Origin of the sequence: Eubacterium ventriosum (genome assembly GCF_025150745.1) — a bacterium.
In the GTDB taxonomy this organism is placed as follows: Bacteria; Bacillota; Clostridia; order Lachnospirales; family Lachnospiraceae; genus Eubacterium_G; species Eubacterium_G ventriosum.
In genome coordinates, this window is record NZ_CP102282.1 from 2,525,999 (window position 1) to 2,727,500 (window position 201,502).

The 201,502-nt window shown below is 36.7% G+C and carries 198 protein-coding genes, 21 tRNA genes, 4 rRNA genes, 1 pseudogene and 1 CRISPR repeat array (2 of these 225 cut by a window edge); of the genes and pseudogenes, 21 read left to right on the forward strand and 203 right to left on the reverse strand.

Annotation, left to right across the window (positions count from 1 at the left end; genetic code table 11):
• The 19 genes and pseudogenes from NQ558_RS11340 to mtaB all read right to left on the reverse strand — a co-directional run.
• Nucleotides 1-122: the beginning of a flavodoxin family protein gene (locus NQ558_RS11340; protein WP_195557905.1), read on the reverse strand. 403 nt of this gene lie to the left of the window's left edge; only the first 122 of its 525 coding nucleotides appear in the window; its start codon is at nucleotides 120-122; the stop codon falls past the left edge of the window.
• Between the two features lie 24 nt (nucleotides 123-146).
• Nucleotides 147-332, reverse strand: a complete 186-nt coding sequence (locus NQ558_RS11345; protein ID WP_005342831.1) for a DUF6440 family protein — start codon at nucleotides 330-332, stop codon at nucleotides 147-149.
• 111 nt (nucleotides 333-443) lie between these two features.
• Nucleotides 444-836, reverse strand: coding sequence for a hypothetical protein (locus NQ558_RS11350; protein WP_259907583.1), 393 nt, complete (start codon nucleotides 834-836; stop codon nucleotides 444-446).
• 10 nt (nucleotides 837-846) lie between these two features.
• A pseudogene (locus NQ558_RS11355) lies at nucleotides 847-957 on the reverse strand (ParA family protein); the annotation flags it as partial.
• 352 nt (nucleotides 958-1,309) lie between these two features.
• The gene (gene tsf / locus NQ558_RS11360) at nucleotides 1,310-2,404 is read right to left on the reverse strand and encodes a translation elongation factor Ts (protein WP_005360179.1); all 1,095 of its coding nucleotides are present in this window, start codon (nucleotides 2,402-2,404) and stop codon (nucleotides 1,310-1,312) included.
• Nucleotides 2,405-2,430: 26 nt separating this feature from the next.
• Nucleotides 2,431-3,159, reverse strand: coding sequence for a 30S ribosomal protein S2 (gene rpsB, locus NQ558_RS11365; protein WP_040446438.1), 729 nt, complete (start codon nucleotides 3,157-3,159; stop codon nucleotides 2,431-2,433).
• A gap of 284 nt (nucleotides 3,160-3,443) precedes the next feature.
• A complete protein-coding gene (gene topA, locus NQ558_RS11370) occupies nucleotides 3,444-5,522 on the reverse strand; it encodes a type I DNA topoisomerase (protein WP_005360176.1) in 2,079 nt (692 codons plus the stop codon).
• Between the two features lie 33 nt (nucleotides 5,523-5,555).
• Complete coding sequence (gene dprA, locus NQ558_RS11375; RefSeq protein WP_005360175.1) at nucleotides 5,556-6,557, reverse strand: DNA-processing protein DprA; 1,002 nt, start codon at nucleotides 6,555-6,557, stop codon at nucleotides 5,556-5,558.
• 2 nt (nucleotides 6,558-6,559) lie between these two features.
• A complete protein-coding gene (locus NQ558_RS11380; protein ID WP_005360174.1) occupies nucleotides 6,560-8,059 on the reverse strand; it encodes a YifB family Mg chelatase-like AAA ATPase in 1,500 nt (499 codons plus the stop codon).
• A 151-nt stretch (nucleotides 8,060-8,210) separates the two neighbouring features.
• Nucleotides 8,211-8,846 carry an RNA polymerase sporulation sigma factor SigK gene (sigK, locus tag NQ558_RS11385; protein WP_040446282.1) on the reverse strand — a complete coding sequence of 212 codons (636 nt, stop codon included), beginning with the start codon at nucleotides 8,844-8,846 and terminating at the stop codon, nucleotides 8,211-8,213.
• A 129-nt stretch (nucleotides 8,847-8,975) separates the two neighbouring features.
• Nucleotides 8,976-10,202 carry a peptidase U32 family protein gene (locus NQ558_RS11390; RefSeq protein ID WP_005360171.1) on the reverse strand — a complete coding sequence of 409 codons (1,227 nt, stop codon included), beginning with the start codon at nucleotides 10,200-10,202 and terminating at the stop codon, nucleotides 8,976-8,978.
• 68 nt (nucleotides 10,203-10,270) lie between these two features.
• Nucleotides 10,271-10,915: an O-methyltransferase gene (locus NQ558_RS11395; RefSeq protein ID WP_040446281.1), complete on the reverse strand. Its 645-nt coding sequence runs from the start codon at nucleotides 10,913-10,915 to the stop codon at nucleotides 10,271-10,273.
• Nucleotide 10,916: 1 nt separating this feature from the next.
• Entirely contained in the window at nucleotides 10,917-11,327 is a 411-nt protein-coding gene (locus NQ558_RS11400; RefSeq protein ID WP_005360167.1) for an endolytic transglycosylase MltG, read from the reverse strand.
• 41 nt (nucleotides 11,328-11,368) lie between these two features.
• Nucleotides 11,369-13,030: a ribonuclease J gene (locus tag NQ558_RS11405; RefSeq protein WP_005360166.1), complete on the reverse strand. Its 1,662-nt coding sequence runs from the start codon at nucleotides 13,028-13,030 to the stop codon at nucleotides 11,369-11,371.
• Between the two features lie 169 nt (nucleotides 13,031-13,199).
• Nucleotides 13,200-13,463, reverse strand: a complete 264-nt coding sequence (locus NQ558_RS11410; RefSeq protein WP_005360162.1) for a DUF1292 domain-containing protein — start codon at nucleotides 13,461-13,463, stop codon at nucleotides 13,200-13,202.
• A gap of 80 nt (nucleotides 13,464-13,543) precedes the next feature.
• On the reverse strand, nucleotides 13,544-13,972 hold the full coding sequence (ruvX, locus tag NQ558_RS11415; protein WP_005360161.1) for a Holliday junction resolvase RuvX: 429 nt from the start codon (nucleotides 13,970-13,972) through the stop codon (nucleotides 13,544-13,546).
• Nucleotides 13,973-14,004: 32 nt separating this feature from the next.
• Complete coding sequence (locus NQ558_RS11420) at nucleotides 14,005-14,133, reverse strand: hypothetical protein (RefSeq protein WP_259907584.1); 129 nt, start codon at nucleotides 14,131-14,133, stop codon at nucleotides 14,005-14,007.
• Between the two features lie 55 nt (nucleotides 14,134-14,188).
• Complete coding sequence (locus tag NQ558_RS11425; RefSeq protein WP_005360160.1) at nucleotides 14,189-14,449, reverse strand: IreB family regulatory phosphoprotein; 261 nt, start codon at nucleotides 14,447-14,449, stop codon at nucleotides 14,189-14,191.
• A 63-nt stretch (nucleotides 14,450-14,512) separates the two neighbouring features.
• A complete protein-coding gene (gene mtaB / locus NQ558_RS11430; protein WP_005360159.1) occupies nucleotides 14,513-15,826 on the reverse strand; it encodes a tRNA (N(6)-L-threonylcarbamoyladenosine(37)-C(2))-methylthiotransferase MtaB in 1,314 nt (437 codons plus the stop codon).
• A gap of 122 nt (nucleotides 15,827-15,948) precedes the next feature.
• Between mtaB and NQ558_RS11435 the strand changes: the two genes are divergently transcribed.
• Nucleotides 15,949-16,179 (forward strand): HPr family phosphocarrier protein, encoded by a 231-nt coding sequence (locus tag NQ558_RS11435; protein ID WP_005360158.1) that lies wholly within the window; start codon nucleotides 15,949-15,951, stop codon nucleotides 16,177-16,179.
• A gap of 131 nt (nucleotides 16,180-16,310) precedes the next feature.
• Here the strand turns inward: NQ558_RS11435 and thiI are convergent, their stop codons facing one another.
• From thiI to prmA, 4 genes are read right to left on the reverse strand one after another with little or no spacing between them, the layout of a single operon-like run.
• Nucleotides 16,311-17,489 (reverse strand): tRNA uracil 4-sulfurtransferase ThiI, encoded by a 1,179-nt coding sequence (gene thiI / locus NQ558_RS11440; RefSeq protein WP_005360157.1) that lies wholly within the window; start codon nucleotides 17,487-17,489, stop codon nucleotides 16,311-16,313.
• A 40-nt stretch (nucleotides 17,490-17,529) separates the two neighbouring features.
• Entirely contained in the window at nucleotides 17,530-18,684 is a 1,155-nt protein-coding gene (locus NQ558_RS11445; RefSeq protein WP_005360156.1) for a cysteine desulfurase family protein, read from the reverse strand.
• A 54-nt stretch (nucleotides 18,685-18,738) separates the two neighbouring features.
• On the reverse strand, nucleotides 18,739-19,476 hold the full coding sequence (locus tag NQ558_RS11450) for a 16S rRNA (uracil(1498)-N(3))-methyltransferase (protein WP_005360146.1): 738 nt from the start codon (nucleotides 19,474-19,476) through the stop codon (nucleotides 18,739-18,741).
• 16 nt (nucleotides 19,477-19,492) lie between these two features.
• A complete protein-coding gene (prmA, locus tag NQ558_RS11455; protein WP_005360143.1) occupies nucleotides 19,493-20,449 on the reverse strand; it encodes a 50S ribosomal protein L11 methyltransferase in 957 nt (318 codons plus the stop codon).
• Nucleotides 20,450-20,714: 265 nt separating this feature from the next.
• Between prmA and NQ558_RS11460 the strand changes: the two genes are divergently transcribed.
• Complete coding sequence (locus NQ558_RS11460) at nucleotides 20,715-22,079, forward strand: MATE family efflux transporter (RefSeq protein WP_040446278.1); 1,365 nt, start codon at nucleotides 20,715-20,717, stop codon at nucleotides 22,077-22,079.
• A gap of 74 nt (nucleotides 22,080-22,153) precedes the next feature.
• Here the strand turns inward: NQ558_RS11460 and dnaJ are convergent, their stop codons facing one another.
• From dnaJ to NQ558_RS11485, 5 genes are all read right to left on the reverse strand, one after another.
• On the reverse strand, nucleotides 22,154-23,317 hold the full coding sequence (dnaJ, locus tag NQ558_RS11465; protein ID WP_005360141.1) for a molecular chaperone DnaJ: 1,164 nt from the start codon (nucleotides 23,315-23,317) through the stop codon (nucleotides 22,154-22,156).
• Nucleotides 23,318-23,410: 93 nt separating this feature from the next.
• Nucleotides 23,411-25,267: a molecular chaperone DnaK gene (gene dnaK / locus NQ558_RS11470; RefSeq protein WP_005360140.1), complete on the reverse strand. Its 1,857-nt coding sequence runs from the start codon at nucleotides 25,265-25,267 to the stop codon at nucleotides 23,411-23,413.
• Between the two features lie 65 nt (nucleotides 25,268-25,332).
• Nucleotides 25,333-25,980: a nucleotide exchange factor GrpE gene (gene grpE, locus NQ558_RS11475; protein ID WP_005360139.1), complete on the reverse strand. Its 648-nt coding sequence runs from the start codon at nucleotides 25,978-25,980 to the stop codon at nucleotides 25,333-25,335.
• A 44-nt stretch (nucleotides 25,981-26,024) separates the two neighbouring features.
• Nucleotides 26,025-27,071, reverse strand: coding sequence for a heat-inducible transcriptional repressor HrcA (gene hrcA, locus NQ558_RS11480; protein ID WP_005360132.1), 1,047 nt, complete (start codon nucleotides 27,069-27,071; stop codon nucleotides 26,025-26,027).
• A gap of 452 nt (nucleotides 27,072-27,523) precedes the next feature.
• Nucleotides 27,524-28,366, reverse strand: a complete 843-nt coding sequence (locus tag NQ558_RS11485) for a DegV family protein (RefSeq protein ID WP_005360116.1) — start codon at nucleotides 28,364-28,366, stop codon at nucleotides 27,524-27,526.
• 160 nt (nucleotides 28,367-28,526) lie between these two features.
• Here NQ558_RS11485 and NQ558_RS11490 point away from each other — a divergent pair, with 160 nt between their 5' ends.
• Nucleotides 28,527-29,927 carry an MATE family efflux transporter gene (locus NQ558_RS11490; protein ID WP_005360114.1) on the forward strand — a complete coding sequence of 467 codons (1,401 nt, stop codon included), beginning with the start codon at nucleotides 28,527-28,529 and terminating at the stop codon, nucleotides 29,925-29,927.
• Between the two features lie 137 nt (nucleotides 29,928-30,064).
• Here the strand turns inward: NQ558_RS11490 and hemW are convergent, their stop codons facing one another.
• Together hemW and lepA are read right to left on the reverse strand one after the other, a co-directional pair.
• Nucleotides 30,065-31,279 (reverse strand): radical SAM family heme chaperone HemW, encoded by a 1,215-nt coding sequence (gene hemW / locus NQ558_RS11495; protein ID WP_005360113.1) that lies wholly within the window; start codon nucleotides 31,277-31,279, stop codon nucleotides 30,065-30,067.
• A gap of 17 nt (nucleotides 31,280-31,296) precedes the next feature.
• Nucleotides 31,297-33,111, reverse strand: coding sequence for a translation elongation factor 4 (gene lepA, locus NQ558_RS11500; RefSeq protein WP_040446276.1), 1,815 nt, complete (start codon nucleotides 33,109-33,111; stop codon nucleotides 31,297-31,299).
• Nucleotides 33,112-33,335: 224 nt separating this feature from the next.
• On the opposite strand from lepA, the gene nrdG reads away from it, so the two are divergent.
• On the forward strand, nucleotides 33,336-33,863 hold the full coding sequence (gene nrdG / locus NQ558_RS11505) for an anaerobic ribonucleoside-triphosphate reductase activating protein (RefSeq protein WP_005360110.1): 528 nt from the start codon (nucleotides 33,336-33,338) through the stop codon (nucleotides 33,861-33,863).
• A gap of 102 nt (nucleotides 33,864-33,965) precedes the next feature.
• Nucleotides 33,966-34,406 (forward strand): dUTP diphosphatase, encoded by a 441-nt coding sequence (gene dut / locus NQ558_RS11510; RefSeq protein WP_005360109.1) that lies wholly within the window; start codon nucleotides 33,966-33,968, stop codon nucleotides 34,404-34,406.
• Between the two features lie 220 nt (nucleotides 34,407-34,626).
• Here dut and NQ558_RS11515 read toward each other — a convergent pair whose 3' ends face one another.
• The 6 genes from NQ558_RS11515 to NQ558_RS11540 form a co-directional block, all read right to left on the reverse strand.
• Entirely contained in the window at nucleotides 34,627-35,523 is an 897-nt protein-coding gene (locus NQ558_RS11515; protein WP_005360108.1) for a hypothetical protein, read from the reverse strand.
• Nucleotides 35,524-36,933 (reverse strand): sensor histidine kinase, encoded by a 1,410-nt coding sequence (locus NQ558_RS11520; RefSeq protein WP_005360107.1) that lies wholly within the window; start codon nucleotides 36,931-36,933, stop codon nucleotides 35,524-35,526.
• 59 nt (nucleotides 36,934-36,992) lie between these two features.
• Nucleotides 36,993-37,643 carry a response regulator transcription factor gene (locus tag NQ558_RS11525; RefSeq protein ID WP_040446274.1) on the reverse strand — a complete coding sequence of 217 codons (651 nt, stop codon included), beginning with the start codon at nucleotides 37,641-37,643 and terminating at the stop codon, nucleotides 36,993-36,995.
• A gap of 67 nt (nucleotides 37,644-37,710) precedes the next feature.
• On the reverse strand, nucleotides 37,711-39,009 hold the full coding sequence (gene spoIIP, locus NQ558_RS11530; RefSeq protein ID WP_050750949.1) for a stage II sporulation protein P: 1,299 nt from the start codon (nucleotides 39,007-39,009) through the stop codon (nucleotides 37,711-37,713).
• Between the two features lie 64 nt (nucleotides 39,010-39,073).
• Nucleotides 39,074-39,976: a GPR endopeptidase gene (gpr, locus tag NQ558_RS11535; RefSeq protein ID WP_005360098.1), complete on the reverse strand. Its 903-nt coding sequence runs from the start codon at nucleotides 39,974-39,976 to the stop codon at nucleotides 39,074-39,076.
• 150 nt (nucleotides 39,977-40,126) lie between these two features.
• Nucleotides 40,127-41,005, reverse strand: coding sequence for a polysaccharide deacetylase family protein (locus tag NQ558_RS11540; protein ID WP_005360097.1), 879 nt, complete (start codon nucleotides 41,003-41,005; stop codon nucleotides 40,127-40,129).
• A gap of 188 nt (nucleotides 41,006-41,193) precedes the next feature.
• On the opposite strand from NQ558_RS11540, the gene holA reads away from it, so the two are divergent.
• Entirely contained in the window at nucleotides 41,194-42,174 is a 981-nt protein-coding gene (holA, locus tag NQ558_RS11545; protein WP_040446272.1) for a DNA polymerase III subunit delta, read from the forward strand.
• Nucleotides 42,175-42,222: 48 nt separating this feature from the next.
• Here the strand turns inward: holA and rpsT are convergent, their stop codons facing one another.
• The 16 genes from rpsT to argC all read right to left on the reverse strand — a co-directional run bounded on the left by rpsT (nucleotide 42,223) and on the right by argC (nucleotide 59,975).
• On the reverse strand, nucleotides 42,223-42,486 hold the full coding sequence (gene rpsT, locus NQ558_RS11550) for a 30S ribosomal protein S20 (RefSeq protein WP_005360092.1): 264 nt from the start codon (nucleotides 42,484-42,486) through the stop codon (nucleotides 42,223-42,225).
• A gap of 173 nt (nucleotides 42,487-42,659) precedes the next feature.
• Entirely contained in the window at nucleotides 42,660-45,080 is a 2,421-nt protein-coding gene (locus NQ558_RS11555; RefSeq protein WP_040446270.1) for a DNA internalization-related competence protein ComEC/Rec2, read from the reverse strand.
• Nucleotides 45,061-45,999 (reverse strand): GerMN domain-containing protein, encoded by a 939-nt coding sequence (locus tag NQ558_RS11560; RefSeq protein WP_005360089.1) that lies wholly within the window; start codon nucleotides 45,997-45,999, stop codon nucleotides 45,061-45,063. The genes NQ558_RS11555 and NQ558_RS11560 overlap by 20 nt, the downstream gene beginning before the upstream one ends.
• A gap of 16 nt (nucleotides 46,000-46,015) precedes the next feature.
• A complete protein-coding gene (locus NQ558_RS11565) occupies nucleotides 46,016-47,470 on the reverse strand; it encodes a sensor histidine kinase (protein ID WP_005360088.1) in 1,455 nt (484 codons plus the stop codon).
• A 4-nt stretch (nucleotides 47,471-47,474) separates the two neighbouring features.
• Complete coding sequence (locus NQ558_RS11570) at nucleotides 47,475-48,161, reverse strand: response regulator transcription factor (RefSeq protein ID WP_005360086.1); 687 nt, start codon at nucleotides 48,159-48,161, stop codon at nucleotides 47,475-47,477.
• Nucleotides 48,162-48,178: 17 nt separating this feature from the next.
• Entirely contained in the window at nucleotides 48,179-48,868 is a 690-nt protein-coding gene (locus NQ558_RS11575) for a helix-hairpin-helix domain-containing protein (RefSeq protein ID WP_005360081.1), read from the reverse strand.
• Nucleotides 48,869-48,967: 99 nt separating this feature from the next.
• Nucleotides 48,968-49,396 carry a DMT family transporter gene (locus tag NQ558_RS11580; protein ID WP_005360079.1) on the reverse strand — a complete coding sequence of 143 codons (429 nt, stop codon included), beginning with the start codon at nucleotides 49,394-49,396 and terminating at the stop codon, nucleotides 48,968-48,970.
• A 278-nt stretch (nucleotides 49,397-49,674) separates the two neighbouring features.
• Nucleotides 49,675-51,009, reverse strand: coding sequence for a sensor histidine kinase (locus NQ558_RS11585; RefSeq protein ID WP_040446268.1), 1,335 nt, complete (start codon nucleotides 51,007-51,009; stop codon nucleotides 49,675-49,677).
• On the reverse strand, nucleotides 51,010-51,696 hold the full coding sequence (locus NQ558_RS11590) for a response regulator transcription factor (protein ID WP_005360076.1): 687 nt from the start codon (nucleotides 51,694-51,696) through the stop codon (nucleotides 51,010-51,012).
• 9 nt (nucleotides 51,697-51,705) lie between these two features.
• Complete coding sequence (locus NQ558_RS11595) at nucleotides 51,706-53,337, reverse strand: Na/Pi cotransporter family protein (RefSeq protein WP_040446266.1); 1,632 nt, start codon at nucleotides 53,335-53,337, stop codon at nucleotides 51,706-51,708.
• Nucleotides 53,338-53,669: 332 nt separating this feature from the next.
• On the reverse strand, nucleotides 53,670-53,885 hold the full coding sequence (locus NQ558_RS11600) for a hypothetical protein (protein WP_005360072.1): 216 nt from the start codon (nucleotides 53,883-53,885) through the stop codon (nucleotides 53,670-53,672).
• Between the two features lie 69 nt (nucleotides 53,886-53,954).
• The gene (locus tag NQ558_RS11605; protein ID WP_005360071.1) at nucleotides 53,955-55,136 is read right to left on the reverse strand and encodes an aspartate aminotransferase family protein; all 1,182 of its coding nucleotides are present in this window, start codon (nucleotides 55,134-55,136) and stop codon (nucleotides 53,955-53,957) included.
• A 27-nt stretch (nucleotides 55,137-55,163) separates the two neighbouring features.
• A complete protein-coding gene (argB, locus tag NQ558_RS11610) occupies nucleotides 55,164-56,093 on the reverse strand; it encodes an acetylglutamate kinase (RefSeq protein WP_005360070.1) in 930 nt (309 codons plus the stop codon).
• Nucleotides 56,094-56,385: 292 nt separating this feature from the next.
• Nucleotides 56,386-57,354 carry a hypothetical protein gene (locus NQ558_RS11615; protein ID WP_005360068.1) on the reverse strand — a complete coding sequence of 323 codons (969 nt, stop codon included), beginning with the start codon at nucleotides 57,352-57,354 and terminating at the stop codon, nucleotides 56,386-56,388.
• A 48-nt stretch (nucleotides 57,355-57,402) separates the two neighbouring features.
• The gene (gene argJ / locus NQ558_RS11620) at nucleotides 57,403-58,623 is read right to left on the reverse strand and encodes a bifunctional ornithine acetyltransferase/N-acetylglutamate synthase (RefSeq protein ID WP_040446264.1); all 1,221 of its coding nucleotides are present in this window, start codon (nucleotides 58,621-58,623) and stop codon (nucleotides 57,403-57,405) included.
• 311 nt (nucleotides 58,624-58,934) lie between these two features.
• A complete protein-coding gene (gene argC, locus NQ558_RS11625) occupies nucleotides 58,935-59,975 on the reverse strand; it encodes an N-acetyl-gamma-glutamyl-phosphate reductase (RefSeq protein ID WP_005360065.1) in 1,041 nt (346 codons plus the stop codon).
• A gap of 289 nt (nucleotides 59,976-60,264) precedes the next feature.
• On the opposite strand from argC, the gene NQ558_RS11630 reads away from it, so the two are divergent.
• The 3 genes from NQ558_RS11630 to NQ558_RS11640 all read left to right on the forward strand — a co-directional run bounded on the left by NQ558_RS11630 (nucleotide 60,265) and on the right by NQ558_RS11640 (nucleotide 65,035).
• Nucleotides 60,265-61,500: an argininosuccinate synthase gene (locus NQ558_RS11630; protein ID WP_040446262.1), complete on the forward strand. Its 1,236-nt coding sequence runs from the start codon at nucleotides 60,265-60,267 to the stop codon at nucleotides 61,498-61,500.
• A gap of 300 nt (nucleotides 61,501-61,800) precedes the next feature.
• Nucleotides 61,801-62,301, forward strand: coding sequence for a GtrA family protein (locus NQ558_RS11635; protein WP_005360061.1), 501 nt, complete (start codon nucleotides 61,801-61,803; stop codon nucleotides 62,299-62,301).
• A complete protein-coding gene (locus NQ558_RS11640) occupies nucleotides 62,288-65,035 on the forward strand; it encodes a YfhO family protein (protein WP_005360059.1) in 2,748 nt (915 codons plus the stop codon). Before NQ558_RS11635 ends, NQ558_RS11640 begins: the two co-directional genes overlap by 14 nt.
• A gap of 160 nt (nucleotides 65,036-65,195) precedes the next feature.
• On the opposite strand, the gene NQ558_RS11645 is transcribed toward NQ558_RS11640, so the two are convergent.
• The 12 genes from NQ558_RS11645 to rsmH form a co-directional block, all read right to left on the reverse strand.
• On the reverse strand, nucleotides 65,196-67,163 hold the full coding sequence (locus NQ558_RS11645) for a hypothetical protein (protein ID WP_005360057.1): 1,968 nt from the start codon (nucleotides 67,161-67,163) through the stop codon (nucleotides 65,196-65,198).
• A gap of 436 nt (nucleotides 67,164-67,599) precedes the next feature.
• Nucleotides 67,600-68,637 carry a hypothetical protein gene (locus tag NQ558_RS11650; protein WP_005360055.1) on the reverse strand — a complete coding sequence of 346 codons (1,038 nt, stop codon included), beginning with the start codon at nucleotides 68,635-68,637 and terminating at the stop codon, nucleotides 67,600-67,602.
• Nucleotides 68,638-68,646: 9 nt separating this feature from the next.
• Entirely contained in the window at nucleotides 68,647-69,423 is a 777-nt protein-coding gene (locus NQ558_RS11655; RefSeq protein WP_005360054.1) for a Cof-type HAD-IIB family hydrolase, read from the reverse strand.
• 11 nt (nucleotides 69,424-69,434) lie between these two features.
• The gene (locus NQ558_RS11660) at nucleotides 69,435-71,810 is read right to left on the reverse strand and encodes an Ig-like domain-containing protein (RefSeq protein ID WP_156774950.1); all 2,376 of its coding nucleotides are present in this window, start codon (nucleotides 71,808-71,810) and stop codon (nucleotides 69,435-69,437) included.
• Between the two features lie 31 nt (nucleotides 71,811-71,841).
• Complete coding sequence (locus NQ558_RS11665; protein ID WP_005360051.1) at nucleotides 71,842-74,247, reverse strand: DNA gyrase/topoisomerase IV subunit A; 2,406 nt, start codon at nucleotides 74,245-74,247, stop codon at nucleotides 71,842-71,844.
• Between the two features lie 9 nt (nucleotides 74,248-74,256).
• On the reverse strand, nucleotides 74,257-76,164 hold the full coding sequence (locus tag NQ558_RS11670; protein ID WP_005360050.1) for a DNA gyrase/topoisomerase IV subunit B: 1,908 nt from the start codon (nucleotides 76,162-76,164) through the stop codon (nucleotides 74,257-74,259).
• A 99-nt stretch (nucleotides 76,165-76,263) separates the two neighbouring features.
• Nucleotides 76,264-76,926: a histidine phosphatase family protein gene (locus NQ558_RS11675; RefSeq protein WP_040446260.1), complete on the reverse strand. Its 663-nt coding sequence runs from the start codon at nucleotides 76,924-76,926 to the stop codon at nucleotides 76,264-76,266.
• 96 nt (nucleotides 76,927-77,022) lie between these two features.
• A complete protein-coding gene (locus NQ558_RS11680; RefSeq protein WP_005360048.1) occupies nucleotides 77,023-77,463 on the reverse strand; it encodes a GNAT family N-acetyltransferase in 441 nt (146 codons plus the stop codon).
• A gap of 57 nt (nucleotides 77,464-77,520) precedes the next feature.
• Nucleotides 77,521-79,020 (reverse strand): M15 family metallopeptidase, encoded by a 1,500-nt coding sequence (locus NQ558_RS11685; protein WP_242652094.1) that lies wholly within the window; start codon nucleotides 79,018-79,020, stop codon nucleotides 77,521-77,523.
• Between the two features lie 30 nt (nucleotides 79,021-79,050).
• The gene (locus NQ558_RS11690; protein ID WP_005360046.1) at nucleotides 79,051-79,713 is read right to left on the reverse strand and encodes a Pr6Pr family membrane protein; all 663 of its coding nucleotides are present in this window, start codon (nucleotides 79,711-79,713) and stop codon (nucleotides 79,051-79,053) included.
• Between the two features lie 220 nt (nucleotides 79,714-79,933).
• A complete protein-coding gene (gene trpS, locus NQ558_RS11695) occupies nucleotides 79,934-80,938 on the reverse strand; it encodes a tryptophan--tRNA ligase (protein ID WP_005360043.1) in 1,005 nt (334 codons plus the stop codon).
• A 190-nt stretch (nucleotides 80,939-81,128) separates the two neighbouring features.
• Nucleotides 81,129-82,226, reverse strand: a complete 1,098-nt coding sequence (rsmH, locus tag NQ558_RS11700; protein ID WP_005360042.1) for a 16S rRNA (cytosine(1402)-N(4))-methyltransferase RsmH — start codon at nucleotides 82,224-82,226, stop codon at nucleotides 81,129-81,131.
• 168 nt (nucleotides 82,227-82,394) lie between these two features.
• On the opposite strand from rsmH, the gene NQ558_RS11705 reads away from it, so the two are divergent.
• Both NQ558_RS11705 and NQ558_RS11710 read left to right on the forward strand, forming a co-directional pair.
• A complete protein-coding gene (locus NQ558_RS11705; RefSeq protein ID WP_005360041.1) occupies nucleotides 82,395-82,874 on the forward strand; it encodes an S-ribosylhomocysteine lyase in 480 nt (159 codons plus the stop codon).
• Nucleotides 82,875-83,116: 242 nt separating this feature from the next.
• A protein-coding gene (locus NQ558_RS11710; RefSeq protein WP_242652128.1) for an IS3 family transposase occupies nucleotides 83,117-84,540 on the forward strand; the annotation gives its coding sequence in 2 pieces (ribosomal slippage) (nucleotides 83,117-83,606 and nucleotides 83,606-84,540; 1,425 coding nt in all).
• Between the two features lie 125 nt (nucleotides 84,541-84,665).
• Here the strand turns inward: NQ558_RS11710 and NQ558_RS11715 are convergent.
• On the reverse strand, nucleotides 84,666-85,433 hold the full coding sequence (locus tag NQ558_RS11715; protein ID WP_005361674.1) for a TraX family protein: 768 nt from the start codon (nucleotides 85,431-85,433) through the stop codon (nucleotides 84,666-84,668).
• A 38-nt stretch (nucleotides 85,434-85,471) separates the two neighbouring features.
• The gene (locus NQ558_RS11720; RefSeq protein WP_005361677.1) at nucleotides 85,472-87,352 is read right to left on the reverse strand and encodes a hypothetical protein; all 1,881 of its coding nucleotides are present in this window, start codon (nucleotides 87,350-87,352) and stop codon (nucleotides 85,472-85,474) included.
• A gap of 236 nt (nucleotides 87,353-87,588) precedes the next feature.
• Between NQ558_RS11720 and NQ558_RS11725 the strand changes: the two genes are divergently transcribed.
• Nucleotides 87,589-89,223 (forward strand): ABC-F family ATP-binding cassette domain-containing protein, encoded by a 1,635-nt coding sequence (locus NQ558_RS11725; RefSeq protein ID WP_005361679.1) that lies wholly within the window; start codon nucleotides 87,589-87,591, stop codon nucleotides 89,221-89,223.
• A gap of 74 nt (nucleotides 89,224-89,297) precedes the next feature.
• Nucleotides 89,298-90,209 carry an alpha/beta fold hydrolase gene (locus tag NQ558_RS11730; RefSeq protein WP_005361681.1) on the forward strand — a complete coding sequence of 304 codons (912 nt, stop codon included), beginning with the start codon at nucleotides 89,298-89,300 and terminating at the stop codon, nucleotides 90,207-90,209.
• Between the two features lie 75 nt (nucleotides 90,210-90,284).
• On the opposite strand, the gene NQ558_RS11735 is transcribed toward NQ558_RS11730, so the two are convergent.
• The 15 genes from NQ558_RS11735 to NQ558_RS11805 form a co-directional block, all read right to left on the reverse strand.
• Nucleotides 90,285-91,412 (reverse strand): chorismate mutase, encoded by a 1,128-nt coding sequence (locus tag NQ558_RS11735; RefSeq protein WP_005361684.1) that lies wholly within the window; start codon nucleotides 91,410-91,412, stop codon nucleotides 90,285-90,287.
• 31 nt (nucleotides 91,413-91,443) lie between these two features.
• On the reverse strand, nucleotides 91,444-92,313 hold the full coding sequence (gene folK / locus NQ558_RS11740) for a 2-amino-4-hydroxy-6-hydroxymethyldihydropteridine diphosphokinase (protein ID WP_005361686.1): 870 nt from the start codon (nucleotides 92,311-92,313) through the stop codon (nucleotides 91,444-91,446).
• A 55-nt stretch (nucleotides 92,314-92,368) separates the two neighbouring features.
• Nucleotides 92,369-93,178 carry a dihydropteroate synthase gene (gene folP, locus NQ558_RS11745; RefSeq protein WP_005361688.1) on the reverse strand — a complete coding sequence of 270 codons (810 nt, stop codon included), beginning with the start codon at nucleotides 93,176-93,178 and terminating at the stop codon, nucleotides 92,369-92,371.
• A gap of 17 nt (nucleotides 93,179-93,195) precedes the next feature.
• The gene (folE, locus tag NQ558_RS11750) at nucleotides 93,196-93,759 is read right to left on the reverse strand and encodes a GTP cyclohydrolase I FolE (protein ID WP_040446791.1); all 564 of its coding nucleotides are present in this window, start codon (nucleotides 93,757-93,759) and stop codon (nucleotides 93,196-93,198) included.
• A 32-nt stretch (nucleotides 93,760-93,791) separates the two neighbouring features.
• Nucleotides 93,792-95,174, reverse strand: coding sequence for a bifunctional folylpolyglutamate synthase/dihydrofolate synthase (locus NQ558_RS11755; RefSeq protein WP_040446809.1), 1,383 nt, complete (start codon nucleotides 95,172-95,174; stop codon nucleotides 93,792-93,794).
• A gap of 156 nt (nucleotides 95,175-95,330) precedes the next feature.
• On the reverse strand, nucleotides 95,331-95,801 hold the full coding sequence (locus NQ558_RS11760) for an SH3 domain-containing protein (RefSeq protein ID WP_005361694.1): 471 nt from the start codon (nucleotides 95,799-95,801) through the stop codon (nucleotides 95,331-95,333).
• 100 nt (nucleotides 95,802-95,901) lie between these two features.
• Entirely contained in the window at nucleotides 95,902-96,204 is a 303-nt protein-coding gene (locus NQ558_RS11765) for a DUF1292 domain-containing protein (RefSeq protein WP_005361695.1), read from the reverse strand.
• A 130-nt stretch (nucleotides 96,205-96,334) separates the two neighbouring features.
• On the reverse strand, nucleotides 96,335-98,164 hold the full coding sequence (locus NQ558_RS11770; protein ID WP_005361701.1) for an ATP-dependent helicase: 1,830 nt from the start codon (nucleotides 98,162-98,164) through the stop codon (nucleotides 96,335-96,337).
• Between the two features lie 305 nt (nucleotides 98,165-98,469).
• The gene (gene gltX / locus NQ558_RS11775) at nucleotides 98,470-99,927 is read right to left on the reverse strand and encodes a glutamate--tRNA ligase (RefSeq protein WP_005361703.1); all 1,458 of its coding nucleotides are present in this window, start codon (nucleotides 99,925-99,927) and stop codon (nucleotides 98,470-98,472) included.
• 342 nt (nucleotides 99,928-100,269) lie between these two features.
• Nucleotides 100,270-101,162: direct repeats of the CRISPR family, unit length 36 nt; unit sequence GTTTTACGATAACTTAATTTCTTCAGGTACTAAAAT.
• Between the two features lie 70 nt (nucleotides 101,163-101,232).
• Entirely contained in the window at nucleotides 101,233-102,228 is a 996-nt protein-coding gene (csn2-St, locus tag NQ558_RS11780; protein WP_005361705.1) for a P-loop NTPase family protein, read from the reverse strand.
• Nucleotides 102,225-102,551, reverse strand: coding sequence for a CRISPR-associated endonuclease Cas2 (gene cas2, locus NQ558_RS11785; protein WP_005361706.1), 327 nt, complete (start codon nucleotides 102,549-102,551; stop codon nucleotides 102,225-102,227). The genes csn2-St and cas2 overlap by 4 nt, the downstream gene beginning before the upstream one ends.
• On the reverse strand, nucleotides 102,538-103,455 hold the full coding sequence (cas1, locus tag NQ558_RS11790; protein WP_005361707.1) for a type II CRISPR-associated endonuclease Cas1: 918 nt from the start codon (nucleotides 103,453-103,455) through the stop codon (nucleotides 102,538-102,540). The genes cas2 and cas1 overlap by 14 nt, the downstream gene beginning before the upstream one ends.
• Before the next feature lie 148 nt (nucleotides 103,456-103,603).
• Nucleotides 103,604-106,927 carry a type II CRISPR RNA-guided endonuclease Cas9 gene (cas9, locus tag NQ558_RS11795; protein ID WP_005361708.1) on the reverse strand — a complete coding sequence of 1,108 codons (3,324 nt, stop codon included), beginning with the start codon at nucleotides 106,925-106,927 and terminating at the stop codon, nucleotides 103,604-103,606.
• Between the two features lie 93 nt (nucleotides 106,928-107,020).
• On the reverse strand, nucleotides 107,021-107,674 hold the full coding sequence (locus tag NQ558_RS11800) for a CpXC domain-containing protein (RefSeq protein ID WP_040446793.1): 654 nt from the start codon (nucleotides 107,672-107,674) through the stop codon (nucleotides 107,021-107,023).
• Between the two features lie 36 nt (nucleotides 107,675-107,710).
• Nucleotides 107,711-109,042, reverse strand: a complete 1,332-nt coding sequence (locus NQ558_RS11805; RefSeq protein WP_005361722.1) for a hypothetical protein — start codon at nucleotides 109,040-109,042, stop codon at nucleotides 107,711-107,713.
• Between the two features lie 240 nt (nucleotides 109,043-109,282).
• Between NQ558_RS11805 and NQ558_RS11810 the strand changes: the two genes are divergently transcribed.
• Together NQ558_RS11810 and NQ558_RS11815 are read left to right on the forward strand one after the other, a co-directional pair.
• A complete protein-coding gene (locus NQ558_RS11810) occupies nucleotides 109,283-110,590 on the forward strand; it encodes an IS30 family transposase (protein ID WP_040446367.1) in 1,308 nt (435 codons plus the stop codon).
• A gap of 355 nt (nucleotides 110,591-110,945) precedes the next feature.
• Entirely contained in the window at nucleotides 110,946-111,155 is a 210-nt protein-coding gene (locus NQ558_RS11815) for a helix-turn-helix domain-containing protein (protein ID WP_040446796.1), read from the forward strand.
• 288 nt (nucleotides 111,156-111,443) lie between these two features.
• On the opposite strand, the gene NQ558_RS11820 is transcribed toward NQ558_RS11815, so the two are convergent.
• From NQ558_RS11820 to glmM, 4 genes are read right to left on the reverse strand one after another with little or no spacing between them, the layout of a single operon-like run.
• Complete coding sequence (locus NQ558_RS11820) at nucleotides 111,444-112,019, reverse strand: manganese efflux pump MntP (RefSeq protein ID WP_005361723.1); 576 nt, start codon at nucleotides 112,017-112,019, stop codon at nucleotides 111,444-111,446.
• A gap of 20 nt (nucleotides 112,020-112,039) precedes the next feature.
• On the reverse strand, nucleotides 112,040-113,098 hold the full coding sequence (gene hisC / locus NQ558_RS11825) for a histidinol-phosphate transaminase (protein WP_005361733.1): 1,059 nt from the start codon (nucleotides 113,096-113,098) through the stop codon (nucleotides 112,040-112,042).
• Complete coding sequence (locus tag NQ558_RS11830; protein ID WP_005361735.1) at nucleotides 113,079-113,618, reverse strand: VanZ family protein; 540 nt, start codon at nucleotides 113,616-113,618, stop codon at nucleotides 113,079-113,081. The genes hisC and NQ558_RS11830 overlap by 20 nt, the downstream gene beginning before the upstream one ends.
• 8 nt (nucleotides 113,619-113,626) lie before the next feature.
• Nucleotides 113,627-114,970, reverse strand: coding sequence for a phosphoglucosamine mutase (gene glmM / locus NQ558_RS11835; protein ID WP_005361741.1), 1,344 nt, complete (start codon nucleotides 114,968-114,970; stop codon nucleotides 113,627-113,629).
• A 294-nt stretch (nucleotides 114,971-115,264) separates the two neighbouring features.
• Here glmM and NQ558_RS11840 point away from each other — a divergent pair, with 294 nt between their 5' ends.
• On the forward strand, nucleotides 115,265-115,459 hold the full coding sequence (locus NQ558_RS11840) for a hypothetical protein (protein ID WP_005361743.1): 195 nt from the start codon (nucleotides 115,265-115,267) through the stop codon (nucleotides 115,457-115,459).
• A gap of 19 nt (nucleotides 115,460-115,478) precedes the next feature.
• On the opposite strand, the gene NQ558_RS11845 is transcribed toward NQ558_RS11840, so the two are convergent.
• From NQ558_RS11845 to rho, 9 genes are all read right to left on the reverse strand, one after another.
• Complete coding sequence (locus tag NQ558_RS11845; RefSeq protein ID WP_005361745.1) at nucleotides 115,479-117,191, reverse strand: ABC transporter ATP-binding protein; 1,713 nt, start codon at nucleotides 117,189-117,191, stop codon at nucleotides 115,479-115,481.
• 31 nt (nucleotides 117,192-117,222) lie between these two features.
• Nucleotides 117,223-118,035 carry a TrmH family RNA methyltransferase gene (locus NQ558_RS11850; RefSeq protein WP_005361746.1) on the reverse strand — a complete coding sequence of 271 codons (813 nt, stop codon included), beginning with the start codon at nucleotides 118,033-118,035 and terminating at the stop codon, nucleotides 117,223-117,225.
• Nucleotides 118,036-118,053: 18 nt separating this feature from the next.
• A complete protein-coding gene (gene hcp, locus NQ558_RS11855; RefSeq protein WP_005361748.1) occupies nucleotides 118,054-119,679 on the reverse strand; it encodes a hydroxylamine reductase in 1,626 nt (541 codons plus the stop codon).
• 412 nt (nucleotides 119,680-120,091) lie between these two features.
• A complete protein-coding gene (locus tag NQ558_RS11860; RefSeq protein ID WP_050750967.1) occupies nucleotides 120,092-120,790 on the reverse strand; it encodes a hypothetical protein in 699 nt (232 codons plus the stop codon).
• A gap of 969 nt (nucleotides 120,791-121,759) precedes the next feature.
• Nucleotides 121,760-122,830 carry a peptide chain release factor 1 gene (prfA, locus tag NQ558_RS11865; RefSeq protein ID WP_005361759.1) on the reverse strand — a complete coding sequence of 357 codons (1,071 nt, stop codon included), beginning with the start codon at nucleotides 122,828-122,830 and terminating at the stop codon, nucleotides 121,760-121,762.
• A gap of 2 nt (nucleotides 122,831-122,832) precedes the next feature.
• Nucleotides 122,833-123,678, reverse strand: coding sequence for a peptide chain release factor N(5)-glutamine methyltransferase (gene prmC / locus NQ558_RS11870; RefSeq protein ID WP_040446801.1), 846 nt, complete (start codon nucleotides 123,676-123,678; stop codon nucleotides 122,833-122,835).
• The gene (locus NQ558_RS11875) at nucleotides 123,666-124,706 is read right to left on the reverse strand and encodes a DUF1385 domain-containing protein (RefSeq protein ID WP_005361762.1); all 1,041 of its coding nucleotides are present in this window, start codon (nucleotides 124,704-124,706) and stop codon (nucleotides 123,666-123,668) included. The genes prmC and NQ558_RS11875 overlap by 13 nt, the downstream gene beginning before the upstream one ends.
• Before the next feature lie 89 nt (nucleotides 124,707-124,795).
• Complete coding sequence (gene rpmE, locus NQ558_RS11880) at nucleotides 124,796-124,996, reverse strand: 50S ribosomal protein L31 (RefSeq protein WP_005361763.1); 201 nt, start codon at nucleotides 124,994-124,996, stop codon at nucleotides 124,796-124,798.
• A gap of 285 nt (nucleotides 124,997-125,281) precedes the next feature.
• Entirely contained in the window at nucleotides 125,282-126,907 is a 1,626-nt protein-coding gene (gene rho, locus NQ558_RS11885) for a transcription termination factor Rho (protein WP_005361768.1), read from the reverse strand.
• 365 nt (nucleotides 126,908-127,272) lie between these two features.
• On the opposite strand from rho, the gene NQ558_RS11890 reads away from it, so the two are divergent.
• Nucleotides 127,273-128,424 (forward strand): NAD(P)-dependent malic enzyme, encoded by a 1,152-nt coding sequence (locus tag NQ558_RS11890; RefSeq protein ID WP_005361769.1) that lies wholly within the window; start codon nucleotides 127,273-127,275, stop codon nucleotides 128,422-128,424.
• 620 nt (nucleotides 128,425-129,044) lie between these two features.
• Here NQ558_RS11890 and NQ558_RS11895 read toward each other — a convergent pair.
• From NQ558_RS11895 to NQ558_RS11950, 12 genes are all read right to left on the reverse strand, one after another.
• On the reverse strand, nucleotides 129,045-129,308 hold the full coding sequence (locus NQ558_RS11895) for a hypothetical protein (RefSeq protein ID WP_040446071.1): 264 nt from the start codon (nucleotides 129,306-129,308) through the stop codon (nucleotides 129,045-129,047).
• 198 nt (nucleotides 129,309-129,506) lie between these two features.
• A complete protein-coding gene (locus tag NQ558_RS11900; protein ID WP_005359566.1) occupies nucleotides 129,507-130,031 on the reverse strand; it encodes a DUF4364 family protein in 525 nt (174 codons plus the stop codon).
• A 2-nt stretch (nucleotides 130,032-130,033) separates the two neighbouring features.
• Nucleotides 130,034-130,621 carry a ribosome biogenesis GTP-binding protein YihA/YsxC gene (gene yihA, locus NQ558_RS11905; RefSeq protein ID WP_005359568.1) on the reverse strand — a complete coding sequence of 196 codons (588 nt, stop codon included), beginning with the start codon at nucleotides 130,619-130,621 and terminating at the stop codon, nucleotides 130,034-130,036.
• Nucleotides 130,618-132,945: an endopeptidase La gene (gene lon, locus NQ558_RS11910; RefSeq protein WP_005359570.1), complete on the reverse strand. Its 2,328-nt coding sequence runs from the start codon at nucleotides 132,943-132,945 to the stop codon at nucleotides 130,618-130,620. Before lon ends, yihA begins: the two co-directional genes overlap by 4 nt.
• Before the next feature lie 13 nt (nucleotides 132,946-132,958).
• Nucleotides 132,959-134,239: an ATP-dependent Clp protease ATP-binding subunit ClpX gene (gene clpX / locus NQ558_RS11915; protein WP_005359572.1), complete on the reverse strand. Its 1,281-nt coding sequence runs from the start codon at nucleotides 134,237-134,239 to the stop codon at nucleotides 132,959-132,961.
• A 118-nt stretch (nucleotides 134,240-134,357) separates the two neighbouring features.
• Nucleotides 134,358-134,939 (reverse strand): ATP-dependent Clp endopeptidase proteolytic subunit ClpP, encoded by a 582-nt coding sequence (gene clpP, locus NQ558_RS11920; RefSeq protein ID WP_005359575.1) that lies wholly within the window; start codon nucleotides 134,937-134,939, stop codon nucleotides 134,358-134,360.
• 28 nt (nucleotides 134,940-134,967) lie between these two features.
• The gene (tig, locus tag NQ558_RS11925) at nucleotides 134,968-136,248 is read right to left on the reverse strand and encodes a trigger factor (RefSeq protein WP_005359577.1); all 1,281 of its coding nucleotides are present in this window, start codon (nucleotides 136,246-136,248) and stop codon (nucleotides 134,968-134,970) included.
• A gap of 200 nt (nucleotides 136,249-136,448) precedes the next feature.
• Nucleotides 136,449-137,486, reverse strand: a complete 1,038-nt coding sequence (locus NQ558_RS11930) for an IS30 family transposase (RefSeq protein WP_005359579.1) — start codon at nucleotides 137,484-137,486, stop codon at nucleotides 136,449-136,451.
• 54 nt (nucleotides 137,487-137,540) lie between these two features.
• Nucleotides 137,541-138,167, reverse strand: a complete 627-nt coding sequence (locus NQ558_RS11935; RefSeq protein WP_005359581.1) for a hypothetical protein — start codon at nucleotides 138,165-138,167, stop codon at nucleotides 137,541-137,543.
• A gap of 140 nt (nucleotides 138,168-138,307) precedes the next feature.
• A complete protein-coding gene (locus NQ558_RS11940) occupies nucleotides 138,308-138,433 on the reverse strand; it encodes a hypothetical protein (RefSeq protein WP_005359583.1) in 126 nt (41 codons plus the stop codon).
• Nucleotides 138,434-138,514: 81 nt separating this feature from the next.
• Nucleotides 138,515-138,790, reverse strand: coding sequence for a hypothetical protein (locus NQ558_RS11945; RefSeq protein ID WP_005359585.1), 276 nt, complete (start codon nucleotides 138,788-138,790; stop codon nucleotides 138,515-138,517).
• A 1-nt stretch (nucleotide 138,791) separates the two neighbouring features.
• Nucleotides 138,792-138,998 (reverse strand): ribbon-helix-helix domain-containing protein, encoded by a 207-nt coding sequence (locus NQ558_RS11950; protein WP_412098423.1) that lies wholly within the window; start codon nucleotides 138,996-138,998, stop codon nucleotides 138,792-138,794.
• Between the two features lie 219 nt (nucleotides 138,999-139,217).
• Between NQ558_RS11950 and NQ558_RS11955 the strand changes: the two genes are divergently transcribed.
• Nucleotides 139,218-139,481: a hypothetical protein gene (locus NQ558_RS11955; RefSeq protein WP_005359588.1), complete on the forward strand. Its 264-nt coding sequence runs from the start codon at nucleotides 139,218-139,220 to the stop codon at nucleotides 139,479-139,481.
• A gap of 53 nt (nucleotides 139,482-139,534) precedes the next feature.
• Entirely contained in the window at nucleotides 139,535-139,813 is a 279-nt protein-coding gene (locus tag NQ558_RS11960; protein ID WP_005359596.1) for a hypothetical protein, read from the forward strand.
• A gap of 57 nt (nucleotides 139,814-139,870) precedes the next feature.
• On the opposite strand, the gene NQ558_RS11965 is transcribed toward NQ558_RS11960, so the two are convergent.
• From NQ558_RS11965 to NQ558_RS12275, 63 genes are all read right to left on the reverse strand, one after another.
• Nucleotides 139,871-140,254, reverse strand: a complete 384-nt coding sequence (locus NQ558_RS11965) for a hypothetical protein (RefSeq protein WP_005359599.1) — start codon at nucleotides 140,252-140,254, stop codon at nucleotides 139,871-139,873.
• 32 nt (nucleotides 140,255-140,286) lie between these two features.
• Nucleotides 140,287-141,414 (reverse strand): hypothetical protein, encoded by a 1,128-nt coding sequence (locus NQ558_RS11970; protein WP_005359603.1) that lies wholly within the window; start codon nucleotides 141,412-141,414, stop codon nucleotides 140,287-140,289.
• Between the two features lie 10 nt (nucleotides 141,415-141,424).
• Nucleotides 141,425-142,456: an N-acetylmuramoyl-L-alanine amidase gene (locus tag NQ558_RS11975; RefSeq protein ID WP_005359605.1), complete on the reverse strand. Its 1,032-nt coding sequence runs from the start codon at nucleotides 142,454-142,456 to the stop codon at nucleotides 141,425-141,427.
• Nucleotides 142,457-142,470: 14 nt separating this feature from the next.
• A complete protein-coding gene (locus NQ558_RS11980) occupies nucleotides 142,471-142,854 on the reverse strand; it encodes a hypothetical protein (RefSeq protein ID WP_005359612.1) in 384 nt (127 codons plus the stop codon).
• A 15-nt stretch (nucleotides 142,855-142,869) separates the two neighbouring features.
• Complete coding sequence (locus NQ558_RS11985; protein ID WP_005359615.1) at nucleotides 142,870-143,181, reverse strand: hypothetical protein; 312 nt, start codon at nucleotides 143,179-143,181, stop codon at nucleotides 142,870-142,872.
• Entirely contained in the window at nucleotides 143,171-144,385 is a 1,215-nt protein-coding gene (locus NQ558_RS11990; protein WP_005359618.1) for a reverse transcriptase/maturase family protein, read from the reverse strand. The genes NQ558_RS11985 and NQ558_RS11990 overlap by 11 nt, the downstream gene beginning before the upstream one ends.
• 358 nt (nucleotides 144,386-144,743) lie before the next feature.
• On the reverse strand, nucleotides 144,744-145,154 hold the full coding sequence (gene avd / locus NQ558_RS11995) for a diversity-generating retroelement protein Avd (protein WP_242652084.1): 411 nt from the start codon (nucleotides 145,152-145,154) through the stop codon (nucleotides 144,744-144,746).
• 85 nt (nucleotides 145,155-145,239) lie between these two features.
• On the reverse strand, nucleotides 145,240-146,283 hold the full coding sequence (locus NQ558_RS12000; RefSeq protein WP_005359622.1) for a hypothetical protein: 1,044 nt from the start codon (nucleotides 146,281-146,283) through the stop codon (nucleotides 145,240-145,242).
• Between the two features lie 21 nt (nucleotides 146,284-146,304).
• Nucleotides 146,305-146,655 (reverse strand): hypothetical protein, encoded by a 351-nt coding sequence (locus NQ558_RS12005; protein ID WP_005359625.1) that lies wholly within the window; start codon nucleotides 146,653-146,655, stop codon nucleotides 146,305-146,307.
• A complete protein-coding gene (locus NQ558_RS12010; protein WP_005359629.1) occupies nucleotides 146,655-146,828 on the reverse strand; it encodes a hypothetical protein in 174 nt (57 codons plus the stop codon). Before NQ558_RS12010 ends, NQ558_RS12005 begins: the two co-directional genes overlap by 1 nt.
• Nucleotides 146,828-147,322: a hypothetical protein gene (locus NQ558_RS12015; protein WP_005359631.1), complete on the reverse strand. Its 495-nt coding sequence runs from the start codon at nucleotides 147,320-147,322 to the stop codon at nucleotides 146,828-146,830. The genes NQ558_RS12010 and NQ558_RS12015 overlap by 1 nt, the downstream gene beginning before the upstream one ends.
• Before the next feature lie 5 nt (nucleotides 147,323-147,327).
• A complete protein-coding gene (locus tag NQ558_RS12020; protein ID WP_005359633.1) occupies nucleotides 147,328-147,633 on the reverse strand; it encodes a hypothetical protein in 306 nt (101 codons plus the stop codon).
• Nucleotides 147,634-147,660: 27 nt separating this feature from the next.
• Nucleotides 147,661-148,869 (reverse strand): phage tail protein I, encoded by a 1,209-nt coding sequence (locus NQ558_RS12025; protein ID WP_005359637.1) that lies wholly within the window; start codon nucleotides 148,867-148,869, stop codon nucleotides 147,661-147,663.
• Complete coding sequence (locus NQ558_RS12030; RefSeq protein WP_242652086.1) at nucleotides 148,862-149,953, reverse strand: baseplate assembly protein; 1,092 nt, start codon at nucleotides 149,951-149,953, stop codon at nucleotides 148,862-148,864. The genes NQ558_RS12025 and NQ558_RS12030 overlap by 8 nt, the downstream gene beginning before the upstream one ends.
• Nucleotides 149,954-149,972: 19 nt before the next feature.
• Nucleotides 149,973-150,320 carry a hypothetical protein gene (locus NQ558_RS12035; protein ID WP_005359640.1) on the reverse strand — a complete coding sequence of 116 codons (348 nt, stop codon included), beginning with the start codon at nucleotides 150,318-150,320 and terminating at the stop codon, nucleotides 149,973-149,975.
• Between the two features lie 14 nt (nucleotides 150,321-150,334).
• Entirely contained in the window at nucleotides 150,335-150,733 is a 399-nt protein-coding gene (locus NQ558_RS12040) for a phage tail protein (RefSeq protein ID WP_005359647.1), read from the reverse strand.
• Complete coding sequence (locus NQ558_RS12045; protein ID WP_005359648.1) at nucleotides 150,733-151,014, reverse strand: hypothetical protein; 282 nt, start codon at nucleotides 151,012-151,014, stop codon at nucleotides 150,733-150,735. Before NQ558_RS12045 ends, NQ558_RS12040 begins: the two co-directional genes overlap by 1 nt.
• Nucleotides 151,015-152,346 carry a phage late control D family protein gene (locus tag NQ558_RS12050; protein ID WP_040446077.1) on the reverse strand — a complete coding sequence of 444 codons (1,332 nt, stop codon included), beginning with the start codon at nucleotides 152,344-152,346 and terminating at the stop codon, nucleotides 151,015-151,017.
• Nucleotides 152,339-152,563 carry a tail protein X gene (locus NQ558_RS12055; protein WP_005359652.1) on the reverse strand — a complete coding sequence of 75 codons (225 nt, stop codon included), beginning with the start codon at nucleotides 152,561-152,563 and terminating at the stop codon, nucleotides 152,339-152,341. The genes NQ558_RS12050 and NQ558_RS12055 overlap by 8 nt, the downstream gene beginning before the upstream one ends.
• Nucleotides 152,556-156,011, reverse strand: coding sequence for a phage tail tape measure protein (locus tag NQ558_RS12060; RefSeq protein ID WP_005359653.1), 3,456 nt, complete (start codon nucleotides 156,009-156,011; stop codon nucleotides 152,556-152,558). Before NQ558_RS12060 ends, NQ558_RS12055 begins: the two co-directional genes overlap by 8 nt.
• A 372-nt stretch (nucleotides 156,012-156,383) precedes the next feature.
• Nucleotides 156,384-156,755 (reverse strand): phage tail assembly protein, encoded by a 372-nt coding sequence (locus tag NQ558_RS12065; RefSeq protein WP_005359654.1) that lies wholly within the window; start codon nucleotides 156,753-156,755, stop codon nucleotides 156,384-156,386.
• Nucleotides 156,756-156,810: 55 nt separating this feature from the next.
• Nucleotides 156,811-157,329: a phage major tail tube protein gene (locus NQ558_RS12070; protein ID WP_259907585.1), complete on the reverse strand. Its 519-nt coding sequence runs from the start codon at nucleotides 157,327-157,329 to the stop codon at nucleotides 156,811-156,813.
• 13 nt (nucleotides 157,330-157,342) lie between these two features.
• The gene (locus tag NQ558_RS12075) at nucleotides 157,343-158,806 is read right to left on the reverse strand and encodes a phage tail sheath family protein (protein WP_005359656.1); all 1,464 of its coding nucleotides are present in this window, start codon (nucleotides 158,804-158,806) and stop codon (nucleotides 157,343-157,345) included.
• A 5-nt stretch (nucleotides 158,807-158,811) separates the two neighbouring features.
• Nucleotides 158,812-159,171, reverse strand: coding sequence for a hypothetical protein (locus NQ558_RS12080; protein ID WP_005359659.1), 360 nt, complete (start codon nucleotides 159,169-159,171; stop codon nucleotides 158,812-158,814).
• A 15-nt stretch (nucleotides 159,172-159,186) separates the two neighbouring features.
• Nucleotides 159,187-159,660 carry a hypothetical protein gene (locus NQ558_RS12085; protein ID WP_005359660.1) on the reverse strand — a complete coding sequence of 158 codons (474 nt, stop codon included), beginning with the start codon at nucleotides 159,658-159,660 and terminating at the stop codon, nucleotides 159,187-159,189.
• Nucleotides 159,660-160,235: a hypothetical protein gene (locus tag NQ558_RS12090; protein WP_005359661.1), complete on the reverse strand. Its 576-nt coding sequence runs from the start codon at nucleotides 160,233-160,235 to the stop codon at nucleotides 159,660-159,662. The genes NQ558_RS12085 and NQ558_RS12090 overlap by 1 nt, the downstream gene beginning before the upstream one ends.
• Nucleotides 160,236-160,577 carry a hypothetical protein gene (locus NQ558_RS12095; RefSeq protein WP_005359668.1) on the reverse strand — a complete coding sequence of 114 codons (342 nt, stop codon included), beginning with the start codon at nucleotides 160,575-160,577 and terminating at the stop codon, nucleotides 160,236-160,238.
• A 15-nt stretch (nucleotides 160,578-160,592) separates the two neighbouring features.
• Entirely contained in the window at nucleotides 160,593-161,651 is a 1,059-nt protein-coding gene (locus NQ558_RS12100; RefSeq protein ID WP_005359670.1) for a major capsid protein, read from the reverse strand.
• A gap of 20 nt (nucleotides 161,652-161,671) precedes the next feature.
• Complete coding sequence (locus NQ558_RS12105; protein WP_005359672.1) at nucleotides 161,672-162,025, reverse strand: hypothetical protein; 354 nt, start codon at nucleotides 162,023-162,025, stop codon at nucleotides 161,672-161,674.
• 16 nt (nucleotides 162,026-162,041) lie between these two features.
• Nucleotides 162,042-163,199, reverse strand: coding sequence for a head maturation protease, ClpP-related (locus tag NQ558_RS12110; protein ID WP_005359674.1), 1,158 nt, complete (start codon nucleotides 163,197-163,199; stop codon nucleotides 162,042-162,044).
• Nucleotides 163,162-164,706, reverse strand: a complete 1,545-nt coding sequence (locus NQ558_RS12115) for a phage portal protein (RefSeq protein ID WP_005359675.1) — start codon at nucleotides 164,704-164,706, stop codon at nucleotides 163,162-163,164. The genes NQ558_RS12110 and NQ558_RS12115 overlap by 38 nt, the downstream gene beginning before the upstream one ends.
• Nucleotides 164,707-164,957: 251 nt before the next feature.
• Nucleotides 164,958-165,194, reverse strand: coding sequence for a DUF6148 family protein (locus NQ558_RS12120; RefSeq protein WP_005359677.1), 237 nt, complete (start codon nucleotides 165,192-165,194; stop codon nucleotides 164,958-164,960).
• Complete coding sequence (locus tag NQ558_RS12125; protein WP_005359679.1) at nucleotides 165,194-167,038, reverse strand: phage terminase large subunit family protein; 1,845 nt, start codon at nucleotides 167,036-167,038, stop codon at nucleotides 165,194-165,196. The genes NQ558_RS12120 and NQ558_RS12125 overlap by 1 nt, the downstream gene beginning before the upstream one ends.
• Entirely contained in the window at nucleotides 167,019-167,510 is a 492-nt protein-coding gene (locus NQ558_RS12130; RefSeq protein ID WP_040446083.1) for a hypothetical protein, read from the reverse strand. The genes NQ558_RS12125 and NQ558_RS12130 overlap by 20 nt, the downstream gene beginning before the upstream one ends.
• Nucleotides 167,511-167,759: 249 nt before the next feature.
• Nucleotides 167,760-168,560 carry a phage terminase small subunit gene (gene terS / locus NQ558_RS12135; RefSeq protein ID WP_084812524.1) on the reverse strand — a complete coding sequence of 267 codons (801 nt, stop codon included), beginning with the start codon at nucleotides 168,558-168,560 and terminating at the stop codon, nucleotides 167,760-167,762.
• A gap of 188 nt (nucleotides 168,561-168,748) precedes the next feature.
• Nucleotides 168,749-169,228, reverse strand: a complete 480-nt coding sequence (locus NQ558_RS12140) for a hypothetical protein (protein ID WP_005359690.1) — start codon at nucleotides 169,226-169,228, stop codon at nucleotides 168,749-168,751.
• Between the two features lie 18 nt (nucleotides 169,229-169,246).
• Complete coding sequence (locus tag NQ558_RS12145; RefSeq protein ID WP_005359691.1) at nucleotides 169,247-169,585, reverse strand: hypothetical protein; 339 nt, start codon at nucleotides 169,583-169,585, stop codon at nucleotides 169,247-169,249.
• A gap of 9 nt (nucleotides 169,586-169,594) precedes the next feature.
• Entirely contained in the window at nucleotides 169,595-171,046 is a 1,452-nt protein-coding gene (locus NQ558_RS12150; RefSeq protein ID WP_005359692.1) for a ParB/RepB/Spo0J family partition protein, read from the reverse strand.
• Nucleotides 171,047-171,049: 3 nt separating this feature from the next.
• On the reverse strand, nucleotides 171,050-171,298 hold the full coding sequence (locus NQ558_RS12155) for a hypothetical protein (RefSeq protein WP_005359693.1): 249 nt from the start codon (nucleotides 171,296-171,298) through the stop codon (nucleotides 171,050-171,052).
• A gap of 56 nt (nucleotides 171,299-171,354) precedes the next feature.
• The gene (locus NQ558_RS12160; RefSeq protein ID WP_005359694.1) at nucleotides 171,355-171,561 is read right to left on the reverse strand and encodes a hypothetical protein; all 207 of its coding nucleotides are present in this window, start codon (nucleotides 171,559-171,561) and stop codon (nucleotides 171,355-171,357) included.
• Between the two features lies 1 nt (nucleotide 171,562).
• A complete protein-coding gene (locus NQ558_RS12165; RefSeq protein WP_005359695.1) occupies nucleotides 171,563-172,315 on the reverse strand; it encodes a ParA family protein in 753 nt (250 codons plus the stop codon).
• Entirely contained in the window at nucleotides 172,312-172,596 is a 285-nt protein-coding gene (locus NQ558_RS12170; RefSeq protein WP_005359696.1) for a hypothetical protein, read from the reverse strand. The genes NQ558_RS12165 and NQ558_RS12170 overlap by 4 nt, the downstream gene beginning before the upstream one ends.
• Nucleotides 172,597-172,896: 300 nt before the next feature.
• Complete coding sequence (locus NQ558_RS12175) at nucleotides 172,897-173,058, reverse strand: hypothetical protein (RefSeq protein ID WP_005359697.1); 162 nt, start codon at nucleotides 173,056-173,058, stop codon at nucleotides 172,897-172,899.
• A gap of 139 nt (nucleotides 173,059-173,197) precedes the next feature.
• Entirely contained in the window at nucleotides 173,198-173,494 is a 297-nt protein-coding gene (locus NQ558_RS12180; RefSeq protein ID WP_005359703.1) for a hypothetical protein, read from the reverse strand.
• Nucleotides 173,448-173,705, reverse strand: a complete 258-nt coding sequence (locus NQ558_RS12185) for a hypothetical protein (protein WP_040446090.1) — start codon at nucleotides 173,703-173,705, stop codon at nucleotides 173,448-173,450. The genes NQ558_RS12180 and NQ558_RS12185 overlap by 47 nt, the downstream gene beginning before the upstream one ends.
• Before the next feature lie 67 nt (nucleotides 173,706-173,772).
• Nucleotides 173,773-174,630 (reverse strand): DNA cytosine methyltransferase, encoded by an 858-nt coding sequence (locus NQ558_RS12190; protein WP_040446093.1) that lies wholly within the window; start codon nucleotides 174,628-174,630, stop codon nucleotides 173,773-173,775.
• Nucleotides 174,631-174,649: 19 nt separating this feature from the next.
• A complete protein-coding gene (locus tag NQ558_RS12195; RefSeq protein WP_084812525.1) occupies nucleotides 174,650-175,396 on the reverse strand; it encodes a DNA cytosine methyltransferase in 747 nt (248 codons plus the stop codon).
• The gene (locus NQ558_RS12200; protein ID WP_005359708.1) at nucleotides 175,393-175,695 is read right to left on the reverse strand and encodes a hypothetical protein; all 303 of its coding nucleotides are present in this window, start codon (nucleotides 175,693-175,695) and stop codon (nucleotides 175,393-175,395) included. Before NQ558_RS12200 ends, NQ558_RS12195 begins: the two co-directional genes overlap by 4 nt.
• Nucleotides 175,692-175,985: a hypothetical protein gene (locus tag NQ558_RS12205; protein ID WP_040446095.1), complete on the reverse strand. Its 294-nt coding sequence runs from the start codon at nucleotides 175,983-175,985 to the stop codon at nucleotides 175,692-175,694. The genes NQ558_RS12200 and NQ558_RS12205 overlap by 4 nt, the downstream gene beginning before the upstream one ends.
• Nucleotides 175,975-176,352: a hypothetical protein gene (locus NQ558_RS12210; RefSeq protein WP_005359715.1), complete on the reverse strand. Its 378-nt coding sequence runs from the start codon at nucleotides 176,350-176,352 to the stop codon at nucleotides 175,975-175,977. Before NQ558_RS12210 ends, NQ558_RS12205 begins: the two co-directional genes overlap by 11 nt.
• Nucleotides 176,333-176,962: a Holliday junction resolvase RecU gene (locus NQ558_RS12215; protein WP_227080365.1), complete on the reverse strand. Its 630-nt coding sequence runs from the start codon at nucleotides 176,960-176,962 to the stop codon at nucleotides 176,333-176,335. Before NQ558_RS12215 ends, NQ558_RS12210 begins: the two co-directional genes overlap by 20 nt.
• Nucleotides 176,959-177,210, reverse strand: a complete 252-nt coding sequence (locus NQ558_RS12220) for a hypothetical protein (protein ID WP_005359722.1) — start codon at nucleotides 177,208-177,210, stop codon at nucleotides 176,959-176,961. Before NQ558_RS12220 ends, NQ558_RS12215 begins: the two co-directional genes overlap by 4 nt.
• Complete coding sequence (locus tag NQ558_RS12225) at nucleotides 177,211-177,528, reverse strand: hypothetical protein (protein WP_005359723.1); 318 nt, start codon at nucleotides 177,526-177,528, stop codon at nucleotides 177,211-177,213. It abuts the gene before it with no gap.
• Between the two features lie 17 nt (nucleotides 177,529-177,545).
• Nucleotides 177,546-177,806: a hypothetical protein gene (locus NQ558_RS12230; RefSeq protein WP_005359726.1), complete on the reverse strand. Its 261-nt coding sequence runs from the start codon at nucleotides 177,804-177,806 to the stop codon at nucleotides 177,546-177,548.
• Nucleotides 177,800-178,321, reverse strand: a complete 522-nt coding sequence (locus tag NQ558_RS12235) for a 3'-5' exonuclease (RefSeq protein WP_050750940.1) — start codon at nucleotides 178,319-178,321, stop codon at nucleotides 177,800-177,802. The genes NQ558_RS12230 and NQ558_RS12235 overlap by 7 nt, the downstream gene beginning before the upstream one ends.
• 1 nt (nucleotide 178,322) lies before the next feature.
• The gene (locus tag NQ558_RS12240; protein WP_050750941.1) at nucleotides 178,323-179,192 is read right to left on the reverse strand and encodes a hypothetical protein; all 870 of its coding nucleotides are present in this window, start codon (nucleotides 179,190-179,192) and stop codon (nucleotides 178,323-178,325) included.
• 264 nt (nucleotides 179,193-179,456) lie between these two features.
• On the reverse strand, nucleotides 179,457-180,071 hold the full coding sequence (locus NQ558_RS12245) for a hypothetical protein (protein ID WP_040446099.1): 615 nt from the start codon (nucleotides 180,069-180,071) through the stop codon (nucleotides 179,457-179,459).
• Nucleotides 180,046-180,528, reverse strand: coding sequence for a YopX family protein (locus NQ558_RS12250; RefSeq protein WP_005359735.1), 483 nt, complete (start codon nucleotides 180,526-180,528; stop codon nucleotides 180,046-180,048). Before NQ558_RS12250 ends, NQ558_RS12245 begins: the two co-directional genes overlap by 26 nt.
• Before the next feature lie 4 nt (nucleotides 180,529-180,532).
• A complete protein-coding gene (locus tag NQ558_RS12255; protein ID WP_040446101.1) occupies nucleotides 180,533-180,868 on the reverse strand; it encodes a hypothetical protein in 336 nt (111 codons plus the stop codon).
• Between the two features lie 284 nt (nucleotides 180,869-181,152).
• Nucleotides 181,153-182,133: an SUMF1/EgtB/PvdO family nonheme iron enzyme gene (locus NQ558_RS12260; RefSeq protein WP_005359738.1), complete on the reverse strand. Its 981-nt coding sequence runs from the start codon at nucleotides 182,131-182,133 to the stop codon at nucleotides 181,153-181,155.
• A gap of 185 nt (nucleotides 182,134-182,318) precedes the next feature.
• Nucleotides 182,319-182,585, reverse strand: a complete 267-nt coding sequence (locus tag NQ558_RS12265; RefSeq protein WP_005359742.1) for a hypothetical protein — start codon at nucleotides 182,583-182,585, stop codon at nucleotides 182,319-182,321.
• Between the two features lie 7 nt (nucleotides 182,586-182,592).
• A complete protein-coding gene (locus NQ558_RS12270) occupies nucleotides 182,593-182,775 on the reverse strand; it encodes a helix-turn-helix domain-containing protein (RefSeq protein WP_005359744.1) in 183 nt (60 codons plus the stop codon).
• Nucleotides 182,776-182,917: 142 nt separating this feature from the next.
• Complete coding sequence (locus NQ558_RS12275; RefSeq protein ID WP_005359746.1) at nucleotides 182,918-183,475, reverse strand: DJ-1 family glyoxalase III; 558 nt, start codon at nucleotides 183,473-183,475, stop codon at nucleotides 182,918-182,920.
• A 210-nt stretch (nucleotides 183,476-183,685) separates the two neighbouring features.
• Between NQ558_RS12275 and NQ558_RS12280 the strand changes: the two genes are divergently transcribed.
• Both NQ558_RS12280 and NQ558_RS12285 read left to right on the forward strand, forming a co-directional pair.
• Entirely contained in the window at nucleotides 183,686-184,147 is a 462-nt protein-coding gene (locus tag NQ558_RS12280; RefSeq protein ID WP_005359748.1) for a CYTH domain-containing protein, read from the forward strand.
• Nucleotides 184,148-184,270: 123 nt separating this feature from the next.
• Nucleotides 184,271-184,351, forward strand: a tRNA-Leu gene (locus NQ558_RS12285).
• 357 nt (nucleotides 184,352-184,708) lie between these two features.
• On the opposite strand, the gene NQ558_RS12290 is transcribed toward NQ558_RS12285, so the two are convergent.
• The 34 genes from NQ558_RS12290 to NQ558_RS12450 all read right to left on the reverse strand — a co-directional run.
• A complete protein-coding gene (locus NQ558_RS12290; protein ID WP_005359750.1) occupies nucleotides 184,709-185,311 on the reverse strand; it encodes a cytidylate kinase-like family protein in 603 nt (200 codons plus the stop codon).
• A gap of 90 nt (nucleotides 185,312-185,401) precedes the next feature.
• Nucleotides 185,402-185,474: transfer RNA gene (locus tag NQ558_RS12295), tRNA-Lys, on the reverse strand.
• Nucleotides 185,475-185,508: 34 nt separating this feature from the next.
• Nucleotides 185,509-185,580: transfer RNA gene (locus NQ558_RS12300), tRNA-Gln, on the reverse strand.
• Between the two features lie 8 nt (nucleotides 185,581-185,588).
• Nucleotides 185,589-185,662, reverse strand: a tRNA-His gene (locus NQ558_RS12305).
• Between the two features lie 31 nt (nucleotides 185,663-185,693).
• Nucleotides 185,694-185,767, reverse strand: a tRNA-Arg gene (locus tag NQ558_RS12310).
• Between the two features lie 27 nt (nucleotides 185,768-185,794).
• Nucleotides 185,795-185,865 (reverse strand) — tRNA-Gly (locus NQ558_RS12315).
• Nucleotides 185,866-185,870: 5 nt separating this feature from the next.
• Nucleotides 185,871-185,945: transfer RNA gene (locus NQ558_RS12320), tRNA-Pro, on the reverse strand.
• A gap of 247 nt (nucleotides 185,946-186,192) precedes the next feature.
• A complete protein-coding gene (locus NQ558_RS12325; protein ID WP_005359751.1) occupies nucleotides 186,193-186,693 on the reverse strand; it encodes a metallophosphoesterase in 501 nt (166 codons plus the stop codon).
• 59 nt (nucleotides 186,694-186,752) lie between these two features.
• Nucleotides 186,753-187,355: an XTP/dITP diphosphatase gene (locus NQ558_RS12330; protein WP_005359753.1), complete on the reverse strand. Its 603-nt coding sequence runs from the start codon at nucleotides 187,353-187,355 to the stop codon at nucleotides 186,753-186,755.
• A 17-nt stretch (nucleotides 187,356-187,372) separates the two neighbouring features.
• On the reverse strand, nucleotides 187,373-189,094 hold the full coding sequence (locus tag NQ558_RS12335; protein WP_005359755.1) for a lectin like domain-containing protein: 1,722 nt from the start codon (nucleotides 189,092-189,094) through the stop codon (nucleotides 187,373-187,375).
• A complete protein-coding gene (locus NQ558_RS12340; protein ID WP_005359757.1) occupies nucleotides 189,084-190,244 on the reverse strand; it encodes a THUMP domain-containing class I SAM-dependent RNA methyltransferase in 1,161 nt (386 codons plus the stop codon). The genes NQ558_RS12335 and NQ558_RS12340 overlap by 11 nt, the downstream gene beginning before the upstream one ends.
• A 117-nt stretch (nucleotides 190,245-190,361) precedes the next feature.
• Nucleotides 190,362-190,649, reverse strand: coding sequence for a rhodanese-like domain-containing protein (locus NQ558_RS12345; RefSeq protein ID WP_005359758.1), 288 nt, complete (start codon nucleotides 190,647-190,649; stop codon nucleotides 190,362-190,364).
• 373 nt (nucleotides 190,650-191,022) lie between these two features.
• Nucleotides 191,023-191,235: a hypothetical protein gene (locus NQ558_RS12350; protein ID WP_005359759.1), complete on the reverse strand. Its 213-nt coding sequence runs from the start codon at nucleotides 191,233-191,235 to the stop codon at nucleotides 191,023-191,025.
• 211 nt (nucleotides 191,236-191,446) lie between these two features.
• Nucleotides 191,447-191,520, reverse strand: a tRNA-Arg gene (locus NQ558_RS12355).
• Nucleotides 191,521-191,551: 31 nt separating this feature from the next.
• A tRNA-Leu gene (locus NQ558_RS12360) sits at nucleotides 191,552-191,635 on the reverse strand.
• Nucleotides 191,636-191,658: 23 nt separating this feature from the next.
• A tRNA-Val gene (locus tag NQ558_RS12365) sits at nucleotides 191,659-191,731 on the reverse strand.
• A gap of 108 nt (nucleotides 191,732-191,839) precedes the next feature.
• A tRNA-Ile gene (locus NQ558_RS12370) sits at nucleotides 191,840-191,913 on the reverse strand.
• Between the two features lie 9 nt (nucleotides 191,914-191,922).
• Nucleotides 191,923-191,995, reverse strand: a tRNA-Thr gene (locus NQ558_RS12375).
• Nucleotides 191,996-192,010: 15 nt separating this feature from the next.
• A tRNA-Glu gene (locus NQ558_RS12380) sits at nucleotides 192,011-192,082 on the reverse strand.
• A gap of 89 nt (nucleotides 192,083-192,171) precedes the next feature.
• Nucleotides 192,172-192,243 (reverse strand) — tRNA-Asn (locus NQ558_RS12385).
• 105 nt (nucleotides 192,244-192,348) lie between these two features.
• Nucleotides 192,349-195,239 (reverse strand): 23S ribosomal RNA (locus NQ558_RS12390).
• A 325-nt stretch (nucleotides 195,240-195,564) separates the two neighbouring features.
• Nucleotides 195,565-195,682: ribosomal RNA gene (gene rrf / locus NQ558_RS12395) — 5S ribosomal RNA — on the reverse strand.
• Between the two features lie 67 nt (nucleotides 195,683-195,749).
• Nucleotides 195,750-197,283, reverse strand: a 16S ribosomal RNA gene (locus NQ558_RS12400).
• Together the 16S, 23S and 5S rRNA genes with 7 tRNA genes alongside form the textbook arrangement of a ribosomal RNA operon.
• Nucleotides 197,284-197,696: 413 nt before the next feature.
• Entirely contained in the window at nucleotides 197,697-198,011 is a 315-nt protein-coding gene (locus tag NQ558_RS12405) for a hypothetical protein (protein ID WP_005359539.1), read from the reverse strand.
• Nucleotides 198,012-198,155: 144 nt separating this feature from the next.
• Nucleotides 198,156-198,347 carry a hypothetical protein gene (locus tag NQ558_RS12410; protein ID WP_005359534.1) on the reverse strand — a complete coding sequence of 64 codons (192 nt, stop codon included), beginning with the start codon at nucleotides 198,345-198,347 and terminating at the stop codon, nucleotides 198,156-198,158.
• Nucleotides 198,331-198,573: an Ig-like domain-containing protein gene (locus NQ558_RS13240; protein ID WP_084812515.1), complete on the reverse strand. Its 243-nt coding sequence runs from the start codon at nucleotides 198,571-198,573 to the stop codon at nucleotides 198,331-198,333. The genes NQ558_RS12410 and NQ558_RS13240 overlap by 17 nt, the downstream gene beginning before the upstream one ends.
• A gap of 143 nt (nucleotides 198,574-198,716) precedes the next feature.
• Nucleotides 198,717-198,790 (reverse strand) — tRNA-Arg (locus NQ558_RS12415).
• Nucleotides 198,791-198,821: 31 nt separating this feature from the next.
• Nucleotides 198,822-198,905: transfer RNA gene (locus NQ558_RS12420), tRNA-Leu, on the reverse strand.
• Between the two features lie 23 nt (nucleotides 198,906-198,928).
• Nucleotides 198,929-199,001, reverse strand: a tRNA-Val gene (locus tag NQ558_RS12425).
• Between the two features lie 124 nt (nucleotides 199,002-199,125).
• Nucleotides 199,126-199,199 (reverse strand) — tRNA-Ile (locus NQ558_RS12430).
• 9 nt (nucleotides 199,200-199,208) lie between these two features.
• Nucleotides 199,209-199,281 (reverse strand) — tRNA-Thr (locus tag NQ558_RS12435).
• Between the two features lie 15 nt (nucleotides 199,282-199,296).
• Nucleotides 199,297-199,368, reverse strand: a tRNA-Glu gene (locus NQ558_RS12440).
• A gap of 89 nt (nucleotides 199,369-199,457) precedes the next feature.
• Nucleotides 199,458-199,529, reverse strand: a tRNA-Asn gene (locus NQ558_RS12445).
• Between the two features lie 105 nt (nucleotides 199,530-199,634).
• Nucleotides 199,635-201,502: ribosomal RNA gene (locus tag NQ558_RS12450) — 23S ribosomal RNA — on the reverse strand; it runs 1,023 nt beyond the window's last position.

Sequence of the window (201,502 nt, forward strand, 5' to 3'; positions counted from 1 at the left end):
TTGAGTTTGTCGGGTTCAATGATTTCAATTTCATTCTTTTCTGACGCTCCTTTTATAAATGCATTGATTGCTGTCAGCGTGTTTCCTTTTCTGGCACTTCCATTAATGATTACAATTTTCATGCGTGTATCCTCCAACTTTCGATTTTACTTTGTAACTATGACTTTTCCTTCTGAATCCAGAAGAGGTGTAATAGCCGCTCCATATCCAGATTTCCAACAAAGATAGTTAACCCCAGTCTCCTTATCTACAAGGATTTGGCGAACTCCTTCATCCTTAAGTTGACTTCCGTCTCTAAATGTAACTTCAAATCTTTCTTCTTTCTTTGCCATGTTTATTTCTCCTTTTTTCAAGCGTTAAATTCCGATTTATTTAGCTCTAAAAACTAAAATTTTCAAACTTTTTATTTTTTAATTCTACCACACCCACCTCCCCTTATTCAATTACTGTTTTTCTTTCTCCAGCCTTTCCATCTTCTCATACATATTTGTATTATAAAGTCTGTAAAGTTCACTGTCTTTTGTTATCACATTGTCAAACGGTACCATTCTGCTTCCGCATTTTATCAATCCGCATCCTGACGGTGAATCTATCACATAGTTAAGCTGCTCTTCTGATATTTCCAGTGACTCCACTATCTTTTCTATGTCCTTGCTTGACTGATTTAAAAGTAGTATGAATGCAGAGTTTGAAAGCATTGTTGTACTCGTTTCACTAATAAGAAGGTCCACTATGTTCTGTGTTATTCCTGTGCAAATTCCTCCCTGCTTTCTTACCTTTTTCCACATCTGGCGTAGATATTCTGCACTGAACGGTGAATTTAAAAGAACATACACTTCATCAATGCAAAACCATATTGCTCTTCCCCTTTCTTGCTAATCCAATACCTAAATTAACTGTTGTGGTTGTTTTTCCTACTCCACCATTCTGGTTTGCTATTGCAATTACCTTACACATTTCTTTCTTCCTCCTTATACATTTTTTAGAATGAAAACTCATATCGGCTCTGATTATTCTGTTACATTTTCGTCTTACTAAAGAAACAGGAAGACTTCGTATCTAATTTGGTTGAACCAAAATTTTCCCAAATCAAACCAAAATAAACCAAAATTCTACGATAAGACGTGATAATTTATGATATTTTATGAATTTAAGATATTTTTAATTTTCAGGATTCAGAAAGCAAAAAAAATCCCTCAAACATACTAAAAATAGTACATTTAAGGGATTTTCTCCTCTATAATGTGGGTTTTCACCCATTATAAAATAGAATTCTTTTTTATAAAATCAAGTTATGATAACTTATGATTTACTGCATCTGTTTTGCAACTTCTGCAGCGAAGTCTTCTTCTTTCTTTTCAATACCTTCGCCTGTTTCAAATCTTACAAAGCTCTTAAGTGCAACTGTAGCACCAACTTCTTTTGAAACTTCAGCTAAGTATGCTTTTACTGTCTGCTTTCCGTCTGCAGCCATAACGTATGTCTGATCAAGAAGACATACTTCTTTTAACTGCTTTGAAATACGACCTTCAACTAAGCCGTTGAAAATCTTGTTATCCATAATTGCTTCCTTCTTGCTCATTGCAATTGCAGCTAATGCAGCGATTGCTTCTTTTGAAAGGAAGTTGAATAAATACTTGTCATTCTGCTTTTCTTCTAATACAGCCTTGTCTTCAGCATTTAATGCATCTGAAGCAAATGCTTCAGCGAAGATATCCTTCTGGATTGGCTTTGGAAGTGATGATACATCATTTAAAGCACTGTCAATTGTGATTTCTCTCATCTTAGCAAGTTCTTCATCTGAGATGTCTTCTCTGCTAACGTACTGAGGGCTCATAGCTGCAATCTGCATAGCTACTGTCTTAATTGCTGCTACAACTGTATCGTTTGCTGGAGCATCAGCGTCAACTAATACACCAATCTTTCCACCAGCGTGGATGTATGAAGCAAGAACTCCGTCTGATTCAATCTTCTTGAATCTTCTGATATTCATGTTTTCACCGATTACTGCGATCTGTGAAACTAATTCGTCTTTAACTGTCTTTGTTGTATCAAGTGCCCATGGTTCAGCCATGAATGCGTCCATGTCTGCTGCATCAGAATCAAGAATCTGATTTGCAACGTTTGATACGAATGTCTGGAATTTTTCGTTCTTAGCAACGAAGTCTGTTTCTGAGTTAACTTCAACGATTGCTGCCTTGCCGTCTTTTACTGCTGTAAATACAACACCTTCTGCTGCAATTCTTCCTGATTTCTTAACTGCTGTAGCTTCGCCTTTTTTTCTTAAGATTTCGATAGCTGCTTCCTGATCTCCATCTGTTTCTACTAAAGCTTTCTTACAAGCCATAACACCAGCGCCTGTTAATTCTCTTAATTCTTTTACCATTGCTGCTGTGATTGTCATAATTATATCCTCCTAAAAACTATATCTTATTCTTCTGTTGCTTCTTCAGCTGCATCTTCAGCTACCATTTCTTCACCCTGGTTTGCTTCGATAACAGCATCAGCCATCTTAGAAACGATAAGTTTTACTGCTCTGATAGCATCATCGTTACCTGGGATAACATAGTCTAATTCTTCTGGGTCACAGTTTGTATCTGCAATACCGATTAATGTAATTCCAAGTGAATGTGCTTCCTGAACACAGATTTTTTCCTTCTTAGGATCTACTACAAAGATAGCATCTGGGATTCTCTTCATATCCTTGATACCGCCAAGGTTCTTTTCAAGCTTGTCCCATTCCTTCTTGATGTTAACAACTTCTTTCTTAGGAAGAACATCAAATGTTCCATCTTCTGCCATCTTTTCGATGTCTTTTAATCTCTTAATTCTTGACTGGATAGTCTTGAAGTTTGTAAGCATACCTCCAAGCCATCTTTCGTTAACGTAGTACATTCCACATCTTTCAGCTTCTGTCTGAACAGCTTCCTGAGCCTGTTTCTTTGTACCAACGAAAAGAATTGTACCGCCTTCTGCTGCGATATCTGAAACTGCCTTGTAAGCTTCATCTACTTTACCTACTGACTTCTGTAAGTCGATGATGTAGATACCATTTCTTTCTGTGTAGATGTATTCTGCCATTTTAGGGTTCCATCTTCTTGTCTGATGTCCGAAATGAACACCTGCTTCTAATAACTGTTTCATTGAAATAACGCTCATTCTTATACCTCCTGGTTTTTTTAAATTAATTATTGATACTGTTCCGGTTGTTAACCCGGCATATATCATGCCTTCCATCTGCTTCACCAAATCAGACAACCCCGAGCGTGGGCACCGGTCTGACTCTCCACAGATGTGCTTAATGCAACTCAAATATCATAACACAAAAAAAAGCAGTATGCAACTGCTTTCTTTCGTATAAATTATGTTTTTTATAAAATTCTCATTCAGACTTTCACACAATTTTTCCACAACATTCTTTTGCTATGTTGTCATATTGTTTTTTAGTTAGCCTGCTTTTCTTTCTTAAGTTCTGTAACATAACCACACTGTGGATCTGCACATGCAAGCTTGTTACCTTTTTCAACCATATAGCCTCCACACTGTGGACACTTTTCTGCAGAAGGTTTCTGCCATGACATAAAATCACATTCAGGGTTATCTATACAACCATAATATCTTCTGCCCTTCTTGGTTTTCTTAAGTAATACATCCTTTCCACACTTTGGACAAGGAACACCAATCTTTTCTAAGTATGGTTTTGTATTTCTACATTCAGGAAATCCCGGACAGGCAAGAAACTTACCATGTGGGCCGTATTTAATTACCATACGTCTTCCACATTCTTCACAGATTTCATCAGATTCTTCATCTGCAATGTCAATCTTTTCTAAGTTCTTTTCAGCATTTTCTACCTGTTCTTTTAAGTCAGGATAGAAGTTTCTGATAACTGTCTTCCATTCTATTGTACCTTCTTCAACTGCATCAAGAAGTGATTCCATGTTAGCTGTAAACTGTGTGTCTACAATAACACTAAACTCTGTTTTCATTACATTGTTTACTGCTTCACCTAACTCTGTAACATAAAGATTTTTCTTTTCTCTTGTTACATAACGTCTTGCAATAATTGTTGTAATAGTCGGAGCATAAGTGCTTGGTCGTCCAATACCCTGTTCTTCCATTGCCTTTACAAGTGCTGCTTCCGTAAAATGTGCAGGTGGCTGTGTAAAGTGCTGATTTTCTTCAAACTTTTCAAATTCAAGTTTTGAATCTTTTTCAAGCTTTGCAATGGTGTTGTTTGTAACAACTTTCTCATTATCACTGTCTGTATAGACTTTCATAAAACCGTCAAAATCAAGTTTTGATGTTGATGCATTAAAAATATACTTTCCTGCATTAACTTTTACGTTAGTTGTTTCGTAAACTGAATTTTCCATACGGCTTGCAACAAATCTTCTCCAGATAAGCTGATATAATCTAAATAAATCTCTTGGAAGCTGGTCTTTTACTTCTTCAGGCATTAAGTTTACATCTGTAGGTCTGATTGCTTCGTGAGCATCCTGAATCTTCTTGTTTGACTTCTTTGAGTTAATCTCTTTAGCCATATATGAATCGCCATATTTGCTTTCGATAAATTCCTTTACCTGAACTTCTGCTGTTTCTGATACTCTTGTGGAATCAGTTCTCAAATATGTTATAAGACCTATTGTTCCTCTGCCCTTAATGTCAACACCCTCATACAACTGCTGAGCTATTCTCATTGTCTTCTGTGTTGAGAAGTTAAGCGCCTTTGAAGCTTCCTGCTGCAATGTACTTGTTGTAAAAGGTATAGGTGCTTTTCTTGTTCTGCTTCCCTTTTTAATGTCCTTAACAGTAAACTCACTGTCTTTTAATTCCTTAACAATTCCGTCTAACTGTTCTTTTCCGGTAATTTCTAATTTACCCTTGTTGTCACCATAAAAGCTTACTGTAAATTCTTTATTTTTGTGCTTTAATACTGCATCCATATCCCAATATTCTTTTGGAATAAATGCGTTTATTTCATCTTCTCTGTCACAGAGCATTTTTAATGCTACAGACTGAACTCGTCCTGCACTTAAACCTCTTTTAATCTTCATCCATAATAGCGGACTAATGCTATATCCCACCATTCTGTCTAATACTCTTCTTGCCTGCTGGGCATCAACTAATCCCATTTCTATATCTCTTGGATGTTTTAATGACTCTTTTACTGCCTGCTTTGTAATTTCATTAAAAGTAATTCTGTAAGTCTTCTTTGGATCTAATTTCAAGGCTATTGATAAGTGCCATGAAATTGCTTCTCCCTCACGGTCCGGGTCAGTTGCCAAATATACTTTGTCTGCTTTTTTTGCATAGCGACGAAGTTCTGCCAACTTGTCTCCCTTTCCCCTAATTGTAATGTACTTTGGTTCGTAGTCATTTTCCATGTCTATTCCCATTGTACTTTTAGGAAGATCTCTAACGTGTCCATTTGAAGCAACTACTTCATAGTTAGAGCCCAAAAACTTTTTAATAGTCTTAACTTTAGCCGGTGATTCCACAATCACAAGATATTTTGCCATAAACATCTCCTTAAAATATTTTCGCTGTTGTCGTTAAGCCTTTGAATAATAATTTTCTGATGGCTGCTCTACCAGTCCCATTAACTGAAGTTTTAGCAGCATACCTGTAAGTTCTTCATACTTAAAACCTGTTTCATTCATCAGTTCATAAATATTTTTCGGCTGTAAACGTAACCCACTATACAACAAGGCTAAATCTTTTTCAAGACTTTTTTCTTTTTGTTTTTTCTCATTTTCGTTTTTTGAACCACTATATTGTATGTCATTTAGCACGTCGTTAGCACCTGTAATTATGCCTGCTCCTGCCCTTATGAGACAGTTGCATCCATCGCTTAATTTCTCGCCCACTCTACCCGGTACTGCCATTACGTCTTTCCCCTGTTCCAATGCCCATTCTACGGTAATCAGGGAACCACTTTTCTCTCTTGCCTCAACTACTATAACCTTGTCCGAAAGTCCGCTTATAATTCTATTTCTAAGAAGAAAATGCCAGGCTATTGGTCCTGCCCCCGGAGGATACTCAGAAATTATTCCACCATTTTTTAAAATATCATTATAAAGTTCTATATTTTCTGTTGGATAGCAAACATCCACACCACTTCCAAGTACTGCAAATGTTGGCGTTCCACCTTCCAAAGCTCCTATCTGACTATAAGTGTCTATGCCTCTTGCCATTCCGCTTATAATCTGAACTCCGTTTTCCGACAGCTCTCTTGCCAATGCTCTTGCCATTTTTCTTCCATAATTAGAGCACGCTCTTGCCCCTACCATTGCCACTACAGGCTTGTCCCTGTCAGGCAGTCTTCCTTTATAAAATAAATATTCCGGTCTATGATCATAAGGCAACAACTTAGCCGGGTAATCCCTGTCATTTACTGATACAACTTTTATGCCCTGTTTTTCTAATTCCTTTATGTAGTTTTTGTCCTTTAATTTTTCCAGCTGTTCTTTGTATTCACTGCCTCTTTTATTGTTTATTTTTTTATTTTCATTTGTATTTGAATTTTTATTTATGTTTTTATTTGTATTATCCATATTTATTTGAAAAGCACCGGTCTGTAACTTACAGCCTCAGCTATATCCCCCTGTTGTATTTTTTCGTGTTGTTTTAAATCTGCTATTGTTCTAGCCACTTTTATGATTTTGTCATAAGCTCTTATACTTAAATCCATTGTAGTATATATTTTTTCCATTAAATGCTGTTCTTCTTTGTTAAGCTTGCAGTATTTCTTTATGTTTTCGCCTGAAAGCTGACTGTTAAACTTAAACTTCTCATTGGCATACCTTTCACGCTGAATCTGAACAGCCCTATTTACTCTTTCTTTGATGGTTAAAGAATCTTCCGGCTGTTCTTCTTTTTCCAATTGAAAATATGTAACCTGATTCATATGCACGCACAAGTCTATTCGGTCTATTAGCGGACCGCTTATTTTTTCCATGTATTTCTTTACTTCCTGCTCTGTGCAAGTACATTTGTTCATGTCAGGGTAGTAACCACATTTGCAGGGATTCATTGCCCCTATCAAAATAAATTTAGCCGGAAATTCATATGTTCCTCCGCTTCGGGACACAATAATCTTCTCATCCTCCAATGGTTGTCTTAATGTTTCAATTACCTGCCTTGAAAATTCAGGCAATTCGTCAAGAAACAGTATTCCCCCGTGCGCCTGTGTAATCTCCCCGGGTTTAGGATTAAATCCACCTCCAATCATTGCCGAAACTGTTGCCGTGTGATGTGGACTTCTCACAGGTCTGGTCTTCACAAGGCTTCCTGAAAGATTTCCTGCCACACTTTGTATTTTTGATATTTCTATTTGTTCTTCCAATGTCATGTCAGGAAGTATGGATGGCATTGTTTTTGCTATAATGGATTTTCCTACTCCCGGACTTCCCATCATTAACATATTATGCATTCCTGCCGCCGCTATTTCCGATGCTTTCCTTGCCTGAATCTGTCCTTTTATATTTTTAAAATCGTATTTGTAATCTTCTGTTTCCTGTGGAATGATTTTTATTTCAGGCGGTTTCATATTAGTTGCCAAAATCATTACCAGTTGATTAAGATTCTCTACCCCGATTATTTCCAAGTCTTTTATAAAATCACATTCGCCTACGTTTTCAATTGGAACATAGCACTTCTTAATTCCCTGTTCCATCGCTGACAGCGCCAGTGGCAACACTCCGTTAATCTTTACAATGTCCCCGTTAAGGCTTAATTCTCCTATGAACATTTTGTCATCTACTGTGCAGTTAATCAGTCCCATTGACATAAGTATGGATACTGCCACAGGCAGGTCAAAATAGGTTCCCGTCTTTCTAATATTAGCCGGCGAAAAATTTATTGTAATTCGCTTAGGCGGTATCATAAAACCTGAATTCTTAATTGCTGTTCTAACACGTTCTCTGGATTCTTTAATATTGGATGCTAAAAGGCCTACCATATCAAAAGATGGCAGGCCATTACATACGTCTGTTTCCACAATAACAGGTTGGGTGTCAATTCCGGTTATTGCGGCACATTTTATCTTACATACCATATAAGTCCCCCGCTTTCCTTTAGTATTTTGATTATATATTTAGTTTTGTTTTTTAACAAAATCTAACATATTTTCTGACTATTTTTCTTTATTTCTGAAGCCAGTTTATGTTGCATTTTGTTTTAAGTGTTTCATTTGTAATGTAGTTTTATCACATTCTATATGAATTATCAAGAGCTTTTTTTAATTTTTCTAAAGCTCTTTTTTCTATTCTGCTTACATAGCTTCTTGATATGCCAAGTTTTTCCCCAACCTTTTTCTGAGTCATTGGCTTCTTGCCATCCAATCCGTATCTCCAGACAATTATTTCTTTTTCTCTTTCATTTAAAATCTGTGCCACATATTTCTGAACAAGGCTGATATTCTCGGCTTTTTCTATTTGTTCAAGCGTATCCATTTCATCATTTTCAACCACGTCTATAAGGCTTATGGTATTTCCCTCTTTGTCCGTTCCAATAGGCTCGTTTAATGACACATCCTTGCTTCTCTTTTTTTCCGCTCTAAGCATCATTAGAAGTTCGTTTTCTATACACTTTGCAGCGTAAGTTACAAGGCGATTCCCCTTGTCAGGATTATATGTGTTAACAGCTTTTATAAGTCCAACTATTCCAATGGAAATAAGATCCTGGTTTTCCCTGTTCTCATCATAATATTTTTTTACAACATGGGCAACAAGTCTTAAATTCCTCTCAATCAGTATGTCCTTAGCTTTTTTATCCCCAAGCCTCATTTTTTCGATATAAATCTTTTCTTCATCAGGGGTAAGAGGTTCCAAAAAAGTTTTCAAGCCGGATACCTTTCGACATACTTAATCTAGTTTATGCTTTACCTGACTTCTTTGTGCCTGTACTCTAAAAAGAAAAAAACTTGAAAAGTTACTTATCTAAGTTCTCTCCAAGTCTTTTTATATTAACATTTATTCTGCTTTCATTCTAAGTATGTCTCCGGCCTCCGGTACCTGGTCAAGCTTTATTGTAATAATCTGCTTTGGATGCGGACAACTTTCCATTGCCACTCCATCCTGATCTGTAATCGATATTACATTAGCTTCAATATCTCTTCCGTCAGCTTTCATTATTTCGATTTTATCACCTACGCAGAATTTGTTTTTCTGCTCAATTACAAAACTTCCATCTTCCAAAGGTTCCCCTGATATTCCAAGATATACATAATCTCGTTCATAAACGTTACAATCATATATCTGTGTTGTTTCATCAGGTTTTCCAAAGAAAAATCCTGTTGTATACTGTCTGTAAGTACACTGTGAAATTAGTGTTTTGTATTTTGGAATGTTTTCTTCGTACTTCTTTGGATTTTCAAAATAATCATCAATTGCCATTCTGTATGTTCTGGCAACTGTTGCCACATAAAGAGCTGTCTTCATTCTTCCTTCTATTTTGAAGCTGTCAATTCCTGCGTCCACAAGTTCAGGAATATGGTCAATCATGCATAAATCCTTTGAGTTGAAAATGTATGTTCCACGCTCATTTTCTTCTACAGGCATATATTGGCCCGGTCTTGATTCTTCCACTACTGCATATTTCCATCTGCAAGGATGAGTGCAGGCACCTTTATTTGCATCTCTTCCCGCCATAAAACTACTTAAAAGGCATCTTCCTGAATATGAAATACACATTGCACCATGTACAAAAGTTTCAATTTCCAAATCATCCGGAATATGATTTCTAATATCTTTTATTTCGCTAATTGAAAGTTCTCTTGCTGACACAACTCTCTTTGCACCTAGTGAATGCCAGAAATTGTATGTTCCATAGTTAGTATTGTTAGCCTGCGTGCTTATATGAAGTTCCATGTCAGGCAACATTTCCTTTGCAATTGTAAAAATAGCAGGATCAGCAATAATAAGCGCATCCGGCTTTACTTTTTTCAAGTCATTGAAATATGCCTTAACCGGTTCAATATCACTGTTATGAGCCAAAATATTGGCTGTAACATACACTTTTACGTTATATCTGTGGGCAAATTCCACCCCTTCTTTCATCTCTTCCAATGAAAAATTTTTAGCTTTTGCTCTTAAGCCAAAAACTTCACCACCTATATATACAGCATCTGCTCCATATCTCACAGCAGTTTTTAAAACTTCCAAACTGCTTGCAGGAACTAATAATTCAGGTTTTTTCATCTTTAAATCCTTTCCTCATTATTCATCTATCAAAATAGTATCTTGTATATAATATCTTTTTTCAAATATTATTTCTTCACTGATATTGTTATTCCATCACCTATTGGAACAATAGTTGTTTCAAGTTCAGGATGATTCTTTACTACTTCCAAATATTCACGCATACGCTTGTGAATTGTTCTGTCACGTCTTCTCACAACGTACTTAGACTGGATAATATCCCCTTCCTGCAAAACATTGTCTGTTATAAGAACAGCCCCCTTCTTCATTAAGCGCATAACTTCAGGTAGAAAATGAATATACTGTGCCTTTGCCGCATCCATAAAAACAAAGTCAAAGCTGTCTCCTTCAAGGCCGGGCATAATTTCCATGGCATCTCCTTCAAGCATTGTAATAACATCTTCCTTATCTGCTTTTTTGAAATTATCCCTTGCCTGAACAATTCTCTTTTCGTAGTTTTCAATTGTTATAATACTTGCGTCCTTTTCAATTGCTTCACTCATTAAAATGGCTGAGTACCCAACTGCAGTACCCAGCTCTAAAATTCTTTTTGGTTTTGTTATTGTAAGCATTACTCTCAAGAAGCTTTCCATTTCCTTTCGGATAATCGGAACTCCGTCAATATGAGCCTGCTGTTCAATTTCTTCCAACACATTATTATTTGGTTTTTCAAGTGAATGCATGTAAGTGACTATTCTCTCATCTACTATCACACTATTCTCCCTTTGATTTCGTAGTTGTTTCCGTTTCTTTCTTGTCCTCTTCCGGACCGGCATTTATAATCTTAAAAATCTCCTCATTGCTCTGAGATGTATTAAAAGAATATGTTCCTGCCTTTATTTTTCTTACTTCATAAAGATATGACTGAACCGTAAAAACTCTTGAACTTTTTATAACATTAAACTCCTCTAATGTTTTTCCAAAACTTTCTATTGAAGTTCCCTCATCAACAGTAAATGTCATATCTGTTCCCGGCTTTGGATCCACACCTTCATTGCTAAAAATCTGTGAGCCAAAACTATATGCCGTTGTGGCACAGACAATGGCAACAACTATCATTACAACATAAACCAATGTTTTTATTGAAAATTTTGCAAATCCCTGTGAGGTCTTTCTATTATCCATGTAAATCTCCATTTCACTCACTTACAAAGCGATGTTCTTTATTACTCAACTTCCATGATAATTGGTAAAATCATAGGATTTCTCTTCATTGTTTTCCAAATATATTCACCAAGGCTGTCTTTTACTACCATCTTAATCTTGCCCCAGTCAGCATTTCTTCTGCTTAAACATTCTTCCAATGCCTCAGTTACCACAACTTTTGCATTTTCGATTAAGTTCTCTGATTCCCTAACATAAACAAATCCTCTTGTTACAATGTCAGGTCCTGCCAATATCTGATTTGTGTATTTTTCAAGTGTTAATACTACTATTATAATTCCGTTTTCAGCAAGGTTCTGTCTGTCACGTAAAACAATATTTCCTACGTCACCTACTCCAAGTCCGTCCACAAGAACTGAACCTGCAGGAACCTTTCCTACTACCTTGGCATCTTCTTTTCCAATACTTAACACATCACCTGATTCCATAAGAAAAACATTCTTCTTAGGAATACCCATTGACTGTGCTAACTTTCCATGTTCCATTAAATGTCTGTATTCACCATGAACAGGTATAGAATACTTAGGTTTAATTAATGAATACATTAACTTAATTTCTTCCTGACACGCATGTCCTGAAACGTGAGTTTCATTAAAAATAACATTTGCGCCCTTCATATAAAGTTCATTAATAACCTTTGATACAGCTTTCTCATTTCCCGGAATTGGTGTTGAACTAAATACAATTGTATCTCCCGGTTTAATCTGTACCTTTCTGTGAATTGATGCAGCCATTCTTGAAAGGGCTGCCATTGATTCACCCTGACTTCCTGTTGTAATAAGTACAAGCTGATCATCTGTATAATTCTTCATTTCTTCAATGCTAATTAATGTATTGTCAGGAATCTTAAGATAATCCATCTCTCTTGCAACAGAAATAATATTTACCATACTACGGCCTTCAACTATAACCTTTCTGTTATATTTGCAGGCTGTGTTAATAATCTGCTGTACTCTGTCCACATTAGATGCAAATGTGGCAATAATAATTCTGCTTTTAGTATTTTCTGAAAAAATATGGTCGAAAGTCTTTCCTACCTTTCTTTCAGATGGTGTAAATCCCGGTCTTAATACGTTAGTACTGTCACACATTAAGGCCAAAACACCTTTCTTTCCTAATTCGCTAAATCTGCATAAGTTAATTGCATCACCAAAAACCGGTGTGTAGTCTACCTTAAAGTCACCTGTATGAACAATTACACCTACAGGTGTGTGGATTGCAAGTGCTGCTGCATCTGCAATACTATGGTTAGTTCTAATAAATTCAATTCTGAAGTCACCTAAATGTATGCTTTGTCCAAACTTAACAACCTTACGCTTTACAACACTTAAAAGGTCATGCTCTGAAAGCTTTCCTTCAATAATGCCCATTGTTAACTTTGTTGCATAAATAGGTACGTTAATCTCTTTTAAAACATATGGCAGAGCACCAATGTGGTCCTCGTGACCATGTGTTATAACGAACCCTTTAACCTTATCTTTATTTTCAAGTAAAAATGTAATATCAGGTATTACACAGTCAATTCCTAACATTTCATCATCAGGAAATGACAAACCGCAGTCAACTACAATAATTCCGTTATTATACTCAAATGCAGTCATGTTCATTCCGATCTGTTCCAGTCCTCCCAATGGAATAACCTTTATTCTTGAACTATCACTCATATTTTTTATTTTTCCTCCTAAATCTCTATTCACGTTCTTCTTTTCTTATACTCATAATACCTTGCTAACTATAAAATCATCACAATTCTCTAAACACATAGTCATCCCCATATTTACAAACTATCACATTTTCTATGATTGAAACGATTTTACTTAATATTTTTCTATTTTATCGCTCTATATCAATATCTTCAAGCAGTTCTGAAAAAATTCTTCCGATATAATCTAATTCAGAATCATCTTCTACCATCTCATATATTGCTTCTTCATCATTTTCATCTGATACATCTTTTAAAATATGTGCAATTTCTTCCTCTTCATCCCCTTCCTCTGTTACAAGGATATAGTTAACGTTGTTAATTCTTGTTTCTTCAACAACGTACATTTCAACTTCATTACCTTCATCATCTGTTAAAACAATCTTTTCTTCCATTAAATAAATCTCTCCATATTCTTTAATCCTATTTACTACACAGTTCCTATCGTTATAATAATAGCTATATCTTTTTAATCTTATGTGTTCTTTTCAATCCTATTAATATAATCTTCCAAAATAATTGTGGCCGCAATCTGATCCACATACTTATACCTGTCCTGTTTCTTTATGCCTGCTTCATCCATAATCTCGTAGGCTTCCACAGTTGTAAGTCTTTCATCCTGAAAGACTATTTCAAGACCTGTTCTTCTCTCAAGCATTGCGCCAAACTCTTTGGTCTTTTTAACTCTTTCACCTTCCGTACCACTAAGCATGACAGGATAACCAAGTACAATCTTCTCTATATTGTATTGTTCTACTAACTGCTCTATTCTTGCTAATGTCTTTCGTAACTTGTTTGGAGAATCCCTTCTTATAATCTCAACTCCCTGAGCTGTATATCCTAAAGGATCCGTAACTGCAACTCCAACCGTCTTAGAGCCAAAATCAAGTCCTAAAATTCTCATTCCATTTTCCATTTTATTTTCCATTTTGATTTTTATACTGTGGTATATAAAAGCATCAAAAACTTATCAGCCGGGATATTCGTGATTTCAATAGGATTATTGCTTACAATGTTAGCTATAATACCATTCCAAAACCACATCTTAATTAATCGCTTTCCCATATTTCCGCCTGATAAGTTTAATTTTATGTTATTCTTATGCTGTTTTATACCACCTTTATTTCAACTTATGGTTAATGTAATACTTTACTGTTTCTTCAATAAGTTCATCACGTTCCACTTTCATAATCAGGCTTCTTGCATTCTTATAGCTTGTTATGTAAGTTGGATCCCCTGACATAATATAACCAACAATCTGATTTACAGGATTATATCCTTTTTCAGCTAAGGCTTCATAAACCTTTTCGAGAATCTCCTCTACTCCTAATTTCTGTTCCTGTGGAACTCTGAAAAATTGTGTATTTCCTAAATCGCTCATCTTATCACGTCCTTTTTCTACCTATCAAGTAGGCTTTCTTTATCACTAATTTTAATATAAAACTTACATAGTGGCAAGCATTATTTCATTAGTTAAAAAATCTTTAACATTTACTTTTCGTATTTGTCCTTCAAGATTTTCCTTTTCGGGCACTGCAATTTTAATATAATCAACTGTATGTCCAACCCAATATTCCTTGTTATCCAGTAGGATTTTTTCTTCAAACAATACTGTGGTATCTTGACCTATTTTAGCCTGTCTAAATTCTTTTGTAAGTTCTTCTCCTGTTTTGATTAAGTCTTCACTTCTTAATGTTTTTATTTTTTCATCTATCTGATTTGGCATTTTTGCTGCCACAGTGCCATCTCTCTTTGAATATTTAAAAACATGTAATTCTGCAAACTTAACCTTCTTTACAAACTCTCTTGAACTAATGTAGTCTTCCTCGGTTTCTCCCGGAAATCCCACAATAACATCTGTTGTAAAAGCAGGATTATCAATATACTTTCTAATTAACTGACACTTTTCATAGTATTCATCTGAAGTATAATGTCGATTCATGGCTTTTAATGTTTTGTCGCATCCGCTTTGAAGTGAAAAATGAAAATGCGGACAAATCTTTTTAACCTTGCCCAGTCTTTCCACAAAATCCTCTGTTACAACTTCCGGATCAAGGGAACCTAAACGGATTCTTTCAATTCCATTAACATTGTCTGCCATTTCTATAACATCTATTAACTTTTTGCCATTGTCATCATAGCAGCTTAAGTTAATTCCTGTTAAAACTATTTCCTTAAAGCCTGAAGCTGAAAGTCTTTCAAGTTCAGCTTTTATGCTTTCCATTGTTCTGCTTCTTATTCTTCCCCTTGCATAAGGAATTATACAATATGAGCAGAAATTATTACATCCATCCTGAATTTTCAAGTGGGCTCTTGTATGCTCAGTTACTGTTGAAATTTCCAAATCTTCGTATTCATCTGTGTGGTTAATGTCAATTACATATTCTTCTTTAACCTGTTCTCCGGCTTCTTTTTCTGCATAATATTCATTAAGAATTTCCACAATGTCTTTTTTTCTGTTATTTCCTACAACTAAATCTATTGAAAGATCCTGCGCCACTTTTTCAGTTGCAGTCTGCACATAACAGCCTGTGGCCACTACTACTGCATTAGGATTTTGCTTCTTAGCCTTATGAAGCATCTGTCTTGATTTTCTGTCTGCCATATTTGTAACAGAGCATGTATTTATAATATAAACGTCTGCCTGATCCTGGAATGATACAATTTCATAACCTGCTTTTTTAAGCAATTGAGTCATTGCTTCTGTCTCGTATGAATTTACTTTACATCCAAGATTGTGAAGTGCAGCTTTTCTCATATTTTTTCTCCTTTATAAAAATTAACTGATTTTTGCAAATATTTTTGGGCATTTATACACATTGACAAAGATTCAATCCGTGTTATCATTTTACATATAAAGATTAAGAGAGGTATTGATATATGAAAACAGTTACAATCAACTTAGGATCAATTGATAAGGTTAAATCTTTTGTCAATGACATTACAAAATTTGATAGCGATTTCGACTTAGTATCAGGTCGTTATGTTATTGATGCAAAATCAATTATGGGAATCTTCAGTCTTGATCTTTCAAAGCCTATTAATTTAAATATTCATGGTGATGAAGATAATGCTGAAATTATGGAAGTTATTAAGAAATACGAAGTATAATTTCTTCTATTCCTAAATAAGTATTTTTATTTATTTTGATTTTATTAGCAGGTTTACATTTAAGTAAACCTGCTTTTTTATTACAATATCAAATTTTTTAATATCATCTATGCTTACACAGTAATGGATTTCTAACCAATCTCTATAACTTCTGCTGTATTTACAGCATCCTCAAACATTCTGTCGATTTCTTCTGCCAAATGTTTTTCTGAGTTTTTAATTACATTAATGTTAGGTTTTGTTACAGGGTGCTTTGCAACAAATGTTGTACAACAGTCTTCGTATGGAAGAATTGATGTTTCATATGTTCCGATTTTTAATGAAATATCAACAATCTCCTGCTTATCAAAAGCAATAACCGGTCTGAATACAGGCATTGTACATACTTCGTTAGTTGCTGCAAGACTCTGCATTGTCTGGCTTGCAACCTGACCAATCGATTCGCCTGTAACAAGTCCCTGTGCCTTTTCCTTGTTTGCAAAATATTCTGCAATCTTCATCATATATCTTCTCATAATAATTGTTAATTCATCATGAGGGCACTTGTCATATATATACATCTGAATTTCTGTAAAGTTTACAACATAAAGTCTCATTGGACCTGAATATTTTGATACTAACTTAGCTAAATCCACAACTTTCTGTTTTGCTCTTTCTGATGTGTATGGTGGTGCGTGGAAGTAAACTGCATCAACCACAACGCCTCTCTTAGCTGTCATCCAGCCTGCTACAGGGCTGTCAATACCACCTGATAAAAGCAACATCGCCTTTCCTGCTGTTCCTACCGGCATACCACCTGGTCCCGGAATAATCTTTGAATAAATATTAATGTGATTTCTGATTTCAACATTAATTTCAACATCAGGATTATGAACATCAACCTTTACACCTTCAAAAGCATCTAAGATTCTTCCACCTAATTCTGCGTTAATCTTCATTGAATCCATTGGATAATTCTTTCTTGCTCTTCTTGCCATAACCTTAAATGTAAAGTTTTTGTCAGGGTATGTTTCATCAATGTATTTAATAACCTGTTCTGCCAAATCATCAAAACCATTGTCTTCAATCTGAACCATTGGACAGATTCCAACAATACCGAAAACGTGCTGTAATGCATCTACAGCTTCATCAAAATCATAATCACCTTCTGCTATTGCATAAATTCTTCCGTTTTCTTTTGTTACCTTAAAGTTTCCGTCAATCTTATCTAATGCTCTTTTGGCATTATCTACCAAAGCATTTTCGAAAAGATATCTGTTTTTTCCTTTTACGCCAATTTCAGCGTATTTAATCAAAAATGATTTAAACATCTTCCTCCTCCAAAATAAATTGTACTAATTTTTATGTTATTTATCTACGCACATATTTTCTCAAAATAGGCAATAATTGCTTTATTTCTCCAACTGCATAGTCAACTTCTTCCTCTGTGTTAAATTCACAAAAACTAAATCTTACTGTTGATTCCAAAAGGTCTTTGTCAATTCCCATAGCCTTAAGTGTTGAGCTTACGGCAGGTCTGTTAGATGAACATGCACTTCCTGCTGAAATATATATGCCCTTGTCCTCTAATGCATGAAGAAGTACTTCACTTCTGACCCCCTTAAAACTTGCACTTACAATATGAGGGGCTCCAAGATTACCTTTTCTGCTGTTTACAGTTACACCTTCTATTGCTTCAAGGCTGTCAATTAACTTGTCCTTTAAATTAGTCATAATTTCAACGTTATGCTCTAAGTTGTCATAACAATCCTTTGATGCCTGACCGATTCCTGCTATACCCGGCACGTTTTCTGTTCCGGATCTAAAGCCCATCTGCTGACCGCCACCAAAAATAATGGGGTTAATCTTTGTATTCTTTTTAATATAAATAAATCCGCTTCCCTTTGGTCCGTGAATCTTATGTCCACTAACTGTAAGAAGGTCTATATTGTCTCTTCTTGGTTTAATTTCCAACTTACCAAATGCCTGAATTGCATCTACATGATAAACCACAGAAGGATTTACTTTCTTAATATACTGACCGATTTTTCCTACCGGCTCAATTGCTCCAACTTCATTATTTACATACATTGTTGAAACTAAGATAGTATCTTCTGTCATTTCTTTTTCCAATGCTTCCATCTGTACAACGCCATATCTGTCAACAGGCAAATAAATAACTTCAAAGCCCTGTTCTTCCAAATATTTCATTGTTGCAAGAACAGATGAATGTTCAACTGATGTTGTTATTATTCTGTTGCCTTTACGCTTATTGGCCATTGCTGTTCCAATAATAGCCATGTTATTTGACTCTGTTCCGCCTGATGTAAAGAAAATCTCTTTTGGATCAACTTTTAATATTTTTGCTATATTTTCCTGTGCTTCTTTAATATATTTTTCAGCCTTAACTCCAACCATATGCATAGCTGATGGATTTCCAAAATCTTCTGTCATTGTTTTTACAACAATGTCTTTTACTGAATCTGTAACTATGGTTGTAGCTGAATTATCAAAATATGCTTCCATTTTAACCTCTATATTTAACTATCAATTATTTACATAACTTTAATTATTTTTGTTTCACTCTTCTGTTTCAAACATTAAAACTGACATTAATGCCATTCCGGCTGTCTCTGTTCTTAAAATTCTTTTGCCAAGAGTAATGTCATAAGCTCCGGTATTTATTGCCTGTTCTACTTCTTCCTCTGCAAAACCACCTTCAGGTCCAATAAATATTCCAACGGTCATGCCCGTCTTAATCTGACTTACAACCTGTCTTGTATGAGCCATATTTTCTGCATTTTCATATGGAATAAGTACCATATCCATAGCTTCTGCCATTTTAAGTGCCTCTTTGTATGTTACAGGCATTGAAACTTTTGGAATAATTCCTCTCTTAGACTGCTTAGCCGCACTTTCAGCAATTGAATTCCAACGTTTTGTTTTAGAAACAGCTTTCTTATTATCAAGCTTAACTATGCATCTCTTAGTGAATACAGGAACTATTTCGTATGCTCCAAGTTCAATCATCTTCTGGATAACCGTTTCCATTTTGTCCCCTTTAGGCAATGCCTGAAAAAGAGTAACCTTAATTGGAAGTTCCTTTGCCACTCCATTTACGTCTTCTATTTTTGCTCGCACCTGTTCATTTTCAAGTTCATCTATTGTACAAACATATTCCCTGTCTTCTCCGTCGCTTATAAGAATGGTTTCGCCCTTCTTCATTCTGAGAACGTTTTTTATATGATTAACATCTGAACCTATAATTATAACTGCGTCTTCCTGTATCTGGTCTTTTTTAACAAAAAATCTATACATCTTATTTCACTCTTACCTATTTCTTAATTGCCATAATGGCACGCCAGTCACCCTGATTTACTACTTTTGAAAGCTGAAGATTACTATTATTATTAATTGCATCTTTAACCTCTTCCTCTTTCATATAAATAATACCTGATGAAATAAATACTCCGCCTGGCTTTAAAAATCTATCCACAATACCTGCAATTGGAATAATTACATCTGCAAGAATATTTGCAACAACAATATCGTACTGCTCTGCCTCAAACTCAGCCTGCATTTTTTCATCTTCCAAGACATTGCCTGCTTCAACTTTCACATTATCCATAGAAAGCTTATTTACCTTAAAATTATCATAAACAGCCTCAATTGCCGCAGGATCAATGTCGGTCATATCAACCTTTGAAGCATTTAACTTCTTTGCCACAATTGACAAAATACCACTTCCGCAACCTAAATCAAGAACCTTGTCACCATCCTTGACATATTCCACAAGCTGCTTAATACAAAGCTGTGTTGTGTCATGCTTACCTGTTCCAAAAGCAGTGCCCGGATCAATTTCAATCATCTTCATACCCTTATGCTCTTCATCTACTTCTTCCCAAGTAGGCTTAATAAAAAACTCTCCAACAGTAAAAGACTTAAAATACTTCTTCCAATTGTTAACCCAGTCAACATCTTCAGTTGTACTTTTTTCAATACTGCCTTCGCCCACATTAATAAAGCTCTTAGCTTCCTTTAACTTCTCTCTTAACTGATCAAGAAGCTGCTCTGCATTATCATCTTCCTCTGTATAAAAACTAATATATGCAGTTCCGTCATCTTCAGGAAGATCGGCCAAATAATCAATAAACTGCTTCTCCTTATCTTCCTGACTAATCTGCACATTATCTTCAACCTGAATACCACTAATTCCAAGTTCCATCAAAACACCACTGACAAAATCCTCTGCCTGAGTAGTTGTCTTTAATTTATACTTATTCCACTTCATATAAACGCTCCATTTCCTGAACCCTTTTTAACTGATTTATCATAACACATAAACATCTAATACGCAAATTTTCTTTTTCCCACATTTTGTAATTTCAAATTTTCGATATATAATAAAAACAACTCATATACAATTTTGATATATTTCGGAATATTTTATATAATTCAATAATAGGCAGAATTTTCCAATTTTGTGCTATAAAATATTCCAAAATACACCCAAAAATTATATCTAGTTGTTACTTTATACAAAGGAGATTAAATGATTGAAAAGAATTGATTTTGATAATGGCAATGTTGCCGGCAATATTCTTAATGCTGCCATTCCTATGTTGGTGGCTCAGATTTTAAGTCTTTTATATAATATTGTTGATAGAATTTATATTGCCCGTATTCCTGATGTTGGTACCGCAGCTCTTGGTGCGGTGGGACTTTGTTTTCCTATTATAACTATTGTAACTGCCTGCAGTAATTTGTTTGGAAGTGGCGGTGCTCCTCTTTTTTCCATTAGTCGTGGTATGGGTGACTCTAAGAAGGCTAACCGTATTATGAATACTTCTTTTTCTATGGTTTGCGCGGGAGCTGTTGTTTTGACTATTTTGGGAATTGTTTTTGCAAAGCCTATTCTTGTTTTGTTTGGGGCATCTGACAATGCATTGAGTTATGCTTATCCATATATGACTATTTTTATGCTGGGCACTCTTCCTTCCATGATTTCTACAGGAATGAATCCTTTTATTAATGCACAGGGCTATGCCACAACAGGCATGCTTTCTGTTGCAATTGGTGCCATTGCCAATTTTATTTTAGACCCTATTTTTATTTTTGTTTTGGGACTTGGTATTAGGGGAGCTGCTATTGCTACCGTTATTTCGCAAATTTTGTCTGCTTCTTTTGTTATTTTCTTTCTAAGATGTAAATCTGAGTTAAAAATAAGACTTTTGCACTTAAATGAAATAACAGATTGTGTTGAGTATGCTAAGAATATTGTTAGTCTTGGAACTGCCGGTTTTATTATGCAGGTTACTAATAGTCTTGTTTCTATCTGTTGCAATAATGTCCTTTCTGTTACAGGTGGGGATGTTTATATTTCGGTTATGACTATTGTTTCAAGTGTTAGACAGATGGTTGAAACTCCTATTTATGCAATTAACGAAGGGTCATCTCCTATCTTAAGTTATAATTATGGAGCTAATCGCCCCGGTCGTGTAAGAAAGGCGGGAGTTGTAATGGGCTGTCTGATTCTTGGATATACTGCGATTATGTGGACTTTGATTATTGTTGCACCACATTTTCTAATTCAGATTTTCAGTTCTGACAGCGCTCTTATAGCTGATGCTGTTCCTGCGCTGAAACTTTATTTTGCAGCTTTTATTTTTATGGATTTGCAGTATATTGGTCAGACATTTTTCAAATCACTTAACAAGAAGAAACATGCTATTTTCTTCTCTTTGCTTAGAAAAGTTGTTATTGTTGTTCCTTTAACTTACATATTCCCATATTTGTTTAATATGGGCTCTAATGGAGTTTTTCTTGCAGAACCTATTTCTAATGTAATCGGTGGAAGTATGTGCTTTATTACAATGCTATGCACAATATTACCGGAATTAAAAAGAATGGAAAATAAATAAAAATACCCCTTATACCGGCTAAGGTTTTGATTTGTATAATCTCTGCCTTTCCGTTATATGGGGTATTTTTTCTATTATTTTTTAAAGAATTTCTTTATTTTATCTTCTGCTGTTTCATGTTTGTCTTCACCAAATTCATTTAAAGTGTTACCTGAAACTGCATCAAATTTTTTGATTAATTCCTTCTGTTCTGATGTAAGTTTTGTAGGTACTTTTACAACAAGTGTTGAGTACTGGTCTCCTCTCATTGAGTTGTTACGTACGTGGCATACACCTTTGCCTTTTAATCTGATTCTTGTTCCTGTCTGTGTTCCCGGTTTTATGTTAAATTTAACATCTCCATCAATTGTTTTTACTCTGATGTCGCCACCTAAAGCAGCCTGAGCAAATGAAATTGATGTAGTTGTATATATATCCATTCCGTGACGTTCAAATTCATTACTTGGTCTTACTCTAATATCAACTAATAAGTCACCTCTTGGACCTCCATTACGTCCCGGCTCACCCTGTCCTGTAATTCTAATACTCTGTCTGTCATCAATGCCTGCAGGAATATCAACAGAAACTTTCTTCTTCTTTGAAATATATCCTACGCCATAGCAGTCAGGACATTTCTCTTTAATTACTTTACCTGTACCATTACAATCAGGACAAGTTGTTACTGACTGCATTGTTCCGAAAAGTGTCTGCTGCTGGCTAACATACTGTCCACGTCCACCACATTTTGAACATTTTTCAGGAGATGTTCCAGGTTTTGCACCTGTACCATTACATTTACTACATGTTTCCTTAAAGTTGATTGTAACTTCTTTCTTGCAGCCGAAAACTGCTTCATTAAAGTTGATTGTTATACCAACTCTAACATCTGCACCACGCATTGGACCATTGTTGGCTCTTGAGCTTCTTCTGCTTCCGCCACCAAATATGTCTCCAAATATATCTCCAAATCCACCAAATATATCGCTAAAATCTGCTCCGTTAAAGTCAAATCCACCTGCGCCGCCTGAGCCGTCAAAAGCTGCGTGACCGAACTGGTCATACTGCTTTCTCTTACTGTCATCACTTAAAACTGCGTATGCCTCTGATGCTTCCTTAAACTTTGAAGCTGCTTCTTCATCTCCCGGGTTTGCATCCGGATGATATTTTTTGGCTAATTTTCTATATGCTTTTTTAATTGTGGCACTGTCTGCGTTTTTGTCTACACCCAGTACCTCATAGTAATCTCTTTTATCTGCCATAGCCTGCCTCCTAAACAACTAAGACTTACTTGCGTGTGAAAACCCGTCCGGGATAACTCGGGCGGGATTTTCACATGCATGTTGCATCATTTATTATACTTCTGTAAATTCACCATCTACAACATCATCATTTGCATTTCCGGCACCCTGAGCACCCATGTCTGGACCTGCACCCTGAGCTCCTGCTCCCTGTGTCTGTTCATACATCTTAGCAAATAATTTCTGTGCACTGTTCATTAATTTTTCTTTTCCAGCCTTAAGTTCTTCAATCTGAGCATCTGTAACTTCTTCGCCAATTCCTGCGATTGTAGCCTTTAATGCATCAAGGTCTGCCTGAACTTCCTGCTTGTCGTTAGGATCAAGCTTGTCGCCTGCTTCATTCATAGCCTGTTCTGTCTGTGATACCATAGCATCAGCTTCGTTCTTAGCATCGATTCCTTCTTTACGTTTCTTATCCTGTGCTTCGTATTCAGCTGCTTCTTTTACTGCCTTATCGATATCTTCATCTGACATATTTGAACCTGCTGTAATTGTAATGTGCTGTTCTTTTCCTGTTCCTAAATCCTTAGCTGAAACATTAACGATACCGTTTGCATCAATATCAAATGTTACTTCAATCTGTGGAACACCTCTTCTTGCTGGAGGGATACCATCTAATCTAAACTGTCCAAGGCTCTTGTTGTCTCTAGCAAACTGTCTTTCACCCTGTACTACGTTAATATCTACTGCTGTCTGGTTATCTGCAGCTGTTGAGAAGATCTGACTCTTCTTTGTAGGAATAGTTGTATTTCTTTCAATAAGTCTTGTAGCAATACCACCCATTGTTTCAATTGATAATGAAAGTGGAGTTACATCAAGAAGAAGGATTTCGCCGGCACCTGCATCACCTGCTAATTTACCACCCTGGATAGAAGCACCAAGTGCTACACATTCATCAGGATTCATCTTCTTTGATGGTTCATGACCTGTTAACTGTTTTACTTTATCCTGTACAGCAGGGATACGTGTTGAACCACCTACTAATAATACCTTGCTCAATTCTGCTGCTGTAATTCCTGCATCCTTTAATGCATTCTGTACAGGAACTGCTGTTCTTTCAACAAGGTCTCTTGTTAATTCATCGAATTTAGCCTTTGTAAGTGTCATATTAAGATGCTGTGGTCCCTGTTCATTTGCTGTAATGAAAGGAATGCTGATTTCGACCTGAGTTGCTGATGAAAGTTTCTTCTTAGCATCTTCTGCTTCAGCTTTAACTCTTTCCATAGCCATCTTATCGTTTGAAAGGTCGATACCTGTCTTGCCCTTAAAGTCTGCTACCATATAGTCCATAATCTTCTTATCAAAGTCATCACCACCAAGTCTGTTATCACCTGATGTTGCAAGTACTTCGATAACGCCATCACCGATTTCGATAACAGATACATCAAATGTACCACCACCTAAATCGTATACCATAATCTTCTGTTCGTTTTCATTATCAAGACCATAAGCTAAAGCTGCTGCTGTTGGCTCGTTGATAATTCTCTTTACATCAAGACCTGCAATCTTACCTGCATCTTTTGTTGCCTGTCTCTGTGCATCGTTAAAGTAAGCAGGTACAGTAATAACTGCTTCTGTTACTTTTTCACCAAGATAAGCTTCTGCATCAGCTTTTAATTTCTGAAGAATCATAGCTGAAATAGCCTGTGGTGTATAACTCTTACCATCAATTGTTACTTTATAATCTGTACCCATATGTCTTTTAATTGATGAAACTGTACCTTCAGCATTTGTTACAGCCTGACGTTTAGCGTTATCACCAACTAATCTCTGACCATCTTTCTTAAATGCTACTACTGATGGAGTTGTTCTGAATCCTTCAGCGTTTGCTATTACTGTAGGTTCTCCACCTTCCATTACTGCTACACATGAATTTGTTGTTCCTAAATCAATACCAATAATCTTTCCCATGATTGTTTCCTCCTATATAATCTAAAAACTTGTTAATATCTTTATTTGAAATGGTATGTTGTTAATTAGTTAGCAACCTTTACCATACTGTGACGGACAACTGAATCTCTGTATTTGTATCCTTTCTGTAATTCCTGGCATACCATATTTTCTCCAAGTTCCTCGTTGTCCTCATGCATTACTGCATTGTGAAGTTCAGGATCAAATTCCTTTCCTTCAGCTTCGATAACTGTAACTCCCATATCTTCAAGAGCTGCTGTCATCTGTTTATAGATAAGATTCATTCCCTGACCTACAGGTGAATCCAAATCCTCTTCACTAAGAGCTGCAACGCCTCTTTCAAAGTTATCAACAACCGGTAAAATTTTTTCTATGATTGCCTTAGCTCCTACTTCATACATTGCTGTTTTTTCCTTTTCGCTTCTGTTTCTGTAATTCTGAAACTCTGCAAAAAGTCTTTGATATTTATCATTTAATTCTTCAATCTGCTGATCCTTTTTGTCTTTCTTATCTTTCTTTTTGAAAAACTTCTTTTTAGTATCTTCAGATTCTTCAGAAGTTTCTGTATCTTCAGCTTCCTGTTCATTAGCTTCTTCTACAGTTTCTTCTGTCTTAATATTTTCAGCCTTTGTGTTTTCAGCTTCATTATCTTTAACTTCATTACTAGTTTCTTCGGTAATGTTTTCATCCAAAGTTTCTTTTTCTTTTTCCATTGGACTTTCCTTTCTTTCTTATTCTATTGTCTAACTAAGCTTTGCTATGAATGTTCATCCTTAAATGTATCACTTAGTTGTTCTTTCACATTTCTTAAAGCATCTACTACTTTCTCGTAGTCCATTCTCTTCGGTCCGATGATTCCTATTGTTCCCTTGAAACCATCTTCCAATTCGTATGTTGCAGTTACAACACTGCAATCTTTCATGGACTGTACAGGACTTTCACTTCCAATGTAGACCTGAATACCTGTTTCCTCATCTCCTTCATTAATTAATTCGGTAAGCTGAGACTTTTCTTCTAATGTAGTAAGTAACTGGCTTGCTCTTTCTTTATCACTTAATTCAGGATATTTGAAAATGTTGGTTGCACCTGAAGTATAAATCTTCATCTGCTCCTCTGTTGCAATTGCTTCCGTTATTGCTTTCAAAACCTCGCTTACAACTGATTCAAACTCTCCTGCCTGTGATGCCAGTGTAGTCATAACTCCTAAATTAATTTCTTCAATTGATAATCCTGCAAGGACTGTATTAAGAGCTACATTTAATCTGACTACTATTTCCTGGTTAACATCCTTGCTGACTTTGACAATTTTGTTAACCACATGGTTCTTATCTGAAACTACCGTACAAAGAAGACTCTTTTCTTCCAAAACTGAAAGCTGTACGAACTTAATTCTGTTAGTCTGTGCTTTCGGTGTGGAAACCATTGTGGCGTAATTAGTATTAGTTGCTAACATCTTCGCCATATTCTGTAATAAGGTTTCAACCTTATCAACTTTCTGAATAAGTAAATCTTCCTTTTCAGTAACTTTCTTCTCTCTCTCATCAAGCTCTGCCATCCTGTCTTTAAGAATATTGTCTACATAAAATCTGTAACCTTTATCAGTTGGAATTCTTCCTGCCGATGTATGTGGCTGAACTATGTAACCTAACTCTTCAAGGTCTGACATTTCATTTCTAATTGTTGCTGAGCTTAAATTTAAATCTGTATATTTGGAAATGGTTCTGGAACCCACTGGTTCGCCTGTCTCAAGATAGTTCCTAATAACAGCGTCTAATATTTTTTCTTTTCTCTCATTAAGTTCCATGGCATCTCCTTTCTTTTTCTGTTAGCACTCGTTTAATTTGAGTGCTAATATTTTATCTGTGTTAAAGTTACCACTCCTCAACCGCTTTGTCAACATTTTTCTAAAAAAAGTTTTGTAAATAATTTGTGAACTTTCTTTGTACGCGATTGCATTGTCCAAAGGTCTTTTCTCACCTTTGCTTGCACAATGATGGGAAAATGACCTTGGGACACGCCCGGATATGAACATAAAGGTGAAGCGTAAGCTTCGCGATATGCAAATATCAGGGAGGATTGCGGGAGTGCGTAACACGTAACAATCCGTGCAATCAATTGGTGCGGATTTCTAATCTGTATAAGAAAAAGAACTGTTACTCCGGCACTTGAACTCTGCCAACTTAACAGTTCTTTTCATTGTGGTTATTATATTTTTATTATAGCTTTCATCGTCATTGCTATTCCAACATTTATTAACTAATTCTTTGCTTTTTCTACTGCTATAAATCCAAATGTTTCAGGTCCAACATGAGTTCCTATTGTAGGTCCTATCTGATAACATTCCTTAAACTTAATTCCTTTTTCTTCAACTTTCTTTACAAAGTTATCAAGATTCTCTGTTCCGTCTGAATAAATTCCATAAATTGGAAATCTTTCATCTAAGTCCATTCCTTCTATATAACTAACAAGTCCTGCAATGGCTTTCTTTCTGCCGATAAACTTACCTTTTACAATTAACGTTCCTTCCGGAATTGAAATAACCGGCTTAAGCTTTGCAAAATTACCAAAACCTGCCTGCATCTTTGTAAGTCGTCCACCTTTGTATAAATTTTCAAGATTGTCAATTGCAAGGTTAATTGATATTCTTGATTTTAATTCTTCCAATGCCTCTACAATTTCATCTACAGTTTTTCCTTCATCTCTTAACTGCATTCCGTAATCTACCATTATCTTTATAGCATATACTGCTGTTTTTGAATCTATAAGATGGATTCCGTCATATTCAGCCATATCTTTTGCAATATTGGCACTCTGATACGTTCCACTTATTCCACCTGAAAGCATAACACCTATTATCTGGTCTCCATTAGCCTTAGCCTCTTCGAAAACATCAAGAAATGCCTGTGGTGATGGCTGAGCTGTCTTGGGAAAAATATCTTCCTCCCTCATTCTCTTATAGAATTCACTTCTGCTTATTTCAATTCCATCTTTATATGTATCATTATCAAAAGTAATCGACAAAGGAACAAATGCAATTCCTTTTTCTTTTGCTTCATTTACATCATAGTCTGAACCTGAATCTACCATAAATTTAATCATTATATTTTACCTCTTCACCTTTAAGTGTTTTTATTGTACTTGCTTGTATCGTATACGTCAATAGGCTATTGAATTCTTTTCAAATCCGTAGCATAATAGTATTTCAGCACAAAATAAAAATCAATATATTTTGTACTAATTATAAAGGAGAGTTAACAATATGAATGAATCTGTTTTATCATTTAAAGATAAATATTTTGGCGATAAAAATTTTTACAAAATGACCCTTACAATTGCCGTCCCCATTATTATCCAGAATCTTCTTACTAATCTGGTTAGTATGGCTGACAATATTATGGTAGGACAGCTTGGAACCAATCAGATGTCAGGTGTTGCAATTATAAATCAGTTGTTTTTTGTTTTTAATCTTTTAGTATTTGGAGGAATGTCCGGAGCAGGACTTTTTTCAGCCCAGTATTTTGGACAAAAGAATCACAATGGTGTTCGTGATGTTTTTAGAATGAAGATTCTTATTGGCATTACAATTATTGCTATTTCTCTTTCTGTTATGATTTTTCTTCATGAACCGCTAATTAATATGTTTCTTCATGAAGGAAGCAGTTCAGGAAATATTCAGGAAACATTCAATTATGCAAAAAACTATCTTTACATAATGGTTATTGGAATTGCACCTTTTGTTATTTCTAACTGCTACAGCACTACTCTTAAAGAATCCGGACAGACTGTTGTCCCTATGAAAGCCGGAGTTTTGGCTGTAGTATTTGATATAGTTCTCAATTACATATTTATTTTTGGAAAATTAGGATTTCCTGCCATGGGCGTTGTTGGTGCAGCCATCGCCACTGTTATTTCACGTTTTGTTGAATGTGGCTATCTTGTAATTTATACTCATAGACATTCAAATGATTATCCTTTTATTAAACATTGCTACAGAACTCTTAAGGTTCCGGGGTCTCTTGTTAAGAAAATAATTATAACCGGTGCCCCTCTCATGCTTAACGAATTTTTATGGGCAGGTGGTCTTACATTGCAAACACAGGTTTTGTCCACTAAAGGTCTTGCCACTGTAGGAGGCCTAAATATTTGCAATACTATTGGAAATATTTCTAATTGTATTTTTGTTACAATGGGAACAACTATTGCTATTGTTGTAGGACAACTACTAGGTGCCGGAAAACTGAAAGAGGCCAAAGTGACTGCTACACGAATGGCTGCTTTTTCACTTTTAATATCATTTGGCATGATTATAATTCTTGGCCTACTTGGACCTGTATTTCCACATTTCTATAATACAACCGACGAAATACGCGAACTTGCCACAAAATTTATATGGGCTGTAGCTGCTGCAACACCATTTATATCGCTGTCAAATTCTGAATATTTCATTTTGAGAAGTGGTGGAAAAACTATAATTACATTTCTATTCGACAGTTGTTTTGTCTGCCTTGTAAATGTACCTGTTGCAATATGTCTTACAAAATTTACTGCCATACACATTGTTGGAATATTCTTCCTTGTAAATATGCTTGAAGGTGTTAAGGCATTAATAGGATTTATAATGGTGAAAAAAGATATTTGGCTTAACACAATTGTTGACTAAAAATAATTAAGAAAAAAGAACAACCGATTCATTTTTTGAAATCAGTTGTTCTTTTTTATATTATTGAAATGTAAAACATCAAACTGTTAATTACTTGAATTGTCACCTGCCTGGTGCTACCACAATTTAATATATTTTTAAAACAAAAATTCTGACATTACATAATTGCTTAAATCTATACCAAACTCTGTAAGCTTAACGTAACCATTGTCATTTATAAGAAATCTTTTATCTTCCATTCTTTTCTGAACTTTTCCGTAAACTTCCATATAAGGCTTCCCAAAATACCGTTCAAACTTTTCCATGCTTACACCTTCCATCATTCGAAGCCCTAAAAACATAAATTCTTCCATTCTGTCCCGTTCAGTAAGCTGCTGTAGATTTTTTACTATACTGTTTAGAATATTAACCTGATTTTCAACTTCACTGGAATTTCCCACATTATTTATTGAATTCTCTTTGATATTGTTAGTTAATACTTCAATATATTTATTTATATCTGAAATATTATTATAACGATTCTCTTTATACAAAGATGCCGCACCAATGCCAAAACCTAAATATTCTTTTCGCTGCCAATAACCTATGTTGTGCTTACATTCTTTCCCCGGTTTGCTATAATTAGATATTTCGTATTTTCTATATCCATTAGAACGCAAAATATTATTTGTAAGATAATACATCTTTCTTTCACTTTCTTCATCGGGAAGAATATTTATACCTTTTATCTGAGCTTTTTTTACTCTGTCATACATTAATGTATTTTCTTCAACTATAAGACTATAAGCTGAAATATGCTCCGGCTCTAAGCGGACTACTTTGTTAAGGGTCTCCTCGTAACTTTTTAAAGTCTGTCCCGGCAAAGCGCTCATTAAATCCACATTAATATTGTCAAAGCCACATTTTCTTGCCAAATTATAGCTTTCAAGAAATCCTGCATAATTATGGATTCTTCCAATGGACTTTAGTTCTTCGTCATTGGCACTTTGGAGGCCAAAACTTATACGGTTAATTCCACTTTTCTTATATTCCCAAAGCTTGCTTTCCGTAATAGTTCCCGGATTGCACTCTATTGTAATCTCAGGATTTTCAGACATATTACAATTATCCCTTAAAACTGACATAATTTTTGAAATCTGATTTTCTTCTAAAAGTGAAGGTGTGCCTCCACCAATAAAAACAGTGTCCACAACATATTCTGACATTTTATTCTTACTTAGCTTTATTTCATTAATTAATGCCTCGACATATTTCTCTTTAGTTTCCAAATCTGCCGGTGCTGACAGAAAATCACAGTAATCACATTTTTTTACGCAAAAAGGTATGTGAATATAAATTTCAAGACCATTCATTATTTCTACTCCAAAACTTATTCATCATCAAGTTTTAATACTGCCATAAATGCTGACTGTGGAATTTCCACATTGCCAACCTGACGCATACGTTTCTTTCCTTCCTTCTGTTTTTCAAGAAGTTTTCTCTTTCGTGAAATGTCACCGCCGTAACATTTTGCCAGAACGTCCTTACGCATAGCCTTAACTGTCTCTCTTGCAATAACCTTACTGCCAACTGCCGCCTGAATTGGAACTTCAAATAACTGTCTTGGAATTTCAGTTTTTAATTTTTCACACATCTTACGACCGCGTTCGTAAGCTGACGCTTCAGGAACGATAAATGACAATGCATCCACTTCCTCTTTGTTAATCAAAATATCAAGCTTAACAAGCTTAGCCTGTTCGTAGCCCTTTAATTCATAATCAAAAGATGCATAACCTCTTGAACGTGATTTTAAGGCATCAAAGAAATCGTAAATTATTTCATTTAATGGAATATCATATTTAAGTAATGCTCTTGAACCTTCAACATATTCCATACTGATATATCGTCCTCGTCTCTGCTGACAAAGCTCCATAATTGCACCGATAAACTCTGTTGTTACCATAATTTCCGCACTTACAATAGGTTCTTCCATATGTTCAATCTCACTTGGATCCGGAAGGTTTGTTGGGTTTGTAAGGTCAATTACTTCGCCATTTTCTTTATATATTTTGTAAATAACACTTGGCGCTGTTGTTACAAGGTCAAGGTTGTACTCTCTTTCAAGTCTTTCCTGAATAATTTCCAAATGTAGAAGTCCTAAGAATCCACATCTGAAACCAAAACCTAAAGCAATAGATGTTTCAGGCTCAAACTTTAATGCTGCATCGTTAAGCTGTAACTTCTCCAACGCATCTCTTAAGTCAGGATATTTTGCTCCATCTGCAGGATAAAGTCCACAGTAAACCATAGGATTAACTTCCTTATATCCGGGAAGTGGTGCGTCTGCCGGATTATCTGCATCAGTTACTGTGTCACCTACTTTTGTGTCAGACACATTTTTTATACTTGCAGTAATATATCCAACCATACCTGCAGGAAGTTCATCACATGGAATAAACTGACCTGCACCAAAATAACCAACTTCAACAACATTGGCTGTTGCCCCTGTTGCCATCATTTTAATATTCATACCCGGCTTAACTGTTCCTTCTTTAATTCTACAGAAAATAATAACGCCCTTGTATGCATCATATAAACTATCAAAAATCAAAGCCTGAAGTGGTGCATTAGCATCTCCTTCCGGTGCCGGAATTTTTTCAACGATTGCCTCTAAAACATCTTCACAATTAAGACCAGTCTTGGCTGAAATAAGTGGTGCGTCATGGGCTTCAAGACCAATAACGTCCTCTATTTCTGCCTTAACTCTGTCAGGATCTGCTGAAGGCAAATCAATCTTATTAATAACAGGGAATACTTCCAGGTCATGGTCAAGTGCCAAATATACATTGGCCAAAGTCTGTGCCTCAACTCCCTGTGCCGCATCAACTACAAGCACTGCCCCATCACAGGCTGCAAGGCTTCTTGAAACTTCATAGTTAAAGTCAACGTGTCCCGGTGTATCAATAAGGTTAAAAATATACTCTTCTCCATCTTTAGCCTTGTAAATAGTTCTAACGGCCTGAGACTTAATAGTAATACCTCTTTCTCTTTCAAGTTCCATGTTATCAAGAACCTGAGCCTGCATCTCTCTGTTAGTCAAAAGACCTGTCATTTCTATAATTCGGTCAGCCAATGTAGATTTACCGTGATCTATATGGGCTATAATACAAAAATTTCTAATTTTACTCTGATCAATATGTGACAATTTATTCGCTCCAATCTGTTTATATTTTGTCTGTATTATTCTATTTGCTTATATTTTTTAACATTTCTAACAATTAGTTTTCTAAAATTCATTCACATTTTAACATAAATAAATCATAGGTTCAAACATTTTAACTTTATCACTTTATTATTTTCATTTTATTTGATAAACTTAATACTATGTGCCATAATTTTATGTCACTTAAGTGACGGAATGGAGAAAATATGAACTATGCAGAAATAAAAACATTTGATGTGGCAAATGGTCCCGGTATCAGAGTTTCTCTTTTTGTAAGTGGCTGTAATCACAGATGTCCCGGATGTTTCAATGAACAGGCTTGGGATTTCAACTTTGGTCAGCCCTTTACACAGGAAACCATTGACTACATTATAGATACTTTGTCTTTTGGTGCTTATCAGGGAGTTACATTCCTAGGTGGTGAGCCAATGGAGCCTGTTAACCAGAAGGGGCTGCTTCCACTTGCCCGAAAGATAAAAGAAACATATCCCGAAAAAGATATCTGGTGTTTCACAGGATACGACTTTGAAAAAGATATAATTGGACACATGTACAACGAGTGTCCTGAAACTAAAGAACTTCTTTCCTATATAGATGTTCTTGTAGATGGTCCATTCATCGAAGCACAGAAGAACCTAAACCTGGTATTTCGTGGTTCCGAGAACCAGCGCTTAATTAGAATACCTGAAACATTAAAAACCGGGAATATTGTTTTATGGGAAAAAGAAATGTAATCTAAATGGTATCTTTTACCCATTGCAGGCAGAAATTTCTGCTTGCAATGGAGCAAGATACCATTTGGATTACATTACATTTACAATAAAAGGAGAATTGTTATGGCTGTTAATGTTAACGTAAAAAAATTAAAGGAGAATGCTACTATTCCAACTTATGGAACTGAGTATGCCGCAGGTGCTGATTTGTATGCCTGCATTGAAGAAGCTGTTACTATTGAAGCCGGTGAAACTAAGTTTATTGGTACTGGTATTGCAATGGAGATTCCTGAAGGTTATGCCGGTTTGATTTATGCTAGAAGTGGTCTTTCATGTAAGAGAGGTCTTGCTCCTGCTAATAAGGTTGGTGTTGTTGATGCTGATTACCGTGGAGAACTTACTGTTGCTCTTCATAATCACTCAAACAAGGCTGAGACTATTGAACCTAATGAAAGAATTGCACAGGTTGTTATTACACCATTTCTTTCAGCTAATTTTAATCAGGTTGATGAACTTTCTGATACAGTTCGTGGTGTTGGAGGATTTGGTTCTACAGGCAAATAACATTATTTTAAAAAGGCGCATTTCTATTCCATGCGCCTTTTTGCTTTATGCTTTAAATTTTTCATCTCAACCTTACGATATATTTTTCATACCCATAACGTTTTACTGTTGCAGTATAAGATTAAAATGTATCATTTTTGTAACAGCCGTGTTTACGTCATAAAATTTTTTTCTTAGTAATTTATTATCAATAATTCTTTATGGATTTTTATTATACTTTTTAATAAAAATCATTATCAAATCCGTCTATTCCAACTTCTATGCTTTTTTTGCCAAGTTCTACTCTCCAAACAAGTCCACTTATTATTTCACACTGCCATATGTAATTCTCATCTTTGTCAACTATGTCAATTCCTTTAGTTTTTTTATCTTTGTCAACTATGTCAATTCCTTTAGTTTTTTTATCTTTGTCAGCTAATTCATTATAATAAATACCCTGTTCATATGGTTCTACATAAATTCCATTATAGTAGTCTGATAGCTGCTCTATTATTTCTTTTTGAAAAGTATCCAAATTAATAAGAGTTAACTTATTTTTCTCTGCGTTCTGCTTAGCGTAGCTAAGTATACTTTCCACATTGTCTCCCGTGATTTTTATGTCATATATTTTGTTGGTCGTATTGTCCAAATACACGGTTGCCATAATCTTTGGACTCTTGCTTAATGTTGCTGTCGCCTCTAAATATGGGAAAGAAGCACTTTCACCAACAATACTGTAACACTTTTGAATAACAATATTTTTAGGGACCAGTTTTATTGTTTTTTTATTGTATATTAACTCTTTACATCCAAAAAGCTCAAGCCAATAATTTATTTGCTTTTTTACATTTTTTCTAATTGTTTTCAATTCGTTCTCTGACGGATCAAACAATACTTCAACTTTCTTTTTTGCATATTCTTTATCAGTAATAATAGAGTTAAGGTCCTCTAACTTCTGGTCTATTGTTTTAGTCTTTGCCGTTGATGCCCTTTCAAGGTTTACACTGCCTGTATCCTTATCACTATATTTAACCTGATTTAAGTAGCTTGTATCACTGTAATAATATAATAATTGAGGCAGAAAAACCGCCAAAGCCACAATTAGCAATACTGCCACAGGTAATATTCTTTTCTTCATTTAGTTCTGTCCTTCCTGAAAAACAATACTTATTATCGTACCTTTTCCTGGTTTACTTCTAACACTCCACTTAGCATTATGTATGCTTACAATCTTTTTGCAAAGGGACATTCCTATGCCTGCACCGCCCTCTTTTCTTGCTCTTGACTTATCAATCATATAAAATGCTTCAGTGATTTTTTTAATTTCACTTTTCTCCATTCCACAGCCATTGTCCTGAATGAAAACTGTGTATCCTTTTTCGGTTTTTATAGCCTTAAGGGCAATTATTCCCTGACCTGAAATGGCTTTTCTGCCATTATCGATAATATTCATAAACAGGGACTTAAGCAAATCCTCATTTCCAACAATCACAGCCGGTTCAACAGACATTTTAAACCTGATATTGTGTTCCCTAAGCATTTGTTCTACAGTTTTTTCAATGTCATTAAACATTTTCTCTGTACTAATTCTGTTAAATTCGATTTTCTGCTTATCAAGAGAAATCAAATCCATTAAAGTAAATGACAACTTCTCCAGTCTTTTTCCCTGCAAAAATATATAATTGGAATATTCTGAAATCTCTTCTTTTTCAAGGTCCATTGAACGCATCATATCAGAATAGCCTATAATTGAAGTCAAAGGCGTTTTCAATTCGTGAGCGAAAGCTGCCGTAAAATCTTCCTGTCGTCTTGCTGTATCTTCCAACTCTTCAATATTCTTCTCCAGCCTGTCTGCCATAATATTAAAGCTATTAACCAAGTCTCCAACTTCACCGTCAGTTTTTATCTTTGCTCTTGTGTCGTACTGACCTTTTGCCATTTGACTTACGGTATCAGACAACTTTTCAATTGGTCTTGTTATTTTTTTAGAAAAAACATATGCAAGAATGCAGGTAACAACAAGGGCAATTCCCAATATTACCCTATAATTTTTCATCATTTCATTTATGTCATTGTAAACTTCATTAATGCTGCTAACAATGCTTATGTAATATGTTCCGCTTTCAATTGTCATTTTTGACATTGTTTCCAAATAATAACTACCATTATTTTTAAAAATCAAGTATCCAAAATTATTGTCTTTTAAATCTTTGATTTTTATATTTTTTCCTATTTTGCTGTCAGTATAAATTGCTTTTTCTTTCTGATTTACAATTGTAATTCCTATCTGGCTTTCGCCCATACTTCTTTTGACTGAATCAATTATTTTTTCTATGTCATTTTTTTGAATATATTCAGTATCCGATGACAACATTGAGGCTGAAGCTTCAAATGAATATACAAACATTTGATTCTCGTTTTGCTTTCTTGACAATTCTCTACTTAAAGAATTATCAAATGATAACTTTATGAATATTCCTCCAAATATAGAAAAAATAACCGTAACAATTATAATCAGTGAGAAAAACATTTTCCCAAAAAGTTTCATTTAACACCTTTTCCTGTTTGATTATTGTTGATTATATGGATTGCTTTGTGCTCCTGTAATCACACTAACTTGTATCCAACTTTGTACACAGACTGTATCTTGTCTCCCCAGTCCAGTTTTCTTCTAAGTCTTTGAATATGTAAATCTATAGTTCTGCTGTCTCCAACATAGTCGTTGCCCCACACATTTTCATATATTACATCTCTGTAAAGGGCAATATTTTTGTTTCGTATAAGCAGAACCAAAAGTTCAAACTCTTTATGTGTAAGGTCCAAAGTCTTGCCTGCCTTCGTTACACTTCTTGACTGAAAATTAATTACCACATCATCTTCAACCAACTCGTCGTTTGTCTTCTTGTATCGTCTGAGAACACTTTCAACCCTTGCAAGCATTTCAACTACTTCAAAAGGCTTTGCAATATAGTCGTCTGCTCCTGCTCTAAGGCCCTTAACCTTATTATCTGTAGTTCCCATTGCAGTAATAAAAATAGACGGAATGTCCATTGACTTTGCATACTCCAAAAGTTCATAACCGTCTATTTCCGGTAGCATTATGTCGAAAAGACATAAATCAAAATGCTTACTGTCTAAAAGATTTGCCGCATCCTTTCCGTTATATGCGCATGTGCATAAATAACCTGCCTTTACAAGATTTATTTTTATTAAATTTGCAATCATTTCATCATCTTCTGCAACTAAAATTTCTATCATTAATTTTCTCCCAGTATACATATTAGTCCACATTGTATTTTACATTAAATTGTATCTTATTTGTAAACTATTCTCCAAGTACTTTTTTTATTAAAACAGCCAAAGGCTCTGCTGCATTTTTTGCCTCCTGATATGTATTGGTCTGTGCCCCAACCTCAATTAACATACACTGCTTACCAAGGGACAAATTATATTCATAAGCATTTACATAATTTCTTCTTGTAAAACCCGGATAATAGCATTCTGCATTTACTTTCATTTGTAGTACAAGGGCAAGATTTTCGAACCTGTATGGATTTTTCAAATAATCAATATCGCCACTTAGCTTAAATCTGGACATGCCATTAAAAAACATAATCTGGGCAGTTTTCTTTCCATTGATTTCCGTAACCAACCTTGTTCCGTCATTTACTCCGTCTCTGTGAATATCCAAAATCAAACTAATTGACGGATATTTCTTTAACTGCTTCTTTACCCCAGCCTTAGACTGGGTGTATGCCTCGTGTCTGTCCAACTTACCATTTACTATATCATATTTTGTTTTGTCGTGTATTACATTATAACCAAACTGCTCTCTTAAAATCTGTGCCAGCCTGTTTCCAACACCAATAATTGTTGTGTCCTCATCCTTTGTTGTGTTGGAAAAATCCTCCATTGAATGAGTATGATATATTAGTATTTGAGGTTTCTTATTGTTTCCCGTTATTTTAAATTCTTTATTTAAAGCCTGTTTAATTGGCATATCACTTTCTTTTATGGTTGTTGCATTTGTTACCGTATAGAATCTGTTAATTACTTCTTTAAAACTGCCAATATTTTTTTCCGTATAAAGTTTTCCCGATTTTTTAGGCATTGGAACTATAGCCTTATTTCTCGTCTTTTTATTGTTGTTCTTTTCATTATTTTTAACAGTTGTTTCCACAGGTTTAGCAGTAGTTTCCACTTCTTTTTTTGCAATCTGATTTTCGGCTTTCATATTTTCATACAAAATATTTATAACCTGGCTATATGCCGGATCACTTGTGTCATAAGTGTATTCGCTTTTTGCTATATAATCTGTTACAACCGTTGTAAGAATCCTCTTTTTTGCATCCTCTGCAATATCTTTGTGATTCTCCAAATATATCATATATTGTGTCATTATATTTGAGTTTTCCAAAATCTCCTGAGCAAGCATATTTCCTGTTTCCATTAATTCTTTACTTGCGGCAACTTTTATTTTCTTATTAGTTATCATATTTACACAGGAAAAAGTTATATAAGCACACAATGCAACAATAATCGCCTTTACAATTACACTAAACATATAATCAGGCGATTTAAATTTATACAGTTTTATTATTCCATGTTTTGTATGTTTCTGCACTTTTCCTGTCTCCCTTTGTCCCACTTTTAAAATTATATGAAACAAGGTCCTGTAATATTAATTTCTATTTTAAAACATTGCAAAACATATTTATTCCACAGGCAATTATTTTGCTTAAGTTATCAACAATTTCATCTATATCCTTTGGAGTTACAAACATTTGCTCTGTATCTTCCGACAAAAGTTCTTCAAACAACTGATATTTTTCATCAGATGTGTAGTCCTTAAATATATTTGAAATGCTATTATTTTGGTTATGAGAAGCAAGTATTTCCAAAAGCTTCTCCATTGTGTCATTAACAATTGTTGCCCCACTTACAACCATGGGAACCCCAATGGCAATAACCTTGGTATTTAGAGATTGTTCATTCAACCCTTTTCTATGATTGCCTATTCCTGAACCGGGAATTATCCCTGTGTCCGTAAGCTGTATTGTTGTTGTAATTCTTCTTACATTTCTTGCTGCAAGTGAGTCTATTGCAATAATAATGTCCGGTTTCATTTGAGCTGTTATGCCTTTTACTATTGAAAAAGTTTCCATACCGGTCTGAGCCAACACCCCCGGAGCCAAACAGTACACATTAGGCAAAATTTCAATCTGCTCGGCAACTTTTGGTCCCAATGAATCAGGCGTAGCCTTTGAATTTCCAAGACCCACTATAAGGATTTTTTTTATGTTTTGATTCTTAGTCATCTCTTCCATATGATTTGCTATTTCTTTTGCAAAAATAGTTTGCCTCTCCAAATCATCTTCCTTAAAAAGTCTTGTTTCCATTGTAACATAACTTCCTATAGGCTTTCCCATGGACTTTGCGCCATTTTCATTAAATATTTCCACATCTGTTGTTGTCATAAATAATTCTTTATTGTAATTTTTGTCTATTTTTACTCCACTAATTTCAATATTTCTTTTAAATCGTTCTCTTTCCTCTAATGCCAAATCCGTATAAATGTTTATTTTTTTCATAAAGCCCCCTGAAAACTATATATTCTTAAAGACGTTATTTGTTATTCATCAAATTCAATTTTTTCTTATAAAGCCATCCATCGTAAATTCTAAAAAATAAAGCGAAGCACTTTATGCTCCGCTTTATTAATATCTACATTATTATTAAATTTATTCAAACTCAAAATATGGCTGACCTTTTTTAAGCTTTACACCCTTAGCCTCTGCCATTTCTGATACACTTACTATCTGATATCCTTTCTTCTGAAGCTTTGGAATGGCTTCTATTGCTGCATCCACTGACCAGCTATGAATGTCATGCATAAGAATTATCTGTCCATCCTTTGCACTGTCCATTATAGATTTAACTGTTTTCTTCTTGCTTTTAGTCTTCCAGTCCAATGTGTCAACTGACCAACATACAATAGGCATCTTAGCAGCTTTCTGCACCTTGGCATCTCTTATTCCTGAACCATATGGTGGTCTTAAAAATTTAGGATTATATCCTACTGCCTTTTTAACCAATTCATTAACTCCATTAATCTCGTATTTACGTTTACTCTTAGATACCTTGTCTAGTGCACAATGATTCATTGTATGATTTCCCAAGTCACATCCAAGAGCATCCATTCTCTTAAGTAATTCATCAACCGGAATATCAGTTTTCTTAAGGCTGTATCCACACATAAAAAATGAAGCTCTTGCATTATACTTCTCTAACGCATCCAATAGCTTTCCTGTATATTGTCCCGGACCATCATCAAAAGTCAACGCAATCATAGGCTTGTTAGGATCTATTGCTCTTGTGGTTTCTTCCTGAACTGTGGTCTCAACCTGGGTCTGCTTCTGGCTTGTTTCCACATTTCCCGCTGTTGGTACTGATTTTTTCTTTCCAAAAATCATCTTTCCGGCAAAAATTATGACAATAATAACCCCCACTGTTATGGCTATTTTTTCATACTGTCTGCGCACTTCTTTCTTTCTTTGTAATTTCTTTAGTTCGTTTTTCTCTCCCGTTGTCATATTTACCTCACTTTCATAGAACTGCATTATATTACTTATATTTAAGTTTTGCAATACTTTTTTTTATTATTTTCGACTTTTTTTTACCACTCTATTTTCACCTTATTTTCCCACTTAATTTTTGCCTCTTTTCTTTTAATCTTATGTTTATTTTTTGCTTGTGACTACTATAAAATAATGATAAAATTTAGTCAGCATATTTTGTGAGGTGTAACGTGAAAACTTTAGCTAATGATATTAAAAATAAAAGCTTTAAAAACGCATATCTTTTATGCGGTGAAGAAGAATATTTGAAACTTAATTATAAGAACCGGCTGATTAAATCCATTGCCGGTGATGATACAATGAATCTTGGAATGTACGAAGGCAAAAACATTGACATTAACGAAGTTATAGACAGTGCGGAAACTGTTCCTTTTTTTGCTGAATACAGACTTATTGTTATGGAAAATACCGGTCTTTTCAAAAGTGGCGGGGAGCAGCTTGCCGAGTATATGAAGACTATTCCTTCAACTACTATTTTTCTCTTCGTTGAAAGTGATGTAGACAAGCGTAGCAAAATGTACAAGGCTGTAAAATCCGCAGGTTACATCTGCGAAATAAACCGACAGACTGAAAATGATATTGCAATTTGGGCTGCAAGAATTTTTGATTACAATGGCAAGAAAATCACAAAAGCCAATATGTCATACCTTATTGCCAGCGTTGGCACCGACATGGAAGTCTTATCAAGAGAAATCGAAAAGCTTATTAGCTACGCACTAAACAAGAACGTTATTTCTAAAGAAGACATTGACGCTGTTTGCATAAAACAGCTTAACGTTAGAATTTTTGATATGATGGATGCAATTTCCGTAAAGAATCAAAAGAAAACCTTGGACTGTTATTATGAATTAATTGCAGAAAAAGAACCTCCTATGAGAATCCTTTTTATGATAAGCAGACAGTTTAATCTTATGCTTCAGGCTAAAGACCTTTCATCCCGCGGAATGAACCGCGAACAAGTGGCACACACAATGGGCGTTCAAAGCTTTATAGCCGGCAAATGCATCAACCAATGCCGTAATTTCTCAATGGCCGAACTAAAATCAGGGCTCGCTGAAAGCGTAAACACCGAATCCCTAATTAAATCAGGAATGATGGACGAAAACATAGGGGTTGAAATGCTGCTGGTAAAATATAGTAAGAGAAACTAAAAAAGAAGTTGCAGAAAACTGCAACTTCTTTTTTATTCACAATTGTAATTATGCAACTGTGTTAACTAATTTTGTTAATCTTGAAATCTTTCTAGCAACGTTGTTCTTGTGGTAGATACCCTTTGAACCAGCCATTTCGATAAGCTTTGTAGCTGCAACTAAAGCTGTGTTAGCTGCTTCCTTATCGTTAGCTGCAACAGCTGCTTCAACTTTCTTAATAGCTGTCTTAACTGCTGACTTAGCTGCCTTATTTCTTTCGTACTTTGTCTGATTAACTAAAATTCTCTTTTTTGCTGACTTAATGTTTGCCATTTTTGTCCACCTCCGTGAAAAATCTAATTGTGATTTCCGTTGAGAGAGATTGGAAATCAAGTTTCACCATCTGCGCCATTGGAAATGCGGACGTTTGACGCAGACACTAAAAATTATTCTAGTAAAAAAAATATATATTGTCAATATTATTTTTTAAATTTTCATTTAATTTTTTACCGTATAGTTATCCCACCTTTTTCATCCGTCCTATATATCACCCCACCCTGCTTTCGTAATCTTTCCATTGTTTCATTTCCAGGATGTCCGTATGAGTTGTTTTTCCCCACAGATATTATGCTGTACTTTGGATTTACTTTTTTCAGAAATTTTTCTGAGCTTGAATAGTTTGAACCGTGATGTGCCACTTTTAGGACTGTGTAGTTTTCTTCTATATCATCTTTTATTTTCTCTTCAATTTCCTTTGATATATCTCCTGTCAGCAGTATTTTTGAAGTTTTATTTTTAACGGAAAGCACTGTACAGTAGTCGTTTTTATCCGATGCTGTTGTTGTGGTTTCCGGATATATACACTTAATTTTCGTTTTGCCAAGGCTCAATGTATCTCCTTTTTTTATGTACAAAACATTGATTTTTTTTAACTTTGCTTTTTCAATCAGTTCATTGTAAGTATCATCCTTCATATTAATGTCTGGCATCACAAGGTTTTTAATTCTTATTCTGTTGGAGTTATTATTTTCTAAAATTTCCAGTATACCGCTTATATGGTCTTTGTCCGTATGGGTTATTATGGAATAGTCGATTGTTCCTATGCCTTCGGCTTTTAAGTATGGCACTATGCAATTTTTTGCCACCTGTTTTTCAGACGTACTTCCCCCATCTACCATAACTTTCGTTCCATTATCTCCATGTATCAATATGCCGTCACCCTGTCCCACGTTAATAAATGTTATGTAAAACCCCGGATTTGGAATATAATATATCAAACAATTTAGTAGCAAAAATCCTACAATACAAGCTAATCTTAGTTTTACATTTTGACCCTTTATTCTTCTCTCTTTTTTAGCTTTCTTTTCCAGTACAAGTCCTGTTTCTTTTTTTATTATGTTCCTTTCCTTCTCAGCCCTTGTATACTTAGTTCTTATGTTTTTAAGTCCAAACAAAACCACAAGTAATATTGCATAATAAACTATAATTATAGTCACTTTAGGTTGTCCCACCACTATACTTGCAACTGAGCTTTTGTTAATTATGTTACACAGAAATGTGTAAAGTTCCAATATTCCACAGCCGGGAAATATTACAACTTTTCCAAAGCCAAACATTATGCATGAGCAAAATATTCCCACAATTGAAGATACAATTACCACGCTCATTAAAGGCACTACAACTATGTTTAACAAAAAAGAAAATGTTGGCAGTTCATAATAATTCCACGCCAGTATTGGATTCATTACCAAACTTATTGTAAAATTAGCACTTAAGACTTTGATTATTTTATTATCCGTGTTCAAAATTTCTTCAACTATTGGCAAGATAAGCACTATAGCTATAATTGCCCCAAAGGACATTTGAAATCCACTATTACAAACCACAAAAGGGTTCTGAACAAGCAACACAAGTCCTGCAAGGGATATGGCTGTTATGGCATCGTATTTTCGTCCAAGAACTTCCCCTATTATTTTTAGTATAAACATTATTATTGCCCTAATTGTTGAAATTCCAAAACCTGACATTATTCCAAAACTCAAAACAACAGGTATGGATACTGCTGCTGAAAAAAGAAATCTGAATCTTCTTCTAAGCAATCTGTAAATTGCCATGCCGATAAAGCTAATGTGTAGCCCGCTTATGGCAAGTATATGTGCTATTCCTGACACCGAATATAACTCCTTTATGTCACTGTCAAGGTCGGTTTTGTCCCCAAGGATTATTGCGCCGATTATTCCATTCTTATTATTTATAATAGAAAATATCCCCTTATTATCACTGCAAAGCTTTTCCAGTCTTTCAATTATTTCCATTCTCATTTCATAAAGTCCCTGTCTTATTCCGCTGTAATCACTATTTATTACTTCAATGGTTCCTGCTTCTATTTTTCCATAAAAACCTAATGACAGATAATATTTTTTTGAATCAAAATTTCCCTTATTGGCAGCTTCTTCAAACTGTCTTAACTTTCCCATTACTTTTATAATATTTCCTATTTTTACATTAGGAATCTTCTCTGTATTTACAAATATTCTTTTAACACTTATGTTCTTTTCTCCATTCTCCACTTCTACACCTTTTAAATAAATATTTGTACCAAATGCAGTATTTTCTATTTTGTATATTTTTCCCTGTACAATTACAGTATTTTCCTTCAAATCATATATATGATTCCGTGTTGTAATTTCGTTACTCATTAACATAAATCCCATAATTAAAGTAAAAAAAATCACCACAAAAGCACCCATATCTTCATATGCTTTTATGATGATTTTTCTAATAACTATAATTGCCAGCACAATGCATGACACTGCTATATTCAAGTCAAAAACAGCTATTACCTCTCCAAGTACAAAAGCCAGTAATATCCAAAATACCGGTCTTTTTATAACTGTCACTCCTTTTTTATTTATTTTTCTGTTCAACCAAATCCAAATTTCTTATAAAAGGCTCTGCCAATGAAATATCGTCGTGATATTTTAAAGCTGAATCACCCTCTACACTTATCTGAACCTTATGAATGTTATCAAGTTCCAATAAAGAATTTACGATTGAGTATATTACAAGCTTGTTGGAAACCGTACTCTGTTCCGTTAAGAAATTGTCTCCAAAATCCACATAACATATGTTTCCGGCTGTTGCAACACTTATAAGCTCTGTGTCACTTGTAAGGGTGGCTGTATATTTTCCTTTCTGCGGGCCCTTAATAAGTTGCTCAACTATAAACTGCTCTTTTGATTTTCCACTGTAAGATGCATTATTAAGATTGTATTCCTTTAATTTAGTACCTTTCTTATTGGCAAAATACAACTTGAAATCATCCTTATTCTTATCTGCTAAATCCCCTCTTAATCCCGAAATAAAATCAGATGCTTTCATTGCCGTTACTGTTTTGTCATCTCCTGTCTGTCCATATGGTACACCCCCTATTGTAAATGCCACATAGTCAACACCGTCAATCTGATTAAGAGTGCAAACTACTGCTGTCCTGCACAACACTTCCACCTGTGGATTTAAAACATTATAGCTTTCGCCAAAATCCACTGTTAAAAGTCCATCTGCCAAAGTATAACCGTTAACTGTTACAGTGTCTGGAATTGCTTTTTTATCATTGTCCTTACCATTACTTTGCAATGCCTTAAGTGCTTCAGAAATCTGATTTTCAGTTTCGCCTTCCTGAAGTTTGTAACTTTCCGTAACTAATTTTGTATTTGCTGTATTAACATAATACATCTGAAAGCCTTTTTCTGCTTTAGTTACTGACTTGTTTCCACAGCCCCACAAAGTTGCAATAAGACTTACAACTAATATTAAATTAACTATATTTTTGATAGTTCTTTTCATACCTTTCAATCTCCATTTATGCAATGTACTTAAGAGGTATACGTACAGTAAATGTTGTACCTTCTCCCTCTTTACTGTGAATCTTAATGGAACCATGGTGCTTCATAACTATTTCCTTAGTTATGGCCAGACCAAGACCTGTTCCTCCTGTCTCCCTTGAACGTGCCTTGTCAACTCTAAAGAATCTTTCAAAAACTCTGTCCTGATTTTCTTCAGAAATTCCAATTCCTGTATCTGTTACTTTTAAATAAAAATACTGGTGATCTGAATTTAATGACGCCGTAACAGTTCCATCTGTATTGTTGTACTTTATTGCATTTTCAACTAAGTTAGTTGCCACACTTGCAAACTTAAGTTCATCTACATCTGCAATAACCGGTCTGAAACTTTCAAATATTAATTCAATGTTTTTGCTTTCAGCTATAGGCTTTAATCTCTTAAGAACAGCTTCCAATATTTCATTAATATTAACTGATGAAATATTAATTTCTGACTCTGATTTTTCCATTCTTACCAATGCCAAAAGGTCTGTTATTATGTCATTTTCCCTGTCTATTTCTTTTGAAATATCATGCAAAAATTCCTGATATAATTCTTCCGGTAATCCCTGCTGACCTAAAAGTGAATCAGCCAAAACTTTCATTGACGTAATAGGTGTCTTTAATTCATGTGACACATTAGATACAAATTCCTGTCTTGATTTTTCCTGCGTATTTAATTTGTTTACAAGCTGACGAAATTCGTTACTTATATCCATTACTTCCCGGTAATCTTTTTCTTCTTCCATATTGCCCTTTGCAATTTCTTCAATGGAAATACCGATTCTCTTAATTGGTTTTGTAAACATAACTGCGCATAACCAACTTGCAAATAAAGCAAAAATCAAAACAAGTACATCTGCAATGGCCACATTTCTTACTATATAATCCTTGTAATCAACTGCATCTGCTGTTGAATAATTGATGTATAAAGAACCTATAACCGTGGTTTTAGTCTCTCCTTCACCGTCTGAAACAGTTGATGTAATAGGTATTGCAAATTCTATGTAATTATGACTCTTGCTATCAACCTGAACAGTCTCACCCTTAAAACTTTTAATAACATTTTCAGATATACATGTCTTGCCTTTTTCACTGCTATTGCTATCCTTAATAATAACATATCGGCTGTTTACAACCTGAATTCGACAATTATATTCCTTGGCTAACTGTTCAATCTGGGCATCTACAATATCAATGTTCTCATTGGACTGGTCCAAATAATTATTGTTAATAATATTATTCTTTAGCATTGTATTGTTAGCCTTAAAGCTGTCTATTCTGTTTTTTAAATAATTCTTTGTTGTTACGTTAACAATAAATATGCTTGAAGCAAGAGCCGGTATAATAATAGCAAGCATAATTACTACAAAAACTCTTAGCTTCAAGCTTCTTATTGGATTAACAAACTTTAAAATCTTATTATTATTCATGTTTCTATCCCTGGAAATAATATCCCATACCCCACTTTGTGTGAATATACTCCGGTTTAGCCGGGTTCTCCTCTACTTTCTCTCTTAATCTTCTAACGTTTACATCTACGGTTCTTGCATCACCCGGATATTTAGAGCCCCAAATCAAAGTTAAAAGCTGCTCTCTACCATATATCTTTCCCGGATTTTCAGCTAAAAGTTTCAAAATGTCAAACTCCTTAACTGTTAATCTAATTTCACGGTCCTCAATATAAAGACGCTTAGCTTCAATGTCAAGCTTAAGCTTTCCTGATGTAATAACCTTTGGTTCCTCAGGTTTTGCAGGAGCTTTACGCTTATTTCTTCTGATAATGGCTTTAATTCTTGCCTTTACTTCCAATATATTAAAAGGCTTTGTAATATAATCATCTGCTCCATATTCAAGGCCCAATATTTTGTCCATATCATCACCCTTTGCAGTAAGCATTATAATAGGCATATCGGAAAACTCTCTAATCTGCTGACAAACCTCATATCCTGTTAAAATTGGTAGCATCAAATCTAAAAGAACTATATCATATTCAGTTTCTTTCGCCTTATCAACGGCTTCCTGTCCGTCATAGGCACAATCAACTTCATAGCCTTCCTGTTCCAAACTAAATTTCAGTCCCTTTACAATTAATTTTTCATCATCAACTACTAACGCCTTCATTACATAAACCTTTCTACTTAATCAACAGTTATCATTTTTTCAATGTTTGAGTAAATGGAATCACCTATTCCCGACACGTTTTTTATATCTTCCTTAGTTTTAAAATCTCCATTCTCCTCACGGTAGGCTATAATTGCTTTAGCTCTTGTTTCTCCAATTCCTGACAACGAAGTAAGACCCTCAACATCTGCAGTGTTAATGTTAACCAGATTCTCCTTAATGTCTTCACTATCATGTGTCTTGTCATTAGTGCCCTGGCTGCTATTCTGGCTATCATTGCCTGAATCAGAATTTCCGTCTAAATTTTTCTCTGAACCATTCTGATTCTCCTTAAGCTTAGCATAATATTCCTTCTGGGAAAGTACTACAATATTCTGGCCGTCTTTCAAAACTTCAGCCATATTAACTCCCTGCTTCTGGGCTTTCTTAGTAAGCCCTCCTGCCTTCTCAATAGCCATAAAAACCCTGTCGTTACTCTTTAAACAATACACTCCCGGATTGTTAACCTGACCACTGACATAAACATAAATCTCTTCCAAACTTTCTGATGGTTCTTCACTGTTCTCACCGGCTTCCACACGTGTAGTCTGACTGTTGTTTTCAGCCTTGTCCGTTAAAGAAACCTGAGTATTTTTATCCTTACAGCCCGTAAAAAATACTAAAACCGCAACCATTGTTAAAACAATGTATTTCTTTGTATTAATCATTCAAACTCCTATCCGGAGCTTCCCCTTGAACGCATATCATAATTGTACAAAATTATGTTTCAGTTAGCAACACTCATTTTTCACAATTTTATATTAATTTTATCTTTCAAAAATGAAAATACCTACAATTGCAATAATTGCACCCATTAACTTGCTCCACTGAAAATCAACCTTTTCAACTCCAAACATTCCAAACACCTCTATCAGATATGCAATAATAATCTGGGATATTACAATCAAAAGAACTGCCTTTGCAGGGCCAAGTATGTTCATACTCTTTATAACTGTCAAAGTAATAAATGCCCCAATGACACCACCCAGCAACATATACTTATTTTCCATATGAAACATACCCGACACATTTTGACGTCCCGTAATAAACCAAGCCAAAATACAAACGATAAAAGCCGTTAGCTGCACCCATGAATTGGCAGCCCAAAGGCTACTACTTTTCGTAACCTGCGTGTTAAAAACACCCTGAACACTCATCAAAGCTCCTGAAATCAATGCAATAATAAATCCCCACATATAAAAAACCTCCACTATTCACTTAGTAAGGTATTTTATATATATATCGCACAGAAATTCCCGTTGCAAACACGTTGATTTTCTTATTTTTCTCCGCCGCCTATTGTAAGACAAAAATCTAAACTCGCCTACGGCTCAGACAGTAGATTTTTGCCTTACGCTATGCTGGAAAAATTGCGAAAATCTGCCTATCGTTTGCAACGGGAATTTCTGTGCCATATTAAGTCAAAAAAAATACCCACCAAATGTTTATAGTGGATATTTTTTACATATTTGATTTATTTATTCATTGTTTTAAATATTATTGATATTGTTGTGCCTTCCCCAAGGGTGCTGTCGATTTGGATTTCTGCCTCGTGTTGTTCTGATATGTGTTTTACAATGGCGAGCCCAAGTCCTGTACCTCCTGTTTTCTTTGAGCGAGCTTTGTCTACTCGGTAGAATCGCTCGAAGATTCGGTTTAAATCGTCTTCCGGTATTCCAATACCGTCATCCTTTACCTGAAGTATTATGTTGTCATCTTTTTTGAATACTGATGCCCATACGTGTCCTTCCGGCTTGTTGTATCTTATGGCATTATCGCAAAGGTTGTATATAACCTCCTGTATCATTTCCTGATTTGCCTTTATTATACAGTCTTTTTCTATTATGTCTGTTGCGATTGTTATGTTGTGCTTTTCAGCATTCATCTGCAACATGTCCACACAGCTTACTACTTCTTCATTTAAGCTTACGTTTGTTGTTGACAGCTGATGGTCCATAACATCTAACTGTGACAATTCAATTATGTCATTTATAAGTGACAATAATCTGTTGGCACTTTTATGAATTTCACTGGCAAAATGCTGGATATCTCCCTCTTTTGCCATTCCTGTTTCTATCAGTTCTGCGTAACCTGAAATTGAAGCTAACGGTGTTTTCAACTCATGGGATACGTTTGCCGTAAATTCCTGTCTCATTTTTGAGCTTTTCTTTAATGCTTTATGCTGGTTGTGAATTTTGTCCATAAACGGCTGGATTTCTTCATATGTTTCCGTTGCCTTATCATCTTCAAGATGTTGTGCCATAAGCTCTATTGGCTTTATAAGACTTTTTGCCAAAAGTTTTGCCACAACAAGACTTACTCCAATTGCCAAAATAAGAACTACCAAAAAGATTGGGAATATCTGTGCGCCAAACTGCCACAGGTTTCCTGCTTCTTTTGCAACTCTTATTATTTGACCGTCGTTCATTTTTTCAGCATAGTAGTATGTATTTTTTTCAAGTGTTCCTGACTCTCTTATTGCACTTCCACTACCTGTCTTTAATGCCTGTTTAACTTCCGGTCTGTTTCCATGATTTTCCATGGAACCAATGTCTGCATTACTGTCATATTCAACTTTTCCGTCACTGTCTATAACTGTAATTCTCAGATTATCTATTTTAGGATCAAAGTCCTTTTCTATATATTCAAGAACTGCCTCCGTTGTTTTTAAAATATGAACATGAGTCTTAAGATCCTCCATAACCTGACTTCTGTACATATTATAAAAAATTCCTACACTTGCTATCATTGTTATTATTGTAAAAATCACCGAAATAATGGTCATTCTTGTATATATTTTCTTTTTCACTTACTTGTCCTTTCTGTAATTCATTGTGTAACCCACATTCCTTACAGTCTGAATAAGACTTCCTTTTTCGCCTATCTTACGTCGTAATGTTTTAATGTGCATATCAAGAGTACGTGATTCACCTTCGTAATCAATCCCCCATACTCTGTCAAGAATCTGGCTTCTCTGAAGAACGATTCCTGAGTTCTGAATTAACATTTTTAATAACTGATATTCCTTGTATGTTAATTCAGTCTCTTGTCCATCAACTAAAACCTGATGCTTAGCATCATCCATTGTTATGCCATCAAAACTGTAAATGTGACTTCCACCTGAAACATTTGCTCTCCTTAACAAAGCTTTCACTCTTGAAATTAGTTCCATAATTCCAAAAGGCTTTGTCATATAATCATCTGCTCCCTGATCAAGCCCTTTTACCTTGTCCATTTCAGAAGTTTTTGCAGTAACCATTATAACCGGTAACTTTGCCGTACTCTGCTCAGCTCTCACATCCTTTAACACAGATAATCCGTCTCTGTCAGGTAACATTATATCCATAATTATCAAATCCGGATGCTCTTTTGTCAAGGCATTTTCGAAATCTGATGCTGTTGCAAAAGCACTTACCTCATATCCTGCATTTTTCAATGCAAACTGTTCAATTTCCGAAATATTCTTATCATCTTCTAAAATATAGATTTTTCCCATATGCGTTTCCTATTTTTTTTCAGGTAAGATTGAATAAGCAATGTTTACGGCATGATCCGCTATTCTTTCTAACCCAATTACTAAATCAGTAAAAATAAGTCCAGCCTCAATTGAGCAATCACCTGCTGCCATTCTTTCAACATGACCTTCCTGATAATCAATCTGCATCTGATCAATAATGTCTTCTAATTCATTAATCTTATCCATATTAGACTTGTCATTGTTAACAAATGTTTTTACTGATTCATCAAAAATCTTAATTACTTTGTTATACATTTTTATAAGTTCTTTTTTTCCTTCATTAGAAAAGTTGATTTTTTTATTTTTCTCTTTAAAAGCGTCATCCATAATATTTACTGCATGGTCGCCAATACGTTCTACGTCAATAACAACGTGGAATAAACCACCTAATCTTTCTCTATCCTTAATAGGCATACCATACTGGTTAGCTTTTACCATATATTCTGTTATTCTATGACTTAAGAAATCAATGTACTTCTCTCTTTTATAAACATCATCTGAAGCACTTCTGTCATTTTCAATTAATGCTCTTGTTGAAAATTCAAGATTCTCTCTTACCATTAATGCCATACGTTCAATTTCCTGAACAATTTCAACCATGGCTGTTGATGAAGATGGTGCACCTGAAACTCCAATGTATTTTAATACCATTTCGTTTTCATCATGTTCTTCATTTCCCTTTGAATGAATAACCTTCTTTGATAATTTTACAAGAAGACCTGAACATGGGAATAATATAATAGTCTGGAATACCTTAAATAATGTGTCTGCGTTGGCAACAAATCTCTTAAAGTCACCTGAACCGCTAATACCCATAATTCCATTAATAATAGTCTGGCTTGCAAAAGCTAATATTATTGAAATAACAACAAGACCTACAACGTTAAACATGACGTGGATAAATGCTGTTCTCTTAGCGTTTCTGTTAGCATTCATTGCAGCCATAACTGCAGGTGTACATGAACCGATGTTTGCACCTAAGATAAAGTATAAACATGCCAATGGTTCAACAAGTCCTGAGCCTGCCAATAATACCAATACGCTGACTGTTACTGATGAACTCTGAACAATAACTGTTAAAACAAGTCCAAGCAAAACTGCTATGAAAGGATTGTCCAAATATTCAAAAATCCTTACTAATGACTCATATTCCGGTATCTGGCCAAGTGCCCCTGTCATAAAGTTAATTCCAAGGAATAATGCACCGAAACCAAAAATAACCGCTGCTATCTTTTTAAGTAATGGTTTCTTTCCGAACATTAATACGGCTGAACCAATAAATATAATAAATGGTGCCACTGCCGTAAGTTTTAATGATACTAACTGTGAAGTGATTGTTGTACCGATGTTTGCACCAAAAGTTAACCCTACTGATCTTTCAAGTGTTAAAATGCCTGCATTTACAAAACTTACTTCCATTACAGTTGTTGCACCTGAAGACTGAATAAATGCAGTAAATAATGCACCAAATACTACTCCTATAAATTTAGTTTTTGTGCATTTGTCTAATACCCCTCTAAGTTTTTCACCTGCGGCCTGCTGAAGACTGTCACTCATATATTTCATTCCAAATAAAAAGAGTGCAAGACCACTCAACAATTCTGTTATCATTGTGTACATAACTCTAATTAACTCCTAAATATCTTTTTCATTATTTTCGCTGTCGCTTCTTTACAATAACAAGCCTAAGTAAAATCTACGTAAAAATTTTAACATAGTTTTTACTTTTATACTAGATAAATATCTTTTTTTTAATATTATTTCGATTTATTAGTACTTTTCCACAAAATTTGCATAAAGATACTGCTAATTTTTTTCAGTTTGGTTTTAAATATACGCCTCTGCAATCCTTTGGAGAATTTTTGCTTAATATAATTTCCATATGAATTTCTTATTAAGAAAAAAAATGTGGGACATTTTCTTACATCCCACACTTTTTCTTAACAAAATATTTACTCCATTATTTTGTATTTTTTCATTAATTCTTTCTGATAAGACTCATCTTCTGCTGATTTTTCAAGCTCATCATATTTCTTTTCTGACATTAATGCTTTGATTAACTTATTAACCTGACCGGATCCCTGAGCTTTTCCTTCTGCAATGCCTTTTCTCCAACCTTCGGCAAGTCCTCTCTTATACTGTCGGTCCATTTCTGTATTATATGACATGTATATTACCTCCAATGCCTATTTTGTCTATCGAGTTATCCTATGGACATCTTTTCCCATAATCCTATATTATAAGCATTGTGACAAAATTTCAATCATTTCATCAACATTTTCTTTTGTTATAACAAGAGGTGGTACCATTCTAAGCACATCACATCCTGCTGATATAACAAGAAGTCCTTTTTCAATGGCTTTATTTACAGTGTCTATAACAGGTGTTGTAAGAACAAGTCCCTGCATAAGTCCTTTACCACGTCTTGCAACAACATTGTCATACTGTTCCACTAATTTGTCCAACTGTTCTTCCAAATAATTGCTTACTTCATTAACATGTTCAAGAATATTCATTTCTTCAAACAAATCAAATACTTTTGAAACTGCTGCTGTTGCCAATGGATTTCCACCATAAGTTGTTCCGTGATCTCCCGGAACTAATGAATCACAACACTTCTCCCCTGCAACAAATGCTCCAACAGGAACACCACAGCCTAAAGCCTTGGCTGTTGTAATAATATCAGGTTTAACATTATAATGCTGGAATGCATACATCTTTCCTGTTCTTCCCATACCACACTGGATTTCATCACAAATCATTATAATGTCATTGTCATCACAAATCTTTCTGACTCCTTCCATAAATTCCTTAGTTGCCGGATAAATTCCACCTTCACCCTGCACAGGTTCAACAATAATGGCACATGTTTTTTCATTTATCAATGCCTTTACACTGTCTAAGTTATTAAACTCTGCAAACTTAATTCCTGAAATCATTGGCCCAAAAGGTTCCTGATAATGTGAGTTACCTGTTAATGCCAAAGCTCCCATTGTTCTTCCGTGGAAAGAATGATTCATTGCAATAACTTCGTGGTCTGAATTTTTATCTCTGTCATAAGCATAACGCTTAGCCATTTTTAATGCACCTTCAATAGCTTCTGCACCACTGTTAGTAAAGAATGCTTTCTTAAGTCCTGATGCTTCCACTACCTTTTTTGCTGCTTCAATGGCAGGCACATTATAATACAAATTAGATGTGTGTATAAGCTTGTCAATCTGAGCCTTTAACGCATCATTATATTCTTTGTTTCCATATCCTAATGCAAATACAGCTATTCCTGCTGCAAAGTCTAAATATTTCTTTCCATTGACATCATAAAGATAAACACCTTCACCTTTATCTAATACGATTTTAAATCTGTTATATGTATGTACAAGGTACTGTTCTCCCTGGTCCATATATTCTTTATCTGTCATTTTACTTTCCTCACTTTTATTAACGTTTTATTTGTTTAATAAGTCAGTATAGAATTTTTCCTGTTCGTCATCTAAAATTGCTGTACCAACACCTTTATTTGTAAAGATTTCAAGAAGAATACTATGTGGAATCCTTCCGTCAAGAATATGAACTCTTGATACACCATTTTTTATAGCATCCATACAGTTTTTAATTTTTGGTAACATTCCGCCGGCAATTATACCATCTTCAATTAATTTTTCTGCTTCTGAAACTGTCATTTCTGAAATAACTGTACTGCTATCATCTTTATCCATATAAACACCTTCAGTATCTGTTAAGAATGCAAGTTTTTCTGCTTTTACTGCTTCTGCAATTGCACTTGCAGCATCATCAGCATTAATATTGTAACCATGATAATCTTCATCTAATCCAATAGGACAAATAATTGGTAAAAAGTCATCTTCAAGTAATTCTAACAAAATTTCTTTATTTACATGTGTAACTTCGCCAACATATCCAATATCCTGGCCTTCTGATAATTTTTTCTTTACAGTGAGAAGTCTTCCGTCTTTACCACTGATACCTATTGCACGTACTCCTAACTGTTCAACTATCTGAACTAATTTCTTGTTTACGCTGTTAAGTACCATTTCAGCAGCCTCTAAAGTATCTTCGTCAGTTACTCTAAGTCCGTTAATGAATTGTGTTTCCATTCCAAGTCTGTCAATATGACGGCTGATTGCTTTTCCGCCCCCATGAACGATTATTGGCTTGAATCCTACTAATTTAAGAAGTGTAATGTCCTGAATTACGCTTTTCATAAAGTTTTCGTCAAGCATTGCGCTTCCGCCGTATTTTACTACGATGATTTTTCTGTTGAATCTTTGTATGTAAGGTAGGGCTTCAATTAGCACGTCTCCTTTTTCTATCCATTTGTCCATGTCCAGCTGCTGCTGTTGTCCCTTCATTATCATTTTCGTCTCTCCTTTCGGTATCGTGCAACAAGTTTTTTCCAATCTCACACGAAATTTTTTTATTGCAAACACGTTGCTATTCTTATTTTGCTCCGCCGCCTATTGTAAGACAAAAAACAAAACTCGCCTTTGGCTCAAACAGTTGTTTTTTGCCTTACGCTATGCTCGCAAAATTTCGAATATCTGCCTATTGTTTGCTCACAAAAAATTTTCGTGTGAGATTTATAAATAACTTTATTTCACTAGTACTCCCGACTTATTATTTGTTTTTTATTTGTTTTTGTTGATTGTTTTACTCTTCATTGTCGTCATCTACATAGTTGAATTGTAGTTCTTTACCGTCTGTTCCGTAGATGCATGCTGCATCGCTTATTGTTGAATCTACGTAGTTGTCTTCTCCTTCACATTCATATGTGTTGCAGTAGTATCTGTATTCCAATCCTGATTTACCTATGTATCTGACAAAGCATTTATATGTGTCGTTGTTGTTACAGTCTACTGTTGTTTTTGCTGAACCATAGTATTGGTTATCTTCCGCATTGTATTTCATGTCCTGACTGTATACAACTTTTCCATCTTTTGAGAAGCATATTTGCGGTGTGTAACCACTTACTTCGCTTTCATTCACTGTAAGGTCTAGATTTTCTATTTCCAGTGTTGCTTTACCGTCCGATATGTCCTCATTTGATTCATAATTATCTTCACAAGTTACATTTTCCTGTAAAATGGTATCCCAATTGAAAAAGTCTTCGTAATCACTGTATTCATCAGCATTAATTGTTGAACTTTTTGTAACTCCATTTGTTTCAAATGTAAAATGAAATAATGTGAATACCTGTTCATAAGGCACTGTTACGCTTCCTATGAATTTGCCTTTTTTCTGCTTAAGTTTCTGGCTGTATTTGCCAAACGCTACTTCTGCTTTTGTATCTGCGGTATATTCCTTAGGTGTAACCGCAAAATGTATTTCTACTGTTTTGTTTTTTGCATTACAGTTTTTGAATTTTATTTTTAAAGTGTCTATACTCTGTGACTGTTTCTTTATAGTTTGTTCAAGTTCATCTATTCTATCTTCCCAGTTTGTATCGTCATCATAGTAATTTTGTTCATTATTATTGTTATTATTATTCGCCTGATAGTTTGAGATTACATTTGTAAGATTATCCATTGAATGTTTTACAAACACTAAAGCTACAATGGCTATGATTATTAAGACAGTAATAAATACATTGGTTTTATTCTTTGATTTATTTTCTTCCATTCTTTACTCCTTCGTTTATCATTGTCCCTTTTAATTATGCTTTAAGCCTTAGCTTCTGTAGTCTGCGTTAATGCTTACGTATTCATGTGTCAAATCACAGCCCCACGCTGTTGCTGTACAATCACCCATTTTTACGTCTGCAATGGCTGTTACTTCATTTTCTGACAAAATCTTTGTTGCCTTTGCTTCGCTGTAGTCTGTAGCCATTCCGTTTTCTACTATTTTAAGTTTGCCTGCTTTGCTTTCAAAATAAATATCTACTTTTTCAGGATCAAACTTGGCTGTTGAATATCCCATTGCACAAAGGATTCTTCCCCAGTTAGCATCGTGTCCGTAGATTGCCGCTTTTGTAAGGCTTGATGTTACAATTGATTTGGCAAGTGTTACTGCCTGTTCTTTGCTTTCTGCATTTACGATTTTTACTTCAAATAAAGCTGTTGCACCTTCTCCGTCTCCTGCTATTTTCTTAGCTAAAAATTCATTTACTGCGTGAAGTGCCTCTACGAATTTATAATAATCTTCATTTTTCTCTGTAATTTCAGGGTTGTCTGCCAAACCATTAGCTAATAACAATACTGTATCATTAGTTGATGTGTCACCATCTACTGAAATCATATTAAATGTATCTTTAATGTCACCACTTAATGCTTCGTATAACATTGACTTTGAAATTTTTACGTCAGTCATTATAAAACCTAACATTGTACACATATTAGGATGAATCATTCCTGAACCTTTGCACATTCCTCCGATTGTGCATGTTTTTCCGCCAATTTCAAATTCAAAAGCTATTTCCTTTGGAATTGTATCTGTTGTCATAATGGCTTCTGCTGCCAAATGACCACCATCTAAACTTTCGTCTAATGTTGGTGCAAGTAACTGGATTCCTTTTGTTATTTTGTCCATTGGAAGCTGGGCTCCAATAACACCTGTTGAAGCTACAAGTACCTGTCTTTTTTCTATATCTAATGCTTTAGCTGTTGCTTCTGCCATTTGTTCGCAGTAATCCATTCCTATTTTGCCTGTACATGCGTTGGCTACACCACTGTTACATACTACTGCATGAACATAATCTGATGTGTAAATTGTATCTCTGTCCCAGATTACAGGGGCTGCTTTTACCTGATTTGTTGTAAATGTTCCTGCGGCAACACATGGTATGCTGCTATATATCATTGCCATATCTTTTTTGTCTTTTTTAATTCCGGCTTTTAAGCCCATGGCTGCAAAGCCTTTTGGAGCTGTAACGCCACCTTTGATTTTTTTCATGGTTAAATTCCTTTCATTTAGTTTTTTGCTGGTTCTATGTTCAGCTCGATTACGTGCTTCGCACTTCATCGGGGTGAACTTTTAGTTTTTTTGCTAATTCTATGTTCAGCTCGATTTCGCACTTCGTGCTTCATCTCGCTGTGTTTATGTTTGTTATTACCTTGGGAATGAAGTTTTCTTTCAAAAGGAACTGTGTTCCTTTTGAAACCACAGCTACTGCTGTGGTTTTGTACAAATAGTAATGGGCATCCTTGCAAGCAAGCTTGCAGATGCCTATTTCTATTTGTACAGAAATCTTCTGTATTTGTGTTTTATGGGAACATTGGTACTTGTTGTAAGCCTTCGTTTTCCGGTAATCCAAACATTATGTTCATGTTTTGCACTGCCTGGCCTGCTGCTCCTTTTACCAGGTTGTCCATAGCTCCCATCATTATTATTCTTCCTGTTCTTTCGTCTACTTTGAAGCTTACGTCCACAAAGTTGCTTCCTTCTACCCATCTTGTTTCAGGTGGTGTGCTATTTTCGAGTACTCTTACAAAGTATTCGTCTTTGTAGTATTTGTCGTATACTGCTTTTACTTCTTCATATGTCATTGTTTTCTTTAATGTGGCATATGATGTTGCAAGGATTCCTCTCTGCATTGGTATTAAGTGTGGTGTAAAGTTTATCATTACTTCTTCACCTGCTGCATAGCTTAACTGTTCTTCGATTTCAGGTGTATGTCTGTGTGTTGCAACACCGTATGCTTTGCAGTTTTCGTTTACCTCACAGAATAAGTTGTTTACTTTTGCTCCACGTCCTGCTCCTGATGTTCCTGACTTAGCATCTATTATTATTGATTTTGGATCTACCAATCCTTCTTTTACCATTGGATATATTGATAAGAAGCTACATGTTGGGAAGCATCCCGGATTTGCTATTAATCTTGCATCTTTTATTTTGTCTCTGTTTACTTCGCATAATCCATATACTGCTTCTTCTATAAACTGTGGGCTCTGGTGTTTGATTCCATACCACTTTTCATATGTAGCAACATCTTTTATTCTAAAGTCTGCACTCAAATCTATTATTTTTACTTTTTTAAGAATTTCTTCATTAACTAATGAGCCACATAATCCCTGTGGTGTTGCTGTAAATATTACATCTACTGCGTCAGCTAATTCTTCCATATTGTCATCCATGCATTTTGCATCTACTATCTGAAACATATTTTTAAATACATCTGCATATTTTTCATCAACGTAGCTTCTTGAACCAAACCAGACTACTTCTGCCTCTTTATGCTGCTGTATTAATCTTACTATTTCTGCTCCTGCATAACCAGTTGAGCCTATAATACCAACTTTAATCATAACTAACCTCTTTCATTATTAATATGTAATTCTTTTTGGGTTAAATGTTTTGTTATTCAATCCATCTCTTTATTTTAGTATTTTCCTTATTAAAATACAACATTTTTATATGTGCATTAATAAATATACATCTTTTGTGTATATTATGCAAGCATTTTGCATAAAAATGCATAATAACACATTTTTTTCTTGCATTTTATGCATATATGATGTATAGTATCACGTGAAAAGGAAAAGTGGATGCAATATTCCGCTGTTTATTATATTTATTTTTATGGAGGATTTTAAAATGGCAAAGGAAAAAGTTATTCTTGCTTACTCAGGCGGACTTGATACTACTGCTATCATCCCTTGGTTAAAGGAAAATTATGATTATGATGTAGTCTGCTGTTGCGTGGACTGTGGACAGGGAAATGAATTAGACGGACTTGAGGAAAGAGCTAAGTATTCAGGTGCTGCTAAATTATATATAGAAGATATTACTGATGAATTTTGTGATGATTACATCATTCCATGTGTTCAGGCAGGTGCTGTATATGAAAACAAATATCTTTTAGGTACTTCTATGGCTCGTCCTGGAATTGCTAAGAAGTTAGTTGAAATTGCAAGAAAAGAAGGTGCTGTTGCCATTTGTCATGGTGCTACAGGAAAAGGTAACGACCAGATTCGTTTCGAACTTTCTATTAAAGCTCTTGCTCCTGATATTAAGATTATCGCTCCTTGGAGAGACAGTAAGTGGAAATTACAGTCACGTGAAGATGAAATCGAATATTGCAAGCAGCATGGTATTGATCTTCCTTTTGGAACTGATCAGAGCTACAGCCGTGACCGTAACCTTTGGCACATTAGCCATGAAGGTCTTGAACTTGAAGATCCAGCTAATGAACCAAACTACGACCACCTTTTAGTTTTAGGAGTTTCTCCAGAAAAAGCTCCTGATGAACCTGAATATGTTACAATGACATTTGAAAAAGGTGTTCCAACATCAGTTAACGGAAAGAAGATGAAAGTTTCAGATATTATCCGTGAATTAAACAGACTTGGTGGAAAACATGGCATCGGTATTATTGATATTGTTGAAAACCGTGTTGTTGGTATGAAATCACGTGGTGTTTATGAAACTCCGGGTGGAACAATTCTTATGGAAGCTCACAAGCAGCTTGAAGAATTAGTTCTTGACAGAGCTACAATGGAAACTAAGAAGGATATGGGTAACAAGTTATCACAGATAGTTTACGAAGGAAAATGGTTCACTCCTCTTTGTGAAGCAGTTTGCGCTTTCGTTAAATCAACACAGGAATATGTTACTGGTGAAGTTAAATTCAAACTTTACAAAGGAAACATTATCAAGGCAGGAACAACTTCTCCATATTCATTATATAGCGAAAGTCTTGCATCATTTACAACTGGCGAATTATATGATCACCATGATGCTGACGGATTCATTACATTATTCGGCTTACCACTTAAGGTTAGAGCAATGAAGATGTTAGAATTAGAAAAAAATAAAACAAATCAGGAATAATTAATCAAAATTAATTAAATGATTCTTATAAAAATATCCGATTATTGATTTTTTTCAATAGTCGGATATTTTTTATTTTTTACCCCTATAATTTTCATGCACTTTTATCACTTTCTATAGTTGTAATTTCTTTACACCCCTACCTTTTTATAGTAGAATATAGATATTAATGTAAAGACGGTTAGAAATCGTTTTTTTATTGTTTATATTTGAAAAATACTAATGTTGTTGTATCTATATTCTGAAGGCAATAACATTTCAGACTTTAAATAAAAGTACAAATTTATAAAGGTTATTAATATGAAAGATTCAATTATAAAATTTAGAAGTTTTTTGTTAGCACATATTAAGAATCCAAGTTTGCAAACACTTATTAAAGGCTTAATAAGTTACGAAATGCTTACTTATGTTTTTTTCGGCATTGGTACTGCCATTGTTGACTACCTTGTATTTACTTTTTTTAATGCAGGTAAGGTCAGTGCCCTTATTGCCAATATTATTTCAACATTTTGTGCTATCATTTTTTCTTATGTCACAAATAAGCGATGGGTGTTCAAAAGTAAGACCAGCGGTTTTATGGAAGTTCTACATGAGTTTTTGCGCTTTGCCAGAGCCCGTATAGCTACTTTAATAATGAGCGAAGTTATTATTTTTGCTTCAGTTGCTATTTATGGAAATAACCAAAAAGTTAACCAGATTTCAAAACTTATTTCTATGGTTCTTACGGTTATTTTAAATTATATTATCAGTAAATTATTTATTTTCAATGATAGAAAGGAGCTTATTAATGAAAACAAATAGTAAAAAGTTTTCTATTAAGGATTGGTTTGAAAAAAATAAGTTATATATACTTGCTTTTGTATTGCCTATTTTATCTATGTTAATAGTCTACTATTTTAAGGATATTTTCCCATTTGGTGACCAAATGTATCTTCGAAGTGACTGTTATCATCAGTACACACCTTATTTAGAAATACTTCAACAGAAACTTAAAGACGGGGGAAGCCTTTTTTATACTTGGGAAATCGGCGCCGGTATGAACTTTATGGCGGTTGCCGCTTATTATCTTACAAGTCCCCTTAACCTACTTGCCATTATCTGGCCGGGTTATATGGCTGATATGGTAAGCTTTTTCATCGTATTAAAGATGGGACTTGCCGGATTTTCAGTATGCTACTATCTTACAAAACGTTTTGGTCAGAAAAATATTTCTTCCGTAGTTTTCGGTATGGCATACGCTTTATCAGCTTATTTTGCAGCATTTAGCTGGAACATTATGTGGCTTGACTGTATGTGGTTACTTCCATTTATTGTTCTTGGTCTTGAAAAATTAGTTAACGAAAAGAAATGCAAAATGTACTGCATTTCACTTGCACTTGCAATTTTCTCTAACTATTACATTGGCTTAATGATTTGCATTTTCAGCATTATTTATTTTGTTTACTTATTCTGCATTGTTGAATTTGATGAAACTGTTGAAAAAACTAAAGCAAGACTTCTTATTTTAAAAGACTATGCAATTTACTCAATACTTGGCGGTGCTCTTGCAGCATGCGTTATCTTACCAGAGTATTTTTCATTGTTAACTACTAAGTCTGCTGATTCAAGTTTCCCAACAACTTTGGAAGAAACTGTTTCAATGCTTTATATGATTTTCAGATCATTAATATGTGTTCCTGTTGCAGATTTAAAATATTATCCTGAACCTAATATTTATTGTTCAGTAGCTATTTTTATACTTATTCCATTATTCTGGATGTGTAAAAAAATTAATGTTAAAGAAAGAATTGGCAAAACCGTTATTGCCTTGATTATGCTTTTAAGCTTTGGTCTTAACATCCCTGCATATATCTGGCACGGATTCCATTTTCCTAACAGCTTGCCTTGTAGACAGTCTTTCCTTTATATTTTCCTTATTCTTACTATGTGCTATGAGGCATTTCTGTATATTAGGGAATATGAGCCAAAACATATTGCATGGGCTACAGGCGGTTCAGTAGCTTTGGTATTTTTACTTGACCAGTTATTTAAAGACGCTTCCATTTTCAGCGATTTGGAAATTGAGACAAGCATTGTAAAGATTATTTACTTTAGTCTTTTGTTTATAGTTGTATATGCCTGTCTTATTGTCTGGTATAAGAAAGCACCTAAGCTTAAACCTTTCCTTTCATATTTGATGGTTCTGATTGTATTCTGCGAATTAACTTTGAATATGAATGTTACAGGTATTCCAAGTACATCAGGAAGAAAAGGTTACTACGAAGCTACTAAGGCTTACGACCAGTTAAATAATATTACTAAGAAAGATGCAGATTCCCAGAATGTTAAATATTACAGAACTGAATCTGCCGTTCACACTACAAGAAATGATGGTGCCCGTTTTAATTACAATAGTATTTCAACATTTTCATCTGTATTATCTGCTAATATTCAGGATTACTTTGATTCAATGGGATTACAGACTTCATACAATGCATGTTCATACTATGGTCATACACCACTTACAGCATCATTGTTCTCAATAAAATATGAATATTCAACAGGAGAGCCATCTCTCCCTAATAATGTATCATTGCTTAACAGCGCTTCTTACAATTTAGAAAGTGGTGGAAATTCAACTGTTTATGCATATGAATATAATAACACATTACCATTAGGCTTCTTAATTAATTCAAGTTCAATTGCAAAGATGAACTCTGAAGCCGGTGATCCATTTACAATGCAGAATAACTTTGTAACTTCTGCAGTAAACGGCGGACAGATGATTTTCCATAGATTAAAGACAGACGGTACTAATTCAATTACTGCTCAGTATAATCTTGAAGAAAATGATACAGCTAATAAGAACGGCACAAAAGTTTATGATGTATACTTCTACTGCGAAACATCTGCTGAAACTTTAACTGCTACTGTTTCTAACGGAAGCATTCAGGACAAGTCTTTTGTTTCAAGTAGTGTTACAACTTCTACTTCAAAAACTTTTAATTCTGCTAACCAGAATTATATTTGTCATCTTGGAAATGTTCCTGAAGGTGCAACAATTAGCATTTCCGCAAGTGATAACACAGCCATATCAGCCATGTACGCTTATGCATTTGATGAAACTGCCTGGGAATATGACTACAATCTTTTAAATGCTAATCCTTATCAGGTAACATCATTTAGCGATACAAAGATTGAAGGAACACTTACAACAGACAAGGGCAATTTGTTATACACTTCAATTCCTTATGACAAAGGTTGGTCTGTATATGTTGACGGACAGAAAGCTAATACAACAGCTATATGCAAGGGTGCTCTTACAGGTGTAATGGTTACTGCCGGAACACACCAGATTACATTTAAATATACTCCTAGAGGATTCTTCCAGGGAATTATAATTTCAATAATTTCACTTTTAATTCTGTTGGGATTAATATTTAAAGACCGCATATTAGAATTAATCACAGGAAAAAAGAAAGGCTCAAAAGTACCTTCAAAAAAACCACAGGTTCAAAAAGCTGTGGCAAATGAAGAGCCAAAAGTTTCAAAATAAGAACAATAATATATTGATTATTTGTAATTAATATTACTAAAAACCACCCGTTGGATTCGGGTGGTTTTCTTATTTTTCTCAAATTACTGTAATAAATAATTATTTTTCAGTTTATTCTCCATAGTCTGCACTTCCTAATTGTGAATCTGAATCTGAACTCTTATTGTTTGTCTTCTTTTCTCTTTTCCAGTGTTATAGTCAATATTCCACCTGCTGTAATAAAGAAAACTATCATCCACAATGTTATGTTACTGTTCTCACCTGTTTTTGGAGTATTATTATTCACAGATGTTGTTATGTATTGTGTTTCAGTTTCTGTTGGATTAACCATTGTTATCGTTTCTTCTGTAGTTGCTTCTGTTCTTGAAGTTGTCGATACCTGTTCTACTGTAGTTGCTTCTGTTCTTGAAGTTGTCGGTACCTGTTCTACTGTAGTTGTTTCCTGATTAGTTGTAACCTGTTCTGTTGTGGTCGTTTCAGGGATAGTTGTTGTAGTTTCAGGAGTTGGCTTTAACTGAAGGGCCTTAATTGCATCTTCAATCGCTTTTGCCATTGCGTCAACTGCTAACTGTTCAGTATAGTCTTTATCACGAACAACTGCATCTATAGCTGCTGTTACCGCATTAAAATCTATATAATCTTCTTTATTTAAAACATTCGCCTTGGCAATAGCTTCATCTACTTTAGAATAATCTGCCTGAAACAGATATTTTTGATTATATGTTGAATATATAAGGCTATAATTAACATTGTCCCAAACCTGTCCAATGACATACATAACTCCTAACTGATTTGAACTGTCAATAATAAATGCCGGATATGTTGGAAAATGAATTTCATCTCTATCGTACAACTTCTGTGGAAGTGTATCTGTGTTTCCGGTTTTAGGATTTATGTAATATATACAAATATCTTCCTGTTTAAATTCTTTTACCCTTCCATCTTTATCTTTCCAGATTCCATCTGTTGATTTTTCATAGTCCTCGCCATCTATTGTAATATTGGTTATATTTGTATTTAATGGTTCATATAGAAGTGCTGTAATATATGTCGGAATACCGTCTTTAGACACTATTGAATACTTAGTATCTCCTGTTTTTGAAACATCTGCTAATTCTGTATTTACCAAACCATTCTGCTCATCATTAGAAATCTTATAAATCTTTCCATTATTGTAATATGCTATTCCCGGAATATCAGAATCAATAACTGATGCATATGTGCTTCCATCTGTAAGTTTTTTTACATCATTTCCATTGTCTATAGCCATCTTTAATGTGGACGATTTATATTTGCCAAAATAATAATTTTTCTTCACAACTTTTTCAGCCATTACATCATAAATATTTATCTGCTCAGTTGGTTCATCCCAAACCGTCACTACATCATTACCTACTTTTGCAATTGCATAAGATGATATGTAATTACAATCTCTTGCAAAGACCATTGGAATAAGCCTTCCATTTTCATCAGTACTATTATCTTCTGAATAAAATGTATTATTATCAGGGTTATAGTAAAAACCTTCTATTCCATATGCTTTCTTGTCTTCTGTATCATAGTACACTATCCATGATACAAGAAACTTTCCATCAATCTCTGTTACCTTCGGAGTATATGTACTAATATTCTCTGAATCATAATAAGAAACATTAGTATTTTTAAATTCAACATTTGATGTACTGTCAAAGACAGCAAGAGATACTCGCATAGATTTTGCAATATCTTCACTGGTACTTGATTCTGTAAACTCTTTAGTAGCATTTGTCCAAACAATTATGCCCTTATCATTACCTGAATATACAAAAGGTTCCATATCCAAAGTACCGTCATCCTCAACAGATACCGGTACTGACCATCTTTCGTCTGTACCTATGGCATACACAACTTCAGGACAATTAATCTCACTCCTATCTCCTTTATCCGTAATGAAAGCCATTATTTTTCTTGTAGTATTAGGAATAGATGTCAACGTTATTTTGTCCTTACTATATGTGCCTTCCTGTAATAACGTATTAGAAACATTACTGTCCTGAGCAGATATTATGGCAGGCATAGTGCCAACTAACAACGCAACAGATAATGTAAGTGCCACAAACCTTCTCTTAACATATTTTACCCTTTTCATAAAACTCCTCCTTTACTTAAACATTTACAATTTCAAAGTTCATTCTTAAGTCTTGTCCGTTTGACTCATTTTTCATATGTAACTTGAAATTAATCCGTATCATCTGTATCTAAAATAATTTTACAATATGAACTTGTGAAAGTAAATACGAACGTTTTGCAAAAGGGAGCATATCATTTTTAAACTTCTCTCTATCTTTTTATATTGTACCGCCAAAGAGAAGATGACTGCAAACAATAGGCAGATTTTCGAAATTTTGCGAGTATAGTGTACAGCGATAAACTTACTGTTTGAGCCGAAGGCGAGTTTAAGTTTTCGCTGTACAATAGACGACGGAGCAAAATAAGAAAATCAACGTGTTTGAAGGCATCTTCTCTCTGCGATACATAAAACAATAGGGAGCATATAATTATATGCTCCCTTCTTACAATAATTACTATTTCTTGTTTAGTTCCTTTGAAATCGTGTTGTACACTGTCATTAAATTTACAGCTTTCACATTTTCATCTGTTGACAATTTAATCTTCTTTGCCTGATCATCATTAAAGTTTACATCTATATCTTTCAGATATTTAGAATACTTGTCATTAAAATATGTCTGCTGTGCATTCTTTATGATTTCTTCTTTGTTTTTTTCTGTTTCAGTCTTTAAATAACTGTTTACACAATATACAAGATAATAATCTTTTCCATCCTGTATAATGCTGCTTATTTCCGAATTGCTTAAGTTAAAAGCACTCTTTTCGTATGTTTTAGTGGCCTCATTTTTCTTTAATGTTTTCTCAAACACGTTATCTTCACTATACTGCTTTGCTTCTCTGGCAAATGTCTGATAACCACCTTTTACAAGGTCTGTAACTGTTTTAAGTGTGCTTTTAATCTTGTCTTCTTTAGTATTGTCAGTATTCATTCTGATGTACTGAATCTTCATTACTCTTGCTTCTTCATCGCTAATCTTTGCGTCTGCTTCTGCTGCCAGTGCATCGTAAACCTTGTCCGCCAAATAATAATTCTTATACAAGCTTTCCACGTTTTCCTGTGAAGCTCCGGTATATTCTTTTTCCTGACTTGTTAAGGATTTATAATACTCTGCCGCTTTAGTCTTAATCATACTGCTTTCATCTGTTGACAGGGAAATATTTCTTTCCTTTGCCATTGAAGCTAATGTATACTTAACTGTTATGTCTTCTTTAACCTTTTGCATTACATATGACTGCAGTGTCTGATTGTCGCTTACTTTGGCATTCCAATCTACTTTGCCACCAAAGTCTGCCTTGTAAGTTCCTGCTGTATCCATAAGAACAAGCATATATTCCTGTTTTGAACATACTTCTTTGTCTATTTTAAACATTTCACTGCTGCCAAGCCCCACTATCTTGCCGATAACAGGTGTTTTTGAATTAAAACTGCATCCAGTAAAACTGCTTACTGACAATGCCACAACCAAACCTAATGCTACTATTTTCTTTTTCATAAGTTCTCCTTACATTCGTATTATATCTTCCAAAATCGTATTAACATTCTCTGCTATGTGTTTAGCTGAACGTCTTACCTCACTGTCTGCCCACTGCATTGCATAACTAAAATATGCATGGCCAAACATTTCAATGTCATTGTATCCGCCGCCAAAAACGACTGTATCTTCTTCTGATGAATTAAACACATGCTGTAAAACCTGAATGGCATTACCTTTTGTTACATACTTTGCTGTAAGATATAGCTGTTCAGGGTTGGAAATTGCCACATTTGCATTCTTTGAGAATTTCTTATAGAAATACTCATATGAAGTCTGGTCAAAGCCTTTCTTTGCAAAAATAGTAATCTTGTTAATTTCACCCTTCATTGACTTTGTATCTTTTTCCTTTTCAGGTTCAATTCCCATTGTTCTCAAATAATTAATAAAATCAATATCTCTTGTTGTTACAACTGCATTTCTCTCACCTGAAAATAATAACTTATAATCCCTGTTCTTTTCCAGTTCATTTGCCACTTCAAGACACACAAGTCTGTCCAATGGAGTCTTACTTATAACTTTATCACGATATATAACTGATCCGCCATCATTACATATGTACACAATGTGGTCCTTTGCTTTTCCAAACATAGGATATACTGCGTCATAATTACGTCCTGTTGCCACAGCAAAATAGACGCCTTTTTCCTTTAATTCCATTATCAATTCAATGGTTTCTTCCTGAACCATCTTTTCCCCGTTAGGAACTAATGCTGTTTCTAAATCACTAACTACAAAATTAATCATTACTTCACCATTTATTTTCTTATTTGTTTAACTGTTGAATATTTTCCATAAACATATATGCCTGACATATTCCTGTAGGCCATTACTTTATAATAATACGTCTTTCCTTTCAAAAGTCCAGTATTATTATAAGAAATTTTTGTCTGTTTTTTTATTTCTTTTATTTTTGTATATTTTCCTGTTTTGCTTTCACTTCTGTAGATAACATATCCACTGGCACCAGCCACCTTTTTCCAATAAAGTTTTGCACCTTTTGCAGTTGACTTTATTGATGTTATTTTCACTTTGGCTGGCTTTGGATATGCCTTTGAAGCCTTAGACTTACTTCCCTTATAAGTTGTCTTTCCAACCTTCTTATACCCTTTTATTTTATAATAGTATTTCTTTCCCGTTACAAGATTTTTATCTTTATAAGACACTGTAGTTCCACTTACTTTGGCTATAGTCTTATATTTTGAACCGGAAGTTTTTCTATATATCCAATATCCTGTTACATCACCAAGTTTGTTCCATGTAAGTTTAATACTATTGTATCCATTGTTTGTTGCCTTTATTGTAGCTGTTCCCGGTACAACCTTAACCTTACATGTAACTTTTTTGCCATTGGCAGTTGTAGCTGTTACTGTACATTCTCCAACTGACTTTGCGTAAACATTTCCTCTTGATGTAACCTTTGCTATTTTTTTGTTAGATGACTTCCATGTAACATTTCCATCTGTTGTATTATTTGGAGTTACTGTAGCCTTTAATTTTTCTTTTGTTCCATTTTTTAAATTTAATGTTGTCTTGTTAAGTTTTATACCTGTTGCATGTATACTTTTTGCCAAAACCTTTATTGTTGACACACTACTTTTTCCTGCTGCAGTAAAACCGTGTATTGTTACAGTTCCTGCGCCTATGCCTTTAACATTTCCTGCATCATCTACTTTTGCTATTGCCGGGTTGTCTGACAAATAATAAACTCGTTCAGATGTCTTTAAAGTTGTAGGAAGCTTCAATGTTCCTGCTTTTGCAATAGTATATTCACCTTTTAAGTTTACATATGCTGCCGAAACATATCCTGTGTATTTTTTTCCATCTTTCACAAAACTAACTTTGTACCAATACGGATTACTTAGCCATCTTACTCCATATTCAATGTCTGTATTAGAAACTTCTGTAACTGTAACTGCCTGATTCTTTGGTAAAACAACAACTGCATCATACGAAGTTGCAGGACCTTTTCTAATATTTACGTCACTATTTGCCACACCTTTTTTGTTTCCACGTATTCCAAGTGTAATTGTATTACTTTCACTTGGCATATTATTAAATACAGGTATAACAAATGTTTTGGCATGAGCTGCTATTCCAAGGCTTTGGTAAGCATCTGCCGTTGACGCTGCTTCTGATGCGGCACCTGATATGTTAGTCATATATTGGTGTGTATAAATTGAATATGTACCATTGCTCTTCACATTAAATCTTTGAAGATACATAGTATTCTGTCCTGCGTTAATGTACTTTTCACCTAAATACTGTGCCCCACCTAAAATAGATTTCTCTGGTGTGTTCCAAGGTCTTTGATAAGTACTTCCTGACTTTGCCCATTTTAAACCGTTGGCAATTGGATTAGCACTTGATGTAGCTCCAATATTATAAAAATTATAAATTCCTGTATATGTCTTTGAATATGTACCTGTAACACTTCCGCTGGCACCCATTCCTGCGTATTTTGAATTAGCTTTAGAACCAATTTCCTGCAAAATTTTTGAGGCAATATGGTACGCACTTACCTTTGCATTCTTTGCAGCAGTCATAATCTGTGCTGAATACAAAGTATTAGTTGTCTGATACTTTCCAGCCGTATCAATGTATCCTATATTGTTTTTATACATAAACGAACCCTGAAGTATTGCTTCAACACCTGCCTGTGTCTGAGATGAACTGTCATATGCCAACTGTTCAAACATATATATGTGGTTTTCATCCAAAAAGTTTCTTGGATCCATAAAATATGCCACACAATTCTTTGATGCACTAACCCATGAAGCTCCATCTTTTGCTATGTACTTACCTGTAGATGCATTATAATCTCCAGCCAGATTTGACTTTAAATACTTACTATACGCATTCTCTATAAGGCTTCTGTTATGACTTGCCTCATTTTCAACGGCTGTAAAAAAATCCACGCCTGTGTTATCCGGTACAAACTTCCAGTTAGGGTATTTATTATGAAGTTTTCTTAAATATGTTTTATAACTAGCTGGAAAACCATTAATGCTTGTCTCAAAAGCGTCTGCTGCCTTAACTGTTGTATCCACTATTCCTGCATAATTTTCCAAACCTGTAACCAATGCAATAATTAATATTACTGCAAGTATTTTCCGTATTAGTCCTTTCTTCAAATAAATCACCCTATCCTTTGTATAACAAGGTTTATGCCTTAGATGCACGAACCTTTACTCCTTTAGTTCCTCTTTTTCCGATTTTAAGCTTCCTTAAATCAACGGTTTTTCCGTTACATTTTACCACCTCATTATCCCCCGTATCAAGAAGGTAAACTTTAGAAACAAAATCTCCATCATTTAGTTTAATACCCTTAACTCCCAATGTAGCCTTCTTCATTTCAGGCACTTCCTTAAGTGGGAATCTTAAGAATATTCCTTCTTCTGTCTGTAGCACAAGAATCTCTCTTGTATACTGTAATTCCTGTTCCTGTCCTACATCCATTGATGCAGTTGTATCAAACAATTCCATCTGTTCAAAATCTAATGGTTCAAAATCATCTGAGCCACCTGTTAACATTACAGGCATTTCTTCAACCTGTTCTTCTGAAATCTGCTTATTTGATACTCTTGTTATTTTAACTGAAACAACCTCATCATCTTTTCCAAGTTTTGTGGCAAGCATTGTTTTTCTGTTTGTTTCAAACTCGTTTCCATCTACTAACTTAATCATACCATTTTTAGTTGTAAACAAAAGTTTCTTATCTTTTATCATATCAAAACTTACAAGTGTCACTATGCTTTCACCTTGGCTACTGTAATTTCCAAGATTATCAATAGGTATCCCTTTCTCCCTAACCTTCTTAGTTGGAATGGCTGATACCTTAATCTGATGAACATTTCCATTATCTGTAAAGATACAAATACTATCTGTGTTCATACATCTGAAATAATATTTATTCTCTTTCGTAACAGATTCAATGTTTCTGTCAAATGCTGCCGGATCAAGAAGTTTTGAATATCCAAACTTATCCTGAACAAAAACAACTTCCTGTTCAACAAAAGCATTCTCATCAAATACAGCTTCCTTGCCATCTTCAATAAGAGTCTTTCTAGGCAATGCATATTCTTTCTTAATGGCTTTAAGATCTTTTTTGATAGTCTTAGTCATTGTTTTTCTATTTTCAAGAATATCCTCATACTGACCGATTTTGTCCATTAGTTCTTCATATTCTTTCTGAAGAGCTAATATTTCAAGTCCTATTAACTTAGATAATCTAAGTTCCAAAATAGCCTGTGCCTGACGCTCTGTAAAAGAAAGATTTCCTGCAAGAATCTCAGACTCAGGATTTTTAAACTTAATATCATCAGTTTTTCCATGTACAAGACATGCCTTAACCTGTTTCTGACTCTGTGAACCTCTGATTATTTCAATAATCAAATCAATAATGTTTGTTGCCTTAATAAGACCTTCCTTAATCTCTTTTTGTTCTAATGCCTTATTAAGAAGTGTTGTATATTTACGCTGTGCCAGTTCATACTGGAAATCAACGTTATATTTTATAATACTCTTAAGTCCCATAACTTCCGGTCTTCCATCAGCTATTGCTAACATATTTACACCAAAAGTATCTTCTAACTTAGTTTTTTTATATAAAATATTTTTTAATTTTTCAACATCGGCACCTTTTTTAAGCTCTAAAACAATACGAATACCGTTTTCATCTGAGCCGTTTGAAATGTCAACAATGTCTGTTGTCTTTTTTGTTTCTACTAAATCAATTACATCTGAAATAAACTTTCCAATACCTGCACCAATCATAGTATAAGGTATTTCTGTTATAACAAGTTTATCCTTTTCTCTGCCTTTGCCTTTTTCAAATTCTAATTTTCCACGAAGCTTAAGCTTTCCTGTTCCGTTTTCGTAAATGTCCTTTAAGTCTGACTTATTGGCTACAATACCACCTGTTGGAAAATCAGGTCCCGGCATAATCTGTAATAATTCTTCAGTTGTAATATTATTGTTATCCATATATGCAATAACGGCATCTACAACTTCTCCAAGATTATGTGTTGGAATGTTAGTCGCCATACCTACAGCAATACCTTCAGCTCCGTTAACCAAAATATTTGGTACTCTTACAGGAAGAACTGATGGTTCTTTTTCTGTTTCATCAAAGTTTGGTACAAAATCAACTACATCCTTATCCAAATCTGCCAAATATACATCCTGTGTAAATTTCTTAAGTTTTGCCTCTGTGTAACGCATTGCCGCAGCACCGTCACCCTCAATTGAACCGAAGTTTCCGTGACCGTCAACTAATGCCATTCCCTTTTTAAAGTCCTGAGCCAAAACTACTAATGTTTCATATATTGAACTATCTCCATGAGGATGGTACTTACCCATTGTATCACCAACAATACGGGCTGACTTACGATGTGGTTTATCATAATTAAGACCTAACTGGTCCATTGCGTAAAGTACACGTCTTTGTACAGGCTTAAGTCCGTCTCTTGCATCCGGAAGTGCTCTTGCACAAATAACACTCATGGCATAATCTATATAGCTTTTCTGCATTACTTCAGAATACTCTGTTTTTATAATCTGCTCTGCCATTTATTTCTCCTAAATATCTAATTCTGCGTCTGTTGCGTGAGTATAAATAAAATTACGTCTTGGTGCAACTTCACTTCCCATTAACATACTTGTTACATCTGATGCCATTTTTGCATCTTCAATTTCTACCTGCTTCAAAATTCTTGTCTCCGGATTAAGTGTAGTTTCCCATAACTGTTTTGGATCCATTTCACCTAAACCTTTATATCTTTGAAGTGTAAATCCTGTATGATGTTTTCTATATTTTTCTAATGCCTTATCATCATATAAATACTCGCCTTCCCCCTTCTTAGGCACAACCTTGTAAAGAGGCGGTGTAGCAATATAAATATGTCCATGAGTTATAAGTTCAGGCATAAATCTATAGAAAAATGTTAATAACAATGTGTCAATATGAGCTCCGTCAACATCCGCATCAGTCATAAGAATAATTTTGTTGTATCTTAATTTTTCTATGTCAAAATCATTTCCATAACCTTCAGAAAAACCACAACCAAAAGCATTAATCATTGTTTTTATTTCTGCATTGGCCAATACCTTATCCATTGAAGCCTTTTCAACGTTAAGAATCTTTCCTCTTATTGGCATAATAGCCTGTGTCTTTCTGTTTCTTGCGCTTTTAGCTGAGCCTCCGGCAGAATCACCCTCCACTATAAAGATTTCACATTCTTCCGGTTTTCTGCTTTCGCAGTTTGAAAGTTTACCATTACTGTCAATTGAAAACTTACTTTTTGAAAGAAGATTTGTTTTTGTTCTCTCTTCTGCTTTTCTGATTTTTGCTGACTTTTCAGCACAACTAATTACATTTTTTAATGTTTCTAAGTTTTTATCAAAAAATAATGTAAGCTGTTCTCCGGCAATTGATTTTGTTACCTTTTCCGCATCCGGGTTATCAAGCTTAGTCTTTGTCTGTCCTTCAAATCTTGGGTCAGGATGCTTTACTGCAACTACAGCCACAAGACCGTTTCTTACATCAGCTCCCGTAAAGTTATTATCTTTCTCTTTTAATATACCAAGTTCTCTTGCATACTGATTAATTGTAGAAGTCAAAATTGACTTAAAGCCTGTAATATGTGTACCACCTTCCTGTGTATAAATATTATTACAGAAACCTGAAATATTTTCTGTAAAATCATTAATATACTGGAAAGCAATTTCTACTTCTATGCCGTCTTGCTCTTTCTTAAAATAAATAATGTCAGTAACTTTTTCCTTCTCTTTGTTCATATCGGAAATAAAAGCCTTAATTCCGTTTTCTTCGTGGAAAGTTACTTCTTCTTCCTCTCCTACCCTTTTGTTTATAAAAATAATTGTAAGATTAGGATTTAAATATGCTGTCTCATGCAATCTGCTCTTAATTGAATCAGCCTTAAAATATATTTTTTCAAAAATCTCTGCATCAGGGAAAAATGAAACTTTAGTTCCTGTATCATTCTTTCGGCACTTTCCTGCTTCTTTTAAATCATAACAAACCTTTCCCTGTTCATATCTCTGGTTGTATATTTTTCCATCTCGTTTTACATTAACTTCAAGCCATAAAGATAATGCGTTAACAACTGATGAACCGACTCCGTGAAGACCTCCGGAAATCTTATAGTTTCCATCTCCAAATTTACCACCTGCATGTAAAGTTGTAAAAACAACTTCGACTGCAGGTCTTCCAACCTGTTCATTAATGTCAACCGGAATTCCTCGTCCGTTATCTTCAACTGTAGCTGAACCATCTTTTTCAAGTGTTACTGTAATCTCTGAACAGTATCCTGCCAAATGTTCGTCAACTGAGTTGTCCACTATTTCATATATTAAATGGTTTAATCCTTTAGTTCCAACACTTCCAATATACATTCCCGGTCTTTTTCTAACCGGATCCAGTCCTTCCAGTACGGAAATGCTATTGCCATCATAATTATTTGCCATTATATTACTACCTTCTGCTATTATTACTGTTATTTTTTTGTTATTTTTCTACTATTCTTTAGTAGCTCTGCTTATGCTAAATTCTATTTCTGTCAAATTCTATTTTTTCTTAAAAAATCCACTTCCAAAATGTTTACGAAGTAGTCTGTCCTCATTTTCAAAATGGGCAAAATCATTAAATCTTTCAACATGATATGTTTTGCTTTTTTCATCATATAAAAGCTGTGAAATACTGCAGTTTTCAATCTGTCTTCCAACTGCAAGCCAGTTCTTATATGGAGCACCCATAATTCCTGTAACCAATGCTCTAAGCACACCACCATGAGTAACTATACAAATATTTTCATAACCTTTCTCAAGGCTGTCCTTTACTATGTCATCAAGTCCTGCCTTAGCTCTTTCATAAACCATCTGGCAGTTTTCTCCATCAGGATAAGTCATATCTGTTGTCATGGTTGAACGCTGTGCAAGATAGTCACCATATTTTTCATCAATGGCTTCATTAGTCATACCTGTCATTGCACCAAAGTTAGCTTCCTGAATTCTTTCTTCAATTACTCTTGGCTTATTAAGATACTTATTAATAATGTCTGCTGTTTCTTTAGCTCTTATTAACTGACTTGAATATACAACATCAATATGATATGTCTGTAATCTTTTTCCAACAAGGTCTGCCTGCTCTCTTCCTTCCGGTGAAAGTTCAACATCTACATTACATAATTTACTATTCTGTCTGCCATGTCTAATTAAATAAATATTCATTTTGCAATCCTTTCTCATCTATGCATATTGATACATGTTCTTTGGTATAACCTTTTTATGTCCTTAATATGCTATTCCTGTATCTTATCCTTATTATTACTGCTTATCAATATACTTAATCATTCCGGGTCCCAGCTTGTCTGTTGGTCTTGCTATAAAACCAAACTTCTTATAGAAATTCTCTCTCCCCACTGCACACATTAAATCAAGCATAATTCTTGTTCCAGGCAACTGAATCTCTTCAACATAATTAATCAGGCTTTCGATAATCATCTGACCTATGCCCTGTCCCTGATATTCGGGAATTACAATAAGGTCCTGTATATAACAGATTACAGCTCCGTCACCTACGATTCGCCCCATTCCAATAGGCTTGTCTCCATCGTAAGCAACCACAGTCAAAAGACTTCCCTTAATAGCTGCTGCCGCCTGCTCCTTTGTAAGACTACGCCAGCTTACAGCCGTTCTTAATTCTAAATATGTTTTTACATCTAATTCGTTATCTTTTAAGTACATTGTTTTTCCCTTTTCAGCCATTTTAACTAATATATTATACACTAGTTTTCCAAGGGGTTCAAGGGTGAAGAAGCTTTATCAGGTTCCGAAATAGGAGAAATGCATATAGTCTCGTCTGCTTCCCCACAGTCCCCTTTCAAAACCGTATTTTTCTAATATTTTTACCAATTTGCAGTTTAATGGTATGGAATATTTGTTTTTCTTTGGTTTCCAAAATGAACCTGCCAAAACTTTTTTCCCATCTATCATATAGTTTTCATTTGAGTTGATGTCAAAGGCAAGTCCAAGGCAATGTTCTGATGTTGAACTGTTTCCACGCCAGTTGTAGCATCCCATTTCATGTATTGGAAATCTTTCTTTGCTTTTATATATTTCTTTAAACATTTCTTTTACCGATGGTGCAATTCCTTTGTTTACTGTTAAATAGAATTTTCGTGTAAACTTTCTTCCTCCCTGCTTGTCCCATACTTTTACAGCTACTGTTGTCACATGTTTGCTTGCCTGTTTTGCATTTTTATATTTTTTATAGTATTTCTTTCCAAAAATACGTTTACATCTGCTTTCATATGACTCGTTTTTGTATGTAAAATAATCGCAATATTTTTCAAATGGACTCATTTCTCCAAGAAGTTTTTTGCCCTTGTAGTTTTTGTATGCCTGTATTTTATAATAATAAGCAACTCCATTTGTTAATTTCTTGTGTGTATATGTTAATTTGTTTCTACTATTGTATGTTTTTAATTTTTTATAACTTCCATCAATTTTCTTAGAATAATAAATTATATATCCGTCAGCTTCACCATTCTTTTCCCATATTATTGTGTTTGTCCTTTTCTTTTTTGATTTTGCACTCTTTACCTTTGTTCCATTAATTGTAACCTGACAGCTTTTATAATTTGAAAATTCACCATAAAACGTTCCTTCATAATATGTAACATATGGTCTGATTTTATAATAATATGTTTTTCCCAATTCAAGATTTTTTTCAGTAAATGTTGCCTGTGGTTCATACTCTTGCCACCAAAATATTTCCGACTTATTTTCAACATTGGAAATCCACTTGTACTCACCGTCAACAGATTCACTTCTATATATTGCATAACCTAAACAATCCTCTGTTTTGTTCCACATAATTGTTACGCTATGATTATTTCCCGCTTTTGCTTCAGTTATTGTAGGAATTTCTAATGGATTTACTATTCCTCCTGTATATACCGGATTACTTTCTATTTCTCTCTCTGTTTCATAATCTGTATACACCGTTGTTATTTTATAATAATATGCCATTCCTTTATTAGGATAATATTCAGTGTAACTATAATCAGGTGTCGTTGTAACATATTCATATGTTCCGTCTTTTGATGTTGCACAATAAATTTTATACTCCTGTCCTTTTAATTCCTCGGATGTTCTCCATCTTATTACAAAATTTCCATTTTCCATCTGACTACTTGTTATAATTGGTGCTACTAATTTAATATCTTGCGCATATACATTTCCTTTTATTCCCAAAATGCATATAACAGCCCAAAATAATATCATTGCTTTTTTTATGTTCTTAGTCATTTGTTTTTTCACTTTCTCCTTCTTTTGATTATTCTTTACAAATTATACCATATTTTTCTTTATTCTCTCCCAAAAGTTATCAATAAAAATCATCATTAAATTTATTCCAAAAAATATTACTACCAACATAAAAATATAAATCATACACTTCTCTGTTCCTATTTTTTCATAATTTAAGAAAAAATATGGATATTTGGGTACATTGATAAACTCTGCCTGACTGTTACATTTGCATCTTATAAAAAAACTGATTATATATACTAGTGGAAAAAGAAGCCATGTAACAGCATATCTCCATCTAAACAATCCTTTAGGCTGAAACAAAATCCAATCTAAAATAAACATAAAAGGAACCACATAATGAGCCAAAATGCTTTCTATTGGAAGTCCAAAAATCCATATACTATTGTTTGTCATCACTATTTTGTATTCAGAAAAGTGATATACCAAAAACGTACAGATAATACAGGATGTTGCCATTCCTTTAAAATAAATCAATGATTTTGCTAAAGTATCTTTTCCTCTGAAATGCTTTATAAGTAACACACACATAAACACTAAACAAAATATATTGCTCCATAACGTAAAAAAGCTAAATTCATGAGCATTATAATCTCTGTCATTTAAGTCGAAATGTATAAAAATTCCTATTCCACAAATAATTATAAATGTAATTCTATAAAATAATTCTAATTTGTTTTTCATTCTATATCACCTGTGTTCCCCTATGTACTTCGAATTTTGTTTTTACATGATTATTATTTACAGATATTCTAAATATATAGTTTCTAAAAAATAGAAAAAGCATTGAACCAAAATCTGGCACAATGCTTTTTTATATTTTATTATCATTATTTTTTTACAATAAAAAACTGTTCGTCATGAATAAACTTCTTATTAACTTTGTTTTTCATCTGCCAAACTCCTATCTGATTCTTTCTGTGAGTCCAACTTTCTTCTGAACTTTTCTAAGGGTTTTGTTTGCAAAATAAGCAGCTTTTTCATCATTTTCTTTGATAACGCTATTTAAATATGTTTTATCTTTCTGAAGTTCATAAAATCTGTCCTGTAAAGGTTTTAGTCTGTTAGCAACACACTCTCCTACTGCAAGCTTGAATTCACCATATCCTTTGCCATCAAATTCTTTTTCAACCTCTTCAATAGTCTTTCCTGTAATACATGAATAAATATTAATAAGGTTCTGAATACCCGGCTTATCATCTGAATATCTAATTTCCATATCTGAATCAGTTACAGCTCTCTTAAACTTACGGATAATTGTATCAGGATCATCCATTAACAAAATACTTGCATTAGGATTTTCGTCTGACTTTGACATCTTTCTTGTTGGATCCTGAAGGCTCATAATCTTAGCTGTTGACTTTCCAATGTATGCCTCAGGAATTGTAAATACATCACCATAAATTCCATTAAATCTGTTTGCAATATCTCTTGTAAGCTCTAAGTGCTGCTTCTGGTCAACACCTACAGGTACAACATCTGCCTGATACAGCAAAATATCTGCCGCCATAAGTGATGGATATGTAAAAAGTCCTGCATTAATATTATCTGCATGTTTAGCAGCCTTATCCTTAAACTGAGTCATTCTGTTTAATTCGCCCATATACGTAAAGCAATCAAGGATCCATGCAAGTTCAGCATGAGCAGAAACATGTGACTGAAAATAAATACAGTTTTTTTCAGGATCAAGTCCTGCTGCAACGTACAATGCATATAAATCTCTTGCTCTCTTTCTAAGTTCAGCAGGATTCTGTCTAATTGTTAATGAATGTAAATCTGCTATTGCATAAAAACATTCATATTCTTCCTGCATTTTAAGCCAATTATCAAGTGCTCCCAAATAATTTCCTAATGTTAATGTTCCTGTTGACTGCATAGCACTATATGATACCTTCTTATCGCCTAACATATTGTTCTCCCTTATATCTTTATTTTTTGCTTTTATGTTTTATATTTCTATATTGATTTGATTATCAAAGCACCCAAGTCACTGTCTATTTATTAAACAGATTGACATATGCTTTCCTCTCTCATATTCTTATACATCATACCACTTTTTAAATGGTTTGTATATTTATTTTATTAAGCACTGCTTTAAGTTAAGCCTTTATTGCCCAGCGCATCTTTGTTGACCTTGCTCTTGGATTAGTGTTACATTCCTCTGCACTTGGTCTTATAACATCTTTTGCAACTTCACTGTAAACTCCCTGCTTCTGTAAAGCCTTAAATGATTTCTTTACAAGACGGTCTTCTCCTGAATGAAATGTAAGCACTGCCACTCTTCCGCCACTTGCCAAAGCATCCGGAAGTTTTTCAAGAAAATCATACAACACTTCAAATTCATTGTTTACATCAATTCTTAATGCCTGAAAAACTCTTGCACAGCTTTTCTTTACTGCTTCTTTTCTCTCTTTTTGTGGCACAACACATAAAGATTTCTCAATTACGTTTTTTAAATCAGTAGTTGTTTCAATCTTATTATTTGTTCTATTTCTTGCAACTATAGCTTTTGCAATTTCATATGCATATGGCTCATCTGAGTTTTCAATAAACATTCCTTCCAGCTCATCTACAGAAATATCTCTAAGTCTTTCTGCTGCCGAAATTCCTTTTTCTGGATTCAATCTTAAATCAAGTGGTCCTTCATACTTATAAGTAAAACCTCTTTCCGGATTGTCAATCTGCATTGATGACACCCCAAGGTCCGCCAAAATAAAATCAAAAGGTCCGTGTTCCTTAGCTACCTGATCTATGTTTCTAAAATTAGTATTTATTGTAGTAAGAACATCTTTCCCAAAACCTTTGTCTGCCAAACGCTTAGTTGTCTTTTTTATTTCAATAGGATCAATATCCAATCCATAGATATGTCCTTTTCTATCTAACTTCTTAAGCATCTGTAAAGTATGTCCACCATATCCAAGTGTGGCATCCAGACCAATCTGTCCCGGTTTAATATCCAAAAACTCTAGAATCTCCTTTACACATATTGAAATATGCATACCTGCCGGAGTACTTCCCTTACTAATAACCTTCTCAATGGTATCCTTATATTTTTCCGGATTATGCTCTTTATACTTTTCAGCGTAAGTTCTTGGATGTGTGCCTTTGTAACGCACACGTCTTTTATGCGGCTTTTCGCTGTTTATATTCTCGTTATTATTTTCATTATTGTTTATGTTTTCGTTATTAATATCCATATTTTAACGCCCCTTTAAGCTAGAGTATGACTAGTATAACATATAAATTTTTCCATTTCTATATCAACAAAGAACACTTTATGCCTTCTGTTTGATTTTCGCTATAATTCGTGTTATATTTTTCCTATAATTTTTAACCGTTATGGTTTGTAATAGGAGGAAGTTTCTATGGAAAAAATAGCAAGTTTTACAATAGACCATTTAAAATTATTACCCGGCGTTTATGTTTCAAGAAAAGATAAGGTTGGCCAACAGGTTATTACAACTTTTGATATTAGAATGACACGCCCTAATTTTGAACCTGTTCTTAATACTGCAGAAGTTCATACAATTGAGCATCTTGGCGCAACATTTTTAAGAAATGATTCTGAATTTAAAGACAAAACAATATACTTTGGTCCTATGGGATGCAGAACAGGATTTTATATGGTTTTGGCTGGTGATTATGATTCAAAAGATGTAGTTGAACTTGTAACAAGAATGTTTATATTTATGAAAGATTTTGAGGGAGATGTTCCCGGTGCATGTGCCAAGGACTGTGGCAACTATCTTGACATGAATTTAAATATGGCAAAATACGTATGCGACAAGTACTATAATGAAGTTCTAAAAGATATAGACGAAACAAGACTGGTATATCCTAAATAAAAGATTTTTCGTTGAAAGTTATTTAAAATAATATTGAAAGAAAAAAAGCCATTGCAAACAATAGGCAGATTTTTGAAATTTTGCGAGTATAGTGTACAGCGATAAACTTACTGTCTGAGCCGTAGGCGAGTTTAAGTTTTCGCTGTACAATAGACGACGGAGCAAAATGAGAAAATCAACGTGTTTGTACCGACCCCCAAAAGTTAGACCCAAAAATCTAACGATTGGAGGTCGGTATTTTTATGGCAAAATACAGTTATGAATTCAAAAAGCAGGTTATTGAAGCATATCTTAGCGGTGAAGGTGGCTATAAATACTTAGCCAAACGATATGGTGTACCTGCCTGGTCAAACATTAAGAAATGGGTTCGGAATTATGAAACTCATGGTGACAAAGGACTTATGCGTTCGCGAAAACAAGATAAATACTCTTTTGAAAAGAAGCTTTCTGTTGTAGAATTATATTTAGCAAGTGAACTCTCATATCAGGAGCTGGCTCTTCGTGAAGGAATATATAATCCCTCTCAAATCTGTAAGTGGGTAAAGGATTTCCGGATCGCCGGTCCTGATGCATTGAGACCACATAAGAAAGGTCGCAGGAAAACATTGGGTACATCAAACAAAAAGTTAAATATTGAACAAGATACAACTACAGTTCCGGTTGATACCAGTACTGAACATGTAAAAGAACTTGAAGATGAAATTCTTAAGCTTAGAATAGAGAATGCATATTTAAAAGAACTGAGGAGGCTGCGTTTAGAGGAGGAAGCTCTTCTGAAAAAACAGCGAGAATCGTCCACAGCCTCCGGGGAGAATTCAAATTAAAAGACATTCTCGCAGTTGTTGGTTTTCCAAAGGCAACATATATGTATTGGCAAAAAAGATTTGATAGAGAAAATCCAGATATAGAATTAGAAGAAAAGATTCATGAAATACATAAATGTAACAAAGATTATGGCTACCGTCGCATGTGTGGTGAACTCCGCAATCAAGGCCATATCGTGAACAAGAAGAAGGTTCAACGCATCATGCAGAAATATAATCTTCAGGTGATGTCATTTACGAGGAAGAGTCGTAAATATAGTTCTTACAAGGGTAGAATTGGAACGGTTGCTCCTAATAGAATCAAAAGAAGATTTAATACACACATACCTCATCAGAAGATTACAACTGATACAACAGAGTTTAAATACTATGAAGTAGATTCTAAAGGTAAAATGACAATGCATAAGCTATATTTAGATCCATTCATGGATATGTTCAATGGTGAAATAATAAGTTATGGAATAGATAAACGTCCTTCAGCAGCAAATGTGATGAATGCACTAAATGAAGCCATTGAGGTAACTTCTGACTGCCCATTTCGAAGGACCTTTCACTCAGATCAAGGATGGGCATATCAGATGAAAGCTTATTCACATAGACTTAGAGAAGAGAAAATATTTCAAAGCATGTCACGAAAAGGTAATTGCCTTGATAATTCAGTCATGGAAAATTTCTTTGGTCTGCTTAAACAAGAAATATACCATGGAACTGTTTATTACAGTTATGAAGAATTGAAAACTGAAATTGAAAAATATATAAGATATTACAATGAAAAAAGAATTAAAGAAAAACTAGGATGGTTGAGTCCTGTCCAATACAGACTCAGCCTCTTGGTTGCATAAAAAATGCGTAACAGATATTAAAACCTGTTACGCAATAAAAGTCTAACTTTTTGGGGTCGGTACAGTTTGAAAGGGCTTTTTTTTTGCAATATATAAATAACTTTCAACGTAAAAATAAGTTTAATCTAATGTATTACATATATCTTTACTAATACCAGTATCAGCAAGTGTACCGGATAGAACCAGTAGAACATATATTTTAATTTCTTTGTTCCCGGTTTTTTGTTATAAAATGCTATGGGCAACACGCTTAACGCCCCCCACCACTGCACTCCAAATCCAAACATTCCAATGTTGAATACTAAGTTTGAAATTGCTCTTCCTATGTGATGATTATTAAACACATAAAAACATATAATAAGCATTACTCCACCGTATGAATATGATGTGTGGAGGAAGTATGCCATTCCAAAAGCTACTGCCAATGTTACTAATTCAAGTATTGTGTTAAGTCTTCCGGCTCCTATGTGTTTTAATATTTTGTCAGGATATGCAACCCTAAACATTGATATGGACTGTAATGCCCAGATTGCCATATAACCTATAAATAAAGTGAAGATTACGTTCTGTCTTGCCATATCATAGAATCTGCCATAAAGCATATCATAAGGAATCTCTGATACTAAGGCAAATATTCCAAGCCTGATTGCATGTTTTAATCTGTCTGATGTATGAAAAAATCCCTCAACCAAAACAAAACAGAATATTGGGAAGCTTATACGCCCAATAGATCTAAGTATTATATATGTCTGATGATTGTCCTGAAAAAACAAAAAACCTACGTGGTCAATAATCATTGTAATCATAGCAATTATTTTTAGGGTAAATGTACTAATCCCCCATTTATCAAGATTAATAAAAACTCCAAGACCTTTTTCTTTTAATTCACTCATTTTCTTTTTTTCCTTGTGTTTCCATTTATTGCCTTTTCTTATTTAGCCATTAAAACTACAATGCTTCTTGGTGGCACCTGAAGCATTCTCTCAATACCATCACTAGGTTCCTTAAATCCTGAATCTGTAGCAAAAACAACTTTCCACTGTTTTTTATTTCTTGCAGACGGAATGCCGAATTTAATCATCTCCCAAAACATATTGTAAGCTATGAATAAGTCTGCTTCATCTTCTTTTCCATCAATAGTTGCATATTTTCCACAATACATAACAGAAAAATGTCTGTTAAAATGACTAAAATCTGCATACCATGCCTTAGAACCGTGATAAGACATATCCGGCAAACCATATGACTTATAATCCATAAGCCTTGGCTCGCTGCTTAAATGCAAAATCTTATGCTGCTTTCTAAACTGAATAAGCTTCTTTGTAAAGTCAAGAATCTCCTTTGCCATGGCTGTTGTATTCCAGTTAGTCCATGATATTTCATTATCAAGACAATAAGGGTTGTTATTTCCTTTCTGGCTGTTACACATTTCATCTCCGGCATAAATCATAGGTACTCCCTGACTTAGCAATACAAGTGAAAGAGCGTTTTTAATCTGATGCTTTCTTAACTCATTTATTTTACGTTTTCTTGTATCGCCCTCAGCACCACAATTCCAACTATAATTATAAACTGCACCGTCCCTGTTATTTTCGCCATTTGCCTGATTGTATTTCTTATCGTAAGAAACCGCATCATATAATGTAAAAGTATTGTGGTTAGCCACATAATTAACTACTGCCACTGCTGGCGGATTAGCCTTAATCTTGTAAGATATGGTATTTAACATATCCTCATCGCCTTTAATGAACTTTCTTGCCGATACCATAAAATCATCATTAAAGTTTGCCAGATTCTTATTTTCAACATTGGCATAAAAATCCGTATCCGTAGCAAAATTATAAGTAAAAATCTTTGTTGTAGACAAAAGATTGTCCGTCTGAATCATCTTCATGACTGCTTTTTCACAGTTAGCGTGAATACCGTCAATATGATATTCCATAACCCAATAATGAAGTGCATCCAAAATAAGTGTAGGATTAGTTCCTTCAGGGAAAAAGTATTCCATAGAAACCTCTATTCCGTTTCTATGAAGCTCTCTTACCATGTATTTGAACTCTTCAACTTCACTACCCGGCTTTGTGGCATAAGCATATGAAGCTTTCGGTGCAAAAGCATAACCGCTTGTATATCCCCAATAATTAAGCACAGGGTTCTCAATGCTAAACTGTCCCTTCATAGACGTTGCCACATGTGATTCCATTTCATTAAATTCATATGCCGGCATTAACTCTATCATAGTTATTCCAAGTTCCTTTAAATAAGGTATCTTATCTACAATTCCCAAATAAGTTCCCTTATGCTTAGCCTTTGAACTTACATGTTTTGTAAAGCCTCGTACATGAAGTCTATATATAATTGTCTCATCATAAGGTCTTCTAAGTGGTGCGTCGTTTTGCCAGTCAAATTCACTGCTTACAATGCTTCCTCTTATATCAGTAGGAACAATTCCCCATTTTTCTTTTCCTGAAAGTGCCTTTGCATAAGCATCTGTCACAATCTTTCCATCAATAGAAAAATTATAATCATATTTCTTATAATCAAGCCCTTCAATGCTCATTGCAAAAACATTTCCTATAACCTGCGCATTTTCAAAAGGAATACGTGCCGCTTCATTGTTTTTTCCTTTTTCATATAAAACAAGTTCACATTTACTTCCTAATCTTGCTGTAATGGCAAAATTAACCGTGTCGCCTATTACAGTAGCCCCCATCATTAAAGGATTACCTCTGTATACTTTTATTTTATTTAAATCCATTGTGTATCCTTTCCAGTCATTCTTAATATGCCCATATAGACACAATTTTGACATAAATTCTTATGCCCGAACTTTCGCATAGATAAGTGAATTATAACATACCCTTTTGATTAAAGAAACAAAATCAACCTACAAAAATAGTTTTATTAATTTTCCCACATTATCTTTTCTGTACTTTTACACTACATTTATTAAACCTTTATTGCTTAAAATTCCCAAAACTGTTATACTAATCTGTACGGGTGCGATAGCCCACACACCATTATTAAATAAGAGAGGTAACGAAAAAAATGATAAGTACAAGCAATGTATCTTTACGATTTGGTAAAAAGGCATTATTTGAAGATGTAAATATAAAATTTGTTCCAGGTCACTGCTACGGCTTAATCGGAGCCAACGGTGCCGGAAAATCAACATTTTTAAAGATTCTTACAGGTGAAATCGAACCTACAAGCGGTGAGGTTATTATTACACCGGGTGAGCGTCTTTCATTCTTAAAGCAGGATCACTTCCAGTATGATGAATGTACTGTTCTTGATACTGTTATTATGGGTAATCAGAGACTTTACGATATTATGAAAGAGAAAGATGCCATTTATATGAAGGAAGACTTTAGCGATGAAGATGGTATCCGTGCTTCAGAATTAGAAGGTGAGTTTGCAGAAATGAACGGTTGGGAAGCAGAAAGTGATGCTGCTACCCTTCTTAACGGTCTTGGTGTTGATACTGAATATCATTACAACCTTATGAAAGACCTTAACGGTTCATTAAAAGTCAAAGTTTTGCTTGCACAGGCATTGTTTGGTAATCCTGACATTCTTTTACTTGACGAACCTACTAACCACTTAGACCTTGATGCCATTGAATGGCTTGAAGAGTTCTTAATCAATTTTGACAATACAGTTATTGTAGTATCCCATGACAGATACTTCCTTAACAAAGTTTGTACACAGATTGCGGACATTGATTATGCTAAGATTCAGTTATACGCAGGTAACTACGACTTCTGGTATGAATCAAGTCAGTTAATCGTTAAGCAGATGAAAGAAGCTAACCGTAAGAAAGAAGAAAAGATTAAGGAATTACAGGACTTTATCCAGCGATTTAGCGCCAATGCTTCTAAATCAAAACAGGCTACTTCAAGAAAACGTGCTCTTGAAAAAATCGAATTAGACGAAATTCGTCCATCAAGCCGTAAATATCCATACATCGACTTTAGACCTAACCGTGAAATCGGTAATGAGGTTCTTACTGTGGAACATCTTTCAAAAACTATTGACGGTGTTAAGGTTTTAGATGATATATCTTTCGTTGTAGGACGTGAAGATAAAATAGCTTTTGTAGGTTCTAACGGCCTTGCAAAAACTACATTATTCCAAATTCTTGCAGGACAGATGGAACCAGATGAAGGTTCATACAAATGGGGAATTACAACTTCACAGTCATACTTCCCTAAGGATAACACTAAGGACTTTGACAGTGATGATGCAATTGTTGACTGGCTTACACAGTACTCAGACAACAAAGACGCAACTTATGTTCGTCAGTTCCTTGGCAGAATGTTATTCCCCGGTGATGCAGGTGTTAAGAAAGTTCGCGTACTTTCCGGTGGTGAAAAAGTTAGAGTTATGCTTTCAAAACTTATGATTTCAGGTGCCAACGTTCTTATTGTTGATGAACCTACTGACCACTTAGATATGGAAAGTATTACAGCACTTAACAACGGACTTATTAAGTTTCCTGGCGTACTTTTATTCTCTTCAAGAGATCATCAGGTTGTACAGACTACAGCCAACAGAATTATGGAAATTGTTAACGGTAAGTTAATTGACAAGATTACTACTTACGATGAATATCTTGAAAATGATGAAATGGCAAGAAAGAGAGCTGTTTACACAACTGACGGAATGGATGCAGATAACTAGAATCAAATATTTTGATTTGTTTTTTGCTTAGATTAGTACATTTTATTATTAACAGTTAATTTTATGGAGTATCTATGAGACCACATACTATCACCTATCCCCCTGACGGTGTTGAGCCAATTGGGGTTATTGAATTTGTTCACGGAATGTGCGAAACACGTAACCGTTATGCTGCTCCAATGGAGTATTTCAGCCGACGCGGATATATATGTGCCATTGCCGATATGCGTGGACACGGAGAAAACATATTAACAACTGATGACTTAGGCTATTTTGGCGAAGAAGGCTACAAAGGTCTTGTAAACGATGTTCAGGAATATACTATGTATCTTAAACGTGAATTTCCTAATTTACCTTTTATACTTCTAGGTCATAGTATGGGTTCATTGGTTGTAAGAACATATTTAAAGAAATATTCTCAGGAAGTTGATGCCGTTATACTTAGCGGTTCTCCTTCTGAAAACTCATTGGCTGCTGCCGGTAAGTTTTTAGCCAAGTTTCTTGCATTTTTTAGAGGCTGGCATTATAGAAGCCCTTTTATTGAAAATATGGTTAACGGTCCATTTGAGAAACCTTTCCTTAAAGAAGGTATCGTTAACTCATGGCTTTCTACCGACAAGTTTATTGTTGAGGAATATAACAAGGATCCACTATGTGGTGTTCCTTTCACACTAAATGGGTACTACTGCCTTTTCTCATTAATGGAACAGGTTTATAGTAAGCTTGGCTGGACTAACAAGAACAAACAACTTCCTGTTATGTTTATGTCAGGTGGAGATGATCCCTGCCGTAAAAGTGATAAAGATTTTAAAAAAGCTGTTACCCACTTTAAACACTGTGGTTTTCCAAATACTTTTTCAAAGTTATATCCGGGAATGCGACATGAACTCTTTAATGAATTAAACAATGAAGAAGTCTACTATGATATTCTTAAGTTCTTAGAAATAAAAGTTGGTATTGAACCACTGGAAGTTGATGAGGATTAATTATTATCTATAAATAAAAAGAATTGAGTATCCTTTAAGTAAAACACTTAAAAGCATACGCAATTCTTTTTTACATTAATAATTTCCCAATATTTTCATATTAAGCGCTTCTGCATTAATTCCGCTAAGAGCATTTACAACTCCGGGCTGATTGGCCCTACCCTCAAATTCAACATAGAATCTGTACTCCCAGTTCTTATCCGGTACAGGTCTTGACTGAATACGTGTCATGTTAAGGTCATTGTAAATAATATGAGATAACATCTGATATAAAGTACCTGATGCGTGAGGCATTTCAAAACTAATACAAATCAAACCTGCATCTCTTCTTGCCACTCTCTGACGGCTGATAATAATAAACTGTGTTGTATTAGAATCATTAAAATTAATGCCTTTATGTAAAATATTAAGTCCATAAATATTTGCTGCATTTTCGCTGGCAATACAACCTCTGGACTTATCTGACTGTTCCGAAATATATCTTGCGCTTATTGCAGTATTGGCAAGATTAACCTTGCCCCAACCATGTTCTTCAATAAACTTGTTGCTCTGCATAAATGCCTGTGGATGTGAATAAACATCCTTTATATCATCAATTGTAGCTCCCGAAATACCGCAAAGACAATGTTCGATTTTTACATCAAATGTGTCCACAATATAATTCTGAAATTCTACAAGCAAATCATATACATCTGTTACAATTCCCGCTGAAGAATTTTCAAAAGGAAGAACTGCATAGTCAGCCTTTCCATCTCTAACATATTTCATTGCTTCTCTAAAAGTTGTAACATTAACGTAGCTAACCTTATCCCCGAAATATTCTGTTGCCGCCTGCTGGCTGTAAGCTCCGGGAATTCCCTGATATACTACTGTTGCATCCTCTGTTGGAAGCTTATCTACAATATCAAACCCAATATCATTGTTTACGCCTTCTTCATTTAAAAGCTTATACTGCATCTTACGACTCATAGCCATAATCTGTTCAAACAATTCCTCTACGCCGTGAGCATAAAAATCGTCTGATGCTTTAGTCTTTAAAGTGGCTATTTTATCAAGCTCTCTTTGTCTGTCAAGAACTGGCTTGCCTGTTCTAAGTTTATACTCTGCTACATTTTTGCATACTTCCATTCTTTTTTCAAACAATCTAATAATGCTATCATCTATTTCATCTATTTCTTTTCTGCTTTCTAACAAATCCTTCATTGCATTCCTTATACTTTCTTCAGTTTTTTTCTTATTGTTCAGACATCTGTTTCATGTTACATCCACCACAACCTGCACATTTGTTATCCGGCTGTAACTCCTCTAACATCTGACTAACTGTTTTATTTAAAATCGGATGTACTGCATACGGTGCTATTTGTTTAAGAGGTTCCAAAACAAAAAGTCTCTTATGCATTTCCACATGAGGAATTAATAAATCCTTTTCATTAACTATATCATTATTATATAAAACAATATCTATATCCAAAGTTCTTGGTCCCCAGTGTATTTCACGGGTTCTGTTTGCCTCAGCCTCAATTCTGTTAACTGTAGCTAATAATTCTTTAGGTTCATACAATGTTTCTATTTCAACGCAACCATTTAAAAAATTGTCCTGTTCCACAGGTCCATAAGGTTCAGTTTCAATAAATTTAGATACCGCCAAAACTCTGCAATTTTCATCATCATAAAGACTATCAATTGCCTGATTAAGGTATCCCTCCTTGTCTCCTATATTTGAGCCAATACTTAAATAAGCCTTATTCCACTTTCTTGAAATTGAAACAGCTACATTTCCAAAAGGTAACTTAATAGGTGCATTAGGCTTATTAATAGTAAAATCAATAGCCTTAATCTTTGGAAACTCTTTCAAAAGTCCTTTTGTCGTCTGCTCTGCAACAGCCTCAATTAAGTCAAATCTATTTTCAGTCATAAACTTATTTATAAACTTGCACGCCTTTGCATAATTAACTGTATCCTCCAAATCATCGCTTAATCCCGGAGTTCTCACATCAGTATAAAGGTTAGCGTCTACATAAAACTTCTGACCGTTTATTTTTTCATCTTCATTGCAACCGTGGTATGCAAATATTTCTAACTGTCTAATCTTAATACAATCCATATTATTTCCTTTTTAGATAATATTTTTGTTTTTTAATCTTTAATAGCATTTAAACTTATGCTTTTAGAATCTTCTCAGCCATCATCATTGCCTGATAATTCTCTTTTACATCATGAACTCTAAAGATTCTGCATCCTCTTTCAAGTCCCATAACTGTTGTGGCAACTGTGCCTGCCATTCTGTCATTCTTATCCACATCGAGAGTTAAACCAATAACAGACTTTCTTGATGTACCAAGAAGTACAGGATAACCAAGTTCCAAAATTTTGTCCACGTGCTTAATTATTAAAAGATTCTGTTCATAATCCTTTGCAAAACCAACTCCCGGATCTAATACAATCTGAGAATCCTTAACTCCTGCCTTGTGAGCTATCTCAACAGATTCCTTTAATTCATTAACTACATCATTAACAAAATCATTATAAGTTATAACATTCTTGTTATGCATAACACAGGCTGCTACACCTGTTTTTGCCACAAGATCTGCCATATCTCTTTCGCCATACTTAAATCCCCATACATCATTAATCATGTCACATCCGGCTTTAACTCCGGCTTCTGCAACTTTAGTCTTATATGTATCAAGGGATACAGCAATATCAAAATTCTTCTTAATTGCTTCAATTACAGGCACTACACGACCTATTTCTTCTTCGTCACTAATAAGTGTGTAACCTGGTCTTGTAGATTCGCCACCTACATCTATAATCTTTGCTCCATCCTTAATCATTTCTTCTGTATGCTTTAATGCAGCATCTAAGTTGTTAAACTTACCTCCATCTGAAAATGAATCAGGTGTTACATTTAAAATTCCCATTATTACAGGTTCTTTTTCTAAATCAAAATTGTATTTTCCAATATTCATATCATACTCCAATCTTTCTACTGGCCATCCCTAAAAATTGACAAGACGTCACTTCTAAGATTTCTGTCCTCTTCAAAAACTCCTGTACTTGCAAAAGTAACCGTCTTGCTTCCCGGCTTCTTAATTCCTCTTGCAGACATACACATATGCTCTGCCTGTGCCATAACAAGTACACCCTTTGCTCCCAGGTACTTCTCCAATGCCTTAGCTATCTGGTTAGTCATCTGCTCCTGAATCTGTAATCTTCTTGCATAAACTTCTACTGTTCTTGCAAGTTTACTGATTCCCACAACCTTGCCATTTGGAATGTACGCAATATGCACCTTTCCATAAAATGGCATAAGATGATGTTCACATGTTGAATAAAAAGTAATATCCTTTTCAATAACAACATTCTCATTATCACAAGTAAATGTTTTGGACAAATGTTCTTTAGGACTCCTATTCATACCGCTACACAATTCTTCATACATTCTTGCCACACGGTCCGGAGTATCCTTTAGGCCTTCTCTATCCGGATTTTCACCGATTCCCTCTAATAAAAGTCTAATTCCTTCTTCTATTTTCTTCTTGTCAAACACGTCAATCTCTCCTTCCGGCTTTAACTGTTTGTTTAATGGTTACAGATTAATCTTACAACCTGTTTTAGCTCTCCTAAATAAGACAATGAACCAAACGCCAAAATCATATCGGCCCTGTTCTCTTTTATTGTATCTATTGATTCTTCCGCAGCCTGCTTCAAACTATCTGCAACCTGTACATTATGGTTATATTTCACCAAAGTTTCTGCAAGCTTGTGCCCATCTAAACCTCGTGAATTGTTTGGCGTTATCGTAATAATTCTTTCTGCCCTGTCAGCAATAATTTCTGCTTCCTTGGAAAAATCTTTATCAGACAACACCCCCATTATAAATGTTATTCTCTTATTTGTAAAATATAAATCCAAAGTTTTCCTTAGTTCAAGCACTGCTCCCGGGTTATGAGCGCCATCAATTATAATTAACGGCTCCTTACTTATGACTTCCATACGTCCCGGCCAAACTGTTTTTTCTATGCCTTTTTTTATATTTTTCTCAATTGTATTTCCACTATTATTAATATTATTTTTCATACCAGTGCCATTTTTCTTATCTGACTCATCGCATATATTGGTCTTTTCTGTTAATGCTTTATCAAGCACTAATGCTACCTCAACTGCTGTTTTTGCATTTTTAATCTGATATGTGCCAAGAGCCTGAAGGTTAAGAATATATTCTTTATTATTAGATGCTTTGTATGTAACCTTTGTTGTTAAACCATCTATTTCCACATTTTCAAAATCCTGCTCAGTAGGAATTATAAGTTTTGAATTATTCTGCTTGCAAACCTTCTTTATTACATTCTCAGCCTCCACTGTCTGTTTAGACATTACAACCGGACAGTTCTCTTTAATTATTCCTGATTTAACTTTTGTTATTTCTTCAATAGTACTGCCTAAAAACTGAGTATGGTCAAGACTAATTGTGGCAATAACACTGCAAAGAACTTTTTCAAATACATTTGTTGCATCAGTTTCTCCGCCCATTCCACATTCAATTAAAGCTATATCACAGTTCTGCTCTTTAAAAAACATTAACGCCTCTGCTGTTTCTATTTCAAAGGATGTAGGATGTGGCAAACCTTCACTATACATACTGTCACATTTTTCTTTTATTCTTGTAAGCAAATCAGCAGATTGTTCCTCTGATATGTATTCGTCATTTATTCTTATAATCTCACGCTCATTAAAAACTGCAGGTGAACAATATCTTCCAACCTTGTATCCTGATTCCATTAAAATATTCTGAACAAAAGTCATAATGGAACCTTTCCCGTTAGTTCCTGCAATGTGAACTACTTTAAGTTCATTTTGTGGATTGCCCAATCTCTTAAGTAATTCTTTTATGGTATTAAGTCCCAGAATACTTCCCAACTTATTCACATTCTTCAAATACTCTCTTGCTTCACTATAATTCATTTCCATATCCTCAATCCTAATCTATTAAACAGTCAACTTTCATAATAAAATCTAATTATCACTTTAATAATGTAAAAGAAAGGCCTGAACAATTTCAAGCCTTCCCTAAATCTCATTAGTTTCAAAAACTATACTAACGCTATTAATATAAAACTCTTAATCAAGCATATTAGAATAACTAAGATATTTCTTCATTACATATCCTGTATCCTTGCCATATTTAATCTGGCACCACTTGCCATTCTCTGAGATGACCTGTACTTTCTTACCTGCTCCTATCTGAGTTATAAGTTTGGACTTGGCACTTGCCGACTTACGCAGGTTCAAAACATCAGTAGTATACATATACTCTTCTGCCGTAGTAGTTTCCTGAACAGTAGTCTGCGCCACTGTTGTAATCTGCTTTGCAGTAGTTGCCGAAGTTTTTGCCGGCTTCTTTCCTGATGAACAGGACTTAGCCAAAACCATTACCAAAATAAGTACAACTAAAATTCCAACACCAATTGCTATTATAGTGTTTCTCTTCTTAATCTGTTGCTCTCTAATTAACTCTGCCTTGCGTCTTCTGTTTTCTACTATTTTCTTTACTTCTTCTTTTCTTGTTGCTTCATTGTTTGTCCCTGGCATCCTATCACCTCTTTATCTCTAAAGATGATTTAATTATCCAAACATACAAATCATCTCTATACGGATTATGACCTGCTTTACACTCCTACAGTTCTAAATATTATTCCTCGATAATTTCGTCATATTCTCCGTCTTCAACAATACTGTCAAACACTTCTGAAACCATGTCAAATTCTTCCTGTGTTTCAATATTGTCAAGTCCAGGCTCTCCATCTTCGTCTTCAAAATATCTATAAATAAATATTTCTCCATCTTCTTCTCCATTATCATGAAGTAATGCAATATAGTCCTGTCCTTCAACTTCAAAAATTGTAAGCACTTCGCATTCAATCTCTGAATCATCTTCCAATGTAATTGTTACAAATAATTCTTCATCTTCATTGTCAATATTATTAGTTCCCATCTTTTCCTCTTTCCGCTTTCCGCTATTTATTATCGGTATACCTTTTTTATACCAATTAGTTTGCTATAACTTTATCAAAACATACGGGAAAATGCAATAAAATAGATACAGTTCACAAATATTTAACTTTCTACAGCATCTCTTCCACAAACATGGACACTTCTATGGGGCATCCCAGCCTTTCCTCCACCGCATATATATTTAAATAATCTATGGCTCTTGTTATCGCAACATAAAAAAGTCTGCGTTCTTCCTCAAAGTCCCTCTCTCTTAATGCCTTTGACGTAGGGATTATTCCCTGATTAGCATCAACAATAAACACAGCCTTAAATTCCAATCCCTTAGAGCCATGCATTGTCATAATATTAATCCTGTTATTTGTGCCACCTTCTCCACTGCTCTTTTTACCAAAATTCTGACCTTCACTATTTTGTGCTGAATCAATGCTATTTATCCACTGTTCTAATGTATTAAACTTGCTACACTCCTGCACTAACTGTTCCAATTGTTTTAACAACCCTGACATTGGAATATTATTTTCAATGGCATACAGGCGCAAATACTCCTCATAACCTGCACCCTTTCTAATATATGACAATGCTGCCTGAGGTGGTAGCTTTCTTATCATCTCAATATGAAATAGAAAACTGTCTATGTTGTTTTTACTATAAATTCTTCTAACAGCGGAAATATTCATATTCACGCTAAGAACAACCTGCCTGCTTATGTATCTTTGAGGCTTATTTAAAACATATATTAAATTTTCATTGAAATATGTGCCGTCAAACTTTAATGCTCCTCTAACATAAGACAAAATATCCTTTGCAACCATACCATTATAAATGTTACTTCTATGCTTTCCACTTTCCGCTTCTATCTTTCTGTTTTTTAAAAAACTTGAAATCTCCTGAATCTGACTATTATTCCTAACAAGAATAGCCATTTCAGACAGACTAATCCCCTGATTTTCATATTCCTTTATTTTGGATACTACAAACTTTAATTCTTCCACTTGATTTCGAAACTTTCGTATATCAGGTTGAAAATCCTTATTATTATTAGCGTGAGCACACTTATCTAATCTGGTCTTATTATTTTCAATAACACGGCCTGCCACATTAATTATGGACTGAGTACTTCTGTAATTAACATCCAAAACAATAAGTTCAGCCTCGGGATAATAATCCTTAAACTCAATCATAATCTCCGGTCTTGCTCCACGAAAACCATAAATGGACTGGTCATCATCCCCCACCACAAAAATATTGTTAAGAGGACTAGCCAACAGCTCTATTATATTCATTTGGATTCTGTTAATATCCTGAAACTCATCTATTAAAATATACTTATACAGCTCCCTCCACTGTTCAAGTATTGTATGATTCTCACATAACAACAAATAACACTCTCTTAGAATATCATCAAAATCCATCTTGCCATCCTTCTTTAACTCCAAATTATAAGCGTTATAAACCTTTATAAAATCCTCTTTCTTGCAGCAGGACGGCTCATATTCCTGAGCATTAAGCATATTACCTTTAATATTTCCAATATCATTAATAATGTTCTGAGACAATTCTGAAATATCATTAGAAGAAATACCATACCTTCCAATAATCTCCCTTATATAGTCCGTTTTCTGCCTTTCAGACAGAATCTCCGTTGCTTCATACCGCCTTGATTTTCTCAAAATCTTATAAAAGACGCTATGAAAAGTGCCAAAGGTAACCAGTTGTCCCTTCCCTCCATTCATTAATGTAGAAAATCTCTTCTGCATACTTATAGCCGCTGCCTTAGTAAAAGTTACAACTAAAATATTCTCCGGGCGCACTTCCGCCTTCTCTATTAAATTCTTAATTCTATGGGTAATAACTGTGGTCTTACCAGAACCCGGTCCTGCAAGAACCATGGCCGGACCATCCATGTGGCTGATTGCCTGAATCTGTGATTTATTAAACATATATACAACCTTTCCGGTTGTTTCTCTCCAAGTACTGAAAGTCTATCACAGTCTGACTAAAGTGTAAACAGGTAAATGTGATTTCTTATGTTTTTTCAAAGAATACTCAGATTACAAACAAAAGCTTTTCTATTATCCAGAGGATTTTATTATTAAAAAAGACCTTTGATATGCTATTTACAGCTTTAATCAAAAGTCTTTTTAATGTTTTTAACATTTATATTATTTTAAAATCAATCTATTAACATTTCTTATAGTTGTTAACCTGACAGTTACTCGCTTAATAACTATATTTCGTATTAAAATTATTTTGATAATAATTCAATACCTTTCTTAATTCTGCTAATTGATTCTTCTTTTCCGATAACTTCCATAATTTCAAAAGCCCCGGCAGGTGTCATCTGCTTTCCTGAAACTGCAGTTCTAAGTGGCCATAAAGCCTGACCATTCTTGCAACCCTTCTTTCCAATATATTCAAATACTGTATCGTGAAGTCCGTCAACTGAATAATCATCTGTTGCTTCAAGAATTGGAAGTAATTCTGTTAACACTTCTAATGAATTTTCTGAATTAGTTTTCATCTTCTTATGAGTGTACATAGCCACATCATATTCAGATAATTCTTCAAAGAAATCAACCATATCCATAAGCTCTGGGAATGTTTCAATTCTAGTCTTAACCATATCAAGAATCTTCTCTAAATCCAAATCCTTAGTAATAACTTTCTTGATGTATGGCATAGCTTTTTCATAGAATTTTTCATTGTCCATAGCCTTAATGTATTCCCCATTCATCCATTTAAGCTTCTGAATATCAAATACTGATGGGCTCTTGTTTACCTTGTGATAATCAAATTCCTTAATCAACTCATCAAGTGAAAAGATTTCTCTATTGTCTTCAGGGCTCCATCCTAAAAGTGCCAAATAGTTAACAACTGCTTCAGGTAAAAATCCCTGTTCAATTAAATCTTCATATGAAGCGTGACCTGAACGCTTGCTTAACTTCTTGTGATTTTCATCTGTAATCAAAGGTAAATGAACGTATTTAGGTGGTTCCCAACCAAAAGCTTCATATAATCTCTGATATTTAGGTGATGAAGAAATATATTCATTACCTCTTACAACGTGAGTAATCTGCTGAAGATGATCGTCAACAACGTTAGCAAAATTGTATGTTGGATATCCGTCTGACTTAATCAAAATCATATCGTCAAGTTCTTTGTTTTCAACAGTAATCTCACCATATAATTCATCAACAAAAGTTGTAGTTCCTTCTGTTGGCATGTTAATTCTAATTACATAAGGCTTGCCTGCATCAAGATTTGCCTGGATTTCTTCTTTTGATAAATGAAGACAATGCTTGTCATAAACTGTAATCTCTTTTCCATCTTCACCTACAGAAGTCTTCAAAGATTCCAATCTCTCCTTATCACAAAAACAGTAATATGCATCTCCTGATTCAATTAACTTCTTAGCATATTCAAGGTATAAACCTGATGCCTGACGCTCGCTCTGAACATAAGGACCAAATCCCTTATCCTTATCAGGACCTTCATCATGTACAAGACCTGTTTCAGCCATAGTTCTATAAATAATATCAACTGCGCCTTCAACCAAACGCTCTCTATCTGTATCTTCTATTCTTAAAATAAAATCTCCACCTGCATGCTTAGCAATCAAAAATTCATAAAGTGCAGTTCTTAAATTTCCTACATGCATTCTTCCTGTTGGACTAGGTGCGAATCTTGTTCTAACTTTTGTCATTTTCACTTTTCTCCTACTATGAAATACTATTTGAGATTATATCTCTAACTAATATAGTATAGTGCAAAAATTAAGGTTGTGCAAGGGGTTGAAAACCAAGAGTATTCCCCCCTCATTCTTTCTATCTTCAATCACCTCTTACAATTTTTATCGATAACTTTTTCCAGGTACTAAAACACTATTCCACTATCTTTTGCTAATATCTAGCAAACAAATTATACACTTTTTTCTAAAAATGAACAAGCTTTTAATATTCACGATTAATTTATAGTACGTAATGTAATCATATTTAATTTCTTCAGGTACTAAAATGAGATTGCAAGACTTGTAACCCTTGAACTTGTTTTACGATAACTTAATTTCTTCAGGTACTAAAATTTACAGAGCTTGCAAGGATTCGTAATCCGGTTTTACGATAACTTAATTTCTTCAGGTACTAAAATACACAAGCTTCATCAGCTGAGATTTTTTTAGTTTTACGATAACTTAATTTCTTCAGGTACTAAAATAGCGTGAGAAATTAAATTAGCAGGACAGCAGTTTTACGATAACTTAATTTCTTCAGGTACTAAAATGGAAATTTACGGAAAGAAACGGGTGCTATGGTTTTACGATAACTTAATTTCTTCAGGTACTAAAATTGATAAGGATTTCGTCACCTTCTTTAGTAGGTTTTACGATAACTTAATTTCTTCAGGTACTAAAATTTTCATACATACCTTCTATTTTTCTGTCATGTTTTACGATAACTTAATTTCTTCAGGTACTAAAATGATCACCTTTGTCACCCTTTGTACCAGTAGGTTTTACGATAACTTAATTTCTTCAGGTACTAAAATTCAGCTGGTCTCCGTCTTCTGTGAAGTACGGTTTTACGATAACTTAATTTCTTCAGGTACTAAAATCGACCGTCCGGCGGTAGTTGTGAGCAATAAGTTTTACGATAACTTAATTTCTTCAGGTACTAAAATTACCGCTTTTGTTTACAAAATTAACTGTTAGTTTTACGATAACTTAATTTCTTCAGGTACTAAAATTAATGAGTAACTATCACTTAAAAGAAAAAAGTTTTACGATAACTTAATTTCTTCAGGTACTAAAATTCAGATATAGTCTGATTTTCGTATACATCTGTTTTACGATAACTTAATTTCTTCAGGTACTAAAATTGATATCCAACATATCCATTGAGTGCTCTGGTTTTACGATAACTTAATTTCTTCAGGTACTAAAATATCAAATCTACTATCCCGTCGAATAGCAAACTTCCTTAGTTGCCCAAAATCTCCTTTATATTGTAGCATATTATTGGACATTTAAAAAGTTTAGTTCTATATTATTGGTTTTATATTTAACTTTATTGTCTACATTTAACGATCTATTTAAAATACAAAGTATAATATTTATCCCTAAATCAACACTTTGATTACTAACTCCTATTTTATTAATGCAATTCTCTAAATTGTATTCTACCCATTGATAATCACTTTCTCTATATATTGGATAATTCTTTTCAATATAATCTGCAACTCTATTATATTCAGGCATTATAAATTCTTCATCATTAATTATTGTTATTGACTCAAAGTCTTCTTTATCTACTACGCAATATCCATCAAGACTTATTGTAAACAAAAAATTTATATCTGACTTTTCCGATATTGTTTTAGAATATTCAAATATTTTTCTGTATTCCTGTTGATTTATCATATGATCAATATTGTTAATAATTAATAATTTCTGCTTTCCACTTTCCTCATTTAATTTTTCTATTAATTCAATATAGTTAATTATTAACTCATATGTAGATAAATAATTTATATTTTCTCCGTTTTTGTTACAAGCCACACTCTCCTGCATAATTTCAAATAAATTACTTGATTCAAAATCTATAGAAAAATTTTCAAAACTACTAAACAATTCATTATTAATATTCTCATAAATTCTCATCAATAAATCATTAATTTTTTCCATATCAGTCTCTATATCAAAGCTCATTAAAATTTTATTCAAAATGTATTTCATCAATAAGGTATTTTTACCTATTTTTAATTGTGATATAAATTGTTCTCTTGAATCTACATTATATATTTCAAAATATTCTCTCCCTAATTTTTCCTTACCACAAAATACATCACATCTTATTTTTTCCTCCCATTCAACATATTTTGATTTTGAAAAATACTTTGATAACATTTTTAAAATTTCATTTTTTCTAATAACATTGCTTCCACACCATTGATTAACTTTTTCTAATCCGACTTCATAACTTTTTTTGAAATTTTTTATTGTTAATCTCATATTACTGTAAACCTCCCACTCCCTACTCGTTCTTCATTCAATTTTCTACTTCCCACAATAATTTTCATATCATTATATTGTTTTTCCGTTATTGTTAATAAACGAATATTTCCCTTACTCGGAGCAAACTTTTTTACTCTACTTACTAGACGATTGCCATACTCTCTACTTGGACAAGTTCTTACATATACCGAGTATTGTATCATTATGAAGCCTTCTTTTATTAAGTTTTTTCTAAAATCTCGATAAGCCTTTCTTTCTTCTGGCAAATCTACTGGTAAATCAAACATACATAACATTCGCATAGTTTTATACTCCAACATATAAAAATTCTCCCTCATAGCCTTCAAATTTAGGAATTTCAAACTGTTCTTTCTTTCCTGCTATTACTGCTGCATATTGTTGTATATATTCCTCAATCATATTTGATATATACATTTTTTTATTATTATAAATCACTTTATGATTCAAAAAATTTATCAATTCTTTTCTATGATTTAAAGTAAAATACTCTTCTCCGTCTAATAAATAATATGTAAAACAATCTAGCATAGGTCTAATTGGTTCCATTAAATCATCTATTAAATTAAACCTATTATATTCATTTTTGTGGTGTATTCCTAATTGGGAATTCAATCCATATCCAACACATACTCTTGCAATATAAGAACGAATAATTGTATAACCATAATCCAATCCGGAATTCAATAATATTTCTTCATTTCCTCTCGAAAAACTTGAATCCATTAACTCATTGAAATATATCTTTGCCGCATGAGCTTCTCTATTTGTTATATCTCCATCTTTTGTTTCTGATGCCATTTTTCTAATGTCACGACTAATCTCATTATTCTTTCCTAGTTTTTCTATTACATCCGCCTGATTTAATATTTTTCTAATAACAATATTTTTCCAAATTTCATTGTATTTTTCCTTACTTGTATTAATCTGATATCCTATATGTTTAAATACTCTACTATGATTGTCGTATGAACAATATAATCCAATAGGCAAGTGTTTTTCGTTGCACACAATCAAAGTCACATTATTTGTCGCCAACATTGATAATAATCTTGTTGTCAATGTTATTTTCAAATTATCCAATACTACTGTTGATATATCACTTATTGGTATCCATACTTCTCCTTCATATGTTTCTAAAACTAGATTGTCTAATTTCATTCTCACTCCAACTTCATTTTCGATAAAAACCACCCTAAATGCCATACTTATCCTCCTTTAAGGCAAAAAAAGAGCACCCGTCGGTGCTCTTGATTTCGGCATAAAGCCTTGTTTTAGTAGATCTGAAGAAATTAAGTTATCGTAAAAAATTTCATCCATCTAACTTTGTATCTTCACGATAACATATCATTTTCTACTTGTCAACAACTAAACTAAACTTTTCCATGTTAACAATGTAACAATTTCCAAGAACATCTGTCACCAATTTTCCAACATATTTTGTTTTTGCTAGCGCTATTTGATTTCTTGTATTTTCCCACTCTCCTTTTTTATTTTTGCGTTGAAAATTTGGTTTATTAATTGGCTTAGTTTCAATTAAATTTTTCTGTTCTTTTATTCTAGACAAAAATCTTTCTGTATAATACTCTCCGCCTTTTTCATATTGAATAATATCATTCTTATAGAGAGAAAATTTGTATGTAATATTCTTGCTATTTAAATCTTCTAGGTTTTCGTCACTATTTAAAACACCTTCTTTACGCAATAATTCATTATATGTTTCACTATCAATGACATATTTGTTTCCAACACATTTAATGTGATTATATTTAACTCCCACAAGATAATATTTCCCAGTGTCATTGTCATAATACACATCTGTCCTATACGGATTCAGACTTACTAATACTACCTTTTTACTGTTTTTTGCATGACCATACTTATGAGATATATCAATACAACTATTTATCTGACCACTATAATACTTTACTTTTTCAACTTTAGGTCCATTGTGATTTTTCGAATACTTTCTAAAATAATCTCCAGTTTCTTTGTTGTATGCCACAAAAGGATTTTTTTCGCTTGAATATGTTTCAAGTATTTTTAGCATATCTCTATATGTTTTTGGATCGTTATTGTACATTAACAAATCACTACCTTTACCACTGTTAATCATTTTCTTCAAAGAATTGCATTCTTTATCATCATATATATTGTATGAACTAATTTTGTGTATTTTTCCATCCTTTTCTCTAGTTCCATAAATTGTTTGATTACACAATCCTCTATTGCATTTTTTGTCTATTTTATAATTATATTTAACCTTCTCCTCCGCTTCTATTATTTTTTTTCTAATTTCATTCATTCTTTCTTTGTAAAGGATATCATCAAATTCATCATCATCAATATATTTATTCCATTTCTCTTTGTCTAAAATTTCCCCTGTTTCAAAATCATAGCAATCTTTTTGAATTTTCCTATATGCTTCATATCCTTTTTGTGAAAATGCTATAAGCATCGCATCTACGGCATGATGAGAATATGATTCTTCTCTATTTTTTTTGAGATGCAAATCTTGTCTCATTTGATATGTAAGACTTCCTCTTATCACTTTTACTTTTGTATTACAATATTTTCTAGATTCAAAAAATGACTGCATCTCATTTAGCACTACTCTTGAAGCATATCTGGTATCATTTAAGTTTCTATTGATAAACCCTTTCACCACATCAATCTTTGTTATATCTTCCATACACAATAAATTGTTTACTTTTTTATCATCTATTTTCCCCCTTCTTCTTAGTTCTAAGACATTTGCCTTATATTCATCAAATCCCCATTTTCCGTTAATTCTTGTCAAATAATGATAAGGAGTATCATTTTCCTTTATACTGTTTTCCGTTTTGTAAACCAATACTTTATTGCTTCTGCTGTCATCTAACGAAATTGATTTTGGAATAATATGATCAATTTCAAAAAATTCTGGATGATTTAGCAAATCTTCTATAGCTATTTTTTTACCTGAATATAGACATAACCCTTCCTGCTCATTCCATAATTTAAGTTTTAACACTAATTTTTTCTGTTTTTTATAATCTTTGTTCGTTATTTCAATCCCCTTTTCATCATATATCTTATTAAGGATTTTTTCATATTCTTCCTGATTTTTCTTCTGATTCATATCTATCTTCTCTTTTTCATCATCAGAATTCTTATCCCTAGGCATTTCAATAACTACACTTTCAGGATAACCATATTTTTTAATTAAAGCATTTAGAATTTTCACTGTAGTTCTTATAGATTTTACAACAACAGGATTATATATTTCTTTAACAACTTCATTTTCTGGTATGTATTTATAATTTACATATTTTTCCTTTTTAGACTTAAACACATTCATTTCTGTTAATAATTGCATTTGCTCTTTAGGTTCCTTATACATTACTGGTATCAATTGCAACATTGCTTTATATGAAAATGAATGCCATCCAGAAAATAAACGTTGATTATTTTTCCTAAATTCAATTAATTTTTTAATCAAATTTTCTTCATAAACAAATTTTTGTTCATCAAAAGCTTTAACAATAGACTCCCTTTCTGTATTTAATGTCAGAATATCCATTGTTTTATCTAGTTCTTCCCTTGTAAAACTATCTATATCCACATTTATTGTTTTTAATTCTTTTTTTAGTTTTCTATATATTTCAAAAGTGTGATATATTTCTTTTCCTTTTTTATCAATTCTCGCTCCGCTATATTGTTCAATATCTTCATCTATAACTTTTTTTATGATTTTTCGCATATTTACAGAACTAGCATCTTTTATAATCTCAACAATTTCTTTTTTTTGAAATTCTGTTAATTTTTCATTATTAATCTTCAAATTATTGAGATCATTCAGCAAATTAAATTCTTGTGCTGTGTAAGACGCGCTAGATGCCCTATATTCCTCAGGATATACACTGCATTTTCCAATTAATTTTCCAAAAATATTTTTCTCATCTATGAAATTTCCTTCTTCATCTGTTCTCGTTGTATATATTCCGTAATCCGTTCTTGATTTTTCATTGCCTGGTCCTATGTAATATTCTCTTTTTCTTTCATATATTTCCATATATTTTTTAATAAATTTTGTATTTATTTTATTGCCATTACATCTCTGAGTTTCAAAAATTTTTTCAAGTTCTTTCTTATATGCCTTTGTTGTAAATACATTGCTTTGATACTCTTTTTCATCATTTATTTCAATAATAAATTCTCCGTGATATTTCCCATATTTCTTCATTCGTTCAAGCTGTATTTCGCATGGCATTTTTTCTTTTAGCTGCTTTTCATTGAATGCTAATCCTTTTTTATACGCATTTCCTTTTTCGCCATCATCCGCATCTTCTAAATAAGATATTCCTCTATGTTTGAGCATTGATAATAGTACACAATATAATTCATCTAAAGAAAGTAATTCTGTTAATCCTTTATTTCTAAGTTCAATAATATTGAGATGTAATTTGTGTGGTATTATATATCCTGATGTTTCCCAAAGTTGTTTAAAATCCTCTATTCTTGTTTTTTGTCGTCTTTTGGTTCTTCTTCCCTCTCTAAGCGTTCTTCTCACCTTATTATTGCTAGTATCAGCTTCATCAAATATATTTGAAACCGCCTCAACAATATTATCATTTTCATCTAACACTGCAACTCCTACTGAAGCAACACCTATATCTAATCCTACTGTATAACCCATAATGACCTCCGTTCTAACTTACATAATATATAGTTATTATATCATATATAATTATAATCGCAATATTTTTTCACCTACTATTCCACTTTTAGTTTATTCTTCCATTATCTTTTCCAACGCCCAGTTTTCGTCTATGTCAAACCTATCCTCTCTAATATCCGGACTATCCTTCAACACTTCTTCTCTAATTTTTTCCAATAATTCTTTCTCAATGCTTGCCATTTTCGTCTCTCCATTTTCGTCAAATATAATAAACATATACTTGCCCTCACTGTTTACATCAAAGAATATATGTTTTACTTTAATGCCTTGTTCTTTTGCCTGACCAATGTAAAAAATCTTTGCAATCTCTATTACTCTATCGTCCAATCCATTATCGAAAATAATTATTTTTTCTCTTAATTCTCCCGGAGATGTTACGATTCTATACAGATATTTTTCTGCCATTAAATCCTCGAATATTTCAGGCATATCTTCGCCACTAAACATATTGCACGCACTTTCATATTCTTCCTCATCCTGAACATAATATATCATTATTCTATCTTCCATCTGATGATAGAGACTGCTATAATTTATCCTTGCTTCACAACCGCACTTATTACATTTGAATTTAAAAATCTCTCCTGTTAATACCTTCTTCTTCATTTCCGGATCAAGAACAGTATTTATGCTGCTCCACATAACAAACTTACTCTCTTTTCCACACTTTGGACATTTAATTGTTTCTTCATTCGTTCTTGACATAGCCGTATCTCCTTCCATAAATCTTCTTATAACCTTCTAGCTAACCATTCCCTCAACATTTTCCATTTGTTTTTCATCACTCCTCCCCGCCATAACCTGACTAACTACATCTTCACTTTGTTCAGATATATCATTTTTCTCCGCTTCAATTACTACATTTTTCAGATTAGGCACGTCCAATATTTCCTCAATTTCGTCAAGGTTGTCTTCACATGTATCTGCAAGTGCCTCGCAGTCAATATAATCTGTCAAAACATAAAGGCACTTAAGTTCTTCCATTTTTGCTTTTCTTTCAAGTCTTAATTCTTTTAATTTTTTAAAAACATTATATCCCTGAGCCACATTACATTTGGCGTCTTCCGTTTCTTCCAATATCTTTTCGATTTCATCATCGATATCGTTTACGTCCATCTGCAGATTTGCAATATATTGTGCTGCATTTCTGTAAAAATCAGCCTGCTGCTTTGCAAAAGAATACCAATCATTTTTCTTTCCATCAAAAGGAGTATCTTTTCTTTCCTCAATCATCATTTCTTCACCGCCTTCATTTTCATATGTACCATTTAAGCAAAAATTCTGCTTTTTAGTCTCATAATTATCTTCGTAGTCATTTTGACTTTCGTATGAATCTTCTTTTTCCAAACGTTTATCTTTCATTACACAATTTTTAAATAATTCTTTGTACTTTCGTGGATTGTATTTTCTTGTTTCCAAACCTTTAATACTATTAAGTGCCTGTTTCGCCTTAATAACATTAGCATGAGTTCCAAGATTTACCTGAAAGCATTCCACCCTTTGAATTTCATCCTTAATGTCTCTTCGATTTTCACGACAAACTCTTAACAGCTCAACCAAATCAATTGCCTGTTCATCATCCGTCTGACACAATTCAATATAATGAAGAATATCGCAAATCTTCTGGTCAACATCCGATTGCTTCTTGTTTAATTCGTCACGATAATCCTTAAGCCCTTCAACCACATAAGTAAAATGTGTCAAATACTCTGTCCAATCCATTTCCGACAAATTATATGCACAAACGCTTTTCTCCGGCTGTTCCAAAATTTCGTCATAAGTAAGCTCTTTGACAGCCGAAATATTTTCATCCTGTTCTTTCTCATCCGGCTCCTCTCGTACTTCCACGCTGTTAAATGCAATATTGCCTCCGTCATTTCCATCTTCCGTTTCTATTGGAATAGCACGATAGAATGCCGATTTCTTTCCTGTTCCAATATGACTTTTCGCCTGGTCGTAATTGAATACAGTTGCATCTGTTTCATTCCTTACAGCCACCAATTCATTTACATTGTTTATCCTGTAATAATTTCCGCTATAATCCCTAATATAGTATAGTGAATCCGTTCCCATAGGCACCTCCGATTCTAAAATTTCGATTTTTTTGCTATTTAATTAAGGTCCCGATTTAACTGTTAAGTAGATTCTACTTTTTTAGCTGTCCCAAAAGCAGGACTTGAAGCATGAAATTTGCAAATTTAATTGCAATTTAAACTGCTAGTTTTTCCATGCTACTACTTTTGCAAACTAGCAGTTACCTTTGCAAAAGTGTATATTTTAAGTAGTCTTTGTTTGATCAGAAAGGAGGCTTTTATGCCAAAACAATTATCCTTATCTGAACGAATAATTATTGAACGTATGATTAGTAAAGACTACTCTTTTGCCTCTATTGGTAGAAATCTTGAACGTTCAGCTTCTACCATTTCTAGAGAAGTAATTAAATATCGATGCTTTGTTGATAGAATTCCTCTCCCTGGCGAGAATGATTGTACTCACAAAAACTCTTGCCTAAAGAATTCTATCTGCGATGATGTTGGAGTACATGGATGTTATGGATATCGTTGTAAGCGATGTCCTGAAGATCGTATATGCACAAATATTTGCGCTTCTTATGAATCTTCTCAATGTCCTCTTTTAGATAAACCTCCTTATGTCTGCACTAATTGTTCTATGCTTAAACAATGTAAACGTAACAAGGCTTACTATACAGCTCACAGAGCTGATGCTGCTCATCACAAAAGCATTCGCAATGCTCATTCCGGTGTCAGAAAAACTCCATCTGAATTAAGAGCAATTGCTGATATAATTGAACCTCTTATTGCTAAAGGTCAATCTCTAAATCACATTTGTGCTACGCACTTAGATGAATTGGGTATATCAGAGAGAACTCTCTATAATTACATTGACCAGGGTGTTTTTAAGGTTCGTAATATTGACCTTCCTAAAAAGGTTGTTTACAGGCAACGTAGGCCTAAAAAGGTTCTTACCAAGCTTGAATACCAATATAGACAAGGTCGCACCTATGAAGATTTCAAATCCTTCATGGAAGCAAACCCAGATCTACCTGTTGTAGAAATGGATACTGTAAAGGGTGGTCGTAATAAGGGAAAAGTATTTCTTACTATGATTTTTAGAAGGACAAGTTTTATGCTTATCTTTCTAATGAACGATGGAACTCAGGATAGTGTAATTCAGATTTTTGATTCCTTAACTGAGATTCTTGGAGTCTCTCTATTCAAGAGATTATTTCCTGTTATCTTGACCGATAACGGCGTTGAATTCAAAAATCCTCAAGCACTTGAACACACAAGAACAGGGCTTTCCAGAACTCGTGTATTCTTTTGTGATCCTCAAGCTTCGTGGCAAAAACCACAGGTCGAAAACAACCATCGTTTAATACGAAGAATACTTCCTAAAGGTGTTAGTTTTTCACCCCTCACTGTTGCTGACGTAACGTTAATCTGTTGTCATATAAACAGTGTTCTTCGTGAAAATTTAGATAACAAAACACCTTTTGATTTAATGGACTCCAAAGACGGAAAAAAGTTATTGTCTTTGCTACAACTTTCACCTATTCCACCCGATGAAGTTACTTTGAGTCCAAAGCTACTTAAGCGTTAATTAACATTTTAATTGATCAAACAAAGACTCCCATATCTTTTAAAGAAGCGGGGTTGCAGTTATTTTTTCAAAACTAATGTTATGCCGCTTATTAACTATGCACGAAAATATAGCAAAACAATAACTTTTTTATTATTATACACCATTTAAAGCTCAATTTTCACCCCATTTAAGGTTTAAAAAATTTGGTGTCAATATGTTCGTGCAGTTGCTTTTTCATTTAAAGTGAAATTTGCAAATTTAATTGCAATTTAAACTGCTAGTTTTTCCATGCTACTACTTTTGCAAACTAGCAGTTACCTTTGCAAAAGTGTATATTTTAAGTAGTCTTTGTTTAATCAGAAAGGAGGCTTTTATGCCAAAACAATTATCCTTATCTGAACGAATAATTATTGAACGTATGATTAGTAAAGACTACTCTTTTGCCTCTATTGGTAGAAATCTTGAACGTTCAACTTCTACCATTTCTAGAGAAGTAATTAAATATCGATGCTTTGTTGATAGAATTCCTCTCCCTGGCGAGAATGATTGTACTCACAAAAACTCTTGCCTAAAGGCTACTTAAGCGTTAATTAACATTTTAATTGATCAAACAAAGACTCCCATATCTTTTAAAGAAGCGGAGTTGCAGTTACTTTTTCATTTAAAGCAAAATTTTGATTTTTTGCACAATATGGAATTTACTCCTGCATATGATTTTATTTCTAATAATTTTTACATAAAAATACCGTCTAACAAGTTTACATTAACCTTGTCAGACGGTATATCTTCTATCTATTATTTATTTTTCCCCATTCAAAATACCACGCATTTTCTGCAAAAATATTGTTAGTTACATCAAAACCAAGTGTTCTTAAGTAAAATGTTCAATTACCACTTTTAATCCAATTATTATAAGAATTATTCCTCCTACAACCTCTGCTTTAGACTTGTACTTAGCTCCAAAGGCATTTCCAATAAAAACTCCACCAAGGGATATTGCAAATGTTGTAATCCCAATTAGAATAACTGATGCCCAAATCGATGTTTCCAACTTGCTTCCCATTGTGCCAAAGGTTACACCAACTGCAAGTGCATCAATGCTTGTAGCTATGGCAAGCATAAATAATTCCTTAAAATCCGTAACTGATTCTATGACTTCTTTCTCTTCTTCACTGTCTCCCAAAGCTTCTCGTATCATATTTACGCCAATAACCAATAATAGTACAAAAGCTATCCAATGACTATACTTGTTAATATATTCAACAAAACTTGCACTTAAAGCGTATCCTATTAAAGGCATCATAAGCTGAAATGCTCCAAAGAAGAAAGCTATAATAAAGCTTTGCTTTAAGTCTATTACTTTCATTTTTAATCCTTTACAAATCGAAACTGCAAAGGCATCCATTGAAAGCCCTACTCCTATAAAAAAAACATCTAATAAATTCATTTCTCACCTTTGTATATTATCTACTTTTGCAAAATTTCCTGTAATGCCTTGTAAAGTTTCTTCATTTCTTCATCAGTTCCTACCGTAATTCGTAGATAATTATCTATTCCAGGCTTATTGAAGTATCTTACAAAAATATTTTTTTTCTTTAATTTTTCAAATATTTCTTTTGCATGCATTCTTTCATGAGTAGCAAAAATAAAATTAGTTTTTGAATCCGTAAATGAAAAACCAAGTTTTTTAAGCTCTTTCTTGGCATTCTCTCTTGTCTCAATAATTTTAGAAACTGTGTTCTTAAAATATGTATCATCTTTTATTGCCGCAACACCAGTTTCGATTGTTGCCTGATTCATTGTGTATGAATTGTAAGAGAATTTTACTGCCTTTATTGCGTCAATTAATTCCTTACTACCGAAAGCATATCCAATTCTCATTCCAGCCATTGCTCTTGACTTTGAAAATGTTCTTACAACAAGAAGATTGTCATATTTGTCAATTAATGACAATGCTGTATGTCCCCCGAAATCAACATATGCTTCGTCCACAATAACAACAACATCCGGATTATTTTTTATTATTTCCTCTACCTGTTCAAGAGGCATTTCAATTGCTGTTGGGGCGTTTGGATTAGGGAATATTATTCCACCGTTTTCTTTGTTAAAATCCCACGGATTAATCTTAAACTGCTCATCCAATGCCACTGTCTTGTAAGGTATTTTAAATAATTCAGCCCACACATCATAAAAAGAGTATGTTATGTCAGGAAAAAGAATTGGCTTTTCTGAATTAAAGCATGTAAGAAATGCCATTCCCAAAACGTCATCTGAACCTACTCCCACAAAAACCTGCTCTGGTTTTACATTGTAATATTCAGCAAGCTCGTTAACTAACAGACTTGCTTCCGGATCAGGGTAAAGTCTGAATCGTTCAGTATCCATTTTTTCAATCATCTCTGTTACCAAAGGTGATGGTGGATATGGACATTCGTTTGTATTTAGTTTAATCACATCACTTATTTTTGGCTGTTCTCCCGGTGTGTATGGTGTAACTTTTCTAATGTTATCTTTCCAACTGCTCATTTTTTCTCCTTCTATTTCCTGCACAAACTATAATAAGACATAATATAATTGTTGCAAAAACCGTACCTGATGTATCTATTAAAACATCTGCCGACTTGCCACTTCTTCCATCCACAAAAGTTTGATGAAATTCATCTGTAGATGCATAAATCATACATATTAAATCTGTAACTACTGCACCCATAATAATGTGCTTTCTTGTGTTTCTTACTTCTTCAAAAGTAAATAACAGAATTAAAATCAATCCTGCCAATATTCCATATTCGCTGAAATGACCTGTTTTTCTTACAAAAAAGCTCACTTTATTAAATAACTCTTCCTTAGACGCTAAATCTAAGGAAGAGTATTCAGGTTCAATTATCTGCACAGCTCTTATTGTGATTTTGTCACTTAATCCCTGTGACTGTGTTCCTGTTTCTGCAGAGAATCCGAAAATAGTACTCATCCAAAATAAAATAATAAGCACAAGAACTATTCTCACTCCCCACAGAGATGATTTTTTAATATTACATACATTCATAAGCTGTCTTATACTGCATGACCTTTATCTTCAATAACTTTAATAACCTGATTAACATACTTTTCAGCCAAATGGTCTGTTTTTGCTTCAACCATTACTCTGATTACAGGTTCTGTTCCACTTTCTCTTACAAGAATCCTTCCGTCGTCACCAAGAAGTTTTGCTACTTTTTCAACTTCTGCCTGAACATCAACATCTGCTCTTGCTTCCGGCTTGCTTTCTACTCTGATATTCTTTAAGCACTGTGGATAAATAACTACAGGGCTGATTAATTCTGACATTTTCTTCTTTGTTGAAAGCATAACTTCCATTAACTTGATTGATGTAAGAATACCGTCACCTGTTGTAGCATACTTGCTGAAAATAATGTGTCCTGACTGTTCTCCACCTAAACGGAAGTTGTTATTTCTCATACATTCATAAACGTACTTATCACCAACGTCTGTCTTGGCATAGTCAATTCCTACTGCGTCAAATGCCTTGTATAAACCAATATTTGACATAATAGTTGTTACAACAGTGTTGTTATCTAATTCTCCGTTCTGCTTCATGTAAACACCGCAAACATAAAGAATTAAGTCACCATCTACTATGTTGCCCTTATCATCAATACATAAACATCTGTCAGCGTCACCGTCATAAGCAAAACCGATATCAAGTTTGTTGTCCTTTACATATTTCTGTAAAACTTCAATATGTGTTGAACCTGCTTCCATATTAATGTTTGTTCCGTTAGGTTCATTGTTAATTACATATGTTTCTGCTCCTAATGCATCAAATACACTCTTTGCAATTGCTGATGCACTACCGTTTGAACAGTCAAGTCCTACTCTTACATTTCTAAATGAATTTTTTGCCAAAGTCATTAAATATCCCATATATCTGTTTCTTCCGGCAAAGTAATCAATTGTTCTACCAATCTTGTCCATTGTTGCATATGGAACATCATCAAAATCGCCATCAAGATATTCTTCAACCTTGTCGATTACTTCCTGTTCCATTTTTTCACCATTACCGTTAATTAATTTTATACCATTATCATAATATGGGTTATGACTTGCAGAAATCATAATTCCACAATCAAAATCTTCTGTTCTTACTACATAAGAAACACTTGGTGTTGTTGTAACGTGAAGAAGATAAACATCTGCACCTGTTGATGTTAAACCTGCTGAAAGTGCATCTTCAAACATATAACTGCTTCTTCTTGTATCTTTTCCGATTACAACTGAACATTTGTGGAATCTTCCATAATACCATCCAAGAAATCTTCCTACTTTAAATGCATGCATTGCTGTAAGATTTACATTAGCTTCACCTCTAAAGCCGTCTGTTCCAAAATACTTTCCCATCTAATTTTCCCTATGCTAAATATTAATCACTAATAGCATTCTTAAAATATACTCTTTTTAAAAATGCCATTTTTCCGATAATATTTAGTCAACAAACACAACTTTCATATTAATGTGCCTGTTTTTCCTTTCCATATTTTTTAAACCTGTTAGGTTTTAACTAATTAATTATATAATAGCCTTTGCCTATTTACAAGACTTAACCTTACCCTATGTCACTTAATGTCGAACATTTTTTTACAAAAATTTCCTTTTCAGTGATATACTTGCATTGAATAGGGGGGGATTTATTCTATGAACAATATTTCGAATAATATTTCAACAGCTTCTTTAGTTGATGAAACCAATAGGCTTCTTCTTGAAATCAGCAACTTAAAGAAGCAACTTAACTACGAAAGAAACCAACATAAGCACTGGGAAGAGCTTGCCATGATATTTCATGATGCACTTTGGTCTGAACTTAAAAGTACCCGGGATTCCAACAGGTAATACATTAAAGAGGAGGTCATTAATTTATGGCCTCTTTTCTTACCGCTGTCAATTGCTTGTCGTTTATTATAAATTCTCTATTGCATACCTCCAAAGCTGCTGCCTTGTGAGTTATGATTATGCAAGTTTTTTTGTTTAGTTTCTTAATGTTATCAAGCACTTTTTCTTCTGTGTTTTTGTCAAGTGCCGACGTTGCTTCATCAAGAAGGATTATTGGAGCATTGCTTATTAACGCTCTTGCAATTGCAAGACGCTGTGCCTGACCTTCTGAGATTCCAAGACCTTTTTCACCGATTACTGTATCTAATCCGTCAGGTAATTTTTCAATAAAATCCTCTATTTCACTTAACTTAAGTGCCTGGCTTACTTCCTCATCTGACGCATTAGGATTAATCATAAGGATGTTCTCCCTTATAGTTCCACTAAATAAATAATTTCCCTGTGGCACATATGAAAACATACATCTTGTATCAGGGCTTGCCTGAATTGTTTTTCCGTTTTCAAGACAAATATCTATTGTTCCCTGCTGTGGCTTAAAAACCCCAAGAAGCATCTTCATTAATGTACTCTTTCCAATTCCTGAAATTCCTCTTATGGCAACAAAATCGCCTTTGTTAAGCATAGCATCGCCGTGCTCTATTACTGTTTCTCTGCCATAATTGAATTTTATGTTATTAAATCTAATACTTTCCAGCTTATCATAAGTCTGTTTTACATCTATTTTTTCGTATGTACTTTCTTCATTTGTTATGTTTTCAATTTCCATAATACGCTCTGCTGAAGCAAGCACTGCATAATACTGTGGAAACATTTTTGTTATACTTACAAATGGTGTCTGAATCTGTGAAATAAGCTGCAAAACTGCTGTTAATGTTCCGTAAGTCATAGCCTTCATGCTGACTTTTATTGCACACCATCCCAAGGCAAAAAGATATCCTGCATTAAAAATAAATGAAAATCCTGCATTTGCAAAAATAGTTATTTTTCTTCTTCTCATTTTTACTTCGTAATTTGTTCTCTGAAGAATATTTCCTTTTTTGTCAAACTGTTTTTCCAATCCAAATGTTTTTACAACAAGCATGCTTTCAATTGCTTCCTGAAAAAATGAGCGCACTTTTCCGTCAGTTTCCTGAACCTGTTTGCTTAAGTTTTTTAATTTACCTCTAAAAAACACTGCAATAACTGACATTACAATACCTGCTGCAATAAATAACATTGTAAACTTCCAGTCGAAAATAATCAAAACAACAAAAGCTCCAACAAACTGTGTCAGGAAATACAATGCGTCAGGAACTATAGAGATAATTCCTTCTGTAACTATTTTTACATCACTTGTGATTCGGTTCATTAATTCACCGCTATGATATTTGTTAATTTTTCCATAATCTTTCATCATAATGGAATAAAAAAGTCTTCCACGCATTTTCATTTCCATTTTTGCCTGAACCCTAATTGTAAGACTTTGTGTAAAAACTCTTAAAAGCAATCTTGAAGTAATAACTACAAGAATTAATATACAATTAAAAATAATCAAGTTTCTGTAATGCAAAAACTCCGCATTTGATGATGCCGTTGCCGCCCTTTGTGCCGAATCAATTGCAAGTTTACTTACAAGTGCCAAAACAGTTGCCACCAATGCCAGTAATATATTTGATATGCTTAATATAAATATTTTAGGAATTTCACCTTTGCTATTTTTTATTATCCATTTTAAACTATTTTGATTTTTCATTTTCCGTCCTTTAATATTTTATCTAAAAGTTTTATTTGCCTAATTCCCAAAAAGCTACCGCACTTGCTGCTGCAACATTTAAAGAATCTACACCGTGGCTCATTGGAATTTTGATAGTGTAATCACTACTATTTATTGTATTTTGGTGAAGTCCCTCACCTTCCGTACCAAGAATTATTGCCAACTTTTCTTCTGACTTTACGTTTTTATCATCAATGCTTACTGAATTGTCAGTTAAAGCCATTGCCGCCGTCTTAAATCCCATATTATGTAACAATTCTATACCCGTTCCTTCTTTCTCATCAATAAAAGTCCACGGTATCTGAAATACTGTTCCCATGCTTACCCTTATTGCTCTTCTGTAAAGAGGATTGCTACAACCGTGTGTAAGCAAAACAGCATCAATATTAAGGGCTGCAGCTGAGCGGAAAATTGCCCCTACATTTGTAGGATTCATAATATTTTCAAGCACTGCAACCCTTCTTTTATCCTTGCATATTTCTTCAACGGTTTTAAGCTTAGGTCTGTGCATTGCACATAGCATTCCCCTTGTTAATTTAAAACCTGTTATTCCTGTCAATACATCAAACGGTGCCGTAAAAATTGGAATATTTCCACATCTTTCAATTATATTTTTTGCCTGATTTTTGATGTGTCTGTCCTCTACCAAAATAGAAATAGGTTCACATCCTGCATCAAGAGCTCTCTCAACTACAATTGGACTTTCCGCTATGAAAATCCCTTTCTCCGGCTCATGTCTGTTTAGCAATTGTCCCTCTGACAATCGTGCGTAAACATCAAGCTCCTTAGCATCAAAATCATTTATCTTAATTACGTTTGACATATTTCCTCCTAATACCGGTTAGCCTAAGATTTTTTTAAGATCCGCTTCCGGTGTGCTTATAGGAGATATATTATAATTTTCTACCAAATATTTCAACACATTAGGTGAAATAAATGCAGGTAAAGTCGGTCCTAAGAAGATGTTTTTTATTCCTAAATGAAGCAATGTAAGCAAAATACATACCGCTTTCTGCTCATACCATGACAAAATCATTGATAATGGAAGTTCGTTAACTTCGCAGCCAAATGCCTTAGATAATGCTATTGCCACTTTGATTGCTCCATAAGCGTCATTACACTGTCCCATATCCATTATTCTTGGAAGTCCACAGATTTCTCCCAAATCCAAATCATTAAATCTGTACTTTCCACAGGCTAATGTTAAAATAACTGAATCTTTCGGTGACTGTTTTACAAATTCGGTATAATAATTTCTTCCAACTTTTGCTCCGTCACATCCACCTACAAGGAAGAAATGACTTATCTGCTTATTCTCTACAGCCTCAATAATTTTATCAGCAACGCTTAAAACTGAGCCGTGTCCAAAACCTGTAACAACATATTTTCCACCATTTATACCTGTATTTTCTTTGTCTTCCTTGTATCCGCCAAGTTCCAATGCCTTGTTAATAACCGGAGTAAAATCTTTCTCTTCTCCATCTCCTTCAATGTGAACCATTTCAGGGTATGACACAACTTCTGTTGTAAAAACTCTATCCTTGTAGCTTTCCTTAACCGGCATTAAACAATTAGTTGTAAACAATACAGGTGCCGGAATGTTGTCAAATTCCTTCTGCTGATTCTGCCATGCAGTTCCGAAATTTCCTTTTAGATGCGGATATTTCTTTAACTCCGGATATCCGTGAGCGGGCAACATTTCACCGTGAGTATAAATGTTGATGCCCTTTCCTTCCGTCTGCTTCAACAAAACTTCCAAATCCTTTAAATCGTGACCTGTTATTACAATAAAAGGTCCTTTTTCTATAGTTAATGGCACTTTCACAGGAGTTGGTGTTCCATAGCTTGATGTGTTTGCTTTATCGAGTAATTCCATACACTTTAAATTCTTCTCGCCAACTTCCATTGCCACTTCAATTAATCTATCCATTTCTAAGTCATAAGTTATAATCGACAATGCCTTGTAGAAAAACTGATTTACTTCTTCACTTTCATAACCTAGTACCATTGCGTGATACGCATACGCAGCCATTCCTCTTATTCCAAATAAAATAAGTGACTTTAATGATCGGATATCCTCATCTTCATTCCACAATAAATTCATATCAAAATCTTCAGTATTTCCGCAAGGTGCCGCGCAAGTAATGCAATTAGGCGCAATTGCTTCTTTTTCCTTATGGACTTTTTCAATCATATCTTCCAACGTTTTATCGTTAAAGTTAACATTTGTAACTGTTGTAAACAATCCTTCAATTATAATTCTATCTGTTCTTTCAGACTTTTCATTGTGGCCACAAGACTTGGCAAGTCCAATTACTGCTCCTGTTAATTCATCCTGCAATCTTGATGTATTAGCTGTCTTTCCACAAACACCTGCTGCTCCCATACATCCTGCACAGCCTGCTGTCTGCTCGCACTGAAAGCAAAACATTTTATTATTTAAATCTTTCCCCATATCTTTTTTCATTTTATTAACTTTCCCTTGGCAATTTATATTAAGATTACAGTGTCATAAGATTTTATTCCACCTGCGTATGTGAAATGGTGAGATAATTATCTCAGCCTTAACGCTTTTCACCATAATATGGTAGTTATTCATCGTTAACTAAATTGCCATATTCCTTTCTTTATTTTACTATTGACTTCATTGCCTTTCTGCAAGATAGATAATATTATAATTTATGATTATTTTATGTTGTTGTAACAACCATTTTATAAAAAGATTAAATACAAAATTTGGAAATTTTAATAGTAGTTTTATATTCTTAAACTGAATTTTTATTTGTAATTTCTTGTTGTTTTATAATACGTATTTTCTCCAGCATTTTCATATTTAGTATTTTATTGTGTCTTATATTCATTTTATTAATTTGTTTTCTCTATTGAAAGAAATCCTGTATAACCCTATTTATTGTAACTGTATTCAACGGTGCTTCCTTGCTTTCAAAAGTTGCAATAAAATTTCTTCCCTGCACATATCCGCTTTTTCCATATTGTTCAATTTTTTTAATTGCGTTTTTAACATATATTGAATCATCCATCATTCCAAAATGTTCCCACACATATTCCTGCCTTGTTCTTTTGTTCAATACTGTAAAGTCTGGTTTAACAGTACCATATCCTTTCAAACGTAATGGCAATTCATATACATAATTTATATTGTTTTTTGTCAAAGTATCAGCTATTATCTTCTCTGATTTAGACCTGACATATTCCCCCTTTTCTGTTATCAAACCTAATTCTTTTAATTGTTCATCCGGCTCAATTCTTCCTAAATTATTCTTAGACTCCTCCCACATTTTTGCATATTCTTCATCAGTTAATTCATATTTAGTAACAAAAACCCCTTTCTGCTCCGGCATAGAATCATATACTTCTAATAGTGAATTTGGATTGTACTTATTTAGAAACTTCCTTATTCTTCTCTCTTCAGCATCAATAGTTTTCAAAATCTTTTGGTCATACTCCTTTTGCGCCAGGGCTTTAATCAGGGCGGCGTTGCTCTTTTTTATATACACTCTCGTTCCGTCTTTTTGCTTCTGCTGATATTGGATAGTATTCGCGCTTCTTGCTAGCACCAACTTCCCTTCTGGTGCACCTGACAGACTCTTCTCCGCTTTAACTTTAATTGTTTTTAAATATTCTAATCGTTCATTAATTTCTTTTATATTTATAATTCGTCACCTCGCTTTTTCTTTTTGTACCCAGTTTATGTTGCATTCCATATTTTGTACGTGGTTTTGTTTGTCAACTATAACATATCTCTTGCTTTTTTAATACACTTTCCTTTCAAATTTTTTAGAAAAACATGAAATCTTCGCTATATTACGTGTCATACAATATTATTGTTATATGACACGTAATTCCAACTAGAAATGTTAGAATATTTCAATAAATTACGTGTGTGGTTGCATTTTCGTTCTACGACACGTAATTCCTGCTAGAAATACTAAAATATTTCAATAAATTACGTGTGGGGTAGCATTTTCGTTCTACGACACGTAATTCCAGCTAGAAATACTAAAATATTCCAATAAATTACGTGTGGGGTAGCATTTTTGTTCTACGACACGTAATTCCAACTGAAAATACTAAAATATTTCAATAAATTACGTGTGGGACAACATTTTTGTTCTACGACACGTAATTCCAACTGGAAATACTAAAACATTCCAATAAATTACGTGTGGGGTAGCATTTTCGTTCTACGACACGTAATTCCAACTGGAAATACTAGAATATTTCAATAAATTACATGTGGGACAACATTTTCGTTCTACGACACGTAATTCCAACTGGAAATACTAAAATATTTCAATAAATTACGTGTGGGGTAGCATTTTTGTTCTACGACACGTAATTCCACGCAAAAGAACAAATATTTCTCCACTACTACGACTAACACTCTCCAAAGCTTCGCTTTGACGAGCCAATCGTTCACTTCGATTCCGCTTCGCTTCATCTCAGTGAGCGTTTGACTCCCTAAAACCACAAAAGACGCACATGGCTGCAAGCAGCCTGTGCGTCTTGTTGTGGTTTTGTGAGTGTTAGTCGTTCATGTTACTGAGTTTTGCAGCTTGGTCAGCAGCAATGCAGTTGTCGATGATTTCTTCCAGGTGTCCATTTAAGATTTCATCTAATCTATGGGATGTGAATTTGATTCTGTGGTCTGTTACACGTCCCTGTGGGAAGTTGTATGTTCTGATTTTTTCTGATCTGTCCCCTGTACCAATCTGGCTTCTTCTTGCCTCTGATTCAGCATCCTGTTTCTTCTGACACTCTAATTCATATAATCTAGCTCTTAATACTTTAAGGGCTTTGTCTTTGTTTTTAAGCTGTGACTTTTCATCCTGACATGAAATTACTATTCCTGTTGGAATATGTGTAAGTCTTACGGCTGAGTCTGTTGTATTTACACACTGTCCACCATTTCCTGATGCACGGAATACATCGAAACGGCAATCATTCATATCAATTTCTACATCTACTTCTTCAGCTTCAGGCATTATAGCTACTGTTGCTGTTGATGTATGAATACGTCCGCCTGATTCTGTTACCGGGATTCTCTGTACCCTGTGAACTCCACTTTCATATTTTAATTTTGAATATGCACCCTGACCGTTAATCATAAATACTACTTCTTTAAAGCCACCTAATCCATTCTCGTTAACTGAAATCATTTCTGTTTTCCAGTGCTGTGTTTCAGCGTACATACAATACATTCTATATAATTCTGCTGCAAATAAAGCTGCTTCATCACCGCCGGCACCACCACGGATTTCGACTACAACGTTCTTGTCATCATTTTCATCCTTTGGAAGAAGTAAGATTTTTAATTTTTCTTCTAATTCAGTAATCTGCTCCTTTGCTTCATTCATTTCTTCCTTGGCAAGTTCTCTCATTTCTTCATCAGATTCTTCATCCAAAATCATGAGACTATCTTCAACTGTCTGCTTAGCTTCTTTATAAGCTTTGTAAGCTTCAACTATTGGTGCAAGGTCGCTTTGTTCCTTCATCAATTTTCTAAAATTATTCTGATCACTGACTACATTAGGATCATTTAACTGTTCCATTATTTCGTCATATCTCTCAAGTATTCCATCTAATTTATCAAACATTTCTATTCCTTTCCGGCTGTCACAACCCTGTCATTTCCGGACAGGTCTTTATAAACCTTTATATCCTTGTATCCATTTTCTTCTAATATTGCAGGAACCGTTTGTCCCTGATCATATCCTATTTCAAAGAATATTATGCCATTACTTCTAAGGTATTGTCTACCTTCCTTGGCAATTTTTTTATAAAATTTCAATCCGTCACAGTCTCCGTCCAAAGCCATCATAGGCTCGTGAATTCTTACCTCATCCATTAAGCTCTCAATTTCTTCGGTCTTAATATAAGGTGGATTAGACACTATAACATCATATTGCTTTTCTACATTTTCAAATAAATCTGACTGAAAAAAAGTAACATCTGCTTTATTTAAAGCATTGTTTTCCTTTGCCACAACTAGAGCTTTCTCGGAAAAATCAACTGCCGTTACTTTTGCATTCTCGCACAACCTGTCAATTGAAATTGCTATGCATCCTGAACCGGTACACATATCAAGAACATCAACATCGCCTTTAACCGACTTAATATATGTAATAGCATTCTCCACAAGTAATTCCGTATCCTGCCTTGGTATAAGCACATCTTCGTTAACCTTAAAATCAAGTCCCATAAACTCCTGACTTCCGGTTATGTGTTGCAAAGGGATTTTTGATGCCCTAATTCCAACCAATTCCATATATTTGTCGGCCCTCTCTTTTGACACTGTCATCATAGGATCCATATAAAAACCCGTTCTGTTTATTTTAAAAACAAACTCTGCAAGAAGCCAACTGTCAACTGCAAAGTCAACTACTCCTGCCTCTTTTAGTTTTTCTTCAGCCTTTTTTATTATATCTCTTACTAATACTTCCAATTGTATCCTGAACCTTCTATTACCTGTTTATACTCCTTTGGCAAAGATGTTTCTTCCTTCTTCTCCACCTCAATGCCACTCTCTTTTAAGTATTCTTTCCAATCAAAAACCGCCTCAACAGCTTTAATTGCAACTTCAATCATATCATCTGTAGGCTCTTTTGTAGTAATCTTCTGCATCCACAATCCCGGCTTGCTTAAAAGGTTAATAAATTTGTTTTCAGACTTTCCGGCCAATCTAATGAACTCATAAGAAATTCCTGCTATAACCGGCACCAAAAGCAGTCTGATAACATATCTTAACCAAACAATATCTGTTCTGATAAGTACAAAAAAAATTATACTTATCACCATTACAATGAGAAGAAAACTTGTTCCACATCTCTTATGAAATCTTGAGCTTGAAGCAACATTTTCAACTGTAAGGACCTTGCCGGTTTCAATACAATTAATGCACTTGTGCTCTGCTCCGTGGTACATAAATGTTCTCTGTATATCCTTCATAAGTGATATTAACAAAAGATATCCAATAAAAATAATAATCTTAACTATTCCTTCAATTACCGGAACGTGACTTTGGGTAACTCCCGGAACATATTTTTCAATAACATCGGCAATAAATAATGGTAAAATCATAAAAAGTGCAACTGCAATAACAATTGAAAGACACACTGTAAATCCCATAACTACTTTTTCGGCTTTTTCTCCAAACTTATTAAGTAGCCACTTTTCAAACTTGCCCGGTTCCTCTTCCTGCTCATCTTCATCTTCAAAAAAACTTGCTGAATAAGTAAGAGTCTTAATTCCGATAACCATTGAATCTATGAAACTAAAAATTCCTCTTATAAAAGGAAGCGTTGTAATCTTGTACTTCTTAGCTATGCCCCCACATTCCTGAATATCTACATCTATGGACTTATCCGGTTTCCTTACGGCAACTGCATATTTATCCTTATTACGCATCATAATGCCTTCTATTACGGCCTGACCGCCTATGCCTGATGAGCCTAATCTTTCTTTATTTTCCATATATATACCTTATTTTTCTTAAAAGAAAAACCCTTTATGAAGATAAGAAAATAGGTTGAGAATTTCTTCTCAACCTGTTATCCTTAAAATTATTTGATACCATATTTCTTGTTGAACTTATCAATTCTACCACGAGCTGAAATAGCTTTCTGCTGTCCTGTGTAGAATGGATGACATGCTGAACAAATTTCAACATGAAGTTCTGGCTTTGTTGAACCTGTTACGAATGTGTTACCACAGTTACATGTAACGGTTGCCTGCTGGTAATCTGGATGGATTCCTTTTCTCATTACATTCACCTCTTCTAAAATTTTGCTAATTGGCAACGCCAATCCGTTTGCTTTTGATTCTGCTGTCGAATCTCCCGAACTTGGTTCAACAACTCAATAGCTTTGCTATTATAACATAGTCATATTAGTATGTCAATAATATGAAAGTTATTTTTATACGTTATTTTTATACTATTTATTTATGCATTTACATTTAATAAAACACACTTATTCGATATTTATTTTATAACACAATTTTTTAAATCTTCTTAACAAATTTCTGTTATCATTCAAATAAGCTTACTGCTATCTTGAATGAGCTGACCTTATTCTGGCAATTTTGCTTATAAATTCTTTATTGTCTTTTGTTCTTGCAAAAAGATTAAGCACCTGTTCAACTGCATCATCTTTTCTTAAACCGTTAATTTCTTTTCTTATAATATAAGCTGCACCCATTTCATCTGAATCAAGAAGTAAATCTTCTCTTCTTGTACCTGACTTTGTAATGTCAATTGCAGGGAAAATACGTTTTTCAGATAATTTTCTGTCTAAAACAAGTTCCATATTACCTGTTCCCTTAAATTCTTCATATACAACATCGTCCATCTTGCTTCCTGTTTCAACAAGTGCTGTGGCAAGAATTGTAAGACTTCCGCCTTCACGCATATTTCTTGCAGCGCCGAAAAATCTCTTAGGCATGTGAAGTGCTGCTGGATCAAGACCACCTGACAAAGTTCTCCCACTTGGTGGAACTGTCATATTGTAAGCTCTTGCAAGTCTTGTAATACTGTCAAGAAGGATAATAACGTCTTTTCCGTGTTCAACTAATCTCTTAGCTCTCTCAATTACCATTTCAGATACACGCTTATGATGTTCAGGCAACTCATCAAATGTTGAATAAATGACTTCCACATTATCTCCTGTTATTGCCTCTTTAATATCTGTTACTTCTTCAGGTCTTTCATCTATTAAAAGAATAATCATTTCCATTTCAGGATTATTCTTAAGAACCGCTCTTGCAGTCTCTTTTAACAAAGTAGTTTTACCTGCTTTTGGTGGTGAAACAATCATTCCACGCTGTCCCTTTCCAATCGGGCTTACCAAATCAACTACTCTCATTGCTGTGCTATGTCCGTCTGTCTCAAGATGTAATCTTTCATTAGGGAATATTGGTGTTAAGTCCTCAAAATTAGGTCGGCTCATTACTTTGTCAAGAGACTCACCATTAACCTGCTGCAAATAATACAAAGCACCAAACTTTTCAGTTTCTCTTTTTTCCCTTACCTGACCCGTTACAAAATCACCTGTTTTCAAGTGAAATCTTTTAATCTGTGATGGTGCAACATAAACATCATCATCTCCCGGAAGGTAATTGTCACATCTAATAAAACCAAAACCGTCAGGCATTACTTCAAGAATACCCGTCTTAACAGGACCGTTTTCGTCAGGAACAATCTGCTTGTGCTCCCTTACACGTCTATGTTCTCTTCTTCCACCTTCTGATTCTTCTCTTTCATATCTGAAATCCTGATTTTCTCTTTCTGTATATTCTGTTCTTTCTCTTGCGTCCTCAATTCTTTCTTTTGCATTATCTGTACTTTCTTTCGAACGCTCTGAACCGTCTTTTTCATACTCTGTGCTTTCTTTAATTGTATCTCCGGCTATACTTGTTTCCTTTGTTCTTACAGTCTTTCTTCTTGTACGACGTGTTTTCTCAACTGTTTCATCTTTTGAAATTTCTTTTTTGGATACTTTTATTGCTTCTTCACCGGATTTTTCCACGCTATTAGATTCTGCATCTTTTCGTTCAGCAGTTTCAATAATCATATCAATTAACTGTTGCTTTCTAAGTGTAGTCACACTTTTAATTCCGTTTGCTTTTGCTATTTCCCTTAATTCACTTACAGGTAACGCACTTAATCTTTCTCTCATAATTTTCCTTTCAATTTTTAAACATAAGCCATTTCGTCATCTATATTTTAAATATTAAATAATATTGTTTCACAATTGTTATAAAATCTTATAGTTTCTGTAATTCTTTGTTGTATAACTTATTTATATCATCAATATTCTGGGATTTTTAGGGAGAATTCCCTTTCGAATCAGTTCTTATATCTTAACACACTTACAAAAAAAAGGATAGTGTTAATTTTCAAAATATGTTATGCTTATACGTAGACATATTGTACTAATTGGCATTGCACTTTATATATTGCTAATTAGTATTGTACGCAGGCATATTATACTAATAGTTATTTTAGTATTATGCACAGACATATAGTATTTGGAGGTTTATTATGACAACAGACGAAAAAGCATTAAAGTTGCATGCTGATTTAAAAGGAAAATTAAGCACAGAAGCAAAATACCACGTTAAAACCCGTGAAGATTTATCATTAGCATATACTCCCGGTGTTGCAAAACCTTGTGTTGAAATTGCAAACAATCCTGAAGATGTTTACAAGTACACATGGAAAGGCAATACAGTTGCAGTTGTTTCAGACGGAAGCGCCGTTCTCGGTCTTGGGAATATCGGGGCAAAAGCTGCAATGCCTGTTATGGAAGGTAAAGCTGTTCTTTTTAAAGAATTTGGAAACGTTAACGCTGTTCCTATTTGTTTGGATACTCAGGATCCTGATGAAATAGTTGATACTGTTGTAAGAATATCTCCCGGATTTGGTGGAATTAATCTTGAAGATATTTCTGCTCCAAGATGTTTCGAAATCGAAAACAGACTTAAAGAGATTCTTGACATTCCTGTATTCCACGATGACCAGCATGGTACTGCAATCGTTGTTCTTGCAGGAATCATTAACGCTCTTAAAGTTGTTGGCAAAGAAAAAGAAAATTGTAAGGTTGTAGTGAATGGTGACGGTTCTGCCGGCATTGCCATTACAAAATTACTTCTTAAATATGGATTTAAAGATGTTACTATTTGTGGTCTTTACGGAATCCTTTCAAAAGATATTAAAGACCTTAACTGGGCACAGAAGGAAATGGCTGAAGTTACAAACCTTTCAGGTCAAAACGGTGTTTTGGCTGACGCAATGAAAAATGCTGATATTTTCATTGGTGTTTCTGCTCCTAACATTGTTTCAGAAGAAATGGTTGCTTCAATGAACAAAGATGCAATCCTTTTCGCCATGGCTAATCCAACTCCTGAAATTATGCCTGACCTTGCTAAGAAAGCCGGTGCAAGAGTTGTTGGTACAGGACGTTCTGATTTTCCTAACCAGGTTAACAACGTAGTAGCCTTCCCCGGAATCTTCAAAGGTGCATTAGAAGGTCGTGCAAAACAGATTACAGAAGAAATGAAACTTGCTGCTGCACACGCAATTGCTTCTTTAGTTCCTGACAGCGAACTTAACGAAGACAATATCCTTCCTGAAGCATTCAACCCTGATGTTGCAGATGTTGTAAGCAAGGCTGTAAAAGATAACATCAAGTGAGATTAAAGTGTCAGATTGTGGGAGTGCGAAGCACGTAGCAATCCGAGTAATTAAGTTAATACTATTCAATAATATTCAGTTTCTATTAAACTTAGAATTTATGTATAAAAAAAACTGTGCTTTGGCGATATTTCCCATATTTGGAATTATTGTTTTGCACAGTTTTTTATTCTTATTGCTGTTCCGGTAGTCATTACGTGTCATATCGCCAAAATACTACCTCACACGTAATTTTTTGAATTATTCTTCTATTTTCGCTACCGATTACGTGTCATATAGCCGAAATGCTATCTCACACGTAATTTTTTGAATTATTCTTCTATTTTCGCTACCGATTACGTGTCATATAGCCGAAATGCTATCTCACACGTAATTTTTTGAATTATTCTTCTATTTTCGCTACCGATTACGTGTCGTATAACCGAAACGCTATACCACACGTAATTTATTGAAACTTATCTTGTACTTTCGGCTGAATTTACGTGTCGTATAACCGAAACGCTATACCACACGTAATTTATTGAAACTTATCTTGTACTTTCGGCTGAATTTACGTGTCGTATAACCGAAACGCTATCTCACACGTAACTTCTTGAAGCCATTACGGATTATACAGTATTTCACTCTCCAGAATCCGTAATATCTTCCAGAATAACCAGCTTTATTCTATGAATTACGGAACATACAATATTTTTATTCCCATATTCCGTAATCACACATAAAATAACAGCTTTTCTACTATGAATTACGAAACATACAATATTTTTATTCCCATATTCCGTAATCACACACGAAATCACACTTTTTCTTCTATGAATTACGGAACGTGCAACTTTTTCATTCCCATATTCCGTAATCATTACAAAATAAACAATTATACTCATCCCCGAAGCACCTTTGCCCGAAGCAAAGAGTATACCTGACCCAAAGCATGAACGCTCCCATATTTTTTACTCAGAGCAAAAAATCTCAAAACTTTCTCCCCTATCCAAAGCACTATATAAAAAGAACTGTGCTTTAGCAATCTTTCCTATATGAAATCATTGCCTCGCACAGTTCTTTTTATATATCACGTATTCTTTTTAATTAGTTAACTTATCAATTACATACTGATAAATTTCCTGACTACAGTCCTTGTCCTCCCATGTGGCGCACATCTTTGATGCTGTTTCTTTGTCAGGTGTTGCTACGTTTACTTCAATAAGGGTGCTGTCCCCTTCTTTAACCTGACAGTGAACCACATAGTCGCCGTTAGATGCTCTGTAATAATCCGACACTGTTCCCACTTCATTTCTAAGCTCGTACTTATTATTCATAAGGAACATATCCACGTCATCCACTATTGGATTGGGAATCTTGTTCTCGAAGAATTTAAGACTTTCTCTTCCTTCTGAAGTTAAATGATAATATGAAGTATTTCTATTAACATTTAAGAAAACAAATCCATCCTCTATTAACTCACTTAACGATTTTTGAACAGTAAAGTAATTAGTGTATTCGTTTTCTAAGAAAAACTGTGAAATCTGAGAGTTAGTAAGTGGAAATTCAACTTTATTTAACATATGCATAATTATTAATTTGTATAATGTTTCAGCTTCAAGTGCCATTTTTATTCCTCCACTATTTCTTCTATAAGATCTAGTATTTCATCTTTTCCCTGTTTAGTCAATGCTGAAAATGTAAGTACTTTAGTTCCCGGTACAACATTTAATTCCGTCTTAATCATTTTTATGTGCTTCTGCAACTGGCTTCTCTTAATCTTGTCAGCTTTTGTGGCAATAATAATAGGTTCATAACCATTTGCCAAAATCCACTGATACATATTTACATCGTTAGCTGATGGCTCGTGTCTAATGTCAATTAGTAAGAAAACAGCTTTCAAAACCTGAGATTCGTGAAGATATCTTTCAATCATTTTTCCCCACTGTTCCTTAACTTTTAAAGACACATTTGCGTATCCGTATCCCGGCAAATCCACAAAATATAATTCTTTATTTACATTATAAAAATTTATAGTCTGAGTCTTTCCCGGCTGTGATGACGTTCTTGCCAATGCCTTTCTGTTCACTAATCCGTTAATTAATGATGACTTTCCAACATTAGATTTTCCTGCAAAAGCTATTTCACATAGTTGATTATCCGGTAATTTACTTGTAATACCACAGACTGTTTCAAGTTCTACATTTTTTATTATCATTTTTGCTCCTGTTCTACCAGTGCATTTTCAAGCACCTGTTCCATTTTTTCTACAAAAACTATTTCTAATCCATCTGTAATCTCTTTTGATATTTCTTCCACATCAGGCTTATTCTTTTTAGGGACCAAAACCATCTTTATGCCTGCATTCTTAGCTGCCAAAAGTTTCTCTTTTAATCCTCCAATCGGCATAACATTACCACGAAGATTAATTTCACCTGTCATTGCCACTGCGCATTTTACAGGTATCTTTGCCACAGCTGAAAGAATTGCCGTTGCCATAGTAATGCCCGCCGATGGTCCATCCTTTGGTACCGCTCCTTCAGGTACATGGATATGAATATCATTTTCTTCAAAAAATTTCTTGTCTACACCGTAGTCTGCAACAATACTTCTTACAAAGCTTAATGCAATATGGGCCGATTCCTTCATTACGTCACCTAACTGACCTGTTAACTTAAGAACACCTTTACCCGGCATTGTATTAACTTCAATCTGAAGAGTTGTTCCGCCAACTGCAGTCCATGCCAAACCTCTTACGATTCCAATATCGTCCTTCTCATTTGCCATATCAGCTTCATACTTTTTACGACCAAGGTATTTTTCAATATTCTTTGATGTAACCTTTAAATGTTTCTTTTCTTTCTGAACTATATTTCTTGCTGCCTTACGACAAATCTCTGAAATCTCTCTTTCAAGTTGTCTTACTCCGGCTTCTCTTGTATAATTCTGAATTACTGTCTTAATTGCTTCATCAGTAATATTTAACTGACTTTTCTTAAGACCGTTTTTCGCATATTCCTTAGCTATTAAATGTTCCTTTGCAATATGGAATTTCTCGTTTTCAGTATATCCCTCAATTGGAATAATTTCCATTCTGTCAAGCAAAGGTCCCGGAATTGTATTAATATCATTTGCCGTAGCAATAAAAAGAACCTTTGACAAATCAATTGGTACTTCTATGTAATTATCCCTAAACTTGTAATTCTGCTCAGAATCCATTACTTCAAGCAATGCTGAAGAAGGATCACCGTGAACACCTCTTCCAAGCTTATCTATTTCATCAAATAACATTAAAGGATTATTTGTTCCTGCCTGCTTAAGACCTGTTGCAATTCTTCCCGGCATGGCACCAACATAAGTCTTTCTGTGACCTCTGATTTCTGATTCATCATCCACCCCACCAAGACTTATTCTTACATATTTTTTATTTAACGCCTCTGCAACTGATTTTGCAATAGATGTTTTACCTGTACCCGGAGGTCCGATTAAACAAATAATCGGGCTGTCACCCTTTGCACCTGTCAAAACCCTAACTGCCAAAAATTCCAAAATTCTATCCTTAACCTTTTTAAGTCCATAATGGTCTCTGTCAAGAATATCCTGAGCATTCTGCAAGTCCGGATTTTCCTCAGTTGTATTGTTCCAAGGCATTTCAAGCATTGTGTCAATGTAAGTTCTTAACACATTAGCCTCTGCCGCATTTCCCATTGTGCCTTTATATCTTGAAAGTTCCTTTAAAAGCTGTTCCTTTACTTCTTTGTCAGCATTTAAACTATGTATTTTCTCTTCAAGCTCCTCGGCTTCTGACATAAAATCGTCACCAAGTTCCTCTCTGATAACCTGCATCTGTTCTCTCAAAATATGTTCACGCTGGTTCTTGTCAAGTCGCTGTTTAACCTTATCAATAATTCCTGTTCTAATAAGAGCAATCTCGTTTTCTTCCTTAAGGAAAGAAATAATCGTTCCAAACTGGCTTACAACATCATCTTCTTCCAAAAATGTCTGCTTAAGCTGGTACTTTACTCTAACTCTCATAAGAAGCTGTCTCATTAAGTTTTTAAGACTGCTCATATGCATTAAACTTCTTAGTGCATTTGCACTTAATTCGTGAGTTATATCATTATAATCTCTTATTGTGTCCTTAAGTTCTCTGACAAAGGCCTCTTCTTCGATTTCTGACAAGTTGTTTTCTTTCTCTTCAAGTAAATCAATTTTTCCCTGAAAATAACCCTCTTCAAAATTAAATGCCAAAATCTGACCTTTTGATTTGGCTTCTACCATTACTCTTACAATATTGTCCGGAAGCTTATTTAACTGCTTAATTACAACAACTGTACCAATATTATATATGCCGTCAAAACCCGGTGTTTCTTCCACCGGGTTTTTTTGTGTAACAACAAATAAGTTCTTTCCAGCCAACATGGCAGTTTCAGCCGCCTTAATTGATGACTTTCTGCTAATGTCAAAATGAACGGTAGTTCCCGGTAATACTGTCAATCCACGAAGTGGTATTACAGGAAGTTTTAATATATTTTCTGACATGTATACTCCTTAATTATGCTGTCTTGTCTTTATTTTTCTTAGCTTTCTTCTTGCCAATTACTGAATTATATACTAATTCAGGATCTGCAAGTCCGTTAATAACATCTTCATTAACAATACATTCCTTAATTGTCTCATCTGAAGGTGTTTCGTACATAATATCCATAACTGCATTTTCAAGTATGGCTCTAAGACCTCTGGCACCTGTTTTTCTTTCTACTGCTTTCTTTGCAATAGTATTAATTGCCTCGTCTGTAAACTTAAGTTCCACACCATCTAATTCAAACAACTTCTTGTACTGTTTAATTAATGCATTCTTTGGCTCTGTTAAAATTCTTTCCAATGCTTTTTCATCAAGGAAATCAAGTGAAACAGTTACAGGAACTCTACCTATAAATTCAGGAATCAAACCAAACTTAGTAAGATCCTCAGGCATAACCTGCTTAAATAATTCATCTTCACTCTTGTCTGTTTTCTCTATAATCTGAGAATTAAATCCAATTGAACCCTTATCCAATCTACGTTCAATAATCTTTCCAAGACCATCAAAAGCACCACCGCATATAAACAAAATATTAGTTGTATCAATAGGAATAAGTTCCTGCTGAGGATGTTTTCTTCCTCCCTGAGGTGGAACACTTGCTTCTGTTCCTTCTAATATTTTAAGTAATGCCTGCTGTACGCCTTCACCTGAAACGTCTCTTGTAATAGACACATTCTCAGATTTTTTAGTAATCTTGTCAATTTCATCAATATAAATAATTCCATGCTGCGCTCTTTCAATATCATAGTCAGCAGCCTGAATAAGTTTTAACAAAATGTTTTCAACGTCTTCACCTACATATCCTGCCTCTGTTAATGTTGTAGCATCCGCAATTGCAAAAGGTACATTTAAGATTTTTGCCAATGTCTGTGCAAGATAAGTCTTACCTGAACCTGTAGGTCCTAATAACAAAATATTAGATTTCTGTAATTCAACATCTAAATCTTTTCCTGCCAAAACTCTCTTATAATGATTATACACTGCTACCGAAAGTACCTTCTTTGCAGCATCCTGACCAATAACATACTGATCCAAAAACTCTTTAATTTCCTTTGGCTTAAGTAAATTAATCTCTTCTTCTGCTACATTGTTTCTGTCGCCATAAACTTCTTCTTCAATAATTCCTGCGCATATTTCAACACACTCATCACAAATAAAAGCTCCATCAGGACCGGCAATCAGTCTTCTTACCTGGTCTTCTGTCTTTCCACAAAAAGAACAGCTAAACTTTTCTTTATTAATATTTGCCATAAATACCCCTTAACTTTTTATATAAAATTATTTAATAAAAAACATTTCTTTGATTTTTATTAAATAAAAGGACAATAAGACACCACAAATGCGGTGCCTTATCTTCCGGAAAATTATTTTATCTGTCCTTAATTACTTCGTCAATTAATCCATATTCCTTTGCTTCATCTGCTGATAACCAGTTATCTCTGTCAGTGTCTTTTTCTACTTCCTCAACCGGTTTTCCTGCATTATCTGCAAGAATCTGATTTAATTTCTTCTTTGTCTTTAAGATGTGCTCTGCTGCAATCTGAATTTCAGTTGCCTGTCCCTGAGCGCCACCTAATGGCTGATGAATCATAACTTCTGCATTAGGTAATGCGTATCTTTTTCCTTTTGCACCGCTTGATAAAAGGAATGCACCCATGCTGGCAGCCATTCCGATACAAGTTGTTGACACATCACACTTTACATAGTTCATTGTATCATAAATTGCCATACCTGCTGTAACTGATCCTCCAGGGCTGTTGATATACATATGTATATCCTTTCCCGGATCCTCAGATTCAAGGAATAACAACTGTGCTACAACTGTACTTGCAACTGCATCATTAATCTCTTCACCTAAAAATATAATTCTGTCTTTTAATAATCTTGAATAAATGTCGTATGAACGTTCTCCTCTTGAATTCTGTTCAATGACATAAGGTACTAATGCCATATTCAATACCTCCTAATATAACTTAAAACTATTTTGCTTTAGAAGTTACAAACTTAGCAGCCTTTTTTAAGCAAATGTCATTTCTAAGGTTCTTCTTATCATCGTCTGACAATAAATCAGCAACCTTTTCTTTTTCCATCTGATATCTTGTAGCCATATCTTCTAATTCTTTTTCGAATTCTTCATCTGTAGCTTCAATCTTTTCAGCCTTAACTACTTCTTCAAGAACTAAGCTTGATTCGATTCTAGCCTTAGCCTGTGGCTTAACCTGTTCTAATAACTGTTCTACAGTTGAACCTGTAAACTGCATATACTGGTCAAATGAAATACCCTGCATAGCAATGTTCTGAGCAAATTCTTCAACCATCTGCTGAGCCTGTGCTTCGATCATCTTTTCAGGAATGTCCATTTCTGAATTCTTAACGATTTCTTCGATTACTTTGCTTTCTTTTTCTGCTGCTGCAGCTTCCTTCTTCTTAGCTACAAGACCTTTCTTAATGTCAGCCTTGTATTCAGCTAATGTATCAAATTCTGAAACTTCCTGAGCAAATTCATCATCTACCTTTGGATATTCCTTAACTTTGATTTCCTTAATTGTTACTTTGAACATTGCTGGCTTTCCTGCAAGTTCTTTTGCCTGATATTCTTCAGGGAATGTAACGTTAACTTCAACTTCTTCTCCAACCTTCTTACCAACAAGCTGGTCTTCAAATGTATCAATAAATGAATGTGATCCAATTGTTAATGGATAATCTTCTCCCTTTCCACCTTCAAATGCAACACCATCTACGAAACCTTCGAAATCGATAGTTGCCTGATCACCTTCTTCAATAGCCTTATCATCTGCTGCTACAAGTCTTGCATTCTGTTCTTTAATCTTATCAAGTTCTGCGTTAACTTCTTTAGCTGTTACTTTTGTATCTGCCTTTTCAACCTTGATTCCTTTATATTCGCCAAGCTTAACTTCAGGCTTTAATGTTACTTCTGCTTCAAAAACAAATGGTTTGCCTTTTTCAATCTGTGTAACACTGATTTCAGGACGAGCAACGATTTCTAATTCACTTTCAGCTGCTGCATTAGCATAAGCTTCCGGAATTAAGTCATTTGCTGCTTCTTCGTAAAATACGCCTGCACCATACATCTTTTCGATCATAGCATAAGGAACTTTACCTTTTCTGAATCCAGGAACATTAAATTTGTTCTTGTTCTTCTGGTAAGCTTTCTGAATAGCCTTATCTAATTCTTCAGCTGGTACTTCAATTGTAAGCTTTGCTGTGTTATTTTCTAACTTTTCTACCTGTAAACTCATTCTAATATTTCCTCCTTAATATACAAACGGGTCTGAGTTAAGCCCATTTAATTCACTCTGCTTTGTACGTCAGGGCATAGTACCCCCTATGACGCAGTAAATAATTATAGCACGAATAATTTATATTGTCACTATTTTTCTTAAAACTATTTTACTCCTATATTTTGTCAATAGTTTTGCGACAAGTTTTTTATTCTTTTCTATGCCAATTTCTGTAACTCTTCATCAAACAATTCTGCGGATGTTTTAAAATCAAATATTCCCCTTGGGTAATTGTTAATCCATGTTTCTATATATTTTATTTCTTCATCTGTTGTATCCTCAAAATCTACCCCCTTTGGTATATGCCTGCGTATAAGCCTATTATTATTTTCATTCGTGCCACGCTCCCAACTGCTATACGGGTGGCAGTAAAATACAAAAGTCCTCTTTTCTTCTTTCAATGCAGAACGCTCCATTCCCTCATAATCTGAAAACTCTACACCATTATCAACCGTTATGCTTCTGAATACCTTATAAAACATATCCCCCCATTTTCTCTCTAACCTGTCTAACGCATCTACTACCGAAGCTGCCCCTTGGTCTTTCAGCTTAATAACGATTTCATCACGGGTTTTTCTTTCCGTTAATACAAGCATACACGATTTTGTGACCCCTCTCTTTCCTTTTACCGTATCCATTTCCCAATGTCCGAATATCTCTCGTTTTTCTATTTCCTTTGGTCTGTTTTCTATGCTTTCTCCTGCGGTGGCTCTTTTCTGTACCTGTACTTTCTTATTATGCTTTTTCTTTTTACTTTTAATAGGTAAATCCTTGTTTGTAAGTTTCAAAAAAATTCCATTATCAATATATCTATAAAGTGTTCTAACACTTATTGTTGTCTTAAATTCAATCCCCGAACGTGCAACCTCTGCTAATGCTGCTTCCGGGCTAAATCTATTATCTACAATTTTGTTTTCTATATATTCCGCTAATTTTCTATCATTTCCTATTTTTAGGCTTCTGCCTTTTCCCTCTTGGGCGTAATCGTGTGCTTTTTGTCCTAAATCACTGCTATAACGCTCTTCCTCTGTATAGTCAGAGTTTCGGTGCATATACTTACCTTTGTCATATTCTCTATATATTGTGCTTCTGTGAAAATGTAATTGTTCTGCTACTGCTGCCTTTGACAACCCGGCGTTTAAAAGTGCTTCCATTTTGATACGGTCACTTTTACTCATTTGTTTAAATTTCTTCATATCGCACCTCCTACGCCAAAAGGGCAGCAGTTATTGCCTGCTGCCCTCGGTCTTTTATTCCGAATCGGTTACTTTTTCAATATCTCCGTTGTCTGTGTATACAATGTAATCTACTAAATGTGTTCCGCCAAACATTGCTTTGGCATCATGTTCCTCGCCTTTGGTATATTCATACACTGATACATATAACAAGCCGGATACAACACTTATACTCGTGCTTGTTTTTGTGGTTAAGTTTTCAACCGCCAAAATAGTTTTATCAGAATCAAAGTAGTTTTTATAACACGATAACGCATAATCTTCAACATTAAAGTTGTTTTCTGCTATTACAATACATTTCCAATTACCTGTAACATCATTCCTTACAGTATCGTACTTTGTTGAATATATCGTAGTAATATCCTTATCGCTTATACCTACAATATTATCCCCTGTTCTGTGTTCCACTATTTCCGTTGGTTCTTCCGTAATTGCTTCCGTTGTTTCTTTCTGCTCTGTTGTTTCCTCCTGTTTCTCGGATTCCGGCACTTCTGTTTTTTCTAATTCAGCAGTACCCCCCCGAACATCTGTTTGATTTTCGGTTGTGGTGTTTTCTGTTTGCCTGTTATTGCTTGCAATTATCCCGTGGCCTATCCAAAAGACCACAATTACAGCAATGATTATAATGTGTTGTTTTTTCATGTTGAACCTCCTTTGTGTCCGATTCGGTCTATTCGACCTTGATTTTTTTGTTTTTTCCTGCTAATATATTTTAAAGCACTCGGGGCGATTAGCAGGAATGTTATGAAGTTCGCCCCTTGTGTTGACCCTTATTAAGTTTTTTATTCCTTAATCAATTCTGTGAGATATTCGATTAACTCTTCTTTCGGTGTATCATTTCTTATCAGTGCTATTATCATTTTTATTATCCCTTTGAACTGGTTGTTTGTCATTTTGTTATCCTCCATTGTTTAACTCCTTTCCTGCTATCTCCTTGCTACAATTACATTATATACTTATATAAGTATATTGTCAACAGTTTTTTATACTTATATAAGTATTTTTTTGTAGTAATACTTATCTTCTTTCTGATATATCCTTATCTCTTCATCTTTCCCCCGATAGTCTAATTCCGCATCTGTCACAAAATCGCAATTAGTGCATGAAATATATCCGCACTCCATAGGCCCGCAATCTTCTTTTCTTATTCTTTTTTTAGATAATTTCCCACTTCTTGTTATTTTGTAAACGTCTGAATACTGCATTAAATTGCTAAACTCTAATGCGCTTCCACACTTAGGGCAGCAATTCAACAATTCATCCATTTTATCCCCTCGCTTTCTTCTCTTCGATTGCTGCAACTATAAATTCGTTACGGCTCTTATATCCCTGTTTCTTCGCTTCTTTGTCAATCTCTGCTTTCTGTCCTGTCGGGACTGTTACAAGAAATTGGTCGTAAGCCTTTGCATTGTATTTATTTTTTGCCTTTGTCGCAGGCGTTCCGCCTGTCTTTTCCTCCGCCAACTGCTGCACCTCCTTTGCTCGTTGGTTTTTCTTTATCATATCACATTCATTATACTTATACAAGTATATAAAATGCACAAATAACTTTATATACTTATATAAGTATTTTGGTAATTATTCCGGGTTGCGTATATACTTATATAAGTATATAATAGCATCATAAGGAACAGGGAATAAGACAGACCCACAAAGTTATACACAGTATCCACATTTTAGGAGGTATTCACTATGGAAAGAACACTAGAAACAATCACTATCAACAACGCTTTAGAGGTTGTCAGACTTAAAGGCGAACTTAAATTTAAACATCCGCTTGGTTATACTCGTCCAAGCGGTTACTGTTTCAAGCACCCGGTTAAAGGCTTCTTTGCTTTTAAGGGTGATACAGAGCCGTATATGCCTTGTGGTGGCAAAAAGGCTTTACTTTCTATCATCCGTTCCGGCGGTTTTTTTAATTTTGATAATGTGGTTTGGCTTCAACCACTCAACTAAATACTTATCCGGGGTTGCGGTACTGCTGCCCCGGTACTATAGAGGTGGATATTATGGATTTTGGAAAATATGAAAAATATATGAATGACCGTAAGGCGGTAACGGTTGAAAATAACCGCCGAATAGAAAAGAAATTCGCCGAATGCGAAAAGTGGGTTGCTGATAATCTCATAAATTGCGGTTGTGTCTTTACAAACCACTCTGAATTATTGCAGAAACAAAGTTTTATGATATGGATTGATAACGGCATTAGCATTTCTCATAAAATATATAAACTTTCTGAATGTGGTATTACCCCTCTTGTACTGCTGCCTTATCCTGTCAGAATATAAAAATAACCCCCAAGGCTTCATCAAGCCAAGGGGGCATTTTGTTTACTGCATATTCTGTTATTTTGTATTTTCTACAAGTGTTACCACTGCCGGGGTTGTCTGCTGTTTGTTTTCAATGTAGGTTGTAAGGTTCTCGTTAGCTTCCCATTTCTTTTTTGCTTCCGCTAATACAGATTCCGCAATCTGTACCAACTGCTTTTCTGTAAACAGGATTCTAACCACGCTCGGCAGATATGCGTACATTTTCGCAACCACTTCCGACAGCTTAATAATCCCTGTGCCGGCCCCACACTCTCCCTCTGCATCTGTGACAAACTTAATTGCAATCTGCTTTAAGATTTTGGTCTGTCCTGTCTTGATTAAATAAATAATCAAGGCTACAACCATAGCAATAAGCAATACAGAATCCCAATTAACAAGTAACCATTTTAAAATCTGCATAGTATTTTCCTCCGTTTTGTGACCGAATCGGTCTATTTTACATCTGCTGCATTAACCCAACCGTACACGCCTTTACCGTCCTGTGAAATGCAATGATAAGGGTGTGTGCCTTTGGTATTTACTGCCGTTACCTTACAGGTGCTTGTAACATTCTTCTGTACGCTCGCATATTCCGCCGTAGAGGACTTGTAAACCCCTCCGCCTGTGAATGTTACTATATCGCCTTTTGAAACGCTTGCGGGGTCGCTGTGTGCCTTAGAGGATAACTCCTTGATAGATTCCGCATTGACCCAACCGTACACGCCTTTACCGTCTTGTGAAATGCAATGATATTTATGTGTGCCTTTCTCATTTACTGCCGTTACCTTACAGGTGCTTACCACATCCTTTTCCTTGGCTGCATATTCTGCCGTAGAAGAGATATAGACCCCTCCGCCTGTGAATGTCACTATATCGCCTTTTGAAACTCCTGTAGGCGTTTCCTGTGGCTTCTGCGGTGTGTTCTGCTTCTCTTCTGTCTTGGTGTGTGATACGTCCGTTAAGTTGCTTCCCTTTATCGCTTCGTATACTTTGCTTCTACGGCTTTCATATTGCCCCATTGTGGCATCTTTTAAGGCGTAGGCGTGTATTTCTTCAAGTCCTACCTTTTCCGCCCCTCCTGTGGCTTCTGCTGCCGTCTTGGCAATGCGTGAACTTGCACCGCTACCGCCTTGGTTCTCTAAGTCCGCAAAATAGGCAAGTGCTTTTAAGGATACTAAACCGATTTTTACGCCGTTCTTTACATATCCTGTAATATCTGCATCCGCTAAATCGTCCTGTACTTCCTTTCCGTCCTTGGTTGTGAGCAACTTAGATATTGCATTGGCTTCCTCTTCGGTTGCTTCTCTCTCCTGTCTGTTCCACGCATCCGCACTACTTCCGGCAATCTCTGTATACAGGGCATCCCCTAATATCTCTTTTGCCTGTTCCTGGTCCTTTTCAACAATGGACTTTAAGAGGGGCAACGCTCTACCCCAATATGCGTTCCATTGGCACTTACCTATGCTCATTCCGTGGTTGTTGTCGTTTCTGTTTACGCTTCCGTAATTACCCTCCTGTGAGTAGATAATACCGCTTGCGACCTTAACAACCTTTTTTACCTGTGCTGCTGTTACTGCCATAGTGTACCTCCTACGCTCTCTGTGTATATCCAAGGCTTATATACCCTGCACCGCTCTTTAATTTGCCCCAAGTGGTGTTACCGTTCTTTTCCTCTCCAACGATTGTATATACTTCGCCCTGTTTTACCTGTGTTGTTACCGGGTAATTTGTTCCGGGACCTTTTCGGACATTCAGAACGGCGGTATTGATTTTTACCCTGTAGCTTGTATCCTGTGGAGTATTTGCGGTCATTCCCGCTATTCGCTCCGTATATCCAAGGCTTATGTAGCCTGCACCGCTCTTTAATTTGCCCCAAGTGGTGTTACCATTTCTTACCTCGCCTACGATTGTGTATACCTCGCCCTGTTTTACCTGTGTGGCTACTCCGTAATCTGTTCCCGGACCGATACGCACATTTAATACATCTGCGGTAATCTTCACTTTGTAGCTTGCCACATTGTCCGTTGTCGGCTGTGCGGTATGCTGCTGTCCTCCTGCGGATACCGAACCGCCTAAGATACCCTTAACCTTATTTTTGAACTCCTGCCATTCTGTAGGATTGCTTACCATTTGAGCCGGGCAATTCTTTCCTGTTACGTCATAATGGCGTAATACATAGGAATCAACGCCACCTGCACCAATTCCAAGCATTTTACAAAGAAATGCACAAAGGTATGCAGCGTTTTCTTTTGTCCTGTCTGAAATTCTGTAGTTTCCAGCAGTACAACACATTTCAATACCTATACTGTTCGCATTTCTGCAAGAGCCGTGTTTATAAGACTTTGCCCCGCAATGCCAAGCGGTATCCCTTAACTCTACGCTTTGGTAAATTTCCGCATCATCTACAAAAAAATGAGCGGAAGCATTACGCCCCGCACCGCCGAAATAATTTGCATTTGCCTTTGCCGTATCCTTTGAATTGCCTGTATAGTGCATTACCACATAGGCTACGCTTCGGCTTGTGTTGTTGTTCAGATTGTCGTTGTTGCATTTGATACTTGAATTTATCCCGATACCGTTAATTGTATCGCTGATAAATCCGGCTGTTATTGTTTTTCCCATAACGCCGTACCTCCTTAAATATTGATGTTGTTTAAATCAACAGAAATATCCTTTGTTTCCTCCGGGTATCCCTTTTTGATTTTGATAATGTTTTCTGCCTTGGCTTTCCAACAATACAAGGCAATTACTGTAGTAGTCGGGGTTGCTATGTATGTGGCAAGCACCCCGAATTGTGAATAGTCGATAAGTGTTACTTTGATACCGATATACAAACCCACAAAGTAAGTAAAAAGGACTGCGACCAATACAAGTTTTGTAAAGTTCGGCTTCGGAAGTTTCTTTTTACTTCCGTCCTGTAGCTTCTTGCATAACTTGTCTTTGTTCGCAATCCTAAATAGCAAATAAAAAACAAAGAATCCTATAGCAATGCCAAGGATTCCGCAAATAAGATATTTCATATTCTGTTTTTCCTCCTATGTTTCCTGTCCGTGTGCCTTTTGATTGATATGTTTTTCAATCTTTCCTATGGCTTCCGTGACCGGTCCGTTACATCCCTGTTCTTTAAGTCCTTTCAGACACGCCAATACCGCATAAGTGAGTAAGCATAATTCATCTTCCATTGCCTTTATGTCCTCTTTCTCCTGCTTCTTTAAATCCTCAATATCGGTTGTCTGCTTTTCCTGTGCCTGAAACCATTTGATAATCTTGTATGCAACCGCACCAATGGCAGTTAATGCCCCTAATACGCTTGCAATAGTTATAATTGCTGCTGAATCAATATACATTGTGTGTAATTTCCTTTCCTTGCAGTTTGCAATATGGCGTAGCAAATCCGCAAAAATAACTTTCGGTATAGTTCGGGCAGTTATTGCAATTTCCTGTACATCTACTTACCTCTTCTTTTTTCTCTACCATACCGTTTTCCTTAAACAGGGTGTTAAAGCTCTGCCTAAGTCCGTAACTGTTAAAATGTGACAGGATACCACGATATGAAGCTACCGAACGGTCTAACCTGTCTTTTCTTTCTTCTCCTGCTTTTACCTTTGCAATCTGATTTTTAAGATTACGTTTGATTTTTACCGCCGTTTTCTTCTTTAATCTGCGGTGCGTAGACCATATTCTAAAGCCTACAAAATCAACGCCCATACTACACGGTCTGATAGTCGTTTTATTATTCAAATCTAACCTTAATTCGTCTGATAAGAACGCCCTTAACAACTCTTTGACCTCTGCCAAATACTTTTTATCGTGGTGGAGTATGATAATATCGTCCATATATCGGATGTAGTAATGCAATCCCAACTCATGTTTTGCGTATTGGTCTACCTCATTAAGGTAAATGTTTGCAAACATCTGTGAGGTAAGGTTGCCTATCGGCATCCCCTTGTTGCTCAATCTGTCCGATACTGCCACTTCGTCCGGCTCTTTTCCGGGCGGTAATCCAAAATTCATAGATTCGCAATTTATAATCTTTTCTAACAGGTTAAGTAATCGTTGGTCTTTAATCCTGCGTGCTAAAATCTTTAATAAAATATCGTGGTCTACCCTGTAGAAATACTTTGATATATCCATTTTCAGATAATAGTACCGTTCCGGCTTCCTTTCAGTCTGCCTTAACCAATACTGTAACCTGTCGGCTGCCTTATGTGTTCCCTTGCCCTTGCGACAGGCGTAGGAATCAAAGATAAATGTCTTTTCGTACAACGGAAATAACTGCCTGTAAATCGCCCATTGTACTATCCTGTCCTTAAATGGCAAGGACATAATGAGCCTTTTCTTCGGCTCGTAAACATAAAAGGTGTGATACTTTCCTACCTCGTATGTTTCATAAATTAAGTGATTCTGAATATTTATTAACTGCTCTTCGTAGTTGCGGTTGAAAATCAATACATCATCCCTGTACCTCTTTCCTTTTCTCGCTTCCTCCCAAGCCTTATGTAAATTCTCAAAATCATAAATCTTTTCGTATATATTCTTTATGCTTTGCATTGCATACCTCTTGTAAATTTGTGCCGTACAAACCTAATCAGTTTTTAACCCTTTCGGACGTGACAAATATATTTCTTTTCGGCTTACGCTTACTAACTGTCTTTACAGCAATTCAATCTTTTTCCTGTCTACAGGAACGGAAAATAACCCCTTTAACCCTGTTTGTACTGTCCTTGCGGTCGTAACCGTAAGGCTTCTTGACATAGGGGCAGAGCGGAGCGGAAACCAATGTTGTCGTTCGAGTTGGAACGAGGGTTATTCAAGTTGAGAGCGGACGGACCCGAATTAGAAGTATTGTTGAACGCCGACCCACGGATAGGCAACCACCGTAACTTTGTGATTATTTCCCTATGTATTTTTATTTCTGTCTTTCCCTGCTGTTGACCCATTCCGAATAACCGCCTATCATTCGACCGATTTCGTCTACCTTTCGCATCCATACTTCCCAAGTGTGGAAATTCAAACAAGGCTTTTGGTTTGGGTATAGGTTCGGGTCTTTTGCAAGTCTTAGCAGATTTCTTAATACATCAACTTCAATATCCAAATCCTGCAATGTGGTTTTCTTGTGGTACTTCTTTTCAAGTCGCACCGCCATTTCCAACATTGTATACATTGTCTTTCTTATATCGCCTGCAAGTACATACCTCTCCGTTTTCGGAAAGTCCTTTAATTGAGGGTTGCCGTACAATATCATTTCATAAATCTTTTCCTTGATATGAAAAATATCATTGCCGTTATGTTTCTTTTCTTCCTGTTGTATCTCTTCCACTTTTGCAACCGCCTAACTGTAATGTATTTGCTATAAAGGGCGTGCTATCGCACGCCCTATCAGTTTTTCAGTGTTCAGTTTACAGTTACTCAACAAAAGCGGAGCGGAAACCAATGCTGACGAGCGAGCGGGAACGAAGGCCATTCAAGTCGAGAGCGGACGGACCCGAAACAGAAGTACTGTTGAACGCCGACCCACGGCAAGGCAACCTTTCGCCGTGGCATCTCATCCAAATCTGGTCGTTGCCATATCCCGTTACACCGCTGTCCGGGTATAATCCAAGTGCTATAAGCAACTTCGGAATAGTTACCCCGGAAGCTGCCCCAAGGCTCTTAAATGCAATATTTCTGTAAGTATCTCCACTTGTAGGGAACTCAACCTTTGTATTTACTCTGATTCCTGCGGATGCACTTGCCTGGTCTAACTTTAATGTGCCTGCTGTTCCCGGCTCTACTAAAGTTCCGTCCGGCTTAATCGCTTTCCAAAGTGTGCTTTCCGCCGACATATCGCAATCAAGTTTCATAGAGTTACCATAAGGGATAATCTGAATTTCTCCGTCCATAAGGCGTAATCCACCGGTCCACTCCCAAAGGTTGCCGTTAATGTCCGCAATGCCCGACATATCGTGATTGTGATACCATGTAGGCTGTCCGCTTCCTGTAAGCGTTCTCTGTGATTCTCCCTGTGGCATTGTTCCCCTCTCGTAAGGGTGGTAATAATCCTTGCCGTAGTTTGTGTTTCCGTGTGGTACAGTACCCATTTTCTGTGATAACAGGTTAAGGTACGCAAATACACCTGTCTGATTTAAGTGCCAACCTGCACCTTTCTTTTTGCAAGCTGCTACAGACTGGTCAAAGTTGATATAGTTTCTAGGCAGGTATCCGCCTAAAGAATATGCACGGTCATTTTCTACAATATTGAGGAACTTAGACACATAAATTACGCTCTTTTCCTCTCCGTCCATAATCCAAAACGGTAATGTTTCATCTGTTCCGCCTGTGATTACATCACTATACTTTGCCTTTGGCACTGCTACCATGATGCTAGGCATCCCGGTATCATCAAAAATTACCTTGTTGTTTGCACCAAACTGTGCTACTGCACCCTGTAAATCGTCAAAGTTTGCCATTGTATTTTATCCTCCTTAAAATTAAATTAACGCCCATAATACAAGCGTACATTTCTTCATATCAAACGGTACAGGTTCACGCTTCGTAATCGTTTTTCCGTCCTCGTCCTTTTCTCCTGTATCCACAATCTCATATCCCCTTGCCGGGATAATGACCTGTGCCACATACTCCCTTGCTTCGGTATTTACGCCAACGGTTAAGCCGTCCTGTGTGTCCTTGCAAATATCAAGCGTTACCTCTTCGTCACGCTCTCGGTTCTTGATGTTTACCATTAAATCATCATCCCCGAAAATAATTTTTGTTGTGGATACGTCATAGGCGATTTTCTCGCCCTCGTTTTTCTCAACTACAATAATCTTTGCTGCTGCCATTATCTGTTACCTCCCATTCTTCTTAATTCTCTATAGGCTTCCTGTGAACGCACCGCAATGTGTTCTGCTGCTTCTCTCTGTGATGCTGTGGCATTACCTCTTACTCCGTAAGCCTGTAATACTGCTGCCGTATTTGCCTTTCTTTCATCACTTTTGATAATTACATTTGCCATTATGCGTAACCTCCCTGTACTGTGCATTTTACCGTTACTTCCTTGGCGGCCCCGGTATACTCAATCTTGAATCCGTTTAACTGCTTATCCGTAATACGGATTTCTCCTACACCGCCTGCGTCCTTTGCTTCCGCTTCAACATTTACGGTATAGTCCAAATTGCCCCTTGGTGTGGTAAGTGCAAGGGTCTTTTTGGAATTGTTAAAAGGGTATGATTTTGTATTGGTAAGGGTTGCTTCTACAATCTCTCCCTGTAATCCCTTAATCCTGCTTTCTGCTGCACCAAGTTTAAGCATTGCAAGATTGGCGATTAACCCGGCTGATAATACCCTCTCTTCCAAATCGTTAAAGTTCTGTGCGTTCTGTGGTGTACCCTCCTGCACTACTTCGCCCTCTACGGCTTCGTGTGTGATTGTACCGTCTGCGTTCTGCACTTCCCTGTAGCGGTTGGAATACTGCGTTACATGGTCTTTCCAAATCTTAAATAATCCCATTTGCTCTATTCCTCCTTAAAATTAAAACTGAATCGGTACAACACGCCCTGTTGTGTACCTTTTAATTTGATTGCTTCGCTCTTTTCCGCCCACAACTTACTAGCCGTATCGTACAACTGAATTTTCGTAATTGTTGTGGTCCCCGATACTTCCGGGGTAATGGAAATACTCAACGCTACCCTGCCGTCTTTTAAACGTTCTCTTGTTAAGATTTTCGCCTTGTGCATAGTACCGCCATACTCGACCATAGCGTAAGCAATGTTGGTTTCTACAAACTGCTTGAAACTCTCTAAGGCTCTTTCTGTCAGCATTTCTTTACTCTCCTTTACTTTTATTTGCTATAACCGATTCTTACCGCAACGCTTTACCTCGTATTGGTAGCTTTCGGTTTCTGCCGTGGTTGCCATTCCCTTATCAGATATTCCGGGTTTTGTGTTTGTATAAGGTTCTGTACCTGTTTTCTTCTGTCCTGTCATATCTGTTTCATAAGGGTATTGTTCTGTTTCGGTGTCTGCCACCGTCTGTATATCTCTGTCCTTTACAGTTACCGCCCTGTCGGGTGCTGTTCCTACAAATATGCTTTCAAACGGATAGGCTTGCACTTCTGTTTCTCCAACTGCTGCCACATCCGCCGTTTGATACTGTATATTTCTATCCGGCTTTGTTCCTGCAAGTTCTGAATCAAACTTATATGCCTGCCCTGTAGCCTGTGCGGTTATTCCCTCCTGTGCTACACCTCCCGCCGTGTTTCTCTGCGGTATCGTTCCGGCTTTTGCCTGTCCTGTCTGATTGCTCGTATATTGGTATCCCATTGTGTCCGATTCGGTCACAATCTCGGTATCCTTTGTTGCAAATGTAATATTCCTGTCCGGCTTCGTTCCTGTCGGTGTAAATTCTGCCGTATATCCCGCTGCCTGTGTCATTACATCTATGACCGTATTTTCAACCGCACCAACCGTATTTCTGTGTGGTTCTGTTCCTGCCTTTAATTGCCCTGTCATAGGCACGGAATATAGCCAAAATTCCGTTTTAGGCATTACTACCACAGTAATAGACCCTTGGTAATAAAGACCGTCTAAATGAGCCGTTAAACGCTTGTATATGTCAACCGTCTTTATAATCTCGTCATAGTCTGCTGCAACCCTTGATTCTGTCGTATCAAGTACAATACGGAATCTGTACGGCTTTCCTCCGTAGTCGAACCACTCTTCTATCTCACTCTTTGGGTGTATTCCACCCAAAGCCATTTCAACGGCTGCCTTTGTGCCTAATTTCTGATGCACTCTTACGCTATCCCGGATAATCGCCCTTTTCGCTTCTATCGGGTAATCGTAATCGTACCAATCTACATGGAGGTCATACGCCAATACATCAAGCCACGTTTCCGATAACTCGTTTATATTGGCATATATGATATTCTTTTTTGTCTGCTCTACTGTTTGGTGCAGTTCGTCCGCTATGAGCCGACCCAACGCAACCATTTTTTCATCCTTTTTCAAGGCGGGCGGAAATGTTGCGTAAAAATCGGCATCTTTTAAACTATTCATCTTCGACCCCTCCAAAGGTTACGGTACACTTTTTCAATACCGCAACGCTTCCCTTTGGTATCTCCGTGAATACAGGTTTTTTAATATCCGCCCTCTTTATGCCCGAATCCATAAGGATTGCATAAAAATAGGACGGGTTAATATCCCGCCCCATTTTAGAGGTCTGCCATAATTCGTAGCTTTCCACCGCCAAATCAACCGCCCTTTTGATTTCTTTGGTGCTTGCTTCCTTGTCTTTTGGTATGTAATATGTTAATTCAATATCAAAATCAACCGTTGTCGGTGCTGCGACCGTTACCTTATCCGTCATAGGTCTTATATCATCTGCACTTAAATATGCCTGCACCTCTTTTATAAGTTCCTCGCTCGGCAACTCTCCGCCATATAGCATTATCCTTATATCTGCTACTCCGTCCTGCGGACTTTCTGCGGATACATCACTTATTTGTGAGGATACCGCCTTAGCGTGATATATATAACTCCCTCTCGGTCCGGCGGTAGTGTAGCTTTCTTCGGATTCTCTCATACGGTTGTAATATGCGGTATCGCTTTCTTCTCCGCTTCCCCCGGCTGTTTCTGTTGTGTTTGCCACTTCCTTAAAATATAAAAATTCCTCTGTAACAAGTCTGCTTACCTGTCCGGGTGTAAAGCCGTTTCCGTCCTCTCCTAATGTCGTGCATACCGCTTCTACCTCTGCGTATGTTTCTCCTGCTGGGAATGTCAAGTATCCCGTTGTCACAAAGTTTATGTATCCGTCTACCGTTACCTCGATTTCATCCGTTATCACATACTCCTTATCAAGTGCCGTTGTAATACTGAATCCAAGCGTTGTCCTTGCTGCCGTAGGCTGTAGCCTGTATGTGTTATGGAATATTTCACTTAATGAATCTAAATTTTGCCCTGTGGCATATCTTGGTAAGTTCTGTTTTGCCGATTCGTTGATATTTACCCTTTCCTGTATGATTACACTTGCAAGCCAAAGGATAAACGCTCTTACAGGGTCGGCAGGGTATAAGGTTCTGCCTGTAATCTCTTCGTATCCGGCTATCAGTTTATTTACAAGTGCTTCCGTATCGGTATCCACAAACTCAACCTCGGGTAACTCACTCGGTATATTCCTCGTCGTATTCGTCATATTCGCCATTTACTTCTACCTCCACTTTAGGTTTTAATATGCCCCTTTCGTAGTCTGTCGTAAAATCTATACTTACAATCTCTGCTCTCGGCTCATATTCTCCGATTTTGTCATAAATATCTGCCGTTGCAAGTGCCGTTGCTGTTGTAATCGGTTTATCTATGTAAGCTGCATTTAATCCAAACTCACGGTTAAGCGGTATGTCATATTCTAACGAGGATAGCAAAAACCAAACATTTTGTATTACTTCCTCGTATAGTGTTTGAGGTGCAAGGTTTATAGGCTGTTCCTGTGCGGTATCTATCGTAAAACTCATTCCTGCCTGCCTTTCTACCTCTTTGCGTACTGTTCAAGCGATAAGGTGCTTTTGGCTATCAACAGGTTTCCTTGATTATCGAATTTCTCATAATCTTTTGTATGTCCTGTGATAACCCATTGGCTGCCGTATTTCTTACCGCCGATAACAAGCGTAAGGATTTTTCCTTTCTTTCTGTACTTGTCTATTTTGTTCTGCATTTTCTTGGGATTTACCCCAAGAAATGCGGATAGATAAATGGTAAGGCTCGCCGTGTCTGCATCATTGTATTGAAACTCTAATAACGGCTTTTTAAGATGCCTTGTGTGTTTTGCATAATTGGTTTTACTGTCTATCTTCAAATCGTCAAAGGTTCTTACCTTATTTGCCGATACCTTAAAGACAATATCCCCAAGTGTTCCAATCTCTGCCATTAGATACCTCCTATAACAAAACCGTCCCCCTCTCCGTCCGGCTTGAATATGCACAATACCCATTGCCCTACGGTTGGAATCCAAGGTTTTACTTTAATCTTGCATCCTGTTTCACATTCCACGGTTGGCGGTCGTTTTACAATCCTTAAATCTCCTGTAACTATGCCCTGGTCCGGAATCTGTACCCTTGCGGTCATTTCTCCGGCGTTTACCTTACTTACCTGTCCGATTCTTACAATATCTTTTAGTTCCTGCATATCTGTACTGCTGAATCCTGCCATTTAATACCCCTCCAACACGCTACGCAACTTTATCTGTACCTTGTATCCGCCTGTGATACTATGTTGTGCCTGTTCTACTATGTACTTTCCGTCAAATTCTCCGTATCCGTATACAGTTACGGTTATGCCTGCCACATAGTCCACATCCCCGACTAAGGTAAATTCCGCTGTTGTTTCGCCTTTATTTCTCTGTCGCAACTGGCACTTTGCTAACTCCAACGCTTCCGCTTGGCTTGTTACCTTATGCTTAAATTCGTATGTCTGTCCGTCCGGGTCTGCTCCCGGTGCTGTGTATGTAGCTTCAATAGTTTTCTTTGTGTTCGGGTCTGTATATGATACATGGCATTTTGAATAGGATGTATCTGCCGTTTTTGTAGAAAAACTATAGCTTAATATATTTCCTTTCCCTGCCTTTATCTTTTTAACGGATGATTTCTTTTCATAATCTGCTTCGTCAAAAAGAACAATGGTTTTTGATGTAACCTTTAAGGAAATACCTGCATTTTTGCATAGCTTTTTCAAAAAAACTATATCCGCCGTGTTTACCTGCTCTTTTCTCTTGTAGCTTGGGTTGTGGCTTGAAAGATACATTACTTTCATACTGTTACCCTTGCCTATCTTTTCTGCTATATTTTTAAGATTGGTATTCTCCCAAGTCTTAGATTTCTTTTCCTGCCGTAACTTTGTACTGTACGGTATTGATGTAGCCTTTATGGTTAATTTCTGCGGTGGTCCTTGATAACTCACGCTGTCAATCTCAAATTTTCCGCAATCTAATACCTTATCTTTTCCGTCTGAATACGGATTTTTTTGTATTACAATAGCGTGTATCTCCGTACCCTTAAATGCTTTCTTTTCCTTAATCACGGTCGTTTTTGTTGTGGTTGTTGCTTGTCCTCCCTCCACGTCTGAAGCATTGCACCAACCGTATACCCTTTGTCCGTCCTGTGATATAAGATGATATGGGTGTGCGTTGTGATTCGCTATTGTGCATTTACAGGTGCTTGCACCCCTGTTTACTGTCGGTTCTGCTGCCATAGAGGATATATATACCGGTCCGCCCTTGAATTTCACAATAGCACCTACCTTTATCTCTCCACCGCCTGTAGTAACCGTTTCTGTTTTCGTTTTTACCGCTTTGCTCGTATTGAGCCAATCTTTAATCCATTTACCCTCCCTATCGTCCAAGGATAGGCTTATATCGTCCGTTTCGTCCTCTTCTTTGTCTGTAAAGGACAGGGATAACAGATACTTGGATAATTCCTTGGATATATCTGCACCCTTAAAGTACAGTTTTACCACGGTACGCCTTGCGTAGTTCTTATTACTCACTTACCGTTACCCCCTGTTTCCACGGTGGCAGGGATTCCGATACCGTTAATTCAATTTCCGGCAAGGTCAATACAACCCCTGCTGGAAAAATATAGGTATCTTTATACTCAATATTCGCCTTAATAAGAGTATCCATATACATTTCATTGCCATAGGCTTTATAAGCTACAATATCCCAAGTATCCCCGGATACCGTTGTATAAGTGTTATTAAGCATATACTACCCTGTCCTCCTGTTCTTTTTGTTCTTTCAGAATTGCAACAATGATTGCTCGTAGCTTCTCTAAAAATGCTTCGTCATACTGTTCTAACTGTTGCTTAATGTTATTTGCTTCGCCGTTTCCGTTCACTACAACGCTTGGCGAATTTTGAACATTTATAACGATTGTGCCGGCCCCACTCATTCTTGCGGATACATTATCCGCCGTCTGTGCCTGTGAGATATTGTTAAATATCTGTCCTGTCTGTGCTGCCGTAAATACTTTTCTGTTGGCAGCGTTTGTAATCAACTCCGGTCCATTCTCTCCGGCTATAAATGTACCCGGTGTCCTGTCTGTACCTTTTGCAAATCCCGGAATCAAAGGTATGTTAATTCCTTTTCCGCCAAGTCCGGGAACCCAATCCGGCACTTTCAATTTATTAAGTCCACCAATCACGGTATTAACCGCTGATACAACGGCTCGTAATGGTGCTTTGATAATTTCGCCAAGACCTCCAACCGCTCCCGAAAATATAGACTTAATTCCGTTCCAAGCCTGCGACCAATTACCTGTAAATACGCCTGTCACAAAATCTATAATTCCGCTTAACACGGTCATAAGATTTTGTATTATGCCCTGCACTGAACCAATCACAGATTGAACCACGGATAAGATTACAGGCATTACAGCTTGCACCACCTGTAAAATTCCCTGTACGATTGGTGCTACTATGTTCCAAATTGTTGTTAAGGCAGTTTGAATTACCGGAAGCAATACCGATAAAACATTAGTAACTACAGGCAAAATTGCTTGAATCGCTGCCGATATAGCAGGCAGTACGGTACTTGTTATAAAATTGAACAATTCCGATATAATCGGTAATACATAGGTCTGTAAAAACGAGATAAGTTCCGATATAATCGGCATCAATCCGGCTATAAAATCGGCAATAATTGGAATGACCGCACCGACAAAATCAACAATACTTTGAATGATTGACATTATCGTAGGTGCTGCTGCCTGTATGAAACTCACAATACCCGGCACAACATCATTTATAATTACCTGTAATACCTGTTCCGCAACAGGAACTACATAGGTTGTCACAAATGCTATTACATCTGATACCGCCGTTTTTACCTTTCCAAGGATATTTACAAGCGTATCAAATACCTGTACGCCTTTATCCCCGAAAATCTCTTGTATCTTGTTTCTCGCTTCTCCGATATTGCTATCAGAGAAAATATTTTTAATGGTATCTCCAACATTCGTAATAACCGCTACAATCTTGTCAAAGATTGCCAACGCTTCACTTCCGAATGTCTTTTCTATAAATGCTCTGATTTCCTGTAAGTGATTTTTTACCAACTGAATAACAGTAATAATTGTTGTGATTACTCCAACAATCGGTAAAATCTTACCTACCACTCCACCAAGCGGACCAAATACGGAACTTGCCAAATTCCCCAACGGTCCAAGCATGGTTTTTATTGCATTTCCTACAGGTGCTATAAACTTCGTTATTTTCCCGAATCCTGCACCTATGAGATTCCCAACCTTTCCTAAAGGCGAATTTGCTATAACTGTTCCAACTCCCGACAGGATACCGCCAAGTTTACCGCCCATTCGTGTAAACGGACTTAAAAACAGGTTAAGTAGTTTTGAACCCGCTCCCATTACAGTACCGCCGATTTTCCCACCGATACCGCTAAATACACTACCAATCTTTGTAAACAAGGTGCTGTTGCTTAATACTCCGCCTAATGCACTGCTTACGCCCCCGGCTGCGTTCTTTACGCTTGTGAAATATCCAAGAATACCGCTACCGATATTCTTAAAATTCAAAAATCCGCCTGTAAGGCTTTGTAGGTACTTATTCATTCCGATTCCCTTGATTATTTCAAAGGCTTTTTGAACATTGAGTATTCCGCCTTTTACTTCAAGGAAACCTAGCTTTGCTGCAAGTCCTCCGACTTTTAACCCCGCTAATGCAACCGCAACTTTGGCAATGGTTTTTGTTGCCTGCGGATTCTCTCTTACAAAATTTGTTACTGCGTTTACTATTTCTGTAAACCTCTTCACACCCTCTGTAAGGGTCGGCAATAACAACTCTCCAAGTTCCACCTGTAAAGCATCAAATGCAGATTGTGCCAATGTGATACTTCCGTTAAGGTTATCCAACTTGATTTCTGCCATTTGTTTAGCTGCACCGTCACAGTTATATACCGCATCTGTAAGTTTATTAAAATCGGCTTCTGATGCGTTTACGATAGCAAGCATACCCGCAAAACTTTCTTTTCCGAAAATCGTTGTTGCTGCTGCCACCTGTTCCGCTTCGGACAATCCGCCCAAACTGCTTCGGAGGTTCTTTACTACATCCCCGAAACTCTTCATAGAGCCGTCTGCATTTGTAAGGCTTATGCCGTATTTCTCCATTGCTGCCGCTTGTGCATCTGTCGGCTTCGCCATATTGGCTAATGCTGTCTTTAAACTTGTACCTGCGACCTCTGCCTTAATACTTGCATTTGCCATAAGTCCAATACCTAAAGACATATCCTCTACGCTATACCCTAATGCTCCGGCTACAGGTGCGACCTTTTGGAATGTTGACCCCATCATACTTACATTGGTGTTTGCATTGCTTGATGCCTGTGCCAATACGTCTGAAAAATGCCCGGCATCTGATGCACTCAACCCAAAAGCCGTTAAGGCATCCGTTACAATATCGGATACACCTGCCAAATCTTCCCCGGAAGCTGCTGCAAGGTTCATAATACCCTCGATACCGCCTAACATATCCTCGGTTTTCCAACCTGCCATAGCCATATATTCCATAGCCTGTCCGGCTTCTGTTGCGGTAAACTTTGTTGATGCTCCCATTTCTTTAGCTTTGTTTGAAAGTTGGGCGATTTCCTCAGTTGTTGCTCCCGATATTGCCTTTACTCCCGACATCTGCTCTTGAAATTCGGCTGCCTTTTTAACCGGTCCGACATATATCGCCGTTCCTACTGCTGCGATTGCTCCTATTGTTCCTGTCAACTGTGACTTTGTTTGTGCTATCGCTGCGTTATTCTTATCTATTTTTTCGTTAATGGCTGCAACTTTCTCCTGTGATTTCTGCAACCTGTCATATTGCTTTTGTAATTCCTCTGTGTTTTTAGCAAGGTTGTCTGTATTTATGCCCGCTTCTTGGAGTGCCTGCCCCATTTCCTCCAATTTTTCCGTTTCGTCTGCTGCCTTATCCCTTGCCTTTGCCAATGCTTCCGTATTGGCTTCTAATTTCTTTTTAAGTTTCTCGGATTCTCCGCCTGTTGCATCATACTCCGCCTGTAACCTTTCGTGTTCTTTTTCAAGGTCTGTAACTCTCTGCTTGCTTCTCTCTACTGCCGTCTGCTGTTTCTGATACGCCGATACATCCTTTAACTTATTTCTAACCTCTTTCAGATTATCGCCCAAAAGGGTCATAGTGCTGTTTGCTGTCTTAAAGGTCTTAGAGAAGTTCGGCCCCAAGGCTGCGGTTAATTGAAAGAAAAATTGAAATTGTCTTGCACTCGCCACGCCTTTACCTCCTTTCGGGCATAATAAAAGCACCCGCCTGTGCAAGTGCTGAATCTATGTAAATTATGATTATTTTCTTTGTTAAAATCCGCCCTGTGTTTCAAGGGCGGATATGTTATTGGTTGTTCTGCTGTTGTGCTTTCTCTTTTTCTATCAATCCGTTAAGGCTTCGTATCCACCCTCTTAAATCACGGATTGTAAGGCTTACCCAATAATCAACCCCTGTGTGTGTCTGTCTTGAAAGTAAAAGTGCATTTTCTCTTACCCAAGTTCCGGGGTTTAATCTGTTAAGCCTGTTGTCACTAAAAAATCTCTGCTCTTATTCTTGATTTTTCCAAAATCACGGATAGGTAAATGCTCGATAAGGTCACTTCCTACGCCTGCTGCTCTCGCTGCCATTTTAGACAGGAAAGATGTTGAAATTTCCGGCGATAATACATACTCGCCAACTGCTGCCATTTCATTTTCAACGGCAATCATATCCGAACCTAAAAGACCCTCAAAATCAAAAGTCAACTTATCGTATGTCTTTCCCTCAAATTCAAAAGGTTTCTTGAATACATGGGTATAATTTAATCCGTCTGTGTCCGATTCGGTCACATTTGTTTTCTTTTCTTCTGTTGCTACTGCTGTCTGCTTTACATCTTCCATTGTGTTTAATCCTCCAATTTTCTACCAAATACAGGAAAAGCACGGTTTCCCGTGCTTATTTTCCAAGTGCCTTTCTTACATCCGCTAAGTAATCTTTTCCGTTTACATAGTAGATATAATTAAGTGGGTCAATCTCCAACTTTTTCTTACCGTCAATGTATGTAGCATAATAACTTACTGCATACTCTCCGCTTACCTCTGCTGCCGCTGCCGTGGCAACTTTTCCGGGGTTAAGTTTCTTCGGGGTTACTACAAGGATATGTTTTACAGATACAACCTCTGTAGTACCCTTTACGGTGTCTTTCTGCTGCTGTGCTGCTCTTAAATCAATATTGTGCTGTCTAGGCTCATGTAATTTAATCGCATTATTTGTTACCGTTCTGAAATTGAGGGTAAGGCTCATTGCTTCATTCGCACCTAAAATTACAGATTCGATTTTACCGCCAATGCCGGCCCCGCTGATTTCTTCGGTAATATTTGAAATTTCGGGCAATGTAACTTCGGAGATTCCGATATATTCCGTTGCATCTTCGTACACCGCAAACCCGATTACTGTTTCGTCAATCTTTGGCATCCTGTTTTACCTCCTACGCAAAAATATTTTCGAGATAACTTACGTCATACTCTAATACAAAATCAAGTTCCTTTGCAGGACTTGGCGGTGTAAGGTAGATATGGAATTTTGCCTTGCCTGCCAATAAGTCCGCTGTGGTGTTTTCTTCCTCCAAGAACTCAACACGACCGCCTAAAATCTTCTCTTCCGCCATTAAGCCGTTGAGCCAAATGTTAATACTCTGTGTAACGGATTCGATAAGGCGTTTATTTAACTTCTTATCAACCTTGCTCCACATTGAGAGGATAACGGAATTTGCTACCCAGCTAAACATACGGCTTACGCAATAGAAATAATCCGTAACATCTGTATTTGCCGGGTAGCAAGCTGTTTCATTGCCCCAAGATACAAAACTGCCTGTAAGGTTTAATGCCGTGATAATTCCGTTTGAATTAAGGTAATTCGCTTTTACGAGGTCTAAAAGTACCTCTGTGCCGTCTGCAAGTGCCATTCCGTCAATCTGAATAGTCTTATTACTTGCTGATTCGCACGGCGAACCTCCGCCTAAGTCCTCTGTAGCATCCGTCTTTGACATAACGCCCGCCTGATGTACGGATGAATGGTAGATTTTACCGCCAAGCGTATACTTGGGCCATGTAACAAGCTGTGACGGCTGTGTGATATTGTTCTTGCTCTTCCACGTTGGAACATCCGAATATACCTTTACCGTTTCTGTGTCTGCATCAATGATTGCTTTTCCTGTAAATAATCCGTTAATGTTCTCCGCCTTTGCTGCCATAATTGCAGCTACCTCCGAATCTGTAGAAAAGTTTGGTGCAAGGAAGAGTGTAGGGATAACGCCGTACTTAGGATATACGGAATCTACCAACTCAAAACCACTTGATTTATTGGTATTTGTGTCATATCCTCCGATAATTTCCTTTTTTGTGACCTTGCTAGGGTCAACGGAATTAAACTTAATATTAAGTCTTGCGTTGTCCGCTTTGATTTTTCCACTTTCGATACGCTCTAATCTTAATACTCCGTCTGTATAAAAAAGGTCGTAATCTTCGCCCCTTGTGTATGTTTCTGTAAGCGAATCCTCGCCGTCATATCCTTTTACCTCTACCGTATCGCTTACCGCTTCATACGGTAACTCTGTGATTCCTCCGGCTAATGTCTTTTCTACCGTTTCCGCTCCTTTAAGGTGCTTTGCAGGGTCAAGGACATTAACCATAATAATAGGTCCATTAGAATACAGCTTGAATGATGAATAGATTTCCTCGCAAATATCGTATTTATCCCATTCGTCACTATATCCCATTGCTGCCACCGCTTCCGCATAATTGGAAGCGTATACAGGCTCGTTTACTTTTCCGCCTACTGTATGTACCGGGGCAGTACCTACAATGAGGTGTATACTGCTGTCCGCAACAACAGGTGTTGAAACGCTTGTAGCCTGTTTACTTGCTTTCGCTCCGTGATAGTAATTACTCATTTACCTTAGTCCTCCTTTGGCTTTCTCATAAGACTTAAAACATCATTGTAATATTTATTCAATAATGTTCCTGCCGTCTTTACTTTTGGTTTGCATACCGCAAGGCTCTCCGTTGCCACAATAAGCAATCTTACCTGTGGTAACTTCTCAATGGTCGGTTCTAAATACTTTTCAACTGTTTCCCTGTTTCCTGTAAAAATCGTATTTTCTACCAACCCGGTGTTTGTTGTCGGTCCGATATAAATAAATCTTTCCTCTGTGGCATTCGTATTTGCCGTTTCCTGCGGTTTTTCTGTTTCTGCCGTAGAATTTACCGCCTGTTCGGTTTCTTCTGCCTTTGTGGCTGTTCTGCTCGCTCTTGGCATACTTTCCAACCTCCTTTACTCTAAATACTGTCTTACATCCCTGCGAATCTGTGGTAACTCCCAAATTGTCATAAGTTCTCCGACTTGGTACAATTCCATATTTTCATCATAGATAATTGTTTCTATCGGCTTCTGACAGGAATAATGTTTATCTATTACCACATCCTCTAACAGGCTTGTTTCTATCTTTGTGACAAGGTTAAGGCATTGCATATAATTCTCGTTTTTATCCTCCGAAAATGTAACGCAAATAATACGCACCCTGCATACATTCTCTTCATCATCTACCTTTTTGGTAAGCAATTTAAGAAGTATGTAGGGTGCTGCTTTCTTTTCCTGTTCCTTGTTTGGCAAGTTCCCGATAAAAACTAACGGCGGTCGCTCTCCGGGGTCTGTTCCATTCTCCGGCACTCTTGTGATTAACCGCATATCTTTTACTTTATCTTCCGTATAGGCTTTAAGTGCATTTAATAGGTCAATCGCTGTCATTAACTACCTCCGTTCAAAATTCTATCAAGTTCATGTTCCATACGATTGTTGATTACTTCGTTTACCCTGTCCTCGACCGTCTTTAATACAACGGCATTTTCCGCCATTCTTGGCACGGACGGACCGTAAAGCTGTTTAATCGGATAGCTTGAATCACTCTTACGCTCATATATTCCTATGTGACCGTTTGGCATCTGTGCGGTAAATGATTTTGCAAGTTCTACTTGGCTTTCACTCCGCTTTACCGCTGCCTTTACAGGTGTTTTACCGTATGTTGCTTTCTGTGGTGTGACATTGTATTTAATAAGTGGGATAACCGTACCTGCGTACTCAATGCTCCCTATCAGTCCGTCACTCCGCATTTCAACCTTTTTATATCCAATATGTGAATACCTCGATATAACCGCCGGACTTACATAGTACACACTCTTAATCTGCTTATTAAAAGCCGTCCGCCCCGCTATCAATCCTCTTTGCATAGCAGGTTTTAATACTTTTTCGTCCGCTTTTCCCAAGCCGGATAAAATAGCGTGTAGCCTGTTGGTGGTTTCCTGTGATACTTCAATGTCTATCATTTACTCATCCTCCCCCACCAACTCAATAATAAGTTCGTTGTATTCCGTTGTAACCTCGGATATTTTATACAGTTCGCTGCCTATCCACATTCTCATACCCTGCCTTGGTTCTTTTTCCAAATCAGATAATCGGATGCGTACTACAAGCAACTTTTGGTATATACCCTGTGCATGGTCCCCGGATAGCATTTGTCGGCGTGCTTCTGCTGCATCCGAATCAAATATAACAGGTACATTCCTGTCTATTCCGTCAATGCGTACTCTTTGCAATTCCGCAAATTCCTCCGTATTGTAAAAAGTACGGTCCAGGTCCTTATCAAGCATTTCCTTAAAATTCTTCATAGGCTACCACCGCCTTTAGCAGACGGTAGCAACATACCAAGAATCTACTTCGTGAGGTACACAAAGAGGTGCTGAATTTAACTGTAAAAATCTTCTAGGAGGTCTACGCTCTACCCACTGTTCCGGGATTCTCGAACCCTCTACTACCTCGATTGTCTTACCGGCTTCGTCCGTTACTCCGACAGCACCGTAATACATGGAGTAATTTGCTTCCGTTGAAAGAAGAACTACGATATTGGCAGGAAGTAAAGGCTTGTCCTCCGGCTCTTCTTTATTAGTCCAGTTATCTAAGTACCACTCATTGTATGTATAAATATCCATAGCAATTTCGTGAATAGTACCGATATAGGTAGCACCATTCGGCAACTCCTTAGGAGTGATAACGGCAGCTTCAAAACGTCTTGTATCAAGTACCTTTAATACCTCTTCATCTATTAAGAACGCTTCTAAGGCATCCGCACCCATAAGGCATACATTACAGTTTACAAAACCTTTCTTCTGTACCTGCTTTCTCCACTCTTTTAACTGTTTAATCTTACCGCCTGTCTTTTTGTTCCAAGCGTTAGCACCGCTTAATGTAACTTTGTTGGTAAACTGAAAATCAATCTCTGCCTGTAACTCTTTTCCGTCCTTGTCAAGGATAGGAATTTTACCCGTAAATAAAGCCTGACAGCACATCCATTCCTCACGGCGTGTAATCATTTCGTCAAGTTCTGTAAAATCCCTCTGCATTTTCTCTACTGCTCTCTGATTCGGGGATTTACCGCCGTAAAGGCTTTCGCCCGGTGTACGCTTTAAAATATCGTCTACGGTTGTAATTTTGTTTGGTGCTACAAGCGGTGGCTCGTAGGTGTTTGTTTCGTATCCCTCATTGTCGATAGTAACGCCACCAATCTTTTTATGTACGAATGGTGCAAGCTGTCGATTTCCTTTCTTAAAATCTACATCAATCTTCTGTGTGTCGAATGTTTCGACATTTCGGAAAAAAGTAGACTTAATGAACGTCTGCACTTTAGGCATACGCTCTACAAGTTTCCCCATTGTTCTAGGGTCGTAAATGCTGATATTTGCCATTTTTATTTATCTCCTTTTCTCTATGCTGTTGCGTTGTCTGTATCTACGAGGAAAATACCAATTTTTCTAAATGGTGCTTTAAAGTCTGCTGCCGTTTTGCCTACAGGTACTTCAATCGCACTACCGAAAAATTCACCTGTGAGGTAATATACTACCTCTTCTCCCTCTTCTGCGTTTTCTGCTGCAAGTCCGTATACATCCGCTACGGTATCTGCTGTTACCGCCTTGATTTTTCCGTCTGCCCCAAGTGTAATAGGCATAAGTTCGTGAATTGTTTCTCCGCTTGCTACTGTGCCCGAATCGGTCACAACGGGAAAATCCCCGGCGTGTACCATTTTAGGGGAATAGCTTTCTAACTTCTCTTTTCCTGCCATTGTTCTTTACCTCCTGTTATTTTGTCTGCGGATACATCTGGTCGATAATATCGCCGAATGGGTCGTTATCTTCTCCCTGTCCGCCATTGTTAGAAGTTGGGGTTACGTCTTTTACTCCCGATTTATCTACATCATCCTCACGGTCGTTTAAAAACGCCTGCCCTGTCTTTTTCTGTGCTGCTACAATCTGCATTGCAAACGCTTCCGCACTTACAGGCTCTTCATATTTTGCTTTTTTTGCCAAATCCTCAAATCCCGGCAATGTGATTTCATCAATCGCCTTATTTCTTGCCCTTTCTGCTTCTACTGCTGCCTGTGTGTCCGCTCCGGCGTTGTCTTTTGCTCCTGCCAAAATCTCGGTTTTATACGCATTGGCTACGTCCGGGTGGTTCTTTTTAAACTCTTCCAATGTCATGTTATTGCCCTCCTTGTTTTTTCCATTGGTTTTATAGTTATTATTATGGCTATTGGCGTAGCCTAATAATCCTTTTGGTATCGTGCTGAATCTCTCCAAGCCGATAGGTACGGAATTTACAATTACTTTTTCCGCATTTTCTACCTCTGTATCCACATCTGTAAACATTACAGCGGTACAAAAGCCTGCTTCTACTGCTTCCTCGCCTGTGAACCATTCGCCCTCATTTGTCATAAGGCTTTTTATCTCTTCCTCCGACTTGTCCGTAACGGTCATATAGCAATTAACAATAGATTGTTTGATTGTTTCCAATTCCTTAACGATATTTTCCAAATCTGTTGTATTGTAGTATCCAATCAATCCGGCTAATGGGTCGTGTATCATAAATACACCGCCTACAGATATTTCTATGGTATCGCCCGCCATAGCAATAATAGTTGCTGCACTTGCACACCAACCGTCAATTTTTACCGATATTTTCGCCTTATGCTCTTTTAATCGGGTATATATTGCTACTGCTGCAAATACATCCCCTCCGCCCGAATTGATACGCACGGTTATTTCATCTACCGCCCCCAAGTCTTTTAACTCTTGGTTAAATACGCTTGGTGTGATTTCATCCCCATACCACGAATACTCGGAGATTTCGCCGTACAATAGCATTTCTGCCGTGTTTCTCTCTTCGTCCGGCACAAAGTTCCAAAACCTTTGTACTTCGTTCTTATTCCTCGGTTTCTTCCTCTGTCTGCCCTCCGTCATTGTCGGGGTTGTTTTCTGTGTCTGATTCCTCACGTCCGTTAATATTCTCAACGGTTTGTGTGTCTGTCTTTGCACCTCCTGTTACCTCCTTTAACAATTCCTCTTCACGCTTTCGCTGTTTGATATTTTTGTAAAAGTCCGTGCCTGTAAGTTCCCTTGCTTCTCTTTCCCTTGTGGAATAGCCACCTTGTACCCTTTTCTCGGCAGCTTCAACCTCTTTTGTCGGGTCAAGCTGTCCGGCACTCGGTCCCGTCCACTCCGCCGAACAATAGGCATCTTTTATAATCGGGTCTGTAAAAAATCCGGGTGCTTTTATTCTTCCTTTTGCTACCGCTTCGCTTAACCATTCTTCATAGATTGGTTGGCAAAAATCAGCTACAAACCACGCCCGATACATCTTTACAACCTTGAAAAATTCAAGAATTGCGGCCCTTGATGCGGAATAGTTACTTGAAAAAGCCATAATCAGTATTTCGTATGGAATTTCCAAGGCTGCCCCTATCTGCTTTAGTACCGCAATTACAAACGGGTCAAAGTTTGGGTTTGGTCTGCCCGGGTTTACCATATTGGCTTTTTCTCCCTCTCCAAGGTCGATTACTGCCCCGGGTGCAAGCTCAATACTGTTTTCGTCCTCTTGGTCTACCTGCATCTCTTCCGGGATGCTTTCCCCAAACGGCACATCATCACTTGCACTTTCTTTTTCAATGAACACGGTAAACAATCCGTTAATGACTGCTGCCAATACTTCCGCTTCGGTGTATCGTCCTAACTGCTTTATTGTGTCAATTACGGGTGCTAAAAAGGGAACTCCTCGGACTTGTCCGATTCGCTCCCTGTTCATAATGTGTAATATATTTCTTCGTCCTGTTTTCTCTCCGTATGCAAGTACCCTTACCCACTCTCTCGGTTCTCTATCTGCAAACGATAGCGGATGAAACTTTGATACATAGTAGGCAACAACCTCTCCTGCTTTGTTCTTTTCCACACCCTCACAAAACAGAGGGTTTACCCTTTCGTTATCCGGGGTGCTTACCCTGTCTGCTTCAAGGGTTTGTATTCTAAGGTCGTAAACGCTCCCTACTCTCTTGGTTGTTGTCATTAGTGCGAATGAATCGCCACTAAGCAACGCATTTAAAAATGCTAACTGCTGCAACTGATAAAAGTTGTCTATCCTTTCAAGGTCACAATTCGTAGAATCCGCCCAATGTGCAAATTCTCTTTCTATCGTTTCCTCTAACTCCCTTGCTTCCTCCGGCTCAATCTTTAATACTTCCTCATTGATTGATGCTTTTAGGTGTAACCCAATTCCTATAGTATTGGTTCTAAGCCTTTTTATTGCCCCTGTGGCAACATTTGAGCCACCATAGAACAAATCCCTAGACCTCTGCCTTAAAGGGTCTATATTGTCCTCTACATCCTCCCTGTGGCTACCTCCGCCGTGCGTCCAACCTATAAGACTTTTCTTTGTGGCACTTGCACCGTAGTTTCCGTAACCGCTGTTAATCATACTAAGGCGTTTTTTTGCCACTTCTCGCTTTAATGCCCTTTCCGGGGATATTGCTTTTATGGCTTTATCAATAAAATTCAAGGCTCAACCTCCTTTCTCCGTATTTTGAGTACAAAAAAAGCACCTTGGGTACTTCTATATCTCCTTGGTGCTTTGCTATTTTATATATTATCACAAAAAATCGGGCAATGGCGGGCAATCTTTTATTTTCCTGTTTTGCTTGTATTTCCGCCCTTTTCGGCTGTTTTTGCCTATAAATCTCTCGGTACAATCCTGTATACCCTGTTTCTGCCCTTTTTCTTTGCTAAATTCTCCAATTCCGCCACTTTATTACTCCAATATTCTATCTGTTTGCGGATTTCTGCCAAATTTGCCCTTGTAAAGGACTTTCCGCCTATTGTGTATGATTGGTTTATTGCTACCTCGCTTTCCGCTTCCAACCACATTTCTAAGTGTTTTTTTGCGACTTCAAGTGTTATTGCTGCCATTATGCTATACCTCCGCTTCTATTTCCTCTACGTCTTGTTTGTTTTCGTGTTACCTGCACCTCTGTTTTTTTCTTCGGTGGCTCTTTTAGGGTTAATCCTGTAATTTCTATTGCTGCCTGTGCGTAGTTTCTGCAATCTAAAGGCTCATTTCGTTTTGTTTCTCCTGTAAGTTCCCATACAAAATACGGTCTGCCTTTTTTGTATTTTAATACCTGTTTCTCTGCCGTAAGACCTTTAAAATAATCCTCGTCATATCCTCGGATATATTCGTTTTCGTCTTTCGGGAAATGGCAGTATCCGGGGCCCTCTTCCTCAATCTGTAACCTCTGCAACAAAAGGGATTTACCTGTATCAACTCCAAGGGTAAATAAATATGCCTGCTCCCTGTTGTTTTTTGTCGGCTTTGATATGTATGGTCTTGCTGTACCCTCATTACCTCCCTTTATTGCAAATATCTTTCTTGCAGTTCTCGCCTTGCAGAATCTATATACCTTATTGGTAAAATGTCCGCCCGAATCCATACAGGCACATGATATTCTCATTGCCGTACCGTCTGCTTTTTTAAATGTCTGCTTTAAAAAATCGTCAAGGTTCTTCCATACTTCCGATTGTTTCAAATCTCCGTATATTCTCTTGTAGATTATGCCGTAGCTTTCGTGTTCCACGCCCCAACCTACTACCTCGACCTCAAAGCGGTCATCCTGTGTATCTATTCCTGCCGTGATTGCTATAACTTCGTCCGGCACTTCGCAACGGTATCTTTCCCTACGCTTCAACAGGTCATCTTTACTTGCTTTCTCGCCCTGTTCCTCCCAAGTCTGCCCCAATTCGGTATTAACCCAAGATTTCATAAGTTCGATATTGCCTTTTTTTAATGCCTGGTCCGCTTCGATAAAGCCTTTTACAATCTTATCCCAACCAAAAAAAGTAGATGCCAAGGAATTAAAGTGGAATCCTCGCACTTTACGGTTTGGATATTTTGCCACATACCGCCCCTCATTAAAATGCTCTTTCCACTCAACTTCTGTATGTACTACTCCGCATTTCGCACATACATAGGTTGTACTTTCTATTTCCCCGTCTGCATCCACTTTATAGATTAAATTACTCCATTCCAACGGTTGTAATTCTCCGCAACTCGGGCAAGGCACATTCCATTCTTCCATAGTGGAATGTTCGTACTCCATTTCTATACGGCTTGCCCCTTTTATCGTTGGCGTGCTTGTGTCTACCTCTTTTCGATTCCAATATGTTGTAAGTCGTTTCCCTGCAAGTATCAGAGGGTCCCCCTCCGCTCCTGCTGTTGGTGGGTAAGCGTCTATCTCGTCCGCTAATAATATACGGATTGGTCGGCTTCGTAACTCTGTTGGAGAGTTTGCACCTGTCATTGTGATACGTCCGCCCGGAAACGCTTTTTTAAAGATTGTGTTTCCTGCGGTTCGGCTTTTCTCATTTATCTTATCCCTTAATGCCGGGGTATCTCGTACCATTGGCATAAGCCTATCTTTGCTCATTGTTTCCGCAAGGGATAAGGTCGGCTGCATACACAATATGGTGCATGGGTCATAGTGCATATAATAGCCTATTGTATTAAGCAAAAAAGCATCCGTTTTTCCCATTTGTGCAGCACTCATAACTACAACTTTTTCAACAGATATATCCGTTATTGCATCCATAATTTCCCGCTGCCAAGGTGCTTTTTCTGTATTCCACTTACCGCCTTTGCTACCCGATTCAGAGGACAAACGGCGGTATCTGTCCGCCCATTGTGATAATGTCAAGTCGGGCGGTGGCTCTAAGACCTTAAATATTCTGTTGAAAAGGTCAATCGTTTCCCTCTTCATCTTTTATTTCCTCCTTAAACATACCCTCAAAATCGGATAACTCGTTAAGTGCTTCTTTTATTTTGTCATTCAGATATAGAAAAATCTTTGCTTTGTCCGTCATTGCTGCCAACTTGTCCGCTTCCTCTGCCGGAATGGCACTTAATCGGCTCTTAAAATTGATTAACATAGCTGTCATTACTTTTTCTATGTCCTCCGACCTATGCAATTCGCCTTTCTTTACCGCAAGGTCTAACTCTTCATTAAGCCTTTTGGTTTTGGTTAGCTTTGCTCTTTCCTCGTTGAGGTCTACCGCTTCCTGTGATTCCGGGTTACGGTCCCTCAAATATTTTATGTACGCCCTATTGGTTTCCGCCAAGGCGTACAGGTTTCCTTGCTTCGTCTGCAAAATTCCTTTCTGTGTCAACCTCTCCACATTTTTAGGGGTCATATCTAAGAATTTTGCGACCGCATTTTTATCATAGAGTTTCAAAATCCTACCCCCTTAAAAAATTTTGCGGATTTTTGGAAGTCGTTTTTTCGACCTTGAATCTAGGAAGCGTTTGGGGTCACGGCACCCTCACGCCGTTCAGACGGCTTACAGTACCTACGCACCCTCGCCGTCCGTGGCGTGTGCCTGCGTCCGCCTGTGGTGCTGTGTGCGGTGCGTGCCTGCCTGTGCGTGCGTGTGCGTGAGCGTGTGGCGGTGCGTGGCGTGGCTACTGCTGCCGTGTGCCTACGCCTATACCTCGCCGTCCTCACTGTCCTCTGTGTAGCTATCGTCTATCTCTCCTGTGTCGGGGTCTACATCATACTCCCCGCTTATCTTCTGTTTCATCAATGCGTACCGCTTCTCTTCCAATGCGATACGACGTTGCTCTAACTCATAAGACTTTATTGTATCCAATAGCTTTATGATTCTGCCGTGTACTTTATTAAGCTGGTCCTCTAGCTTCATTGCCCTTTCAAAGGCAGAGGATTTAATAGTTGTTTCCATAGCCACGCTTAGAGCCGGTCCCTGTGTCTTTTCTTTGCCGTCCTCATTGTATGCACCGTATGGGTCTGCATCCTCTCCCTCTTTTCCGGGGGTACGCATTTCTACAACCTTGTCTGTGTATAGGTTGCCTGTGGTATCCGTGTTTAATTCTTTTATCCTTTTTTCCAAATCTTTTTCTTTGGCTATAAGGCTTTGTAATTCCCTTAATGTATTTTCCCCTGTATCAAGGGTAACTGATTCTATCAACGCTTTTTCATCTTCTGATAATTCATCAAAATACACCTTGGAATATGCCCCGTGTGTTTCTGCATTTTTATTTCTTACAGGGGCCCCGTGACCCTTGGCGTTTTTATTGCCTTTTTGTCCGCCCCTCTTTTTGGGTTTATTTTCAAGTGCATCATTCCACTTGTCTACGCACTTCCATTTTCGCACCTTTGCCGAATCAATCCCCAAGGCTTCCGCAATTTCTGTATTCTTCATTAAGCCGTCTGAATCCAAAAAAAGTTGCTTCGCCTTTTCCCTGTTTTCGTCTTTCTGTCTTGCCAAGTCAAAACCTCCTTTCGTTTGTTTTCCCGGTTTTCGGCTTTCCGTTCTTTCGGAATCTTCGCATTTTTGCAAATTCAAATTTTTATAACACGAAAAGGCAACAGGATTTAACAATAAAATCCTGCTGCCCTGCTTCGCTTTTCATCTTAGTATTATACTACATAAAATCGGGCAATAGCGGGCAATCTTTAATGCAAAACCTCTTTCAAAATTTTGCTTCGTGATATGTTTCTATTCCTTGCTAATTTTCCGCCTAAGACCTCTAAGGCAACGCACCTTATATTTTTACTCTGTCGGACAGAATAACTAATCTGTTCCGCTATGCGTTCCCATTTTTGACCCTGTAAGTAAAATCCGCATATTATAGCCTTGTGAATCGGAGTTAAGGAATAAATCTCTTTTGATATTTCCGTTCTCAACTTCTTTAACTCCTGTATTCTGCCCTTTAATTCCTTAATTCTTTCTGCGGTATCTGTACCTGCTATTTTGATTGCAAGCAGAGCCGTAGAATCGCTTGTATTACTTCCGTGTGGCATACCGTCATAGTTAATTGCCCCTGTGGTATCATACACGCTTTCGTACTGCTCTAGCCACTCGCCTGTAACCTTAATATCAAGGTCAATATCTTTGTAAAATTTTAAGATTGCTTCTACTTCCCAATTCTTCATTTTATGCTATCCTTTCTTTTATGGTGGTCTGTATTTTTCACGCCATTTGATATTTGCTTTTCCTGTAGCTTCGATTTCCGCTATACAACTGCTGCCGTGCTTCGTCCTCTTGGCTTCGCAAGATTCGCAAATATCCGATTCCGCTATATCGAAAATATCTTTTAACCTCTCTGCAAGGTCTTTTATTTTCTCCATAAGCAAATCAAAGGATTGCATACATTGATTTATTAAATCGCACGTTTCTTTTTCTGTTTTTCCAATTTGTGCGGATAGGCAGGCAACCAATGTAGATAATTGATTGCTTGCCTTTTCTTCTCCGCACCAAATAATACCCTCCTTGTATTCGATACGGTTCATACACACCGCCTAACCCTGTAAATACTTCTTATACTCTGCTGTTTTGCTCATTACCCATACAGATAAGGCGTTGGTTAATCTGTTTTCCCATTCTGCCGGGCAGATATTTCCGTTTTCGGATTCTGTCATAATAACCTTTCGTACCTCTTTCTGTATCATGTTGTACTGTCCTGTTCCGTATTTCTTGCTTATCCACTCTGTAAAGGATAATCCCTTTTCCTGTGGTTCGGGTACATATTCCGGGTAATCGCTCATATCCTGCTGCCCCGGTAAATTATCGTTTTCCTCTTCGTCCTCCTGTGTTTCTTCCGGCTCATTCATAAAACCGCTTTCCTGTGTTTCCTCGGCATCCTCTTCCTCTGCCGGTCCCTGTGGTGCTTCCTCTGTGGAATCGTCATAGGCTAATTCTTCCGTTTCTATCATCAATGCAACAATTTCTGCAAGGTCGGAATACTCGATAATATATGTACTCCAATCCTCCTTAATCTGTATTGCCATTCCCTCCGTTTGGAATCTGTAAATAAATTCTTTTCCATTAAGTTCTAAGGTCTTGGCGGTAAATGTCTTTGAAAAATGCTTAACCAATTCCTTTTCAACTGCTGCCACATTGCCTTTTACTTTGAATACCGCACGGTTTACCTCTCCCTTTAAGGCTTCCTTAATTGCTTTCTGCACCTGTTCCGCCTGTTCGTCTGTAATCTCCGTTTTCGGTTCTTCTTTCACATCACTTATATGTAACTCGCCTTTTTCTTCGTATTTTTCGTAAGCCTGCTTCTGCCCATCTTTATCAAGTCGGCTAAGTTCGTGGGCGGTAGAAATATTGATATTGCCTTTTTCCAATTCATCTTTAAACTCCTGTGATAAATTGTTTTCAATGGCTTCCATTCTTCCAACCTGTGTAGTAGATGTATTAAGCATCTGTGCCACAATATCACGGATACGCCCCATTTTCTCCCTTTCCTCTTTTGGCTTATCCTTGTTTTCTTCCTGTAAGGCTTTCTTATACTCGGTAAGGATTTCTTTTAATTCCTTTGCCTGCTGCACTTTTTCCCAATCCGTAAGCTGTCTTGCCGTTGCATTGGTAAATATAAGACTTAACTTATCCTTGATTGTGTCTGATTCCTTTTTGATAAGGCACGGCACTTTTCTATATTCCTCTTTGCCCTCCTGTACCAACTTCAAGGCTGCAAGTCTACGGCGGTGTCCTGCGACTACTTCGTATTTTCCGTGTGCTTCCGGCTTTACTACCAAGTTCTGCTCAATGTGTCCGACCAATTCAATAGACATTGCTAATTCGTCTATGTTTTCCGTGGAATAAAAATTATCCTTGCTCGGCATTAAGTCCTCCACATCAAGCATAGTTACCTTAAATTCCTGTTCCTGTTCTGCCGGTCCCTCTGCCTGTACTGCTGCCCCTTTGCTTTTTGCATTGAGTAAATCGTTAATATTAAATCCTGCCATATCTTAAACCTCCGTTTTCTCTATTGTGTCCGATTCGGTCACTTTTCTTAATTCTTCCAATCTTCCCGATAATACAAGGGTTGTTGCATAGCACACAATTCTCATAAATTCCATATCCAAGGTTTCCCAATTTATGTGTGTTGTGTTTGGTCTTTGTCCTGCCGTTTTCTGTGTTGTCATTTTGATAAGCCTGTTTACCGCTTCCGTTAATTCTTCTATATCCTCGTTTGTAAAGGTATGCGTTCCCTGCATAAGGAAGTGTCACATAGTATCCTTTACTCCGTTTGATATATCTGTTTTGCTCATACTTACCTGTACTCCTTTCTTGTATCCTTATCTCTCAATACGATACGTCCGACCATTTCATACCCTGCAATATCTATCATCTGCTTTAATACGCTTACAAGGTTTGTCACTTCCGGGTTGTATTCCTTTTTCTTTGCCTTTGGTTCTGCTTCGTGGATTGCTGCCCCGGCTGTGGGGTCAGCATATCCCTCCTTGTTTCTGTATACCATTCTATCCCTCCAAATACTCCTTAACGAATGTCTTATAATCTCTTGCTGCTCCCGACCTCGGAGAATATTGCATAAGACTTTGCGTAGTAAATGTAACCTCGTCTGCCTTTTCCGTTCTTCTAATGTGTGTTCTGAATACCGGGTATCTCTGATTCTGCAAGTATTCCTCTCCCTGTCTGCATACATCACGGTTGTAAAACATTGTTACAAGGCATCCTCTAAACTTCAACTTTGGGTTAAGCTGCTTTGCATTGTTTATCTGTTCTTCCAACTCTTTCATACCGTCAAATGCGTAACCGTCAATCTTAATCGGTATGATAACCTCGTCTGCTGCCACTAAGGCATTGATAACAGATATATTTATATCCGGCGGACAATCAATAATGCAGTAATCAAATACATCTTTTACCTTTTCCAATTCCTTAGACAATATTGTTACCTGGTCTATTTCCTCGTTCTTGATTACCTCAAGGTTTGCGGTTAAAAGTGTCATATTGGCAGGTACTACCGCAATGTTTCCATTTGCTCCGAGCTGCATTACATCCGTTAATGTCTTATCCCCTGTGAGTACATCCGCAAAACTTGGTGCTTCATCATTCCATACACCGCACGCCTTGGATAAATTACCCTGCTTATCATTATCAATAATCAATACCTTTTTGTCGTAATCCTCTGCCAAGATATAACCCATATTTACGCTTGTTGTTGTTTTGGCACATCCGCCTTTCATGTTAATAATTGCAATAGTTTTCATCTGCTTTTACCTCCTGTGATTACTCTTTGTGCTTCCTTAAAGTCCTTTTTCTTAATCGCTCTAAGGATTCGGGCAAATACCGCCCCTGCCTGTCTGCCAAGTTCTTTGTTCATAAAGTCCAAATCCTCGGAAGTAAATACTACCTTTAATCCGGGGTCGTTTATGATGTTTTTAGCTTGTATTACCTCGATACCGCATAGGGTTCTTACTCCGCTTTTGAAATAATCCCTATCCTCCTGTGTCATTGGTATTTTTTCATAGGCTACCTCCTGCGTGTGCATTGCACACTTTATACAATCTCTAAAGGCTTAGGCACTCTATAAGGTGTGCAATAGCCTTTTTCGGGTGGACTTCTCGGCATATATCCACCGCCTTTCCCGGCTATGTGATAGGCGTTGCAATTTTTCACATTAAAAAATTACTAAAAACCTGTTGACTTACCGCACGCTCTCTAGTTGGCGTACCCACTGCTATTTTTTCACTCTATCCCTGCTACGGCTATTGGCTTGCCCTCGTCAGAAAACAGGTTGCCGACCTGTCTTGACGGCTCGGGGCGGTTGCCCCTTACCGTTTCGGCTATCTTATAGTCCTACGCTTGCCATTACTTTGGCTATTTCCTTATCAACTCCCTGTGCAATAAGTTCTTTTACTCTATTGTCGGTGTGTTTTTTATGTATTTTCTTAACTGTTTCCTTTGCTAACATTGCTTTGTATGCTTCATTGAATCCTTTAATCTCTACCATTGTTTCTTACCTCCGTTTTGCTTTCCTTTGATGATTCTATTATATACTTATATAAGTATATTTACAACCCGGGATAATCAACAAATATACTTATATAAGTACATCAATCTTTTGTGCAACTTGTATACTTATATAAGTATCATTCCTGTATGTTCTTTTTCTTCTCTTCCAACTGCTGCCTTTTATCTTTCAGATATTCCATATATTCGCCGTATGTCATTCCCGGCGGTGTGATTCTTCTTTGTGTTTCTCTTGCCTGTTTTGCTTTTTGGCTTAATACTGCTGCCTTGCTTACCGTCTTTTTCTCTTCTCTCTTTGGTTCTTCGGGTTTAATCCCTAATCTCCTTGCCTGTCGGTTCGGCTTTGCCTTGTTATATGTCAATGTCCTTTCATGTTGGAACGGTATTACTTTCCTGTTTCTTCTCTTCTTCGCCATAACTGCCCCTTTCCAAATCGTCCGCAATTTCTGTTATGCTCTGCATACAGGCTTTTATATTCGTGTCTGTATCTGCCGTTATGCTTAATATGTTGCTTATCTGTCGTAACCTCTTTATCTGTTTTGGGGCAACTGCTGCCCTTTTCAGACATTCCGGGCATATCTCTATGCCCTCCAATGCCTTTTCTCCACATAAGCTACATTTCTTCATGTGTACCAACTCCTATTTTCTAAAGAACTTCAATACCCTTTCGTGCCACCAATACTTAAATACTGCCTTATAAAAGGCTCTCGTCTTTTCTTTCATTGTCCTTTTCTTCCTCCTGTAGGATTCGTATAATGCCTATATAGAGCCTTTCCGCACAATATACGCATATACTGTTGCCTATTGCCCTGTATCGTGCCGTATCGGCTATAATATTGCCGTCTGCTCCATATTTCGTCCAATCGTCCGGGTATCCCTGTAATCGTTCTCCCTCAACAGGTGTAAGCCTGCGGATTATGTATACAACTTTCTGTGTTGCTTTCTTCAACAGGTCTTTAATGCTTTTCTTCGGAGTGCTAGGGATATTCCCCTTTGTCTTGGTACTCTCTGTTATCAGAGTTTCCGACCCTCCGCCGTAAGACCCCCCCGCTGCCCTTAAAGTGCCGTTAATCTGTGTTTCCCTGTATCCTCCGTGCTGATTCTCTTCAAAGGCTTTCTTATCGGTTACAATCAATGGGGTATCTCCCCTTACGGTATTGTTCTGTCCTGCGGTTAATGTTCCGCTTGTATCGCTTTCCCTGTATCCGTGGTGTTGGTAGGCTTCGTAAAATACGCTGTGAATGTCTGCCGTTGTGAGTGTCGGGCAAGGTCCCCCGACCTTTCCAACGCCTAATCCGTTGCTTGCCTTATTTCTTGTAACTTCATCCCTTAAAGGGATAACATTTCTTTTTTCAGAATATATTACAGGTTCTCCGCCGTGCGTACATGTGAGTGTTGGGGATAATTCCGTTGTTATACCGCATTGGCTTTTACCTCCGCCTTGGTCTATGGCAATGGTTCTTTGCTCGTACATAATACAAGGTGTTTGACCTCCGCCACGCCCCATATTCTGTACTAAGGTTGGTGTAATGTCTTTATAAGTTCTTACCACGCTGTCAGCGTGTGCAAAATCAAGACCTAAGACCTCCCCCCCCTCGGCTACTTTCTGTTCTAAGGCTATTCGTAGATTGTCCGGCAGCTTCCGCCCTTTGTTCTTTGCTCTTCGGAGTATACCCAAGCACGCTTTCGGACTTAAATAATATTTCTCCGGCACGTTGTCCTCCAAAATCTCCGATAAGGTAGATTCGTTTTCTACGCTGGGGTACTCCCCAATATTGAGCATCAAGGACTCTCCAAGCGGTGTCAACCTCTCCCCCTCTAACCATTCCTGCGGTTGCCCATTTGCCACTTGCAGGCATTGGAATATTGGCGTTTGTGACTTTTTCAAGCACGGCTCTAAAATCCTCTCCGTTGTTACTTGAAAAAGCTCCGGGTACATTCTCCCAAATAATGAAAGTTGGATATTTTCCATTTGTTGCTAACCTCATTTCTCTTATAATTCTTATTGCGTGTGTGAATAACCCGGAACGATTGCCTTTAAGTCCTTTTCTCTTTCCTGCTATGCTCAAATCTTGGCAAGGACTTCCAAAAGTTATAATATCCACGGGTTGTATTTCATCCCCTTTAAGTTCCGTAACGCTCCCAACGTGCATTACATCCTTAAAGCGGTATCTTGTTATGTCAATGCAATTCGGTTCTACCTCTGCGGCCCATAACGGTTTAATGGTGCATCCTGTATCTATCCCGCTCGGTATTCCTGCTGCATAGCAGAAACCTCCTATACCATCAAACAGGCTACCTAGTGTTAATTGTTTCAACGCTTGCCCTCCTTTCTGTTTTTCTTCTCCTGTTTTCTCTTGGCGTATTCCTGTAAGTATCTTTCCTGTTCTTTGTCCTCTTCCATTCTTGCCAATCTCTTTTGATACTTTTTGTATATCCTGCACTCTTCTGTGCAATAATCGCTTTCATTCGGACACCCGATACATTCATGTAATCCGCCGTCCTCGTCCATATCAATACCAAATACATAAGAGAAAAACATAATAATGAGTGGAAGAAAAAATAATACTGCTGCCACGGCAACGATAATTAAGATTACTGTTATTGCTGTTTTCATTCCTGCCAATCCTCCAACTTTTTAACTCTTGTCTGTAGGTTGCTTATGGTTACTTTCATTTCCTCAATCTGATAAGGCAATACGTCCGTATTCTCAAACATATAAAGGACTTCTACCGCCCGGCTTATCGGCACACCGCTTTTTAATCTCGGTTTATTGGTCTTTGGGTCAATCTCCGTAAGTCTGCCGTTCTTCGGTTTCCTCTTGGTGTCCTTTGCCGGTCCTGGCATTGCTTTATTCATCATCTTGTAATACGGAATCTCTGCCCCTATAATTCCGTTAAGTCGCACTTAATAACCCTCCCTGTGCCGTTTCCTCTTCAATCTTCTTATCCGCTACTGCTGCCGTGTCCTGCAACTCCTTTTCCAACCTTTCCCAAATCAGAGGAATCATTAACTTGCAAACTATCATTGTATGTATTCTGCTTGGTGCTTCCGTCAATCTTTCACACATATACACGAATAATAAGCCTGCGTTGGCATCCCCCTCCCAATCCGGGTTATCCTGCCTTGATTTCTTGAAAAGCGGTGTTTCTTTGTACTGCTGCCCTAACTCCTGTAAGATTTCTATTGAACGGTCTGTAAATATTACCTCTCCGCCCTCTTTAACCTCTGTAATTGTCAACAGTTCCATAATTTTATCTTTTTCGCTCTGCATTTTCGTATGCTCCTTTCAATTCCTCGGTGTGCATCAAGAAATGTACCGCACCGTCAAACTTAACCTTGTATTCCTCTATATCATCCGGCTTTAGGTACTGCCTGCCGTACATTTCTTTCATATCACGCCATACATTCCACGGAATAAAGAAAAAATCATCCTGTATACAGATACACACCCCACATAACGCCCCTAATCGGCTATGCTTTTCTAATACGTCCATTTGCGTATCTGTAAGCACATTTCGGGTTATCCTGTCTTTGCTTGTCCTCTTTGCTTCAAACATTATCGAACGCCCACCGTATAAGGTCCCTTGAAAGTCGGGTTGTGCGTGTGTACTGAAACGCCCGGTAAATTCTCCTGTCCTGTGGTTCTTGCTTGTTACTCTGAATGGTTCGGGTGTTTTATCAATAGTTGCTATACCGTGGCTCTCGTACATTCTGCACCCGGCTAAAATCTCTCTTTCAAAGTGCTGCCCCTGTGCATTGTTGAGCCTGTTTTTATACTGCTGTTTTAATTTATCTTCATCTACTGCCGTGGTTCTTGCCTGCTGCCACTTCTTTAATTCTTTTTCCGTGTCCGAATCGGTCACAAATCCTTGATTTATCAATGTTTTTCACTCCTTTTCGTTAATTCATTCCACGGTATCAACCGCATACGCTTTTTACCGTCCAATTCGTAAATAAATGATACCGTGCCATTCTTTAAGCTGTGTTCCGTGATAATATCCGTTATCTGCATTTCTGCCGTGCCTAATCTTCTCGGATACCCTGTAATAGCCATTCCCTCAATTATTGCGACCTCTACAATATCGCCTAACTCATAAGGGCAATGTGCCGTAAATATTGCCTGCTGCATTTAACAATCTTTCCTTTCTCTGATTTCGTGTATGTGTAGCGTGTAGTATTCTGTTCCGGGTTCTGCTCCCCATTCTTCCTTACCTGTCTTAATATCCAACGAACATACGGCGGTAAACTGTGGTCTACTGCTGCCGTATCCGTTTCTGAATCCTATTAACTGTTTATCAAGTCCTGTAGGAATATTTGAGTTTGGGTACATTTCAAATATTTTCTTAAACCTCGTTGTATAATACGGTTTAATCTCTCTGTATTCCTCCTGTTTATCCCCGGAAAGAATCATATTGAACCACTTACTCTTAATCGGTAATATCAGCATTATATTTTCCTCCCTGCCTATTCTTCTAACAGTTCTATTTCATCATCACAAAATAGCCTTGTCATTCCATTTCTGTAATGTTCGCTGTATGGCTCGTCTACTCTCAAATTTGCCCTTGCGTATTCATCATAAGTTGATTCCGCCGTGATAACTCCCGTTATTCCTGTCATATCTTTGTTGCAATCCCCTGTCATTCCGTACTTGTAATGCAATATTGACTTTGCATTGATTACCTTAATACGCTGTCCTGTTTTGTACTCTTTTCCGCCTATCAGCATTTCCCCTTTCTCCTTTCTATGTCCTCTTCCATTTTTTTGTAGCAATACAAGGTTGCTTTTACATCCTCTAAGGAATCGTGAGCCTTAAACTCGTAACCGTAGTATGTTGCACACTTGGTAAGGCTCTGCCACTTGTAACTACCTCTGCGTTCGTTCCATTCTCCATAGATTTCTGCAAACATAATCATAGGGTCAATCCATTTTTCCGGGTCTACCTCTATTCCGTATGCCTTTAGGTAACTATCTTCAAACGCTGCATTATAGGCTATTACCTTGTCCGCCTTGCTTAGAATATCAAGCACCGTAGGTACATATCTTTCAAACGGTAACTCATTGGCTACCATAAGTGGAGTAATGCCGTGTACCGCCTGTGCATCCTCCCAACTGCCTTTATTGTTCGGTCTACAATAAACATTAAGCAAGACATTATAGTTTTCATCAATAATTGATACCTGTAATACCTCGTCCTCTCCTGCTTTTAATCCTGTTGTTTCAAAATCAATAGTTGCAATCAATTTAATCCCTCACTTTCCGCAATCGTAGGTAGCAATTCCACCCCGTATAGTCGTTGTACTCAAAATCTATCTTGGTAGGCTCATACCCCTTATATAACTTTCTCCATACTTCCTTATCTTCCGGGGTCTTTGCATACTCTCGGAGTTTTCTAAAACTCCATTTATGGTCGTTTTTCTTTACCTTTGGCTTTTTAAGGTTCATTGATGTGGACCATTTTTTACAGCCTTTTTTACGCTTGTTTATGTAATTTACTATGCCCTCTAATCCGTTTTCGTTTGGCTGTAATCTGTCACAGTTTACGAATCCGTAATAATCTACATTGGCTCTGTATTCCGGGTCGTTTGCCTTTTTCCAATTTATCCTTGTGGTACTCCACATTAACTCTAAATCGTCACGGTCTAACCCTCCGCTGTTGATAATGATATGGTGGTGGATTCTTACGGCTTTTGTTGTCTTATCGTCCGCCTCAATCCCCTGTAATGTAAGCTGCCCCTCTTCCTCTTCCGGGGTGTATTCGGTAACAAGCATATACTTTAAATCCTCGCCTGTTTCCCTCTTCATTTTCCTTTTGATGCGGTCTAAGTAGTTATGCACATTCTTTTCCGCTTCCTCCAAGGACATAGGCAAATGCTCATTGTTGTATGTAGCTGATATATGAAAATCATTTGTACCAAAATTAGTATTGGCAATCTGTACGAATCTTCTTTTACTTCTCTTGTCGTTAAGGTTCTTTTGAGCCTGTGAGGATTTACCCTTTTTTCCCTTGCCTGCTTCCGGCATATTCGTAACTGCTACTATATCAACCTCTAAGTATTCCTCTCCGCAATATATCCTCTTCTCACGGATAAAGTTCTTTCTCTTCTTTGCCATACCGTTCATTCTCCTTATACTACAAGTCCATAAGGGTACACCTACTAAACCATATACTTATACAAGTATAATCTTATATAAGTATATAATTTTATGAATGTCCTAGATGTTAATACCCCATACAAGGTCCTCAACACGCCCTCATTTATAGCCTTTTGGCGTGTGATTTCAAGGCTTTTTATTGACTTTGTGCAAGCCTTATAGTATAATTTGAATAGGTGTAATTATCGCTATAAGGCGGTAACAGGGAACTTGCATAAGCCACTATGCAAGTTCCTTTTCTTTTGCTCTTTCCCTGTAAATCTTGGTTGCAAAATCTACCGTGTAATATCCTCCACAACCTTTATGCTTTGCCATATACGCACAACTAAGCGATATTTGACCGCATTTTAAGCATTTAAGTTTAAAGTACGGTAATGCCGTTACCTGCACGTCCAAACAAGGAATATACGGTATCTCCAAGCCGTTATCTGCGTGGTATCTGATACCCTCCACAAAATCCGAATAATCTACCATGCTTCCAATGTTCTTTATGTTCTCGGTATCCAAATCCCCGACCTCTATAATCTCGCCGTTTACTATGTCTACCGTTGTTTCCAAGTCCTGCACTATGAAATAGCCTATTTCTTCCGCCGTTTCATAAAGCAATATATCCTGCTCATAAATCGGTTTCCCGAATCTGTCGGCTGCATCCGTCTGTCTGCACATGGTATTTATATCTACCTCATACACATTTGCACCCGGATAACCGCCTTTGTCTATGTAATGACCTGCGGGGCGTACTGCCCCGTCACTCGGTCTTATGGGTGGTTCTGTTATATATTCGCCCTCTACCCATATTGGGTACGGTGTACTACTGCTTTTCGCCTTTGCTCTCACTTTCCTGTACCCCTCTTTCCGCAACCGTGCCGATAATCTCCATAAATGCCGTGTCGGATACTCCTGCTTCATTCACGCACGGCAAAAGCTGATGTATCACACCCTCGGGGTCAATCCAACGGAATATAACCACATCCGCAAGCCTAACCTTTACGGTATCGCCCTCAAAGTTCGGAAGCGTATTATATTCCCTGTCAACTGTTGCCTTGTCTACTACAAATTCTCTTATCTGTCCGTCTACTTCCAAGGCTACAATATCGCCTGTGTAAATTTCTTTGCCGTTCTTATCCCTGTAAGGTGTCTGTTCTCCCAAGGTGTCCGGAAATATCTCTTTAAAATCTCCGTAGACCGTGCCAATCTCCGCCACTTCATCCGTTGCATATCCGTAAGACGGCAGACCGTAGACCCACTCGTAAGATTCTTTTTCCCTGTTGTATGTCAATCCTCTGTACTTCATTGTCTTACCTTTCCCAAGGCTTTAGCGTAAGAGGGTACTGCTCTTTAATTTCACGGCTACGCTCTACATTAGTCTGTAATATAAGCTGTGCCTTTTGCATTTCCTCTTGTGGCATTTCCTTGTCTTTGTACTCGTCTACAAACTCTTGATATTCCTGTATCTTTTTCCTTAACTCTGCATCCGTGGCAGATATGACATATACGGTACTGCAATGTCTGCAACGCCAATACCTGTATTCGATTTCCCCGACTTTTTTATAACTCGGTTTCGTCTTTCCTATGGATTTATGGCACTTATCGCATACGATTGTAGGCTTGTACTTTCTTTTTATTGGTTTCACTTTATTCCTCCTGTAGCACTTTTAGGCTCTTGATATGGGATACCCGGAATAAACAGGATTTACATACATAGGTATCCTTGTGAGATAAAAAGTAATACCCACCTTTCAAGTACAGGTTGGGGTTATTTCTTACCTCTTCCGTGCCTGTTTTCCTTAAAACTCACTGCATTGTATCGCCGTCAAATAGCTTTACTTCCACGCTCTCGCCTATGTGCTTTTCTAATTCGCTTCGCTTCATAGTTACCGCCTTTCAAGTACAGGGGTGCTACCGCACCCCTTAACAGTTATTCAGTAATCAGTTTTCCGTTTACCTCATAAAAAGCGGAGCGGAAACCAACGAGGTCGTCCGAGTCGGAACGAGGGCCATCCAAGATGAGAGCGGACGGACCCGAACCAGAAGTACTGCCGAACGCCGACCCACGGAGAGGCATATATTCGCCCTCGGTGGCATCAAAGTATACATAGGTCTTTCCCTCTTCCTCTGCTCTTTTATCCGGGATAATTCCCAAATCTTTAAGCACCTGTGGAATTTCTGATAACTCAACCTCTAATTTCTCAATTCGTACTCCGTCATAATCCGGCTCGTAATCATCTGCTGCCACGGCATCCGTAATTGTGATTTCTCCACATTCCACATTTGCCCTTACCGGTCCCTTGGATGTTTCCGCCTGCTGCCATCCGGCACTATCCTTTGACAGGTCGCAGTATGGGGATGCTGCTTTATTGTCCGGGATAAACTCTATTACTCCGTCCTTAATCCTTAATCCTGCCAACCATTCCCATACATTACCGTTAAGGTCTGATACTCCATAAGGTGTATGGTCGTGATTCCATGTAACCGGTCCTGTACCTGTGTATGTTCTTCCAAGATTACTTACCTTGCCCTGTTCGTCATTGTGGTAGTAGTCCTTGCCCCAATCGGTGTTACCGTGTGGCATTGTGCCTTTTTCTCTGCTCTGATTTAACAGATATTCGTACTCTACGGCGGTCATAAGATGCCAACCTAACCCTTTGCATCTGCAAGCCTGTACCGCACCGTCAAATGTGATATTTACGGTCGGGTCTGCCATTGGCATACTGTAGGCTCTGCCGTCAATTACGATATTCGGGTACTTGGATATGTAAATGGCATCTGCCACCTTATCCCCGATTTTGAATACTGCCGGGACCTCTTCGGTATCCTTTGGTCTTACGAATCTGCACATAATAGAGGGAATCCCTCTATCATCAAAAATTACTACATTGTTGTGGTCTACTGTGTTCATTCTTCCTTGTCCTCCTGCTTTTAATTTTTAATGTTTGGCATAAATGGAATGTAACTTAATACTTCCACGCCTTTTTATACTCTCTTCCGTGTGTAATCCCGAATCGAAAAACGCACAAAAGGTTGTACCGCCTATAATGCTTGTCACTACGATATAATCCCCGATATTATGAAACTCGCACCGCTTCACGTTTCGGTATACCGCTGTGTGCTTCTCTGTTCTGCTGCCCGCCATGCTGCCCCTCCTTTCGTTGTGTCCGTGCTATATTCAAGGCGTATTGCCCTTTCTTCCTCCGCTATATCAACTGCTGCCTGTCTTATCTGCTCACAATCCTCTTTTAAAATATCTGCGGTCATTTCTATAACTTCTAATGGTAGGTTTTCATCTACCGCCACAGAACCGACCATATCCGCCAACTCTCTAGCTTTTTCTTCTATTTCTTGATTCTTCATATTCTCCCTATATTGTTTTTTGTGCTACTTCCGCTCTGTAAGGTGTCCCGCCACGTTTTAACTCGTTGTAAATTGTGGCTCGGTGTACTCCGATTTTTTCGGCAATGACCACGACCCTTACGCCGTCATTCTTCATTTTTTCAATTTCTTTTCTATCTTCGTACTTTAATCGCTTATCTCCTTTACGCATTGCCTTACCCTCCTTTCAGAACAACTTAAAAAATGCGTCAAGGTTGTTAAACCTCAACGCATTTTCTCGTTTTATGGTATAAAAAAAGAAATGCGATAGAGTTTAATAACTCTTGTCGCATTTCATTTTACAATGAAGCAAACTATTTTACTCCATCATATTGTATAGCCTTTGCCACTTCACCTGCTGTTTCTTCATCAACTAAATAACTAATAATTTCAAGTCCCATTTCAAGGGCAACACCAAGTCCTTTACCTGTTATGAAATTGCCATCTCTTACTACTCCACCGCCATAGTTATTACATTCCATCTGATCCTCAAAAGAAGGATAGCTTGTAGCATTCTTATCTTTAAGCAAACCTAAATTACTAAAAACTGTAGGTGCCGCACAAATAGCTGCAAGTAATTTTCCCTGATTGTTATATTCTACTATCTCATCAGCAAGCTTTTCACATGCTCCTAAATTAGTAGTTCCGGGCATCCCACCTGGAAGGAAAATGCAATCTCCACTACTAAAGTCTATTTCATTAATATTTTTGTCAGCATACAATTTAATGTTATGTGAACTTTTCACCAGTAACTCATCCTTAATTGAAACTGTAACCACATTCAGCTTCTTAGTTCTTCTTAAAAGGTCAATTACCATTAAAGCTTCCACTTCTTCCATTCCATCTGCAAGAAACGCATAAACTGTCTTCATTTTTTGCCTCCTTATACAATTACAAAACTAATGATAATTATAACATAGGTCCATATTATGTCCAAGTTGTAAAAATTTTTTTATTTATTTATAAGTTGTATGTTGCAATCACAGTAAAACCACTCTAAAATAATTATTATAGTAACCGAATAAACTTTTTTTAGATAATAAAAACTATTATCTGCTATTTAAGAAAGGACTGATTATCTTATGGAAATTGAAAGAAAATACATTCCAAAGACTCTGCCTGAAAACCTTGCCCAGTACAAGCATCACAAGATTGAACAGGCATACCTTAACACCGCTCCTGTCGTTCGAATCAGGAAGCAAGATAATGAATACTTTCTCACATACAAAGGTGGGGGAATGATGGCACGGGAAGAATATAATTTGCCATTAAACGAAAAAAGTTACAATCACCTTTTAACAAAAGCTGACGGAAACATCATTACAAAAACACGATATTATATTCCAATTCACAATGGTCTTACCGCTGAACTTGACATTTTCGAAGGTAAGTTTACAAATATGACTCTTGTGGAAGTTGAGTTTTCCTCAATTGATAAAGCCAATAGCTTTAATCCGCCTGAATGGTTTGGAAAAGATGTTACACATGACGGACGTTTTCATAACAGTTATCTAAGCCAGATTGACTGCTGCCTTGGAAAGTAAATTATTATGCAAAATCAATAAGGGCTATTAAAAGTTAAACGAACTTTTAATAGCCTAAAAAAGTACTTGATTTTATATTGGTCTTTTGGTAATATATGACGGTAGCGTTTTCGAGACGCCCACGCGGGTGTGGCGGAATTGGCAGACGCGCTAGATTTAGGTTCTAGTGTCCCCGACGTGCAGGTTCAAGTCCTGTCACCCGCAGTAGTTTTTAAAAAGTCGAATCTTGTTAAGGATTCGGCTTTTTTGTTGTATTTTTCTCTCCCATGGTACAGCCTTATATAATTTCACCTAATCACAAGCCATCCCCCTGCCATTCTAAAAGCCTTCCTAGTTTCTCTATAATCTAATTTGTTCATTTCAACAACTATCTACATAAAAACTGCCCCACAGAAGTTTAATCTCACTTCCATAGGGCAATTACCTAATTCATCATTATTTCTCTTTCATTATTTGTCTAAAAATATAATTCATCCTGAAAGAGCCACAAAGCACAATATAACATTCTCTTAGAACTTTTAATTCTAGCAAGACATTACCTTTACGTCTTTTCCCGGCTCTTTACTCACTTCTCTCTTTCAACTTATCCACGCACTCCACAACCATATTTTTTGCTGTGTCAAAATCTGTCTTTCCTGTATTAATACAAATGTCATATCCACGTGAATCGCCCCATTTATTTCTGCAATAAAAATTATGATATGTCTTTCTAATTTTGTCCATTCGCTTCATCTTGTTTATTGCCTGCTTTCTGTCTAAGCCTTCCCTGTCCATAACTCTTGCTATTTTACTTTCACGGTCACCTGTTATAAAAACACTTACAAGATTAGGATTGTAAGCCAGAATCTCATCTGCACATCTTCCAACAATTACAAAAGACTCTCCTGCATCAGCCTTGTTCTTAATAAACTCAAACTGCTTCATTGCAATCTCCTGCTCTATTGGAATATTTCCGCCTGCATATGGCAATGGCATAAATCCAAAGTTTACAGGCTTTTCATCGTATTTCTCCAACGCCTTCTCACTGTATCCTTCCTTTCTTGCCATCTCCTCCAATAATTCCTTGTTAAAAATTGGAATGTCATAATGCTCTGCTAATTTCTGAGCCACAATATGTCCTCCGCTGCCGAATTCTCTACCTACGGAAATTATAATTTGTTTCATAATCGTGCCCTCCTCGTCCAAATATCTTACGTAAATTATACCATATTTAGACGAAAAAAAAAGATGTAAGAAAAATCTTACATCTTTCAGTGAGCCACTGGGGAATCGAACCCCAGACAACTTGATTAAAAGTCAAGTGCTCTACCATCTGAGCTAGTGGCCCATAATTATATGAGTTATTCATCTGCTAACCCTAACTGGGCTAGCTGGATTCGAACCAGCGAATGCAGGAGTCAAAGTCCTGTGCCTTACCGCTTGGCGATAGCCCATTGTGTAAGGTGGCTAGAGGGATTCGAACCCTCGGCCTCCAGAGCCACAATCTGGCGCGCTAACCAACTGCGCTATAGCCACCATGCCATGCTTGCTCTGGTAAAATCCAGAATGTGCCCGAAGGGATTCGAACCCCCGACCCACGGCTTAGAAGGCCGTTGCTCTATCCAGCTGAGCTACGGACACACAACCTTATGCGAATTGCATAAGTTAAGCGGGTGATGGGAATCGAACCCACATATCCAGCTTGGAAGGCTGGTGTTCTACCACTGAACTACACCCGCATGCGTCGGGGTGACAGGATTCGAACCTGCGACCTCCTGATCCCAAATCAGGCGCTCTAGCCAAGCTGAGCCACACCCCGTATTTGCGTTGTCTGTGTTATTTCTCTCGTAACAGCACAAGAATTAGTATACTCTATTCTGTGTTGTTTGTCAACAACTTTTTTATTTTTTTTTGAACTTTTTTCAAAAGTTTTATTACTTTCTTAGAAATTCTTTACTGTCACCCGACAGCTTGTTTACTTTACCATAGGTTAAGTACTTTTGTCAACAACTTTTTACAAACTTTTTATTTTTTCTTTTTCAACCTTTCTTTAAGGCTAAAAAGCCTTAAAGACTATAGGTGTCAGCTCTGGCTTCTCCATTGCTTCCTATTGTTACAATTCCATATGTTGGTCTGCCTGAAGCCTGTCTTGGTCGTGAAATACTTCCCGGATTCATAACAAGTACATCCTTGCAATATGAAACATCCGGCACATGAGTATGTCCGTATAACGCAACACTGCACCCTTCTTCTCTTGCAGCATTACACAAATCATTTACACTATACTCAACATTAAATCTATGTCCATGAGTTGCAAAAATCTTTACATTTTCTTCTTCAACTATTTCAACCAACTCATTCTTTGAATAAAAATCGCAATTTCCTCTTACAATTGTAACAGGACAACCGCACATTTCACGAATCTCCTCATCCTGTCCAACTGCATCGCCCAAATGAATAACTCTATCCACCTTGCCTGCTTCTTTTAATATTTCATTTAAATTTCCAAGCTGTCCATGTGAATCGCTTATTACTAATATTCTCATGTTATCTCCCCTCTCTTTCATTGGGTAGTCTCCAACTACACTAGTCTTTTTTTCTTTAATGTACTTTCAAAAGCCCAATCTTAATTTAAATCCAATTTTCTCTTCAAAATTTCTTTCATCTGCTCTAACGCTTTTCCTCTATGGCTAATGCTGTTTTTTAACTCAGGAGCCATTTCACCTGTTGTCATCTCGTATTCAGGTACATAAACTATAGGATCATATCCAAATCCGTTCTTTCCTTTTTGTTCATATCCGATTAATCCTTCAATTGTTCCCCTACATGTTTCAATTTCACCATTAGGAAAAGCAACTGCCATAGAACAAACAAATCTTGCGCTTCTTTCTTTGCCTTTTGCATCTTTTAATTTTTCGATAATATATTTATTCTTTTCATCATAAGGTGTATCTTCCCCTAAAAATCTTGCAGAATAAATTCCAGGTGCGCCATCCAAATAATCAACTTCTAACCCTGAATCATCTGCCAAAGCTATTTCACCTGTAGCTTCCATTATTGTTTTTGCCTTAATAATGGCATTTTCTTCAAAAGTTTTTCCATCTTCCACTATATCAATATCAATTCCGGCATCCTTCATTGTTACAAAATCAACTCCGAAATCTTCCATCATCATTTTTACTTCTCTAACTTTTCCCTGATTAGTTGTTGCAAATATTATTTTTTTCATTGTGTACCTCTTTCATATTATTTATTCTTAGTATATGCCTTAAGACAAATATTACATTGCTGTTTCTCGGCCGACTGCCAGCTATATCCTTGAGAGCTAAAATACCCTTCTCCATCTGATAAGTCTATTTTTACGGCCATTTCTTTGCTTTCCATTTCCACTGGTATAAGCTTGTAAAACTTTTCACTTTTATCCTTACTTACCTTCACTATAACGGCAAATTTCTTTTTCTTTGAGATATTATACTCCTTATCAAGATTAATTGTATAATATCCCTGATTTTTTATTGTGCCTGATGCTGCCATATGATTTCTATTATTTAATGACTCCTGACTTTCAAAATTTTCACAAATAAAAACTTCATATTTCAAATCTGTACTTGTTGCATAGAATCCTACAGCGTCAAGTTTTTCATTATTTTTGCCCTGGTAAACATTGGCAAAATAAACACTTGAACTGCCCTCAAACCCCATACTTCCGGTAAAGCCACACAAATCGCTTTGATAAATATTGTCGTAATTATTAGTGTCTTCTACCTTTGTATAGCACACATTGTTGCTTCCGATTCTGTCATCATAATATGAAATATAGAAAATTCCCTTATCTCCAAAACTTTCTCCCCAACTGTTTACACAAATAAAAGCTCCATTGCCTTTAATAGTTTTGTCGTTAAAATAGTCCTTTGAAAAATCGTCATCCCAACCAACAATTACAACATCATGATTAGGCTTATTATCTCCCTTGTAGCAATAAGCATTATATTTTTTATTATAATACATTGAACTGCCGTCTGCATCACTCATTGACATATACATTGAGCTTTCGACTCCACCATATTTAAAGACCATTTCTTTTATTTGTTCATAATCTTTATATGGAACAATCTCTGCTTCCTGAACATGTTTCACAGACTTAAGATTTTTATTTGTTTTTCCATCTCCATATGGATCATCTTTCTCCAACACAGGACCTTTCCATGACATCAAATATGCCATAGCACGTATGTACTCGCCACCATCCTGAATATCATCAGAAAGGGCATTATTATAAATCATATTGTCCTCAGAAAAATCAAATTTCTGTTCCGGCATAAGTGATGTTTCCAGTGCTGTAAGTGTAGCAAAAGCCCAACATGTTCCGTATTTTCCCTGGTTTTTTATTTTTACAATCTTATTATTTTCAACATAACTATATCTCTTCGGCAAATATGAATTTCCCGTTGCTGTATTCGTAAAACTTGCCGTATTACTTTTGCTGTTCCACTTATAACTATAATTCAAATATTTGCTAAAAACCTTTGCTGAAACATAAATGGAATCGTTTATCTTCTTCGCTCCATTACTTATTTTGTAATTATTTTCATTAAATTTAATATTCTGCTTACCAAAATATAAAGTAGCTTTGTTACTACCTTTTTCAATAAGAATTTCTTTCCCGTTATAAACGTTTTTAGCGCAATTAAATGCATCACTTATAACGCTAATCGGAATCATAAGCTCCATCTTATTAGTCATATATGGAGTTTCCCCATTACATTCAATAGTTCTTCCGTCTACTTTTAAATTTATTTTATTTTTGTTAATTTCCCTTGCCATTATGCGGTTCCATTTTTTGTCAAATTTTACCCCGTCAACATTTTTTTGAATATTTTCCTTTGAAAATACCATAGTAAAGCCTGCCAAAATAAGAACCGCAACAATTATTGGGATGCATAAAATAACTATTTTTTTATTTTTCATTTACTTTTCCCTTTTTCGGTGGTTTTGGCCCCATAAACTGATAGAAATATGTTTTAATCATTCCGTTATAAATCTTACGGTTCTTCGTTGCCTTAATTCCCATATCTTTTTCAGCATCTTCGTAAGATGTAATAATAAACGCAGACCAACTATCTAACGCCTTATATCTCTTTCCAATTTCAGTATACAAAGGCACTAAAGCCTTCTTTTCTTCTAGTCTTTCGCCATATGGAGGATTTGTTATAATAAATCCATACTTTTTACTATGACTTAATTTGCTAACCGGTCTTGCCTGAAAATGAATCAAATGATCAACTCCTGCAAGCTGTGCATTTTTTCTTGCAAATTCAACCATTTCAGGATCAATATCATATCCCTGAATATCAGTGTCAACATCTTCATTCATTATGTCATAAGCTTCATTTACAGCCTTGTACCAAAGTTTTTTATCAATAAAATTAGTCCAATTTTCAGCGGTAAATTCTCTATTCATTCCCGGAGCAATATTTGCTGCAATCATAGCCGCCTCAATAGGAAAAGTTCCACATCCACAGAAAGGATCAACAAGTATTCTGTCCTTATTCCATGGAGTAAGCATTATTAAAGCCGCCGCCAAAGTCTCAGAAATGGGTGCTTTAGACGTATTCTTTCTGTATCCTCTTTTATGAAGTGATTCTCCAGACGTATCCAGTGCTATAATAGCCTCATCTTTATAGAAAAATACTCTTATGGGATACTCTGCTCCATCCTCAGCAAACCAGCTTTCGTGATATTCCATTTTTAATTTTTCAACAATAGCTTTCTTAACTATTCTCTGAATGTCAGAAGGGCTGAAAAGCTTACTCTTAACTGTCCCTGCTTTTTTTACCCAAAACTTTCCATCAACAGGTATAAACTCCTGCCAATCCAATGCCTTAACAGCCTCAAAAAGCTGATCATATGTAGTTGCCTTGACTCTTCCAACTTGAATCATTACTCTTTCTGCCGTTCTAAGAAAAACATTTGCCCTACAAACTGCCAATGCATCTCCCTCGAAAGTAACTCTTCCGTCTTCAACTTGAACAATATCATATCCTAAATCTGTAATCTCTCTTTTCAAAACTGATTCAACACCAAAATGACATGGTGTAACTATTTTAAATTTATCCATTATTTATTAAATATGCATTACTGCATCCCTTTCATCTATATTCATACTAGATATGATAATAGCAACTAAAAACAATGTCAACTTTATACTTGTATCATACTTTTATTTAATCTTATATTATATTTTTTTAAAACCTCCCACTACTGCCTTAACTTTATATCCTACTTTGTTCATCTCATTAGCTAACTTGAAACTTAAACTACCTCTCTTGCAATATAAAATCCATATTTTATCTTTCTTGTCAAACTCTTCAATCTCTTTTAATGATGCATTCGGCAAATTAATTGCATTTTCAATATGAGAAACATCATAATCTTTTCGTCCCCTTAAATCCACAACAATACAATCTTCTTCAATTGCCATTTTCCCTGCCTCTTCAAGAGATATCATATCAAATTTTTTCATCTTTCCTCCACACAATTCTCACTATATATACCACATATTCTACTTACTTTTTTTAATTATACTTACTACTTATTATTAAAATTTTTTATTTATTATTACATATGTTATTAATAAAAATATTGTTCCTATTAACAATAAAAATTATAAATATTAAAGTCTTAAAATCATAAAGATTAAAGTCGCAAATGATAAAGATTATACTTATACATATTATTATAAATCTGAAAAATATTTTCAGATTAAATTTTGTAAGAAAAAGAGCTGTAGCATTGTTATGTTTTCTTAAATAAATAAAAAACTAAGCAAATGCCACAACCCTCTTATTTAACTGTATACAATTTTTCTAAATTTTTTCGAAAACCAAATGATTTTTTTATTCATCTGAATCTTCATTTTTGTAACTATTCTTATAGCCATTTTTGTAACTATTCTTTGAATAACTGTTTTCTGAAGATTTATTCTTTGCCTGACCTGTTTTAGAATTACTGTTTTTTAAATGACTTTCATCATAAGCACTATCCTTGCAATTCTTTGACTTTGAATAATCTGACTCATAGTTTTTTGATTTTGAATAATTGTTTGACATATTTGCCTCCTGATTAATTATTTGTCACATAAGTATTATGCAAAATAAAATCAAAATTATTCATTTAAAAATAATTAAATCTTATTGTTAACAACAATGAAATCTTCTTTTTAAAATTAAATCTTATTGTTAATAGAAAATAAGATCTTATAGCTAGTATAAGTTTAATATTATTAATAAAAAATAACCCCTGATATTAATCAGGGGCAAGTGTGCGTGACAGGATTCGAACCCACGACCTTCTGGTCCGTAGCCAGACGCTCTATCCAACTGAGCTACACGCACATAAGCACCTCTTTTGGAGATGCTTTCTTAATGCCGGCGACCGGAATCGAACCGGTACTGTGTTGCCACAACAGGATTTTAAGTCCTGCGCGTCTGCCAGTTCCGCCACGCCGGCATTGTACTGTTTAATTGTACAAGTGGGACCTACAGGGCTCGAACCTGTGACCCCCTGCTTGTAAGGCAGATGCTCTCCCAGCTGAGCTAAGATCCCATGCTTTAGGTTTGTTTTCTTCCGTCCTCACGGGCTGTGCTGGATTTGTTCTTCTCTCTTTGGGACTTCTGTCCCTGTATGATTGTGACTTTCGATAATCACAATAAGTGGACCTGCGGGGACTCGAACCCGGGACCGACCGGTTATGAGCCGGTTGCTCTAACCAACTGAGCTACAGGTCCTCACATGAAAGCCGATGAACGGACTCGAACCGTTAACCTGCTGATTACAAATCAGCTGCTCTGCCAATTGAGCCACATCGGCGTATGAATTTCTTAGTGACTCCAAGGGGATTTGAACCCCTGTTACCGCCGTGAAAGGGCGGTGTCTTAACCGCTTGACCATGGAGCCTTGTTTCTTTTCTCTGTCCCTGTTCTTTTTTTTCCTGTCTTTTCTTTCCTCTTCCCCGTCTTTCGCACCTGTTTTTTAATGCAAAAAAGCTCCCCGAGTAGGGCTCGAACCTACAACCCCTCGGTTAACAGCCGAGTGCTCTACCATTGAGCTATCGAGGATTATTCCTTCAGCCTTCGCTGAAACTGTTATTCTTTTTGATTATACGCTCAAAACCACACACTGAAATCCTTCATCCGGGGAGATAACTCCTCTTTCCTTCCTTCATGGATAAGCCCTCGACCTATTAGTATCAGTCAGCTACATGTGTTACCACACTTCCACCTCTGACCTATCAACCTCGTCGTCTTCAAGGGGTCTTAATTCTTGCGAATGGGATATCTCATCTTGAGGGGGGCTTCACGCTTAGATGCCTTCAGCGTTTATCCCTTCCCGACTTGGCTACCCTGCCATGCACTTGGTAGTGCAACAGGTACACCAGAGGTCAGTCCATCCCGGTCCTCTCGTACTAAGGACAGCTCCTCTCAAATATCCTACGCCCACGCCGGATAGGGACCGAACTGTCTCACGACGTTCTGAACCCAGCTCGCGTACCGCTTTAATGGGCGAACAGCCCAACCCTTGGGACCTACTACAGCCCCAGGATGCGATGAGCCGACATCGAGGTGCCAAACCACTCCGTCGATGTGAACTCTTGGGAGTGATAAGCCTGTTATCCCCAGGGTAGCTTTTATCCGTTGAGCGATGGCAATCCCACTTTATACCACCGGATCACTAAGTCCTACTTTCGTACCTGCTCCACCCGTCGGTGTCACAGTCAAGCTCCCTTCTGCCTTTGCACTCTTCGAATGGTTTCCGACCATTCTGAGGGAACCTTTGAGCGCCTCCGATACCCTTTCGGAGGCGACCGCCCCAGTCAAACTCCCCACCTGACATTGTCCACCAGCCGGATCACGGCTGCATGTTAGAAACCCAATACTGCAAGGGTGGTATCCCAAGGGCGACTCCACACAAACTGGCGTTCATGTCTCCTAGTCTCCCACCTATCCTGTACATGCAATATCGAATCCCAGTATCAAGCTAGAGTAAAGCTCCATGGGGTCTTTCCGTCCTGGCGCAGGTAACCAGCATCTTCACTGGTACTTCAATTTCACCGGATGCATTGTCGAGACAGTGCCCAAATCATTACGCCTTTCGTGCGGGTCGGAACTTACCCGACAAGGAATTTCGCTACCTTAGGACCGTTATAGTTACGGCCGCCGTTTACTGGGGCTTAAGTTCAAGGCTTCGACTCATGTCTAACCTCTCCCCTTAACCTTCCAGCACCGGGCAGGCGTCAGCCCATATACATCACCTTACGGTTTCGCATAGACCTGTGTTTTTGCTAAACAGTTGCTTGGGCCAATTCTCTGCGGCCTACCTTCGTAGGCACCCCTTATCCCGAAGTTACGGGGCCATTTTGCCGAGTTCCTTAACAATGCTTCTTCCGTCGGCCTTAGGATTCTCTCCTCATCCACCTGTGTCGGTTTACGGTACGGGTACAATGTACACAATAGCGGCTTTTCCTGACAGCCAGCTCACCGGCTTCGCTACTTTAATTTCACTCCGCGTCACGTCTTCAAATTGAACAGCGGATTTGCCTGCTGTTCTCCTACCCCGCTTGCACCGGTTTCTCCATTCCCGGCTCCGGCTCTCTGTCTGTGTCCCCACATTTCTGATACATTGCAGTACAGGAATTTCAACCTGTTGTCCATCGACTACGTCTTTCGACCTCGCCTTAGGTCCCGACTTACCCAGGGCAGATCAGCTTTACCCTGGAAACCTTAGATATTCGGCCGTGAGGATTCTCACCTCACTCTCGCTACTCATTCCGGCATTCTCTCTTCTTAACACTCCACTGCTCCTTTCGGTACAGCTTCGTCGCAGTTAAGAATGCTCCTCTACCAATGACATTGTCATTCCTCAGCTTCGGTGTAGTGTTTAGCCCCGGACATTTTCGGCGCAGGACCTCTCGACTAGTGAGCTATTACGCACTCTTTGAATGAATGGCTGCTTCTGAGCCAACATCCTAGTTGTCTTCGAAATCCCACATCCTTTTCCACTTAACACTCACTTTGGGACCTTAGCTGGAGGTCTGGGCTGTTTCCCTTTTGACTACCCAACTTATCTCGTGCAGTCTGACTCCCAATCATCATCTTTACGGCATTCGGAGTTTGATAATCTTCGGTAAGCTTTGACGCCCCCTAGGATATTCAGTGCTCTACCTCCGCAAGACTAAATTGAGGCTAGCCCTAAAGCTATTTCGAGGAGAACCAGCTATCTCCGGGTTCGATTGGAATTTCTCCGCTACCCACACCTCATCACCACCCTTTTCAACGGATGTGTGTTCGGACCTCCATTGCCTTTTACGGCAACTTCATCCTGGACATGGGTAGGTCACCCGGTTTCGGGTCTACTCACACTGACTAACTCGCCCTGTTAAGACTTGGTTTCCCTTCGGCTCCACACCTTTGGTGCTTAACCTTGCCAGTAAGAGTAACTCGCCGGACCGTTCTACAAAAAGTACGCGGTTGAGCATGTAAAGCTCTTCCACAGCTTGTAAACACAGGGTTTCAGGTTCTCTTTCACTCCCCTCCCGGGGTTCTTTTCACCGTTCCTTCACAGTACTATGCGCTATCGGTCACTAAGGAGTATTTAGCCTTGGGGGGTGGTCCCCCCGATTTCCTACAAGGTTCCACGTGTCTCGTAGTACTTCGGATCCCGCTCGCTCCCTTCTGATTTCGAATACGGGGCTTTCACCCTCTGTGGCTGGCTTTCCCAATGCCATTCTTCTATCTTACGGGTCACTTGTTGCGGTCCATAACCCCGGAATGCACGCATCCCGGTTTGGGCTCCTTCCATTTCGCTCGCCGCTACTTTGGAAATCGATTTTTCTTTCTTTTCCTCCGGCTACTTAGATGTTTCAGTTCACCGGGTTCCCCCTGCATGCCTATGTATTCAACATGCAGTGACTGGAGTTCTTCCAGACGGGTTTCCCCATTCAGACATCTGCGGATCAATGGACATTTGCTCCTCCCCGCAGCTTTTCGCAGCTTATCACGTCTTTCTTCGGCTCTTAGTGCCAAGGCATCCACCCTGCGCTCTTATTAGCTTAACCATTACCCTGTTGCATAGCGTTGCAACAGTTGGTCGGTCTGAGTTGTTCTCAGTTTGTAACTTGCGTTACTTGTGTTTACTCTTGAATGATTTCTCATTCTTTCTTCGCATCTTTCGATGCGCCTCGGATGTCTTGAAATTGGCATGTTCGTTTTTATACAAACATTTATTTCTAGATATTTCAGTATGTAGTTTTCAATGTACAATCTTTTATTCTTGTTGACTGTTTTTAATCAGTCATTACATGCTAAAATTTCTTTTAACATCTAATCACTGGTCAAACCAGCATCTATGTAAAACATTCTCATGAATGATTTCTTTTTTAAATCCGGCAGCCACCTGCTCTCCCATGCCGTCTCCAGCATAGTACCATGGGCCGCTTGGGTCTTAACCATCGTGTTCGGGATGTGGACGGGTGTTTCCCCCAGGCGCATCGCCACCGGAAGTTTCTTTGTTCCTTTTAGGAACATTCATAATTGAACAGCATCATTCCTTACTTCTTCTTCCTTAGAAAGGAGGTGATCCAGCCGCACCTTCCGATACGGCTACCTTGTTACGACTTCACCCCAGTTATCGGCTCCACCTTCGGCAGCTCCCTCCTTACGGTTGGGTCACTGACTTCGGGCATATCCAACTCCCATGGTGTGACGGGCGGTGTGTACAAGACCCGGGAACGTATTCACCGCGACATTCTGATTCGCGATTACTAGCGATTCCAGCTTCATGTAGTCGAGTTGCAGACTACAATCCGAACTGAGACGTTATTTTTGAGATTTGCTTACCCTCACGGGGTCGCTTCCCTTTGTTTACGCCATTGTAGCACGTGTGTAGCCCTGCTCGTAAGGGGCATGATGATTTGACGTCATCCCCGCCTTCCTCCAGGTTATCCCTGGCAGTCTCTCTAGAGTGCCCAGCCGTACTGCTGGCTACTAAAGACAAGGGTTGCGCTCGTTGCGGGACTTAACCCAACATCTCACGACACGAGCTGACGACAACCATGCACCACCTGTCTCCACTGTTCCGAAGAAAGGGTCACATTACTGACCTGTCAGTGGGATGTCAAGAGCAGGTAAGGTTCTTCGCGTTGCTTCGAATTAAACCACATGCTCCACCGCTTGTGCGGGTCCCCGTCAATTCCTTTGAGTTTCATTCTTGCGAACGTACTCCCCAGGTGGAATACTTAATGCGTTTGCTTCGGCACCGAGGAACTATTGTCCCCCGACACCTAGTATTCATCGTTTACGGCGTGGACTACCAGGGTATCTAATCCTGTTTGCTCCCCACGCTTTCGAGCCTCAGCGTCAGTAATCGTCCAGTAAGCCGCCTTCGCCACCGGTGTTCCTCCTAATATCTACGCATTTCACCGCTACACTAGGAATTCCGCTTACCCCTCCGACACTCTAGCCTGACAGTTTCAAAAGCAATTCCGGGGTTGAGCCCCAGGCTTTCACTTCTGACTTGCCATGCCGCCTACGCTCCCTTTACACCCAGTAAATCCGGATAACGCTTGCCCCATACGTATTACCGCGGCTGCTGGCACGTATTTAGCCGGGGCTTCTTAGTCAAGTACCGTCATTTTCTTCCTTGCTGATAGAAGTTTACATACCGAAATACTTCTTCCTTCACGCGGCGTCGCTGCATCAGGGTTTCCCCCATTGTGCAATATTCCCTACTGCTGCCTCCCGTAGGAGTTTGGGCCGTGTCTCAGTCCCAATGTGGCCGATCACTCTCTCAAGTCGGCTACTGATCGTCGCCTTGGTGGGCCGTTACCTCACCAACCAGCTAATCAGACGCGGGTCCATCTTGTACCACCGGAGTTTTTCACACCGTACCATGCGGTACTGTGCGCTTATGCGGTATTAGCAGTCGTTTCCAACTGTTATCCCCCTGTACAAGGCAGGTTACCCACGCGTTACTCACCCGTCCGCCACTCAGTCACAATGGTCTTCCTCCCGAAGGATTCTGTCCAAGGTGCTTCGTTCGACTTGCATGTATTAAGCACGCCGCCAGCGTTCATCCTGAGCCAGGATCAAACTCTCGTTAAAAGTGTTTGTTCTGTCAGAATGACGTTAGCCATTCATCCATTACTGTTGTTTTGGAAATCGTTAGCTTCGATTACTCGAATTAACAATGTTCGCTCTGAAAATTTTATTTTTGAATTTTCAGGGATGGTTGCTGTTCAATTATCAATGTTCCTGTTTGCTGTCTCTTTGCGACAGCTTGTTTATTATATCTCACTTGCAGTCGCTTGTCAACAACTTTTTATTTTTCTTTTTCAAGAATTTCTGTCGTTTTTCGACAGCCAGAATAATTTACCATAATTTTCCTTGTCTGTCAACAACTTTTTAAAATTCATTTTTGTTATCTCAGCGACAACTCGTATAATTTATCATAACTTTAAGGGGTTGTCAATAACTTTTTTGAAGTTTTTGAAAAGTCATTTTCTGTTGCATACTTATTAATACATTTCAAGGATTTTTTTGTAGTCACTAATAACTTTTTTCCATGTTTTCTTTGTTAAATTATTTAATTCATATTTTACATAAGCTCCTTCTTCTGTATCATATGCCTTTAATGTTACATGCTTACGTCCCAGAATTTTCTCCAATGTATTAATTTTATCTATGTTTTCTTTACTATTACTAGATAATCTCACTGTTCCATTGTTGGTTATTTGTAAAATACCTTTCTTAATTTTATCTTTATAACTACTGTTATAATCAAACTTTACATTTTTTGATCCTGATTTAAAAGACACTCGATTCAATCCCATATCATCATAAGTATTTATTGAAACTAACGTAACATTACATACGAACCTCAACTATATTGACGTTTTTCCTGATTTTTTATTCAATTCAATATATGGATAAAACGTACCAATATGCCCAAACCCTTCTGTATACACTTTTTTATTTCACTTAACTGTATTATATCCACCATACAAAATTGCTTTTTTATTCTTTTTTACCAATTTGTACTTAAGATACTTTTGCTTAAAGCTTTTCATTTTCTTAGAAACAGACTTAAAGCTTGGATTCTTCGGCATTACGGTAACTGTCCATTGTAAATCGTCATAAAATTCTCCATCATCAGTATATGTCTGCATATATTTTTACGCTTCCCTTTTTCTTCGCCTTTACAGTTCCATCGGACATAACTTTTGCAATAGAAGAATCTTCAGATGTCCAATAAACCTCATAATTTGCTTGTTGTGGGTTACTATATAATTTAATTTTTTTAGTTTTCCCCCTAACTATTTTAATTTTCTTGCTATCTGTAGTTACTTCCGGATACTTCCAATCAGGTGTATATACTATGAGTAAATAGTCAATTCAATTTATCTATATTCAATTTATATTAATGCTGCTTTTTATTATTTTTTAATTTTTTTACTTAAAAACGTTCTATCTAACATTTATTTAGTAGCAATTTTAGATTTATAAAAAAATACCCCCTGATATTAATCAGGGGCAAGTGTGCGTGACAGGATTCGAACCCACGACCTTCTGGTCCGTAGCCAGACGCTCTATCCAACTGAGCTACACGCACATAAGCACCTCTTTTGGAGATGCTTGCTTAATGCCGGCGACCGGAATCGAACCGGTACTGTGTTGCCACAACAGGATTTTAAGTCCTGCGCGTCTGCCAGTTCCGCCACGCCGGCATTGTACTGTTTAATTGTACAAGTGGGACCTACAGGGCTCGAACCTGTGACCCCCTGCTTGTAAGGCAGATGCTCTCCCAGCTGAGCTAAGATCCCATGCTTTAGGTTTGTTTTCTCCCGTCCTCACGGGCTGTGCTGGATTTGTTTTCATCAGGATTTCTCACAACCTTGTTGGTTTCATCCTCCTGATGTCATTGCAATCATGAATAATCACAATAAGTGGACCTGCGGGGACTCGAACCCGGGACCGACCGGTTATGAGCCGGTTGCTCTAACCAACTGAGCTACAGGTCCTCACATGAAAGCCGATGAACGGACTCGAACCGTTAACCTGCTGATTACAAATCAGCTGCTCTGCCAATTGAGCCACATCGGCGTATGAATTTCTTAGTGACTCCAAGGGGATTTGAACCCCTGTTACCGCCGTGAAAGGGCGGTGTCTTAACCGCTTGACCATGGAGCCTTGTTTCTTTTCTCTGTCCCTGTTCGTTTTTTTCCTGTCTTTTCTTTCCTCTTCCCCGTCTTTCGCACCTGTTTTTTAATGCAAAAAAGCTCCCCGAGTAGGGCTCGAACCTACAACCCCTCGGTTAACAGCCGAGTGCTCTACCATTGAGCTATCGAGGATTATTCCTTCAGTCTTCGCTGAAACTGTTATTCTTTTTGATTATACGCTCAAAACCACACACTGAAATCCTTCATCCGGGGAGATAACTCCTCTTTCCTTCCTTCATGGATAAGCCCTCGACCTATTAGTATCAGTCAGCTCCATGTGTTACCACACTTCCACCTCTGACCTATCAACCTCGTCGTCTTCAAGGGGTCTTAATTCTTGCGAATGGGATATCTCATCTTGAGGGGGGCTTCACGCTTAGATGCCTTCAGCGTTTATCCCTTCCCGACTTGGCTACCCTGCCATGCACTTGGTAGTGCAACAGGTACACCAGAGGTCAGTCCATCCCGGTCCTCTCGTACTAAGGACAGCTCCTCTCAAATATCCTACGCCCACGCCGGATAGGGACCGAACTGTCTCACGACGTTCTGAACCCAGCTCGCGTACCGCTTTAATGGGCGAACAGCCCAACCCTTGGGACCTACTACAGCCCCAGGATGCGATGAGCCGACATCGAGGTGCCAAACCACTCCGTCGATGTGAACTCTTGGGAGTGATAAGCCTGTTATCCCCAGGGTAGCTTTTATCCGTTGAGCGATGGCAATCCCACTTTATACCACCGGATCACTAAGTCCTACTTTCGTACCTGCTCCACCCGTCGGTGTCACAGTCAAGCTCCCTTCTGCCTTTGCACTCTTCGAATGGTTTCCGACCATTCTGAGGGAACCTTTGAGCGCCTCCGATACCCTTTCGGAGGCGACCGCCCCAGTCAAACTCCCCACCTGACATTGTCCACCAGCCGGATCACGGCTGCATGTTAGAAACCCAATACTGCAAGGGTGGTATCCCAAGGGCGACTCCACACAAACTGGCGTTCATGTCTCCTAGTCTCCCACCTATCCTGTACATGCAATATCGAATCCCAGTATCAAGCTAGAGTAAAGCTCCATGGGGTCTTTCCGTCCTGGCGCAGGTAACCAGCATCTTCACTGGTACTTCAATTTCACCGGATGCATTGTCGAGACAGTGCCCAAATCATTACGCCTTTCGTGCGGGTCGGAACTTACCCGACAAGGAATTTCGCTACCTTAGGACCGTTATAGTTACGGCCGCCGTTTACTGGGGCTTAAGTTCAAGGCTTCGACTCATGTCTAACCTCTCCCCTTAACCTTCCAGCACCGGGCAGGCGTCAGCCCATATACATCACCTTACGGTTTCGCATAGACCTGTGTTTTTGCTAAACAGTTGCTTGGGCCAATTCTCTGCGGCCTACCTTCGTAGGCACCCCTTATCCCGAAGTTACGGGGCCATTTTGCCGAGTTCCTTAACAATGCTTCTTCCGTCGGCCTTAGGATTCTCTCCTCATCCACCTGTGTCGGTTTACGGTACGGGTACAATGTACACAATAGCGGCTTTTCCTGACAGCCAGCTCACCGGCTTCGCTACTTTAATTTCACTCCGCGTCACGTCTTCAAATTGAACAGCGGATTTGCCTGCTGTTCTCCTACCCCGCTTGCACCGGTTTCTCCATTCCCGGCTCCGGCTCTCTGTCTGTGTCCCCACATTTCTGATACATTGCAGTACAGGAATTTCAACCTGTTGTCCATCGACTACGTCTTTCGACCTCGCCTTAGGTCCCGACTTACCCAGGGCAGATCAGCTTTACCCTGGAAACCTTAGATATTCGGCCGTGAGGATTCTCACCTCACTCTCGCTACTCATTCCGGCATTCTCTCTTCTTAACACTCCACTGCTCCTTTCGGTACAGCTTCGTCGCAGTTAAGAATGCTCCTCTACCAATGACATTGTCATTCCTCAGCTTCGGTGTAGTGTTTAGCCCCGGACATTTTCGGCGCAGGACCTCTCGACTAGTGAGCTATTACGCACTCTTTGAATGAATGGCTGCTTCTGAGCCAACATCCTAGTTGTCTTCGAAATCCCACATCCTTTTCCACTTAACACTCACTTTGGGACCTTAGCTGGAGGT

What these genes read in the sequence shown, in the direction of transcription:
- NQ558_RS11345 (WP_005342831.1), bottom strand. Translation starts at nt 332, where the DNA reads ATGGCAAAGAAAGAAGAAAGATTTGAAGTTACATTTAGAGACGGAAGT.
- tsf (WP_005360179.1), bottom strand. Translation starts at nt 2,404, where the DNA reads ATGACAATCACAGCAGCAATGGTAAAAGAATTAAGAGAATTAACAGGC.
- rpsB (WP_040446438.1), bottom strand. Translation starts at nt 3,159, where the DNA reads ATGAGCGTTATTTCAATGAAACAGTTATTAGAAGCAGGTGTTCATTTC.
- topA (WP_005360176.1), bottom strand. Translation starts at nt 5,522, where the DNA reads ATGGCAAAATATCTTGTGATTGTGGAATCACCGGCTAAAGTTAAGACT.
- dprA (WP_005360175.1), bottom strand. Translation starts at nt 6,557, where the DNA reads ATGGATAATACAAATAAAAACATAAATAAAAATTCAAATACAAATGAA.
- NQ558_RS11380 (WP_005360174.1), bottom strand. Translation starts at nt 8,059, where the DNA reads ATGGTATGTAAGATAAAATGTGCCGCAATAACCGGAATTGACACCCAA.
- NQ558_RS11390 (WP_005360171.1), bottom strand. Translation starts at nt 10,202, where the DNA reads ATGAAAAAACCTGAATTATTAGTTCCTGCAAGCAGTTTGGAAGTTTTA.
- NQ558_RS11400 (WP_005360167.1), bottom strand. Translation starts at nt 11,327, where the DNA reads ATGGATAATAGAAAGACCTCACAGGGATTTGCAAAATTTTCAATAAAA.
- NQ558_RS11405 (WP_005360166.1), bottom strand. Translation starts at nt 13,030, where the DNA reads ATGAGTGATAGTTCAAGAATAAAGGTTATTCCATTGGGAGGACTGGAA.
- NQ558_RS11410 (WP_005360162.1), bottom strand. Translation starts at nt 13,463, where the DNA reads ATGGAAGAAAAGATTGTTTTAACAGATGATGAAGGTAATGAAGTTGAA.
- ruvX (WP_005360161.1), bottom strand. Translation starts at nt 13,972, where the DNA reads ATGAGAATTTTAGGACTTGATTTTGGCTCTAAGACGGTTGGAGTTGCA.
- NQ558_RS11420 (WP_259907584.1), bottom strand. Translation starts at nt 14,133, where the DNA reads ATGGGAAAGCGATTAATTAAGATGTGGTTTTGGAATGGTATTATAGCT.
- NQ558_RS11425 (WP_005360160.1), bottom strand. Translation starts at nt 14,449, where the DNA reads ATGAGCGATTTAGGAAATACACAATTTTTCAGAGTTCCACAGGAACAG.
- mtaB (WP_005360159.1), bottom strand. Translation starts at nt 15,826, where the DNA reads ATGAGAAAAGCTGCACTTCACAATCTTGGATGTAAAGTAAATTCATAC.
- NQ558_RS11435 (WP_005360158.1), top strand. Translation starts at nt 15,949, where the DNA reads ATGAAAACAGTTACAATCAACTTAGGATCAATTGATAAGGTTAAATCT.
- thiI (WP_005360157.1), bottom strand. Translation starts at nt 17,489, where the DNA reads ATGTTTAAATCATTTTTGATTAAATACGCTGAAATTGGCGTAAAAGGA.
- NQ558_RS11445 (WP_005360156.1), bottom strand. Translation starts at nt 18,684, where the DNA reads ATGGAAGCATATTTTGATAATTCAGCTACAACCATAGTTACAGATTCA.
- NQ558_RS11450 (WP_005360146.1), bottom strand. Translation starts at nt 19,476, where the DNA reads ATGTATAGATTTTTTGTTAAAAAAGACCAGATACAGGAAGACGCAGTT.
- prmA (WP_005360143.1), bottom strand. Translation starts at nt 20,449, where the DNA reads ATGAAGTGGAATAAGTATAAATTAAAGACAACTACTCAGGCAGAGGAT.
- dnaJ (WP_005360141.1), bottom strand. Translation starts at nt 23,317, where the DNA reads ATGGCAGATAAAAGAGATTACTATGAGGTACTGGGTGTAGACAAAAAC.
- dnaK (WP_005360140.1), bottom strand. Translation starts at nt 25,267, where the DNA reads ATGGGAAAGATTATTGGTATTGATTTAGGAACAACAAATTCATGTGTA.
- grpE (WP_005360139.1), bottom strand. Translation starts at nt 25,980, where the DNA reads ATGGAAAAAGAAAAAGAAACTTTGGATGAAAACATTACCGAAGAAACT.
- hrcA (WP_005360132.1), bottom strand. Translation starts at nt 27,071, where the DNA reads ATGGAACTTAATGAGAGAAAAGAAAAAATATTAGACGCTGTTATTAGG.
- NQ558_RS11485 (WP_005360116.1), bottom strand. Translation starts at nt 28,366, where the DNA reads ATGATTAAATTTATGGTAGATTCAGGTTCAGACTATGATGTAAATGAA.
- NQ558_RS11490 (WP_005360114.1), top strand. Translation starts at nt 28,527, where the DNA reads ATGAATGAATCTGTTTTATCATTTAAAGATAAATATTTTGGCGATAAA.
- hemW (WP_005360113.1), bottom strand. Translation starts at nt 31,279, where the DNA reads ATGAATGGTCTTGAAATTTATATTCACATACCTTTTTGCGTAAAAAAA.
- nrdG (WP_005360110.1), top strand. Translation starts at nt 33,336, where the DNA reads ATGAACTATGCAGAAATAAAAACATTTGATGTGGCAAATGGTCCCGGT.
- dut (WP_005360109.1), top strand. Translation starts at nt 33,966, where the DNA reads ATGGCTGTTAATGTTAACGTAAAAAAATTAAAGGAGAATGCTACTATT.
- NQ558_RS11515 (WP_005360108.1), bottom strand. Translation starts at nt 35,523, where the DNA reads ATGAAGAAAAGAATATTACCTGTGGCAGTATTGCTAATTGTGGCTTTG.
- NQ558_RS11520 (WP_005360107.1), bottom strand. Translation starts at nt 36,933, where the DNA reads ATGAAACTTTTTGGGAAAATGTTTTTCTCACTGATTATAATTGTTACG.
- NQ558_RS11525 (WP_040446274.1), bottom strand. Translation starts at nt 37,643, where the DNA reads ATGATAGAAATTTTAGTTGCAGAAGATGATGAAATGATTGCAAATTTA.
- gpr (WP_005360098.1), bottom strand. Translation starts at nt 39,976, where the DNA reads ATGAAAAAAATAAACATTTATACGGATTTGGCATTAGAGGAAAGAGAA.
- NQ558_RS11540 (WP_005360097.1), bottom strand. Translation starts at nt 41,005, where the DNA reads ATGCAGTTCTATGAAAGTGAGGTAAATATGACAACGGGAGAGAAAAAC.
- rpsT (WP_005360092.1), bottom strand. Translation starts at nt 42,486, where the DNA reads ATGGCAAACATTAAGTCAGCAAAAAAGAGAATTTTAGTTAATCAGACA.
- NQ558_RS11560 (WP_005360089.1), bottom strand. Translation starts at nt 45,999, where the DNA reads ATGAAAAGAACTATCAAAAATATAGTTAATTTAATATTAGTTGTAAGT.
- NQ558_RS11565 (WP_005360088.1), bottom strand. Translation starts at nt 47,470, where the DNA reads ATGAATAATAATAAGATTTTAAAGTTTGTTAATCCAATAAGAAGCTTG.
- NQ558_RS11570 (WP_005360086.1), bottom strand. Translation starts at nt 48,161, where the DNA reads ATGAAGGCGTTAGTAGTTGATGATGAAAAATTAATTGTAAAGGGACTG.
- NQ558_RS11575 (WP_005360081.1), bottom strand. Translation starts at nt 48,868, where the DNA reads ATGATTAATACAAAGAAATACATTGTTTTAACAATGGTTGCGGTTTTA.
- NQ558_RS11580 (WP_005360079.1), bottom strand. Translation starts at nt 49,396, where the DNA reads ATGTGGGGATTTATTATTGCATTGATTTCAGGAGCTTTGATGAGTGTT.
- NQ558_RS11590 (WP_005360076.1), bottom strand. Translation starts at nt 51,696, where the DNA reads ATGGGAAAAATCTATATTTTAGAAGATGATAAGAATATTTCGGAAATT.
- NQ558_RS11595 (WP_040446266.1), bottom strand. Translation starts at nt 53,337, where the DNA reads ATGTACACAATGATAACAGAATTGTTGAGTGGTCTTGCACTCTTTTTA.
- NQ558_RS11600 (WP_005360072.1), bottom strand. Translation starts at nt 53,885, where the DNA reads ATGTCATATAATACAGAAATGGACCGACAGTATAAGAGAGGACTTGCC.
- NQ558_RS11605 (WP_005360071.1), bottom strand. Translation starts at nt 55,136, where the DNA reads ATGACAGATAAAGAATATATGGACCAGGGAGAACAGTACCTTGTACAT.
- argB (WP_005360070.1), bottom strand. Translation starts at nt 56,093, where the DNA reads ATGATAATGAAGGGACAACAGCAGCAGCTGGACATGGACAAATGGATA.
- NQ558_RS11615 (WP_005360068.1), bottom strand. Translation starts at nt 57,354, where the DNA reads ATGGAAGAAAATAAATCAAAGAATAAAACCAATGTATTTATTACTGTC.
- argJ (WP_040446264.1), bottom strand. Translation starts at nt 58,623, where the DNA reads ATGAAAAAAATCAAAGGTGGCGTTACAGCTCCAAAAGGCTTTGCAGCC.
- argC (WP_005360065.1), bottom strand. Translation starts at nt 59,975, where the DNA reads ATGATTAAAGTTGGTATTATAGGCTCAACTGGTTATGCAGGAGCAGAA.
- NQ558_RS11630 (WP_040446262.1), top strand. Translation starts at nt 60,265, where the DNA reads ATGGCAAAGGAAAAAGTTATTCTTGCTTACTCAGGCGGACTTGATACT.
- NQ558_RS11635 (WP_005360061.1), top strand. Translation starts at nt 61,801, where the DNA reads ATGAAAGATTCAATTATAAAATTTAGAAGTTTTTTGTTAGCACATATT.
- NQ558_RS11640 (WP_005360059.1), top strand. Translation starts at nt 62,288, where the DNA reads ATGAAAACAAATAGTAAAAAGTTTTCTATTAAGGATTGGTTTGAAAAA.
- NQ558_RS11645 (WP_005360057.1), bottom strand. Translation starts at nt 67,163, where the DNA reads ATGAAAAGGGTAAAATATGTTAAGAGAAGGTTTGTGGCACTTACATTA.
- NQ558_RS11650 (WP_005360055.1), bottom strand. Translation starts at nt 68,637, where the DNA reads ATGAAAAAGAAAATAGTAGCATTAGGTTTGGTTGTGGCATTGTCAGTA.
- NQ558_RS11655 (WP_005360054.1), bottom strand. Translation starts at nt 69,423, where the DNA reads ATGATTAATTTTGTAGTTAGTGATTTAGAAACAGCATTAGTTCCTAAC.
- NQ558_RS11665 (WP_005360051.1), bottom strand. Translation starts at nt 74,247, where the DNA reads ATGGCAGAGCAGATTATAAAAACAGAGTATTCTGAAGTAATGCAGAAA.
- NQ558_RS11670 (WP_005360050.1), bottom strand. Translation starts at nt 76,164, where the DNA reads ATGGCAAATAATTATGATGGCAATAGCATTTCCGTACTGGAAGGACTG.
- NQ558_RS11675 (WP_040446260.1), bottom strand. Translation starts at nt 76,926, where the DNA reads ATGAATATTTATTTAATTAGACATGGCAGACAGAATAGTAAATTATGT.
- NQ558_RS11680 (WP_005360048.1), bottom strand. Translation starts at nt 77,463, where the DNA reads ATGGCTGAAAAGGGAAAAACAATGTACTTAAAAGATAACGAATTAGAT.
- NQ558_RS11690 (WP_005360046.1), bottom strand. Translation starts at nt 79,713, where the DNA reads ATGAAAAACAAATTAGAATTATTTTATAGAATTACATTTATAATTATT.
- trpS (WP_005360043.1), bottom strand. Translation starts at nt 80,938, where the DNA reads ATGTTAGGCGATAAGAAGGTATCATATAGTGCTATGCAGTCAACAGGA.
- rsmH (WP_005360042.1), bottom strand. Translation starts at nt 82,226, where the DNA reads ATGGATATTAATAACGAAAACATAAACAATAATGAAAATAATAACGAG.
- NQ558_RS11705 (WP_005360041.1), top strand. Translation starts at nt 82,395, where the DNA reads ATGGAAAAAATAGCAAGTTTTACAATAGACCATTTAAAATTATTACCC.
- NQ558_RS11715 (WP_005361674.1), bottom strand. Translation starts at nt 85,433, where the DNA reads ATGAGTGAATTAAAAGAAAAAGGTCTTGGAGTTTTTATTAATCTTGAT.
- NQ558_RS11720 (WP_005361677.1), bottom strand. Translation starts at nt 87,352, where the DNA reads ATGTCAAAATTGTGTCTATATGGGCATATTAAGAATGACTGGAAAGGA.
- NQ558_RS11725 (WP_005361679.1), top strand. Translation starts at nt 87,589, where the DNA reads ATGATAAGTACAAGCAATGTATCTTTACGATTTGGTAAAAAGGCATTA.
- NQ558_RS11730 (WP_005361681.1), top strand. Translation starts at nt 89,298, where the DNA reads ATGAGACCACATACTATCACCTATCCCCCTGACGGTGTTGAGCCAATT.
- NQ558_RS11735 (WP_005361684.1), bottom strand. Translation starts at nt 91,412, where the DNA reads ATGAAGGATTTGTTAGAAAGCAGAAAAGAAATAGATGAAATAGATGAT.
- folK (WP_005361686.1), bottom strand. Translation starts at nt 92,313, where the DNA reads ATGGATTGTATTAAGATTAGACAGTTAGAAATATTTGCATACCACGGT.
- folP (WP_005361688.1), bottom strand. Translation starts at nt 93,178, where the DNA reads ATGAATATTGGAAAATACAATTTTGATTTAGAAAAAGAACCTGTAATA.
- NQ558_RS11755 (WP_040446809.1), bottom strand. Translation starts at nt 95,174, where the DNA reads ATGAATTATAGTGAAGCAAGAGAGTATTTGAAGAATGTGAATAAGTTG.
- NQ558_RS11760 (WP_005361694.1), bottom strand. Translation starts at nt 95,801, where the DNA reads ATGCCAGGGACAAACAATGAAGCAACAAGAAAAGAAGAAGTAAAGAAA.
- NQ558_RS11765 (WP_005361695.1), bottom strand. Translation starts at nt 96,204, where the DNA reads ATGGGAACTAATAATATTGACAATGAAGATGAAGAATTATTTGTAACA.
- NQ558_RS11770 (WP_005361701.1), bottom strand. Translation starts at nt 98,164, where the DNA reads ATGTTTAATAAATCACAGATTCAGGCAATCAGCCACATGGATGGTCCG.
- gltX (WP_005361703.1), bottom strand. Translation starts at nt 99,927, where the DNA reads ATGACAAAAGTTAGAACAAGATTCGCACCTAGTCCAACAGGAAGAATG.
- csn2-St (WP_005361705.1), bottom strand. Translation starts at nt 102,228, where the DNA reads ATGAGATTAACAATAAAAAATTTCAAAAAAAGTTATGAAGTCGGATTA.
- cas2 (WP_005361706.1), bottom strand. Translation starts at nt 102,551, where the DNA reads ATGTTGGAGTATAAAACTATGCGAATGTTATGTATGTTTGATTTACCA.
- cas1 (WP_005361707.1), bottom strand. Translation starts at nt 103,455, where the DNA reads ATGGCATTTAGGGTGGTTTTTATCGAAAATGAAGTTGGAGTGAGAATG.
- cas9 (WP_005361708.1), bottom strand. Translation starts at nt 106,927, where the DNA reads ATGGGTTATACAGTAGGATTAGATATAGGTGTTGCTTCAGTAGGAGTT.
- NQ558_RS11800 (WP_040446793.1), bottom strand. Translation starts at nt 107,674, where the DNA reads ATGTCAAGAACGAATGAAGAAACAATTAAATGTCCAAAGTGTGGAAAA.
- NQ558_RS11805 (WP_005361722.1), bottom strand. Translation starts at nt 109,042, where the DNA reads ATGGGAACGGATTCACTATACTATATTAGGGATTATAGCGGAAATTAT.
- NQ558_RS11810 (WP_040446367.1), top strand. Translation starts at nt 109,283, where the DNA reads ATGCCAAAACAATTATCCTTATCTGAACGAATAATTATTGAACGTATG.
- NQ558_RS11815 (WP_040446796.1), top strand. Translation starts at nt 110,946, where the DNA reads ATGCCAAAACAATTATCCTTATCTGAACGAATAATTATTGAACGTATG.
- NQ558_RS11820 (WP_005361723.1), bottom strand. Translation starts at nt 112,019, where the DNA reads ATGAATTTATTAGATGTTTTTTTTATAGGAGTAGGGCTTTCAATGGAT.
- hisC (WP_005361733.1), bottom strand. Translation starts at nt 113,098, where the DNA reads ATGAGCAGTTGGAAAGATAACATTAGAAAAGTTACACCATACACACCG.
- NQ558_RS11830 (WP_005361735.1), bottom strand. Translation starts at nt 113,618, where the DNA reads ATGAATGTATGTAATATTAAAAAATCATCTCTGTGGGGAGTGAGAATA.
- glmM (WP_005361741.1), bottom strand. Translation starts at nt 114,970, where the DNA reads ATGGGAAAGTATTTTGGAACAGACGGCTTTAGAGGTGAAGCTAATGTA.
- NQ558_RS11840 (WP_005361743.1), top strand. Translation starts at nt 115,265, where the DNA reads ATGAACAATATTTCGAATAATATTTCAACAGCTTCTTTAGTTGATGAA.
- NQ558_RS11845 (WP_005361745.1), bottom strand. Translation starts at nt 117,191, where the DNA reads ATGAAAAATCAAAATAGTTTAAAATGGATAATAAAAAATAGCAAAGGT.
- NQ558_RS11850 (WP_005361746.1), bottom strand. Translation starts at nt 118,035, where the DNA reads ATGTCAAACGTAATTAAGATAAATGATTTTGATGCTAAGGAGCTTGAT.
- hcp (WP_005361748.1), bottom strand. Translation starts at nt 119,679, where the DNA reads ATGAAAAAAGATATGGGGAAAGATTTAAATAATAAAATGTTTTGCTTT.
- prfA (WP_005361759.1), bottom strand. Translation starts at nt 122,830, where the DNA reads ATGTTTGATAAATTAGATGGAATACTTGAGAGATATGACGAAATAATG.
- NQ558_RS11875 (WP_005361762.1), bottom strand. Translation starts at nt 124,706, where the DNA reads ATGGAAAATAAAGAAAGATTAGGCTCATCAGGCATAGGCGGTCAGGCC.
- rpmE (WP_005361763.1), bottom strand. Translation starts at nt 124,996, where the DNA reads ATGAGAAAAGGAATCCATCCAGATTACCAGCAGGCAACCGTTACATGT.
- rho (WP_005361768.1), bottom strand. Translation starts at nt 126,907, where the DNA reads ATGAGAGAAAGATTAAGTGCGTTACCTGTAAGTGAATTAAGGGAAATA.
- NQ558_RS11890 (WP_005361769.1), top strand. Translation starts at nt 127,273, where the DNA reads ATGACAACAGACGAAAAAGCATTAAAGTTGCATGCTGATTTAAAAGGA.
- NQ558_RS11895 (WP_040446071.1), bottom strand. Translation starts at nt 129,308, where the DNA reads ATGAGTATAATTGTTTATTTTGTAATGATTACGGAATATGGGAATGAA.
- NQ558_RS11900 (WP_005359566.1), bottom strand. Translation starts at nt 130,031, where the DNA reads ATGGCACTTGAAGCTGAAACATTATACAAATTAATAATTATGCATATG.
- yihA (WP_005359568.1), bottom strand. Translation starts at nt 130,621, where the DNA reads ATGATAATAAAAAATGTAGAACTTGAAACAGTCTGTGGTATTACAAGT.
- lon (WP_005359570.1), bottom strand. Translation starts at nt 132,945, where the DNA reads ATGTCAGAAAATATATTAAAACTTCCTGTAATACCACTTCGTGGATTG.
- clpX (WP_005359572.1), bottom strand. Translation starts at nt 134,239, where the DNA reads ATGGCAAATATTAATAAAGAAAAGTTTAGCTGTTCTTTTTGTGGAAAG.
- clpP (WP_005359575.1), bottom strand. Translation starts at nt 134,939, where the DNA reads ATGGCATTAGTACCTTATGTCATTGAACAGAATTCAAGAGGAGAACGT.
- tig (WP_005359577.1), bottom strand. Translation starts at nt 136,248, where the DNA reads ATGAGTTTACAGGTAGAAAAGTTAGAAAATAACACAGCAAAGCTTACA.
- NQ558_RS11930 (WP_005359579.1), bottom strand. Translation starts at nt 137,486, where the DNA reads ATGAAGAAATTTAAACAAATGAGTAAAAGTGACCGTATCAAAATGGAA.
- NQ558_RS11935 (WP_005359581.1), bottom strand. Translation starts at nt 138,167, where the DNA reads ATGAAAAAACAACACATTATAATCATTGCTGTAATTGTGGTCTTTTGG.
- NQ558_RS11940 (WP_005359583.1), bottom strand. Translation starts at nt 138,433, where the DNA reads ATGGAGGATAACAAAATGACAAACAACCAGTTCAAAGGGATAATAAAA.
- NQ558_RS11945 (WP_005359585.1), bottom strand. Translation starts at nt 138,790, where the DNA reads ATGGATGAATTGTTGAATTGCTGCCCTAAGTGTGGAAGCGCATTAGAG.
- NQ558_RS11955 (WP_005359588.1), top strand. Translation starts at nt 139,218, where the DNA reads ATGGAAAGAACACTAGAAACAATCACTATCAACAACGCTTTAGAGGTT.
- NQ558_RS11960 (WP_005359596.1), top strand. Translation starts at nt 139,535, where the DNA reads ATGGATTTTGGAAAATATGAAAAATATATGAATGACCGTAAGGCGGTA.
- NQ558_RS11965 (WP_005359599.1), bottom strand. Translation starts at nt 140,254, where the DNA reads ATGCAGATTTTAAAATGGTTACTTGTTAATTGGGATTCTGTATTGCTT.
- NQ558_RS11970 (WP_005359603.1), bottom strand. Translation starts at nt 141,414, where the DNA reads ATGGCAGTAACAGCAGCACAGGTAAAAAAGGTTGTTAAGGTCGCAAGC.
- NQ558_RS11975 (WP_005359605.1), bottom strand. Translation starts at nt 142,456, where the DNA reads ATGGGAAAAACAATAACAGCCGGATTTATCAGCGATACAATTAACGGT.
- NQ558_RS11980 (WP_005359612.1), bottom strand. Translation starts at nt 142,854, where the DNA reads ATGAAATATCTTATTTGCGGAATCCTTGGCATTGCTATAGGATTCTTT.
- NQ558_RS11985 (WP_005359615.1), bottom strand. Translation starts at nt 143,181, where the DNA reads ATGTATATTGATTCAGCAGCAATTATAACTATTGCAAGCGTATTAGGG.
- NQ558_RS11990 (WP_005359618.1), bottom strand. Translation starts at nt 144,385, where the DNA reads ATGCAAAGCATAAAGAATATATACGAAAAGATTTATGATTTTGAGAAT.
- NQ558_RS12000 (WP_005359622.1), bottom strand. Translation starts at nt 146,283, where the DNA reads ATGGCAAACTTTGACGATTTACAGGGTGCAGTAGCACAGTTTGGTGCA.
- NQ558_RS12005 (WP_005359625.1), bottom strand. Translation starts at nt 146,655, where the DNA reads ATGGCAGCAGCAAAGATTATTGTAGTTGAGAAAAACGAGGGCGAGAAA.
- NQ558_RS12010 (WP_005359629.1), bottom strand. Translation starts at nt 146,828, where the DNA reads ATGGCAAATGTAATTATCAAAAGTGATGAAAGAAAGGCAAATACGGCA.
- NQ558_RS12015 (WP_005359631.1), bottom strand. Translation starts at nt 147,322, where the DNA reads ATGGGATTATTTAAGATTTGGAAAGACCATGTAACGCAGTATTCCAAC.
- NQ558_RS12020 (WP_005359633.1), bottom strand. Translation starts at nt 147,633, where the DNA reads ATGCTGACAGAAAGAGCCTTAGAGAGTTTCAAGCAGTTTGTAGAAACC.
- NQ558_RS12025 (WP_005359637.1), bottom strand. Translation starts at nt 148,869, where the DNA reads ATGAATAGTTTAAAAGATGCCGATTTTTACGCAACATTTCCGCCCGCC.
- NQ558_RS12035 (WP_005359640.1), bottom strand. Translation starts at nt 150,320, where the DNA reads ATGAGTTTTACGATAGATACCGCACAGGAACAGCCTATAAACCTTGCA.
- NQ558_RS12040 (WP_005359647.1), bottom strand. Translation starts at nt 150,733, where the DNA reads ATGGCAGAGATTGGAACACTTGGGGATATTGTCTTTAAGGTATCGGCA.
- NQ558_RS12045 (WP_005359648.1), bottom strand. Translation starts at nt 151,014, where the DNA reads ATGGCAGGATTCAGCAGTACAGATATGCAGGAACTAAAAGATATTGTA.
- NQ558_RS12055 (WP_005359652.1), bottom strand. Translation starts at nt 152,563, where the DNA reads ATGCTTAATAACACTTATACAACGGTATCCGGGGATACTTGGGATATT.
- NQ558_RS12060 (WP_005359653.1), bottom strand. Translation starts at nt 156,011, where the DNA reads ATGACCCTTTTGGGCGATAATCTGAAAGAGGTTAGAAATAAGTTAAAG.
- NQ558_RS12065 (WP_005359654.1), bottom strand. Translation starts at nt 156,755, where the DNA reads ATGGAAGATGTAAAGCAGACAGCAGTAGCAACAGAAGAAAAGAAAACA.
- NQ558_RS12070 (WP_259907585.1), bottom strand. Translation starts at nt 157,329, where the DNA reads ATGCCAAAGATTGACGAAACAGTAATCGGGTTTGCGGTGTACGAAGAT.
- NQ558_RS12075 (WP_005359656.1), bottom strand. Translation starts at nt 158,806, where the DNA reads ATGAGTAATTACTATCACGGAGCGAAAGCAAGTAAACAGGCTACAAGC.
- NQ558_RS12080 (WP_005359659.1), bottom strand. Translation starts at nt 159,171, where the DNA reads ATGCCAAGAGCGAGCAGAACAGCCACAAAGGCAGAAGAAACCGAACAG.
- NQ558_RS12085 (WP_005359660.1), bottom strand. Translation starts at nt 159,660, where the DNA reads ATGACAGCGATTGACCTATTAAATGCACTTAAAGCCTATACGGAAGAT.
- NQ558_RS12090 (WP_005359661.1), bottom strand. Translation starts at nt 160,235, where the DNA reads ATGATAGACATTGAAGTATCACAGGAAACCACCAACAGGCTACACGCT.
- NQ558_RS12095 (WP_005359668.1), bottom strand. Translation starts at nt 160,577, where the DNA reads ATGAAGAATTTTAAGGAAATGCTTGATAAGGACCTGGACCGTACTTTT.
- NQ558_RS12100 (WP_005359670.1), bottom strand. Translation starts at nt 161,651, where the DNA reads ATGGCAAATATCAGCATTTACGACCCTAGAACAATGGGGAAACTTGTA.
- NQ558_RS12105 (WP_005359672.1), bottom strand. Translation starts at nt 162,025, where the DNA reads ATGGCAGGAAAAGAGAAGTTAGAAAGCTATTCCCCTAAAATGGTACAC.
- NQ558_RS12110 (WP_005359674.1), bottom strand. Translation starts at nt 163,199, where the DNA reads ATGACGGAGGGCAGACAGAGGAAGAAACCGAGGAATAAGAACGAAGTA.
- NQ558_RS12115 (WP_005359675.1), bottom strand. Translation starts at nt 164,706, where the DNA reads ATGATTAACAGCGGTTACGGAAACTACGGTGCAAGTGCCACAAAGAAA.
- NQ558_RS12120 (WP_005359677.1), bottom strand. Translation starts at nt 165,194, where the DNA reads ATGGCAGCAATAACACTTGAAGTCGCAAAAAAACACTTAGAAATGTGG.
- NQ558_RS12125 (WP_005359679.1), bottom strand. Translation starts at nt 167,038, where the DNA reads ATGAAGAGGGAAACGATTGACCTTTTCAACAGAATATTTAAGGTCTTA.
- NQ558_RS12140 (WP_005359690.1), bottom strand. Translation starts at nt 169,228, where the DNA reads ATGAAGAATTGGGAAGTAGAAGCAATCTTAAAATTTTACAAAGATATT.
- NQ558_RS12145 (WP_005359691.1), bottom strand. Translation starts at nt 169,585, where the DNA reads ATGAACCGTATCGAATACAAGGAGGGTATTATTTGGTGCGGAGAAGAA.
- NQ558_RS12150 (WP_005359692.1), bottom strand. Translation starts at nt 171,046, where the DNA reads ATGGCAGGATTTAATATTAACGATTTACTCAATGCAAAAAGCAAAGGG.
- NQ558_RS12155 (WP_005359693.1), bottom strand. Translation starts at nt 171,298, where the DNA reads ATGCAGGGAACGCATACCTTTACAAACGAGGATATAGAAGAATTAACG.
- NQ558_RS12160 (WP_005359694.1), bottom strand. Translation starts at nt 171,561, where the DNA reads ATGGTATACAGAAACAAGGAGGGATATGCTGACCCCACAGCCGGGGCA.
- NQ558_RS12165 (WP_005359695.1), bottom strand. Translation starts at nt 172,315, where the DNA reads ATGAAAACTATTGCAATTATTAACATGAAAGGCGGATGTGCCAAAACA.
- NQ558_RS12170 (WP_005359696.1), bottom strand. Translation starts at nt 172,596, where the DNA reads ATGCACACGCAGGAGGTAGCCTATGAAAAAATACCAATGACACAGGAG.
- NQ558_RS12175 (WP_005359697.1), bottom strand. Translation starts at nt 173,058, where the DNA reads ATGGTAGAGATTAAAGGATTCAATGAAGCATACAAAGCAATGTTAGCA.
- NQ558_RS12180 (WP_005359703.1), bottom strand. Translation starts at nt 173,494, where the DNA reads ATGGCGAAGAAGAGAAGAAACAGGAAAGTAATACCGTTCCAACATGAA.
- NQ558_RS12185 (WP_040446090.1), bottom strand. Translation starts at nt 173,705, where the DNA reads ATGAAGAAATGTAGCTTATGTGGAGAAAAGGCATTGGAGGGCATAGAG.
- NQ558_RS12200 (WP_005359708.1), bottom strand. Translation starts at nt 175,695, where the DNA reads ATGAAAACAGCAATAACAGTAATCTTAATTATCGTTGCCGTGGCAGCA.
- NQ558_RS12210 (WP_005359715.1), bottom strand. Translation starts at nt 176,352, where the DNA reads ATGCAGAGCGAAAAAGATAAAATTATGGAACTGTTGACAATTACAGAG.
- NQ558_RS12220 (WP_005359722.1), bottom strand. Translation starts at nt 177,210, where the DNA reads ATGCAGCAGGCAATATTTACGGCACATTGCCCTTATGAGTTAGGCGAT.
- NQ558_RS12225 (WP_005359723.1), bottom strand. Translation starts at nt 177,528, where the DNA reads ATGCTGATATTACCGATTAAGAGTAAGTGGTTCAATATGATTCTTTCC.
- NQ558_RS12230 (WP_005359726.1), bottom strand. Translation starts at nt 177,806, where the DNA reads ATGCTGATAGGCGGAAAAGAGTACAAAACAGGACAGCGTATTAAGGTA.
- NQ558_RS12240 (WP_050750941.1), bottom strand. Translation starts at nt 179,192, where the DNA reads ATGGCAAAGAAGAGAAAGAACTTTATCCGTGAGAAGAGGATATATTGC.
- NQ558_RS12250 (WP_005359735.1), bottom strand. Translation starts at nt 180,528, where the DNA reads ATGAAGTACAGAGGATTGACATACAACAGGGAAAAAGAATCTTACGAG.
- NQ558_RS12260 (WP_005359738.1), bottom strand. Translation starts at nt 182,133, where the DNA reads ATGAACACAGTAGACCACAACAATGTAGTAATTTTTGATGATAGAGGG.
- NQ558_RS12265 (WP_005359742.1), bottom strand. Translation starts at nt 182,585, where the DNA reads ATGAAGAATCAAGAAATAGAAGAAAAAGCTAGAGAGTTGGCGGATATG.
- NQ558_RS12270 (WP_005359744.1), bottom strand. Translation starts at nt 182,775, where the DNA reads ATGCGTAAAGGAGATAAGCGATTAAAGTACGAAGATAGAAAAGAAATT.
- NQ558_RS12275 (WP_005359746.1), bottom strand. Translation starts at nt 183,475, where the DNA reads ATGAAGACAGTTTATGCGTTTCTTGCAGATGGAATGGAAGAAGTGGAA.
- NQ558_RS12280 (WP_005359748.1), top strand. Translation starts at nt 183,686, where the DNA reads ATGGAAATTGAAAGAAAATACATTCCAAAGACTCTGCCTGAAAACCTT.
- NQ558_RS12290 (WP_005359750.1), bottom strand. Translation starts at nt 185,311, where the DNA reads ATGAAACAAATTATAATTTCCGTAGGTAGAGAATTCGGCAGCGGAGGA.
- NQ558_RS12325 (WP_005359751.1), bottom strand. Translation starts at nt 186,693, where the DNA reads ATGAAAGAGAGGGGAGATAACATGAGAATATTAGTAATAAGCGATTCA.
- NQ558_RS12330 (WP_005359753.1), bottom strand. Translation starts at nt 187,355, where the DNA reads ATGAAAAAAATAATATTTGCAACAACTAATCAGGGAAAAGTTAGAGAA.
- NQ558_RS12335 (WP_005359755.1), bottom strand. Translation starts at nt 189,094, where the DNA reads ATGAAAAATAAAAAAATAGTTATTTTATGCATCCCAATAATTGTTGCG.
- NQ558_RS12340 (WP_005359757.1), bottom strand. Translation starts at nt 190,244, where the DNA reads ATGGATAAATTTAAAATAGTTACACCATGTCATTTTGGTGTTGAATCA.
- NQ558_RS12345 (WP_005359758.1), bottom strand. Translation starts at nt 190,649, where the DNA reads ATGAAAAAATTTGATATGATATCTCTTGAAGAGGCAGGGAAAATGGCA.
- NQ558_RS12350 (WP_005359759.1), bottom strand. Translation starts at nt 191,235, where the DNA reads ATGTCAAACAATTATTCAAAATCAAAAAACTATGAGTCAGATTATTCA.
- NQ558_RS12405 (WP_005359539.1), bottom strand. Translation starts at nt 198,011, where the DNA reads ATGGGATTGAATCGAGTGTCTTTTAAATCAGGATCAAAAAATGTAAAG.
- NQ558_RS12410 (WP_005359534.1), bottom strand. Translation starts at nt 198,347, where the DNA reads ATGCAGACATATACTGATGATGGAGAATTTTATGACGATTTACAATGG.